We start from the raw sequence: 230686 nt of genomic DNA on the forward strand, positions 1-230686 counted from the left end.
GTTCGCGTCGCCCTCGCTCTCATCGCTTTCGTCGAGGAGAACCGCCTGGACCAGCAGGCCGTCCTCGGGGCGCAGCCGCGCCCGCGCCGCCGCGATCTGTTCGCCGAGCACCGCGTCCCGGTCGACGCCGGGCCCGCCGGCCTCGACCCTGCTGAGTACGTCGGAGGCGGACACGGCGCCCTGGGGCAGGGTCTCCAGGGACCACAGCCCCGGGACCGGGGCGGTGAGCCGCGTACGCAGCGCGTCATGTCGGTCCAGTACGGCCTGTAGTGCGCGCTCCAGGCGGGACGGGTCCATGCGCACGTCCGCGGGCAGGCCCACCGTGACGTACTGCGCGAACTCCCGGGTAGCGGTGGGCAGTTCAGCGAGTTCCGCACGCAGCTGGTCGACGATCGGCGTCAGCTCGACCTCGCCGATACCGTCCGCGACCGCCTCCTCCTCGGCCCCGTCGGCGTACTTCGCGACGGCGGCGATGGCGGCCGGGGTGCGGTGCTGGAAGACATCGCGGGAGGTGATGACGAGTCCGGCCCTGCGAGCCTTACCGACCACCTGGATGGAGCTGATGCTGTCGCCGCCGAGGGCGAAGAAGTTGTCGTCCACTCCGATGCTGGGCACGCCGAGGACCTCGGCGAGCACCTTGCAGAGGATCTCCTCCTGCGGGGTGCTCGCCGTGCGGCCGGTGGCCGTGACCGCGAACTCCGGCGCGGGCAGGGCCTTGCGGTCCACCTTGCCGTGCGCGGTGAGCGGCATCCGCTCCAGCGGCAGCAGCACGGCGGGGACCATGTGATCGGGCAGCACCGCGGCCAGCTGCTCACGCAGCACAGCCGTGTCGACGGGGGCGGCGGTATCGGCCACCACATAGCCGATCAGACGGTGATTGCCCGCCGGGTCCGCGACCGCGGCGGCCACCGCGTCCGCCACTCCTGGCAGGTTCCGCAACACGGACTCGACCTCGCCCAGCTCGATGCGCTGGCCGCGGATCTTGACCTGGTGGTCACGGCGGCCGGTGAAGACGAGCTGACCGTCGGCGAGCAGCACCACCTGGTCCCCGGTCCGGTACATCCGGGAACCGTCGTTCGCGAAGGGGTCGGCCACAAAGGTGACCGCCGTGCGGGCCGGGTCACCGAGGTAGCCACGGCCGACGCCGGCCCCGGCGATGTACAGCTCGCCGGGCACACCGCGCGGCACCGCCCGCAGGTCGTCACCGAGGACATAGAGGCGGGTGTCGCGCAGCGGCCGGCCGATCGGCATGGAGGTGCCGGAGACCTCGGCCGCCGAACGCGCATACCCGTGGGTGACATCGTCCGAGCATTCGGTGGGACCGTAGACATTCGCCAGTGGAATGCCGGGATAGCGCGCGAACCAGCGGGCGCACAGCTCGGTCGGCAGCGCCTCGCCGTTGGAGATCATCCAGCGGAGCGCGGAGAGGTCGGGCGCACCGCCCGTCGTGTCCCAGACGTCCAGCGTCGCGCGCAGCAGTGAGGGCACCACTTCGAGCACGGTGAGGCGTTCGGCCGCGATGATGCCGAACAGCGCCTCCGGGTCGGCGGCGTCCGCGCGGGAGATCGCCCGGATCCGGCCGCCGACCAGCAGCGTCGCGAGCGACTGCCAGACGGAGACGTCGAAGGTGACGGGTGCGTTGTGGACCAGCGCGTCGGAGCGGTCCAGGGAGAGTTCCGACACCTTGGCGAGCAGATGGTTGACCATGCCGCCGCGCTGCACCATCGCGCCCTTGGGCTTGCCGGTGGAACCCGAGGTGTAGATCACGTACGCCAGGTCGAGGGGGCCGCCGACGACGGGCGCCAGGTCTCCGGCCTCGTCCAGCGATCCCTCCAGGACGTGTACGGGCAGCGCGCGGTCGGCAGCCACCTGCTCGGCGAGGGCCCGGTGCGTGGTGTCGGTGAGCACCTGGACCGCGCCGCTGTCCTTCAGGAGTGACGTCAGCCGGGTCAGCGGCGCGCGCGGGTCGAGCGGCAGGAAGGCACCGCCGGCACCGAGCACGGCGAGCTCCGCGGTGACGAAGTCCCGTCCGGGCTCGGTCAGTACGGCCACCGGGCCGTTGACCGCCACCTGCCGGGAGGCGGCGCCGGCCCGGCCGACGAGCTCGGCGTAGGTCAGACTTCCACCGTCGTCGGTGACCGCCACGGCGCCGGGCCGTTCGGCGGCGTGCGCCCGTATCCGTTCCACGACGCCCAGGTAGGGCTCCTGGGTCCGGGGGCCGGTCAGCGCGGCGGCCAGTTCCTCCGCCTCGCCGGGCGAGAACAGGTCCAGGGCGGTCAGCGGGTCGTCCGCGCCGGAGGTCAGGAAACGGTCGAGGAAGGCGACGAACCGGGTCAGGTGGCCCCGTACGTCGTCCGGGGTGTAGCGGGCCTCGTTGCCGCTGAGGTCGATGCCGATTCCGTTGTCACCCTTGTCGGCGACGGTGAACTCCATGTCGTCGACCAGGCCGGTGGAGGGGCTGTAGATGGTCGCCGCGCAGGGACCGATACTCAACTCCTCGACCTGCGGCATCATGTTGATGAACGGGCCGAACGGCCTGCGGTCGTCGCTCGACAGACCCATCGCCCGGCGGATCCGGCTCACCCGGTACCGCTGGTGCTTGAGCCCCTTGGAGAACGCCTGGTACGTCGTGGTGAGCAGGTCGCCGCGGGTCATACCGGGCCGGAGGGCGAGCCGCAGCGGCACATAGTTGACCACCATGCCGGGGATCTGCTGCATGGTGCCGCCCACGCGACCGGTGGCGGGCAGGGACAGCAGTACATCGTCGGTGCCGGCCAGCCGCCCGGTGTACGAGCCGAGAGCCGCGACCAGCACGGTCTGCCAGGTCACCCGGGCATCCCAGGCCACACCGCGCAGACGCTCCGCGACCGCCTCCGGCAGCACCGTCTCCGCACGGAAGAAGGTCTGCGCCGGCTCCGCATCACGGGAGGCGAGGCTGACCGGCTCGGGCCGGTCGGCGAGCTCCTGCTCCCAGTACGCACGGTCGCGTTCGCAGCGCGGCGAGTCCGCGTAGGCCGCCTCGGCCTCGATCAGCGCACTCAGCGGCGGGAAACGTCCCTCGTCCAGCGAGGTGCCGGCCAGCATCGCCTCGTAGATCGCGGAGAGCCGCTGCCAGTAGATGACATAGCTGAAGCCGTCCGAGACGAGATGGTGGTTGAGCAGGCAGAAGAAGGTGCGGTCCGCGGCGAGGGTGAAGACACTCAACCGGAAGAGCGGCACGTGGGGAACGGCGGCCAGCGGCAGGGGAACACGGAGATCCTTCTGGATCGCCGCACGTGCCGCCGCTGCCGGGTCGGCCTCACCGCTGACATCGGTGACGGTCAGCGGCAGTCCGACCGACGGCTCGATGAACTGCCAGGGCTCGCCGTCCACTTCGGTGAACCGGGCACGCAGGCACTCCGACTCCTCCACCAGGCGCGCGAGCGCGGCCCGGAACAGGTCCTGGTCCAGTGGTCCGCGGATGTCCCAGTAGATGGCGGTGTTGTACGTCGCGCCGCCGCCCGAGAGCTTCTCGTCGAACCAGATGTCCTTCTGGCCGGCGGTGAGGGGCAGGCCGCCCGTCTGAACATGAGTCATAGCAATCCTCTAGTGAAGGTCACCTGGTGCACACCGTCGATCATTCGAGAAGCCGCTGACAGCGGGCTGACCGTCAACTGACGGCCAGCCCTCGCGTGTGGTGCGCCTGCTGTGTGATGGGTGTGGATGGTCCGTGTCACGTGCGGCGTTGCCGCCGTGACCGGAGCGGTCGGCCGGAGCGGTCAGCCGCAGTCGTCAGCCGCAGCCGCCCGCGTGCGCGTCCTCGACCGACCGGCCGAGGGCGACCGCGCCGGCGGGTTCCGGGAGGGTGGACGCCGGAGCGGAACGGGACCGCAGATGCTCGACGAAGTCGTCGAGCCGGTCGAGTCCCCAGAAGCGGGTGAATCCGTGCACGAAGAAGGGCACACCGAACACGCCGTCCATGCACACCTCCAGCAGGATCCGGACGCCCTCGGCGCGCAGCTTCGGATCGTCGCTCGCGTCGGCGATCAGCCGCTGGTCGATGCCGAGTTCGGCACCGATGTCCGCGATGGTCGCACGGTCGCAGATATCGCGGCCCGCGCCGAACCTGGCCTGGTACACCGCCGCGATGTACTCGTGCCCGAGGCCGTGCTCGCGGGCGACCAGGTAGCCCAGGTGCGGGACCTCCCACACCGGATTCCGGTCGACCGGCCAGTTCACCTTCAGGCCCCTGGCCTTGGTGAGCCGGCCGACGTCCTGAAGGACGTACCGGTTCTTCTCCCGCGACATCTCCGAGAAGGGGAACCTGCCGCCCTGCTCGGTGAGCTGGCGGGCGCTCTCCGGGTCCGGCTCGAAGAACGGCAGCCACTCCAACTCGTCGACGAGTTCCTTGTGTTGGCTCATCACCTCGCGGTAGGCGAGCCAGGAATAGGGACTGCGCAGGCTGAAGTAGAACCGCGGAGTCTTGTTCTTGCCGGCTGGGGACATGGGAGTTCTCGCTTTCCTGCTCTCTTCGGGGACGGTCGGACGTGGTGGGGCGACGCGCCCGGCCCGACTACGAGGCTCAGACAACGAGCTCATGCAAAGAGCTCAGACGACGAGGCTCAGACGACGAGGCCGCCGTCGACGCCGAAGACCTGCCCCGTGATGTACGAGGCACGGTCGGACGCCAGGAACGACACCAGGTCGGCGACCTCGTCGGGGCGGCCGAAGCGGCCGAGCGGGATCCGCTCCGTCATCTTCCGGGTGTGCTCTTCGCTGAGTTCGGAGAGCATGTCGGTCGCGATGAAGCCCGGTGCGACGGCGTTGGCGCGGATGCCGTAGCGCCCGGCCTCCTTGGCCAGCGCCTTGGTGAAGCCGATGATCCCGGCCTTGGTCGCCGAGTAGTTGGTCTGTGTGGCGTTCCCGTACACACCCGCGACCGAGGACAGGGTGATCACCGAGCCGGCCCGGCGCTTCATCATCGCGAAGACCGCCGCCTTGCAGAGGTTGAACGTACCGTCGAGGTTGACCCGCAGCACGGCGTCCCAGTCCGCCTCCGACATCATCACCAGCGGGTTGTCCCGCACGATGCCCGCGCAGGAGACGACGGTGTGCAGCGGCCCGAGCGCCTTCTCGCTGTCGCGGACGAAACCGCGTACGTCATCGTGTCCGGCCACATCGACCTGTGCCGCGTACACCCGGGCCCCGGCGGCGGTGGCCTCGGCGGCCACCGCATCGGCGGCCTCCTTGTTCGACTGGTAGCAGAAGGCCACGTCGTAGCCGTCCGCGGCAAGCCGGGTCACCACATGGCGGCCGATCCCCCGGGAACCCCCGGTGACCAGTGCGACACGTGGTTCGGTTGCGGACATGCTTGTTTCCTCTCCATGGGTACGGCGGGTACGGCGCAGGGGTGAAGCGCAGGTCTCTCAGCTGGGGTCGGCGCCGCCGAGCACCGCGCAGCCGACGGTTCCGTCCCGGTCGATGCCGGTGACGAGTGCCGCCTCGCCGGGGCCGAGCCCGGACTCGCCCGCGGTGGCGAGCACCGCGGCCAGCTGGAGGCTGGTGGAGGCGGCGGAGGTGTCGCCGAGCAGCGGCCGGCAGCGGATCCACTCCGGCTTCGCGGCACCGAGCGCGTCGGTGATGCCGGACTCCTCCAGGGCTCCGAGTTTGCCGTCGGCGCCGAGCGGCGCGACCAGCCGGATGTCCTCGGGCGCCACACCGGCCCGCCGGACCGCGCTTCGGACGCAGTCCGCCAACGCCTGCTGGGCATCGGCCCGTTCGGCGTACGCGCCGAAGCGCGTGGCCAGGATCCGGGCGAGCGGCGCACGGCCCGCGGCATGTGCGTCCGCCGCGGTCTCCATCAGGAAGACCGCGCCGCCCTCACCGAGCGGCGTCGACTGCTCATCGGCACCGCGGCCGTGCCACTCCAGCCAGGCACGCTGGGTGGAGTACTCCTCGGCCGCACCGCACAGCACCCGCGCGCAGTGGCCGCCCCGGTGCAGCCGCACCGCGTAGCTCAGGGCGAGCAGACCGGTCAGCCAGCCGCCCGCGACCGTGGTGTTGGGCCCCTTGATGCCGTGCCAGATGGCGCTCTGCCCGGCCGCCCGGTTCATCACGGTGTTCGGGAAGCAGGCCGGGTCGACATGGTAGGGACGCTCGCCCGCCAGGGAGTCCCGGGTGAAGTCCATGATGCTCTGGACGCTGCCCGAACCGGTGCCGAGGACCAGGCCGACCTGCTCGGGCCGCGCGGTCAGTTCGTCGCCGCAGGAGGCGAGGAGACGGCCGACCGCGGTGACGGCGATCGCCGTCACCCGGTCCATCGTCCGGGTGCCCTTCTTGCCCACGTACTTGGCCGCGGTGAAGTCGGGCACCAGGCCGCAGCGGTCGAAGGGGCCGGGCCAGGCCTCGCGGTCGAGGGCGTCGACGGCGCTGCGGCCTGCGCCGATGCCCTCGCTGAAGGGGTCGCTGCCGACACCGTAGGGGGAGACCACCGACCAGGCGGAGAGGACCAGTTCGGACATCACTCAGCCTCCCGGTACCGGCCCAGGATGAGCACGGCGTTGTTGCCCGCGAACGCGAGCGCGTTGTTCTGGACCACGTTCAGTTCGGTGGCCCGCGCCTCGTTGGGCACACAGTCCAGGCCGCACTCCGGGTCGGTCTCCCGGTGGTTGATCGTGGGCGGGATGAAGCCCTCGGTGAGGGCCAGCGCGCAGGCCGCCGAGGCGAGCGCGCTTGCGGCGCCCATGGAGTGTCCGATCATGGACTTGATGGAGATGGTGGGCGGCGGCGCGTCGAAGACCTGCCGGATCGCGCCGGCCTCGGTGACGTCGTTGGCCCGTGTGCCGGTGCCGTGCGCGGAGATGAAGTCGATGTCCTCCGGCTTCACTCCGGCGTTGCGGTGTGCGACCTCCATGCACCGGGCCAGGCTGTCCTGGTCGGGTGCGACGGGGTGGTGCGCGTCGCAGTTGAGTCCATAGCCGAGGACCTCGGCGTAGATACGGGCGCCGCGGGCCTGGGCCGACTCCAGGCTCTCCATCAGCAGAATCCCGGCGCCCTCACCGGTCAGGATGCCCTTCCGGTCCTTGTCGAAGGGCTGGCAGACCTCGGGGGCGATGGTGCCGAGCCGGTAGAAGCCGGTGAAGGTCTTGCGGCATACGGCGTCCGCACCTCCGCACAGTGCGACGTCGACGTCGCCTTCGCGGATCGCGTCGTAGCCGCTGCCGATGGCATAGTTGCCGGCCGCGCAGGCGGTGGGGATGGTCAGGGCCTCGACGTCGGTCAGACCCAGTTCTCGGACGATGCCGCTGGACAGCCGGCCGGCCTGCGCCCGCCGTGCCATCACGGGCGGCAACTTCTCAGGACCGTCCTCCAGTTGGACACCGACGAGCGTGTCGAGGTCACGGGATTCCGCGTCGGTGGTGCCGACAGAGACCAGAGCCGGACGCCGCCTGAATTCCTCCAGGTCCATGCCCGCGTCCTCCACCGCCATCCTGGCGGCGGCGACGGAGAACTGGGAGGCCCGCCCGAGCTCCGCGGGATCGACGCGGTGGATCCATTCCGCCGGATCGAAGTCGGTCACCTCGCATCCGTTGGCGTGCGCGAAACCGGTTGTGTCAAAGGCCGTGATCGGCTTGACCCCACTGCGACCGGACCGCAGCCCGTCCAGAAAGGCCGTGACGCCGAGCCCGATGCTGGTGACCGCACCAAGCCCGGTGATCACCACGCGACGAGGCCCGTGGTCGCTGTCGTACACCATGTGCTCCAGTCGTCCGGGGCCGATACCTACTGGGACGCCTTGGCCGTCATGGCTTCGCCGACGACGGTGGCGACACCCTCCAGATTGACCATCCGGGCCAACTCGGCCTGGTCGATGTCGATCCCGAAGGCGCGCTCCAGCTGGGAAAGGATCTCGATGGCACCCATCGAGTCGGCCGCGTGGTCCTCCTTGAAACGACTGGTGTCGGTCATCTCATCCGGGTCGATCTCCAGGATGTTGCAGATGATTCCCTTGATCGTGGCGCGGCTGTCGGCGTCCACCTGCTTCGCTGTAGTCATGCCGCGATGCTGGCGGACGGCCCTGACAGCGCGCTGACAACTCCTCAGCCGGATGGCGTCGGCAACGGGAGGAAGTGACTCAACTCGGGGAACTCGGCGGCGTGTTCCACGATCCAGGGCCAGTATCCGGGGATGGTGCTGGCATACCCGCAGTAGTATCGCCGCACCGTCTCCACCAGTCGCCGTGAGGTTTCCCTGCCGACCGCGCCGCGACGCCACACCAGCATCAGTTCTATGGTCTGAGTCTCACGGATCGGCACCAGCCGCACATCACCGGTGACGCCGGTGGGAGGTGTCAGGGCGGCGGCGTCGGTGTCCCTTACCCAGTTCATCGCCTCGTGGTGCCCGTCGACATGGTGCGATCCCCCGAGATCGGTCTGGTCCAGCTGGGCGAGCAGATCCTTCTCCACCTCGTGGAACCAGTGATCCCGTGAGTAGTGGACCCAGTTGAGTCCCGTGAGACAAGTACCGTCCACGGAATCGAGGTCGGCCAGCGGGTGCCCCCGCGACACCGCTAGCCAGATCGGTTCCCGGAAGATGACCGTGGTGTCCAGGTCGGGGTGGCGGACATAGTCCGGCGTGGCCTTCGTCGAGCAAGGGATCATGGCGACGGTGAGCGCCCCACCGTGCACCGCTTCGACGGCGGCGGCCGGCGCGAGCGTCTCGGTCTCCACGTCGACGGTGGGCATCGAGGCCTGGATCGCGGCGAGCAAAGTCGGAGGGGTCCACTCGGTGTTCCCGAAACGGAAGGTGCTCGCGATGCTTGCGGCCGCCTCGCTCGTCACCTCGTCCGCTTGCTGCACGAGACGGGCCAGCATGGGGATCAGGCGCTTCCCCAGCGAGGTCGGCACAATGCCCGACCTCGACCGGACGAAGAGGTCACCGCCGAGCATCTTCTCGATCCGGCGTAATTGGGTGGTGAGGCTGGGCTGCGGAACATTCAGCCAGCCTGCCGCCTTGGATATGCTGCCGACTTCGGCGATTGTCCACACAATCCGAGCATGCCTCAGTTCCAGTTCCATATTCCTTGCAATCTTTGTGATTCAGTCGACATGAGCCGATGACAACAATGCCCGCAGAATTGCGGATGGTAGACGCCGGAGTGGGAACGTAATCAGAATTCCAGGCGTCCGTCCCGGACATGGAAGCAAACGGGGAATCACAACCTCATCGAGGCGTTGCCCCCTGCCCGGCAACGCCCCATGACGGTAGGTGTCTTCGCCGGACGGCACGCCCGTGCTCGACCCGGACCGGGCCGGCACCGCCCGCCGGAAGCCGTGGGGCCGCCGCCCGCGCCACTGAACGCGATCTTCGCGGAACCGACCCCGCCAGGGATTTCACCCTTGACCGGTACCGGGATACCCACCCACGCCGCACACCTTGCCATCCATCGCGACGTGCATCGCAACGGTCATGTCGCTGAGAAGACCTCCATGAGCCACGCAGGGTTAAATCGATCTTGTGCTCCATGAAGCTGAGCCTCCGCTTGTGTTCCTCGCAGCAGCGCTTTCCAGGGATATCGAACCACAGTCGAGAACCGGGGATCCGGAATTATGAAATCCGATTCTGGATTCAATCACCCCTTTCCGCGATATTCAATTCGCGTACGCGGAGGGTGGCAAGCAACAAGTGGAGGCTTGAGTACCGGTTGTCCGATTCCGATCATCCGGACGATGACACCGAAACCCGAATATCCCAGGCGCCATCAGGCGTTCGCCGCCCCGCACGGCAACCGCGTTCATGCTGATGAACCCGCGCGATGGCCGAAGATGGTCGATCATGGACACAACGACTGCCCCGCCCGAGGCCGTAAAGGCGCACCGGGCGGGGCAGTTGTAGGGCGCCGGAAACGTCGCGCGGGGTTCCGCAACGGCAGTTCCGGACTTTTCTCTTCCGATTTACTCGAGCTCTACTCGAGGTCGGTCACGACCACACCGTGTCACGACCCTCGATCCGACGCTCACGATGACGCGGACATCAGGGGAGCCACTCGCCCTTCCCCCAGCTGGGCTCGCAGGCCCGCGTCCATCCCGTCGTCCATCACGCCAGGGCCGGCCGTCGGCGCCAGACCGAGCACACCCACCTTCCTCAGGTGTTCATTCCGCTGAATTGCGTGCGCGGCCTCGCCGACCGACTCCAACGGATAGACCTTCGACGGCATCGGCGAAACCGTCCGCGCTGTATGAAGCGATTCGCCTGCCACTGCTCTTACCGATTCGCACCGGCCACGAACACCGATACACCGGACGTCTCGTGCCACACGTGCTCGAACACGATATGGGGATCTTCACCGATTTCCTGCCGGATGATCTGCCCCAGTAGCTGGCCGGCCCGCGCAACGAAGTATTGAGCAATCCCGTTACGCGGCGCCGGACGAGGCGTCGACATCCGCAGGGCGGCGGACTCGGTCAGCGAGGCTGATGTCCGGCCACTCGTACCGGATCGCCGAACAGGGCGACCATCTGACGGTCGCCCTCGTAGGGGTCACGACCATGCGCCATCCGCAGGTTGTCGACCATCAACAGGTCGCCGTCCTGCCAGGGTTCGGTCAGGCCGGCGACCCCGTAGGCCTTGTTGATGGTGTCGACCACGTCGGTGGGGATGGTCTCGCCGTCTCCGTACAGCGTCCGGAAGGGCAGACCCTCGACTCCGTAGAGCTCCTCCAGATGCTCCCGGATGAGCGGATCGAGGGAAGACTCATGCAGAAACGCCGCCTGGTTGAACCAGACACGGCGGCCGGTTACGGGATGGCGCAGCACCGCGGCGCGGCGCTGGCGGGTTCGCAGGCCGCCGTCCTCCGTCCAGGTGCAGTCGACGGCGTTGCGGGCGCAGTAGTCCGAGACCAGTTCCCTGTCCTCGGTGCCGAAGGCCTCGGCCCAGGTGAATCCGAACTCCAGGTAGCTGCGGGCCAGTTCCCAGCCGTCGCGTTCGAAGCGCTCGACCAGTTCCTCCGGCAGGAGTTCCATCATGCGTTCCCCGTCGGCCACGGCGGCGGTACCGCCGCTCTCCGGCGCGACCAGGCACCCGAACAGGGCGATCGACGGCACCACTGCGGCGTAGCTCTGTTCGTGGTGCATGCAGAGTTGGTCTTCGGACGGCCAGTCCGAGGCGGAGTACACGTGGTCGGGGTGGGCCAGCCGGCTGGTGAAGCCTTCGCACTCGGCCATGCCGGCCACCCCCAGTGCCCGTGCCGCCGAGGCCAGATCGGCCGGCGAGGCCAGGCCCAGACCGCGGATCAGGATCGCACCGTGCCGGGCGACCAGGGCCCGGATCCCCTCCCCCGGCAGGTCCGCGATGGCCGGGGCACCGGGATCCGGCAGCCGGAGCACCGGTATCCGCCCCTCGCCGAGCGTCAAGTGCCATCCGTCCGGAACGGCCTCCACGGCCCCCATGGCCGCCATGTCGTCCACGGCCTCAGGATCGTTGACGGTTGTCATTCGCTGCCTCCTGTGGAGATCGGCCCGGCCGCAGCGTCGGCGCGGCCGGGCTCGGAACGCCGGGCTCAGAGCAGCAGGCTCAGCGCGCCGGCCCAGTACGTCGGGGTCAGGCCGCCTGGTGCGACTTGAGATCGAGCAGGTCCGCGGCCTCACTGAGGACCGGGGTCTTGGCCAGCTCCTGTGCGGTCACCGCGCTGTCCAGGGCGATCACCACCCGCAGCAGGGCGATGGAGCTGCCGCCGGCGTCGAAGAAGTGCGTCGCACGGCCGATGCTCTCGACGGGAACCTTGAGCGCCTTGGCCCACAGTTCGGCGAGCCGGTGCTCGGTGGGCGTGCGCAGCGACTTCGACGAGGCGTCGGGTGACGCGACCGCATCCTCCGGACCGGTCTCCGCGCGCTGGGCGAGCAGCTTGCGGTCGATCTTGCCGTTGGGTGTCAGCGGCAGCGTCTCCAGGTGGTGGAACCGGCCGGGCAGCATGTATTCGGGAAGGGAGCGGGCAAGGGCCGCACGCAGTTCCTCGTCCGGGATCGGCTCCGCCGCCGCGTAGAAGCCGGCCAGCCGACGCGCGCCGTCCGCGCCCACGACCACGACGGCGGCGTCGCGGACCCCGTCGACCCGCGCCAACTGGTTCTCCACCTCGCCGATCTCGATCCGGAAGCCCCGGATCTTGACCTGTGCGTCGCGGCGGCCGAGGAACTCCAGTCGGCCGTCGGGCAGCCAGCGGCCGAAGTCACCCGAGCGGTACAGCCGTCCGCCGGGACGGTCCGGGTCGGGCAGGTACGCGGCCCGGGTGCGCTCCGCGTCGTTGATATAGCCCCGGCCGACGCAGACCCCGGAGAAGACCAGCTCGCCGGGCGCGCCCAGCGGCACCGGCCTGAGCCGCTCGTCGACCACGGACACCCGCACATTGCGGACCGGGCGGCCGAGCGGCACCGAGGCTCCGGCCGGGGCGCGACGCAGCACCTCGTGATTGGTGTCGTCCGAGGTCTCGGTCAGACCGTAGGCGTTGACCAACATGATGTCGGGAAGGGTGGCGAACCACCGTTCCGTGAGCTCCTTCTTGAGCGCCTCGCCGGTCACCGAGACGCAGCGCAGCCGGGGCAGCGGCCGCGGATGGCGGCGCAGATGGTCGAGGACCACCTCGAGGTAGGAGGGGACGAGTTGGGTCACCTCCACCTCTCTCTCGGCGATCAGTGTCACGAAGCGCGCGACGTCTAGGACGTCCCGCTGGCCGACGATGAGGGTGCGGCCCCCCACGGCCAGGCTCGCGACGAGTTGCCACAGCGAGATGTCGAAGCACTGCGGTGCGGTCTGTGCCACCACGGTTCCGGTCTCGACGCCGAGGTCCTCGATCTTGGCGAGAAGGTGGTTGAGGAAGCCCTCGTGTTCGCACATCGCGCCCTTGGGCTGCCCCGTCGAACCGGAGGTGAAGTAGATGTAGGCGAGCTGGTCCGCGGCCACCGGCAGACCGAGATTCTCGTCGAAAGCCGACTCGGGATCCGCGTCGGAATCCGCCTCGGAATTCGCGCTGCCGTCCCCGGAGTCCACGTCGGCGAGGAGATCGGCGAGGACGTCCACCCGGATCACCTCGCCGGGCTGGGCCAGCGCGGTGTCCAGGCCCGCGCTCACCCCGCGCTGGGTCAGCACCTGGCGGCAGTCGCTGCGGGTCAGCATGGCGGAGATCCGGTCGGCCGGGAACTGCGGCTCGACGGGGAGGTAGACACCGCCGGCCTTGAACACCGCGAGCACCGCCGTCAGCCATTCCAGGTCGCGTTCGGTCACGACCGCCACCACGTCCTCGTCGCGCAGGCCGCGCAGGCGAAGCGCACGGGCGACCCGGTTGGCGCGGCGGTTGAGTTCCCGGTAGGTCAGGTGCCGGTCCTCGAAGACTGCGGCCACGTCGTCCGGGCGCAACCGCGCCTGCTCCTCGAAGAGTTGGTGGAAGCGCCGGTCGGGCAACTCGTGACGGGGGCCGGCCAGGCCTTCCAGCTGATACGTCGCCTCGGCCGCGGTGACCGGGTTCCACTGGTCCTGTGCCGTCTCCGGGCGTGTGCCGAGCTCTTCCAGGGCCGACAGCAGATAGCCGGCGATCCGTCCGGCCGCATCGGCGTCAAGGGCCTGGATGCGGTAGTTGAGGGCCAGTTCGAGCCGGTCGTGGCGCTGTGCCAGGCCGACGGCGAGGACGGTGTCGGGGGCGAGGTCCGCCGCGTCCGGCAGGCGGCCGGCCACCACGACGGTGTCGAACAGGGGCTCTGTGCGGCCGAGTTCGGTCCGTATCAGATCCAGCGGCATGCTCTGGTGCCGCTCGGTGGCGGTCTGTGCGACGGCGGCCGCGCCGAGCAGTTCCTGCCAGGAGCCCTCGCCTACGTCCACGGGGCAGGGCAGCGGTTCCGTGCCCGTTCCGGGTTCGCCGTGCGGCAGGTACCCGGTGACCACCGCCGGTTCTCCGGTGACCGCGGCGAGCACCCGGGCGCAGGCGGCGATCAGAAGCGTCTCCAACGGGACGGCGGCCCGCCCGGCGAGCGCCAGCAACGCGGCGGATTTGCCGGCGGGCAGCACGGTCCGGCGTTCCGCGATCCGGTCCTCCGGCGGCGGTCCGTCGGTGCACCAGCTCGGTACGGGGGTGAAGCGGCTGCCGTTCAGGACGCCCCGCCAGTACGTCAGGGCCTCCCCCTCGGACGCCGTCGGCCGCTCTGGTCGGTCTCCGGATCCGCTCTGCCTAGCCGTCACGGGCCTTGCCCTCCTTGATGGATATCCGGCGAGGCCGGACGTGAATGGAAATCCGGCAGAGCCGGAGGTGCGCCGAGGAAATCGACCCGGTGGTCTTCGGCCCGGTGGCATGGGAATCACAGGGGGCAACGAGACGGCGGGTATCAGAACGCCTGGTGTATTCGATGAACCACGAAGATGACCAGGACGATGGTCCACGAAGATGAACCAGGCCTATGGAGCAGGCCGATGGACCAGGAAGACGAACGAAGAAGCGTCAGGAAGCCTGGCTCGAATAGGCCTGGCCCGAATAGAGCGGGGTGCGCCTCGGCCGGCCGAACACCACGTCCTGCTTCAGGATCGCCTGGTATGTGAGGTGCAGGGCGGGGCCGGGCTCCAGAGCCAGATCACTGGCGAGCCGTCGGCGCGCACCGTGGAAGACCTCCAGCGCCTCCGCCTGCCGGCCGTCGCGGTAGAGCGCCAGCATCAGCAGTTCGCTCAGCCGCTCCCGCTCGGAGTGCTCGGTGGCCAACTGGCGCAGTTCGGCCATCGAGACGCGTTCCACGTCGACGGCGAGCTTGGCCGCGGTCAGGTCCTCGAATGCGGTGATCCGGCGTTCCTCCAGGTGAACCGCGTGAATCCGGCAGCGGGTGCTCTCCTGGGCGTCCATCAGGGCGGGCCCGCGCCACAGGGCGAGTGCCTGTTCCAGCTTCGCGATGGCCTCGGCCGGGTTGCGCTGGACGAGATTGCCGCCGGCCTCGGCGAGGGCGAGGAACCGGTGTGCGTCCACCGTCTCGGCCGGTGCGTCCAGAAGGTATCCGTTGCTGCCGGTGCGGACGATCTCGTCGCCCTTTCGCCCCGTCACCGACTGCAAGAGCCTGCGCAGCCGGCTGACGATGGCCTGCAGGGCGTTACGGGAATTGGTCATTACCTGGTCCGCCCAGAGCTCGTCCATGAGTTGGTCGAACGGGACGGGAGCCTGGGGAGACATGGCGAGAAGTGTCAGTACGGTGCTGGCTCTCTTCGACGCCACGGCGGACTGTCGGTCTCCGCTGGACAGAGAGAGTGCACCAAGGACATTGATTTCCACAGCGATTAACCCCCGTTATCGGCAGCTGGCCAAACCAATGTTGACCAAATTCATTCGTTCGGGGAAATATCACTTGATCGGCTGCCGCACCCGCGGATGGTATGGCTCGGCGGGAATGGGGTGGTATGGCTCGGTGGGGGTGGCGCCTGCCCCAGGGACACCCCGGGCGCCGAGCCGGCGGGGGATCCGGCCCGGCGCCCGGGGGCGGGACGCATAACCGGCAGGGGTCCGGCCGGCGTCCGTCGGCGGGACGCCGAACCGGCGGGGGTCCGGTCCGGCGTCCGTCTGGGGCACCCGTTGGCTAGCGGTGCATATGAGCCGTCGGGAGGGGAGCCGGCGCGCTGCCGGCCGGTGCGGTCGCGGCGTTCTCCTGCGCCCGCCGCATCTTGCGGGAGGGCCACCAACTGGCGTTGCCGAGCAGGATCATGGCCGACGGAAGGATCATTACCCGGATGATGAAGGCGTCCAGCAGGACCGCCACCGCGAGGCTGAATCCGATCTGCTTCATCTCGGCCAGGTGCAGGAACATGAAGCTCGCGAAGACCGTCACCATCACGACCGCCGCGCTGGTGACCACCTTGGCGGACTTGGCGATCCCGTCGATCACCGCCTGCCGGGTGGGCACTCCGTTCATCGCCGCCTCCTGGATCCGGCTGACGACGAAGACCTGGTAGTCCATCGACAGTCCGAAGAGGATCACGAAGAGGAACAGCGGTACGCGGGAGCCGATCCCACTGGTGGCGCTCTCCTCGAAGCCGAACAGTGTCGACCCGAGACCCCACTGGAAGAAGACGACCACCAGGCCGAACGAGGCCGCGACGGACAGCAGGTTGAGCAGCACACCGAGCAGGGAGATGATCACCGAGCGGAAGACCAGCACCATCATGATGAAGGTCAGCAGCAGCAGGAATCCGATGACCACGGGCAACTTGTCGTTCTGGTGGGCCAGATAGTCGACGTCCTGAGCGACGGGTCCGGTGACCCCGTACTCGACGCCGTCCATTTTCCCGAGCGTGGCCGGGAGATAGTCGTCTCGCAGGTGCTTGAGTGAGTCCGCGGCCTCCGAGGAGTTCAGCTTGTGGGGCACGGACAGGGTCATCATGTTGATCCGGCCGTCGTCCGTGGTCTCCAGCTTGGGCTGCTTCTTGGAGAACAACGGGTCGGCCTTGGCCCGGTCGGCCAGCGCCTCCAGCGCCGTGTGCACCTGCTCCTTCTGTCCGGCGTCGCTGCGTACCGCGAGCCAGTGCTCGGCCAGCAGGTCGGGGAAGGCCTCGTTGAGCCGGTCGTAGGCCTTCATCTCCGGGATCGACCGGGAGTGGGTGGCCGTGCTCAGCACCCGCAGGTGCATGCCCAGGACGGGGGCCGCGAGGCCGAGCATGAGGAGCACCGAGACCACGAGGGTGGCGACCGGGTGGTTCTTGGCGGGCCGCAGCAGCGCGGTCCACATCCGGCCGGTCTGCTCCGGCTTGCGTCGGTCGCGCTTGCCGCGCTCCGCGGCGCGGGCGGCCTTGCGGTCCGCGCGCCGGCCGATCTTGACCAGCAGGGCGGGCAGTACGGTCACCGAGCTGAGGACGGCGACGGCGACGACCACGATGGTGCCGATGGCGAGCGAGGCGAAGATGACGTCGGCGGCGAGGAAGAGGGTCGCGGTGGAGAGGATCACGGCGAGGCCGGAGACCACGATCGCCCGGCCCGAGGTGGCGGCGGCGATGCCCACCAGGGCTTCGGGGCTGAGCCGTCCGCCGGAGCGGGCCCGTTCCTCCCGCTCCCGCTTGAGGTAGAAGAGGGTGTAGTCGACGCCGACCGCCATGCCGATCAGCAGGATGACGTTGTTGCCGACGCCCGCGTCGGGCAGCAGGTGCGAGACCAGCTGGGAGAGGCCGATGGAGGCGCCGATCGAGGAGACCGCGAGCAGCAGCGGCACACCGACCATGACGATCGATCCGAACACGACCGCCAGGGTGATGAGGGTGATCGGGAAGGTGATGGTTTCCGTGGTCGCGAGGTCGTCGGCGCGCTGGTTGTCCAGTCCCACCTCGACCGAGGCGTCACCGCTCTCCTCGACGCGCAGGTCCGGGTTCTTCTTCTGAACCTCGGCGGTCTGCGCCAGCAGCGGATCGATGTGCTTCTGGGCCTCCAGCCGAGGACCCTTCAAGGTCACCTCGACCATGAGCATCCGGCCGTTCTCCGAGCGCACCGGTTCGGCGACGTGGAGGACCGCGGGTAACTTCTTCATCCGGGCGGAGACGTCCTGCGCGGCGCCCTTGGCCTCCGCGCCGAGCGGGGCGTCGGACTTGTTGGTGATCATGATGCGCTCGGCGGACTTGTGCTGGAGGTTCCCCTCCGTGGCGATGGCCTCGGCGCGGCCGGCCTCGCCCACCCAGTAGTCCTTGTCGCCCGCGCTGTTCGTACCGACCATGCCCCCGAGGGCGAGACACAGAGCGACAAATACGAACCATCCGACGATGGCCCGCCCTGGGTGCAGGGCACTCCAGCTCGCCACCTTCACGGTCAGTGGCTGTCTCTTCACTGAACCCAGCTCCTTAGCCGTAGTCACTCCTACCCAACGGGTGTAAGTCGAAAATTACATATGGAGCAGTGGGCCGTCAAGCCTGAATCGGAGACGGCGGCCGGCGACGGCCATGGGCCGGACATGCGCCGGAGATGAAGCAACCCCCGTCACCTGCAAGGCAGTTGACGGGGGCCGCGGAAGACCCGTGCGGGACTGTGGCCTGAGGGCGGGTCGTCAGTGCGCCCAGACCGGACCGGCCTCCAGCGCCTGAGATCCGTAGATGTCGCTCACCCAGTTGCTCTGGTAGAGCGAATCGAGATAGCGCTCACCGAGGTCCGGCGAGATCGCCACCGCCGTGCAGGACTTGCCGTCCCGATGCTCGGCCAGCCAGCCGAGCGCACCCGATATGACCGTCCCGGTGGATCCGCCGAAGAGGAAGCCGGCCGCGGCCAGTTGATGGGCGACGCGGATCGTGGCGGTCTCCGGCACATGCACCACATCGTCCACGAACGACACATCCAGCAGCGGCGGCCGCACCCCGGACCCCAGGCCCGGAATCATCCGCGGCGACGGCGGCCCGCCGAACGTGACGGAGCCGACGGAGTCCACCGCGACCACGGTCACCGGACGGCCCGAGTCCTTGAAGTACCGGGCACAGCCCATCAGTGTCCCCGTGGTGCCCGCGCCGACGAACAACACATCGAGATCCGGGAAACGCTCGGCGATGGCCGGCGCCGTGCTCCGGTAATGCGCCTGCCAGTTGCACGGATTGGCGTACTGGTTGAGCCACAGATGACGGCTGTCGGACGCGCACAACTGCCGTACGTAGTCGAGCCTGGCGCCGAGGAACCCGGTCTCGGGGTCGGGCTCGGTGATGGTGTGCACCTGAGCGCCCATCGCTTCCATCAACCGTCTGGTGTTCAGGTTGCAGCGGGTGTCCGTGACGCACACGAACGTGTAGCCCCGGCTCGCCGCGATCATGCTCAGGGCGACACCGAGGTTCCCCGACGAGGACTCGACAATGATCGAGTCCCGCGTGAGTCTCCCCTGGCGTTCGGCGTCGGCGATCATCTCCGACGCAGCCTTCAGCTTGATCGACCCGGCGAAGTTGAAGCCTTCGCACTTCAGATACAACGGAGCATCAAGGACGGACCGCAGGTCCACATAGAGATCTTCCATGTGGAAGTCCTCCGGTACGGAGATCACCGGCACTTCGGCCCCCTCGCCTCAGGAACGACTACTGGTCGCGCCTGCGCGCCCATACCTGTCCACCTCGTGGAAGAAGCCGTCGATCACCTGCGCCTCACCACGCCTCAGCACCTCGTCGTACACGAACTTGCCGACCGCGAGGTCGAGGACCCCGAGCCCGAACGGCGAGAACACCACCGGGCGATCCACCGGGATCTCCACCTTCCCGGCCATCACCTCGTGCAGCGTGCCGTCGATGAACTCCCGTCCCCCGGTGAACTTTTCGGTCAGATGAGGCGAGGTTTCGGCCTTCAGGCAGTGCTCGATGTCGTCGAGCACATTCGCCGAGGCCAGCAGGATCTCGGGGGCCAGATCGCGCAGCGAGACGTTCAGGACCAGCGGATTGTGCGCGAACCAGGCGGGCTCGTGCACATGCGGAGCCGCCGCGACGGTCGCGAACACCACCAGGTCCGAGGAACGGATCAGCTCCTCCGCGCTGTCGTGCACGGTGATCCGGCCAGTCTCGCCCGAGCCCTCCAGGTACGACCGGAAGCCTCCCGCATACTCGGCGGACAGGTCGTGCACACCCACCTCGTCGAAGGACCAGCCGGCCCCCGCGAGATACATGTGGATATGACGGGCGATCAGCCCCGTGCCGATGAACCCGACCCGCTTGGGCCGGGTACGTCCCGGAGCCCGGGAGAGCCAGTCCGCGGCGAGCGCCGCGGAGGCCGCCGTACGGGCGGCACTGATGATCGAGCTCTCCAGGCACGCGAGGGGATACCCGGTGTCGTAGTCGTTGAGCACCAGCACGGCGGAGGCCCGGGGAATCCCCGCGGTCACGTTCTCCGGGAAGCTGGAAATCCACTTCAGCCCGTCGACCCGCGTCCCACCGCCGATGGAGGCGGGCAGCGCGATGATGCGGGAGGACGGGCGGTCCTGGAAACGCAGGAAATACGACGGCGGGTTGACCGTGTCGCCCTCGCCGTGCACCCGGTAGGCCGCCTCCACCAGATCAATGGTCTGCTGCTCACGGCCGGTCAGAATGCTGTGCACCTGCGAGCCAGGGATCACGGCAAACGGCGGAACAAGTTTTTCCGTTGTCATCCATAACTCCATTGCAGTGGGAGGGCGGAGCGATTCCCACCCAGTAATCCCGATTTCATGCTCCGCGATGCCACTGACAGCGTGCTGACGTGCCATCAATCACCGGCGCCACCTCATCAGGCACCAGTCCCACCTGCGACATTCGTCCAACACTTAATGATCTATCCGGCCAATTGACCTGCTCCTAGGCTCACTTCTCGGTGGCGCCACCCTGGAAGCTTCACTCCCACGGGTCGGAGCCGCCGGATTCCGGAACTCGTGGAGCTACCGAAACAGGAGTCACCAATGCTCAACAAAGTCGTGATCGTAGGTGGCGGAACAGCCGGCTGGATGACGGCCTCGTACCTCAAGGCCGCGTTCGGGGAACGAATTCAGATCACTCTCGTGGAGTCGGGGAACGTCGGCACGGTCGGCGTCGGCGAGGCCACCTTCAGCGACATCCGTCACTTCTTCGAGTTCCTGGGACTCAAGGAGAAGGACTGGATGCCGGCCTGCAACGCCACCTACAAACTCGCCGTAAGGTTCGAGAACTGGCGCGAGAAGGACCACTACTTCTACCACCCCTTCGAGCAGATGCGGTCGGTCAACGGCTTCCCGCTCACCGACTGGTGGCTCCACCAGAGCCCGACCGAGCGGTTCGACAAGGACTGCTTCGTCATGGCCTCGGTCATCGACGCCGGGCGCAGCCCGCGCATGCTGGACGGCACCCTCATCGACCAGCCCTTCGACGAGGGCGCGGACGAGATGCAGGGCCTGACGATGTCCGAGCACCAGGGGAAGACCCAGTTCCCCTACGCCTACCACTTCGAGGCCGCACTGCTTGCCAAGTACCTGACGAAGTACGCGGTGGACCGCGGCGTCAAGCACATCGTCGACGACGTCAAGCAGGTCAACCTGGACGACCGGGGCTGGATCAGCGGCGTCACCACCGCCGAGCACGGCGACCTCACCGGCGACGTGTTCATCGACTGCACCGGATTCCGCGGCCTGCTGCTGAACAAGGCCCTCGAAGAGCCGTTCATCTCCTACGCGGACACCCTGCCCAACGACAGCGCGGTCGCCCTCCAGGTGCCGATGGACATGGAAAAGCGCGGCATCCGCCCGTGCACCACCGCCACCGCCCAGGACGCCGGCTGGATCTGGACGATTCCGCTGATGGGCCGAGTGGGCACCGGATACGTCTACGCCAAGGACTACCTCTCCCCCGAGGACGCCGAGCGGACCCTGCGCGAGTTCGTCGGCCCCGCCGCGGCGGACGTCGAGGCCAATCACATCAAGATGCGCATCGGCCGCAGCCGCAATTCCTGGGTCAAGAACTGTGTGGCCATCGGCCTTTCCAGCGGATTCGTGGAGCCGCTGGAGTCCACCGGCATCTTCTTCATTCACCACGCCATCGAGCAGCTCGCCAAGAACTTCCCGGGCGAGGACTGGAACCCCACCCACCGCGACCTTTACAACAAGGCCATCGGCAATGTCATGGATGGCGTACGGGAATTCCTGGTCCTGCACTACGTCGCGGCGAAGCGGACGGACAACCAGTACTGGCGCGACACCAAGACCCGGGCGATTCCCGATGCCCTCGCCGAGCGCATCGAGACCTGGAAGACCCAACTCCCCGACTCCGAGACGGTCTTCCCGTACTACCACGGCCTGCCGCCGTACTCGTACATGTGCATTCTGCTCGGCATGGGCGGCATCGACCTGAAGCCGTCCAGGGCGCTCGCACTGTGCGACGGTTCGGCCGCCGAGCGGGAGTTCTCGGAGATCCGCGAGAAGACGCGGCGGCTCACCGAGGTACTGCCCCCGGCATACGAGTACTTCGCCCAGCACCACTGACCTGGCCGGCGGACCGAGAAGAATGGAAATGCTGGGAATGCACGTCCTGGAACTCGCGCCGCTCCTCGCCCATGTCCTGGCGGCGCTCGCCATCATCCTGCTGATCGCCCTGGTAGGCCGGAAAGTCGCCCGGATGCTGCGTCAGCCCGAGGTGATCGGGGAGATCGTGGTCGGCCTGCTCTCCGGGCCGGCCGTGATCGCCCTCCTCGGGCGGGACACCTTCGAAACGATCCTGCCGGACTCCGTGTTCAAGCTGCTCAAACTGGTCGCCCAGGCCGGTCTGGTGCTGTTCCTGGTCGGCCTGGCCCACAAACTGGGCACCGACCACGACAAGTCGCCACGGAGCGGCACGGTCTGGGTGGCAGCCGGGTCCCTGGTGCCACCGCTGCTGACCGGCGTGCTCCTGGCCGGTCTGGTACTGCTCACCGATGACACCGCGGCACGCGGCAGCGCCCCGCTCCCCGCCTTCATCCTGATGGTCGCGGTGTCGATGTCCATCACCGCCGTACCCGTGATGGCACGGATCCTGGCGGACCGCGGAATGTCCCAATCGGCAGCCGGCCGACTGGCGTTGGCCTCGGCCATCTTCATCGACGCGGCCGGCTGGCTGCTGCTCACCCTCGCCATCAGTCTCGGCAAGGGAAGCCTCGCGGATGTGCTGCACTCGGTCCGGGCACTCGCGTTCGGCGCGGTGTGCGCGCTGGCCGTCCGCTACGGGCTGCGCAGTCAGATGGCCAGGAACGCCTGCCGACGGCTGCCGCGGACCGTGACGGTGATCCTCGGCGCGACGGCCCTGGCGGTCGCGCTGGCGATGGAACACCTCGGCATGACCGCGATTCTCGGCGCCGCCCTGGTGGGCCTGTCGATCCCGCAGGACAAGAACGCGCCCTGGGAACATGCGGTGGCCACCGTCTCCCGGGCGGGCGGCGCACTGGCACCCGCCTTCTTCGTGGTCACCGGCATCACCGTGCTCACCGGTTCGCTCTCCCACGCCTCCTGGCTGCTGATCGCCGCGGCCGTCGTACTCGGTTGTCTGGGCAAGGGGCTCGGCGGCTATCTGGGGGCGCGCCGCGGCGGCCAGTCCAAGCAGACGGCACGCACCATCGCCGTACTCATGAACACCCGAGGGCTCACCGAACTGATCGTCCTCCAGGCCGGCCTCAGCTCCGGAATTCTGACGGCGCACATGGTCCTACCGCTGATCGTGATGGCGCTGACCACCACAGCCATGGCGGGACCGCTCCTGAGTCTCCTCGACCGCGGAGCAAGCCACCTCGCGCCCGGGGCGGCCCCCGCAGCAACAGAAAGCAGCATCCGATGACCGATCGCACCGTAAACGTCGAAGCGGAGGCCGACAAGGCGACGCCCGACAGCTTCCGCATGATGATGAGCGGCTTCCCGACCGGCGTCGGCGTGGTCACCTCCACCGGTCACGACGGGGCGCCGAGGGGCATGACGTGCTCCTCGGTGTGCAGCGTCTCCCTCGAACCGCCGACGCTGCTGGTCTGCCTGCGCGACGGCAGCCCCACCCTGGAAGCGATCGTGGAGCGGGGCACCTTCGCGGTGAACCTGCTGCACGAGGGGGCACAGGAGGTCGCCGAGCTCTTCGCCTCCGGCAACCCGAACCGCTTCCACATGGTCCCGTGGGAGCAGGCGACGGACGCGGGCGGGCCGCATCTGGCCCGCGACTCGCACACCGTCGCCGACTGCGACGTGGTCATGACCCACCGGACCGGCGACCATGTCACCGTCTTCGGCAAGGCACGCCTGATCACCCGCAGGCACGCCCTTCCGCCACTCCTCTACGGGCTGCGGCAGTTCCGCACCTGGTCCCAGAACTGACCCTCCATCACCAATCAACAGCGCCACCAGGTCTGTCCCTGTCCCCGGGGTCAGACCTTCGCGCGTTTGCACGGGCGCGCCACCAGAAGGCGAGAACTTACCTTTGACGGCGCGTACCGTCATGTGTCAGTCTCAACTTACATACTCCGCGACGCGGGAGAGGGTGGCCTATGACGAGCGAGGACCTGCTGACACATCTCGCCGCGTTCGGCCACCGGCAACGACTCCGCGCCCTCGCCGAACTCGCCGACGGCCGCATGCAGATCAGCGAACTGGCCCGCCGTCTGGAGATGTCCCGGCCACTGCTCTACATGCACCTGAAACGCCTGGAGAAGGCCGGCCTCGTCACCGGACACCTGGAGCTCGCCCGGGAAGGCAGGACGCTGAAGTACTTCGAACTGGCGCCGTTCGACATCCACCTGAACATCACCACGATCACCGGGGCCGTCGCACAGGACACGGAAGGGCACGTCAACATGAAGAAGGGGACCCCGACATGACCGGCGCCGTCATCACCATCGCCGTCATCCTGCTCGTCGTGGGTGGTATCACGGGAAGCGTCATCGCGTTCTTCCGACTGCAACGCCACCGTGCCGACGCCGCCGCCATGGCCGCGTACCGGAAACTGGCCGAGGAGTCGACAGCCGTCCAGCAGGCCGTGCAGGGCCAGTTGAGCGCGCTCGACGAGCGGGTGAAGTCCGTCGAGGGTTTGCTGCGGAGCGTCGGATGATCAACCTCCTGCCCGGCAGCCGACTGCCGGTCCACCGCAACCCGCTGCGGATGCTGCTCTCCGCCGCACCCTGGCGCGCGACCGGCTACCTGGCCGGCTACCTGCTGGCGGGCCCCTTACTGTTCGCCGTCGCGACCACCGCCGTGGTGCTCGCGCTCGTGTTCACCCAGTTCACCATCACGGTGGCGCTGACCATCGGCTCGGCCTGGGTCGTACGCTGCTGCGCCCAGGTCGAACGAGGCCGCGCCCTCCTGGTCGACAAACCGATCCCGCACTCCTATCCAGAACCCGCAAAACCCGGCCTCGCCGAGCAGCTCAAGGCCCGCTGCGGCGACCCCGTGTTCTTCAGGGACTGCGTCTGCCTGGTCGTGATGTTCCCCTTCCTCCTGCTGCTCGACCTCCTCGCGCTGCTGGTGTGGCTGGTCCTCCTCGCAGGCGTCTCCCTGCCGTTGTGGTTCTGGTCCATCAACTCTCTTCAACCGGATGGCAGTTGGACCCACGGCGCATGGATCGGCGGACCCGACGACGGCGACCCGGGCGTACGGATCGACAACTGGCCCGCCGCCCTGATCCTCGCCGCGATCTGCCTCGCCCTCGCGATGTACGCCGGCTATCTCGTCGTCGGCGCCGCCCGACTGCATCTGACCGTCACCCACAACCTGCTCCGCCCGCCCCCCGACCCACTGGCACGGGCCAAGCGGATCCTCACCGAGCCCGGCCCTCTCGCGCTCGTATCAACCGGCCCACGTTCCGGACTCACCACCAGCGAAGGACAGAGCACATGACGGGGACAGCGAGCCCGTACGCCCGGGACGTCGTACGACTCGAATCCGTACGCAAGGTCTACGGCAGATCCAAGAACCAGGTGGCCGCCCTCGACGGAGTGACGATCGGCTTACCGCGCGGCACCTTCACCGCGGTGATGGGCCCCTCCGGCTCCGGCAAGAGCACCTTCCTGCACTGCGCCGCCGGACTCGACCGGCCCACGTCGGGCAAGGTACTGCTCGACGGCGAGGACCTCTCACCGCTCAAGGAACGCGAGCTGACCAAGCTGCGCCGCGAGCGGATCGGCTTCATCTTCCAGGCGTTCAACCTGCTCCCCGCGCTCAACGTGGTGGACAACGTCACCATGCCGCTCCGCCTCGCCGGCCGCCGGCCCAAGAAAGCCGCGGTGGACGAGGTACTTGAGCGCGTCGGACTCTCGGCACGCCGCAACAACCGCCCCGGCGAACTCTCCGGCGGCCAGCAACAGCGCGTCGCCATCGCCCGCGCACTGATCACGCAACCCGCGGTCATCTTCGGCGACGAACCGACCGGCGCCCTCGACACCTACGCCGCCCGCGAGGTTCTCACCCTGCTGCGCGAGGCCGTCCGGGAAGCGGGGCAGACCATGGTGATGGTCACCCACGACCCGGTGGCCGCGGCACACGCCGACCGCGTGCTGTTCCTCGCCGACGGACAGTTCGTCAGCCACCTGGACTGGCCGACCGCCGACCAGGTCGCCGAACGCATGACACACCTGGGCGCCTGGGGCCAGGACTCGGCCGCCGTACGGGCCGGACATGGGGTGCCCCGGTGATCGGAGTCGCGATCCGCACCCTGCGGTTCCACAAGGGCGGCTTCATCGCCTCCTTCATCGCGCTGTTCTTCGGCGCCACCATCGTCATCGGCTGCGGCGGCCTCTTCGAGACCGGCCTGCACAGCGCCGCACCCCCGCAACGGCTCGGCGCCGCACCGATCCTGGTCACCGGCGACCAGAGCCACCCCGGCACCCACGGGGAGTACGTCTTCACCGAACGCCTCCGCATGGACGCCGCCCTCACCGACACGATCAGCGCCGTACCCGGGGTGGCCCACGCCCTCCCGGACGTATCCTTCGACGCCACCCTGGTACGGAACGGCGACAAGGAATCCGCCACACAGGTATCGGGCCACGGCTGGTCCTCCGCCCGGCTCGCCCCGTACCGGATCACCGAGGGCACCGCGCCCTCCAGGCCCGGCCAGATCGTGCTCGACGCACGGCTCGCCGCAAAGGCCGGGCTGAGCCCCGGCGATCAGACCCAACTGCTGGTCAGCGGCGGCGCCAAGCGGTTCACGATCTCCGGTCTGGCCACCGGCACCGGCGACCAGAACACCCTCTTCCTCGCCGACCGGGCCGCCGGACAGATCGCCGGCCGGCCCGACAAGGTCGACAACATCGGCGTGCTCACCGCACCCGGCGCCGACCGCGACCAAGTCGCACAGGACATCAGGAAGGCACTGGACGGCCGACCCGCCTCCGTACTGACCGGCGACCAGCGCGGCTGGGCGGAGAATCCCACCATCGTCACCGACGGCACCAAACTGGTCACCCTCGCCTCGGTGTTCGGCGGCCTGTCCGCCATGGTCACCATCTTCGTGGTGTCCAGCACCATGGGCCTGTCGATCCAGCAGCGGCAACGCGAAATGGCCCTGCTGCGGGCCATCGGCACCACGCCGGGACAGCTGCGCCGCATGATCCTCGGCGAGACCCTGTTCGTCGCCCTCATCGCCACCGCGCTCGCCTGCTACCCCGGCCCCCACGTCGGAAAATGGCTGCTCAGCGCCTTCGCCAGCGGCGACGTGGTGCCCGACGCCCTGGCGTACCGGGCCGGTTGGATCCCGATGGTGATCGGCGTGGGCGCCGCACTGCTCACCGCGCTGGGCGCGGCCTTCCTCTCCGCCCGCAGCGCGGCACGCACCCGACCGACCGAGGCACTCGCCGAAGCCTCCCTGCAACGCAAGTGGTTCAGCGTCCCCCGGCTGCTCTTCGCACTGCTCTTCCTCGGCGGCGGCGCCGCGCTCGCCCTGGTCACCGCGAGCCTGGACGGCCCCATGGCGGGCAGCACCGCGACCCCGGCCGCGATGCTGTGGACGGTCGGCTTCGGCCTGCTCGGCCCGGGTCTCGCCAAGGCCATCACCGCCGTACTCCACTGGCCGCTGCGCGCGGTGACCGGGCTCTCCGGACGCCTCGCCACCCTCAACGCCAAGGCACGCAGCAGCCGTATGGCCGGAGCGGTGATGCCCGTCATGCTCGCCACCGGTCTGGCCACCGCACTGATCTATCTGCAGACCACCCAGTCCAGCGGCTCCCAGCAGGCATTCGACGAGAACATGCGAGCCGACCTGGTGGTCACCTCCGCCGCCGGCGGACTGCCACCGTCCATGGTGGACACCATCAGGAAGCAGCCCGGGGTGGCGGCCGCCTCCGCCCAGGTCTCCAGCCTCGGATATCTGGAACCCAAGACCCCACCCACACAGTCCGAGATCGACGAGGGCGACTTCGAGCCCACGGAGATGCCACTGCAGGGCGTCACCTCCGAGGGCGTGACCGGCACCACGGCCTTCCGCGCCAAGACCGGCAGCCTCGACGCGCTGCACGGCAACACCGTCGCGCTGCCCACTTCGGCCACCGCCGGACACAAGATCGGCGACCAGGTCCCGATGCGACTGGGCGACGGAACCGAGGTCCGACTCAAACTGGTCGCCACCGTCGACGCCCGCCGCGGCTACGAAACCGCGCTACTGCCCGCCGCACTCCTCGCCCCGCACACCGACTCCGGTCTGATCCCCCAGATCACGGTGACCGCCGCACCAGGAACGGACCACGCCCGCCTGACGGAGACCCTGTCGGCGCTGGCCAAGAACCAACCCGGCCTGAACGTGCTCCCCCGGAGCACCGTCAGCGCGGTGCACCAGAACGAGGACGACACCCAGGCCTGGATGGCGTACATGGTCCTCGGAGTCGTCATCGCCTACTCGACCATCGCCCTCGTCAACACCCAGGTCCTCGCGACCACCGAGCGGCGGCGGGAGTTCATGCTGCAACGGCTCATCGGGGCCACCCGCAGGCAGGTGCTGCGGATGATGACGGTGGAGGCGATCCTGGTCTCGGTGGCCGGCATCGTGCTCGGCGTACTGGTCGCGGTGCTGACGTTGGTGCCGCTGAGCCTGAGCGTGCTGGGCAAGCCGACTCCGGAGGGCCCGCCGTGGATCTTCGCCACGGTGGTGGCCGCCGCCTTCGCACTGACCCTGTTCACCACACTCCTCTCGGCCACTCTGGTGCTGCGCCACCGGCCCGGCGGGGTGGTGGGAATCCGCGAGTGACCACGCACGACGCGTCCCCGGCCATGGCTTCCATGGCCGGGGACGCGTCGTACACATGACACCTGTCCGTCACTACGGACCGTCACTCGCAGCAGGTCGTCACGAGGCGTGCAGAACCACCTGCCGGGGGATGCGGACGTCCATGGTGTGCCGCCGCGCCTCGCCCATCGCACCCGCTGCCCGGTCCGATCCAGGAACCCGGTCCATTCCGGGCGCGCGGTCCATCCCGGGCACCCGATCCGCCCCGGTGTGCGCGGGCAGACCATCAAGGAGAGCCAGTCCCAGCGGAGTCACCGCATGCAGCACGGTGTTGCGGATCCGCCGAGTGGTGATCAGACCGGTCTCGCGGAGCACCTTCGTGTGCTGGCTGGCGCTGGCCGCCGAGATGCCGAGCCGCTCCGCCAACTCGCTGGTCGTGCAGGTGGCGCGCAGCACCCGCAGCGCGGCGGCCCTGGTCTGGCCGACCAGCGCCCCGAGCGACTGGGCGGTGTCGTCGGGTACGTCCCACAGGCTCGCGGCCCGCTGGACGTCCGGCGGGGCCCCGAAGGCCAGCACCAGCTCGCCGCTCTCGCTCTGCGTCCCGATGATCTGGGCCGGCCGGTGGTTGAGGAACACCGAGGGAATGAGCACCAGCCCACGCCCGTCGAGGAAGACGTCCTCGTCGGGACCGCCGGGAATCTCGAGGACCTGCGAACGCCAGGTGATCCTGGGATGCAGGGTGGCCAACAGAAGTTCCACACCACCACACATCACCACCCGGCCGCGTGCCTCGCACTCGGCCTCCAGATAGGCCACCATGCGGTCCCAGTACGGGGCGATCCCCTCCCGCCAGACCTCCGACAGGCCCGCTGCTTCCTGGTAGGCGGATAACTGCGACACCCATGACACCTGGTGTGTAGCGCCGGCGTCACCGGAATCGCCGCTCTCATTGCGCTCGATCAGCCGCAGCAGCACCTCGGGATCAGCGACCACGCCGATGCCTCCGGACCGCGCCGGCGGCCGGGCGGAAAGCCGCTTGGCGACCTGCCGGTACCACCGCACGTACGGCGGTCCCACGCACCGTCCGAGCAGCCCGTAGGCGAAGGCCGTTTCGATGAGCGGCCCCGAGGTCGTCTTCAGCCGAGTTCTGGCCACATCGGCAGCCGTGAAGTGAATTCTCTGCATAAGTAACTGCCCCCGTTGGTCAGTTGTTCCGCAGGTGAGGGGAATCTCTGAAAGGGCCGGGGCTCTGCTGCTCTCCCCAGCCGGCTGCCGCGTTCATGAAGGACCGGATCAGCCATCGAAAGACTGCACGGCGCGAAAAGGACTGCACAGCTCGAAAAAGAGGCTGCACGGCGCGAAAAGGAACTGCACGGCTCGTAGAACGACTGCACGGCGACCGGCCATGGGGGGCGTCCAAACCCGCTTGGTTCCACCCCAGGCCGGCGCAGCGGCAAATTCGGAGAGTAGGACTCTCCGGCCCCGGCCCCGGTCTCCCGCCCCGCCCGTCCTGATGTGTTCAGGCGGACTGGCCGGTCAGCGTGACGAAGACGTCGTCGAGGGTCGGCCGGCGCAGTGCGAAATCGACGACCTCGACACCCTCCTGCCGTAATGCGGAGGCGGCGTTCGCGATACCGGTCATGCCATCGCCGAGCGCAAGGGAAATGATGCGCCTGTCCGGGTCGGCGGACGGTTCGTCAGCGGATATCCGGCGCAGCGCGGTGACAGCGGTGGCCACGTCGTCCGGGCGTGCCACCACGATCTCCAGCCGCTCGTCACCGACCTTCCGCTTGAGCTCGTCCGGGGTTCCTTCGGCAATGACCCGGCCCGAGTCGACTACGGCGATCCGGTCGGCGAGGGCGTCGGCCTCGTCCAGGTACTGCGTCGTCAGGAGTACGGTCACGCCGTCGGTCACCAGTTCACGGACCGCGTTCCACAGCGCCATCCGGCTCACCGGGTCGAGGCCGGTGGTGGGTTCGTCGAGGAACAGCACCGACGGCGTCGTGACCAGGCAGACGGCCAGGTCAAGCCGTCGCCGCATGCCGCCCGAGTAGGTGTGCGCGGGCCGGTCCGCCGCATCGGTCAGATCGAACCGGTCCAGCAGCCGCGTCGCCCGCTCCCGTGCGGAGCGCCTGCCCAGATGCAGCAGCCTGCCGATGAGAACGAGGTTCTCCCGGCCCGTCAGAAGTTCGTCCACGGCCGCGTACTGACCGGCCAGGCCGATCCGCCGGCGCACCTCGTGCGGCTGGCGCACCACGTCGAATCCGGCCACTTCGGCCCGCCCGCCGTCCGGCTCCGCGAGGGTCGCCAGCATGCGCACGGTGGTCGTCTTGCCCGCCCCGTTGGGACCGAGCAGGCCGAACACCGTGCCACTGGGAACCGCGAGGTCGACTCCGCTGAGCGCTTCGTGCTGCTGGTAACGCTTGCGCAGCCCCTCCGCCTGAATCGCCATGCTCACTGTTGTTCCTCCGGCATTCGGGCGAACCGACGGGTTCTCAAGAGGCCTGTGCCTCGGTGGCTTCGCGCAGGCTGCGCGGGCGCATGTCCGTCCAGTGCTCCTCGATGAAGGCCAACGCGGTGTCGCGCGAGCCCTCTTCGAGTGCCACCTGCCAGCCCTGCGGCTGCTGGGCGAACGCGGGCCAAAGAGAGTGCTGGCCTTCGTCGTTCACCAGCACGAGGAAGGTTCCGTCCTGGTCATCAAAAGGATTCGACACGTCGCGCACTCCGGTATCCGAGTCGTATGAGGTTCGGGCCCCTGGTCCGAACCCCATACTTTCGGCGCCCGCTGACACGACGCTGACTCCACGGAACGGCCTGCCGATTACAGGTTTGACGCAAGATCACGAGACCACGGCATCACGAGACCACGGCATCACGAGACCTCCGGATCACGGGATCACGGGATCAGTCGACGCTGCGCAGCAGGCTCTCGACGGACTTGACCCGGTCGTGCAGGTCGGCCAACTGACCTTGCAGAGCGACCTGGTTGGCGACCGCCTCATCGGCGAGCCTGCGGTACTCGGCCATGGCGACGGCGTCGGCGCGGTGACGCTGCAGCCTGAAGTACGCAGCCACACTCGCCGTGATGCCGCCAACAACGATCAGGACGATGGCAATGGCGATGACAGCGCCAGTCATGTGCGCTTCCCCTTTAGGTTCATTGGGTTACTTCTTACCCGTGGAATCGGCGGCTGTACCCATGGCCTCGGTCGCGATGCGGTCCTGGTCTGCGGCCGCAAGGATCGTATCCAAGTTGAGGCGCAGGTCGAATGGCGCCAGTTCGAAGTACTTCAGCGCCTTGCCTTCCTGGGAGAGCTCCAGGTGCCCGACGACGAGGCCGGCCTTCTCCAGACGTTCCAGGTGCATATAGAGCAGCGGCCGGGACATCTCCAGACGGCGGGCCAACTCGCTGACATACAACCGGCCTTCGGCGAGCTCGGCGATGACCCGCAGGCGCTGAGCGTGACCCACGGCAGCCAGGAAGGCCAGAAGCTCCTCGCTGGTAATGGCTCACCTCCGGCGTCCGTCCTGGGTACCTGTCAGTCAAAGCTTTCTCATGCAATATACGCCTGGCAAGCTGCGGGATCCAGGGGAACCCCAAGGTCCCACCAGGATCCCGCCCCTGACGGGACACCAGTTCCATTTCTGGCTTGCAAGCCTCTTCCACTGCCATGTGAAGTGTGAAATTGTACGGTCACACTTTTCGGGGGCATGACAGCTCCGAGAGTGCGCAACTTCCGTGCCATCACGGTCCGCATCCCCCACCGCCGTGCCCCTCGCGCGGCTGCCGACCGGCCTGGAGGCCATCGCTATGCGTAGACCCCCCACCTTCAAGAAAATCGCCCAACTGCTGATACCGACCGTGGCCGCCGCCGGCCTGGGGCTCACCATGCTCGCCCCCACCGGCGGGGCGGCACCGGCCGGTGCCAAGGCACCCAAGCCTGCGCCGAGGTCGGCACCCGCCCCTCAGCCCGCAGCCGCCACCGTGCTCGCCGCCGATCTCGCGCCCGGACACGCCGCCACCCCCTCGCGGTCGGCCACGAACGCCGGGAACACCGCGCAACGCCCTCCCCTCCCCGCGGCCCAGAACGCCGCACAGCGCAAGAAGGCCCGCTCCGCGACGAAGGCCGCGGCGGACTGCAACGTCAGCGACTTCACCTCGAAGACCGGTGCCGAGCTGGTCGAACAGATCAAGAAGTCGGAGACCACCTGTATCAACACGCTGTTCAACGTGGCCGGTGAGGACTCCAGGGCCCTCTTCCGCGAGGAACAGATGGTCACGGTGGCGAACGCGTTCAAGGATGTCGCGACCGACTACCCAGGGGACAACAGCACTTCCACCGCGCAGCTGGTGCTGTACCTGCGGGCCGGCTATTACATCCAGTACAACCAGCCGGAGAACGTCGGCGAATACGGCCCGGAGTTGAAGAGCGCCATTCAGGGTGCCCTGGACGGCTTCTTCGGCTCGTCCCATGCCTTCGACGTCACCGAGGCCAACGGAGAAACCCTGGCCGAGACGGTCACCCTGATCGACAGCTCCGAAGAGAACGCCCGCTATCTCGACGTGGTCAAGCGTCTGCAGAAGGACTACAACTCGTCCTACGACGAGTTCTACGGGATGCTCGCGGCGGTCAACAACACCTACACCGTGCTGTTCCGCGGCCACCAGCTGCCGGAGTTCGTGGAAGCCGTGAAGGCCGACCCGAGCGTCCTGACCGGGATGCGCGACTTCGCCGTCGCCCATGACGATCTGCTCGGCACCGACAAGTCCTACCTGGCCAGCAACGCCGGACGCGAACTCGCCCGCTTCCTGCAGCACGCCGACCTCAAGGACACCGTCAAGCCGTTGGTCAAGGAACTGCTCGGCCGCAGCGAGATCACCGGGCGCACCGCCCCGCTCTGGGTCGGCCTCGCCGAGATGACGGATGAGTTCGACAAGGAGAACTGCGCCGATTACGACACCTGTGACCTGCAGAACCGTGTGCGCGACGCGGTACTGACGATCAAGCACGAATGCGGTCCGAGCGCGAAGATCCTCGCGCAGGAGCTGACCGAGTCCGAACTTTCGGCCGCCTGCGACAGCGTCCTCAAGCAGGACCCGTTCTTCCACAACATCGTCAAGGACGACGGCCCGGTCAAGGACGACAAGAACAGCAACATCGAGATCGTCGCCTTCAACTCCAGCACCGACTACAAGACCTACGCCGGTGTCGTCTTCGGCATCGACACCAACAACGGCGGCATGTACCTGGAGGGCGACCCGGCCGCCGAGGGCAACCAGCCGCGCTTCATCGCCTACGAGCAGCCGGCCGAGGACGGTTCCTTCCAGATCTGGAACCTCAACCACGAGTACACCCACTACCTCGACGGCCGCTTCGACATGTACGGCGACTTCGCAGCCGGGCAGAAGGTCCCGACCGTGATGTGGGTCGAGGGATTCGCCGAGTACATCTCCTACTCGTACCGCGACGTCACCTACGACCGGGCGATCGAGGAGGCGGGCAAGGGCACTTACAAGCTCAGCCAGCTCTTCGAGACCACCTACGACAACGCCGACACCACCCGTATCTACCAGTGGGGCTATCTGGGTACCCGTTACATGCTCCAGTCGCACCCCGACGACGTGACCACCCTGCTCGGCCACTTCCGCGCAGGCGAGTACGACGCGGCCTACAAACTGCTCCGCGACACCATCGGCACCAAGTACGACGCCGACTTCACCGACTGGCTGGGCAAGTGCGCCGGCGGCGACTGCGGCAAGCTGCCGGCCCGGAGCGGCCGCTGACCGGGGCCTCGGCCACCGGCAAGAACTGAGCCAGGAAAGCCTGGTGTCCCGCGCCTCGTTCGTGCGCGGGACACCAGGCTTTTCCGCTGTCCCCACTTGGTTCACCTCAGGCAGCCACGACCCCTTGTGCTCGTTTCTGTTCTACACAACACTCTCAATGCACAGAAACGCGCACTACTGAACATGTTCGTGCCTTGAGCGACGACCGATCGAGTCGAGGAGAGAAGACATGGCGCAGTTCAGCCGACGGAGATTCCTGAGCGCGGCCACGGTGGGGGTCGCGTCCGTGGGTGTCGCCCTGGGTGGCAGCCGTACAGCCCTCGCCCAGGCCGAAAACCCAAGGGGACTGACCATCCGTGGGAACGAATTCCTGCTGGACGGCGAGCCGTTCCGGATACTCGCGGGTGCCTTCCACTACTTCAGGACCCACCCCAAGGACTGGCGCGACCGGTTGCTGCGGATGCGGGCCATGGGCCTGAACACAGTGGAGACCTATGTCGCCTGGAACTTCCACCAACCGTACGAGGGGAAAGCCGACTTCACCGGATGGCGCGACGTCGCCGCCTTCGTGCGGACCGCGGACGAGGTCGGACTGAAGGTGATCGTCCGACCGGGACCGTACATCTGCGCGGAATGGGACTTCGGCGGCCTGCCGGCCTGGCTCCTCAAGGACAAGGACGCGCCGCTGCGCCGCTCCGACCCCGCCTACGAGCGCGCGGTCGACGTCTGGTTCGCCGAACTGCTGCCCCGATTCGTCGATCTACAGGCCACACGCGGCGGGCCCATCATCGCCATGCAGGTCGAGAACGAGTACGGCAGCTACGACGACGACCACGCGCATCTGGAACATCTGCGGGACACCATGCGAGCGCAGGGCATGGACAGCCTGCTCTTCTGCTCGAACGGAGCCAGCCAGGAGATGCTGAAGGCCGGCAGCCTTCCCGACCTCCTCTCCACCGTCAACTTCGCCGGGGACCCCACCGGACCCTTCGCCGAACTGCGCAAGTTCCAGCCGGACAAGCCCCTGTTCTGCACGGAGTTCTGGGACGGCTGGTTCGACCACTGGGGAGAACAGCACCACACCACCGACCCGGCTCAGACCGCCGCCGACGTGGAGAAGCTCCTCCAGGCTGGAGCGTCGATCAACTTCTATATGGCGGTGGGCGGAACGAACTTCGGCTGGTCCGCGGGCGCCAATCTGAGCGGCAGCAGCTATCAGCCCACCGTGACCAGTTACCACTACGACTCCCCGATCAGCGAATCCGGCGAACTCACCGAGAAATTCCACAAGGTGCGCGACGTCCTCGCCAAATACACCACCTTGCCGAACACTCCCCTGCCGGCCACACCACGCCGGATGCCGGCCCAGAGGGTCACCGTCCGCGAGTCGGTGCCGCTGCTGGACGCCCTCGACGCGCTGAGCACTCCGCTGCGGCGTACCCTCCCCGTCCACATGGAGGCCCTCGGGCAGCCGTACGGACTGATCCACTACCGCACCCGGGTGCGCGGGCCGCAGGGAACGAAGAACCTGAAGGTCACGGGGTTGGGCGACCGTGCGCTGGTCTTCGGCGACGGCCAGCGGATCGGCACCTTCGACCGCAATCAGCCGGACCACTCCGTCGACTTCACCGTGGCCGACACATCCAGCACCCTCGACCTCCTGGTGGACCCCACCGGGCGGGTCAACTTCGGCCAGAACTTCAACGACCCCAAGGGAATCAGCGGCAAGGTGCTCCTCGACGACGAGGAACTGCGCGACTGGGAGATCCGCCGACTGCCCCTGGACAACCTCTCGGCACTGAAATTCGGCAGCGGAGACACCCCGACCGGCCCCGCGTTCCACCGGACCCGGATCCGTGTCGACACCCCCGCGGACGGCTTCCTCGCCTTTCCGGGCTGGGACAAGGCCATGGTCTGGCTCAACGGGTTCGCGCTCGGCCGGTACTGGTCCCTCGGGCCGCAGATCACCCTGTACGCGCCAAGCCATCTGTGGCGGAAGGGGTGGAACGAGCTCGTCGTGCTGGAGATGGAGCGGACGGGGGACCGGATCGAAGTACGGTCTGCGCCCGATCTCGGTTGAGAGCTGTCCTACAACTGACCTTCGAGATGGCCACCCGGGTGTTCTGCCGGCGGTCGGCCGTCGGGACGATCGCGGGGTAGCTCTCGTGGCGGATCCTGATCGTGCGGGTGGCCGACGCGGTGTCGTCGAGGTTCGACGACGGTAGGGGCATGCCGATCACACGTCTCGCTCTGCCACTCGGCGACACCGAGCGTCCCGTCCCGGTCTGGGCCCTCAGGCTCGCCAAGGCCCTCCCGTTCGTCGTGCTGCCGCACTGCCTGTGGCGATTGCCGTTCGCCGTCGACTTCCCCATGGGCATGCTCGACCCGGCGGACCCGGCGGAAGCTCCCTGGTGGACTCCGTTCTACGTCGTCGGGCTCAGTGTGCTCACCGAGGCGCTCGCCCTGCTCACCACCGGCTTGGTGAGCGGGTGGGGCGAAGTGGTGCCGCGCCGGGTGCCGTTCGTCGGGGGCCGGCGGGTGGCGCCGCTCGCCGCGGTGATCCCGGCGGTCCTGGGCGGCCTGGCCCTGGTGGCGATGTTCGACCTCTACCCGCTCGCCTGGGTGGGCATCTTGCCCGAGGCGGGGTTCAGCAACGGATGGTGGACGGCCCTGGCCCGGGTGTGCATCACCCCGGCGATGCTGTGGGGGCCGATCGTACTGGCCCTGGCCTGGGCTTACCACCGGCGGCGCCGACCTGCCTGACCCGGTCCCCCGGCACGCCGTCGGGCCGCGAAGGCCAGTAAAGGCGCAGCCCAGCGGCCCTCTCGCCGGCCCTTGCGGCAGCTGCCGTGTCACACCTTGCCAGCTCAGGCGCAAAGCAGGATAAATGTGAACCATGAGCGGAATTTCAGGCCGTCTCCGGCGTTGGCTGAGCCGCGCGCCCGGCCGTTCCGCTACTCCGGACGTGCCCCCGGCCGGGAGCGCCACCGGCGACCAGCAGGGCGAACGTTCTGTAGGGACCGGACGTCCGCAGCAGACACGGACCCCCTTGCCCGCACGCAGCGTCGCCCACGAAGTCTTCCTCCTCCAGCTGCTGCTCGTGGTGCTGCTCGTCGCGGCGGCGGTGGTGGCCATCGTCGTCCAGGCCCGGCGGGACACCATGACCGACGCCCGGCACCGGACGCTCGCCGCCGCCGAGTCCTTCGCCCATTCCTCGGGGCTCCAGGAGGCGCTGAACAGCGACAATCCCACCGCGAAGCTCCAGCCGCTCGCGGAGGAGGCCCGGAAGGCCTCCGGCGTCGACGCCCTCATCGTGTACAAACTCGACGGGATCACCCTCACCCACAGCGACCCCCGGCAGATCGGCAAGCACGTCATCGGCCCGTATGCCGACGCCGCCCGGGGCAAGCCCTTCACCAGGACCTTCGAGGGCGCACTGGGCCTCTCCGTGATCTCTGCGGCCCCCGTCAAGGACTCCTCGGGCAAGGTCGTCGCCATCGTCTCCGCACCGGTCACGGTGGAGAAGGTGCAGAAGTCGGTCAACCAGCAACTGCCCATCTTCCTGGGCACCGCGGTCGGCGCGCTGGCACTGGCCGGCGGCGGCGCGGGGCTGGTGAGCCGTCGGCTGCGCCGGCAGACCCACGGTCTGGGACCGGCCGAGATGACCCGGATGTACGAGCATCACGATGCGGTCCTGCACGCCGTGCGGGAGGGTGTCCTGATCGTCGGCCGCGACGGACGGCTGCTCCTGGCCAACGACGAGGCACAGCGGCTCCTGGACCTGCCGGCGGACGCGGAGGGGCGCCATGTCGGCGACCTGGGGCTGGACCACCGCACCGCCGAACTCCTGGCATCGGACCGGATCGCCACCGACGAGGTGCACCTGGCCCAGGACCGGCTGCTGGCCCTCAACAAGCGGTCCACCGACCCTCACGGAGCCCACCAGGGAAGCGTGGTGACCCTGCGCGACACCACCGAACTGCGGTGGCTGTCGGGGCGCGCCGAAGTGGCGCGGGAGCGACTCCGACTCCTCTACGACGCCGGGGCACGGATCGGCTCCACGCTGAACGTCGAGCGCACCGCCGAGGAACTGGCGCAGGTGGCGGTCCCCCGGTTCGCCGACATCGTCACCGTCGAGCTGCTGGACCCGGTCCTGAGAGGCGAGGAGCCGGCCGTGACGGGTACCCAGCCGCGTCGCACGGCCATCGCCGGCCTCGCGGCGGACCATCCGCTCCACCCCGTCGGCGAGCTGATGGGGTTCCTCCCGGGCACCCCGGCGGCGGCGCATGTGGACCAGGGCCGCTCCGTGGTGGAGACGGACCTGGCCAGCTCTTCCGGCTGGCGGTCGCAGGACCCTGAACGCGCCCGACGCATCCTGGACCACGGGGTGCATTCCCTGGCGGTCGTACCGCTGCGCGCCCGGGGAGTGGTGTTGGGACTGGTGGACTTCTGGCGGTCGGGGAGCTCCCCTCCGTTCGACGACGAGGACCTGTCCTTCGCCGAGGAACTGGCGGGGCGGGCCGCGGTGGGGATCGACAACGCCCGGCGCTACACCCGTGAACGCACGATGGCGATGACGCTGCAGCGCAGTCTGATGCCCCGCGGCCTGCCCGACCAGGACGCCCTGGAGGTGGCGCACCGCTATCTCCCCGCGCAGGCGGGAGTGGGCGGGGACTGGTTCGACGTCATCCCGCTGCCCGGCGCCCGGGTGGCGCTGGTCATCGGCGACGTGGTCGGCCACGGCCTGCACGCGGCGGCCACCATGGGCCGGCTGCGCATCGCCGTGCACAACTTCTCGGCCCTGGACCTCTCCCCCGACGAACTGCTCCGCCACCTGGATGAACTGGTCACCCACCTCGACGTCCAGGACGAGGACGCCGAGGAGAGACCGGCGATCACCGGTGCCACCTGTCTGTACGTCGTCTACGACTCCGTCTCCGGGCAGGTCACCGCGGCCACCGCCGGCCATCTGCCGCCGGCCGTGGCCCACCCCGACGGGAGGGTGGAGTTCCTGCACCCGCCGGTCTCTCCGCCGCTGGGGCTGGGCACCGGCCTGCCCTTCGAGACCGTCGAGCTGTCGCTGCCGGAGGGCTCCCGGCTGGTGCTCTATACCGACGGGCTGGTGGAGAGCCGCAGCCGCGACCTGGACACGGGACTGGACGCACTGCATGCGGCCCTCGCCGGACCCGACCGTACGCCGGAGGAGACCTGCACCACCGTCATGCGATCGCTGCTGCCCGCCAGGTCCGCCGACGACGTCGCGCTGCTGGTGGCCAGGACCCGACGGCTGGACCCGGCACATGTCGCCGAGTGGGATGTGCCCCGCGACCCGGCGGCGGTGGGCCCGGTCCGCAACGGCTGCGTGCGGCAGTTGGCGGAGTGGGGTCTGGAGCACATCGCCTTCGGCACCGAGCTCATCCTCAGCGAACTCGTCACCAACGCCATTCGCTACGGTGCCGAGCCCATCCATGTGCGGCTTCTGCACACCCGCACCCTGATCTGTGAGGTCTCCGACGGCAGCAGCACCTCCCCGCACATCCGCCAGGCGAAGGACACCGATGAAGAAGGCCGCGGCCTCTTCCTCGTCGCGCAGTTCGCCGAACACTGGGGCACCCGCTACTCCCCCAGGGGCAAGACGATCTGGGCCGCTCAAGCGGTCGGCACCGACACCGCCCCGGCCTCGGAAGAGGAGTCCGAAGAGGACCTCCTCGGCCATTGGGAGGACGGCGGGGAGTGGTGAAGCCGCGGCACGGCGCCCGCGCCTACGCTGGTTCGGACCTTGCCGCAGAGAGAAGCGTCGGGCAGCGTGGAGGCGTCGTGACCACACATCATCGGGTCGTCCGCGCAGCCGCCTCCCTCTGCTGTTTCAGCCTTGCGGTGCTCGGTCTCGGTGCCTGCCAGGACGAGAGAAACAACCGGCCGGTCGAGCCCTCCCGTGCCGAGTCCGCCGAGGAGGCGGGCGGCACGGCGGCGCTGATCAAGGCGGCGAAGAAGGAGGGCAGGCTCAACGCGATCGCGCTGCCGCGCCAATGGGCCGGCTACGGCAGGCTGATCGACGGCTTCGAGAAGAAATACGGCATCAAGGTCGTCGTCGACAATCCATCCGGCCACAGCCAGCAGGAGATCGATGCCCTGAAGGGCCACCGCGGCCAGGCGCGCGCCCCCGACGTGCTGGATCTCGGGGATTCCTTCGCCCAGTCGGCCGCCCGGCAGAACCTGCTGGCCCCGTACCGGGTCGCGCAGTTCGACCAGATCCCACCGGAGCAGAAGGACTCCGAGGCCCGCTGGTACAACAACTACGGCGGCTATGTCTCCATCGGCTGCGACGACACCCGCGTCCGTACCTGTCCCGCGTCCTTCGCGGATCTGCTCCAGCCGGAGTACAAGGGCCTGGTCGCGATGCACGGCGAACCCACGATCGCGGGATCGGCCTTCGCCGCCGTGTACGCGGCGGCGCTCGCCAACGGGGGGTCGTTCGACGACATCCAGCCGGGCATCGACTTCTTCGCCCGGCTCGACAAGGTCGGCAACTACAACCGGGCCGACCCCACCCCGGCCGCGATCGCCGAGGGCAGGACACCGATCAGCATCGAATGGGACTACCTCAACCTGGAGCACCTCGACCAACTTCGCGGGACGAGCGTGAAGTGGAAAGTCTCCATTCCCTTCGACGGCAGCTTCTCGCAGTACTACGCGCAGGCGATCAACAAGGACGCCCCCCACCCGGCCGCGGCGCGGCTGTGGGAGGAGTACCTCTTCAGTCCGGAAGGCCAGAACCTGCGCCTCGTGGACTACGCCCGCCCGGTGCTGATGGCCGCCATGGCGGAGAACGGCACCCTCGACAAGACCCTGGCCGCACGGCTGCCGACCGTCGAGGGCACACCGCAGTTCCCGACCGAGGCCCAGCTCACCAAGGCGCTGCGCACCGTACGTGAGAACTGGCCCAAGGCCGTCGGCAGCTGACCCGTCATCGCCCGCCGTCGAAACCGAACCTCTATCGACGCTGGTCCGGACAGGGCGGGAGACGGAGTTCGGCGACGGCTCCGCCGTCCGGGGCGTTGGAGAAGCGGAGGGTGGCCCCGAGAACATGGGCCTGGCCGGCGGCGATGGTCAGGCCCAGGCCGTGGCCGGTCCTCTTGCCGACATCCGACCCGCCCGACTGGCTCCGGAAGCGCTGGGGGCCCTGGTCGAGGAGGTAGGCGGGGTAGCCGTCGCCGTGGTCCCGCACGGTGATGACAGGCGCGTCGACGGTGACCACGACAGGCGACCGACCGTGTTTGTGGGCGTTGGCGACGAGGTTTCCCAGGACGCGTTCGAGCCTGCGCCGGTCGGTTTCCACCCGGGCGTCCCGTGCGACGCAGACCTCCGTGGTCGTACCGGTAGCCCCTACCGCGCGTTCGGCCAGTGGGCCCAGTTGGTGGTTGTCGAGGTCGGCGCTCTCGACCTGGGCGTCGAGCCGGGAGATCTCCAGCAGGTCCTCGGTCAGCCCGAGCAGGGTCCGCACGCGGTCGCGCACCATGTCGGTCGGGCGGCCGGGCGAGAGCAGCTCGGCTGCGGCGTGGAGGCCGGCGAGCGGCGTGCGCAGCTCGTGGGAGACGTCGGCGGTGAACCGCTGTTCGCTGTTCAGCCTGGTCTGGAGGCTGGCGGCCATCGCGTCGAGCGCGGTCGCCACGGCCGCGGGCTCGTCCTGGGGACGGTCGGGGCGCTGGGCGCGGGGGTCGTTCACTCGGGCGTCGAGGTCGCCGGTGCTGATGCGCCGGGCGACACGGGCGGTGTGGTGCAGCCGGCGGGTGATGCGGGAGACGGAGATCAGTCCGGCCGCCAGGGTGAGGCCGATCGCGGCGGCGGAGGAGCCGATGATGGCCCCGTCCAGACCGCGAAGGGAGGCCGCCTGTTCGCTGTAGTCCAGCCGTACCGCCAGCACCTTGCCCCCTGCGACGGGGGTGGCAGCCCACATCGTGGGGCTGCCCCGGTACGTGGCGAGTTGGGTCCCGCGCTCGTGTCCCCGCACGGTCATCTCGTGAAGCGGAGCGGGCAGGTCCGGCGGGTTCACCGCGACGTTGGGGGCGAGCGGTTCCCCGGCGACGTACGCGGACATGCTGCGGTCCAGTTCCGCCAGCGCCGTGCCGCGCGCACGGTCCTGCGTCTGGCGATCGACCATCACATGCACCAGGATGCCCAGCACCGTGGCGAGCAGACAGCACATGACGGTGATGAAGACGGTGGTCTTCCAGTAGAGCGTCGCCGTCCAGGCGGGCAGCCACCGCGGCGGACGCGGCCGGGAATCGTGCACGGTCACCGGCCCGAAGGGGTCGCCGAGGCCGGGGTCCGCCGGCCGTAGCCCACGTCCTGGATCGTCATGACCTGGTGCCGCGCATCCCACGCGTAGACCGTACGGCTCTCGTAGTCGGGCGCGTCCCCGGGCTCATGGATGACCAGCTTGTGGTCGGCTACCTCCACCGACTGCGGGTAACTGGTGGAGTCCAGGATGGAGTTCACCACCCCGTTCTTGACCGTGTAGGCATAGATGATCAGGAGGTGGCCTCCGCTCTCAACGCCGACGATCAGCTCGTCCTTCCCGTCGCCGGTCAGATCGTGGTACTCGGGGGCCCGCACGGGACACGAGCGCGAGCCCGGCTTGCCGGCGCAGGCGCGGATCCTGCGTTCCTCGTCCTTCTCGAAGACGGGCACGCCGCGGCGGATGTCCGCGTCGACCTGCGCCAGGAGGACGGAGCCCGCGGACAGCTTCCGGATGTCCCCGGAGGGCACCCGCGGCAGCGCGGTCAGTGGCTTCGGCGTCTCCTCCCCGCCCGTGGCCGGCGGGGTGGGGGGCGCGGGCTTGCTGTCGGGCCACAGTTCCGCCGGACCGGTGACGGCAGCGGCATGCCCCGCGCTCTTGGGCGCACCGGCCTCGGCACACCCGCCCAGCAGCGCCGCAGTACCCGCCACCACGACCGCCAGCGCCACCGCTCGTACGGCGACAGGGGCCGAGCGCAGGCCGCGGACCACGGGCACGGCGCTAACTCCGGAAGGCCCGGAAGGCCCGGCTGCTGAGACGTACGAGGCCAAACATTCTCTCCGAGTCACTCTGCGGCGGTCCGACAGGTCTGCCGACGGTAACCCATCCCTTGCACAACCTGTCGCCGAACCAGCGCGGCTCCCCTCACCCGCTCGATACCCGGCGCCTGAAAGCACCATGCCGGCCCTCTCCTGCGTGTGCATCGGCTGTCTATGAGTCCGCATGGGTTCAGTCGTCGGGCCATTCCCACGACATACCGTGTACGCCCGCCGGGCATCTGACCGGCAGCATGTGCGCCGTGTGCAGTGCGTCGAGCGCTATTCGACTGGTGCAGCGCTTTTCCGCGCCGATGTGCTCGCGGTAATAGCGATGGCAGGTCAGGGGCAGAGCCGCCGCGTGGAAATAGACATGCAGCAGGTATTCGCGCAGGTTCACCCGCATTCGGCGCTCGTGGTGCGTGGATATCCGCTGGCATCGGCCGAGCAGGATGTCGTAGTCGATCAACGCGGTCTCATTCCTGGCCAGCTCCCGGCCGAACAGGATCTCCACCACGACGGTGCGCAGCTCCGGGTGAAAGCGCACGGTGCCGGGAATTCCGCAGCGGACGACCACGTCGACCGACTCCGCGGCGGCGTCGTCGATACAGTGCACCGCGGTCACCCGTCTCGCGCCGTCGCGCGTGGCGCGCACCACCTGGTTCACGGAGTATTCGCGTATGCACCGGCGCTCGTCCAGGCGCAAGGTCTCCTTGATGACCACCGGACTGACGTCCTCGTTGAACTGCGCGAACGCCTCGCCCAGCGCCCGCTCTTCCACCGAGTTCTCACCGAAGACGCGCTGTGAGGCGGTCAGGTCCTGCGGCTCCGCCATGACCCGGCCGCGTGGGCGGTGCGGTCCGAGTAACGAGCGCAGGGCGCCTTCGGGTAGTTCGAGAATGGTCTCCAGCGCGTCCACGGCACGCAGCGACTGGAGGCGTTCCGGCTGGCTGCGGCCACGCTGCCAGTAGCTGAGGGTGGCCAGGCTGATGCTGATGCCCAGGGCCTCAAGCCGGTCCCGCACCCGCTCCAGGCCGAGGCCGCGCTGCCGCAGCGCCTCACGGAAGGCCTCCGCGAACGGGGACTCGGCCGTGGCGGGCGTGGCTCGGAAGGAGCGGAAGGAGTTGCCGTCGGAGTCGGCGGCCGGTTCGGGGCCGGCGGACGGTTCCGAACCGGCTGGTGCGGCGGTGCCGGCCTCGGTGGTGGCGGTGGAATTGGTATGGGCTCGGTCGTGGGGCGTCTCGGCCATGACGTGTCTCCGATGGTTCGCACGATGCCGCGCCGCCGCTGCCTCGTGATGACCAGCGATGTCGCGGGACCCTCTGCCAACAACACGGGGGCCGCTCACCGTATCCGGCGAGCGGCCCTTGTGTCCTGTGGGGCGGAAGTGAATCAGCTGGTGTTGTCAGTTGGTATTGAGCGTGAGCCCGTAGTGGGACAGGGCGTCGTCGAGCGGCTGGAAGTACGAGGAACCCGGCGAGTTCACCTCGCCGGTGCACTGCTGGGTCTTGGGGCCACCCGAGGTCATGCCCTGGGCCTGGTTGCCCGAGATGTAGGCTCCGCCGCTGTCACCACCCTGGGTGCAGACCGAGGAGCTGCCGAGACCGGTGACGACGGTATCGGGACCGCCGTTGGCGTCGACGTAGGTGACGGACACGTTGTACGAGGTGACCTTGCCGCAGGTCCAATGGGTGGTAGCGCCCGACTTGCAGATGTCGGCGCCCGGAGCGGCCCGCTCGCTACCGCTGACCGCGATGTCACCGGCGCTGTTCCAGGTGCCGACCTCGGTGGTTATGGAGTCGTCGGAGTCCACCTTGGCTATGCCCATGTCCACGCTGTTGGTGCCCGACGCGAAGCGGGTCTTCTCACCCTTGGCGAAGTGCTCTCCGTCGTACTGCAGGTCGGGCAGGTTCTCGACGCAGTGGCCCGCGGTCACCAGGTACTGCGTGCCGGCGGAGTCCTTCGCCCCATAACCGACCGAGCAGTAGCCGGGGCCGCCACCGATCGTCATCTTGCTGCCGGGGGCTATCGCGCTCTGCGGAGACACGTTCCCATGTCCCCGCACGACGCGAACCGCATCACCATGGGCCTTCGCCGCCTTGAGGAAGGCACGGGCCGCCGCACTCTTGTCGCTGTTGACCTCGACCGTGACGGTGTCGGAGGCGAGGTCGACCGACCAGGACGAGATGCCGGTGGGTGTCCGCTTAGTGGCCATGGCGTCGAGCTCGGTCTTGATACGGCCCAGGGCAGACTGGCCGCGCTCGGGCACCCGAGCATTCAGACCCGAGTCCTCGATCGCCGCAGCGATCTTGCCGTTGGACGCGTTAACCGTCAACGTCCCCTTGCTGTTGAAAAACGCGCCCTCCGTTTCGACCCCGTCCTTCTTCAACCCGGCGAGCGCACTCTGCTGCTGCGCCTGCCGGTCCAGCCGCTCAACGGCCGCCTTCTCGCTCACGCCAAGCGACTTGGCCAGGGCCTTGACCATCTGCGGCTCGTAGCGCGGCGACTCGGAGGTCGAGTTCCCTGCCTGTGCACCGGTGGCAACGGAGACCGAAAGCAGGGCGCCGACTGCGATGGCAAGACAATACTTGCGGGAGTCTCTCAAGGTTGTTCCTTCCAGTCGCAGAACAAGCGCCCCAGGTGGGGGGTTGAAACACACTGGAAGTCCAAGGGCTTCACCATGTTTCACAGGGCAGGCGCTTGTCTGGCGGCGCGGGTGGGGGCCGATCGCCGCGGACCAAACCCTGTCGTAGCCGTGATATTCGAGACAAGGTTCTTACCCGGCCCTCTTTTCAACAGAGTTGCGAAAAACTGTGAATTCGTGACCGTCCACGCACACGGGAATACGAGCCGTGACGAACTGTGGTAATTCTGCGCGGAGTTGGCGTGGCATATGGAGATCCCGCTGGCCGACGCCTTGCAGGCGGCCCTGTTCGGCTTCGGGCTGATCGGGGTCCGACGGAATGGTGCTTCCGTCGCTAAAGCGCGCTCGCGGTCACGGCCCCGGCTCCGGCTCCGGTGCTGGTGCCGGTCTGACTCATCGACTCCCCCGCCTTGTCGCTAGCCGAGGATCCCCCGGTCGTACGCCACCGCCACCGCCGCCGCACGGTCGTTCACGCCCAGCTTTCCGTACACATGCGTGAGATGCGTTTTCACCGTCGCCTCGCTGATGAACAGCACCCGTGCGATCTCCCGGTTCGCGGTCCCTTTGGCGACCAGCGCCAGAACCTCCCGCTCCCGGGCGGACAGCGCGACGCCGGCGGAGGCCGAAGGTGTGCGTACCGCCGTCACCAGGCGGGACGCCACCGCAGGTGACAGTACGGTGCGGCCCTCCGCCGCCGCCCGTACCGCCGTGAACAACTCCTCGCGCGGCGCGTCCTTGAGGAGATAGCCGGTGGCGCCCGCCTCGATCGCGGGGAGCGTGTCCGAGTCGGTGTCGTACGTCGTCAGGACCAGGACCTTGGCGCGGGCGCCCCGGCGGGTCATCTCGGTGATCGCGTCGACACCGCCGCCACCGGGCATCCGCAGGTCCATCAGGACGACATCCGGGTCGAGTCGCTCGGCCAGGTCGACGGCGGCGACGCCGTCGGCCGCTTCGCCCAGGACGCGGAACCCGGGGGCCGACTCGAACATGCCGCGCAGTCCGTCGCGTACGACCGGGTGGTCGTCGACGATGAGAAGAGTGATCAAAGGGTCTTTGTCAGTCATGGCGCACCAACGGTACGCGGGCCGATACCGCCGTCCCGTGCCCCGGCTCCGACTCGACCTCCACAGTGCCCGCGACGCGTTCCGCGCGGGCACGCATGCCGTCGAGGCCGAAGCCGCCGGAGCCGCTGCGGGGCGGGAGGGCGAGCGGGTCGAAGCCATGGCCGTCGTCGCGTACGTCGAGGGCGACCTCGTCGTCCATGTAGGAGAGGGTGACGCCGACGCGAGTCGCCTTGGCATGCCGAGCCGTGTTGGACAGGGCCTCCTGGGCGATGCGGACCAGGGTTCCCTCGATCTCCTCGTGCAGCGGTTCGGCGGTGCCGGTGACGGTGAACTCGGCGCGGGCACCCACCCGCCCGGCCCATTCGGTGAGGGTCGCTTTCAGGGCCTCGGGCAGCGCGTGGTGCTCCAGGGCGAACGGGCCGAGGTTCTGCACGGAGCGGCGGGCCTCGCCGAGGCTGTGCCGGGCCAGGTCGGCGGCGCGGTCCAGGTGGCCCCGGGCGAGGGCCGGGTCGGTGGCGTTCGCGACGACCTGGAGCTGGGCGATGATGCCGGTCAGGCCCTGTGCGAGGGTGTCGTGGATCTCGGCAGCCAGCCGGCGCCGCTCGTCGCTGACACCGGCTTCCCTTGCCTGGACGAGGAGTTGGGCGTGCAGGGCCGCGTTCTCGTCGAGTGCCTGCTGTAGCCGGGCGTTGGTGTCCTCCAGTTCGGCGATCGTGTCGGCCTGGACGCGGGTGCGCTCCTCCTCCTGGGCGGAGAGGTGGCTGAAGACGTAAAGCAGTCCGATATGGGCGGCGAGCACACCGCCGAACAGCAGCCAGCCCGTCTGTCCGCTCGGCGGCAGACCACCGGAGTTGGATCCCGCCATGATGACGGCGGTCGCGATCAAGCCGATGCGCACCAGGCGCCGGGGCAGCAGCCGTTCGGCGCCGAAGTAGCCCAGCACGGCGTAGAAGGCGAAGAGCGGGTTGAGCCAGGTCAGGGTGAAGGCGAGGGCCCAACGCAGCGCGTAGTAGACGGTGCTCGCGACGGACGGCCCGGTGTGCCGGCGGTTCGCCCGGCTCCACCACAGCTGGAGTGCGAGGGCTACGGGGACGAGGGCCGCGGCGGCGTACCGGTCGCCCGTGCTCATCAGCGGGGCGGCGGTGGCGACCGACAGGAGGGTGCCGACGCCGAGGAAGGCGTAGGGGCCCCAGCGTATGAACGACCCCCAGCGCTGCTCCACGTAGGCGTGGGCCTGCACGGCCCGCAGGGCGGCGGGGGCGGTGGGGGCCGTGGAGTCGGTCGGTGCGGTGGGTGAAGCGGGCGCGGCGGGCGGAGTGGGCGCAGCGGGATCGAGTTCGGGCGGTCCCATCGGCCGGCTCGGGGGCTCTGCCTCCGCGTCCCCGGTCCGAGAATGCGGGAGGGGCTGCTCGTTCCGTGTCCGTGTCCGTGTCCGTTCCGTACCCGTGTGGCTCACCATGGCCCCAGTGTCCTGCACACCACCCGTCACACCACCCGTCACACCGCCCCTCACCCCGACCGTCATCCCACCCCTCACCCCGGCCGTCACTCCCAGCGGAACCAGCGGGCCGCGGCCGCGGAGAGCACCGCGGTCCACAGGGCGAGTACGCCGAGTTGGTGCCAGGAGGGCCAGTCGCCCACCGTGGCCTCACCCAGGGCCTGCGCTGCGGCGCCGAGCGGCAGCAGCTCGACGATGCGGGCCAGGGTGTCCGGCATCGCCTGCACCGGAAGCCAGACGCCCGCGCTGAACATCATCGGAAAGACGACGATCGAGCCGACGGCGCCCGCGATCTTCTGGGTGCGGGAGAGCGCCGACACCAGAGCGCCCAGGGCGAGCATCACCAGAACGGCGAGGGCGAGAGCCAGGACGTATCCGAAGATCTGCCGCGGCAGTGGTACGTCGAAGGCCAGGCGGCCCACGAGCAGGGTCAGCGCCGCGGACACCAAGGTGGCCGCGCCATGCAGCCCCATCTGCGCGCCGAGCAGCGCGCCGGGCCGCACCGGGGTGGCCGACATCCGGCGTAAGATGCCGCGTTCGCGGTAGCCGGTGACGACCGGCGGCATGGCCTGCAGTCCGGCCATGATCATGGCGAGCAGAACCGACACGGGGACATACGCGTCGATGAGGCGCAGTCCGCCGAGAGAGGCGTTGGTCTCGCGGAAGCTCGGGATGGAGCCGAGCACCACGAGCAACAAGGTCGGGAAGACCGTGATCCAGAACAGTCCGCCCGGCTCGCGGCGGAAGAGCCGCGCCTCGGCCTTCAGGACGGCGCGGGCCGCGGCGGGGCGAGCGGTGGCGGCGGCAGCGGTGGCCGTACTCATGTCGTGGCTCATGTCGTGGCTCATGTCGTGGCTCCCGTCAGGTCCAGGAACGCGTCGTCCAACGTCGCGTCGGAGACCCGGAGTTGATGGGCTGTGATGTGGTGGCGGGCGAGCAGTGTGATCACCGCGTTCACGGTCTCGTCGGTGCCGTTGATGGAGACCCGGCCGTCCCTGTCGTCGGCCGAGACGGAGGCGGCGGCCGGCAACTCGGCCAGTTCGCGCAGGTCGAGCGGGCGCGACGGTGTGAAGGAGATGACCGTCGAGCTCGCGGACCTGCTGATAAGACCCGCCGGGGTGTCGAGGGCGGCGATCCGGCCCTGGTCGATCACGGCGATCCGGTCGCAGAGCCGCTGCGCCTCCTCCATGAAGTGGGTGACCAGGAGGACGGTCACCCCGCTCGCGCGCACCTCCTCGATCAGCTGCCATGTGTCGCGACGGGCCCGGGGATCGAGCCCCGTGGTGAGCTCGTCGAGTACGACGACCCTGGGGCCGCCGACCAGGGCGAGTGCGATGAAGAGACGCTGCTTCTGGCCACCGCTCAGCTTGCCGAAGCGGGTGCCGAGCTTCTCGGTGAGACCGAGGCGCAGGGCCAGCGGTCGCCAGTCGGCGGGCCGTTCGTAAAAGGAGCTGTAGAGCTCAAGCGCCTCCTGGACGGTGAGCTTGGCCTGGAGCTCGCTCTCCTGGAGCTGGGCGCCGAGGAGTTGGGTGACGCGGTCGTGGTCGGTGTTCGGGTCGAGCCCGGCGACCTTGACGGATCCGGCGTCGGGGATGCGGAGTCCCTCGATGCATTCGACGGTGGTGGTCTTACCGGCACCGTTGGGGCCGAGGATCCCGAAGATCTCGCCCTCCTCGACGGAGAATGACACCCCGTCGACCACGGCCCGGCCGCCGTAGACCTTGCGCAGGTCGCTGACCTCGATGACTGACATGCTTCGAGCATCGTCGGGCACGGCCGCCGAGAACATCGCCCATCGCGCTCGAAGCAGCATCAACCGATCGGTTGATGCCGGGGTACGACCGGTCGCCCAAGCAGGCATGGCAGCGCCGCGCCATCACGCCGACCACCCGGGCCGACGTCCACCGCAGGTCCGCCACCCAGCCGTGCGCGACGGGCTGACCGGCCTCACCCGTACGCCAGGTACCGCGCCTCACCGCCCCAAACCGGCAGCCTTGACCTCGCGTTGCGCAAAGACATCCTCACGACGCTCCGCCATCTGCCGCAGCGCATCCTTACGGTCCCGCTTCGACAGCCGGTCGAGATACGTGTGACCGAAGAGGTGATCGGCCTCATGCTGCAGACACCGCGCGAAGTACCCCGTTCCTTCGATGACAACGGAGTTGCCGTCCTTGTCGAGCCCACGAACGACGGCACGATCCGTACGAGGAACCGCCATGGCGGCACCGGGCACGGACAGGCAGCCCTCGAATTCGTCAACGAGTCGGCGGCTACCCGGATCGGGCAGTTCCAGGACGGGGTTGATGATGTGGCCGACATGCCGGATCCCGTAGTCGTCCGGGCAGTCATACACAAACAACTGCAAGTCGACGCCTACCTGATTGGCGGCCAGGCCGGCACCGTCGGCCACATACATCGTCAGGAACATGTCGTCGATCAACGCCGACAACTCGGCGGAGCCGAAGTCCGCCACCTCCTGGCACGGACGGCTCAGGACCTCCTCACCCACCACCGTGACCCGGCGCACCGAACCCCGTTCCGCCTCCGGCGGCAGAGCGGGATACGAGTCGACGGGTCGGCCCTGCACCCGGACTCGCCGGTCTATGGGACGGGACTGATCGTGACGAACAGGCATCGCTGTCTCCCCTTCTGCGCATGCCACAGACGCCGCGGACGTCACCGCGGCCTGATGCCTCCGAGCGAGAACCGCTTGCCAAGGCCTTTGCAAAGTAGCAGACTTTGCAAAGTGACCGAAGATGACCTCAACTCCCAGCCCGACCAGACGCGGGACACCGGCGATGAACTGCGCGAGCACGAAGTCCGCACGGCCCTACTGGACTTGCTGGCGGAAGTCGGCACCGTCACGGCGACCGAAGCCGCCGCCGAACTCGGCTACAGCTCTGGGCTCTGCTCGTTCCACCTGCGGCAGCTCGCACGGCACGGCCATATCGAAGAGGCCCCTCATAACGGGGGTCGCGCACGCCCCTGGCGCCTGCGGCAGCACACACCCACCGCCACTGCACCCGCGGAGGATCAGTTCGGCGACCTGGCCCGAGGACTGGAGGACGAGAGCTGGCAACGCTGGCTCGCCCAACGCGACCAAGCACCGGCCGAATGGCGCCACGACGAAGCCTTCAGCGCCGTCGCCTACCTGACGCCCGAAGAGATGAGCCGGCTCGCGGACACCATCCGACGCGCACTCGCCCCCTACCAGGACCGCGAACAACGCCCTCTCGCACGGCCTGACGGCGCCCGACCGGTGGCCCTCATCACCCGGCTGTTCCCCTTGCTGCCCCACGCGACAGACGGGACGGACCAGACGGACCAGGGTTGAGAAGCCGAGTACTGCTCAACGGCAAACGCGCTGGGAGCGGTCGACCGCGCGGGTCAGCGGGCGCTTGCCGTCACCCGCACCGTGGCTCCAGGCCGAGTTGTCGGGAGCAGCAGTCTGGCCCTGCCAGGACCGTCGGCCACCACTACCACCGCCGGCCCGGCCCCGGAGACGGACACCCGTGCGCCGTCGGGGAAGGCGGTGGCGGGCAAGGAGAGCAGTGTCCAGGCGCGCCGTGTGGTGCGGTCGGCGGTCAGGGTGAGGGTGTACGTCCGGGTGGCCGGGGTGTAGGACTCGGTGTCCGGGGTGCCCGCCACCGCCGGTGCGTACGGAGCGAAGGCCGGCTCCTTTCCGGGGGCGGGGCTGCCGTCGCGGTCGTAGGCGCAGTAGCCGCCGCCGTTGTTGGCACGGCAGCCGTACCACAGGGCCCAGCCCGAGGCGAAGCGGTCCATAGAACCCACTTGACGCCGCATCAGCTCTGCGTTTCCCGGTGTGGTCGCCTGCGGCGGACCCCATTCGCCGACCAGCACCGGCAGCCGGTGAGCGGCAGGGTAGCCGCCGATGGCGGCTTCGTAGTTCTCGATGAAGCGGCCCGAGGGGTCCCAGTCGGCTCCTGATTCAACGGCGGTGTCGTAGTAGTGCGGCGCGTAGCCGAGGCGATCCGCGCCGGGTCGCGGGTCGTCGAAGCCGGGCAGGCTGGTGGGGACACCCTGACCAACCAGGACGGTGGGTTCGAGGAAGAGCCACGCATCGGGGTCGACGGAGCGCACGGCGTCGATCAGCCGCCGGTACATGGCCGCCAGACGCCCACGCTCCAGGGCGGCGGATGCCTCGACCTGGTCGTCGGGATTGGTCGGGTCGCCGGAAATCGGCCCGAAGGGCTCGTTGAACAGGTCGTAGCCCAGCAGCGAGCGGTGTCCACACAGAACCGCCGCGACCTTCGCGTAGGCGGCGGTCTGGGCGACGCGCAGATCGGGGTCGTCGTACAGGTGCGTAAAAGCGGCCTGTACAGCGGGCTGGAAGTAGTCCGCGAACCAGTCGTCGGGGTTGGGCTCGAAGGGCAGCCCGTCGGTGCGGGTGGCCCAGGCGGGCATGCCGTTGTGACCGAACGCCGGGCCGAAGACATCCTGATGCCAGTCGATCAGGACAAGCACCCGGTGGCGGTCCGCCCAGCCCAGAACCCGGTCGAGGTAGCTCAGATAGCCCATGTCATAGCGTCCGCGGTGCGGTTCGACCTTCTCCCACTGGATATTGAGCCTCATCACTCCGAAGCCGTCGCTCGCCACCCGCGCGACGCGCTCCTCGGTCACCGTGTCGGTCTTGCCGAGGTTGAGCCCGCGCAGCCGCAGGACGCGCCCGTGCCGGTCGGTGAAGTGCGTACGGCCGTCGGGCGAGGTGACGGTGCCGGAGGGGAGGGGCCAGGCAGCGCCCTGCCCGCGCTGGGCGGCCGTCGGTTCGGACTGGAGCAAAGTCGACTCGGACTCAACGGCCGTCGGCGCGGTCACTCCCATCGCCGCGGCGGGGATGTTGGTCGGGGCGGCACACAGCAGGGCCAGCCCTAGGGCGATGATCGTGGCGGCGCGGCACATACGCATAACGCCCTCCTGACAACAGTAACTTGACGGGTAGTCAGCTCAGCGGTTCAGCCGCTATCTACCCAGAGGACGCCATCAACCACCACCAGGCACGAGGTGACGCGGGAGTGCCTCAACCGCAAGGGCCGCCGGCGGCGTATCGACGGCGATGACGTCGTCCCTCCCGCACGCCCTGGACGGGGTCGCCCGTCCAGTAGCCACCTGACCAGAGACCTCGCCGATCAGTCCGGATTCCGCACCCCGTACCCTCGTCCGACAACAGGCCGACGCAGACGGAGAGGGAGAGGGAGCGCATGACGGGGGACAAGAACATACGCGGGCTCGCGACAGGAGCCGGCGGAGCGTCCCAGTCGGCCGAGAACCTCCCTCCGCGACGCCGTACGGGCCCCGTTCACTGGCTCTTGTTCAACAGCGCGTGCGCTGCGGCCTCGGCGACCCTGATGTGGTGCTCGCCGGTCGTGCCCCTGCCGGCTCCGCTGCGCGGCGCGGGTTTCCTCCTCTCCGCACTGCTGATCCCCCTGGCGCTGGTTCTGGTGCCGGTCTTCTGGTTCCGCCGCGTCCCTCGGAAGAAGCGGAAGGTGGCCTGGGAGCTCGTCATCACCGTCATCGCCGCAGCCGGGCTTGCCGTCGTCTCCTACGGGGCCGGCGACGATCGGGCAATGCAGGACCGTGGCCGGTGGACCAAGGCCGTCGTGGTCGAGGTCGAGGACCTCAAGAGCGACAAGTGCACGCTCCGCACTCGCGACGGCCAGGAGATCTCCCCTCGGCTGGGGGAGGGCGACGGCTGTGATGCGGAACGGGTTGAGCCAGGCGATGAAGTCCAGGTGTTGTACGACCCCGAGGGCGCGGCCGGTCCGGCGGACGAGATGCAGACCGGCTCGTACGGATGGGCGATCGGCGGCCTGGCAGCGCTGATCGTCGCGACGGGCACATGCGGATGCGTACGGATGAATCGGTGGGACAACGAGTACGACGGGAACACCCGCTAGGACAACGCGGTGGGGACGAGGCGGAGGGGTGCGCGGCTGCATGCCGATGCAGTCCTGGCAAGAGACCTGGCGCCTCCCTATTCGTCACAAGAGGGCGGCGGCGGTATTGCACCGGGCCGGGAATTGTCAGTAATGGCTGTTCATGGCGGCACGCACCTCGGCCAGAGTGGCGTCAGCCACAGCCCTGGCTCGCTCGTTGCCTTCGCGCAGTGTCTGGCGGAGGTAGGCGCGGTCCTGCGCATACTCGGTTCGGCGGGCCCGGATCGGGGCCAGGTACTCGTTGACCGCCTCGGTAACGGTCTTTTTCAGCGCGGCAGCTCCCGCGGAGCCGATGTCGGCGGCCACTTGCTGGGGGGTGCGGCCCAGACAGAGGGCCGCCAGCAGGAGGAGGGAGGACACATCGGGGCGAGTGGCCGGGTCGTAGGTGATGTGGCGCTCGGAGTCGGTCTTGGCCCTCTTGAGCAGACGGGCGGTCTCATCGGCGTCGGCAGCCAACGTGATGGCGTTGCGGCGGCTCTTGCTCATCTTGGTGCCGTCCGTGCCGAGCAGAAGTGGTGCGCTCGACAACAGGGCATCGGGCTGGGGGAATACGGCTGTGCCATTGCCGTAGCGGTCGTTGAAACGGCGGGCGATGGTGCGGGTGAGTTCGAGGTGAGGGAGCTGGTCCTGGCCGACCGGGACCAGGTTGCCCTTGCAGAAGAGGATGTCGGCGGCCTGGTGGACGGGGTAGGTGAGCATCAGGCCGCTGACGGCGGACTGGCGCGAGTGGTTGATTTCGTCCTTGACCGTGGGGTTGCGGTTGAGCTCGGCGACGGAGACGAGGCTGAGGAAGGGCAGTAACAGCTGGTTGAGGGCGGGGACGGCGCTGTGCGTGAAGATCGTGCTGCGCGCCGGGTCCACGCCGATGGCGAGGTAGTCCAGCACCAGTTCCTCGACGTGTGTGGTCAGGTTGTCCGCTACATCGCGGTCGGTCAGGACCTGGTAATCCGCGATGATCACGAACATCTCCACGCCGAGGTCCTGAAGACGTACTCGGTTCTGCAGCGTGCCGAAGTAGTGCCCCAGGTGCAGGCGGCCGGTTGGGCGATCGCCTGTCAGCACACGGAATTGTCCGGGATCCTTGAGGATCCGCTCTTCCAGCACCGCGCTGCGGGCCTGCACGGCGGACATCCCGAGCGTGTCGGCGGAGGGACTTGAGGCGGACGTGTCGGGGTCTACGGTCTGGGGTGTGGTGTTCACGAGGTCTCCTGGTGGGTCGGTCTCGCCGTTCGGAGTGAGACGAGCCCTGGTCCAGGGGACGCAAAAGGGCCGTCCATCCGAACGGCCCGGGGGTCATGCATGAGAGGCGGCCGCTCCTACAAGGAGCGCCACCAGCTCAGACACGACGAAAGATGCATGGGCACATCGTAACGTCAGCTGCCGTGATCCGGGTGAAATAGTCAGGCTGCGCGGCGCCGCGCCGGCGGCTGGGTCGCACTCGCAGGGTGGGAGCCCCCACCCATCCATCGGAGAGTGAGGGGTGCTTCCCAGCACGCGGGATGTCACCCGGTACCGCACAACCGCCGAAACCAGCGCTTCCGGTGAATACGTGTCGACGCCTTACGCCCGGCCAGCACCAACACCAACACCGCTAGCCACAGGTCAATTCCGCGCCCCAGTCACAGAGACTGAGGTCTTCTTCTCAACGCAGGTCATTTCCAGCACCCAGTTCAGTGACGGTTGATATCTGCGCAATGGTGGGGTGCCGATTTCTGCCGCTCACCGGCCGCGCATGACCACCCTGCTGCCGACCAGCCGGTCGTGCAGGCTCTGCCTCTTCTCGCTGAGGTTGGTCGCCGTCGCGTTGGCGACGAGGAACACCGGGACCGTGACCATCACGAGGTTGCTCAGGTGGCGCGCCAACGCGGCGCCGTAGGAGAGGCGTCCGCCATCCGTGTCCCGGACGACCTCCATGCCGAGGAGCCGCTTGCCCGCCGTGGCGCCCCAGCGGGACACGCTCAGCGGCGAGTACAGCAACAGGAAGGCGAGCGTCCACACGGCGGCCGAGGGCAGCCAGACATCCCCCGCCGAGGCCGCCTCGAGGATCCGGTCGACGGCGATCAGCGGACCCAGGATGACGACGACGGTGATGGCCAGGTCGATGGCCACGGCGAAGCCCCGCCGCATGGTGTCAGCCGGGGAACCGGGCCGCGATCGGGATCCGACAGCCATCCAGGGAAAGGGCTGAAGCGGACCGAGGTCGTCGCCCGATGACATGCGTCCGAGCATTTCTCTTTACGCTTTCGATCTTGTAGCCGTTCTTTCGGCCACGCACGGGGCGAACAGGCGCGGAGTATATGTCAGCGCCTGTTCCCTGCTCGCCTCGCGGGACATTTACGCCCGCTTATCGAAATGATCTCCGCGCGCGGATTGATCTGCAGGCTGCAGGATGCAAGCTGCCGGCTGCCGGCGGGATCGGGGATCGGCGGTGCGAGACGGAACAGCGTGCCGCTGTTTTTGACGGGTTCGTTCCGGGGACAAGCGGGCGGCGCGCCCTTATCGTGAGACTGCTCACCAGAGGGGGAACTGATGGAGCAACGGGGGGAAAGCGTTCTGCCGCAGTATTCGGCGGACGCCGTCACGCGGAAGCTGTGCGGACACGCGTACCGGCGCATGGACTTCGCCGTTGCCATGACCAGGATGTTCGTCACCGAGAGGTTCCGGGCACACGGCCAGCCCCAGGGCATCGACCTCGTCGCCGTGGTCCGGCACGCCCGCCGTGCCGGCCGACTGTTCCTGCTGCGCGACGCGACGCTCGTGCTCTGCCACGCCGCACTGCTCGCGGGTGTGGCGGGGAGCATCGCCGCCGTCGTCGAGCGGGACCCTGCCCGTCTGGGCACCTGTCTGCGCCTCGCCCTGGGCGGGTTCGTCGTTGGGACGATCCTCGTGTACGTCTGGGGCTGGGTCCTGTGGCGGATCGCGCAGGTCGTCCAATGGGGGCAGGCCGCACCGCGCGAGACCGCCGCTCCCGTGAGGGCGGGCCTTGAAGCGGAGCTGGCCAAGCTGGACGAAGGCAACGTCGTCGTGTACTCGGCCCTGGGACCCGACGGTGAGCAGCCGTTCCTCGGCAGCGGCATCGACGTCCTGGAGAGAGTGTGGCCGGGCATCGACGTCAGCCGCCCCGCCGAGGACGACCAGGGCCGCGAACTCGACATCAAAGGGTTCACCGCCCAGGAGCTGCACGCCTACGTGACCGAGCGCATCGCCGACCTCGCCGGACTCGACGGGCTGCGCGCCCTCAACCGCCTCTACGTCCAGGGTCACCACGTGCGGGACCTCGGCACGAACCTGTTGCCCGACCCACTGCAACGCCCGGCCACCCGTATCGACCCCGGCCTGGTGGAGGCGGGCGTCACGGAGACCAGCGAGGTGACGCGCACGTACCTGACCTTGGAGCTGGTGGGGACCCGCGGCTCGTACGTCGTGACGGTGCACGTACGGGCCAGGCTGGCCCGTACCCGGCTGTCCTGGGAGATCTCCGCGTACTACCTGCCGCCCGTGTACGCGCACCTCGACGGCAAGCCCACCCGCCGCCTGGGCATCGGCGAACACGCCTGGACAATGGCCTTGTTCACCCGCCAGGAGCTGCTGGAGCAACTGCTCGGATCCATCCGCCGACTGCTCCAACGACCGGCTCGGCGGCTCGCCGACGCGGTTCGGCTGCTGTGGCGTCGCCTCATGATCGCCCGCCCCCACAGCTACTACGACTACGGCGCGGGCGGCACCCTGCGCGCCGTGGCCTCCGACCCTGAACGGCAGGGGGACTACACCCAGCGCATGGACGCTAAGGATGCCATCCAGCGCATCCAGCAAGCGCTCCTCCGGGCCACCGAGCAGTTCCTGGAAGAGCACCACATCAACACGTCCGATCTGCGCGACGCCAAGAAGACCATCAACAACCAGACGTACAACTTCAGCGGCCCGATCAACGGTCAGAACATCTTCGGCAACCACGGGATCAACTTCGCGGCGGGCATCCGGCAGGGCGCCGGCGCCGGGAGCGACGACGGCAGGGGTGCCGACGACAAGAGCGCGAGCCCGTCGGTGGCGTCGGGCAACACGGCGAAGTGAGGAGGACGCGGATGGGTACGTACCACTTCCACGGCGGGGTCAGTGGTGTTCAGAACAGTTTCGGCGACCACAATCAGAACCTGCTCGTGGCGAACTTGGACGAGTTGGTGGAGCGTGTGCGTGCGGAGCAGCCCGCCCAGACCTCGGAGGCCGAACAGCTCCGCGACGAACTCGTCCTCGCGGCGACCCAGAACCGCCCCGTGGACCAGAGCCGGACACGGGAGTGGCTGACGACGATCCGCGAGGGGGCCGGCGCGAGCAGCGGGGTCCTGACCCTGGTCACATCCCTGACGGCACTCCTGGGCCTCTGAAGGACCTGGGTCGACGCCAGGCCGCGTCCCATGCCGCAGTGTGCTTGGCGAAGATCGGCCACACCCTGCACCGTGATCATCCAGTGGAATCGGGGAAGCGCAGGCCCGGCGCGTCCGAGTCGAGGCCGACGTCCGCACCGCCACACGCGGCACCGGCGCCCGCATGACCCGCGACGAGATCGCCCCCGATCCGGGCCTCCCGTACAACGACAAATCCCCACGGTCTCAGCGAGACCGTGGGGATTTGGTTGGTGTCCGAGGGGTGAGCTGGACCAATACCCCACGGATCACGCCACTCACCGCCGAATTGGAGCTGGCCCCGTCGTAGTCGCACATTGGAGTCCCTGGCAGGAGCCGCAGACATGGGCTGGTCGTGGTGCATCGCCTGTGAGCTGCGGAGATCCGCTTATTGTGACCACGACGGCACATATACCAAAGCAAGACGGACGCGCTGTTCACCCTCGGCAGGCGGGGATTGTCGCGCCATCCGTCTGCTGACGAGACACGCCGCGTTCCGACCCCTGCCCGACGACCAGTAGACGACCCCATGGCTGGAAGGGCCATTGACGCGGCGGCCGCCTCGCCGAGCATTCCGTGCGCGGAACCCCTCCGTCGAGGATGACGGCCGGGTGGATCTCGCGAAGGCAGTTCTGGCGGGCGGCTCCAACTGCCACCGGCGGTTACCAGGCCCCGCTTCGTCTCCTCGGTCGCCACCGGACGGCACACCCGGATGAACAGGGCCCTGATCGGTTCCGGGCCCAGCCGCAGCCGGGCCCAGTCGATCGCGGCGGTGGTCGGAACCCGCCACGTCCCCTTCCAGCGGCCCATCCGTTCCAGCCCATGGCGGAGCCGCGCGGCCTCCTCGGGCATCGTCCTTCTTGTCCGGCGAGTGACCCAGCAGGGTGACCTCGGCCCCCATGGCGGCGGCGATCTTGACGCCGAGGTGGCCGAGTCCGCCCATGCCGGGCACGGCGACCTTCCTGTCGGGGCCCGCGTTCCACCGGCGCAGGGGCGACTAGACAGTGACGCCCGCGCACAACAACGGTGCGGCGACGTCGAGTTCGAGCGCATCCGGGATGCGCCGGACGAAGCGCTCCGCGACGACGATGGAATGACCGTAGCCGCCCAGGGTCACGGTCCCGTCGTGGTCGCGGGAGGAGTACGTCATGACGAAGCCCTGAGTGCAGTACTGCTCCTCGTCCGACTTGCAGGGCGCACACTCACCACAGGAGTTGACGATGCAGCCGATCCGACGCGGATGTCTGCCATGAGCCGAAGCGGCTCGTGATCGGGGCCTGGTGGCGGGGCATCCGATGCGTCAACGCGTTCCGACGTCTGTGCTTCCGTCACGCCTCCGGCTCCTTGGCATGCCGAAGCGCGTCCAGCGGCACCCCCAGGCGCTGCTCGAGGTCGCGGGCGATCTTGGGCCGCCACCAGGTCATCTGCAGTCGGGCGTGCTCATTCCCCTACGAACGCCAGGACAGTGTTCTGCCCACCAAAACCGAATGAGTTGCTGACAGCGGCGTTGATGGCCGCGGCTCGGGGGGCTTGGGTGACGATGTCCAGTTCCCAGTCGCCGTCCTGGCGCTCGAGGTTGGCGGTGGGAGGGATGAGCTGGTGTTGCAGGGTGAGGACGGTCAGGGCTGCCTCGATGGCGCCGGCCGCTCCCAGAGCGTGGCCCAGAATGCTCTTCGGGGCAGTGACGGGGGGCGGCACCGGGCCGAAGACGCGGTGCAGGGCGCGCGCCTCGGCTCTGTCGCCAAAGGGAGTTGAGGTGCCGTGGGCATTGACATGCCCGATGTCGCGTGGCTGAAGGCCTGAGTCCTTCAACGCGGTACGCAGGGCACTTTCGACGCCAACGCCCTCGGGGTGCGGGGCCACCGGATGGTAGGCATCGCTGGTGCAGGCCTGTCCGCAGAGCACTGCGCGCTGATCGGCACCACGGCGCAGGGCGTGCTGGCGGCGTTCCAGGACGAGGACCGCTGCGCCTTCTCCCAGGACAAAACCGTCGCGGTCGGCGTCGAAGGGGCGTGAGGCGAGGTGCGGAGCGTCGGTGCGGTGGGAGAGGGCGTGCATCTGCTGGAAGCTGGTCACAGTCATCCGCGAGCATCCTGATTCGGCGCCGCCGGCGAGAGCGATGTCGCAGGCGCCCGAGGTGACCATGTCGGCGGCGACCGCCAGGGCGGTGGCGCCGGAGGAACACGCGCTGGCAACGGTGAAATTCGGGCCGCGGGCATCCAGGGCGATGGCAACCTCGGCGGCAGCCATGCTCGGCACACTCCGCGGCAGCGCCAGGGGGGAGACCAGTTCCGGGTGGCCTTGGCTCAGGACATCGAACTCATGGAAGTAGGTGTGCAGGCTGTTGCCGCCGACACCGAGGACGACGGCTACGCGGGGAGCGTTCCACGCGGCCGGGTCGAGCTTGGCGTCTCTGACCGCCTGCTGGGCGGCGGCGAGAGCGAGGTGGATGAAGCGGTCCAGGCGTCGTGCCCGTCGCCGGCCGTGAACGGCGTCGGCGTCGAACCCGTCGACGCGGCAGGAGATGTCCACCGGCAGTCCCGCCAGGTCGGGATCCGTGCGAGCCAGGCTCTGTCCCTGGCACACCGTGGCCCAGGTGGATTCCCTGGTGAGCCCGGCGGGGGTGATCATCCCAACGCCGGTGACAGCAGCCTCGCAGCGCATGTCCGTTCCCTTCGTCGTGGGGTGTGGCGACGTGGTGGCTGAGCGAGCGGGCTTCCGAACCTCAGGGGCCGCGGCGCGTACCAGGACCGGGAGTTCGCGCGGGGCGGGCGCGCTCGGTCTGGAGTCGGAGCGCCTTGTCTCTCCGTCCTCGACGGTCCGGTGGGGGCAGCGTCGGTACCGGGGCTGCGTGAAGGGCCGGAGGACTAGGACGCAGCGGTTTGGGGCGGGAGGTGCCGCCCGACCGCCTCGATGATCCTGTCGACGTGGTCCGGTGTGTGCGCCGCAGTGACCGTGATGCGGACGACGAGCTGGTCCCCGGCCACGCTGGGTGGCAGAAATGCCCCTGTGAAGACACCCGCGTCGAGCAGTGCCCGCCATTTCTTCAGGCCTGATTCGGGCTCCCCCGCCGGCAGCGCGACCGCGGGGCCCGGCCAGGCCGGCATACGGTGCCCCAGCTGCGCCAGGCCACGATGCAGGCGTTGCGCCGAGTCCCACACCGCGGCGCGGAGCTCGGGCCGGGCGCGAGCCGTCCGTACGGCCGTCAGCGCAGCGGCTGCGGACGCCGGCGGCAGCGATGCCGAGTACATCTGGGCAGATCCGAAGTGACGCAGGTTGCGGATGGCTTTCACCGAGCCTGCGACGAACCCACCGATGGATCCGAACGCCTTGCAGAGGGTGCCGGTGACGATGTCGATCGCACCCTCGGCGTCGAAGTGCTCGCCGATACCTCGCCCGTTGTTTCCGAGCACGCCGAAGTCGTGCGCGCCATCGACGATCAGGCCGGCGCCGTAGCGCTCGGTCAGTTCTGCAAGCTGCGGAAGTGGGCAGAGGTCGCCGCCGAGAGAAAATGCGCCCTCGGTGAGGATGATGGGGGTCTTGCCCTTGTCCGTGGCGGTACGCATGAGCCTTTCGGCATGGGCGATGTCGTTGTGCCCGAACCGGCGGTGCTCAGCCCGTCCGAGGGAAACCGATTCCACGAGAGAGGCGTGGATGTGCTGGTCCGCGATCACCATGTGATTGGTGCCGAAAAGAGCAGACAGAGACAGGTTTGCCTGGAACCCCGTCATCGTCAGCATGACCGCAGGGCGGTGGAGAAAGTCGGCCAGCTCCTCTTCCAACTCATGATGGAGTCCAATGGTGCCGAGCATCGGGGAACCGGTGCAACAGGTGCCGTACTTGGTGGCGGCTTTCGAGGCCGCCGAGCGCACGCCGGAATCGGTTGCAAGCCCCAGGTAGTCCGTCGAAGCTGCGTTGATTGCGCGTACGCCATCGACGATCACCTCCCCCGGCGTCGGCCGGTCCTCAATGACGAGGTAATAGGGATAGATGTCTCGACGGGTGACGAACTCGTGGAGAATAGGGATATCGGTGATCCAGTCAGTCATGATCATCCTGTCGATAGGGTTCGACGCCTCTTCACGGTGCGGGCATGTCCCGCAGTTCCCGAATTCGGTGACGAACGTTTCTGCTGCGACATGGACTACGAACTTCGGATCTTGTGTGGGGTGTGAATTCTGCGCAGGGAGTGAAGCATTCGCGCACGCTGACCATGCCTGTCCCACGACCAGTACAGCCAGCCGCACGGGATCGATTCTGCACCCAGGAGACGAAGAACGCATGCCGATCAGCCAACGAGGCGATCTCTCAATTGCCCCGGGAGCTCACGATGTTGCAGCGCATCCCCACCGCCAGCCTGCCAACTCCAAGACTGTACGCGTGGGATCCCGGCGTTAGGAGGATGCCCCCTCGGCTGGGACGAAAGTCGCCGCGATCTCTTCGAGGGTGCTGTCGAGGTTCACAGCACTCTCATCAATCTGCATTCCCGTCCGCTCCTTTACCATCACCTCTAGTTCCGCCAAAGACAACGAGTCCAATTCGATGTCTCGGGCCTTGGCTTGGGGATGAACCAAGTCGCCTGCTATCCCGAACTCTTGGACCAACAGGAGGGCCAGTGTCTCGTACATTAAGGCACACCCTTCTCGTACTGGTGATTCCCTCGCGACACAGCCCACGGACGCCGGAACCTCTGTGGAGTCCCGCACCACGGCCCTTGCGTCGCGTAAATGAAGCTCAGGCAGCACGTCGCTTTCTTGTTAATTCTGCGCGGGGAGTGAAGCATTCGCGCACGTCGACAATGCCTGACCCACGACCGGTACAGCCAGCCGCACGAAATCGATTCTGCACCCAGGAGACGAAGAACGCATGCCGACCAGCCAAACGAGGATCCCAGCGCTGGGAGGAAAAATCGCGCTCCGCGTCGCCTTCTTCGGCGACCAGTTGACCGGCAGACAGCTCGGACTTGCGGTCATGCCGGACGTGGCGCCCACGGACGCTCCACGCCTGGCCGAGATGGCACTCGCTCAGCGGCACGAGCTTCCTCCCGTGACACGCACCCGCCCACTCCCGTCCAGCCGTTGCGTCCTCGCCAAACCGCCCCCTGATCCGCACCGACGAGGAGGTTCCCGCACATCTCCAGATCCACCTGATCTGTGACATCCATCTGATCTGTGACAGCTACAGCACCCACTACAGCACCCACCAGAACGTGCAGACCCTTAAGACCGATGTAACACTGAGCCATTGCATGAACACAAAGCGCGATCTGCATGAGTGGATGCGGTTCGGCCGTGAAACAGCGCTCCCGAGTGGACCCACAGGAATCTCCGTGCGCAAAGCCGCCAACACCACCACCGCAGCGGATGGCCCGTCCCCCGCACCCGGGCCCGGCCCCGGGAAACCGGCCGTCCGCTCCCGGCTCGCCGCTCTGGGGCGGCTCCTGGTCCGCCGCCGCGTACCCGTGCTTCTGGCCGCACTGCTGGCCGTGGCGGCCGCCATCCCCGTCGGCGGAGGTGCCGCCGACCGGCTGTCCAGCGGCGGCTTCACCGATCCGACGGCGGAATCGTCCAAGGCCCAGGAGTTCCTCGCCGACCGCTTCGGCTCGGGCGTGCCCAATCTGGTGCTACTGGCCCACGCCCCGGGACCGGTCGACGATCCGCGGACCGCGACCGCCGGGCGGGACCTCACCCGGCGGCTGGCCCAGGAACCGGGCGTGCTGTCGGCCGCGTCGTACTGGACCACCCCACACGAGTCGGCACAACCGCTGAAAGCCCGCGACGGGCGCTCGGCGCTGGTGCTCCTGCGGCTGGGCGGTGACGAGGACCGGGTACGGGCGACCGCGAAGGAGCTGGTCCCCCGTTTCACCGGCCGTCAGCAGGTGCTGAGGCTCTCCGCAACCGGGGAGGCGCAGATCTCGGCGGAAGTCCAGGAGCAGAGCGAGCAGGACCTGTTCCGGGCCGAGGCGTACGCAGCCCCGGTCATCCTGCTCATCCTGCTCTTCGTGTTCGGCAGTGCGGTGGCGGCCGGCCTGCCACTGCTCATCGGGATGTTCTCCATCCTGGGCACCTTCGTCGTACTGCAGGCCCTCTCCCGCCTGACCTCGGTCTCCGTCTTCGCGATCAACATCACCACGGCGCTGGGACTCGGACTCGCCATCGACTACAGCCTGTTCATCGTCACCCGTTTCCGGGAGGAGATGGCCCGCGGCCTCGGCACCACCGAGGCGGTCGCGCAGAGTGTCCGCACGGCCGGGCGCACGGTGCTGTTCTCCGCGTTGACGGTGGCCCTGTCGCTGTCGGCCCTGCTGGTCTTCCCGCTGTACTTCCTGCGCTCCTTCGCCTACGCGGGCGTGGCGGTGGTGGCGCTCTCGGCCTTCGCGGCTGTGGTGGTGCTGCCCGCGGCGCTCGGCCTGCTCGGCCCGCGGATCGACGCGCTGGACGTGCGGCGGCTGTTCCGGAGCGGACCGAAACCGAGGGGCGCCGACCAGGGCACAGGGACCGGGCAGGCCACCGGGAATGGTGGCTTCTGGCACCGGCTCGCCACTGCGGTCATGCGGCGGCCAGCGTTGTGCACTGCCGGTGTGGTCACCCTGCTGGTGGTGCTTGGCCTGCCGTTCCTACGGGTCTCCTTCGGCCTCATCGACGACCGGGTCCTGCCCACCGACGCGCCCGCGCACCGTACGGCACAGTTCGTGCGGGAGGAGTTCGCGACCCGCGAGAACTCCGCCCTGTCCGTGGTCCTGCCTACCGTCAGCGGCACCGACCACCAGCAGCAGGTCACCGCCTACGCCGCCCGCCTGTCGGCCATGCCGGGCGTGACCCGAGTGGACACCGTCACGGGCTCCTACGCCGCAGGGCGACAGGTGACGGCCCCCTCCGCAGCGTCCGCCTCCTTCGCCGCGGGCGGTGCCAGCTGGCTGTCGGTGGTGCCGTCGGTCGAGCCCTCCTCCTCCGCCGGCGCAAAGCTGGTGGACCGGTTGCGGGCGGACAGCGCGCCGGGCACGGTGCTCGTCGGCGGTGACGCCGCAGTTCTCGCGGACACCCGCGACACGCTCGCTGACCGGCTGCCCGAGGCAGCACTGATCATCGGCGGCACGACTGTAGTGCTGCTGTTTCTCTTCACCGGCAGCCTGCTGATCCCGTTCAAGGCCGTACTGCTCAACCTGCTCAGCTTGACCGCGACCTTCGGCGCCATGGTGTACGTCTTCCAGGAAGGCCACCTGCGTGCCTTGGTCGGCAACTTCACGGTTACCGGTCTGGTGGATATCACCATGCCGGTGCTGATGTTCTGCGTCGCCTTCGGGCTGTCCATGGACTACGAGGTGTTCCTGCTCTCGCGAATCAAGGAGGTGTACACCGAGACCGGGGACAACACTCTGGCCGTCGCCGCCGGTCTGGAACGCACCGGACGCCTGGTCAGTGCTGCGGCCGCGCTCGTCGCCGTCGTCATGATCGCGCTGGCCACCTCAGGGATCACCTTCCTGAAGCTCCTGGGCGTAGGCCTGGCACTGGCCGTGCTGCTGGACGCCACGCTGGTGCGCGGCGTGCTCGTGCCCGCCGTGATGAAGCTCGCGGGGCGGGCCAACTGGTGGGCGCCGCCTCCACTGCGCCGCCTGCACGCCAGGCTGGGGCTCACCGACAAGTGATCGGTCCGCAGCCATGTTTCAGTAGCGCGCTCCTCCGGCCCGGCGGCGAGCCGGAGCAGGGAACGTGCCGGCCGACGACCAGCCGTAACTGACGGCACAGACGCTCAAAAAGGCCACGCCAGAATATGCCGTTACCACAGGGGATTTTCAGCCAGCGGACGGACCACGACCCCGGGCACCTCGATGAACGTGGCCTGGCAGAGGCTGACGGCCAGGCCCGCACACACGATCTCAATCAGCTGCCGCCCCTCCGCCTCGTAAGGGGCGAACGGAGCGCGGTCCGTCAGGGCGCAGACGGACGCCCAGTATTCGCGGGTCCGGTCGCCGTCGGGCCGGGGAACCGCCCAGTCCTCCTCCAGGAGTTCGGCCAACGGGACCGCATCCCGCGTGGCGAGCGGGTGGGCCGCCGGCAGGAGGGCGAAGACCGGCTCGATGACAATCGCGTGGAGGACCACGTCCGCACGCTGCGGCAGCCCCTGGCCCGGATGGTCGCCGAGTACCGCCGCCTCCAGCCGGCCCGCGGCGAGGTCGTCGAGCAGCACGGCGGGCGAGTACTGGCAGCGGCAGGTCAGGTCGGCGCCCGGCAGCAACGCCTGGACGGCCAACAGGAGATGGCCGAGGAGCGGGGCACCGACCGAGCCGAAGCAGATCCGGTCCGCGGCCGACATACGCCGGGCGGCGCGGGCCGTGTCGATGAGCAGCCCGCCGATGCCCGGCAGGATGGCGCGGGCCCGGCCGATGACCAGCTCACCGAAGGGCATGGCCCCTCCGCCCACGATCCGGCCCGCAACCGCACCGCGACACCCGCGCCTGGAGCAACAGCGCCGTCCTGACCAACCCCCGCTACACCGGCCGCCAGGTCCGGAACCGGCAACGAAAGACGACACCCTCCTCGACATCGCAGACGTCACCCTCGGCTACACCACCGCCCAGCGCTGGAACACCCAGGACAAATGGATCGTGTCCAAGGACATCGTCCACACCCCACTCATCGACGACGACACCTTCGCCCGAGCCAGGAATTGCCTACACCCGTTCCCGGACCGGCACACCGCACCAGCAACACCGGACCCGCAACCCCTACCTCTTCCGCGGGCGGATCACCTGCGGTGCCTGCACGCGCCGGATGCAGGGCCAGTGGTCAAACGGTGACGCCTCTTACCGCTGCCGCTTCCCCGAGGACCTTGGCCAACCGTGCCCGACATCCCCGCAACGCCTACCTGCGCGAGATCTGGCTCGTTCCACCGATCGACGCCTGGCTATCCCGGGCCACCTCGATGACCGTCCTGCCGGAGGAGTGGACCAGCGCGATCGCGCCACGCTTGAACTCATCCGTATACCGCTGCTCGTGTTGCTCTTCTTGCTCACTGCTCCTTCTGGGGCCTGCTGTCCCAGTATCAAGCTGTCCAGGTCAAGGGGGGGAGCTTCATCGAAGGCACTCCAGCAGGCGCGAGAACACCGCATCGCCTACCGTCGAGAGCACCGGCCGTAGCCCCGGTGACCCCACCCCGCTGGCTGGATATGTCATGCCGGTTCTGTCCCAAGGACTCGGACGAACCGCGCTCCGGCATTCACATTCACCTGGATACCCCTATGGGCGGGGTGCAACAGGCGCGGCAGGAAGGAACGAGTATGTCTGCTCGGGTGGTGGACTACCTGGTCCAGGCCGTTGCGTCGCTCGGAGTGCGGCACATCTTCGGCGTCGGCGGAGCCAACATCGAAGATCTCTACGATGCAATCTACGACGCCGGCGGACCGGTCACCGGGGTGGTTGCCAAGCATGAATTCGCCGCCGCCACCATGGCCGACGGCTACGCCCGCACCGGCGCTCAGCTCGGCGTGGTCTGCGCGACCTCCGGCGGTGGCGCGATGAACCTCGTGGCGGGCCTGGCCGAGTCCTTCGCCTCGCGGGTGCCGGTGCTGGCACTGGTGGGCCAGCCGACGACCGCACTGGCCGGCCACGGCGCCTTCCAGGATTCCAGCGGACTGGCCGGCAGCTTCGATGCCACCGCGCTGTACACACCGATCTCGCGCTACTGCGCTCGGGTCGACGATCCCGTCGGTCTGCCCGGTCATCTGGGCCGGGCGGTGACCGTCGCGCACCTGGGTGGTGTGGCGGTCCTTTTGCTGCCCAAGGATGTCCAACAGGCCGAACTGAACGCGCCAGCCTTCGTCCCGCAGTTGCCGCAGCGCCGGATCGACCGGGCCGGGCTGAACCGGGTCCGCGCGACACTGCTGGCCGCCCGGGCCACCGGCAAGATCGCCATCATCGCCGGTGATCAGGTCGCTCGCGACGACGCCCGCAGCCAATTGCTGGATCTCGCCACGGTTCTCGACGCCGCCGTTGGGGTCGTACCAGAGGCCAAGGACGCCTTCGACTGCGATGCCGCCGGATTCTGCGGGGTCGCGGGCAGCATGGGCCACCCCGAGCTGATCGATGCGGTCGGCGGTGCCGCGTTGTGCCTGCTTGTCGGCACCCGGCTACCGGTCGCCGCCCGCGCAGGACTGGACGAAGCACTGGCCGGGACCAGCGTCGCGAGTGTCGGAGCCGAAGCGCCGTACCCGGATTCGCTGCATGCCACCAGCACCGACCTCGCCGCAGCGCTGGCCGATCTCGCTGCCGGCTGCTCCTCCGGCGAGCCGGATGGTCCCGATCGTCCGAGCGTCACGCCACCGACCGTCACCCCCTTGCCCGTGCCGCCGGTTACCGGTCCCGGCCTGAGCTATCGCGACATCGTCGAAACCCTCGGTGCCGTCCTGGAACCCGGTAGCGATGTCTTCGCCGATGCCGGCAACACCGGAGCCGCGACAGTGCACCACCTGCGGCTGCCGCGGGACGGACGGTTCGTCGTGGCGCTCGGCATGGGTGGGATGGGCTACGCCTTCGGGGCCGGCATCGGCTCGGCCTTCGCACGGCAGCACCGGCCCGACGGCGGCCTGCGCCGCACCGTCGTGGTCGCCGGCGACGGCGCGTTCTACATGCACGGCCTGGAGATACATACCGCCATCGAGCACCGACTGCCCGTCACCTTCGTCGTCTGCAACAACAACGCGCACGCCATGTGCGTCACCCGCGAGCAGCTCTACTACGGAGACCGCTACAGCTACAACCGATTCCGGCCGGCCCAACTCGGCGCGGGGCTGGCGGCGATGTTCCCGGATCTGCCGACCTTCACCCCGGACACCACCACCGAACTGGCTGCAGCACTGCGCCGCTGCTTCGCGACATCCGGCCCGTCGTTCGTCTGCATCGACTGCGACCCCGATGAGATACCGCCGTTCACCCCCTTCCTGTCGGTACCGAGGAGGCACCCGTGACCACCAGCGCCCTGCCCGCCCTCAGTGACATCGAAGACCGGACCATTCCCGGCGTGCTGCGCATCGAGAACTCCGATCGCGAGGCCACCGCACCGATCATCATGGACAGGCTCCGGTCGGTGTACCCGCACGACCAGATCTTCGGGATGTTCTGTCCGGTGCAGGACTACATCGCGGTACCGCCCCGCGAGCTGTACGCGTACCTGGCCGACCCCCGCAGCCTGGAGGAATGGTCCTACGGCATGCGCGGATTCGCTGAGACCGACCAGCCGGGACTGTGGGTCGCGGCCGACCGGCTCGTCCCGGACACCGAGATCTACATCCGCACTGTCGCCAACCCGGACGCCATGACCGTCGACTATCACTGCGCCTGGGACCAGGGCGAACACCTGTGGATGGTCTATCTGATGCGGGTCATCGATGCGCAAGTAGTGCTGAACAAGCCCGGCTCGGTGGTCACCTGGATCAACTGCCACCACCCCTTCTACGACGAGAACCCCTACCCCGAGACTGCGCCGCCCGGACGCGAGGAGTGGGTCGGCGACTTGTGGGAGATGTTCTCCGCCGGCCACAAACTGGAGCTGGGCAACCTCAAGGCGATCGCGGAATACCGGGCCTCCCATGGCCTTCCGATCACGCCGGACTGGATGAGGTGAGGTGCCACGGATTCCACCGACACCTCCTTGGGGCTGCCGCAGGTCAGCCTCGTCGACGTCGCGAGCTATCTCCCCGGCAGCACGGTGGGCACCGAATACTTCACGCAGTTCGCGCGCTCCGATCGGATGGCGAAGAACGAGATGCTCCGGGCGCCGAGGACCCGGCACCACGTGGCGCGCGACGAAACCGCCGTCGACATGGTCGAGCGGGCCGTCGCGCCGCTGGTGGAACGCCATGGGCAACAGGCGATCTCGAACATCGATGTGCTGCTCACCCATACCCAGCTGCCGGACAACCCGGTGCTGGGACCGGGGTCCGAGGTGGCCCGGCGACTCGGCATGACACCCGGATGGGTCATCGATATCCACAACGGCGGATGCGCGGCCTTCCTGCACATGATCGGCCTGGCCCGGATGATCCTGCAGACCACCGCCGCCCGGACCGCACTGATCGCCGCCAGCCAGAACAGCGCGGGCCCGGTGTTCACCCAGACCGAGGTCCGCAAACTGGCGCAGGCGGCGGTACCTGGCGACGGCTGCGGGGTGGGGCTGCTGGTGAAGAACTCCGAGGCGCCGATCCTCGACGTGCAGACCCGCACCTACCCGGAATTCGCCGGGGACATGATGTTCTGCACCGATGTGACCGGCAGCGGCACCTTCGACCGCGACCGCAAGTACTGGGAGCCAGGCCCCGGGCAGCCCTGTGTCAGCTTTACCGAATCCCGCATCGCCAAAGTGTTCACGCGGGGCAACCGACTGGTGCCGGAGCTGGCACACGCGGTCTGCGAGCGCATCGGGGTGAAGAGCCGCGACATCGATGTCTTCGTCACCAACCAGCCGAACCGGCTGTTCCTGCGCAACTGGCGCGAAGCCATGGGTCTACCGCCCGAACAGCACCCGGACACCTTCGACAGCTGCGGAAACCTGTTCGCCGCAGGGATTCCCGTCACCCTCGACGCCGAGAACCGGGCCGGTCGGCTGCGCAATGGATCGATCGTGCTGATGGCGGCGTTCGCCCACGCCGGCGATTTCGCCGGCGCCGCGGCGGTGCGGTGGGGCGCTGCCCGATGAACGCTCCTTGGCCGCTTCATCCTCACTGTCAGGGTCCGCGTCGCCGGCGTGGAACGGCCACCACCAGGCGGCGTCCCGTACGGCGCCACTTCCACATCCGATGGGTTGATGCGCTCGGGGTTCAGGATCCCCGCATCCACCATGTCTTCATCCCTGTCGGCGCCTGCTGGCTCAACCTCCAAGAAGGCTGGTGGCGCATCTTCCGCAAAACGGCCCTCGCCGGACAGTCCTTCGCCGGACCACCCGAGAGGCACCGTTTGAGGAATCGAGCACTGGATCGCCACCAGGAACAGGCCCAGTACGGCCGATCAGCACGCCATCAGTACGCCCGACCCCGCTCGCGGAGCTCCTTCGCCAGGCGAGCCGTCGTCGACTTCGGGTACGAGATGTGGTCCGGGTCGCCGTCGGAGGTGTAGCGGGTGACCTTCCCGTGCGCCAGCTGGTCCAGCCAGTGCGCCGAGCCGAACTGCGCGTCCTGCGCATGCTCGGACGCCGAGCGGATCCGCGGGATGCCGACCGGGTCGAAGTCCGCGGCGTACGGAGAAGGGGCCGGGCCCGCGCCCACGAGATATGCGCCGTCGTGCCGGTACGTCACGCCGTCCGCGCTGCCCTTGAGGCCGAGCGAGGCGGGGTTGGGCTGCACTCCGAGCGGCAGGCCCATCGACGTCACCTGCGCGCCCGGCACGCTCTTCGTGATGACCTTCTGGTCCGCGGCTATCTGATGCTGCGCCTGCGCGGCGGAGATGTCGCGCAGGTTGGCGTGGTCGAGGGTGTGGTTGCCTATCTCGAAGCCGTTGCGGTGCAGCCACGCAAGGGACTTCTCGGTACCGGTGGCCGGGAACCCGCCGCCGTTCACGAAGAGCGTCGCCACCGGCTTGAACTGCGGGTGCTCGCGGGCGACGGCGAGCAGGATCCCGATCGCGCAGTCGGCCGTAGGTTTGCCGTCCTTGCCCAGCCTGAACTGGCTGTCGGTGGAATCGTCGAAGGTGAGCACGACGGGGTGGGCGCCCGCCGGTATGCCGATCTTCCCCGTGCTGTACGCGCCCGCCGTCACCGGCACGTACTTCTCCTTCGCCAGCCGCTCCAGCTCCGCCCGGAAGTCCCGCGGGCTGCGGTCGTACACGCTGCGCGGCCTGTCGACGATCTGGTGGTACATCAGGACCGGTACGGCGCCGAGCTCGTCGGCCCTCACCGTGGCCGGGGCGGGGAAGTTGGGCCGGGAGGGGTGTTCCGGGCGTGCGGAGGGGGAATCCTGGCTGCCACCGGCGGTTTTGGAGGCCGAGGCAGCAGGCGGGGGCGCACCACCTCGGGATTCGGTGCAGGAGACCGCCGACGCGGCCAGGGTCAGCAGGGACAGCGCAACGAGACCGTGACGACGGATATGGAGACGGCGACGCACGAGACCTCCCGGAAGGGGCGTGCCAATGCGGCTCGACTGGAAGATATGGATCTTCCCGGATGCATCCGATTCCTCGACTTCCACTGAATCCTCTACTAGTCGTTCCCCCCGCAGACACGCCGTCATTCTTCTGGCCGGGGTGCTCGCCATGGTCCTCGTCGTCGGCGGCGTCCTCCTCCTGCGGCAGGTGCGCCACCCCGACTTCCGGCTGGCTGGGCTGCCGGCCGGCGGCGTGGTGAACACCGCCGGGCTGCAGAAGAACTCCATAGAGGTGACCGCGGCCGATGCGGCCCAGCTGCGCGGCGCCCAGGTCACGGTGGACGGCAGGCCCGTACCGGTACGGCACTTGGGCGGGCGTCTGGCGGTCGCCCTGGGCTCGCTGCGCGACGGCACGTACGAACTGAAGGTGTCCAAGGACGGCTCGGTCCTCAACAGCGGCTCCGAACTGACGCGCCGTCTGACGGTCGACACGACGCCGCCGCGGCTGACGCTCGCTGACACCGAAGGCCGCACCCTGCGCGGCCCTGTCACGGTCAAGGGCCGTGTGGCGGGCGCCAGGTCGGTCACGGTCCAGGGCCGTGCGGCGCACATCGGCAAGGGCGGGGCGTTCGCCGTGACCCTGCCGAAGCCGCCGATGAAGGCCACCGCCGTCGCCACCGACAAGGCAGGGAACACCGTGCGCGAGGACGCGGTGGTCACGGTGAAGCGGCCGCTGCTGCGCGCGGTGCATGTCAGCGGCCAGGGCTGGGCCTCCGACCAGCTGCGCAAGCCGGTGATGCGGCTGCTGCGCGAGCACAAGATCAACGCAGTCGAGCTCGACATCAAGGACGAGCTCGGCGAGATCGGTTACGACTCGCAGGTGCCGCTCGCCAAGAAGATCGGCGCAGCCAAGGGCTACTACGACGCGAAGAAGGCCATCAAAGAGATCCATGACGCGGGCGGTTCGGTCGTCGGCCGCATCGTCGCCTTCCGCGACCCGGTCCTGGCCTCGGCCTCATGGAAGAACGGCCACCGTGACCGCGTCGTCCAGACCCCCGACGGCGGCCCGTACGGCGGCGCCTCCAACTACGGCTCGCTCTCCTTCACCAACTTCGCCGACAAAGCCGTGCGCCAGTATCACCTCGACCTCGCCGCCGAGGCCGCGAAGCTCGGCTTCGACGACATCCTGTACGACTACATCCGCCGCCCCGACGGCAAGCTGAGCGGCATGTCCTTCCCGGAGCTGGGCAAAACCTCGCCCGAGGACTCCATCGCCGGGCTCGTCGCGCAGACCCGTCAGGTCGCCCACGACCACGGCGCGTTTCTCGGCGTGTCGGTCTTCGGCATCGCCGTCACGCGCCCGAAGGAGATCGCCCAGGACATCGGCAAGTTCGCGAAGGAGAGCGACTACATCGCGCCGATGATCTACCCCTCGCACTGGGCCAAGGGCGAGTACGGCGTCTCCGACCCCAACTCGCACCCGTATCCGATCACCCAGAAGTCGCTCGCCGACTTCGTGAAGAAGACGAAGCACACGAATGCCGAGATCATCCCTTGGATCCAGGACTTCTCGCTCGGGGTGTCCTACGGCGTCCCGGAGGTCGACGCCCAGATCCGCGCCGCCAGGGACGACGGCATCCACTCGTTCCTCCTGTGGAACCCGGGCGTGCGCTACCACGGCGGAGCGCTCAGCCCGATGAAGAAGAACCGCTGAAGAAAGAGTAAGGAAGGCGCCCTGACTTCGGCGCTCAGTGCGTTGCTGTGCGGCGCTCAGTGCGTGGCCGTGGCGATGCGCGCGGCCACGCAGGGGTCCTCGTTGCGGTACCCGAGGCGGGTGTAGAGCCGCTCGGCGGGCGCGTTGTCGGCCAACTGCCACAGCGTGCAGAAACCGTGTCGGCGTCTCCTCCGCGAACGCGAGCGGCCCGGCGCGGCAAACATCGGCCTGATCGACCTGACGGTCCGCTACACCCCGGTCGCCGAGCTGTTGCGGGTCATCCCCTAGACGCGGACCGGACGGCGAACAATGCAGGGAGGTGGCGAACATGCCGTTGAAGGTTTCACCCACCCGCTCCGGGCCCAGCACCACGGTTGCGCAGAGTCCGCTGGCGGGTTGGGCTCGCGAGCATGGCAGTTGCTGCAGGCGCAGGCGGTCACGTCCGGGTACGGGCGGGTAGTAGCGGAGCTCTTCGACGTCGGTCACAGCAGAGTGCTGCCATGGGCACGCCGCCCGGAAGCGGCTGCCTTGCTCACGGCGATGGCCGATCCCGACCGGGACTTCGATGCGATCGTCATCGGCTCCTGTGAGCGAGCCTTCTACGGCAACCAGTTCGCGACCATGGCACCACTCTTCCAGCACTACGGCGTGGCGCTGTGGGTGCCGGAGCTGGGCGGACCGATCGCCCCGGCCCTCGTTGGCCACGAGGAGCTGATGATCCTGCTGGGAATCCTGTCCAAGCGGGAGATCGCCCGCACCCGGATCCGGGTACGCAGCGCAATGACCGTGCAGGCCCGCGCCCAAGGCCGCTACCTTGGCGGTCGCCCACCCTACGGCTACCGGCTCGTAGACGCCGGCCTCCATCCCAACCAGGCGCCGGCCCGCCGCGGTGTCCGGCTCCATCGCCTGGACGTCGATCCGGAGTGCGGCCGGATCGTCAAGTGGATCTTCGCTCAGCGGCTCGTCCTGCACAGCGTCGCCCGCATCACCCGAGCCCTTAACGACGCGAGCATCCCCTCCCATCCTGGCCAACCCCCGCTACACCGGCCATGAGGTGTGGAACCGGCAACGCACCGACCACGAACTGCTCGATCCGGACAACACCAGCTTGGGACATCGCGGTGTGATGCGCTGGAACGGTCCCGAGGACTGGATCATCTCCACCAAGCCCGCGCATCCGGCGTTGGTCAGCGAGGCGGACTTCATCGCCGTGCAACGCATCCGGGCGCCAAGACAGCCAACCCCATGCCGCGCCTATCAGCTAGCCGGGCTCCTGCGCTGCGGCCTCTGCGGCCGCCGGATGGATTCTTGCTGGGCGGGGCATGCCGCGTATCTCTGTCGGCACGGCCACTCCAGCGCCAGCCCGCGCGACCCGATTCGGCCGCCGAATGCGTACGTGCGCGAGGACCACATCCTGCCGCACCTACCCGCCCTCCTCATCCGGCTCACCGCCACTGAACCAGACGACAACATCCTGGAGCCCAGCCACGCTGAACCGCCTACTGAGCCCGACGCCGTCGAGCACCTCCGGACCAAGCGCATCACCCTGATCTTCGACCCCACGTCCAAGACCCTCACCACTGACACGCCTCAAGGAGTAAGGATCACCATCGGCTGACCGTGATCAACCTGCACGACGAGCGAAGGGAGAAGAGCCAAGGAAGGGCCGAAACACCAAGCGCCCACTCTTGGGCGGAAGCCCAAGGCGGGTGCTGGTGGCGCCTGCCCGCGAAGCGGGCACTGTGTGCGATAGGTGTGTCCGAGGGGGGACTTGAACCCCCACGCCCGATAAAGGGCACTAGCACCTCAAGCTAGCGCGTCTGCCATTCCGCCACCCGGACTAGGTGTGATCTTCACGGGGCGTTCCCCGCGGCGACGTGGACAACAATACCAAGGTTTCGGAGTGCCCTTCACCTGCATATCCAACGGCCATAAGCCTGGTTTATGGCCAGCGGGAGCCGGCGGGAGACGGGTCGCGACGGGGCGAGCGCCCGCAGTGATCGTTTCGTTGTCGGGGGCGAGGTCACGCAGGGTGTGGGGCGTGGTGCGGACGGCAGCAGCGATGGTGTGCGCGTCCCGGGCATGGGTCGTGGGCGTGGTGTTCGCCCTCGGCGACGTCCGGTCCTAGGTGGACGTCGAGGTCGCCGAGGTCGATCGCGATGCTCGTAGTCGTCAGCGTTCCTGCGGCCCTGACAGGTCGATGTCGTGTACCGGGATGTCCGGGGTGGCGGCGACCGTACTCAGCAGCCGTGTGAAGCGGGTGCAGAGGGTCTCGACGGTGGAGCGGTCGAACAGCTCGGTTCGGTATTCGACGACACCGTCGACGCCGTGGCAGGTGCCGTCGGCGTCGCGCCGCTCGAACAGGCCGAAGGTCAGGTCGAAGCCGGCGGAACCCCTGCCGACCAGGTCCACCGTGGCGGAGGCGCCCGGTAGCTCCAGCCTGTCGGGGAGGGCTGGTGTGAGAACCAGCATCACCTGGAACAAGGCTCGGCCGAACACGGCCCGCCCGCTCGCCGCCCGACGTGGCCCCTGTGCCTCCACGACCAGGTCGAAGGGCACATCCTGGTGGGCGAAGGCCGCCAGATCGGCCTGCGTGACCCGGCCGAGCAGCTCACGGAAGGTCGGCTCTCCCGAGGTGTCGGTGCGCAGTACGAGCGTGTTCACGAAGAAGCCGACGAGGTCGTCGAGCTCCGCGTCCGCGCGGTCGGACACCGCCGTGCCGATCGGGATGTCCGTACCCGCGCCGAGGCGGGTGAGCAGCGCGGCCAGTCCGGCGTGCGCCACCAGGAAGAGGCTGGCCTGCTCGTCCGCGGCCATCTTCAGGAGCTGCCCGTGTACGTCTGCGGGGACGGTGAAGGCGAACGTGTCGCCGGCGGTGTGCGCCGGGCGGCCGGACGGCGCCCGCTCCGTACGGTCGGCGGGTAGCGGGATGCGTTCCGGCAGACCGGCCAAGGTCTTGTTCCAGTAGGCGAGTTGGCCGGACCGCAGGGCGCTGGGCTCGTCGTCGGTGCCGAGCAGTTCACGCTGCCAGAGGGTGAAGTCGGCGTACTGGGTGGGTAGCGGCGACCAGTCGGGGGCGTCACCGGTGAGGCGGGCCCGGTAGGCGGTGCCGAGGTCGTCCAGCAGCCGGGGCAGCGAGGCGCGGTCGCAGGCGATGTGGTGGAGCAGGAGGAGCAGCGTCTGCCTGCGCGAGGTCTCGGTGCTGGACTTGGTGGTGGGCTCGATGGTGAAGAGGACCGTGCGCAGGGGGAGTTCGCTCTCCAGGTGGAAGGGGCGGCCGGCTGCGGCGCTCAACGCGGCCGGCAGCTGGTCCGGGGCTACGGGTTCGACCGTGAGGGCCGGGCGGGCGGCCGTGACCGGCAGGATGTGCTGGACCGCCTGGCCGTTCCGCTGCCGGATGAGGGTACGCAGGGTTTCGTGCCGGGCCGTGAGGTCGCCCAGGGCGGCACGGAGCGCCTCCTGGTCCAGCTCGCCGTCCCAGCGCAGCACCAGGGGAACGTTGTAGGTGCTGTCGGGGCCGGCGAGCTTGTGCAGGAACCAGAAGCGCCGTTGGCCGAAGGAGAGCGGGACCGGCTCGGCGCCGCGGTCCTCGGCCTGCGGGAGCCGAGGGACGGGCCGGGGACCCGGCGGCACGGAGGTGTCGCCGGGATGAGGCGTGTCGCCCAGGTGAGCGGCGAGCCCGGCGACGGTCGGGTGGAGGAAGACGTCCCTGACATCCAGGTCGGCCCGGGTGCCGAGACGGGCTCGGCGCACCATGGTGACCAGCCTTGTCGCCCGCAGGCTGTCACCTCCGAGGTGGAAGAAGTCGTCGTCGGCGCCCACCTGCTCCACGGCGAGCAGGTCGGCGTACAGCGCGGCCAGTTCGGCTTCCAGCGGCGTGCCCGGGGCGCGTGACGACGTGTGTGCGCGGGCCTGGGGGGAAGGGAGCGCCGCCCGGTCCAGCTTGCCGTTGGGGGTGAGCGGCAGCCTGTCGAGCGGGACGAACAGGGACGGGACCTGATGCGCCGGAAGCCGCTCGCGCAGCCATTCCCGGAGCCGGGCAAGAGCCGGCTCGGGATCGTCCGCCGCCGTCTCACGGGTGAGGACCACGTAGGCCACCAGCTGGGCGGCCTCGTCGGCTCCCTGTCCGCCGTCGTCCGCCCTGGTGCGGGCCGGACCGTGCGGAACGCCGGAGCTCGCCAGCACGGCGCCGCCCGCGACGCCGGGGGCGGCCAGCAGCGCCGCCTCGACCTCGGCCGGTTCGATCCGGAAGCCACGGATCTTGACCTGGTCGTCCGCCCGGCCGAGATACTCCAGTGAGCCGTCCCGACGGGCGCGTACGAGGTCGCCCGAGCGGTACAGCCGGGACCCGGCGGGGCCGAAGGGGTTGGCCACGAAGCGTTGCGCCGTCAACGCGGAACGGTGGAGATAGCCCCTGGCCACACCGCTACCCGCGACATACAGCTCACCGGCGGCCCCGGGGGGCACCGGGCGCAGCCGGTTGTCCAGTACGTACAGCCGGGTGCCGGCGATGGCCCTGCCGATCGGGACGACCTGCGCCGTGCCGTGGTCGTGCTCCAGGTCGAGCCGGGTCGAGAGGACCGCGGTCTCGGTGATGCCGTACATGTTGACCAGGACGGGCGCGGAGTCCTGGTGCCGCCCGTACCAGGAACGCACGACGGCTGGGGAGAGCGCCTCACCACAGAAGATGACCCAGCGCAGGGCCAGTTGCCGCCCCCGCTCCGGCTCTTCGGCGTCGGCCTGCTCCAGCGACCGGAAGGCGGAGGGCGTCTGATTGAGCACCGTCACACATTCCCGCACCAGCAGGTCGAGGAAGGCGCGGGGGGAGCGGCTCACCTCGCGGGGGACGACCACCAGTCGGCCACCGTGCGCGAGGGCGCCCCACATCTCCCACACGGAGAAGTCGAAGGCACAGGAGTGGAACATCGTCCAGGTGTCGCCGGGGCCGAAGCCGAACTCGGCGGCTCCCGCCTGCAACAGTGCGACCGGACCGCGGTGCGGGACCACCACGCCCTTGGGGCGGCCGGTGGATCCGGAGGTGTAGATGACGTATGCGGCATGGTCGGGCGTCAGCGGCCCCGTGCGGTCCGCGTCGGTCGGGTTGGCGTCGCTGTCGGTCGGATTGGCGTCGCCGTCCGTCGAGTCGGCGTCGCTCGTCACCGGCTCCGTCGCAGCCGACTCGGTCGTGGCCGCGGCGGCTCCCGTCGGGTCCGTCTCGGAGAGAACGCATACCGGCTGGGCGTCGGCGAGGATCCGCTCCGTGTGCTCCGGCGGCCATCCCGTGTCGAGCGGGAGGTAGGCCGCGCCGGTCTTGGACACCGCCAGGATCGCGATGATCACGTCCTCGGAGCGGGGAAGCAGGACGGCGACGGTGCGTTCGGGTCCGGCGCCGCGCCGGATCAGCGTCCTGGCCAGCCGATTGGCGCGCGCGTTGAGCTCGGCATAGGTGAGCTGCCGGTCGCCGTGGCCGACCGCGGGGGCGTGCGGGGTGAGTGCGGCCCAGTGCTCGAACAGCTCGGGGAGCGTACGGGGCGAGGGGGGTGCGGGTGTGTCGATGCCCGGTACGAGCAGCCTGCGCTCTTCCGGTGCCAGCAGATCCAGCTCTCCGACGGGGCGTCGGGGTTCGTCGATCAGCTGGTCGAGCAGGCGTACGCAGCGGTCGGCTTCGGCGGCGACCTCCTCGGGCTCGTACCGCCCGGCCTCGGCGTGCACCTCCACCATCAGGCCGGTCCGGCCGCGTTCCGGCCTGATCACGACGGAGAGGTCCTCCACCGCGCCGGTGTTGAGCTGTCTGAGGGTCATCGGCCGCCCGGCGAAACTGCCGCCGAAGCTGAACGGGACGATGTTCGCGGTCAGTTGGTACGGCGCCTGCGCCAACCCGGTGAAGCCGAGGTCGCGGCGGAGGTCCTCGTACCGATAGCGCTGGTGGTCGAGGGCGAGGGTGGTCGCCTCCTCGACGGTCCGGACCAGTTCGGCGGTGGGCCGGCGCACGTCGACCGGCACCCGCAGCGGGAGCACGTTCGACGCCGCACCGGTCACGGCGCCCACCGTCTTGGAGGTGCGGCCGGCGACCGGGAAACCTACGACGACCTCATCGCCCCCGCCGGTGCGGGCATGGTCCAGCAGGACGGCGGAGGCCGTCGCCACCACGGTCCAGGGGACGTCGAGTTCGCGTGCACGTGCGCGGAGGGCGGCCACCCGGTCCTCGGGCATCCGGGACGCACAGCGCACCGGTGCCCCGCCCGTCCGGCCGATGTCCGTCCGGCCGATGTCCGTCCGGCCGGGTATGTCACGGCCAGGTGCGGCGAGCCGGGACGTACCCGGCCGGACGGCTCCCGCCCAGCCGGCCATCTTCGCCATCCAGAACTCACGGTCGGCTTCGAAGTCGGGCGTGGAGCGGTAGGCCCGCTCGGCGTTGAGCAGGGTGTCCAACGGCACCTGGTGGCCGGGCTTCGGGGACTCGCCGCGCTCCAACGCCGCGTAGATCTCGCCGAGCCGTCGGGCGAACAGCGCCAGGCCGAAGCCGTCCACCACCAGGTGGTGGACGAGCAGATACCAGCAGACCCGGTCCTCGGAGAGGCGCAGGAACGCGGTCCTGAACGCCGGACCGTTCTCCAGGTCGAGCGGGCGGGGGAGGTCCGCCCGCATCCAGTCCAGCGCGGCGGCCATCGGTGCGGGTTCCCGCCGGAGGTCGACGACCGGTATGTGCCAGGTGGGGAGGGGGCCGGCCGATTGCCTCGGCTCCCCGGAGGCCGTGACGGCGAACCGGGACCTGAACGGCTCGGTCTCGGTCACGGCGAACCGGAAGGCCGCCTCGTACAGCTCCGGATCGAGATCTCCGGCAATCTCGAAGGCACTCGCCAGTTGGTAGCGGACCGGAGGCGCCAGCTGCTGCGCCATCCAGATCCCGTGCTGCATCGTGGTGAGCGGCATCGACGGGTGATCCGCCGCGGGCACCTGCTCCGGCTCGTTCCTCATGGAGTGTTCACCGACCCCTTCCGCGGTGCCTTGGAGGCCCACTGTCCGACGAGTACGCGGCCGACCTCGCCGAGCGCGGCGGGGCCTCCCATCTCCATGTGTGTGCAGTCGAGCGGCAGGATTTCGAGCGGCCCCTTGAGCAGCGGGCGCCACAGGCCGAGCACGGTCTCGGGCGGGTGTTCCCGCGCGGTGAACATCACGGTGTTCCCGCCGAACGGGCGGGGCTCGTGCAGGCCGGCGATCCGCGCGTTGTTGGTGAAGGTCCGGGCCAGCGCGGCGATCTGCTCCTCGTCGAACGAGGCCAGCAGTCCCTCCCGCGCACGGGTGATCTCCATGAACCGCGGATACGTCAGCGACTCCCCCGCCCGTAGGGAGGGGTCGTAGCCGAAGAATTCCAGGAGCATCGCGAGGACGTCCCGGCCGGCGACCGAATCCGGCGCGGCCTCGGCCGAGGCCGCGGCGGCGGCGACGTCCGCGCCCGCGGGGTAGGCATCCAGGATCGCCAGCGTCTCCACCGACTCGCCGCTCTCCTCCAGCTGCACCGCCATCTCGTGGGCGACCACCCCGCCGAAGGACCAGCCGAGGAGGTGGTAGGGGCCCGTGGGCTGGACGGACCTGACATGGTCCAGGTAGTCGGCCGCCATCTCCCGCAGGGACGCCGGCAGGTCTTCGGGGCCGTCCAGGCCGCGGGCCTGAAGGCCGTACACCGGCCGATCGGTGCCGAGCGGCGAGGTGAGTCCGGCGTAGCACCAGGAGAAGCCCACCGCCGGGTGCACGCAGAACAGCGGCGCCTTGTCGCCCGACTCCCGCAGCGGCAACAGGACTCCGCCGTCGGCCTCTTCGGACGTCTCCTGGGTGCCCCGCCGGCTGTTGCTCGCGGTGTCGTCGTCCGCCTCGGGCGCCACTTCGGTGGTGGTGTTCGGCCCGTCCGGGGCCGCTCGGCGCACGTCCTCCGTCTGCGTACGGTCCACGGCCTCCGGGCTCGTCGTACGGCTCGTCTCGCGTACGACGCGGGCCAGCGCTCGGACCGTCTTGTGCTCGAAGATGTCCTGCGGTGTAAGGACAAAACCCGCCCGACGCAGTCGACTCAGCAGCTGGATCGACATCATGCTGTCGCCACCGAGGTCGAAGAAGCTGACGTCCGGGGCGACTTCGGGGAGCCCGAGCACTTCGCGGAACGCCCGCGCCACCTGCTCCTCCCGCGCTCCGTGCGCTGTCGGCTGATCGGCCTCCAGCGGCCGTACGCCCGTCGGCGGCTGCTCGCGGTCGAGCTTGCCGCTGCCCGTACGCGGCAGCGCGGAGGCGGCCTTCAGGTCGGCCGGGACCAGGTGTGCCGGCAGCCGCTCGGCCCCCCAGTCCCGCAGCGCGTGGCGGCTGGGGGTGCGGGCTCCCTCGGCGGGCACCAGGTAGGCCACGAGCCGGGCGTCGCCACTCGTCCCCTTCCGGACGCAGGCCATGACCTCGGTGACGGCGGGGTGCCGGGCGATCACCGCCTCCACCTCGCCGAGTTCGATGCGGAAGCCGTTGAGCTTGACCTGGGCGTCCGCGCGGCCGAGGAAGTCGAGCTGCCCGTCGGGGCGCCAACGGGCCAGATCACCGGTCCGGTACATCCGCTCGCCGGGCGGGCCGAAGGGGTCGGCGACGAAACGCTCCGCGGTCAGCCCGGACCGGCGCAGATAGCCCCGGGCAAGGCCGTCTCCCGCCAGGTACAACTCGCCCTGGCGGTCGGCCTCCACATGGCGGAGCGAGCTGTCGAGCACGTAGGCGCGCACATGGCCCAGCGGCCGTCCGATAGGCGGTGCGCCCTCGGGTGCAGGACCGTCACCCGCCGAGGCGGTGGCTTGGACGGTGGCCGCGGTGGCATAGACGGTGGCTTCGGTGGGCCCGTACACGTTGAGCACCCGGGTGCCGGGCATGATCTCGCGGATCCGCGCGGCGAGGGAGGCGGGGAGTGCCTCACCGGCCATCGAGAGCGTCGTGGCCGACACCCTGAGACCGCCGGTCTCCATCAGCTTGGCGAACACGGAAGGGATGGCGCACAGCAGACCGCCCGACCAGCGCGGCGGGTCACCGTCGAGCAGCGACAGGAGATTGTCGACCACCTCGACACTGCCGCCGCCCGCCAGCGCCGGGAAGATCTCGGCCACCGACACGTCGAAGCTGAAGGAGCTCGCCGCCAGCACATGGGCCAACGACTCGGCGCCGAACTCGGCGGCCGCCCAGTCCACCAGCGCGACCACACCACGGTGCGGCACCACGACCCCCTTGGGCGTACCGGTGGAGCCCGAGGTGTAGATGACGTAAGCGGGATGCGAGGGCCGCAGCGGCTCGGGGCGGTCGGCGTCGGACGGTGCCGTGGGTGAGAAGTGCGCCAACTCCCCTGCGATTGCTGGGTCGTCGAGCCGGATGGTCGTGGTCAGCCGGCTCGCGACGTCCGCTACGTACGAGTCGGTGGCAGTGTCCGTCAGCACACAGACGGGTTCCGCGTCCTCGACCATGAAGCGGAGCCGATCGGCCGGATAACCGGGGTCGAGCGGCAGATACGCGGCGCCGGCCTTGAGCACCGCGAGCATCGCCACGAGTGTCCCGGCGCACCGAGGGAGCAGCAGCCCGACGACCGACTCCGGCCCGGCACCCCGGTCGAGCAGGAGCCGGGCCAGCCGGTTGGCGCGCTCGTGGAGTTCCGCGTAGGTGAGCTTGTCGTCGGCGCCGATGACGGCGACCGCGTCGGAGTGGCTCCGGGCGGCGCTCTCCAGCAGGTCGGTGAGGGTTCGGTGGTGTGCTCCGGAGGACGTGCCGCTCGTCCGGGAGTGATCGGCCGCCCGCTCCCCCGCCGCCGGCAGGTCGAAGGCGCCCAGCGGGCGCCCCGGACCGGCCACGGCCAGGGACAGCAGACGCCCGAAACGCTCGGCGTGCGCGTCGAGTTCGGCGGCGGAATAGCGATCCGCCGCACCGCTGAAGACGACCCGCAGCCGCTGGTCCATGGGGTCGTCGTCGAGTACGACACGTATGTCCTGGACCGGCTCGGGCACCAGGTCGTGGACCACCACGGACAGTTCACCGAACCGCACGTGGGTCCCGGGGGTGCGGATGTCGGCGATCGGCCCGAACAGCCGGGGCCGGTCGTCCGGCGCCCCGGCCGCGCGACGCAACTCCCGGTGGCCCAGCCGCTGGTGCCTGACCGCCTCGCGCGACTCCCGGGCGACGTCCTGGACGAGCTCGGCGAAGGTGGCGGCGGACCGCACCGTCAGCCGGAGCGGCACGAGGTAATCGCTCGCGTCCGGGACACGTCTGCCCACCCGGCTCGGCCGGCCGTCCAACGGCATGCCGATCACCACGTCCGTGGCATCGCTCAGCCGGTGGGTGTAGGCCGCCACGGCGGCGCACAGCACCGCCCGTACCGACACACCGCCGTGGCGGGCGGTGGCACGTACGCGGTCGGTGTCGGTGGTGTCGAGCGTCACCGGGCGGGAGTTCACCGGTGCCCGCAACCGGTCGGCGTCCCGGGCGGGAGCGGACGCGAAGGTCACCGGCTCGGGGAGGTCGGCGAACCGCCGGCGCCAGTGGGCACGGTCGGCTTGCTGCGCGGGAGACCCGGCGTACCCGGCCGCTGCCGAGGCCGGCTGGGCCCGGGTGGCCAGGGCGCCGTCAGCGGCCGAGCGGCCCTCGGCGAGCGCCGTGTACACCTCGGAGACCCGACGGGTGAGCAGCGCACAGCCGAAGCGGTCGACAACGGCCCGGTGGTGTCCGTGGAACCAGTGGTGGCGGTCCGGGCCCAGCCGCAGCAACGCCTGGGTGGACCAGAGCTGTCCGGTCTCCTCGCCGTCCCGTGCGAGCTCCACTCCCCGCTTGAGCGCCGCGCGGGTCCATGCATCGGCCGCGCCCCGCGGGTCCGCCTCCGTGCTCAGGTCCACCACGGGCAGCGGCAGGCTGTCCGGGATCCCCGGGGCGGGCGGTCCGTCCGGTCCCTCGCCGGCCGAGGGCACCCGCGGTGCGGTGGTCTCGGCCACGGCCTGGGCGACCGCCTTGCCCAGCGTGGTGAGGTCCAGGTCGCCGTGGATCTCCACGAGCTGGGCGATGTGGCTGCCGAAAGCGGTGGGCTCGGAACCGGAGGGTCGTACGGCACGCCGGGCGTCCTGTCCGGCGGCGGACATGTCGGTGGGCGCGCCCTGGCGGTCAGCCATGGTCGGTTCCTCCCCGCGCGATGAGGTGCGGTGGCGAGTACGGGTAGAAGCCACTGCCCGACTTGCGTCCCACGTTGCCCTCGGCGACGAGACGGGCCAGCAGGGGGCAGGGCCGGAAGCGGTCCTCGCCGGTATGCCGGCGCAGCACCTCCAGCGAGTCGACGATGGTGTCCAGACCGATGAGGTCGGCCGTGCGCAACGGCCCCATGGGGTGACCGAAGCAGTCCTGGAAAATACGGTCCACGGTCTCGGCGTCGGCGGTTCCCTCGCCCAGTACGGCGGCCGCCTCGTTGAGCGTCAGCATCAGCACCCGGTTCGTGACGAAGCCGGGGGCGTCACGCACCACGAGGGCGTGCTTTCCGAGGCGGGCGAGGAATGCCTCGGTGCGCTCCACGGTGAGATCGCTGGTCCCCGGTGCGCGGATCACCTCCACCGCGTCCTTGAGGGGCGCCGGGTTCATGAAGTGGGTGCCGATGACCCGGTCGGGGCGGGCGGTGAAGGACCCGAGGCGACTGACCGGGATGCATGAGGTGTTGGACGCGAAGATCGCCTCGGCTCCGCAGATCCGGTCCAGCTCGCGGAGGATCCCCTCCTTGATGTCCTCGTCCTCCCGGGCGCACTCCACGACCAGGAGAGCGGCCGCCATGTCGGCGAGCTCGGCGGACCAGGTCACGAGGGACTCGGTGCGGGACGTGGGTGCGCCCGCCTGTGCCTGCCGGGACTTCCGCCGCAGCAGGGTGGCCGTCCTGATCCCGGCGCGGAGCCGGGCCGGCCCCGAGGCCAGCGCCCCGGGGTCGTTGTCGACGACGACCACGGGGTGGCCGGCTTCGGCGAAGCACTGCGCCACACCGATCCCCATCGTGCCCGCGCCGACGATGCCCACCAGTGACCCGGCCGGAACGGTCTGCGCGGCTTGATCGGTCTGCCCGGTCTGCGCGGTCTGCGCGGTCTGTTGAACGTCTTTCTGATCGCCCACGGTTGCAGGTCTCCTTCGTCGTCCGAGCCGCGTCAGTCGGTGTGCGCGGGCCGTGCCGTGGCCGGCTTCGCAGATGTGCCTGCGCTGGTCGTCGTGTGGATGGGCCACAGGCCGGACAGCGGTGCACCGGGGGCGCGGGTGGCCGCACGCAGCATCGCGAGCAGCACGTCGACGAGAACCCGGGCGCTCGACCGGTCGAAGAGCTCGGTGCGGTAGTCCAACGAGATGGACAGCTGGTCCCGACCCGGCCCTTCGACGACGGACCAGGAGAGGTCCAGCTCGCTGTGGCCCGACGGCAGCGTGAGCCGTCCCGCGTCCGTGCCGGGCCACCGCACGGGGACCGCCTCCACCCCGGCCGCCGAGCCGAGTGTCGCCGGCAGCGCCTGGTAGGAGTACGCCACGTCGAACAGCGGTGCCCTGCCGGGCTCGTCGGGCAGTCCTGCCGCGCGCACGATGTCGGCGAGTGGCACATCCCGGTGCTGTTCCGCGTCGGTGATGGCGCGCCGCACCCGGTCGGTGAGCTGCTCGAAGGACGGGTCGTCGGCCAGGTCCAGACGCAGCGGCAGGCTCCGCGCGAAGGGACCCACCCGAGTGCGGGCCGCCGAGAGGGGAAGCGCCGTACCGGTCAGCCCGATGAGCGCCTCGTCCGCCTCCGTGTGCAGGGCGAGCAGGGCGGTGAGGGCCGCCAGCACGCTCTCCCTGGTCCCGGAACGACCCAGCGCGTGGGCGAGGTCGTCGGGAATCCGGGACCCGAGGGTGGCGGTGGCGCGGGTGCCGTGGGCGGGCCGGGCCCGGTCCAGCGGCGGCGCGCCATCGGCCAGCCCCGTCAGTGTCCGTCTCCAGTACGCGAGTTGGTCCTCCCGCAGGGGGCCTGTCCAGGGCTCGGTGTGCTCGCCGGACAGCTCGGGCAGCTCGGGCGGCTCGGCCCGGCGTCCGTCCACGCGGGCGCCGTACAGAGCGAGCAGGTCCCGGAAGAACACCTCCGGCTGACCACCGTCGTAGGCCTGCCGGTGGGTGGTCACCAGCAGGACGTGCCGCGCCGGGCCCGTCTTCGCGAGGAGCGCGTGGAGCCGCCGACCCGACGCCGGATCGAGTACGAGCGCGGCCTCGGCCTGCGCGATCTCCCTGGCCGTGAACAGGGGCTCGCTCTCGCCGGAGACGTCCGCGGTGGTGAAGAAGCCGTCGCCGAGCAACGAGCCCTGCCCCACGGCCTCGACGGTCCCGGCACGCAACACCTCATGCCGCTCCGCCAGTTCCTCCAGCGCCGTGCGCAGCGCGTCGAGCTGTACCTCGCCGCGCAGCTCGACGCAGCTGACGACCGGGGTGGCGACGGGGGTGGCGACCGGGCCCACCGGGGCAGCCGGCGTGTCCGGTCGGTCCGCGACCGGTCCGGCCGCCACGGGCGGACCTCCGGGGAGGTCGCTGAAGCACATGTCCTCGTTGTCCGCGACGGCGTGCAGCAGCTCCAAGAACGCCTCGGACATGGCGGAGATCGTGTCGGTGTCGAAGAGCTGCGTCGCGTACTCCATCATGACCACGATCTCGTCCTCGTCCGCCAGCTCGCCGACGACCATCGAGAGGTCGAACTTGGCGGTGCCGGGGGGCAGTCCCGGGAAATGCGGGATGATCTCCGGGTCGTGCGCCGGTCCGGTGGCGATCTCGCCGAAGGCGGCGGCCGGTGGCAGCGTCTGGTGCACGTACATCACGTCGAAGAGCGGGTTACGGCTCGGGTCACGGTCGGCCGCGACCTCGCGCACGACCTTGTCGAACGGGATCTCCTGGTGGTCCAGGGCGCCGAGCAGCACCCCGCGCTCCTGGCGCAGCAGCTCGCGGAAGCTCGGGTCACCCGACAGGTCCGAGCGCAGCGCGATGGTGTTGTTGAAGAAGCCGAGCAGACCCCATAGTTCGGGCCGGCTACGACCGATGGTCGAGGTGCCGACGACGATGTCCCGCTGGCCCGACCAGTGTGCGAGCAGCACTTTGAGCGCGGTGAGCAGCACCATGAACAGAGTGGCCGTCTCCTGGGAGCCCACCTCGCGCAGCCGCTGCACCAGTGCGCCCGGGATGGTGAACCCGTGGGTCGCGCCCGCGAAGTCCATCCGGTCGGGGCGCGGCCGGTCGGTGGGCAGTTCCAGCGCGGGCGGGTCGCTCAGCCGGTCGCGCCAGTAGCTCAGTTCACCGTCAAGGCGGGAGTCGGCCATCAGCCGGCGTTGCCAACGCGCGTAGTCCGCGTACTGCACCGGCAGCGGCTCGATGTCGGGGGCCCGGTTCTCCAGGCGGGCCGTGTAGAACTCCAGCAGCTCCTGCTTCTGGATCTGCGGAGCCCAGCCGTCGTTCACCGCATGGTGCATGCACCAGCAGACGATGTGGTCGTCATCGCCGATCCGCACGACGGTCACCCGTACAAGCGGATCGCGGGCGATGTCGAAGACCCAGCGCATGGCGGAGGTGACGGCCGCACCCGCCGCGGTCTCCGGGGCATCCTCGCCCGAGACATCCAGGTACGTGAAGAAGTCGCCGAGTTCGGGCCGGATCTTCAGCCCGGATCTGCCGTCGGTCTCGACGAGATTGGATCGCAGCACCTCGTGGCGCCGCGCCAGGTCCTCCCAGGCCAGCCTGAACTTCTCGATGTCCAGGGGGCCGCAGTACCTGGCGGCGCCGGGGAGGTTGTAGAGCGTGGTCGTCGGGTCGAGCTGGTGGTGGAACCACATGCGCTCCTGCCCGTACGACAGCACCGGCTCCCCGCCCGGGACGATCGGCGGCAACTCGGCGTCGTCGGGCACCTCGGGGACGACCGGGGCCGTCGGCGCGGCCGGGGCACTGGGCGATTCCGGCGCGGGAGGGTGCGGCACCCGGTCGTGAATGGCTTCCGCGAGCGCGCTGACGACGGGGTGGTCGTAGATGTCCGCCATCTTGAGCCGGACCCCGTGCTGCTCTCGTACCAGCGCCAGGAGCTGGACGGCGATGACGGAGTTGCCGCCGATGGAGAAGTAGTCCGCGTCGGCCGGGACCTCATCCGCGTGCAGCAGCTCGACGAGGGTCTCCCGCAGCCAGGCCAGTACGGTCCCGGATTCCTCGGTCGGTTGCCGGCCGGGTGCGCTGACCGACTCCTCGGGTGCCGGAGAGGGCGCTGGAGACGGAGCTGGTGCCGGAGCTGGAACTGGAGCCGGTACGGGAGCTGGCGCCGCTACCAGAGCCAGAGCCGGTACCGCAGCCGGCACCGGAGCAGCAGGCCGATGCGGCGCTTCGTCGAAGGACAGCACCTCGCCCAGTGGCCTGGCCCAGCAGCGCACGCCGGTGAACGGATGGCCCGGCAGCGGAACCCGGCCCGCCGAAGGGTCGGCCCGCAGCATCGACCAGTCCAGGGCGACGCCCGCCTCGTACAACCTGCCCAGCAGCTCCAGGACGGCGGCGTCGGGGTCGGCGTCGGCGGCACCGGGCCGCAGACGGAACACGCGGGCGTCCGCGCGGTCGTGGAGATGGGCTGTCAGCCGATCGCTGATCTCGCCACGGGACGCCAGCTCCACGAACACCACGGGTCCGTCGGCGAGTTGCTCGTCCGCCGCCGCGTGGAGCTGCTCCACCCGCAGCGGGTCGCCCGCCACCGCGGGGTCCTGCCCGCTGCGTGCGCGCCGCAGCGTGGCGGTGTCCTCGGCGCTGAGATCGCCCCGCAGGTACCGGGCGGTGTAGCGGGAGATCCCCGAACTCATCAGCCCGTCCGGCGAGACGCCGGCCCGGACCAGCCGCTGGTACGTCGCGAGCTGTCGGCCGACCATCGCGGCACAGTCGGCCGGTGCGGGCAACTCCTCCGGCAACTCGTCCGACACCTCGTCCGGCAGCTCGGCCGGCAACTGATCGCGTGGCTCGTCGGGTGTGGCGTCCGCGGAGAGCAGGAAGACCACCCGAGGTGCGGCCATGGAGTCGGTGCCGGCCGCCTCGGTCGCCTCGCCCGCCTCGGGCCGGCGCCAGGTGACCTCGGCGGCCAGGCGTGCGGCGAGCTCGGACGTGTCCCGGGCGACCACGGACGCACGGTAGGCGTCATGGTCCCGGCCCTCGTTCAGCGTCCGCGCGACATCGGCCAACGGGTGTGCGGTGTGGCGCAGTTCGAGCGACAGCCGCTCGCACTGGGCGAGCAGATCCGCCCGGCTGCGGGCGGACACCGCGACCAGCTGCGGTCTGCTGACGGCGGGGCGTACCGGGGCGGTCGCCGGGGGCTGCTCCACCACGCAGTGCGCATTGACGCCGCCGAGGCTGAACGAGCTCACGCCCGCCCGGCGTGTCTCGTCGTCCCACTGCTCGAGCGAGGTGACGACCTCCAGGCGGGCGCCTTCGAGATCGACCTCGTCGGCGGGCTCCTCGAAGTGCAGCGAGGGATACAGCTCACCGTGGTGCACGCTGAGTACCGCCTTGACCAGCCCGGCGATTCCCGCGGCGTGGTCCAGGTGCCCGATGTTGGTCTTGACCGAGCCCACCTTCACCGTACGGTCGCCGTCGGGACGGGCGAGGGCCAGGCCCTCGGCCTCGACCGCGTCGCCGAGCCGGGTGCCCGAACCGTGTGTCTCGATGTATCCGGCGGTCGCCGGGTCCAGCGAGGCACTGCCCCACGCCTTGGTGATGACCTGGGCCTGCGAGCGGGCATTCGGTGTGCTGATGGTCGCGGAGTGCCGGCCGTTGTGCACCACGGCGCTGCCGCGGATCACGGCATGGATGAACGCACCCTCCGCCAACGCCCGTTCCAGCGTGGTAAGGACCACCACCGCGCCGCCCTCGCCCCAGCCCGCACCGTCCGCGGCACGGTCGAACGCGCGGGACCGGGCGGTGGGCGAGGCGATGGCGGGGAAGTCGGCCAATGCGGCCACCGGCGGCACGATGTGGCGCAGGCTCACCCCGCCCACGACGGCGTGGTCCGCGTCGCCGTCGCGGAGTTCACGGCATGCCTGGTGGACGGCGACGAGTGAGCCGTTGCAGCCGGTGTCCACGCCGTAGCAGGGGCCGGTAAATCCGAAGAGGTGGGAGATCCTGGACGGCAGGGCGGCGGGGATGTTTCCGTTCATGCCGAGCGTGCCGTGCTCGCGCACCAGAGGTGCGTAGCCGTTGTTCGGCGAGCTGAAGATCACCGCTGTCCGGCTGTCCCGGAGCCCGGACGGGGCGTATCCGGCGTTCTCCAGCGCCTCCTGGGTGAGCTGGAGTGCCAGCCGGTGCTGCGGGTCGGTCACCTCCGCCTCCCGCCGGGACAGCCCGAAGCGCTCGTGGTCGAAGAGGTCGATCCGCTCCAGGTAGCCCTGCTCCGGATAGTCCTGCCGGGGATCGAGCCCGGTGGTCCGAATCCGTTCCGGAGGGATCGGACGCACCGAGTCCCTCCCCGCCCGCAGGTTCGCCCGGAAGGCGGCGAGGGAATCCGCCTGCGGGAATCGCGTGGCGATGCCGATCACCGCGATGGCCGGTCTGCCGTGTGCCACGCCCGTACCGCTCATGTCACCTCACCTCTCCGTTCACGCGTGTCAGAGCTCGTATGTGGCCGGTGGGGCGGGTTCCTGGCCCGGTGCGCGCTCGCCCAGGCGGTCGGCGATCCGCTGCGCCTGGGCGGCGATGGTGATGTGGTCGAACAGCTCGCCCACCCGCAGCGCCCCGGGCCATCGCTCGTCCAGCCTGTCGTGCAGGTCGATGACCTTGATCGAACTCCCACCGACGGCGAAGAAGTTGTCGTCCGGGGTCGAGTCGGAGTGCCCGAGGACCTCCGCCCAGATCCGTCCGACGGCGCGCCGGTGCCCGCTCCAGTCCCCGCCCGCGGTGCCCCCGGAGGCCTGCCGGTCTGTCGGGATCAGCGTGCGGAGCGCGGCCCGGTCCACCTTGGTGCTGCGGTCGAGCGGCATGTGGTCGACCGGTACGAACAGGGTCGGTGTGGCCTGCTCCATCAGTCGGCCTCGACAGTGTTCCCGCAGCTTCGCGGCGTCCAGTGGCCCACTGCCGGGTGTCGGCAGTACGAAGGCGATGACCTGCGGCTCGTCCTGCCCGGCAGGTTCGCAGACCACCACGGCCTGCTCCACGCCCGGATGGCGCTCCAGCACGCTCTCGATCTCGCCGAGTTCGATCCTGGCACCGCGGATCTTGGTCTGGTCGTCCGTTCTGCCGTGGTAGTGCAGCGCGCCCCGCTCGTCGACGCTGGCGATGTCCCCGGTGCGGTAGAGGCGCCCGCCCGGCCGCCCGTACGGGTCCGCGACGAACCGCTCGGCGGTACGGGCCGGCTGGTTCGCGTAGCCGAGTGCCACGAGGGAGCCGCCGACGTAGAGCTCGCCCCGCTCCCCGGCCGGGACTTCGCGCAGCCGCTCGTCCAGTACCAGGGTCTGCGTTCCCGGCCAGGGCCGCCCGATGGGGATACGGTCCCGGGACGGGTCCGGATCGATCTCCACCGTGCAGGCGATGGTCGTCTCGGTGGGCCCGTACTCGTTGACGAACCGGATCCCCGGCAGTCGCTCGTTGTGCGCGCCCACCAGCTGGGGGGTGGGCGCCTCACCCCCCACGACCACCACCCGCAGGGTGTCGGGCAGGCCGCCGGGATCCTGGAGCACCGCCCGGTAGTAGGAGGGAATGTTGAACAGGTGGGTCACACGGTGTTCCCTGGCCAGCCGGGCGAACTCCGCCACCTGCACGAGCTGTCGGGGGTCGGGGAGCACCAGCGTGTGACCGTCGGTGAGCGACCAGAACATCCCGCCGAGAATCCCGTCGAAGGACAGCCGCAACGCGATCAGGAAGACGGAGCGCTCGGTGCCGTACACCGACCCCCGGCAGCTGATGGACTCCGCGAACTGGCCCCGGCTGACCAGCACGCCTTTGGGCACACCGGTGGATCCCGAGGTGTAGGCGACGTAGGCGGGGCTCTGCTCGGGGACCGGTGGGTACGGGTCGGTGAGCAGCTCCTGGCCCGCCTCGACGAGCCGCGTCAGAGGGAGGTCCGCCGCGTCCACGACCGTCGGCGGGGCGGGCATCGCCGAGAGCGCGGAGGCCGGCACGGCGTCGCCGCCCTCGCTCAGCACCACCGCGCAGTCGACGTCCCGGCACAGCGCCTCGAACCTCCCGACGGGCAGGTCCGGTTCCAGGACCGCCCAGGTGGCACCGGTGCGCAGTGCGGCGAGCATGGCGATCACGGACAGCGCGCTCTGCTGCGTCCGGATGCAGACGACCCGTCCCGGCCGCAGCCCGTGCTGCCACAGCAGTCGCGCAAGACCGGCCGAGGCATGGGCGAGATCGCGGTACGTCAGCGAGACCCCGCCGATGATGAGCGCGGTCGCCTCGGGCGCCCTGACCACCTGGCTTCGGAAGGCGGCCCACACCGGCCGTACCTCCGCGGGGGCGTCCGCGGGGGCGAACTCATCGGTGGCACCGGGATGTCGGGTCATCGCAGCCTCGCTTCTGTGTCGTTTCCCGTGCCGGTCATGCCGCACCGGCGATCACGCGCGTGTGGCCTGGGGCCTTGGGCAGCGGGCGCTCCGGGTGCACGGTGAGCACGAGGCGGTCCTCGTCGGTGACCGTCGCCTCGTAGCCGGCGAAGCGCATCATGACCAGCATGTTCCGGTTGGCCTCGGTCGGGATGAAGTGCGCGACGGGGCGCCGGCCGGCCGTCAGGGCCTGCTGGATCAGATGGTGCAGCAGTACGCTCCCCGCACCGCGCGAGGCGACTCGGCAGGACATCAGCATCAGCCGCAGGACCGAGTCCCGCCCGACGAGTTCGGTGACGGCCAGGCCGATGGTCCCGTAGTCGCCGAAGCGGTCGCGGAGCGTGGCCAGCAGCACCTGATGGTCCGGTGCGGAGCTCAACCTGCGCAGTTCGTCGATGCCGTAGGTCAGTCCTGTGCTGTTGAGCTGGTGCGTACGGACGGTCAACTCGCTGGCCCGGGACAGGTCTTCCTCGGTGGCCGGGCGCACCTCCATGACCAGGTCGAGCGAGTCGAGGAACGCCTGGCGTCCTTCGGTGAACTCCTCCTCGGCCTCCTGGCGTTGCCACTCGGCCTGGTAGAGTCGGCGTCGCCCGGCGGCCTCCGCGGTGATGTGCGCGGGCCGGAACTCCCGGTATTCCGGCAGCTGTCCCACCTCCGCCGCCGTATAGCAGCGGACCATGGGGAGTTCGCTGGCGACCTCCGCCCGCTCCACCGGGTCGTTGTCGACGAACGCGATGGTGTCCAGACCGATGTTGAGGGCCTCCGCGATCCGGCGCACCGCACCGGACTTGGCGCCCCAGCCCACCTGCACCGCGCAGAACCAGTCGGCCAGCCGGCGTTCCGTCAGGTGACGCCGGGTGACACTGCGTTCCCCACGGCTGGCGGCGGCATGCAGGATGCCGCGACGGTCCAACTCGGCCAGGGTGTCCAGCGCCGAGGGGAAGGGGGCGGGATCGTCGCCCTCCAGCACCACCCCGTCCCACAGGGTGTCGTCCAGGTCCCACACCAGGCACTTGACGGTGGGCGCGCCCGCTGCCGCCGTCACGACGACTCTCCGGGAAGTCGGGGCCCGTCGGAGCGGTCCGTGCCGCGCGCCGCACCACCGAAGCGCCGCAACAACCTCTCGGCTATGTGAAGTTCGGACACTTCCTGTGCTCCTTCGATGATCTCCATGACCTTGGCGTCCCGGAAGTGCCGGCCCGCCCTGCTGTCGGGCGCGCAGCCGGCCGAGCCGAGCACCTGCACGGCGGCGCGGCTGCCCGCCGCCGCAGCGGAAGCGGCCGCGTACTTGGCCATGAGCGTCTCCGACACCCCGTGCCCCGGGCCCGAGGCCCGTGCCTCCGCGGCCCTGCGGGCGAGTTCCCGGGCCCCGGCGGCGTCCACCGCGGCCCTGGCCAGCAGCGACCGGACCAACTGGTGGTCCCCCAGGGGGATGTCGCCCTGCCGACGGACCGCGGCGTGGGTGGCGGCGTCCTCGACGCACGCCTCCGCCATGCCCACGCATCCCCAAGCCACCGTGAACCGGCCATGATCGAGCGCGGTGCCGGCGACATGAGAGAGCCCCAGGCCTGGAGGGGCGACGAGCTGACTCCGGGGCACCCGCACGCCGTCGAGGGACAGATGGGCGATCCGGGCACCCCGCATACCGAGCTGGCCGTTCACCGGCTCCCGCTCGACACCGGCGCGGTCCGCGTCCACGAGCACGGCGGCCGGCTTTCCCTCGTACTTCCCGAGGACCAGGAACACTTCGGCGACCGCACCGAAGGTGACCCACCTCTTGTGGCCGCTCACGACCAGTTCCTGGCGGTCCGACCGGCCCGACGCCTCGATACGGGTTTCCACCGAACCCAGCGCGCTGCCGGCGCCCTGCTCGGTCACCGCGAAGCCGGCGGTCAGCCGGCCGCCGGCCAGCATGGGCAGCCAGTCGGCCCGCTGCGCCTCGGTCCCCCAGCGCAGCAGCGCCGCCGCGACCATGCCCTGTACGGTCAGCAGCCCGCGCAGGGCGCTGCACTCACCACCGATCCGTGCGGTGATCTCCCCGAGCGTGAGCGGATGGAGGCCGACGCCCCCGTACCGCTCGGGCAGGTCCGCGGCGAGCAGTCCCGACGCGGCGAACTCCTTGCGCACTGAATCGGGCAGTCCGCCGTCCTGGTCCCAACCAGAGGCGCAGTCACGGGCGTTGGCCGCCCAATCGGCCGCGACCCGGGACAGACCCACGGGCTCCACGGGCGGCAGATCCGTCGTCACAGCGTCGGTCCCGCTTTCAGGAACCCTCGGCATGTGCCTCGTATGCCTCATGTGCCTCATGTGCCTCTCCCGACTCGGGCGCTCCGGTCTTGCGCCGGACGAACTCCGTGATGCGGTTGGCGGTCCTGAAGCTGTCCAGATCCAGGTCCTCGACCCCGACGGTGAGGCCGAAGTGGCTCTCGACGAAGGTCACCAGCTCCAGTGCGAACAGTGAGTCGGCGAGGCCCTGGGCGAAGTAGTCGTCGTCCGGCTCCACCTGCCGACGAAGAGCCGCGCTCAGAAAGCCGGTGATCTGCGAGGTGATGTCGTTCATGCCGTGTCCTCCTGTGAACCTGTCCCGACCAGCAGCAGACTCCAGGCGGCCACCGGGCTCACGTTGATCAGGACCGCAAGGTCGCCGGGGGCCAGCTCCTTGCGGTCGAGTGCGGTGTGGAGATTGAGGAAGACGTCGTTGGGACCGAGGTGTCCGTACTGCCGGAGGTTCTCCCGGCACGCCGGCAGCAGTTCGATGTCCAGGGAGTCCTCGAGGAAGGTGAAGCTCCCGGCGGACAGGTTCTGGCTGACGAAGCCGGCGACGTCCCCGCGGCCGATTCCGTTGCGCCGCAGCAGGTCGTCCAACATCGCGGAGAGGTGGTTGCGCGTCTCCATGGCCAGGCGGAAGGAGTAGGTGCTGGGCTCGGTGCACTGTTCGCGCCACTGAGCGGTGGGGCGGTCCCGGTAGTCGATGTGGAAGAGGTCCCAGTAGCGCCCGTTGGTCAGCTGCGCGATGTCGAGTACCCGTATCCTCCCGCTGCGGGAGAGCAGCAGTGCCTGCCCGCCGTCGCCGTTCACCGTGACGGGGTGGCGGTAGCGCAGGGCGGCGGCCGGCTTGCTGCCGTGCACGACCAGGACATGGTCCAGCGCAGGGTCCGCGGCCAGCAGTCCGCGGGCCGTCAGCAGGGCCGGGGTGATCGAGACACAGCCGAGCCCGCCCACCGAGAAAGTGGTGGCGTTGTCGGCGCCGAGCAGGTGCTGGAGCCTGGTCACCTCGGAGCTGAGGAACCTCTCCTGGACCCGCGACTCCACCATCACCAGTGCGCCCAGGTCCCGGGCGTCGAGCCCCGCCTGTTCGAGCGCCCGACGCGCGGCGCGTTCCGCGAGAGTGACCGAGCTCAGCGCGTCGTCCGCCCGGACCGTGTCGATGCCCAGACCGTCGCATGTGCGGCGCTCGGTCTCGTCGAGCGTCCGTACGTCGGTGATCGGCAAAGTGTGCTCGGGCAGATACCAGGCGGCGCTGCGGATGGCGACGGGTGCTGCGCCATGCTGGAGGGCCTGCTGGGACACGGTCGTCGTTCCCTCTCGTCTAAGGCAGGATGTCCGGGTTGTCAGCCGATCTCTGCGACGTACCAGGCCGAGGTGGGTTCGACACGGCGCGGTGCGCCGGTGAAGGTGACCGCGTTGGCCATAGGGCCTCCAGATGAACGCATTCCTCGGGACGTCCCGAATTCTCCCGAGGTCAACTGACGCCGAACTGACGCAGCGCTGACAGCATTCGATGAGGGTGCGTCATGGATTGGACGGTGAGGGTGGCCCCGGTCGCACATCACCGGCCCTGCCCGGCCCGGTCAGGTCACGTCACGTCACGTCACGTCACTGCAGGCTGCCCCTCTGGGCGCCGCGGATGAGGGCGTGGCCCAGCGAGGTGGTGATGTGCAGGGCCCGGCCGGACTGTCGGACCGTGATCAGCAGCCCGGCGTCACGCAGTTTCGCGGTGTGCTGGCTGACGGAGGATGTGGAGACGGACAGGCTTCCGGCCAGATCGCCGGTGCTGCGGGCGGTGCAGGCGGCGACGAGGACGGCCGCCCGGACAGGGCCCATCAGCGCGCCCAGCACCTGCACCGGGTCGTGCCGGGCATCGGGCCGGGCCCAGAGGTCGTGCGGGACGGGATACACCAGCACGGGTGCCAGCGCCTCGTCGAACAGCGAGACCGGCGCCGGCCAGCAGAAGTAGGAAGGTTGCAGGGTCAGCCCTCGGCCCCGCAGGTGCAGCGTCTGGCACACCGGGTAGTCGACCTCCAGCACCGGCGGCACCCAGCGCATCCGCGGCCCCAGTCCGGCGAGCAGAGCCTCCGGACCGCCCTCGCGGATGGCGTGCCGCCGGATCAGGCAGTCCGCCTCGACATGGGCGCGGATCCGTGGCCAGTACGGTGCGAGTGCCTCCGTGTGGAAGGCGTGGATCGCGCGCCCGAGCGCGTCCGTCGCGGAGTGCCGCCCCTGCGCCAGCCGGCCGACCCAGCCGGATAATCGGCGCCCGGCGGCCAGCCGGGTGAGGTCGGTGTCCAGGCGGTGCGAGGGGGTGCCGGTCACCGCGCGGACGGCGGTGGTGAGACCGCCGGTGCCGGGCGCGGGCGTCAGGAAGTCGGGAGAGTAGCCGTACGGCGGCAGCAGATCGGCCAGGATGCGGCTGTCGGCGGAGAGCCTGGGCCGTACGGACTGCCGCCAGGCACCGAACGCGGTGGTGCCGTCCCTGCGTTGCAGGGTCTGCACGCTGTTGGTTATCTCCCACATGTGGTCGGGGCCCGCAGCCACCCGGATCCGACTCAGGTCCTCGGCGGTGAAGATGATGCGCAACACGGTTCGTCCCCTCCCCTGTGCATATCCGTCCCCTGCCCTGCGCATTGGGGCCGCCACCTGCCGGTTTAAGCCCCGGCTTCCCCGCCTTGCCAGGTCGGTGTGACGCTCCCCACTCTTTGGGAACCATGAAAGCAGAGACATCCCGAGCCGTCCGATGGCACAGGAATCACATCAGGACGTCATGTGATGACCGTGCCTGAGCAGACCGCCCAGAACAACGGCCCCCGGTACACGCACAGCGAGGCGACCCGGCTGCTGTGCGCGGGCGTGTACTTCGACGGGACGTTCCGGCGCCGTGTCATCGAGCAGCTGGTCGAGCACGAGGAACGCCCGATCGCGCCCTCGCTGGGCATCGACGCCCTGCCGGTCCTCGCGCATGCGCTGCACGCCCGCCGCCGGGAGACCGGGACCGGGCTGGTACTGCTGCTGATCTGGGTGCTGTTCATCGGGCTCGGACTGGCCGGGGTCGGCTGCGACCAGACGGTGTTCCCGATCCCCTGGTTCGTGGCGTACGCGCTGGTCGGATTCGTGACCTATGTCGTGCAGGGTTCGACGGGCACCGCCTTCACGCTGGACCGCGCGGTGTTGAAGCAGGCCACGCGGGGCCGTCTGAAGGCGGTACTGCCGGTCCTGCCGTTCGTCCTGATGCTCGTCTACTGGGGCACGGTCGGCTTCTCGCTCTTCGCCGGCGCGGACGTCTGGGCGGCCGTGGTGTTCCCGTTGCTGATGATGCTGCCCGTATGGGAGTACCAGACGCACGTCCGAGACCTCATCCGCAGCGAGCTGAGCCGTGAGGCCTTCCGGGCGGGCCCCCGCAAGAAGCTGCCGGACGGTGAGCAGTTCCAGCGGATCGGCGCGGCCATCGACCGCGAGCAGCATGCGCGGCTGACGATCTACGACCCGTTCCGGCCGTTCGTCGGGGCCGGGAAGCCGTACAAACCGTGGTCCGTGGTCATGGAGTTGAAGGGCGGCGACACCGGAGGACAGCCGCTCACCGGACGCGAGGTCATCGACCTCGTCAAACCGCGGCTTGAGGAGCTGCGCAAATCGTCGGTCACCAGCGTCGACCGCCTCCGTTCCCTCGAAGTCGACGAATTGGTGTATCTGCCGGTCGGGCTGGCCCGGGACCGGTTCGCGCAGGAACTCGACCGGACCGACAGGCATCTGGAGGCGGCGGTCGGCGAGGGCGGCGAAGGACGCCGGCACTTCCTGCGAGTGCGCATCGGGGCGTGGGACGAGCAGATCGGGATCTCCGTCCTGGTCCGTGTGCACACCCAGGGCGGGATGCTCGTGCTGGAGGTCGTGCCGCATGTGCTCAACCCGCTGCGCCCGGAGTTCCGTTCCGTCGACGTGATCGCGCAGCGCACCACGGACGGCGCCCTGCCGCGCGACCTCGTCCGCGTACTGCTCACCGGCCCCGGCTCGGGCATCGCCGCCGGGCTCTGCCTGTTCCGCACGGTCGTCTCGGACCTCCGCGTCTGGCTGACCATGCCGCGGTACGCACTGCCCGACGGGCCCGCCGCGTCGGTGCGGGAGCTGGGGAGCGTGGAGGAGGTCTCCCTGTTCCAGGAGATGGACATCAGCCGGTACGTGAAGACGCTCCAGGACCGGATCTCCAGCGGGGTGGCCAAGGCGCTGCATGCGAAGGGCTACGAGACGGGCGACTTCGAGCAGTACGTGATCAATGTGAGCGAGGGCGGCGTGTTCATCGGGGAGCTGAGCAACAGCGCGGTCGCGGTGGGCGAGAAGTCGTCGGCGAAGCAGCTGAAGTTGGAGAAGGCAGGAAAAGACGGGGGAGGCAGTACGTCATGACAGTGGGCAAGGGGAATCTGGAGCCGCAGCCGGGCGGCATCAGCATCGGCACCATGCATGGCGGCGCAGTAGCCCAGGGCTCGCATGCCCAGGCCGTCAACGTCTCGCACGGTACGGCTGACATGAGCGACACGTCCAATGCATCCGAACTGCTCGCGGCGGTGACGGCTTTGCGCGAGCAGCTGAGCGCACTGGGTGCACTGAATGAACTGGGCGAGGTCGGGGACCTGACCGAGCTGCGCGAGCTGGGTGAGCTGGGTGAGCTGGAAGCCCAACTCGCGGCGGCGGAGGGGGAGATCGAGGCAACAGGGCGGATCGGGCCCACCCGTCTGGAGTGGCTGCGCGACCGGGTCGCGATCGGCGCGACCGCGGCGACCGGACTCGCCGCGGCCGGGCAGGCCGCCGAGCAGCTCGCCCGGCTCATCGGCGGGCAGGGGTAGGCACCGTGGACCAGTGGGACGAGAGCAGGCAGGACTGGACGGAACCGGACCGCGCGGAGGGACCCCTGCCGGGCACCAGGACCGCACGGGTGGCGGTGGTGACGGCGGTCGCGGTTGTGCTGTGCGTGGCGGCGGGGGTCGGGATCTGGGCGTGGGCACGTGACGCCGGTGCCGACACCTCGGGCGCCGGCTCCCCGGACGGATCCTGGCCGAGTGCGTCGTACGGCAGCACCCAGAACGCAGCCGGGGAAACGGCCGGTACGGCCGGTTCCGGCGACGTCCCGTCGGACCCCTGCGCGGCGCTGAGTTCCGAGCTGGAACAGAAGTGGGAGCTGCAACGCGACACCACGATGACCGAACCCGGATGCCGCTGGGTCCCGCAGGGCGACCGGACGCACTTCATCGTGCTGCGCTACTCCGATACAGGGCCCGCACAGTGGGACAGCATTTCGCCCATCACGGTCGACGGCGTCCCCTCGGCGACGAGCCACCGAATGGCCTCGAGGTGCATGATCCAGTGGCCGACATCGTTCGGGAGCGCGTCGGTGGCCGTCAATGCGCTCTACAACGCCGGCGGCAGGGACCTGTGCGACATCGCCGCGGACTTCACGGCAGCGGTGGCTCCCAACGTGCCGCGCTGACGAGTGACTGTCAGCGGTCTCAGCCGTTGATGTCGAGTGCCGTCCCGTACAGCCGGGACACCTTCAGTCGGATGACCACCCGGCGCTCGGCGACCAACTGCTCCAAGAACGCGTCTTCGTCCTGCGGCTTCGCGGCCTCCGGCACCATCGCGAGCAGCTCTCGCCCGACCGCATCACCCGGCGTGGTCGTTATCTCGGAGACCTCGGCCTCCCCCTCGGCGACGGCGAACGACCATACGTCGCCGCCCGGAACATGCACGGCCGCCCGCGGATCACGCCGGAGCTGCTTGACCTTGATGCGGTCGGCAGTCGTGGAGAACCGCACGACGCGCGCTTCGGGATCCCAGTGGTAGAGCATGGTGGTGAGATGAGGATGGCCACTGCTCTTATTGGTGGCGAGGGTGCCGAACTGCTGGGTGCTCAGCAGTTCGGAGAGCGCGTCGTCGGACAGGGTGCGGGGTGCGGGGCCTTGAGTCATACCCTGATCAACTCCTGTGCGTGCCCGGACATTCCACGGTAACCGGAAGTCGGACCACCAATTTCAGCCCACCAAGTCAGGCCACCAAGTCAGGCCACCAAGCCTTTCAGGGCACGAACTTCCGTAACCGGCCCTGCGGGTGAACGAGTCGCCCGTGCGTCATCCCTCACGCCGCCGGTGCGGTCACCGGCGCCGCGGTCGCCGGCGCCCCGCGATCCGTGGGCGTACGAGGCAGTAGAGCCGGGTCCTGTCGCAGCATGCGCTGGTGCAGTTCACGTAGTGCCGGGCCCGGGTCGCAGCCGATCTCCGCCGCGATCCGGCGCCGGGTGTCCTCGTACACCAGCAGGGCGTCCGAGGACCTGCCACCGCGGTACAGCGCCAGCATCAGCAGCTCCACCAGCCGCTCGCGGAGCGGGCGCGTCGCCACCTGTCGTACCAGCTCGTGCACACACTCCCGGTAGTTGCCGAGCGCCAACTCGGCCTCCATCCGGGCCTCCAACACCATCAGCCGCTTCTCCTCCCAGCGGCGACGCTCCGCCTCCAGGGAGGGGCCGCCGAGCCCCTCGGCGAACTCGCCGCGCCACATCGCCTCCGCCTGCGCCGCCAGTGCGATCGACCTCCGCAGGTCGCCGGAGTCCCGAGCGACGAGCGCGGCACGCAACAGTGCGCGGCGCTCCAGGAGATCGTCGGGCGCGGCGCCGTCCAGCCGGTAGCCGGTGCCCGTCCACACCAGGTCCGGCGCGCCGTCGCCGGACAGCGCCCGTCGGATTCCGGACACGTACTTCTGCACCAGGTTGCGGACGTGGCTCGGCGGATGGGCGCCCCAAACAGCCTCCACCAGCGCGCCGTAGGACATTGGCCGCCCCTCCTGCAACAGCAGCACCGCGAGCACCGTGCACTGCCGCGGCGGGCCCAGCCGGATCTCGACGGTGTCGCGCGAGGCCCGCAGGGGGCCCAGCAACTCGAAACGCACGCCTTGGCCTTGGGTCATTCCCGCAGCCTAACCCCGGAACGCCGCCCAACCACCGCCCCTTGGAGGGCCGTTCCCGTGGACGTTCCAGCGGCTCTTCCAGCGACTCTTCCAGCGCACGTTCCAGCGGTTCTTCCGGCGCCGGTGCCAGCGAGAGTGCCAGCCACCGGTCAGCGACGCGCACGAGGGTGCGGTCATGCACAGCAAAGAAGCAGCGGCCATGCGCGGCAGGCAAACACGGAAAAGGAACAGGAAAGGAGCAAGGGACGAGGAAGAATTGAGGGAAGCGCCGGGCGGCGGGCTGATGCCGTGGCTGGGGAGGCTGGCCGTGCGCCGCGCCGGCGCGGTGCTGCTGGCCGCGCTCGCCCTGCTCCTCGGCCTCGGGGCGTACGGGGCGGGCGCGCAGGACGACCTCCAGCTGTCCCGCTGGGAGTCGCCCGGCAGCGAGTCGGTGCGAGTCGGCGAAATCCTGCGGGACACCTACGGAACCGGGAACCCCAACCTCGCGCTCGTGGTCACCGCCCGCCGGGGCTCGGTCGACAGCCCACACGTCGCCGCCGCCGGACGTGCCCTGGTCCGCGAGGTCGCGGGGCAGCCGCGAGTCACCGACGTGACCGCGTACTGGACCGGGCGCAGCGCCGCCCTGCGCAGCACCGACGGCCGCCATGCGCTGATACCGGCCCGTCTGGAGGGCAGCGCCACCGCCACCCGCGCCGAACTCGCCACACTCTCCCCCACGTTGACGCGCACGACGTCGGACATCACCGTACGGGTCGGCGGCCAGGAGGAGATCTCCCGACAGGCCAGTGAGCAGGCGCGGCGCGACTTCCTCACCGCCGAGACGCTGGTGCTCCCGGCCGTGGTGCTGCTGCTGATCCTGGTCTACCGGCGCACGGTCGCCGCCCTGCTGACGGTGGGCGTCGGGCTCCTGTCAGTGCTCGGCACGCTCGCCGGGCTGCGGCTGCTGGCCCAGTTCACCGACGTGTCCACGTTCGCCGCGAACATCGCACTGGTGCTGGGACTCGGACTGGGCATCGACTACAGCCTCTTCCTGATCAACCGCTACCGCGAGGAGCGCGCCGCGGGGCATGAGCGGGAGACCGCCGTGGTCCACTCGGTGGCGACGGCGGGGCGCACCATCGCCTTCAGCGGGATCACGGTCGCGGTGTCCCTGTCGGCGCTGCTGATCTTCCCGTTCTTCTTCCTCAGCTCTTTCGCCTACGCGGGACTGCTCGTCGTGGCCACCGCGGTATCCGGAGCGGTGCTCGTGCTGCCCGCCGCGCTCGCCCTCTGGGGCCACCGTGTGGAGCGGGCACAACCACCCGCGCCCGCCGGCGGCTTCTGGCATCGGACCGCGCTGGCCGCCATGCGCCGCCCGCTGCTCAGCGGCTCGGCCGTCCTCGGCGTGCTGCTGCTGGCCGGCTCCCCGTTGCTGGGCATCAAATTCGGGCTGCCGGACGAGCGCACCCTGCCACCGGGCAGTTCCTCCCGCACCACCTCCGAGATCATCCACCGGACCTTCCCGGCCGAACCCACCGACACGATCCATGTGGTGACCCGGGGCCACGCGGCGGACGAGCCGCAGCAGCTCGCCGCCTACGCCGCCGCTCTCTCGCGCCTGCCCGGGGTGTTCCAGGTGGACTCCCCCGCCGGAACCCACCGCGCCGGCAAACTGGTGAGCCAGCTCAGCCAGGTCAGCGACCGGGACGGGACAGCGCCCCGGACACGGACACGTACACACCCTGACGAGACAGAGCCCCGGACACGGACACACCCCGACGGCAGCCGACTTGCGGTGATCCCCACCCAGGAGGCGATGTCCGGAGACGTCCCCCAACTGGTCGCCAACGTACGAGCCGTCCCCGCACCCTTCGACACGCTCGTAGGCGGCTACCCGGCCGAGACCACCGACTTCCGCGCCACTCTGCTCGACCGGCTGCCCTGGGTCCTGGGCCTCATCCTCACCGCCACCTTCGTCATCCTCTTCCTGATGACCGGCAGTCTGCTGCTGCCCGCCAAGGCCACCGTGCTGAACCTGCTGAGCCTGTCGGTGATGTTCGGCTGCCTGGTATGGGTCTTCCAGGAAGGACATCTCTCGGACACGCTCGGATTCACCCCCACCGGGTCGATCGAGCCGAGCATTCCCGTGCTCATGTTCTGCGTCGCCTACGGCCTGTCCATGGACTACGAGGTCTTCATGCTCGCCCGGATCACCGAGGAATACGCGAGAACCGGCCGCACCGAGGAGGCCGTTGCCACCGGCATCCGCCGCAGCGCCCCACTGATCACCGCGGCGGCGGGCATCCTGGCGCTCAGCTTCGTCTCGTACGCGACCGGAGGCGTGGTGTTCCTCAAGGAGCTCGGCGTCGGCACGGCGCTGGCCATCCTCGTCGACGCGACACTCATCCGTGTCGTCCTGCTGCCCGTCGCCATGAAACTGGCCGGCCGGGCGAACTGGTGGGCACCGGCACCGCTGCGCAGACTGCACGCCCGCTGCGGTCTGGACGAGACCTCATCGATATCCGGATCGACACTCAGATCGACATCCGGCTAGGCGGATCCGTCAGGACGTCTGCCACCGGCCATCGATCTCCCGGGGCTGCGAGATCTCCGAGATCTCTCCCGACTGATCAGTTCTCGGCCTCGGCGCCTGTCCCGTCGTGAGAGTCGTTCCGGCCAGCACCCTGATTCGCGATCGCCTTATGGTGACGGACCACTTCCCCGATGATGAAGTTGAGGAACTTCTCCGCGAACGCCGGGTCCAGCCGGGCGTCCGCGGCCAGCGTGCGCAGTCGCTCGATCTGCGCGGCCTCGCGGGCCGGGTCGGCGGGTGGCAGGCTGTGCCGGGCCTTGAGCTCGCCGACCTGCTGGGTGCACTTGAAACGCTCGGCGAGCAGATGCACGAGCGCGGCGTCGAGGTTGTCGATGCTGCTGCGGAGGTAGAGCAGCCGCTCGCGGGCCGCCTCGTCGGAGACGGAAGCCGCGTCGCCGACCGCCGGTGCTGTCCCTTCGCTCATGTACGTCTCGCCATTCTCGGGGGGCTCGGTGATCGGCTGCACATTACCCGGATTGCGGTGGCCTGCCGGGGGTGGTCTCGCAGATCGGACCGGATCGGGGGGATTCGCAGCGAGCCCGCGCCGACCTGGAGCGGGGGGCGGGCGGGGCCAGGGTGGCACCGCGAGCAGGGCAGCGCTATCCGCCGCAGCACTAAGCCTGGCCGGGACCGTCGGCGAAGTGTGCCAGAACCATCTCGACCAGTGCGGTGACGTCGGCATCGACCATTGGTCCACCGGTCATGCCCATCCGGTGGAGCAGGACTCCCACCACGACGTCGATGAAGAACAGGACCCGGTTCTCCGGCTCGCCGAGCGCGTCCTGGAGCGCGAGCCGGTAGGGGTCCTGCAACCGCGTGGACAGGATCTCGCGCAGGGCCGGGTCGCTGACGGCGTCACTGAACACACCCGCGAACGCGTCGCCCACCCCGGGCTCGGCGATCTTCGCCGCGATCCAGCGGATGGTCGAGGACATGAGCTCGGCTCGACTGGTGCCCTCCAGCGGCGCCGGGCCGAACGCGTCCAGGAGGCAGTCCACGATCAGCGCGCCCTTCGACGGCCAGCGCCGATAGACCGTCGACTTCGCGACGCCGGCCGCGGCTGCGATGCGCTCAACGGTGGCGCGCGCGTAGCCGAGCTCGTGGACCGTGCTCAGCGTCGCAGCGAAGACCACCGCGTTGACGCCGGTGCGCGGGCGACCGGGAGGTCTGGCGGGTGTGTTCGAAGTCATACCCACACGATACCTGATTTCGCTACCTTGAGTATCGATACCTGAAGTCGCGAAACTCTTGAGGTGAGGAGAAGTCATGAGTGAGGTCACTGCTGCAGGGCGGCCGCCGGAGCCGGACTGGCTGGCGATGACGGACGAGGAACTGGTCGCCTACCGCGACGCGGAGAACCGCGTTCGGGCGTCCGCCGCGGCGCGGGCGATCACCGGGGATCCGGATCCCGGCGCCGCGATTGAATGGCAGAAGGTGGCGCTGCCCGGCCGCGAACTCCCGGTCCGGGTGTACCGTCCGGCCTCCGGGCGCGATGGCGAAGGCGCCGGACGGACGGACCTGCCACTCGTACTCCACGTGCACGGAGGCGGGTACGTGGGCACGGCGGTGCAGTGCGACTGGGTCACCAGCCACCTCGCCGCCCAGCTGCCCGCAGTCGTCGTCTCGGTCGAGCACCGCCTCATCGGTCCGGAATCTCCACTGTCGGCGGCCGTCGACGACGGCTGGGACGTACTCCAGCACGTGGTGCGGCATGCCGCACAGTGGGGCATCGAACCGGCCCGGACCGCTGTCTTCGGCGAGAGCTGCGGCGCGTTGATCAGCGCCCTGGCAGCGATCCGGGCCAAAGAGGCCAGCCTGCACCTTATGGCGCAGGTGCTGGTCAACCCCGCTGCCGATGTGACCGAGACGATGCTCGACTACGCCTCGATCACCCAGCACGCCCACACCCCGACCCTCACCGTGCCGCAACTGCACCTGTTCCGGCGGCTCGCCGTACCACCGGGAACCGACCCTCGCGCGCTCTCACCACTGTCGGCCGACAACCTGAACGGGCTGGCCCCAGCGCTCGTGGTGGTGCCGACTCACGACCCATTGGCCGATCACGGCCGCCGCTACGCGGAACGATTGCAGGCGGCCGGGACACCCGCGCGGCTCACCGAATACCCCGAAGCGGGGCACGCGTTCCTCAGCATGCCGGGCGTGGCACAGCAGGCCGAGGCCGCGCGAGCGGAGATCCTCGACTTCCTCCGAACCTCCCTCACCGCGTGAGGCGAAAGGCAAGCACCGACCCGAGCCACAGCCCCGCCCCGGAACACACGGCGGGCCTCGGGGCCGCAGCACCACGGCTCCCTCGACTCGGACCCGACTCGGACTCGACTGACACAGGCTCAACGTCACCAACCCACCAACCCCGACCAGCACGCGGCCACGATCAGCACACACCAAGGAGATGAACCTCTGCTGATCTCCGATCGGTTCGCAGAACCGTTCTCACTCAAGGGCGACGAGGGCGGTTCTGCGAGTTGGGTGGCGCGGGGATCCCCCCGGTCCGGAACCCATCAGCCGCGCTCCCCCTCCTGGTCGCGCTCCCTCTCCCGGTACGTACGGCGGGTGTGCTCGGTGTGCTCCCGCATGACGGCGGTGGCGCGTGCCTCGTCGTGGTCGGCGATCGCCGCGATCAGCTCACGGTGCTCAGTCCACGACTGCTTGCCTCGCTGGCCGGCCACCGGCGTGTAGCACCAGCGCGCCCGGCGGCCGACCTGCGCGGCCAGCTCGGCGAGTACGGCATTGCCGGCCAGCTCCATCACCTTGGCGTGGAACGCGGCGTTGGCCGCCACCGCCGCGTCCACGCCCTCGTCCACATCCCCGTCCTCGTCCACGTCCGCTACGGCGCGCTCGCCCTCGGCGCACAGCTTCTCCAGATCCGCCACCCCTGCCGCGCCGGCGTTCGCCGCGGCGAGCCGGGCCGCCTCCGCCTCCAGCAGGGTGCGGACCGTCAGCAGCTGGTCCGCCTCCTCCTCGGTCGGCTCGTGGACGAAGGCGCCCTGTGCCGGACGAAGATCGACCCAGCCATCGGTGTTCAGCCGCTGGAGGGCCTCCCTGACCGGCTGCCGGGAGACGCCCAGATGGCCGGCGAGATCGCTCTCGATCAGATGCTGGCCGGGGACCAGCGCACGGGTGGTGATCAGTTCGAGCAGCGCCTCGTAGACGCGCTCGCGCAGCGGGCCGGGACGTTCGAGCTTCGGCATGGCTCCCTGCGACAGCCCTTCGGAGAGCATCGGGTCCCCTCGCACGATTGGTTACCGGGTTACAGACTACCGAGCGTCACGGCTCGTAGCGGGCAGCAATGGCCTGATCATTTGCGTCACGGCGGGGCCGGATCGCCGTACCCGTCAACTCCTGCGAAGATGCCCCCGTTTGGGCCGGGCCGACCGACCATCGGCACCGGGGCAGAGCATCTCGGGCACGCCCGAGCGGGCAGGGGGACGGCCATATGCGCCAGGAAAGCATCCCGATCCAGGGTGGCAGTGTCGCCATCGTCGGGGGCAGTATCGCCGGCTGCGCCACGGCGCTCGCCGCGCACCGGGCGGGCGCCGCCCGGATCACCGTCTACGAGCGAACCGCCGGCCGGCTCGCGGACCGCGGCGTCGGCCTCGCCGTACACAACGCGCGGTACGCGGAGCTGGCCGCCGCCGGCTATATGGATGCGGCGATGCCGTGGGTGCAGCTGACCACCCGCCGCTGGTACACGCGCGACGGCGACGCGCCCTTGGGGCGCCTGGTCGGCGTCCACCCCTTCCCGTTCCGGTCGTACTGCTGGGGACCGCTCTGGCGCGAGCTGCGGGACCGGCTGCCCGCCACCACCGACTTCCGTACGGGGGTGACGGTCGACAAGGTCACCGGGGCGGCCGACGGCGCGACGGTACGCGTCGCCGGGGTGGGCGGGGTCGGCGGGGTCGACGGAGCGGCCGATGCCGGGTCGGTACGCGTAGACGAGGTCGCCGGGGCGGCGGACGCCGGGTCGTCACGCGTCGGTGACGGCACCAGCCCCACCGGCCCCACCGGCGGCCACGAACGCTTCGACCTCGTCGTCGGCGCCGACGGCTACCGCTCGATCGTCCGCGACGCGGCGTTCCCCGACGTCCGGCCCAGCTACGCCGGCTATCTCGCCTGGCGCGGCGCGATCCCCGCCGAGCGGCTGGCCGCGCTCGACCTCCCCGGCCTGCCGCCGACCCCCTGGGCGCAGGAGGACTGCATCTATGTCGTCTTCCCCGGCGGCCACGTGATCATCTACCGCATCCCCGACGGCAACGGCGGCCACCGCGCCAACTGGGTCCTCTACACCGCCCCGCCCCCGGGCCTCGACCTCCACCTGGACACTCCCACCAGCCTGCCGCCCGGCACCCTCACAGGGCCGCTGCACGCCCATCTCGCCCATGTCACCGGCGAGTTGCTGCCCCCGTACTGGGCCGGGCTGATCCGGCTGACGGCACCACAGGAAGTCTTCATCCAGCCGATGTACGACTTCACGGCGCCGCGCTACACCGCCGGGCGGCTGCTGCTGGTGGGCGACGCGGCCACCGTGGCCCGTCCACACACCGCCGCCGGCGCGGCCAAGGCGTTGCAGGACGCGGCCGCCCTGGAGGCCGCGCTGCGCGCCGTACCGAACCGGCCCGACGCGCTCGATGCGTACGGCACGGAGCGCGGCAGATCCGGCCGGACGATCGTCGAGCTGGGGCGGCAGCTGGGCCGCACCCTGGTCCAGGACACCCCGGACTGGCGGACGTTGGATCAGGCCGGACTGGATTCGGCCTGGTCGGCGGCGGACGGCTCGGGCGCGTTCGGCGGGCGCGAGCTGACGGGGTGAGGCGGTGACGGGCTGGCAGCACTGGCGAGCCGATGCGGCCAGGTCGGTCGGCGACGACCGGCGGCTTGGAATACCGTAGACAATATTCAGCCGTCGGGCGCCGACTCGGGCGCCCCGTGCTGTGGAGGCGGCCGCAACCTCACCCCTCCCCGTGCAGGACAATGAAATCGTCAAGTTCACCGAACGACTGGGACTGATCAGGCATGGGACGGGTCACCGAGCGACGCCGCGTCATCCGCATCCGCGACGGTGTCGTGAGCACCCGCCCGGACACCCTCGTCGCCGAGGAGCCGCTGGAGATCCGGCTGGGCGGCAAGCCGCTGGCGATCACGATGCGCACGCCGGGCGATGACTTCGCGCTGGCCGCGGGCTTCCTGGTGAGTGAGGGAGTCCTCGGCCGTACGGAAGAGCTGGCGAACATCGTCTACTGCGCGGGGGCAACGGAGGACGGGTCCAATACCTACAACGTCGTCGACGTCCGGCTCGCGGACGGTGTCCCCGTCCCCGACATCACCCTGGAACGCAACGTCTACACGACGTCCTCCTGCGGACTGTGCGGCAAGGCCAGCCTGGACGCGGTGCGCACCAGTGCCCGCTGGGACCTGGACACCTCGCCCGACACCCCGGTCCGCATCGACCCGGCGACACTGGCAGACCTCCCCGACCGACTGCGAGCCGCCCAGCGCGTCTTCGAGCGGACCGGGGGCCTGCATGCCGCCGCGCTGTTCACCACGGACGGCGAACTGCTGGACATACGGGAGGACGTGGGGCGCCACAACGCCGTCGACAAGATCGTCGGGCGGGCGTTGCAGCAGGGCCTGCTGCCGCTGTCGTCCTGTGTGCTGATGGTGTCCGGCCGGGCCTCGTTCGAGCTGGCGCAGAAGGCCGTGATGGCGGGCATCCCGGTCCTCGCCGCGGTCTCCGCCCCCTCCTCGCTCGCCGTCGACCTGGCGGCGGAGACCGGGCTGACCCTGGTCGGATTTCTGCGCGGGACCTCCATGAACGTGTACGCGGGCGAGCACCGCCTGGGCGAGTCGGTCCTGCGCGCCGCTGCTGCCACGGGCTGAAGCCGGCACGGGGCAATGCCGGCACGGGGCAATGCCGAGACGGGCTGAGAGCGACACGGATACGGGCAGGGGCTGAGGCCGGCGCGGGCCGAAGCCGGGCGCCGCCGTAGCCGCCTCGCCTCACTCCCCCGGCAGTGCGATACGCGTCAGCAGCGCGATCAACTGCTCGCGCTCCTCCGCACTCAGGGCCGCGGTCAGTTCCGCGTTGGCCTCGTCGCCGAGGCGCTGCGTACGGCGCAGCCGCCGGCGGCCCTCCGCCGAGATCTCGATGGCGTTCTTGCGCCGGTCCTTGGGGTCGGGGGTCCGGGTGACCAGCTCGTCCTTCTGGAGGTCGTTGACGATGGCGACCATGTCCTTGGGGTCGATGCTCAGCGTCCGGCCGAGCTCCGCCTGGGAGACCGGGCCGAGTTCGGCGACCGCCGAGAGCACGGCGTGATGCATCATCCGCATGCCCTCGGAGGCGAGTGCGTCGGCGACGAGGCGGTGGCCGCGTGCGGCGGCGCGGCCCAGCAGCCAGCTGGGGAGGGCACGGATGCGGCTGGGGGCGTAGGGGATGTCGGACATGGGATCACCGTATCGGGATTCCACCGAGTCCATTGGGGTACCCAACGAAAAACGGTTGGTTCTCCCAATGGTTTTCTGGTTATTGTTGGGGCACCCAATGAAACGGGGCCGGTGCATGTGCTGCACGCCGGTCCGCGATCCCGGAGGTGTCCGCCCATGCGCCGAGTCCGATTCCATGCCTACGGCGGCCCCGAAGTCCTGCGCGTCGACGAGACCGAGGCCCCCGAGCCCGGCCCCGGCGAGCTGCTGGTGCGTACGGAGGCGATCGGCGTGACGCTGCCGTGTGTGCGGCGGGTGCGCGGGGACGGCAACGGAGGGGGCGATCCGCTGCCCGGCACGCCCGGTGGCGAGATCGCCGGTGAGGTCGTTGCGCTCGGCCCGGACGTCACCGGCTTCGCCGTCGGCGACCGCGTCACCTCACTCACCTTCAGCGGCTCGTACTGCGAACTCGCCCTCGCGCCCGCCTTCCTGGCCAGCCGGATCCCCGACGATGCGAGCGCGGTGCAGGCGGTGGCACTGGTGCGCTCCGGGCATGTCGCGCTCGCCGCGCTGAGCACCGCCGCGCCGGTCGGCGCCGAGTCCGTGCTGATCACCGGTGCGGCCAGCGGCACCGGGCATCTCGTCGTCCAACTGGCCAAACTCCAGGGCGTGCCACGGGTGGTGGCCGCCGTCAGCTCAGCGGCGAAGGCGGAGTTCCTGTACGGGCTCGGGGCCGACGAGGTCGTCACGTACGACCAGGAGTCCTGGGGCGAGCCGGTCGACATCGTGCTGGACGGCGTCGGCGGCGAGCTGCTGCCGTCCGCCCTCGCCGCACTCGCACCCGGCGGACGGCTGATCTTCTTCAACTCCGGCGGCGGCACGGTCCCGGCGTGGGAACTGCTGGCGGGGTCCAAGACCATCACCGGGCTGACGATGCGGCGGTTCGCCGAGGTCCACTCGGAGCTGTACGAGCGACACCGGGCACAGCTGTGGGAGCTCGCCGGTTCCGGGCAGCTGCGGGCCGCCGTGCACGCCGAACTACCGCTGGCCGACGCCGCGAAGGCGCACGAGATCATCGAGGCGCGGGGCAACCTCGGCAAGGTGGTGCTTCTGCCGTGACGCAGGGTCAGGCGCTGGGCAGGCGGCGCGTACCGCACACCCGGGGCGGCGACGCACATGGCACGCGCGGGGTGGGCGGCGCGTACGGCAGAGCGGGGCTGACACCTTCGGCACGCCCGCCACAGGCGCAGCGTGCGCCGAATCCGACCCTCCCAGCTCAACCGACCCTCCCCTCCCTCCCGACGCACCAGGCACAACAGGCGCACCACCAGGCGCTCTGACTGCGGGCCTGCTGCGGGCCGGGAGAGTGAATTCCACCCCCCAGGGGGAGAACCGACGCAGGCTCCTTGTCGCTGTCCGCACGCGGCAGTAGCTTCCGACACAACTGCACATAGGACGTTGGATGTCCTGATGACCCGTCGCCAATGCCTCGAAGGGCAGGCCGGACCATGACGTCAGTTGTTCTCCGCGCGCACCCCAGCCCCCGCAGCAGACCGCGGCGACACCGCGCCACGGCCACGCTCGCCGCACTGGCCGCCGCGGCCCTCGCCCTCCTCCCGACCACCCCCGCGCAGGCCGTACAGTCCGCAACTGACGCCACGCCGGGAACGAGCCCCGTATCGCAGACCGCTCCCCTCGCTACCGCCGCCCCGGCCGCCGCTCCCCCGACCGGCGGCTTCGACCAGCAGGTTCTCTTCAAAGCCGCCCACGAAAAGGGCTATGCGTGCTTCCGTATACCGGCCATCGTGAAGTCCGTACGCGGCACCCTTCTCGCGTTCGCCGAGGGCCGGGCCCACGACTGCGGCGACGCGGGCGACATCGACCTCGTCGTCAAACGCTCCACCGACGGCGGACACACCTGGGGCCCGCTCCAGATCATCAACCACGGCGACGGCGACACACACGGCAATCCGGCCCCCATCGTGGACCGCCGCACCGGACGGATCGTCATCGCCGAGACCTACAACAAGGGCCGCGACGACGGCAAAAGCTGCGACGTCCCCTGCGACCGCACCCCGCACCTCCAGTACAGCGACGACGACGGCGCCACCTGGTCCGCACCCCGCGATCTGACCCCCGCCATCCGCCCCCCGCAGTGGAACTCCTGGTACGCCACCGGCCCCATCCACGGCATCCAGCTCACCCACGGCCGGTACGCCGGCCGGCTGGTCTTCGGCATCAACTCCGAGAGCTACGCAGACGGCCGCGTCACCGCCAACCACGCCGCCCTGATCCACAGCGACGACGGCGGCAAGACATGGCGGGTCGGCGCGCTGGACAGCTGGCCGATCGCCGACGACGGCACCTTCCGCCAGAAGCCGTCGGAAATGACGCTCCTGGAACGCTCCGACGGCTCGATCTACGTCAACGGCCGCGAACAGGACGGCACCGACCTGGGCCACCGGGACTTCGCGGTCAGCCGCGACGGCGGCAACACCTTCACCGCACCGTTCCGCGCGATCCCCGACCTCTACAGCCCCATGGTGCAGGCTTCGGCGCTGCGCCTGCCGTCCTCCCGCGCCGCCGGCGGACGCAGCCGCACCCTGTTCGCGGCGCCCGCCGACCCCGACCGCCGCCGCACCATGACCATCCGCTCCTCCTGGGACGAGGGCCGCACCTGGGAGGGCGTCGACCGGGGCGCCCGGGTCACCGGCGACTGGTCCGGCTACTCGGACATGGCCGCCATCACACCCGACCTCACCGGCCTGCTCTACGAAGGCGGCAAGGCCGACGCCCACGACGAGATCCGCTTCGCCCGCTTCACCGAGGGCTGGCTCGGCCCGCGCCGCGGCCCCGACCCGACGACCCCCGACGACGCACGGGGCGCCCGGCCCGCCCTCGTACTGGGCGGCGCCCGCACCGCCGACGGCGTCTTCGGCGACGCGCTGTCCTTCGACGGCAAGGACGACGCCGTACGCCTGCCCTTCCGCGAGTCCCTGCCCCTGGGCACCGACGACTTCACCTGCACCCTCTGGTTCCGCTACTCCGCCACCAGCGGCGAACAGCCGCTGCTGTGGATGGGCGGCGTGGGCAGCAGGTCCCCGCAGGTCGCGCTACGCGCCGACCCGGCACACGACCGGATCACCGCACACATCACCACCGTCGACGGCGCCGCGCCGGCCGCCACCGCCCAGGTAGCGTCCACCGGGGCCTACAACGACGGCGAATGGCACCATCTCGCGCTGCGCCGCACCACCGGCCTGCTCATCCTCACCGTGGACGGCTTCGCGACCAGCGTCGTCCCGGACGTCCCCGGGTCGGTCAGCCGTAACTCGGTCTTCGGCGTCCACCTCGGCCAGAAGCCGGACAGCCGTGCCCAGTTCACCGGCGCGCTGGACGAAGTACATGTCTACCGGCGCGGACTGACGAACACCGAACTGGCCGGGACACGCACGGGCGACGCCTGGCCGGAGGGCTCACTGGTCCTCGGGCTGCCGCTGGACGAGGTGCGTGGGGGTGATGGCTGAGGGGCAGTGAGGGCTGAGGGGCGGTGGCGCCCCTGGCCATGATGCCCCTGGTCGTGATGCCCGATACCGCCCACTGAGATTGCCGGGGACGGCGATGTCAGTGGGCGGTGGCAGCATGACCGTGGGACGGAACAGGCAGTGGCCGAAGAGCGTCAGGTAGTGGCCACCAGTACGTCCTCTCCGCTTGACGGGCGAAGGCCGTCGGTCCGACCGGCGAAGTAACGTTCGGCCAGCGCAGCTCCCGACACATGTCGGGCGTCTTTGAAGCCGGCGTCGCTGGCCAGTGCCAGCATCTCCTGCGGGCTGTAGAAGCTGATGAACGGCGTTCCGGCTGCTTGCGCCTGTGGCTTGGTCGCCTCCAGCGCGGGGCGATCGACTTCATCGACGAGTTCGGTCGGCAGCATGAACGTCATGGCGAGCGTCGAGCCGGGGGCGAGCCCGGCGAGCCGGCGCACGGTCGCCGCGGTGGCGTCTTTGGTGAGGTACATCGTGACGCCGGTGCAGACGACCACCGCCGGCCGCCCGGGATCGAAGCCGGCGGCGGACAGCTGCCCCCACCAGTCCCCACCCGCCTCGAAGTCGACCGGCACCAGCCGTAGCCAGTCGGGGATCCCGTGGCCGAGCTCGATCAGACGTTGGCGCTTCCAGGCCTGGGTGACCGGTTGGTCGATCTCGAAGACCCGCAGGCGGGCGGCGATCTCCGGCCTACGCTGGGCAAAGGTGTCGAGCCCGGCCCCCAGGACGACGTACTGGGTGACACCGTGGTCGACCTGCTCGACGATCAGGTCCTCGATGAAACGAGCACGGGCCACAATGGCCGCCCGGAAGGTGCTCGTGCCGCGCGGGTCCATGTCCGGGCGGCGCCGCCAGTCATCGTCGGGAGCCGCTAACTGCAGGCCGATCTCGTCCTCGAGCACGTGGGGCGGCGGGTCGACCTGCACATGCATCGCCCTCCACAGGGCGGTCCGCACCGCGCTGCTGTCCGGCGCCTCGGTCTGTCTGCCAGCCATGATGTTCCCCCTGCGATTTCGTTGCGGTCAGTTCTTGGCGGGAGCCTGGAGGCTCCACAGACGCCCGTCGGGGTCGCGGACGGTCATCTCCTGGGTCCCGTAATGGGTGTCCTCGAACGGCGTGACCACCTCGACGGAAGGATCGGGTCGGAACGTGTCCGCGTCCGGCACCTTCAGCACGATCTGCGTCTGGGGCTCCTGCTCTTCGGGGACCTCGGCGATGAACACGTACGGCCCGTCGCCGTTGCGGAGCTGGCCGGAGTTGTGGTCGGTGGAGAAGTCCAACTCGTAGCCCAGCGACTGGAAGAACTTCGCCGCCTTGCCCCAGTTATGGGTCGTCAGGAACACGGCCTCGATTCCTTCGGTTGCCATGTCAGGACTCCTTGTCAGTCGATTGCTGTGTGTGCCCAGGGCCGTCGTCGAGGTAGGCGCGCAGTGCGTCAGCGACCAACGCCGACAAGGACATGCCCGACTCGATGGCGCGGAACTTGACCTGCTTGATCAGCCCGATCGGCAGGTACACGTTGAACTGCTTGACTCCCTCATCGCTCACACGCGAATGCTAGCATCCTAGCAATCTAGCGAGCGGCATGAAGCGAAAGACGAAGTAGCGCAGGACGGTGAACCGGGCCTCGATGAGGTTCGATCGGTTGGCGACCTTCAGCAGAGGCCCGCCCTAGAGTGATTTGATGGATAACCAAATGAATCAGGGCTCGGTGCAGGGCTCCGGGGGCGCCGTCGCGTTACCCGTCCCGACCAGTGTTGTCGGCCTCACCGCAGAGTTCACCGACCCCCTGTGGCGGATATCCGTCTCCCTGAACCCCGTGGAAGTGGAGCTGCTGCGCACCGAACCGCTACGGCGCCTGCACTTCGTCGCGCACGGCGGGGCCTCGACGATCAGCACCTTGCAGTCATACTCCAGGCTTGAGCACACCCTCGGCGTACTCGCGCTGGTCGCACACTTCCGTCCGCAGGACGAACTTCTCCGGGTCGCGGCGCTGGTGCATGACATCGGCCACCTGCCGCTGAGCCACACCTTCGAAGGCGTCGCCGGCCTCGACCATCACGCCATCGGCTTGCAGTCGCTGCGGACCGACCCCATCCATCCCCTGATCGAGCAGCACGGAATCCGTACCGAGGCCGTCATCACCGCACTCGACGGACAGCCGCCCTCGCCACTCACCAACCGCACCGGCTTGCTGAATCTCGACCATCTCGATTCTTTCGTGCGCAGTGGCCGTGCCGCCGGGCGCCTCGACACCGATCCAGCCCTCATCCTGAGCCGGCTCGATCTCAAGGACTCCGCGGTGTCAGCCGACCACGAGACCGCCGCATCCCTTGTCGACCTGATCTGTGCGGAGGCACGGCTGCACACCTCATGGGACAGCGTCGGCCCGGCCTCAGTAGTCCGACGCCTGGCCTGCCAACTGCTCGACAACACAACCCTCACGCCGGCCCGGCTCGCCCGGATGACAGATCCCCAGTTGTGGTCCGCGTTCGACTCCTGCGCCGTCACACGAGCCGAAAGCGCAAAGATCCGCTACGAGCTGCACCGGTTGAACGTCACGGCCGGACATGCTCCCGCGAACCCTTCCGACTGGGGCTTCGCACTACGCAAGATCTACAACTCCGCACCGATGGTGGAGGGGCAGCGGTTGGAGGCATCCGCACCCGAACTGGCTGCTCAGTTGGACGCCCTGAGGTCGTTGTCCACCGACTTCCGCGTCTGGTGGAGCTGAGCGCCCGCCTCAACAGGCCGCCCTGGCGGCTGCGCTCATGATTCGCTCTCGCCCCTTCCCCGACGGAGGCTGTGGAACCGGGTGTACTGGTCGTGCATCAGGTCGTAGAAGGAGTCGAAGCGTTCCGGCCCCATTCCTGACCACGAGGCGAGCCAGTATCCGGCCCATTCGCCGCGCTCGTCGACGTCCTTGGGGTCGAGGAGCATGACGGCGGCGTCACCGTCGAGAGAGAGGCGCAGCGAACGGGCGAGGATCTCCCCCTCGGGCTCCATGTCCTCATCGGCGAACTCGGTTTCGCTGTATGCGTCGATCCAGCCGGAGTCCTCGTCGGTATCGGCCAGCCAGGCGAGCTCGGAGGTGCCGGCGAGCCGGTAGATGAAGTTCCCCGCGTCCCGCCACCCGTTGGTGGTCAGCAGGAACTCGCGGAGCGAGGGCGGCAACTCCCGGCCCAGGCGGGCCTCGGCTGCCGCGACCTCATCCGCACTTGCCGGGACGAATCCGAGCCAGCCGTCCCGTACGGCCTCCTCGTCCAAGGGCCCGTCCCGCTCGGGATCGTGCCCGTCGATCCACTCCTCGCTCCAGCGTTTGAGGAACGGCTGCCACTGCTCGCGGTTCATGCGCTTCCCTTCCGCGTCGAACATCGTCGAACGTCACTGCGGCAACGAAAGCACATGGGTCTGACATCGCCCGTCCCGCACGAGGTTCGGCAGGTGCGGGCGTCAACCGAGCCGAGCCCACTCTGCATCGGGCAGTTCCTAGCAGGAGACGCCGTTAGGCCTCCCCGATCACCTCGATGGGAAGGCCTAACGGAGTCTCCCGCCAGGGCGAGGGCGAGCGCATCTCCGAACGTCTTACAGGTCGGTCAGCGAGGCGACGCCGAGGAGAACTCGTACTGCAACTCGAAGAGATGCGCCGCTTCCATCGCGTCGGTGACGATCACGGGCCGGTCCTCAGTGCTGTACCCCACACGGAATGTGCGCAGCAGCGGCACCGCTTCAGGCAGCCGCAGAACGGCGTTCTGCTCTTGTGTCGGGGCCTGGGCGGTAACCAAGTCCACGCACCGCAGGACGGGGTAGCCGAGGTGGGTGAGTAGGGAGGGAATGCCGCCGCGAATGAGGCGACGATCGGTGATCGGGGTTCCGGCGAGGATGTCGTGAGGGAAGTACACCTTGATCAGGGCTGCCGGCTCCCCGTCGAAGGTCAGCAAGAGATGACGTAGGACGGCCCGTTGCCCAACGGTCAGTTGGAGGGCTTTGACGATCCGAGCCGGAGGCTCGGACAGGGCCTCGACCTCCAAGAGGGCGAAGCGGGCGTCGATCCCACGTCTGCGAACCTCGACTATCCACGGGAAGGTCTCGCCGGGGCCGACAAGCCACATTCCCTGGGCGGGGCGCATGGTCTGTCGGCGGTGGCCCATGCCGGGAGGGGCGGCGCCGGACAGGATCTCCTCGCGCAGATCGGCGGTGCTGCGTTCGTGCATCGGACGCTGGTCAGGGGTCACGGGTGGACCTGCTGCCAGGTCCACCGCCTCATCGGCCGTCGTCATGCCGTGTCTCCCGCCTCACTTTGGGGGCAACGGACCTCTGTTATGACTGGACTTGGCGTTGGACGGCTAGGGTGCCCTTTCGGCCACGGGCCGAGTGGGCACATGTCGCGTGTCACGTGTCTGCCCGACCTCGGGGCCTTCGGGTCGACCGCGGTTCGGCCGGCTATGCGGTCTCCGTCTGGCCCTCGGCCCACACCTTCTTCGAGCCGTACACCGTGCCGGTCAGCATCACCGTGAGCAGCGTGCCCTCGACGCGCCGTTCCTACTGACCGCGCGGCCTGGCCATGGGAGAACGCCCCATGACGAGCGACGAACGTGCCCCGATGGCGGTGGCGCCGAGCCGGTCGCAGCATGGTAGGGAACTGGTTCGTTCTTCTGTGCAATCGCCTTGCAAGGCATCCATCCGCCTACGGCCCGTCCCGGCGTTCGTGGGAGTTTTGTGGGAGTTGCCATGCCAATGCTGCTGATCAAGGGATCATTCCATCTTTCGGGCCGCACCAGGCCCGACGGGGACACCGTCCCGTTCATTCCGGACTACGTGGGCGAATGGAAGCTCGTCCCGGGGTGTCACAAGCCGGAGCCCGGAAGGGACGGTCACGTCGATGTGCGCCTGGAAGGCGTCGACGCGCTGGAGACCCACTTCGCGGGAAACTACGGGACGGAGGAACGCCAGCCGCGGAAGTTCGGCGATGCCGCTACGGACGCGCTGCTGACGTGGCTCGGCTTCACCGACATCCGGCGCACACTCGACCCCGAAACCGGCCACGAGAACATCTCCGCCACCCCTGACGCAGTCCCGGGCTTCGTCCTCACCCGCGGCAGCGACGTCTTCGGCCGCTGCGTGGCGCTGGTCGGCAAGGGCGTCCCGCCGGGGGCCAGTGGCTACGAGATCGACGTCAGGGCGAAGCTCCTGAAGCAGACTGCCAACTACCACCTGCTCACGGAGGGGCTGGCCTACCCCACCTTCTACTCGGGCCTGCCCACGGATCTGCGCAGTGAGCTGACCACCGCCGCCCAGCAGGCGAAGGCTGACCCCGGCAAGGGCGTGTGGAACACCACGAGCGGTTCGCTGGGCGATGTGACTCTGACCGGGGCGAAGATCACCGGGATGACCTCGATCACCGATGACGCGGTGATCCTTCCGAAGCTGTTCCGCCGACTGAAGGAGTACCTGTCACTCGGCAACACTTCGCTGGCCTGCCTCCCCGCGTACCTGGGCGGCGCCGCGGACAGGTTCCGCATCCTGTCGGCCACCCCGTCGCGCGAACTGACCGGCCTGCACAACATCGTCGAGATCACCAACAGCGAGACCGTGCGGATGACACATCCCTCCGAGGACCTCCTCTTCGTCGAGAAGTGACGGCGGACGTGACGGCGGACCTGACTCACCATCGGGTCGTACATCGGGTCGTACGTGGGGTCGTACGCTCACCGTCGCCACGCCCCGCCCGTGACCGCGCAAAATCTGTTGGTTCCAGACCATGGAGCCGGGGACAATTCGCACGTCGGGGGCGGGGAGGGTGCATGACGGTGTTCGCGTGTGCGGGATGCGACGCCGTGTTGAGTGCCCCGGTTTCCCGGGTTGCGCTTCCCGTCCACACCCACCAGAAGTGGGGAAACGGAGTACTGCTCCCGGTGCTCATGGATCCGGGCACGTATGCCGTGGACCCGGAACCCTCCGGGCCGCCATGGCGGCGATGGAGCGAAGTCGGAGCGGACGAGGCAGCGGCCCGCGGCGTGTTCGCGCCGGTGTACGGCCTGTCCTACGGCGCCCCGGGAGCGATCGTGATGGCACCCGGCGACACACGCGGCACCGTCCTGATTCCGGAGCGATGCGGCGGCTTCTGCTGTGGCCTGGACGGACGCGACGGCCCGAACCTCGCGTGCGAGCAGTGCGGACGGGCAGTGGCGACCCGCATCGACGACTGCTCGCTCTGGCAGACGGTCTGGTTCGCCCCGGACGCCGTACGCGGCCTCCACACCGACGAGCCCGCCGGATGGACGACGGCGGCGCTTCCGGAGCGGCAGGGCCCGCCGCCGGCCGATCAGTCCGGGCGATGGAGTCCGCAGTGGGAGGCGGCTGTTGGCGCGGGACTGGCGTACCTGCTGGCTGCCTCGTCGGGGACACCCGTGGCCGTCCCCGACGGCCTCGTCACGGTCTTGTTCGGTAACGCGCTCGACGCGCACCTCCCGACCGGGACACCAGCGAAGGGCCTGGCGCTGGCCGGACCTGGACTGCCCGCCCCGGACCCCGCCCCCGACATCTTCCTGGTGCCGCGGCATCCGCGAACGGGCGCCCCATGGCGGCCCTCCAGCACCGCGCGGACGGTGCCCCTGCCCGCCTATGCGTGGGCGCATCTGGCCTTTCCCGGCGACGGACTGCCGGTGCCGGTGACCGGCGGACTGCCTGACGGTGTCCTCCGCGACGATCCCTTGCCGATGCGGCCATTGAGCCGTTTCCAGCCGGACCGGATGGTCTTCCTCGACACGCTGGCACGGCTGCCCGCCGTACGACAGCCATGGCTGCGCAGCATCTACGACCGGCTGCGGGCCCCTGGCACCCACCCGTTCTAAAGCTGCGGATCAAACGGTCCTAGGACCGTTTCCGACCCCCTGTGCGTTTCAAGCGCCTGGGCACGTAACGGCGGATGGCTCGCCGCACTTCGGGGGCGGTCACCACTCTGAACTGAGTGGCCGGTGCCGGCAGGGCTGGCTACGGGGGCCCGCACCTGCCGGTGCTTCTGCGGAGCAGCGGCGGCGCAGGTCGGCTGTGCCACGGTGGGTACCGGGGGTGGGAAGGAGAAGCAGCACGCACCTAGCAGTTCTCGGTGATCACGTCCTCCAGCGTGGAAAGTGACAGACGGTCCGCCTCGATCTTTTTCTCAAGGACGTCCAGCGTCTGCTTGAGGGCGTTGATCTGCTCCTCATCCGGATCGGGCTGCGCCTCCAGCTCGGCGATCCTGCGCCTGATCTTTTCCGCACGAGCCTCTTCGGCATTAATGCTCTTCTCGAGCTCCTCCGCGGTGCGCCTCATCATCCGGCAACCGGATTCCCTGGACATCGATGAGTTCATGCCAGCACGCCTTCGTCATGGCGCCCCGTCATCGGGCGCCCCGCGCGGCCAGTATCGAAGCCTCCACCTGCCCGCGCATGGCGAAGCAGCCCATATGGACCATGACCCGCCGGACATCCCCTAGCCCGGCACGCCGGACGCGGCGGCCTCGGGAGCAGCCTCGGAGCCGGTGTCGCGACCGGCCACACGACCGGCCGCCGCCTCCGCCTCAGCCGCCGCCTCCGTCTCCACCCCGGCATCCGCCCTCGCCGCGTACCGCTTCGCCAGCACCGCGCACACCATCAACTGCATCTGGTGGAAGAGCATCAGCGGCAGGACCGCGAGCCCGGCCTGTGCGCCGAAGAGGACGCTGGCCATGGGAAGCCCGGCTGCCAGGCTCTTCTTCGAGCCGGCGAAGGTGATCGCGATCCGGTCCTCGCGCGGGAAGCCGAGCTTCTTCGAGCCGTACGCCGTGCCGGTCAGCATCACCGCGAGCAGCACGGCCTCGACGCCCAGCAGACACAGCAGGCGCAGCGGTGAGACCTGGTGCCAGATGCCCTCGACCATGCCGGCGCTGAAGGCGGTGTAGACGACGAGCAGTATCGAGCCGCGGTCCACGTAGCCGAGGGCCTTCTTGTGGCGGGTGATGAAGCCGCCTGTCCAGCGTCGTAGCAGCTGGCCGGCCAGGAAGGGGAGGAGGAGTTGGTAGGCGATGGAGAGGAGTGAGCCGGCGGAGAAGCCGGCGCCGGAACCGCCGCCGTTGAGGACGAGTGCCGCCAGCAGGGGCGTGGCGATGATGCCGACGAGGCTGGAGAAGGAGCCGGCGCAGATCGCGGCGGCGACATTGCCGCGGGCGATGGAGGTGAAGGCTATCGAGGACTGGATGGTGGAGGGCACCAGGCAGAGGAACAGCAGGCCTGTGTAGAGGGCGGGCGGCAGGACGTACGGGACCAGTCCGCTGGCGGCCAGGCCGAGCAGTGGGAAGACCACGAAGGTGCAGGCCAGGACGGCGAGATGGAGCCGCCAGTGGCGCAGCCCGGCCAGTGCCTCGCGGGTGGAGAGGCGGGCTCCGTAGAGGAAGAAGAGCAGTGCGACGGCTCCGGTGGAGGCGCCGTCGGCGACCGTCGCCGCCGGTCCGCGCGCGGGCAGGACGGCCGCCAGGGCGACGGTGCCGACCAGGGCCAGGATGTATCCGTCCACGGGGAGCCAGGAGGGCAGCGGGATCACAGGGCGGCGCATGGGCTCTCTTCACGTGGTTCGGCGGCTCGGGGGCGGTGGCGGCGTGCCGGGCCTGGACGGTGGCGTGGACGGCGCACCGACGGCGGCGTGCGCGATGACCTCAAGCCTGCCCTTCGTGGCGGCGATCGGGAACCCCTCTTACCGTGGTCACTGTCATTATGAAATGCGATGGACGGGCGGTGAGCGCAGCGGCCCGCGGCCCGTCGCGGGATCCGACAGATGCCCGACGCCTACCCCCGGCATCCGAGCCCACCAGCCCACGAACCGACGAGCCCACAGGTCACGAGCCGACGGGCCCACGAGCCGCTCCCGACCTGCCGACCTGCCCACCAGCCCACCAACCGCCATAAGACTCCGCTGAGCCCCGAGGAGCCCCCGTGTTCGACCCCGTACAGCTGCGCACCTTCCTCACCGTCGCGCAGACGCTGAGCTTCACCCAGGCCGCGCATCGCCTCGGGCTGCGGCAGTCGACCGTGAGCCAGCACGTGCGGAAGCTGGAGGAGGCCGCCGGGCGGCGGTTGTTCGTGCGGGACACGCATGCCGTGGAGCTGACCGAGGGCGGCGAGGCGATGCTCGGGTTCGCGGGCACGATCCTGGAGGCGAACGAGCGGGCCGCCGGCTTCTTCGCGGGCACCCGGCTGCGCGGCAGGCTGCGGTTCGGCGCGTCGGAGGACTTCGTGCTGACCCGGATGCCGGAGGTGCTGGAGGGGTTCCGGCGCGAGCACCCCGAGGTCGATCTGGAGCTGACCGTCGAGCTGTCCGGGACGCTGCACGAGCTGCTGGCGGCCGGCCGACTGGATCTCGTACTGGCCAAGCGGCGCCCGGAGGAGTCGCGCGGGCGGCTGGTGTGGCGCGACCGGCTGGTGTGGGTGGGCACCGAACGGCTGCGGCTGGATCCGGAGCGGCCGGTCCCGTTGGTGGTCTATCCGCCGCCCGCGGTGACCCGGGCACGGGCGCTGGAGGCGCTGGAGCGGCAGGGCAGGGAATGGCGGATCGCCTGCACCAGCGGCAGCCTGAACGGGCTGATCGCGGCGACTCGCGCGGGCCTGGGCGTCATGGCGCACACCCTCGGCATGATTCCGCCCGGTCTGGTCCGGGTCCCGTCACGCGCCGGGCTGCCGGAGCTGGGCGGGGTGGAATTCGTACTGCTGCACGGACGGCGGGACGCCGCGGCGCGGGGGCCGGCCGAGGCGCTGGCCGAGGCCATTCTCGCCGGTGGCGACCGTTTGCATATGCCGTAATGATCACCCACTCGGCGCGAAACGGCGACACGCTCAACAGCAAGTGCAGAGATTTGGTGCAGATACCGTCCCGGCGTCGTGATTTTTCGGCGTCGAAGTGGCCGGATCATGTCCACGCTTACCCGGAGTAACCCTATTTCATCCGTTGGCCTGTTCCGGTACCAACGTATTCGGGCCGTGGTAGGGCACTGCCGCTCGCCCGCCACCTTGGGGTACGGTCGCGGCCCTGTGAGGAGCACCACGAAGGGCCGAGTCATTGCGCGAGTTCACCGTCCCGCCGCTGGCGACCGCGCCCCGGGTCGGCGGGCTGGCGGACGTAGTTTTCGATCATGCCGACTCCGAGCCCGACCGGGTCGCCCTCGCACGTAAGGACGAGGCCGGCCACTGGCAGGAGGTCACCTCGGAGCAGTTCCGGGACGAGGTGATGGCGCTCGCCAAGGGCCTGCTCGCCCAGGGCGTACGGTTCGGCGACCGGGTCGGCATCATGTCGCGCACCCGCTACGAGTGGACCCTGTTCGACTTCGCGCTGTGGTCCGTCGGCGCCCAGTCCGTGCCGCTGTATCCGACGTCGTCCGCCGAGCAGGTCTTCTGGATGCTGCACAACGCGGACGTCTCGGCGTGCCTGGTCGAGCACGAGGACCATGCGATGACCGTCGGCTCGGTCATCGACCGGATCCCCGGGCTCCGCAAGCTGTGGCAACTGGACCGTGACCCGGTCGCCGAACTGACCGCCGCCGGCGCGCACATCGAGGACGATGTCGTGCACCGGCACCGGATGGCCGTCACCCCCGACGCCATCGCGACCATCATCTACACCTCGGGCACCACAGGCCGCCCCAAGGGCTGCGTCATCACCCACGCCAACTTCATGGCCGAGGCGGACAACGTCGTCATGCGCCACGAGACGGTCTTCCACTCGAAGCCGGGCGACGAGGCCGCCACCCTCCTCTTCCTCCCCCTCGCGCACGTCTTCGGGCGGATGGTCCAGGTCGCCGCCATCCGCGGCCGGGTCAAGCTGGCCCACCAGCCCGAACTCGCCGCCCGTGCACTGCTGCCCGACCTCCAGACGTTCCGGCCGACCTTCATCCTCGCGGTGCCGTACATCTTCGAGAAGGTCTTCGCCGCGGCCCGCCGGAAGGCGGAGGCGGACGGCAAGGTCGGACCGTTCGACAAGGCCGTGGAGGTCGCGGTGCGCTACGCCGAGGCGCTGGAGCACAAGGCGTTCGGCACCGCGTCGGGCCCCGGCGCGGCCCTGCGGATGCAGCATCAGCTCTTCGACAAGCTCGTCTACAGCAAGGTCCGCGAGGCGATGGGCGGCCGCGTCCGGCACGCGATGTCCGGCGGCTCGGCGATGGAGCGCCGGCTCGGGCTGTTCTTCGCCGGCGCGGGCGTGACAATCTACGAGGGCTACGGTCTGACGGAGAGCACGGCGGCCGCCACCGCGAACCCGCCCGAGCGGACCCGCTACGGCACCGTCGGCATCCCCATCCCCGGCACCACCGTGCATATCGCGGAGGACGGCGAGATCTGGCTCCACGGTGGCCAGATCTTCCAGGGCTACCACAACGACCCGAAGGCCACCGACGCCGTGCTGCACGACGGCTGGTTCGCCACCGGAGACCTGGGCGCGCTGGACGAGGACGGCTACCTGACGATCACCGGGCGGAAGAAGGAAGTCCTGGTCACCTCGGGTGGCAAGACGGTCTCCCCGGTGGCGCTGGAGGAGCGGGTGCGGGCGCATCCGCTGGTCGCGCAGTGCATCGTCGTCGGCAACGACCGTCCGTTCATCGCCGCGCTGGTGACGCTGGACCCGGAGGCGGTCACCCACTGGCTGGCCATGCGCGGCAAGCCGGAGATGCCGCCGTCGGACCTGGTGCGCGACCCGGACCTCGAAACGGAGGTCCGGCGGGCCGTGGTCGCCGCCAACACCCTGGTCTCGCAGGCCGAGTCGATCCGTACGTTCCGGATACTGGCCAACCAGTTCAGCGAGGAACACGGTCTGCTGACACCGTCGTTGAAGCTCAAGCGGAAGGCGATCGAGGCGGCGTATTCGGTCGAGGTGGACGCGCTGTACCACACGTGACGGGTGCGGGGGGCGAGCGTCGGGCGCTCCCCCGTGCGACGGACCCTGATCGTTCCGTCGCCGGACGTGCGGCCCGCCGGTGCCCGGAAAACTCCTGGTCATGAACCCCCGCCGCCTCACGCTCCTCGGCCGGATCGCCATCGCCGCTTGTGCCCCGTACCTCGCCCTGAAGCTGCTGTGGGTGCTCGGCTCCGACCTCGGCGTCGTCGACACCCACGGCATCAGCCACCCGACCTGGGTCGCGGTCAACGCCTTCACCTTCCTGCTCGATGCGATCGCCGCCCTGGTGGCGCACACCCTCACCCACCCGGGCGGCCGCCGGGCGCCGGCCTGGCTGCTGACCTTCCCCCTGTGGATGGCGTCCGGGCTGCTCATCCCGCTGGTGCTCGGCGTCGTGGGCGGCACCCTCACCGGCCTCATCGTCGGCTATCAGAACCCCATGAACGCCGGCGACTTCCTCCAGCCCTGGGTCTTCCTCATCGTCTACGGCGGCTTCCTCGTCGAAGCCATCACCCTGCTGGGCGCCTTCGCGATATACGCACACCAACGCTGGGGCGGCCTGCTGCGGCGCCGGCTGCACGACCTGCCGGACACCGGCACCCGCGCGATGCAGCGGATCCTCGCGGCACCCGCCGCCGTACTGATCGGCGCCAGCGGCGTGCTCCATCTCCTGTGGGGCTCGGGCTCGACGCTGGGCATGGAGGCCGCCGAGGTGCACGCCCGCAACGTCGTCGGCTACGCGAACCACTGGGCACAGGGCCTGCTCTCGCTCGCCGGCGCCGTGGGCCTGCTGCTGCTCCTCTTCCCCCGGCTGACGCCCCGTCATACGCCACTGGCCCGGCTCCGCGTCCGTACGCCACTCGCCCTGGCCTGGGCCGGCAGCGCGGCGGTCTTCGCCTGCGGCGGGCTGCTGTGGCTGACCATGACGGTCTCCGACGCCCTCTCCCCCGGCCGCTCCCTGGCAGCGGGCGGGCTCCCGGGCCTGGCCGGCGCCCTTGAACTCTTCGCCGGGCTGGTGGTGCTCTGCGCCGGCGCGTTCACACTCTGCGAGTTGGTCTCGGCGACTGCGAAAGTCCGCCCGGATGCACGGGAATGCGCCACGGCGGGAAATCGGTGACGTCAGGGAGCAGCAGAGATCATGCTGCGACGATGGACCGAGTAACCGACATGCCCGAGACTCTCGCCCAGCCCGCAGATCCGGCCCGGGCAGCGAATGACTACGACAGCTTCGCCGAGGCGTACTCGGCGGACAACGAGAACAACCTCCTCAACGCGTACTACGAGCGGCCCGCGATGACAGCCCTCGCCGGAGACGTGGCCGGCCGCCGGATCCTGGACGCCGGCTGCGGCTCGGGCCCCCTGTCCGCTGCACTACGCGACCGAGGCGCCGACGTCACCGGCATCGACGCCAGCGCCGGGATGCTGGCCTTAGCCAGGCGGCGGCTCGGTCCCGACGCGGCCCTGCACATGGTCGACTTGAAGGGCCCCCTGCCATTCGCCGACGGTGCGTTCGACGACGTGGTCGCCTCGCTGGTGCTGCACTACCTGGAGGACTGGGGGCCGACGCTGGCCGAGATGCGACGCGTACTCAAGCCCGGCGGCCGACTGATCGCGTCAGTGCAGCACCCTTTCGTGGACTACGCGATCCAGGATCCTCGACCCGACTACTTCGCGACCACCAGCTATACCTGCGAAATGACGTTCAACGGCCAGTCCGTTGCGATGAGCTTCTGGCGCAGGCCGTTGCACGCGATGACCGATGCCTTCACCAGAGCAGGCTTCCGCCTTGCCGTCATCAGCGAGCCGCAGCCCGACCCGGCCGCCCGCGAACTGTTCCCCGACGACTTCCACGCCCTTTCGACCAAAATCGGCTTCCTCTTCTTCGTCCTTGAGGTACCGCCGTCGACTGCGAGCTCGGACGTGTAGCGAAGCCGACGGGTCGACCGCCCTTTGTGGCGCGGGCTTGCCAGTTGGCGCGCTCGTTCTTCGGCTCGGGGTGGTGTGCTTGGGGGGCCTCCGCCTGGCCGGCCGACGCGGATGCGTTCCATGATCGGGAAGAGCGGCACGCTCCTGCGGGCCCGGCGGCGTGCTGGTGGGGCCCTCCCGCTGGATCACCTCACCGACCTCCTGTGGGCGTCGAGGCCGGCTTGGAGGTCTTCGGCCAGCCTGTCCGCCACGTCGGTGAGCTCGGGGTGCTCTTCGGCTGTCAACGCGAGGAGCCTGATGGCGACCTCTGCCTGACCCGCGGTCGTCAGGGCAAGGAGAGGGCCTTGCTCGTCCAACTTCTCGGCGAGGTTCGCGGCCATCTTCGTCTTGTCCGCCCGGGGTACGTGGGCGTTGCCTACGATGGCGCCCTGGGTGACGTTTCCGTAGACGAGAGCGGCAGACTCAATGTTGTTCGAGACGTTCATGGTGGGACCCTAGGTCCACGTGATCATGCCGGGGAAGGCATCCGCCACGCCGAGGCCCCCGGCCGGCGTGCAAACGCATCCAGTACGGCCTTGGGCTTGAATCGGCTCGTCATTGGTCACTGCGGACGATGCGATCGCCCTCAGCGAACGCGCGACCGGCATGCGCGGGAATGTCATGCGGCGGATGATCGTTGAACTACCTGGAACAAGAACGTCGACGTAAGGATCGATCCCCCCGTGAGCAAGGTTCCGTCCATCACGCTCAACAACGGCATCTCGATGCCCCAGCTCGGCTTCGGCGTCTGGCAGGTCCCCGACGACGAAGCGACCACCGCGGTGGGCCACGCCCTGAACGCCGGGTACCGCAGCATCGACACCGCGGCGATCTACGGCAACGAAGAGGGCACCGGCAAGGCGATCGCCGCCTCCGGCATCCCCCGCGAGGAACTCTTCGTCACGACCAAGGTGTGGAACACCGATCAGGGCCACGACGCCGCCCTGCGCGCCTTCGACGAGTCCCTGGCCAAGCTCGGCCTGGACTACGTGGATCTGTACCTGATCCACTGGCCGGTCCCTGCCAAGGACACGTTCGTCGACACCTACAAGGCGCTGGAGAAGATCTACGCGGACGGCCGCGCCAAGGCCATCGGCGTCTCCAACTTCCTCCCCGCCCACCTGGAGCGGCTGCTCGGCGAGACGTCGATCGTCCCGGCCGTCAACCAGATCGAGCTGCACCCGCAGTTCCAGCAGGCCGAGTCCCGGGCGTTCCACACCGCGCACAACATCGTGACCGAGGCCTGGTCGCCGCTCGGCCAGGGCACGCTCCTCGGCGACCCCACGGTCGCCGGGCTCGCCGCCAAGCACGGCAGGACCCCCGCCCAGGTGGTGCTGCGCTGGCACCTCCAGCTCGGCAATGTCGTCATCCCCAAGTCCGTGACCCCGTCCCGGATCCGGGAGAACATCGACGTCTTCGGCTTCGAGCTGGACGACGCGGACCTCGCGGACCTCGCCCGCCTGGACGCCGGGAACCGCATCGGCCCGGACCCGGCCACCTTCGACATGTGACCGGTCCTGGCGACTCCGCCGCTGCCCGCCGCTCGGTGGCAGCGGCGGAGTTTCCAGTTTCCTGTAGGCGGCACCGTCGACTTGGCGGCACCGTCAACGGTGGTCGAGGTGTGCGGGGCGCTGCCGCGAACAGCCCCCGCTGGGTTCGCCTCGTGGCAACAATGACGCTCACTGCGGGCGAGTTGGTGCGCAGCCCCGGAAAGCACCAGCGCAGCCGCGTGAACACAAGTGGCCCGCGCTGGCACGGGGGGACCAGCGCGGACCACGAGCACTCTCTCAAACGGTTGACCGCTTCCGCAGCCGGCCCAGCGATTCCAGCCATTTAGCTATCAACACCCCAGCAGCTACAAGCCCCGCCAAAGCCCCGAACAACAAGCAGGCGGACACGATGGTCCGCGGGCGTGTGGACTGTGGAGAGCAAGACGGGCCCCTGCCCCCCTTTTGAATGGACAGGGGGTATGTGAAACACGTAAGTTCCGCATGCGCTTGTGCCGTTTCGGGGAGAAACGCCCACTGCGCACTCAAACACCGTGAACCAGAACCTGTGGGGGGTTCCGCATGTCCAACATTCCCGTCGCGCCACCACCGCCGTCGCCCGGCTGGTCCGTTACGCCCGGCCCGCCGGCCGTTCTCCGCTCGCCTGTCGGGCTCTCGAAGGCTGTCATGCTCCTGCTCGGCCTCGTCATCGTCGCCGATCTGTTCGCGCTGTGGCAGGGCGGTCAGTCGTACGAACTGGTCGGCAGAATCGTCGGCGACCTCGGCTCCGTGAGCTCGGAGGAGATCGACCGGGCGGACACGCTGTACGGGGCGTCCGGGTACGTGCAGCTCGTGGCCATACTCGCCACCGCCGTGGTTTTCATCGTCTGGTTCCACCGAGCCCGCGTCAACGCCGAGGTCTTCGCCCCCGAGTACCACACGAAGAAGCGCGGCTGGGCTATATGGGGCTGGATCGTCCCGGTGGTCAACCTGTGGTTTCCCCGCCGGATAGCCACCGACATCTGGAACGCCAGTGCCGACGAAAGCTCCCGTTCCAGGGCGCTGCTCAACTGGTGGTGGGCGCTGTGGGTCGTGGACCTGCTCTTCGGACGCCTTGCCAGCCAGCGGTACATCAAGGCCGAGACACCGGAAGAGATCAAGGGGGCGCTCAGCGGGCTCATGGCGAGCGATGTCTTCAACATCGCTGCCGCCGTCCTCGCCATTCTCTTCGTACGTCGCCTCACGCACATGCAGCACGAGAAGGCGCTGCGGGGGCCGACGGTCTGATGGCAGCGGGGCCATCGGCGCCGCCCTCGCCGGTCCGGATTCCGGGAACCGCATAGGCCCGACCCGGCCACCTCCGTAAGACCTGACCTGACCGGACCTGACCTGGTCGGACCGGCCTGGCCCGGTCGAACCAGCTTCCGCTCCGACCAGCACCCGGGCCCGCCGAGTGGCGGGCCCGGCGGGCGGCGGTAAGTGTGGAGAGAGGGGCCCTTCGGCGTGCCGTACGTGATGGCCGCCGTAGGGGATCGACCGCTCCCTAGGAGGCAACGATGCCCGACGTCACCGCTCCCTACTCGCCCGGGACGCCCTGCTGGGTCGATCTCGCGGCCCCCGACCAGCAAGCCGCCCTCGACTTCTACTCCGCAGTTTTCGGCTGGACCGGCGAGATCGGACCGGCGGATACCGGCGGTTACTCCGTGTGCCATCTGAACGACAAGCCGGTGGCCGGCATCATGGCCGCGGTCCCGATGGAAGACCAGCCCGCGCCGCCGACCGTATGGACCACCTACCTGGCATCGACCAACGTGGACGCCACCAGCGAGGCCATCGGCTCCGCCGGCGGCACCGTCGTCATGCCGGTCATGGATGTGATGAAGTTCGGCCGGATGTGCATCGCCGCCGACCCGACCGGCGCTGTGTTCGGCGTCTGGGAGGCGCTCGAATTCCCCGGTGCCGGCATCGTCAACGAGCATGGCGCCGTGGTCTGGAACCAGCTCAACACGACCGACCGGGACGCCGCGGCGGCCTTCTACGAGACCGCATTCGGAATCAAGGCCGAGGCGATGGAAGTGGAAGGCGCCGAGGGCTACTTCGCGCTCAAGGTCGACGACCGCCCGGTCGGCGGAATGACGTCCATGCCGCCGGAGCTGCCGGCCGGCACGCCCTCGCACTGGCTGACGTACTTCGCGGTCGCGGACGCCGATGGCACGGTCGCCAAGGTGACGGCGGCCGGCGGCTCGGTACTCAAGGAGCCCTTCGACATGGTGGCGGGCCGAATGGCCATCGTGACGGACCAGCAGGGCGCGACGTTCGCGGTGATCACCCCGAAACCGATGGGTGAGGGAGAGTGATGGGGTGGGATGAGCGAGGGTGAGTGAGGGGTGAGGGGCGACCTCCACGGTGCTGTGACCGGTGGGCCGTAGGCCGTGAGCCGTAGCCCGTAGGCCGACCGGTCACAGCACCGACGCGTGGCGCTACTGCTACGACCGCGCCCGTGCCGTATGAACCGTCTGGGCTGACAGCAGGAAGGCGTCCGGGCGGCGGGTGATGCCCGCGGCGTCTTCCGGGTCGGTGAGGCGGGTGAGGGTCATGAGGTCCTCCTCGTCGAGACGGTCGCGGAACATCTCGATGCCGCGGAGCAGCGTGGCACGCACGTATTCACGCCCATCGGCGGACAGCGGGGCGGGCAGGTCCAGCAGGAAGCTGCGGGTGCGCGGGGTGCGCAGGTCCGCGTCGGCGAGGAAGGCCGGCCAGTCCTCGACCGCTGCCACGGCATCGGGCACCGCCGCACGCATCTCGGTGAACCCCTCCTCCCACAGGGCGTCGAGGCGGGACTGGAGCCCCGGACGGCCGATGCCGATGTCGCGTGGCAGGAAGCGGGCGGTGAGGCCGCCTTCGGAGACGGCCAGCAGGCCGCCGGGCCGCAGATGGCCGGCCAGCGCGGCCACCGCTCCGCGCTGGTCGCCGACGTGGTGCAGGGCCTTGCTGGACCAGATGAGGTCGGCCCCGCCCAGCGCGTCGAGCCCGCCCGGGAGTTCGGCGAGGTGGGTGCGGACGCGGTCGCCGAGCCCGAGGCGGTCGGCGCGGTCGCGGGCACGCTCGAGGAGGGCTTCGGTGGCGTCGACGGCGACCACCTCGGCGTCGGGGAAGGCGCGGGCGAGGAGGCAGGCGGTGACGCCCGGTCCGCTGCCCACGTCGAGTACCCGGCTTACGGCGGGGGCGGCATCACGGGAGGGAGAAGCGGGGCCGGGGGCCGGGCCGGGACCAAAGCTCGCGTCGACGCCCGCGGCCACGCCCGTATCGGTGACGACAGCGGCGTCCGTGAGGAGTTCGCGCAGCCACCCGGACGCCGCTTCGAAGAACGGGGTCTGGATCTCGGCGCCCCGTTCGAGGAGCGGACCCATCTCCGCCCAGTCGAGGTCCGTGACGTCGTGCCGGTGGACGTGGTTGCCCAGGTGTCCGTGGTTGCCCAGACGTTCGTGGTTGCCCAGGCGTTCGTGGTTGGCGAGTTGCCCGTGGCTGCCCAGGCGTTCGTCGTTGCTCGGGAGTTCGTGATTGCTCATGGGGCGGAGCCTCCGATACGGGGTCATGAGCGGGCAATCTTTCTTGCCGGTTCGGCAACCCCCGATTCCCGGCGGACCGCCCGCTCACCGTAGGGTCTGGCCTGTGGGTACTCCGGGATGGATGCCGCCGACCGAGACGGAGCGGCGGCTGTGCGAAGCGACGGCGCGTGGTGACTGGGATGGACAGGTCACGGCGATCGCCGGCGAGGATCTGTATTTGGCGGCGCCGCAGCAGGGCCAGGACCCGCTGCCCGTCTACACCGACCCCTCGACGGGCGCCACCTGCATTCCCGTCCTGACGCGCGGCATGCTGCCGCCGTGGCACCCGCAGCAGTTCTTCGACCGGGTCTCGGTCGAGGAGCTGGCTCAGGACTGGCCGAACGACAAATGGCAGCTCGCGGTCAATCCGGGGACGCCGTGTGCGGTGACCCTGCTGGCCACGCACGCGCACCGCGCCGCCTGGATGCGGGTCCGCGCGCAGGTCGGCGTACGGCCCGGCGGGCTGCTCGCCACGCACTTCGGCGGCCCGCTGCACGGCCCGCTGGCCCATGGGCTGGCCTGCGGCGCGCCGATCGCGGTGCACCACAGCGTGCCGTGGAACGAGCTCGGCACGGCCTTCCTCGACCACGCCACGGACGCGCAGACGCTGCGCGAACAGTGGTCGGTGGTCGATCCGGCGTCCTGGCAGCAGCGTCTGGACCAGCTGCTCGGCGGACAGTTCGTACCGGCCGACACGGAGGCGGCACTGCGCGCCCGCGCGTCCGCGAAGGCAGGGCAGTCGGGGCAGTCGGGCCAACCGGGGCAGCCGGAACAGCCCGGGAAGGCCAAGGCAGCGGCCGCGACATTCGAGAAGTCCGAGGGGCCGGCGGGGGACGCCGATGCCACTCCCAAGGCCACCGACGCGTCCGATGCCTCCGGTGCACCAGCTGCCACCAGGCCCCCCGGGATCCCCGCGCCCCCCGAGCTCGTCGGCCGCTACGAGGAGCGGTTCCGTACCGACGGGCTGCTCCCCGCGAACGGCCAGGTCGTCTCCCTCGTCGCCCTCGACTACGCGCACGCCGTCAATCTCGTCCGCTGGGGCCTCGGTGCCCGGCTGTGCGGGCCGCAGCAGGCCGAACTGGCCGTCCAGCGGGTCGGCGCGCAGGCCAAGGAGGCGTACGGCTCGTGGGAGGAATTCGCCGCGGGTTATGCACTGGGCCGCCTGCTGGCGTTCGACAATGGCTGGTTCGGCCCGCAGTACGCGGAGACCGTGCATATCCACCGTGTTCTCACGCAGGACCCGGGCTCCCCGTGGCGGGCCCTGGACTTCGCCTGAGCCAACGGACAGGACGGAGAGGACGAAGGGGACATGGGCGGGAGAGGTGCACGGGCGAAGGCGACAGCCAATGGCAAGCGCAGCACGGCCTGGCCAACCTGGGCCCAGTGCCGCACCGCGCTGCGCCGTACCCCGGTATCCGTCTGGAACGACGATGTGACGGACTGGGCGGCGAGCCTGACCTACTACTCGGTGCTGGCGCTGCTGCCGTCGCTGATCGTCACGGTGTCGCTGATCGGTGTCGCCGATCCCGCGGCCACCGAGCAACTCATCAACCACATCAGTGCCCTCGCGCCGGCGGAGTCGGGGCCGACCGTGCGCCGTGCGCTGGTGAGCATGGCCCATCAGCACACCGCCGCCTGGGTGGTCGTGGGCGGCGCGCTGGTCAGTGCCCTGTGGTCGTCGTGCAGCTATCTCGCGGTCTTCCGTCGCGCTCTGCACGCCATGCACCGCACGAAGGACGACCGGCCGCCGTGGCGCAAGGCCCCGCGCATCATCGCGACGGCGCTGCTGCTGATGGCGTTGTTGATCAGCAGTGCGGTGGTGCTGATCACCAGCGGGCCCATCGCGCGTGCTCTCGGCCGGGCGCTCGGACTCGGGGAGGCGGGCGAGGCCACCTGGAACGTGCTGAAGTGGCCGCTGCTGCTGCTTCTGGCCACGGTGCTGGCCATGGTGCTCTTCCGTTCCGGTCCGCCCGTGTCGCGCGGGGTGCGGCGGGCGGCGCCGGGCGGGGTGGTCGCGGTGCTGCTGTGGCTGGTTTCCTCGGCCGGGTTCGCGATCTACGCCTCGTACGTCGGCACCTTCAACCGGCTCTACGGCTCGCTGGCCGGCCCGGTGGTGTTCCTGATCTGGCTCTGGTTCTCTCATTTGTCGCTGCTGTCCGGCGCCCAGTTCAATGTGGAACTTGCACGCGCGGGCCGCGTCGTGAGAACCCGCGCCCGCTACTGAGGGCAGCGGGCGCCACCGCCTCTCCCCGCAGCTCCGCCCGCCCCGTGTGCTCAACGGCGCCGCTCAGCACGTGTCATGGCGCCGCTCCACACGTTCCATGGCACCGCTCCATGACACCGCTCAGTGCGCTCCATGACAGGGGGCGATGTCCTCGATGCGGCGGGCGAGGCCGAAGTCGAGTTCGGTGATCCGGCCGCCGATGCTGTGGGTGTTCACCGATACGGCGAGCCGGTTGTAGCCCAGGGTCAGATCGGCGTGATGACCCAACTCCTCCTGGATCTGAGCGATATGGATCACCATCGCGGCGGCCGGAAAGTGCCGCTTGAAGGCAAAACTGCGACACAGCAGCTCGCCCTCGACGGACCAGCCCGGCAGCTCCGCTAGACGGTCCTCGATCTCCTTGTCGCTGAGCGGTTCCACCTGAGCGTTCATGCGCTCGCCTCTCCCGCGGTGAGTCGGTCACGGCCCGCGCGGTCAGTCGCGGGTCCGCCGTCCGTTGCTTCGGCCATTCCAGCGTGTCACAGGCCGAGGGCGCTTTCGCGCCAATGTACGGAGGGTGCGCCGGTGGCCTTCCGTGCTGCGTGTGGCCCTTCTAGGCTCCTGCGCCTGATGTGAAGTGTTACCGACGGTAGTGGGGGCTGACATGGACCGTAGCGGTGGAAACCCGAGCAGCACACGGCGCCGCTTCCTCGGCGGAGCGGTGGGCGGCGCGCTCGCCCTCAGCGGTGGCCTCGCCGCCGGCACCGAAGCCTCGGCCGCCCCGCTCCCTACGACCGGGAAAGCCGGAAAGTCACGACGGGCGGCCCGCCGGGTCGCCGTACTCGGCGGCGGCGTGGCCGGCCTGACCGCCGCGCACGAGCTGGCCGAGCGCGGCTTCCAGGTCACCGTCTACGAGCGCAAACCGCACGGGCTCGGCGGCAAGGCCCGCAGCATGGACGTCCCGGACAGCGCCCACGGCGGCCGGAAACCACTGCCCGGCGAACACGGCTTCCGCTTCATCCCCGGCATCTACCACAACCTCCCCGACACCCTGCGTCGTATCCCCTTCCCCGGCAACGCCAACGGCTGCCACGACAACCTCGTCGCCTCCACCGAGGTGATGCTGGCCCGCACCGGTGGTCGCGAGAACATCCGCCTCCCCTTCTCCTCCATCGGCACTCCCCCACCCGTATTAACACCGGACGCCTTCATTCGGATGCTGACCGGCATGCTGGAGACGTTCAGCGGTCTCCCCGCCCACGAGATCGCCTACTTCGCAAACCGTCTGCTGGTCTTCTTCACCAGCTGCGAGCAGCGCCGCCTCGACGTCTGGGAGCACACGCCGTGGTGGCAATATCTGCGCGCCGACGCCATGTCCGCCGACTACCAGCGGCTGCTGGCCATCGGCATGACCCGCAACATCGTCGCGACCAAAGCCGAGATCGCCTCCACCAAGACCGTCGCCACCTGCGGCGAGGCATTCATCTTCAATCTGCTGGGACGGGGCGCGGACGGTGAACCCGACCGGGTGCTCAACCTCCCGACCAACGAGGCATGGATCGACCCCTGGGTGACGTATCTCCGCTCCCTGGGCGTGGAGTTCAGGGTCGGCTGGTCCGTACGCGACCTGACCCTCGCCGGCGGCCGGATCACCGAAGCCGTACTGACCGACCCATCGGGCGCCCGGCAGACCATCACCGCCGACCACTTCGTCCAGGCGATGCCGGTCGAGCACGCCCGTACGACCTGGAACGCTTCCGTACGAGCCGCCGATCCCCAACTCGCCCGCTGCGACGCACTGGAGACGGACTGGATGACCGGCATCCAGTTCTACCTCACCGAGCCGACACCCATCCTCCACGGACACATCAACCACATCGACACACCCTGGGCGCTGACCGCCGTCGCCCAGGCCCAGTACTGGAAGGACCGGAACTTCCCCGCCGACTACGGGGACGGCACGGCCGCCGACTGCCTCTCCGTCGACATCTCCGAATGGAACAAACCCGGGATCCTCTACGGCAGGACCGCCAAGCAGTGCACCCGCGAGGAGGTGGCACGGGAGGTGTGGGCCCAGCTGAAGGCAGGCCTCAACGACACCGGCGCCAACGTACTCCGCGACGCGACCCTCCACTCATGGTTCCTCGACCCGGCCGTGGACGGCCTCGGCACCCCCCACCCCACCAACGACGAACAGCTGCTGATCCACCCGACCGGAACCTGGTTCAACCGCCCCACGTCCAGGACCACGATCCCCAACCTCTTCCTCGCCGGCGACTACGTGGCCGTCGACATCGACCTGGCCACGATGGAAGGCGCCAACGCGGCCGCACGGCAAGCGGTGAACGCACTACTCGACGAGGACGGATCGAACGCCGAACGCTGCACACTCCAACGCCTCTACTCCGCCCCGGAGTTCGCGCCCTTCAAAGCAGACGACGCCAGACGCCACCGGCTGGGCCTGCGCAACGTCTTCGACCTGGGCTGAGCTGAGCTGAGATGCGATGAGCTGGGCATGAACTGAGCTGAGCTGAGCTGAGCTGAGCCAGCATCGAGGTACGAGACGCCCCACCTCGGCTACCGTCGCCCCCATGACCACCGCCTCCGCGCCTCCCCCCACCTCCCCATCCCCGGAGAGCACACCTGCACCTGTGGGGACACTGTTGCGCGAATGGCGCGGCCGACGCCGACTCAGCCAACTGGAACTGGCGCTGCGCGCCGACTCCTCCGCCCGCCACATCAGCTTCATCGAAACCGGCCGCTCCCGCCCGAGCCAGGAGATGGTGCTGCGCCTCGCCGAACACCTCGACATCCCCGTACGAGAACGCAACGCCCTGCTGATAGCGGCGGGTTACGCCCCCACCTTCCCGGAAACCCCACTCAACGACCCGTCCATGGCAGCCCTGCGCTCCAGCATGGACCACCTCCTGACCTGCTACGAACCGTTCCCCGCCCTGGTCGTCGACGGCACCTACAACGTGCACGCAGCCAATCAGGCCATCACCACGCTCCTGACCGGCATCGACGAGTCCCTACTCCAACAGCAGCCCCTCAACGCCATGCGGCTCACCATGCACCCGCGCGGCCTGGCACCCCGCATCCGCAACTACCTGGAGTGGCGCGGCCACCTTCTCCACCAAATGGAGCGCCAGCTCGCACTACTGCGTTCAGCACCGCTCCGAGCCCTCTACGAAGAGGTGAGCGGCTACCCACTGCCCGAGGGCGGCCGGGAGTCGGCGGCGGCCGGTGACCACGCCCCTTTCGCCCTCCCCATGATGATCGAGCACGACGGCACAGTTCTGTCCTTCATCTCAACCATCACCACCTTCAACACCCCCATGGACGTAACCGTCTCCGAGCTGGCGGTAGAGACCTTCCTCCCCGCCAACCCGGAAACAGCCGCCCGTCTACACACGCTGACGCCGTAGCAGCGCGAGCCTCACACCTCCGGCACCCGATCCAGGAACCCCAGCACGGAACGGATCCGGCCATCCTCGGCCAGCCGCACCACATCGAACCCCGCCACCGGCGCCGCCCCATCCACCACACTGACCAACTCCCAGCCGAACCGCGCGATGTCGTGATGCCCGTCCACGTCCCCCAACGGCCGAAACACGAACCCGGGGAACTGCTCATGCGCCCCGGCAATCACCGCCGCAAGCCCCTCATGCCCCGCAACATCGGCCAACGGATCGGTATACGTAACCTCCTCCGCAAACGCCCCCGCGACGGCCTTGGCAACAGCCCCCGGCTCGCCGGCGTTCCACGCCTCGAAGTAGCGCTCCACGGCCGCCTGGGCACGCGGCTGCTGCTCATGCTCGGTCATGACTCTGCCTCCTCGGTATCGCACAACAACACAACTCTCCAGAACGAACCAGTCCACGAGCCGGAGTGCGCCGGCCCGTGAACCGATGCCTTCACCTTGCCGGGCGAGAGGTGCGGGGTCGATTACCCGGGAGGTAATGGCGGATGGCCCTCTCGGCCAGCAGGATCCTGCGGACCTGGGACCGTCCCACCTTGATCCCGCCCTGGCAGGCGACAGCAGCCACTCCGGCTTCGTTCTGCTGCGGAAACGGGCGCCGCTCGGTTAAAGATTGATCTATCTCGCCCTAGGAGCCGCGAATGTCGAGGACCGCAGACATCGATTTCGTGTTTGCACGTGCGGTGACAGTGGACGCCGTAGTACGGGCCATGTCGGGAGAGGGATGGTCACTCCAGGAACCGCTTGGCGTGTCATACATGATCAACAACAACGGCCTGTTCGAGTGGCACTCGACCTCCACCGACCGGGCTGATCAGATCCTGTCTCTGGTGGACGCACCGAGCAACTTCGACTACCACGTCGGGGTTTGCGTCTATCACTCAACTGCGGGAACCGGCGGTCAGCTCCTCTTTCACGGGGGCCGTGCGAACTGTGCTTTCACCCCGACGATCGATCGACGAAGCCTCCCCGGAGCACCAGCACTGACTGACCTGCCCTGGTACTTGAACGCACTGGTGCCACCGCTGGTTGCCCTGGGCTTGCTCAGCTACGAAGCGAGGGACATTGCCGACTAGGACTCGATCGTCAGCGATCCACGGCGCCTTCGGGTAACGCTCCCTCTCCCAGCGGGCGGCACTTACGGCCACGCGATCACGGAAGTTGCGCCAGAACCCAACTCGCGGCGGTCACCGCATCCGGTAACCGAACCTCGGCGCGACCCGTGAGCCTGCGCAGGGGCGCTGTGCACGCACGCTCCGATGCGACCTAATTGCGCCCTATCGTCCCCTGAAGTCTGCGCTCACTCTCCAGCACATGGGGGCGATTGAGGAGACAAGTCAGATATGCCAGAGCTGCCAGACTGGCGGCCCTACCGTGAGGGTACGCGGCCGCGTCAGGCTCATGGTCGCGCTCTGCGATCCCTGTTGGAACGCCCACGCCAACCAACTTGCCCTTGAGGAGGGCGCCACGGCCCCTCCCAAGGTCGAACCCGATCCGGACGACGTCGCCTGGTACGAGCCGCCGACCTGCGGCGATTGCGGGGCCGTGGTCAGGCACTACCCCACCAACTACGACCGGTGGGTCTACCTGGCCGTCGAAGACCTCCCGGCGAAGGATGTGGCTCCTCGGTACCGGTGGCGCCTGGAGACGATACGGGCCCCGTATTCCCCCGTCGCCGTCGACGTCGTGGCCATGCGTATCCGCGGCATCGAACCGCTCCCCAGCGACCCCGTGCGCCCCGCACACCGGGCAGTGTGTCTCAGCCCGGACGCGTTGCAGGAAGCAGAGCAGGAAGCAGAACAGGAACGCGCGGCGGACCCCGAGTGAGTGAGAGCTAGTGGAGCCGCCTCAAGGAAGTGGGCCTGGAGTGGCGATGGCGCGGTTCGACGCCCCAGTCAGCACGGCCGTAGAGCAACCGTGCATCCTGCGGCCGGCCGCGGCGCACTACCCCTGCTGCTCCTGGCGCTTGTCCCACTTGCCGCCGCCGAGTGGGTAGTCGTAGCCGGGTCGGTCGGCGTTCGCACTGGTGCGGAACGGGGTGCCGTGGTCGTCGATGCGTACGGTGCCGTGGCGGGAGCCGCTGGACCACTCCAGGGTCAGGTCCCAGCGCACATCGCGCGCCGAGGTGTGTGCCGAGACGTAGAAGACCTCCGGGTCGGACTCGCTCACCTTGTACGGGAAGTCGCGCTGGCCGTGCGTCGGCTCGGTGGTCGGGCTGCCCGCATCGAGGTTCACGTCGAAGCTCTTGGTGGTGACGTTGCCTCCGCATCCGACGCCCATGGAGTAGTCCTTCCAGGCGAGCGGTTCGGCCTTGCTCATGATGCGTACGTGCAGCGCCTCGAGGACGACCGTGTCCTTGCCGGTGCCCTGGACGGTGAGTGCGACTGTCTGCTCGTCGGACGAGACCGCGCCGTAGGCCGCCGCCCAGCGAGAGGCGTCTTGTTCAGCGGCGGGCGGACCCACGAACTCCGGTTCACGGTCGACCAGGAAGTGCTGGCTGCATGGGCTGGTGTAGGCGTATGGGCGAGCGATGACGGTGAGCGGAGTGCCACGGCCCTTGTCGGCGTGGCCGTCGGTCGTGCCTGGTGACTGGGCTGCGGTGGAGGGCGAAGCATGATCGGGCGGCGCGGTGTCCGACGGCGACGGGGAGGCCTGACGGGACGGTGGCGCAGCTGCGGGGTCCTTGCTCGGCGGGGGCGAGGTACTGGAGTTGCTGGTGGTCTGCTGCTGTCCGGCCTCGGCGTCCTGCCCATACGGCCAGCCCACCGCGAGGGCGACGGCACCCATGACGGCCGCGGAAGCGACCACGGCTAAGGCTGCCCTGCGGTGTGTACGCCGACGTGACGAGTCCGGCAACGGCAGCTGGGGTATCTCCTGTGGTGTCTCCGGCGATTCCTGGACTGGTTGCTCACGAGGTGCTGGTTGCTCACGAGGCACGGGTTGCTCATGAGGCTCGTCCTGGTTCCGAACGGCTTGCGTTCCCGGGATTTGGCGCGTCGCCTCGGGCTCCCGTGGCGATTTCCGGCTCGTTTCCGGGGCGGATGGTTCCGGCGGGGACGGGAGCACTGCCGGCTTCGGTGTGGAGGAGCGCCCGCGTCCGCGGGCCGCGTCCGCCAGGATCCAGTGACGGTGCAGATCCACCATCTCCTCCGGACTCGCCTTGCACAGCCGCGCGAGACGCTGCACCGGAGCGTAATCGCTGGGTATGACGCTGCCATTGCAGTAGCGGTGCAGTGTGGAGGTACTCATGTGCATCCGCTTCGCCAGCGTTCCGTAACTCAGCCCGGAGCGGTCCTTCAACTGCCGCAGCAGCGCTGCGAAGTCGTCGACGCTCTGGCTTTCCCTGGCCCCTGACACCCGTTTTCTCCAATCCTCGTGTCCCGATCCCGCATTCCGGGGCACGCCGTTCCCCCTGGTCAGCGCCGGTGCGAACGTTCCAGCGTTCCTGGGAGGCCGCTGAAACGTGGCTGCCGGGCGAATGACCGCCCAAGCTCTGGTCGTCAACGTCATCCAAGCACTGCAGGCACCACCACTCCCAAGAGGACTCTCAGCATGTCGAGCGTTTGTTCCTCTGATGCGCGTCTGTTGGCCGCTGCCGCGGCGTTCGCGGTCGCCGCGTTCTGGCTGACGCGTGCAATGGCGTTCTTCGGCCGCTCGATGTCGGCAGCACGAGCCCCGTCCCGACCACCCGGTCCTGCCCGCCAACGGCGTACGCGTCGACGGCTCGCTCAAGGTCACCTACTGGCAGCAGTCCCTGCATGGGTGGCGCCCTGGACCGGTGATCTACGGTCTCGGCACGGACAGAGGTCAGGCACACGCTCCTCTCGCCACACACCGCGGGCCACCGTCGCAGCTCCGCCAGCAGGCCCAGCATGAACGCCCGCGCCCACCCGCCGTGGCTCCACCCCGCCGGAACCGGCCGCCGATCCGGGTCACCAGCTCATCAAATGTCCCCAGCCAGCGAGCCTGGGTCTACGCTGTGGCCAGGGTCTACGCTGCGGCCAGCCACCGCCAGTAGATCATCACCAGTCGCCACAAACCGGGTGATCAAACGGTCACCTTGCCAAGATCAACACCGTGGGCGACCCATGGAAAACCCGCCAGGGCAACGGTGGCACGGGGGCGGGTTCCGCCCACACGACCGATGAGTTCCGCCTCGCCGTGTCGTCTGCCTATTGGGAGCATCAACATCCCCCTTCCGCGCCTGCGGGAGGCCCGAGACGAGATGACAAGGAGCGTGCACACCGTGACCGAGGAGAACGTGAGCGCCACCCTGACTGTGGCCGCGCCCGCCGCGAAGGTGTTCGCGGTGCTGGCGGACCCGACGAGCCATGCTGCGATCGACGGCACCGGCTGGGTTCAGGAAGCCGTCGACCGGGCGCCGCTGACCGAGGCGGGGCAGATTTTCCGGATGGACATGTATCACCCCAACCATCCAGACGGTGACTACCAGATGGCCAACAGGGTCCAGGTGCTCGACCCGCCGCGCGCCATCGGCTGGCTGCCGGGGCAGGAGAAGGGCGACGGTCACCTGGAGTACGGCGGCTGGACCTGGCGTTACGACCTTGCGCCGCTCGGTCCGTCCGAGACTGAGGTCACGCTCACCTACGACTGGTCGGCGGTGCCGCAGTTCATCCGGGAGTACATCCAGTTCCCGCCGTTCAGCCCTGAGCATCTCAGCAACTCGCTGCATCACCTGGCCAAGCTTGCCGCACCGACGTCTGAGGCCTGAGCGTCCGGCCGCTGGACACCTGGCGGGCGGCCTCAGCGGTCCACCGAACCAAGATGTCGGCGACGTGAGGATCGGCAAGCGACCGATGCGCGGCTGGGCGGCGGAAGACGTTGCCCGTGATCACGGCGCGGGGGTGGCCACGCAGGGCGCCGAGGTCGAAGGAGGTGAGGCGCGGATGCCGCCGCCTTCATCGGCCTCGACGACCAGCATGTGGGGAGGGTGGGCCGGGTGCGGAAAGGCGTAGGTCCGGCGGACTCCCGGCGGGCGAGCCGTGGCGGTCAGCAGCGCAGGCCGAGGATGCCCCAGCCGCGGCACTCTGCCTCCGTGACCACCTGTCCCCAATCGGAGAGAAAGCCGGCAAAGGATTCGACGGTGGTGATCCATCCACCGTGCCCGGCGTCGGAGCGGGCGAACGGGTCGCGTAGAAGTTCCAGCTGGGGTGCCGCCTGCCGCCACCATTCGGCGATCAGCGGTATGTGATCGGGCGGACACGACAGCAACAGGTCCGCGTCCCAGGTGCACGGCCGCTCGGGCAGCCCTGAGCCGACCCCGGTGGTGTCCTCCAGAGCGTGCCAGAACAGCGCGTCGTTGAACGGGTCGAGTACTTCGCGCAGCTTCGGCGCGACGAACTCGCGCATGTGGTCCCAGCGGTGACCGGCCCAAAAGTGCGGCTTGTACGAGCCCATTGTGTTCTGGAAGGCATACCTGCCGTACCAGTCCTCACCCGGCTGCGCGGGCCACGACCAGCCATGCTCGAAGAGGTCGTCGCTGTACGCCTCGCCGAAGGCTGCATCGAACAGCAGCTCTTCCCGGTCGTCGGGCGCGGCCGCCTCCACCCGCGGCCAGTCCACGATCAGCACCTCTATCCCCACACCCATCACGCCAGCGTAGGGCTTCGTCGCCGAGCCGGTCGGAGAGGTCGGAGAGGTCGGAGACGGGGGGGGAGATCAAGGCACTGTCACCGTCGCGGCGATGCAAGCGGTACAAGCGATACACCTGTGGCTATGCAGCTGCGGCTACGGCTACGGCTACGCACGTGACCTACCGGAAAATCAATCCCTAGCTCGTCCACATCCACATCTCCTCCATCATCGACGTGTAGTCCTCGGTGTGGCGGACGCGGAAGACGGACATCTCAAGCCCTTTTCGGAGCCTGCGACCACAGTGGTCAAGGACCAGTCCTCCCAGCATCCCCCAGTTGGTGACATGCGGTTTTCCGTCCAAGTAGAGGTATTCGCGGTCCTCATCAGTCAGATCGGCCAGGTCGATGCCGAGAGCGTTCAGGACGGTGTGGGGGTCGCCGTCGACGTACCACGGGGATTCGTAAGCGGGGAACCCGGAAGCAGAGAGCATCAGACCGTCGGGGAGGCAGATCACGTCCTCCGTGTGGGTCTCCCCGAAGTCGGGCGCAGCGGACCCCACGATCAGGGCACTGGGGTGGCGCTCGCGGAGGGCTGTGACCTCATGCAGAACCGGAGTCATGCCGGCGTCGTAAGTGGCAAGGGCCGGATCGGATATGCAGGTCACGGCACCCCAGCAGCCAACCGTGATCAGATCCAGGTCTGAGAGCTCCTCCGCAAACAGAACCTCGGACGCGGGCATGGGAGGAAGTTCTTCCAGCACCGCGTCGACCGTGGGGAAGGCTTCGACGAAGGTGCGTGCCCGCACGTGGTCGTGAGGCGGCAACTCGGCGGTGCTACCGGGCAGCGGCGGGTCCACGAGGGTGATGATGTATTCCTCGGAGTTCGAACTGCGGACGGTCGTCTCGGGCGGGCAGGTCCAGAAAGAGATGTCGGTCATGACAGGCACCGTAGCGACGACCACTGACAACGGTGCGAGCCCTGTGCATTGACGTCGCGTCATATGCATGCCGACCGGGGGTAGGGAGCGGCGCCGCACTGGTCGATCGCGGCGGCAGACTGGGGAGCTGGGCCGAAAGCCCGCCGCCGCCCTCGTCGGCTCTCAGAAGCCGAGCGCGTCCTGCATGTCGCTCTGCCAGTAGGTGACTGCCGCATTGTCGTCCTTGAAGGTGCCCTCCGGGAGCCTCAGGACGACGGGACTGCCGACCGAACCGGAACCGCTGCGCGGGGTGAACAGCACGCCCAGCTTCTGCGCCGTACGGCCGTGGGTCTCCCCGCCGGGCTCACCCGTGAGGCTTATCGCGGCGTAGGCGGACTCGCCGGGGGCGAGGGACACGACGGCCTGCGGGCGGCTGTCCTCGACGAGTTGGGTGGCGGACTGTTCGTCGTCGAAGCGGAGCGCGGGCGCACCGTAGGCGTCGCACTTGCCGGAACCGGTGTTGGTGACGGTGAGCAGGAGGTGGTTGATCGGGCGGGTGACCTTGCTGACGACGACCTTGGTGTTGGCGTCGGTGCAGGCGCCGGATGCGGAACTGCCGCCACCACCACCGTTGCTACCACCATTACCGCCGTCGGTGCTCTGGCTGCCGCCGCCGGACGAGGACGTGGAGCCGCTGCTGCCGCCGGTGGCCGCGGATGAGGCGGACCCGGAGGCCGTCGGGGCGGGGGTACCGGCGCTCGTCTGGTCGCCGGCGGGGTCGGAAGCGCTGGGCCTGGCGTCGTTTTGACAGGCGGTCAGGGACAGTCCGGCAACGAGCGCGGCGGTGGCGATGGCGGTGCGGCTGCGGGTTCGGCCGCGGCTGCGGAAGCTCTTCATGGTGGATCGACTCCCCGTGGTGTTGGTGGATTTCAGCATGGTGTTGGTGGACTTCGGCGTGGTGTTGGTGGACTTCGGCGTGGTGTTGGTGGACTTCGGCGTGACTTCGGTCGATTCAGCGGTGGTTGGTCAGTCCGATCACGACTGCGATGCAGCAGATCAGTACACAGGTCGCGACGACATCGCAGATGGCTACTCGGGTTCGCATGGCTGCTCCCGGTGCGGCGGTGGCGGTGGCGGTGCTGCCCAAACTCTTCTGGACGGACGGCCCGTGGGGCAACGGACCGCGGACAATGAGGGACGGTGGAATGCTGGAACGGGGGTTGACCAGGCGAAACACCCAACGCCTGGAATGCGTTCCAGGGACGGCGGACCGGCTGGTCACCCGCTCCCAGTGGCTGGGACCGGCTACCGTCTCGGTCCCGCGACCGCGTACGCCGCGGTGCCGACGAACGTGATGGCCAGGGCCGTCCAAGTGCCCGCCGCCGTGCCGGGCGGCAGCAGCATCCAACTCGCCACTTGCGTCAGCACACCCGTCGGCACACCCATCGGAAGCGGGGCGAAGAGCGCGTACGAGAGCCAGACGACTGGCAGTGCCCACGCGTACTGCGCCCCCCAGACCGTCGCCCCGACGGCGGCGAGCCCCATCATCCCCGCGCTGTTGCGGATGATGAACGCGGTGGTAGCCAGGTCCTCGCCCATGGTCTGCACCGCCAGGAGCACCGCGCCGATGACCGCGCCGCCGAGCAGCACATGCGCCGCCCTACGGGGTACCCAGCGGATCGCCGCCGTCCGGTCCAGCGCGTGGTCCTGCCCGCCGAGCCCGACCGATACCGCCGTCGCCCCCAGGGCGAGGACGAGCGCGGGCAGCTGCGGATCAACGGGCCCCGGGCCGCCGTCCCGGGCGAGGGCCCACACCGCCACCGTGCTGGCGACCACCACGGCGAGCGACGCGGGCATCTGCCGTGAGCGCGCGTACAGCGTCAGCCATCTCACGGGGACTCACCGCCGGACAGCACCGAGAGCGGGTCGCTGCTGCAGGAGAGTGCCGCGGTGTGTGCGGCAGTGATCCGCGAGCGCTGCTCGGCCCGCGGCAGTGCCTTGAGTTCCTTCCACACCGGTGCGGCCAGAGCGGTCAGGCTGCTCGCAGAGTGCTGGGTGCCGCGGAGTGGTACGAGGTCCCCGAGGACCCAGCTCGCCGCGATGCTCTGCGCGGCGGTTTCGCTGGGCAGGCCGCTGCTGCTGATGGTGGTGCGCGGGTTGCAGTGCGGCGCCATGCCCTGGGCGAGCAGAGCCCGGGTCAGATCCTTGCCCCGCACGGTGGAGATCGCCCCGTCGTCGAAGTCGACGAGCACGGCTGTGCGGGACCGCTCGAGCGTGGCGCTCGATGCCCGTGGGGCGGTGACCTCCCGGATCGACACCGGAGCATGGCTGCCCAGGGTCTCCCGCAGGAGGCGCAGCGCCTCCTTGCCGGGACCCGCGAGGTCGGCGAGGCGTGCCTGGTGCAGCCTCGTCACACACACCGGGCCGTCACAGACCTGCGCGGCGGCGGCCTCGTCGACGACGTACGCCCGGCGCGGATCGGAGGGAAGGACGAGCAGGGCGATCGCCGCGCCGGCCAGCACCGGAGCCAGGGCGAGGAGCCGGGCGCGCGGGGTCGCCACCACCAGCAGGGCGAAGCCCGTCGCGGCCATGCCGAGCAGCCAGACCGTCTGCCCGGCGTGCACGGAAGCGGAGAGCGTGAGAAGCACCTCGCGCACTGGTGCCACCGCCGGTGAGAGCAGCGAGAACCGGATCGGGACCGCACCCGTCGGCACCGCCGAGTCCGACGACTGCCGCAGGAGGGTGGTGAAGGCCAGGGCGGCCACGGCCAGCGCGGGCGGGGTGAGGGGAGACGGCACGGCGCGCCCGACTCCCATGCCCAGCACCGCCCCCGCGACGAGGGAGAGTGCCCCCACCAGCGTGATCGGCAGCCAGCCGAGGTGTGCGTACGCGCTCTTGGCGAATACCTGCACGGTGCCCAGGTACACGAGGAGCACAAAGGCCGAGACCAGGGTGATCGCGGTCGCGCCGGCCAGCGTGGCCGCCCGGTGCCGGGCGGGTCGCGGTGTGCTCATCAGCAGCTCGGACATCGCCGAGCGGTGGTCGCGCAGCCCCTGGAGTGCCCCGAACCCGACGGCCAGCGGCCACAGAAAGGCCAGGAGCATCCGGGTCCACAGGGCCATGGAGGTCCACTGGGCCGTCCACAGCGCGGTGCCGTCCCACCACGGTCCAGGAATCAGATAGAGGAACCCCAGCGCGGTCGCCAGAGCCACGACGCCGGCCCATGGGGCGACGGAACGCTTCAGTTCGATGCGCAGGACGCGGATGTTCACCAGGTTCCCCGTCCATGCTCGGTGCGCCGTCCATGCTCGGTGCGCCGTCCCCGCTCAGGGCCCAACAGCAGCGCCGAGTAGCCGCGCTCCAGCGGGCTGTCACCCACGTGCTCCGGGCCGCCCACCGAGGCCAGTTCGTCCGGAGGGCCCTGGAAGACCAGTCGGCCCTCGGCGAAGAGCACCACGTTGGTGCAGGCGGCGGCGACGTCCTCCACCAGATGGGTCGAGACCACCACGCAGGTGTCCGTACCCAGCTCCTGCAGTAGTTCGCGGAAGCGCAGCCGCTGCGCCGGGTCCAGGCCGGCCGTCGGTTCGTCCAGCAGCAGGATCGACGGGTCGTTGACGATGGCCTGGGCGATGCCGACCCGCCGCACCATGCCGCCCGACAGAGCCTTCATCTTGTCGTCGGCGCGGTCCGCCAGGCCGACCCGCTCCACGGCGCGCTGCACCGCAGCGGGGATGTCCGCCTTGGGCACCTCCTTCAGCCACGCCATGTACTCGACGAACTCGCGCACTGTGAACCGCTTGTAGTAGCCGAACTCCTGCGGCAGGTAGCCGATTCGGCGGCGCAGCGCTCGGTACTCGCCCATGCGGCCGACGGGCTCGCCGAGCAGCTCCAGCGTGCCCCCGGCGGGGCGCAGCACGGTGGCCAGCGCCCGGATGAGGGTGGTCTTGCCCGCCCCGTTGGGGCCGAGCAGACCGTGTACCCCGGTGCCGAGCGACAGGTCGAGCCCGTCGACGGCCAGGTGTTTCCTGCCGACTCCGACCTTCAGCCCAGTGGCCCGGATCTCCCAGGCGTAGGCCGTCGGTGCGATGTCGGCCGCGTTGACCGCGGGCATGGGGTGATGGTCCTTTCCGATGGTCATCGATGGGCTCCCAGCACGGAGTACGTGCCCCTGCGGGTGATCACGACGCCGATGCCGAGCGCGAAGATCAGTCCCCACATGGGCAGCCCACCGGTGTGCAGGACGAAGGTCGTACGGTTGGTGACCAGGGTCGGTGCCACGACGAGGGCGGCCCACCCGGCCACCAGCACAACGGCGGCGCGGGTCACGCCGATGACACCGCCGAGCGCCAGGGTCGTCGAGGCGAAGGCCAGGCAGGGCAGCAGCCACTGAGCCACCATCACCCCCGTCGCCCAGCCGCCCACCAGCAGCGCGGGGAGCACCACGGCGAGCACGGACGCGGTGCGCCGCAGCACCAGATACAGTCCGGCCCTTGGCGCCGCTGCCGTCAGCTCGTACGCCGGGTCGAGACCACGCGACCAGGACGCCGCGACTCCCAGCACCGGCAGAACAGGGGCGAGCAGCAACACGAGTGACACCTCGTCGGAGCCGTTGCCCACCAGGTCGAGCAGGAGCGCGAGCAAGGTCACGCTCATGACCATGGCCAGCCACGGCACCATCGTGGGCGTCAGCCACCCGGACAGCCACGCGGACCAGTGCCGTCGGCGCGGCACCGGCGCGACGGCCGCCAGCTGGGGTTCGAGGCCGGACCACACCGTGTCGACCAGTGCCGTCACGGCCGGCGCCCCGGCCGTGACGGCGGCCGACAGCCGGTCACGGCACACCCCGCACATCTCCATGTGGGCCTCCAGAGCCCACACCTCGTCGGCGGCGATATCCGTGTCGCCGCGCGCGTAACCGTCGATGATCCGCATCGACACGTGTTCCACGCTCATGACAGCGCCTCCCGCATCGCGGTCCTGGCCCGGCGGGCACGGGTCTTGACCGTGCCCTCGGGCAGCCCCAGCAGGGCCGCGGTCTCCCGGACGGTCAGCCCGTCGAGGACCATGGCCTGCAATACCTGGCTGAGTTCCGGTGCCAGGCGCCGCAGCGCGTCGCCGACGTCCCCGCCGACGGTCGCCGCGAGCGCCTCCTCCTCGGCGGCGGGCGCCACGTCGGCGAGCGCTGCCGCGGTCGGCGGCTCGGCGTGGTGGGCCCTGCGCCGGAAGGCGTCGACGAGGCGGCGTGCCGCGATCGTCCACAGCCATCCGACGGCCGTCCCGCCGACCGAGGCCCCCGCGAACGCGCCCGCCGCGCGCCACACCGCCAGATACGTCTCCTGCATGACCTCGGCGACGATCTGCTCGTCCGCGCAGCGTCGGCGCAGCCGCACCGCCATCCACGGCGACGTACGTCGGTACAGCTCCTCGAACGCGGCACGGTCGCCTCTGCCCACCAGCCGGACGAGATGCTCCTCGTCCGGCTCGCCCGGTGCCTTCCTGACTGATCTCACACCCTCTAGACGCCCGGCCCGGACGCCGGGTTTTCGCCTCGGTGTGATCCCCGTCATACACAGGGTTCCCGGGAGCCCCAGTCCGACGGAGTTGCCCCGCCTCGGGCGGTCGGCAGCGGGACTCAGCCCGAGCTGCGCTGATGGGGCACAGACAGCGGCTCGTGGTGATGCCAGATCAGGAACCGGTCTTCGCGACGGAGTTCCGCGATGCCCCACTCAAGCCGGATCACGCCTCTGTCCATGGAGCAGGCGTAGGCGACGAGAACGAGACCGCGTCAGGGGCAGTTGCCCTAGATCGCGATGCACCTCGGCCTCTGTGACGTCTTCGAGGCCCAGATCGAGTTCGCCTTGCATGGGCTCCGGCCCGTGCCGACGTATCAGGTCGGCACGAAGGCCGGCTGCACGCCGCAGTCGCGCTGCGGTCACCGGCACGTCTGTCTTGGCGTATCGGATGGGGTAGATCACGTGATCGGCGACGATCATCACGGTTCGGCCCTGAAGGCGGACGGCCGTGGCGCCGGAAAGATGCTCAAGGCCGGCGGCCAGTTCCTCGAACTGGACAGCATGCAGACCGTGTCCGTAGGCCTCGAGGGTCTGCGTGTGTACGCCCTGATGGCCGTCCCGCGCTCTCTCGTGTGCTCGCGTCAGGCACACAGGTATCACTTCGGCGAGTGGTCCGGCCAGATCGGCGAATGTCTCACGCGCCCAAGGTGTCGACGAAGTCACGTAGTACCGCCCTTCCCCTCCAGGCGCGCAACGCCAGAGCAGCATGCGAACCACCGTGGGGTACAGCCGACGAGGCGGGCAAGTGCGCACGAGGGGCGCAGCGACGCAGCGCGCCACATCAGCGGCTGAGCACTGGTGCGTCGCGCGCAGTTGCCGATGCCGGCTGAAGTCGGCTGGCCCTGCACATGCGCCGGAAGCATGCAGACCGGCGGTTGCGGGTCGGCATCACCGACGGCTGTGCGGCTGCGCGAAAGGGGGCCTGGACGACGTCCGGCTCGCAGGACGAACACGGTCGCGGCATGGTGATCACCCACATTATTGCCACCGCGTACGGCACCCGCAGCCACGAGGACGACAGCACGCACTGGGCCCCCGCCACGACGGAGAACCCGGCTTCCAGGCCCGCTGGCCAGCCGTCACGAATCACCTGAACGCCGATCCGGCCGCCCGTGCCTGCCACGCGTGATCGGTCGTTAACTCACGACCAGTACCTGCGATTTTGAAGGAGACCCCAGATGAATGCCGACAAGCGCGCAGCCTTCAACGAGATCGACACCGACGGAGACGGATTCATCACCGCCGACGAATTCAAGGCGTCTCTCCAGACCGACAGCGGGAAAGTCTCGGACAAGAACGCCGAGATGATCGTTCGGATGGCCGACGAGAACGGCGATCAGAAGATCAACTTCGACGAGTACACCAAGTTCGCCCGCTGAGTCGGCATACGAGGGCGGCCCCGGTCTCATCGGACCGTGGCCGCCCTTAGCGCTGCTATCCGGCCGCGTGCAGCCCGAGCGGTCTTCTGGCGCCGTCTCGCCCGTCAGGCAGCCCTCGGCGCCGCCGGTGCGGCCGGTTCGGGGGGCGTGAGTCTTCTGTTGTGGTGGCTGCGGGGAAGCTAGGGCATAGCCGATGGGCATGCGTGGACGCGGCGAAGGTTGCCGCTCCCGGTTCGCGCCGGGAATTCGGAGTGAGGCGCGGATCACCCGCAGCGTCACCTCCGATCCGGGACGCCCCCGTCCCGGTTCTGCTTGGCTGGTGGCTTCGACGATCACAGGGGGTTTTCCCAAATGGCGCTCACACACTGGGGATTCATCTACACGGCGGCCGGCAGTTCCGAAGGCGGCGATGTCAGTGTCGTGGACACGGGTAAGTGCCGCACCGTCCTTGTGGGGGTGGCGAAGCCCGAGGAAGGGGTCGAGGTCGCGCGGCGTCTGGTGGGCGAGGGCGTGCAACTGATCGAGCTGTGCGGAGGGTTCGGGCCGGTTTGGGCCGGCCGCATCATCGAGGCGATCGATGGTGCGGTCCCCGTGGGCACGGTCGGCTACGGGCCTGAAGCAGTCGATCAGGTGCACGCGATCTTCTCCTGATCGCAAGCCGCCCCTACTTACGGGGGGAGGCGGCCATCTGGATCCGTAGCTCCGCCCCACCACACGATCCCGGCTCGGGACAGGTCCTCAGGATCCGTCCGCCGGGCGGCGGCCCCAGGCGGAGATCATCGGCGCGGTGGCCAGATCGAGGCCGCCCGCGGCGAGGTTGGCCAGGTGGCGGTCGACCTCCTCGTCAGTGGCCAACCCCGCGGCAACGAGCTTGTCGCGGAGCTGGCGGACGGTGGCCTCCTCCAGCACGGTGGACGCGGGTGAGGTGACCGGGAAGTAGCCATCGGCCTCGACGTCGGCGAGTCCGGCCTCGCGCAGCAGCCGCGGCAGCTTGCGCCCGTACGCCAGGTCCGCTCCGCGCTGCCGCAGCAGCTCGCGGAAGCCACGGCGCAGCCTGTTGGCCAGCTCCTGCTCGGGCCCGTACTCGTCGGGGCAGATCAGCGGCTGCAACGCCGTGTCGCCGTCCTCAAGCACCAGCCACCCTCCGGGGCGCAGCGCCTCGACCATCGACCGCAGGGCCTTGTCGCGGTCGACGACGTGGACCAGCACGAGCCGGGCGTGGATCAGGTCGAACGGTCCCCCGGCCGGGGGTGCCTCGGCCGCCACGTCGTGGCGCAGCACCTCGAAGCCTGCTTCCTCTTCCTTCCGCATCCAGGAGGTGTCGATGTCGGTGGCCACCACATGCCCGGTCGGGCCGACGCGCTCGGCCAGCCAGGCCGGCACCGTGGGCCCACCGGAGCCGATCTCCCAGCATCGCCACCCCTCGCCGACCCCGACCGTCTCGAAGTGCCGGAACGTCGACGGGTCGAAGAGCGCCGACAGTGCGGTGAACCGCTCCCCCGCCTCGGCCTGCCGATTGTCCAGGAGGTAGCCCTCGTCGAAAGTGTCCCGCGTTTCCCGTGCCACGGTTCCATCAACTCCTCTTCCCTATCGGTAAGTTCCGCAGGCGCAGCTGCCCCGGCAACCGGCGCCGCGCCCGGGTTCCACCGGGGCCCAGACCGATCACGGAGAGACGCCCTTGCCCCGCATCTTGATCACCACTCGGGGCGGGCCCCGGCACTTCACGGCCACGGCCAGTGTCAACGCTCCGGCGTGCTCGGGCGCCAAGGGGCGTCGGGGCGAGTCGGGCGTGCGTCGGCGGAGAGCCTGAGCGCGTAAACGCTGCTGTCCGTGTCGTCGAGGACGGGTCCTAGGTGGTGATGGTGATGGCCTGTCATTCCGAGATAGTGATGGCCCGTCATATGGCACCAGGCAGGCAAGCCGAGCGGGGCGGCGGGATCGGTCGCGATGACATGTACGACGGTGTTCGGCTCGGCTTGGGCGATCGCGGCCCGGAGCCGTATGAGGAGCGTGACACAGAGCAGTCCGGTGCCGTCGACGATGATGTCCGCTTCCGGGGCGGGGCCGGGCTCGGCCGGGGATGGGTTCCCGCCCGGCTCGGCCGGGGATGGGTTCCCGCCGGGCTCGCCCGGGGATGGGTCCCCACCGCCGGGCTGCGTCGGCGATGGGTCGCTCACGGCCGGGTCGTCCCGATCAGCAGCATGCTCAGGTCCAGTCCGGGGGCGCTGTGCGTCAGAGCGCCGACGGAGACCATGTCCACACCGGCCTCGGCGATCGGCCTCAGCCGCTCCGGGGTAATTCCTCCGGAGGCCTCCAGGACGACTCCGTGACCAGGGGCGATCTCCTGCCGGGCCTGGACGACCTGCCTGATCTCGGCCACCGTCATGTTGTCCAGCATGATCCAGGGCACCCGCGCATGCAGCGCCTCCACCGCTTCTGCCACGGTCTCCACCTCGACATCGATGAGCATGTCGCGGCCCTCGGCGGCCATTCCGGCGCGGACCGCGTGGATCGCCGCGGCGACGCCGCCGGAAGCCGCGATGTGGTTCTCCTTGAGCAGCACCATCGCCGACAGATCGAGCCGATGGCTGCTGCCGCCCCCGGAAGCGACTGCGTATTTGTCGAGAGCTCGCAGCCCGGGGGCCGTCTTGCGGGTGTCGAGGACTTTGACACCCAGGTCGGCGACCAGGTCGACGTACTTCTTCGTCAACGTGGCTATGCCGCAGATGCGTTGCAGGAAGTTGAGTACGGTGCGTTCCCCGGTGATCAGGCTGCGCGCCTCGCCCGTGAGGCGGACCACCGGCTCGCCGAGTGGGACGAGCGTCCCTTCCGGGACCAGTTCTTCCACCTCGACCGTGGGGTCGAGCCGGCCGAACACCTCGGCAACGATCGGCAGCCCGCTGATCACTCCGGCCTGCTTGGCCTTGATCTCGGCCTTCGCAGGCAGTCCCGCGGGCACACTCCAGCGGGTGGTGACGTCATCGTGGGCCCCGTCCTCGGCAAGTGCGAGCGCGACGGCCTCACGGGCCGCCGATAAAGGGAAATCCATGGCTTCCTCACTTCCGCCCGGCTGCGTGGGAGCCGGTCTGCGCACCGTGCAGCAGTGGTTGTCAACGGTCACGGTATTTCCAAGGACTTCAATGAACACGGTATTCCCCGGAGTTCAGGGGAGCCGTTCGGGGAGCCTGAAGAACCGGGAAGGGACAGTCATGACGATCGTGGCGATCGTGACGTGACGGTCGTGATCGTGACGGTCGTGTCAGGCGGACGGGGCCGCTTCGGTGGCCAGGCGGGCGAGCACGGCGCGGATCAGGGCGTTGACCACGGCAGGCTGTTCCTGATGCGGCATATGGCCCGCCCGCTCGATCACATGCAACTCACCGTACGGAGCCAGCTCGGCCAGCGTCCGGGAGACCTCCAGGGGGATCTCGGTATCGAGCCGGCCGTGCGCGAAGAACACGGGGACCGCCAACCGGCCAATCGTCTCGCGCATGTCGTGCGACGCGGTATCGGCGAACAACTCGTCGATGAACACGCCTGATTGAAGGATCCGCTGTACGGTCTGCCGCGCCAGGTCCGGGTCCGCTCCGGGGCCGAACCACCGTGGGACCCAGTCGGCCAGGGCCGCCGCGCGATCGGCGGCGAGTGCCGTCCGCAGCGAGCGTACGGGCTCGGACATGCCCGCCTGGCTCAGCCAGTAACCGGTCCCATTGACCGACACGACACCGGCCACCCGCTCCGGCGACCTGAGCGCCCCCTCCAGGGCGAAGTTCGCGCCCACCGAGCTGCCCACCAACAGGGCCCGGTCCAGCGCCAGTACGTCCATCAGGCCCAGGATGTCGGCAACGTTGGCGGCAATCGTGTTTCCGGCGGCGGGCTGGTCGGTGCGGCCGCAGCCCCGCCAGTCCACGGTCACCACTCGGTGGTCGGCGGCCAGATCGGCCTCCTGGGCGTCCCACACCCGGCCACTGGTGCCCCAGCCATGCAGGAACAGCACCGGCATCCCGGTCCCATGGGCCCTATCAGCCCCCTTGTCCGTGTGGAACAGCCGGATCCCGTTCACGGTGGCGTACGGCATCGTCACGCCCCTCTCTCGTGTGCACCGCCCCCTGTTGGCCGCGGTGTTGAGCAGGGCCAGTTCACCGCGGTGCCACGTCCCGACCAAGACCCACTTCACCCGTACTCTCATCACGAACCGTGATGAATTTGGAGAGGGGAGGCGGGAATGGAACTGCGCCAGGTCCGCTATTTCGTAGCCGTCGCCGAAGAACTGCACTTCGGCCGCGCCGCCGAGAGACTGCACATCGTCCAGCCGACCGTCAGCCAGCAGATCCGGCGCCTGGAACGCGAACTCGGGCTGGACCTGTTCGACCGCACCACCCGCCAGGTCACCCTCACCGACGCCGGCGCCGCCCTTCTACCGCACGCCCGTACCATCCTGGCCTCGGAACAAGCGGCACTCCACGCGATGGCCGGCCTTCGGACCACCAAGTCCGCAGTACTGCGCATCGGCACCAGCGTCGGCCTCGGAGCACGCCTCGAACACATCCTGACGACTCTGACGGACCGCTCCCCGGAACTCACCGTGGAGCTGGTGAGCTCCACATCCACCGCCCGACTGCAGGCCGTACGCGACGGCGAACTGGACGCGGCCTTCGTCCGCGGACTGACGCACAGCCCCGGCCTGGACCTCATCCCGGTCTGGAAGGACGCCCTGGTGGCGGCGCTCCCCGCCACGCATCCCCTGGCCGCCCACCCCACGGTGCCCCTCGCCGAACTCGCCGGCATCCCACTGCGCATCGTTCCCCGCGAGGCCAACCCGCAACTCGTCGACCTGGTCACCGGAGCGTGCAGGAACGCCGGGTTCGAACCCGTCCTCGGCCCCGCCTTCACCACCGACCAGGACACCCTCGCTGCCATCGCGACCGGCAAGCCCAGCTGGACCGTCTTCTACGCCGCCCAAGCCCAACATCTGCCGACCGGCCGCACCGTCTTCCGCCCCTTCGCCCCACCCGGCCTGACCGCCGAAACCTGCCTGGCCGTCCACCCCGCCACGCCCGCACGCCGTCTGAGCGCCCTTCTCGACGCCTGCCGCACTCCGGATACCAACAGCGCCGCCCCCGATGCGGGAGCGGTCTGAGCGCTCTGAGCGGCCTGAGCACCAGCACCCGACCTGATACCGAACGGTCGCACAACAGCTGAGGTACCTGCCATATCTCGGACTGGCGGGCTGGCGGGCTGGCGGACTGGCGGACTGGCAGGCAGTCATCAATCCCCCCACCAGCCAAAACAGTTCGGCTACGGCACGAGATCCAGCTTCAAGGACGGAGAACCAGCTTTCCCTTCGTGCGGCGGCCGAGCATGTCCTCATGCGCCTCACGAGCACGCGCGAGGTCGTACTCTCCGCCGACCAACGGCCGCAGGCGACGCCGCGCAGTGAGGTCGAGCAGTTCCTCCAGCGCCGCACCACCGGCCCCGTCCCGGGCAATGAGCGGAACGATCCAGAAACCGGCAACGGTGATGCTCTCCACCGCGAGCCGGCTCGGCGAAATTGCAGAGGCCTGCTGCCGCGACGAGGCTCCGTAGGTCACCAGCCGGCCGAGATATCCGAGTGTGTCCAGGGCGGAGTCGAGGACGGCACCACCTATGGCGTCCAGGATGATGTCGACCGGTCGCCCGTGATTGGCATCGAGGACCCGCTCCCGGTAGCCCTCCGCCTCGCCGTCGATCGCCGCGTCCGCGCCGAATTCGAGGGCGGCGGCGCGCTTCTCGTCGGACGATGCCGTGGCGATGATGCGCCCCGCCCCGAACTCCCGAGCCAGCTGAACGGCGAGGCTGCCCGTCCCACCCGCGGCGGCATGCACCACGACGCTTTCGCCGACCCTTATCCGCGCGACCGACCGCAGCAGATGCCACGCCGTCAAACCCTGTATGAGCACGGCCAACGCCTCACCCGCGCCGACACTCTCCGGTAAGGCGACCAGGTCTCGGTCGGCGACCACCGTCTTCGCGGCGTACCCACCCTGCGCGACGTACCCGAGGAACCGCCGTCCATCTGCACCCCGGCCGACGACCTCCATGCCGGGAACATGCGGCAGCGGCACCTTCGGCGCGTACGGACCATCGGTGTGCTCGCCGGCGATCTGCTTGATGTCACCGAAATTCACCCCGGCGGCCTCCACCTCCACCAGGGTCTCCCCCACCCCCGCCACCGGCTCCGGCACATCAGCCTCCACCAGGACCTCTGGACCACCGAACCGCTCGAACTGCATCGCACGCATAGACACTCCTCGGACACATGCCGATCACCAGCCTCGCCAACGTACGCGCACCAGTCGCTGCTTCCGCCGCCCGAGCCAAGAACAACGACACCACGCCGGCCAACGCGCCTGCGGCGGAGCCGCAATCGCCCCCTGAGCAGCCACAACATGGTGCTCCGTGGTTGCAGTGTTGGTTGCATTCGCCGGCGCCCGGCACCGTTCAACCTGGATGAGGCAAGGCAGAAGGTCACCATCGTGGTCATGGACGCGGACAAAAACCCGGTCCGGGCGGATTCGGCTGCACGGCATTCCGTTGGTCAGATTCCCGCATCCTTCACACAACTAGAGCTACAACTACAGCTACAACTACCGCTACAACTCGGAAGCTTGGCGATTGCCGCTCCCACCCAGTGCGTTGAGGCCGCGGATAGGCTCGGCGGTATGAGTCCCATAGCCCCCGAGACGCAGGTGGATCCGCGTCACAGCGGTCACGCGCACCTTGTCGTCGTCCATCCCCCTTTCCCGGCCCCGCTTCTGCCCCACGATCGGCCGACTGCTGTTCCCCACGACCCGGCGGCGGCCAGGGCAGCCGTGCTGTCCCTGCATACCGTGTCCACGATCGTGCGCGAGGACGCCCCGTCCCGGCTTGAGCATCCGGGACACGCGGCCAGCCGGGAAGAACTGGACTGGGTGTGGGCCTCGGCCTGGGGTTCCACAGTGAAGATCAGCGATCCGGCTCTCGTCGATAACGGGATCTCCTCGGCTCTGGAGGACGAGTTCGAGGCGCAGAAGACGAAGTACCCGGACGCCAGGATCATCGCGGTCTGCGAACGAGACTTCGGGGCCTCCTACGCCAAGGTCCTCGTAGCCGTGCCCGGTGCCCCCGACCTGACGATCGATGGCTGGGATGAGCTGGAGGTCATCGGCGGCGACCGGCGTGCCACTCTGGCTGCCATGGGGATCGACGCGGATCGCTCGGGCGAGGGACACGACGTCGCCGACGAAGCGGACGACGAAGCGGACGGCGAAGAGCACGATGAAGAGGACTTCGACTATCACGGCTTCCTCCACGTGCTCACCGGCGGGGCCCTGTCCGTCTACGCGGGTGAAAAGCGCTCCGAGTCGGCGTTCGCCGTCGAGCGGAGCAAGGAGGGCGAGGGCAACATCTACGAGGTCTGGTTTCCCGAGGTCGAGTAGCGGCCTCGGGCCCATGGGCAGATTCCCCGACTACGGCCGGATGTAGGCGACTTGACCATCGTGCAGCGCGAGGTGGGAGCCGGTGAACCGGGAGCGCATCCGGCGGTCATGAGTGACGACCACCAGAGCGCCTTGGTAGTCCGCCAGTGCTTGTTCCAGTTCCTCGACGAGCGCGGGAGCCAGGTGGTTGGTCGGCTCGTCGAGCAGCAGCAGATCTGTCGGTTCGCTGACGAGCCGGGCGAGTTCGATCCGGCGCCGCTGCCCGTACGACAGGCTCCCCACCCGTAGCCGCAGCTCCGCCGGACCGAACAGGCCCAGTGAGAGCAGCGCTTGAGCGTGCTCGTCCACCGTGCCCACCCGCCCCTGGGCGAACGCCTGCAACACGGTCAGCTTTGGGGCCCAGGGCGTCCCCTCCTGCCGTAAGTGTCCGACGCGACCGGGCACACGTACCGAACCGCCATCTGGCCGCAACTCCCCTGCCAGCACCCGCAGCAGCGTGCTCTTGCCGGCACCATTGGGGCCGGTCACCAATAGTCGTTGGGTGGCCCCCAGGTGCAGCGCGGGCAGATGCAGCCGATCGCCGAGGTGCAGGTCGACGACCTCGGCCGCCATCCGAAGTGACTGCTCCCGCACCGCCGGCATTTCCCGCGCGCGCCCGTCCGCGGTGGCGATACGGTCCGCGGTCGCGATGCGGGCGGTGAATACGAGCGGGGCGGGTGGCGCCGCGACGGGGTCGTCCGTCAGCCGTTCAAGGCGTGCCTTGGCGTTGCGGATACGGCCCATCGCGCCGTGCCCGCGGCCGCGCGACCGGAAGGCGCCATGGCCGAAGACGGCGAACGGCAGCTTGCGCGGCATGTCGTTCAGCCGCGCCGCGTTGGATTCCACCAGCCGCCGGTTGCGGGTCAGTTCGGCGCGCCACTCCTCATACTCCCGCAGTCGGCGCCGACGCTCCGCTTCCTTCGCGGCGAGATAGCCGTCGTAGCCGTCGCCGTAGCGCGAGACCGTGCCGGAGTCGACTTCCAGGATCGTGGCGGTGAGCCTTTCCAGGAACACGCGGTCATGGGTGACCGCGACGACGGTGCCGCGATGCGCGCGGAGGTGCGCCTCCAGCCAGCCCACGGCCTGGTCGTCCAGGTCGTTGGTCGGCTCGTCCAGCAGGAGCAGTTCGGGCTGGGAGGCGAGTGTGGCGGCCAGCGCCAGACGGGACCGCTCGCCGCCGGAGAGGGTGCCCAGCCGCCTGCCGCGCGCCAAATCCGGGAGTCCGAGTCCGTGCAGGGCGCTGTCCACCCTCGCCTCGGCCGCGTACCCGCCGCGCACCTCGTAGCGCTCGACCAGCTCCGCGTATGCCTTCAAGGCGGCGTCGAGCTCGGCTCCCGCGGCCCCGCCGCTCAGGTCGGCCTCGGCACGGCGCATCCGCGCTTCGAGGTCACGCAGTTCGGCCAGGGCGAGATCGATGGCGTCCTGGACGGTGGCGTCGGGTGGCAGCTCCAGGGTCTGCGCGAGGTAGCCGGTGCCGCCGGGCGCATACACCGTCAACTCGCCGTTGTCAGCGGCTAGTTGACCGGCCATGAGCTTCAGAAGTGTGGACTTCCCCGAGCCATTGTCGCCGACGACACCGACCCGCTCGCCCGGCTTGACGGCGAAGGAGACCGCATCGAGGACGACATGGTCGGCGTAGCGCTTGGTGACGTCGTGGAACGCCAGCTGTGCGGGTGGGACGGGGACGGGGACGGGGACGGGAGTAACAGTGGCGGTGATAGTGGGGGTGGCGGTGGCTGTGGGCGACGGCGTGGGTGAAGAGACGTGCATGGAGATACCCCCTGTTGTCGGCGGCAGAGCCGAGCGGGTCGGGTGAAGGTCAGATGAGGTCGATGACACGTCCCGCGTACCTGACGGGTCCTACGGCGGCGCCCAGCAAGCGAAGTTGGGCGCCGAAAGGCGCAGCACGGTACAGACACACGGGAAGGCAGCGATGACGGCAGTGACGGCGGAGCTCAGCTCGACGCGGTCACTCGCTTGGCAATCACAGGAACAGGGAACCCATGCGCAGCACCTTACGCGTCAGGAATCACCTTGGCAAGACAGATCGTCTCGTCTCGCCTCGTCATGTCTCGTTTCGCGATCGGCGTCGGCGGCCTGCCTTCCGACGCCCGGCAGCTCCTGGAGCACGGGCACGCCCGCGTGCCGTAGCCCAAGGCCCTCGACCAACTGACCGCCATCGAGGAGGAGATCAGCGATCAGTGTCTCGTCGGTCGCCCGCGCCACTCCGCCGGTGGCGGAGCGGCGCGTACGCATTCGCTTGGTGGCCGCGATGCCGCCTAGCCGTGCGAGGTCTCGGCCACGTCGACCACTTCGAGGCCTTCGCGACGCGTTCGTTCACTCCCCCAGGCGCCGAGCGGCGCGAGCGCTTGATTGAGTGTGTGCCCGTGCTCGGTCAGGGAGTACTCAACCCGTGGCGGCACCTCGGCATAGACCTCGCGGTGCACGAGTCCGTCTTTCTCCATCTCGCGCAGGTGCTGGGTCAGCATCTTCTCGCTCACTCCCGGCAGACCGCGACGGAGTTCGGCGAAGCGGCGTACGCCATGGGCGTCGAGTTCCCAGAGGATCAGCCCCTTCCACTTGCCGCTCACCACGTCGAGCGCAGCGTCGATGCCGCAGATGTAAGGCCCGCATCTCGGCGCCTTGGCCATCAGTGACCCCCCTTACAAAAAGGTAAGTACCGCAGAAAATAGTGGGTACTTCCGAGACTAGCGGCACCCTCCGAGCATGGAGGGGTGAACGAAAAACCGAACCACAGCACCCAGCAGGACAGTTCAGTCACCGTGATCGGGCTCGGCCCGATGGGCCAGGCGATGACCCGTACCCTCCTCGCCGCAGGCCACCGGGTCACCGTCTGGAACCGCACCGCCGGCCGGGCCGACGGCGTCGTCGCCGACGGAGCCACGCTCGCGGCGACACCCGGCGAGGCGGTCGAAGCGAGTGACCTCGTGATCCTCAGCCTCACCGACTACCAGGCGATGTACGACATCCTCGACACCGACAGTGCCACCGCATCGCTCGCCGGCCGGACGCTCGTCAATCTCAGCTCGGACACGCCCGACCGCACACGCAAGGCAGCAACCTGGGCGGCGAGCCACGACGCCGCCTTCCTCACCGGTGGTGTCATGGTCCCGGCGCCGATGGTCGGCACGGAGGCGGCCTGTATCTACTACAGCGGCCCCGACGAGGTGATGGAAAATTACCGGGCGGTGCTGGCGCCCATCGGCACGCCCAAGTATCTGGGCGAGGATCCGGGCCTCGCCCAGATGATGTACCAAGCCCAACTCACGGTGTTCCTCACCACCCTGTCCGCGCTGATGCACGCCACCGCGATGCTGGGCACCGCAGGAATGAAGGCCAGGGAGGCACTGCCGGAGTTGCTCTCCTTCACCGACTCGATCGGCGCCATCCTGAGCGCCGGCGAAGAGACTCCCGGCGCCGCGCTGGATGCCGGCGAGCATCCCGGCGACCTCAGCACGGTCATCATGATGGGCGCGACGTCCGATCACATCGTCGAGACCAGCACGTCACTCGGCCTCGACCTCGCCCTCCCCCTGGCCGTGCAGGCCCACTACCGGCGCGCGATCGAGAACGGACACGGCAGCGACAACTGGACCCGCATCATCGACGGCATCCGAGCGCCGCGCTGACCAAACGCGGGACTGGCAGGGGCATTTCCCTTTCCCCGGTCGAGGTTGAGCACTGCTGCTGTTGCTGTCCGCGGCAGGCGTCGTGGACAGCAACAGCCTGGCGACCTGTCGCCGCCGGGGGCTGCGGTCCTCCCCTCACTGCTGGTGCGTTGTCGTGTCGGTGGCGGTGACGGTGATGGCCGCGGCGGGGCAGAGACCGGCCGCGTGGCGAGCCGCGGCCTGGTGGGCGGGTGCCGGCTCCGTGTCGAGGACGACCACCCGGCCTTCCTCGTCGTCCTGGTCGAACACCTCAGGGGCGGTCAGTGCGCACATCCCGGCGCCGACACAGCGGTCACGGTCAACGGTGATGGTCAGGGTGACAGCCATCGGGCTACTCCTTGTCCCACGTGACGGGAAGGCTCTGTACGCCGTAGATGCCAGGGTTGGCGCGCAGCGGTACCTCCTCGGGAGGAACGGCCAGCCGCAACGTCGGGAAACGGGTGAGCAGCGCCGGGAAGGCAACGCTCATCTCGACGCGGGCCAACTGCTGGCCCAGGCACTGGTGGGCGCCGTGGCCGAAGGCCAGATGGCCGATGGCCTTGCGGTGCAGATCGAGGCGGTCGGGCTCCGGGTACTTCGCCGGGTCGCGGTTGGCTGCCTGCAAGGAGACGACGATCACCTCACCGGCCTTGATCAGCCGGCCGTCGATCTCGATGTCCTCCAGCGCGACCCGCAACATCGGGTCGGCGATGGTCAGATAGCGCAACAGCTCCTCGACGGCCTGGCCCGCAAGGCTCGGATCGCTGCGCAGGGCGGCGAGTTGGTCAGGGTTGCTCAGCAGCGCGAAGGTGCCGAGCCCGAGCATGTTGGCGGTGGTGTCGAGCCCGGCCGCCAGCACAAGAAAGCCGACACCTATCAGTTCCTCGTCGGTGAGGTCGCTTTCGGTGAGGTCGCTGAGTATGTCGTCGGTGGGTTCGGTGCGCTTGGCGGCCACCAGCTGTGTGAGGTACGCCTGGATCGCTGTGTAGGCGGCCATCTTGTCGTCCAGGTTGTCCGAGTTGAAGATCGTCGCGGCCTGTTCCTGGAAGGAGTTCCGGTCCTGGTACGGCACCCCCAGCAGCTCGCAGATCATGATCGCGGGGATGGGCTTGGCGAACGCGCTCACCAGGTCCACGGCCGTCCCGGCCTTTTCCATGGCGTCCAGGTGGTCAGCGGTGACCTGCTCGACTCGCTCGGTGAGCAGTCGCATCCGGCGGACGGTGAACTTGCCCGCCAGCAGCTTCCGGTAACGGCCGTGCTGTGGCTCGTCCATGTGGAGGAACTCGCCGGGCGCCGCCGGAGGCATCTCCATGTCGCCTATGTCCATGTGCGGGTCGTGCATGAGCTCCTTGCGGGAGCTGAACCGCGCGTCGGCCATGATCGCGCGGCACACGGAGTGGCCGGTGGCCAGCCAGCCGATATGCCCGTCAGGGAAGCGCAGCCGGCGGAGCGGCTGTTCGTCGCGGTACTGCGTCAGCTCGGCGGGCGGGTCGAAGGGGCAGCCCTTGCGGCGGTCGGTCGGCAGCGTCACCGGCTCGGAGTGCTGCGCCAAGTCGGGGGCGGGGACGGCGGGGTTCGCCGAGGGGTCGTCGTGCATGGTGTCCTCCGGTGTTGAGTGCTGAGCAGCAGTACGTGGTGAGCGCTGAGCGCGGAGCACTACGTCGCGATTGCTGAGTGCTGAGTACTGAGCGCTGGGTACTGAGGGCACGGTGAAGTGCGGTGAACATTGCGGTGGAACGTGACGCGCGGTACGGCGGACGGGCAGGCCAGGTGGAGGTGATCTACCGGTGATGCGCTGCCGGATGATGTGCCGTACGGGGTGAAGCGCTGAAGCGCGAAGTGGCTTACGCGGTGGGCCGGTTGCGGCTTCGCGTCGCGGTTGAAGGCCAAGCGGGCCAGCCGTAGCGGGCCAGGGTGAGCCCGACGGCTGCGTGAAGTGCTGTGCGGGCGTGGCGTGGTGCGGTGTGGCGTGGTAGTGAGCGGCGGATCGCGTGGTCGGAGCCGCCGCTGAGGTGGTCAGGTGACCAGGTGACCAGGTGACCAGGTGGTCAGGCGCGGCGGATGGTGATGTTGCCGACGCCGGTGTTGGCGCGTACCTCGACCTTGTTGGCGGCGTCGCCGGGGCCGTCGGACTCGCCGAGGGTGTTGTGCACACGGCCGACCCGGGTGTGGACGTCGAGCCAGGCGGCGGTGGACTTGCGGATGCCGACTTCCAGGTCACCGGCGGCGGCCTGGAGCGTGATCTGACCACGCGCCACGTCGCCGATCTTGACCGCGCCATTGGCGGACTTGGCCTCGACCGAGGCGTGCGCGATGTCCACGGCGATGGCGCCGTTGGAGGAGTTCGCCTTCAGATCGCCGGTGATCTCACCGATCACCGTCTCCCCGTTGCCGTTCTTGACGATCGCCGCGCCCGCGATCTCGCCGACGTCGATCCGCCCCGCCCCGACCAGTTCGGCGTCTCCCCTCACACGGTCCACACTGATCGCGCCGTGACTGGTGCGCAGATTGACCGCTGCCGCCTCCTCGACCTGGATGGCCCCCAGCGACGTCTTCAGCCGGCACTCCCCCAGACGGCCTTCGCACACGAAGTCCGCCATGGGCGTGGTCCCCAGGACATCGGAGTCGACCGGCAGCTGCACGGTCACCTCGATCGAGCCGCTCCTGCCGAACAGAGAGCGCTTCTTGGGCCCCTTGACCAGCAACTTACCGCCCGAGCAGGTCACTTTGGTCTGCTCCGCGGCCCGTACGTCGGCCTCGTCGGCGTCGTTGCTCGGCAGCACCTCGACAACGGTGTCGGTGCGCTTGCTCGCGATGATCCGGGCCGACCCGCAGTCGAATTCGAGGGTGGCGACGATCGGTTCGGGCGTGTCGAAAACTGGCATGGCTGTCCCGTCCTCATGGCTATGTCTACGTTCCCGCTGGTCAGGCGGGCGAATAAGTACTGAGCTTTGAGCGGTACCGAGCTGGTGCGTGGCCCTTGGCCGGCGCGCGGTGCCGAGCCGGTGCGTGGCGCAGGGTTGGCGCCTGGTGCCGTGGTTGGTGCCGGTGGTGCCGGGCTAGCGGACCCAGCCCGTGAAGCCCTGCTGCCCCCGAGCCCGGCGGCCGGCCGCCGGGCGAGCCCGCTCACCGGGCTGCTCCAGCGCGTGGGCGACGGCCCGCACCAGCCAGGCATTGACCGACAGGCCCTCCTGGCCGGCAACCTCCTCGACCCGGGCCTTGAGATGAGCCGGAAGCCGGAAGTTGATACGCGCGGTGCCACCCTCCTCGGCATCCGCCACAGGCACCGGCACAGGCACAGGCGCCGGAGCGCTCTCGCTCTCCCCCGCCTCCTCGAACGCCTCGTACCCCGGCGGCGGTGTCACCACGAACTCCGGATCCAGCCCGCGCAGCCGTACGTCGACCGAGCCCGGCACCAGATCACGGGTGACCTCACCCATCGCGGCGGACAGCGCGTTCAGCAAGGTCAGCCGGGCGGCCGACTCCAAAGGCGCGGTCAGCCGCTCGGCCAGGGCACGGGCTTCGTCCCCACCGGCATCCGCGGCGACCGCGAGCTCATGCCGGAGGTTGTCGACGTAGGGCGTCAGATCCATGGCACTACCGTAACGCCACGATGGCGCCACCGCAAGCCGCCGTGGCACCACAGCGACTCTCATGGCGCCATGGCGATATCACGTGGGCGCAATACCGCGCCGGTGCGGCGGGTGAGTTACCCGCCCGCCGTCGCACAGACGATCCAGGTCACAGACGACAATTCAGCAGGCGGCACCCTCGTGGCCAGCACCCCGTCAGCCCAGCACATGGCACCAGGGTGGCGCCATACGGCTCACAGACGGCACCCGCAAGCCACCCCCACGGCGCGTCGACCAGCGCGAAACAAGCCCGCTCGCTGCTAACCGAATGTGTCCGGGACGGGCAGCGTGTCCCAGCGTGTGACCGGCCAGGCGACGACGATGGCGCGGCCGATGACGTTGTCGACGGGGACGAAGCCGTGGTTCTTGTCGTTCTGGTGGTAGCGGGAATCGGCCGAGCGCTGCCGGTGGTCACCCATGACCCAGATCTTGTCTCTGGGGACGGTGACCGTGAACTGACCACCGTGGTCGTCGAGGCTGCAGGGAGTGTTCCCGGCGAAGACGTAGGGCTCACGCAGCGGCTTGCCGTTGACCTTCACCGGTCCCGCGCCCTGACACTGAACCGTGTCGCCGCCGACGGCTATGACCCGTTTGATCAGGTCCCGCTCCCCCACGGACGGCATCAGTCCGACGGAACTGAGCACCGTCTGCACGACGTTCGGGCGCGGCGTCGGCTCGCCGGCCAGCCAATTGTCCGGGTCGTGGAAGACGACCACCTCACCACGGCTCGGCTGCGATCCGAACAACGGGCTCAGCTTGTCCACCAGAACCCGGTCACCTCGCTGCAGGGTTTTCTCCATCGACTCCGACGGGATGGAGAATGCCTGCACCAGAAAGGTCTTGACGAGCAGCGCGAGCACCAGTGCCACACCGAGAAGGATCGGCACCTCCTTCCACAAGGATCGGCGCTTCCCGGGCTTTCGACCCGGCGGGTCGGCGCGCTCCTCGCCGTCGGCATGTGAGACCGCATCCGGCTCGGCCACCTGATTCCCCACACAAGCTCCACTGCTCATACCGTCGCCTCGCCCCCTCGGGGCCGTGCAGCCCCCATCCCACACAACGAACGGGAGTTCCCGGCACGAACGGGTGAATATCCGGGCAGCGAGCCAGGCCTCCGATCCCACTCCCCGCCGGCAGTCCGGCAGTCCGGCAGTCGTACCCAGATGGAGGCTTTCCGCTCTGCCGCGCGGCGGGAAGACCTCGGGGAGGGCCACGAGGCAAGGAGCGATCGCATGGCGAAAAACACCGTCGTACGCCACCGCGGCGATGGGAAGGCGTTCTGGATGCTGGACAGCCTCTACGAGGTCAAGGCGTCCGGCGAGGAGACCAATGGCGCGATGACCATCATGGAGATGACGATCCCGGAGGGGATGGGTCCACCGCCCCACATCCACCCCGGAACCGAGACCGTCTATGTCATCGAGGGGACGCTGCGCATGCACCTCGGCGACGAGGTGGTCGAAGGACGTCCCGGCTCTCTCTTCCATATCCCTGAGGGGACGTTGGAGCGGTTCGAGCCCACCAGCACGGTGCGTCTCCTGGTCACCTACACGCCGGGCGATCTCGACAAATTCTTCGCCGAGGCGGGTGAACCGACCCAGCGGCACGAGCTGCCGCCGCGGTCGGACTCTCCGCCGGACGTCGATCGCTTCATTGAGATCGCCAAACGGCACGGCGTCGAGATGAAGCCCATGCCTGAGGACTAGAGAGGCAAGGCAACGGTCGGTCTGCCCTACCGGCCGCAGCCGAACTCAGACCGCCGCTATGAGCGTGCATGGAGGGTCATAAAGGAACGCCGCTCGATGAAGTGGTCGAAGGCCGGCTGCACCTCGCCCTCTACGAGATCGACGCCGCAGCTATAGAGCTCGGGTCGGTTCGACAGCAGCTCGAAATCCCGCATGGCGTCTTCGAACCGGCACACCACGCCCGGCTCGGAGGCGGAGTCGATGATCAGCGTGTGCCTGTGCAGAGCAACGGGCGTCTGACGAGCCCAGTTCACTACGTCTTCGTCCGAGACGCCGTCCAGCCTGAGTGAGTGGTGCGGCAGGTCTTGCCAGTCGATGCCGCCACCTCCCCACGGGAGCGTGCTGAGGTACGCATTGAACTGGGCCGACAGGGTCACGGGCTGCGGAGCCGCATCATGCTCATGGAGCCAGGAGCCGATCTGATCTATGCGCATCCTCAGGAGGCTAGTGACGACGCAGGGTGGCCGTCCCACCCGCTGTCACCTGGGGCGCGTCAATCGATCTGCCAGACTGGATCGATCATGCTGGCACCCGGGTGCAGGCATGACGACTGTGGCTCGCGCAACCACTCATGCAACCACTCACGCAACCGCTCGCGCAGCCAGTCGACCGGGGGGGGGAGTCCTGTGCAGGATTGGGATGACGACGCCGACTACCACGCGGCGGTTGGGCGGACATGGCTCACCGTGGTCATCGCTCTGGGCTGCGCCGGGGTCTTGGCAGGTGTCATCCTCGCCGGCGTACTCGGATTCTTCGGGCTCTCAGACCTCTTGTCGATCGTCTCCGATTGATGCCGTTGATGCCGTCGGTGCCGTCGGTAGCGGCGTTCCGCACCCCCGCCCCCTAAGCCGTATGGCGGCCGTCCCCGCGACGGTCGGCGTCGGTCGGCAGGAGGATGCGGATGAGGGGTGGATGCCGAGACGCACATGGAAGGCGGAGACCATGCCGAAATACCTCTTCAGGGTCAGGTTGACCGTGGATGGACTGAAGGGCCTGATCAAAGACGGCGGCAGTGCGCGCCGCGACGTCGTCGAGCGCATGGTCCAGGGCCTGGGCGGTCGGCTCGAATCGATGTACTGGGCGTTCGGCGAGGAGGATGTGTACGCCACGGTGGAGCTGCCGAACAACACCTCCGCCGCCGCCATGGGTCTGGTCACCTCGGCGGCCGGTGGTGTGCACACGAGCACCGTGGTGCTGCTGACCGCCGAGGAGGTCGACGAGGCGGTACGCCAGAAGGTGGAGTACCGGCCGCCGGGCGCATGACGCCCGCGAGCTACCTGACGCCGGCCGGGGTGGCGGGAGCGGTCGGGGCATCTCCCGACGACGCATCCCCCGACGGCTCATCCTCCAACGGCTGCTGCCCGCGTCGCGCCTCCCGCCGGGCCGCCATCCACGCGTACACCAGGATGCCCGCGAAGAGGAACAGAACGCCCTGGTAGATCGCGGCGTAGCCGGCGCCCGCCACGAGCCAGAAGGTGAAGCCGAAGGCGATCAGGGCGAGCGTCAGATCACGGGCGAAGAGGGCCGGGCGGACCTTGTCGCGCCGGCCGGTGAGCAGGAAGTAGACCTGCGCGCCGGCTGCCAGCAGATACGGGACGGTCGCCGAGAAGGTGGTGATCAGGACCAGGATCTCGAAGACGCCGCCGGTGCCCATGAGGTAGTTGATGACGGTCAGGGCGCTGGCGAGGACGGCCGCGGCCAGGACGCCGAAGGTCGGTACGCCGCGCCGCTTCGTCAGGAAGGGGGCGGGGAAGAGCCCGTCCTTGGCGGCGGCGTACGGGGACTGGGCGCTCATCAGCGTCCAGCCGTTGAGCGCGCCGATGATCGAGATGACGGCCGCGCCGGCGACGATGGTGCCGCCCCACTGCCCGCCGAACATCGCGTTCACCGCGTCCGAGAACGGCGCCGTGGACTTCACCAGCTTGTCGTGCGCGACGGTGCCGAAGACGGCGAGGGTGCCCAGGAGGTAGACGACTGCGGCGCCGATGGTGCCGAGGACGGTGGCCCGGCCGACGTTCCGCTCCGGATCGCGGACCTCCCCGGCGCTCATCGCCGCGGACTCCACACCGACGTACGAGTAGAGCAGGATCGCGGCCGCGGCCGACATACCGCCGAGTGCGCTGCCGCCGCCCTCGTTGAACGAGCCGAGGTTGTCCGGGTCGAAGAAGAACAGGCCGACGACGGCGATGAAGAGCAGGGGGACGAACTTGAGGACGGTGGAGACGAGCTGGACGGCGCCGATGTAGCGGGTGCCGGCGAAGTTCGCGAGGGCCGGCAGCCACAGCGCGCCCAGGGCGATGACGAGGTCGGTGCCGGGTGATGCGTGGCCGGGGAACAGCACATGGACATAGCCGACGGCGGCGACCGCGAGCGCCGCGTTGCTGACCCAGGTCATGGTCCAGTACGACCAGGCGGACAGGAATCCGGCGAAGTCGCCGAACGCCTCGCGGGCGTAGACGTACGGGCCGCCGGTGTCCGGGTGGCGTTCGGCGAGGCGGCCGAAGACCAGGGCGAGGGCGACGGCTCCGATGGTCAGCAGGCCGAAGGCGACGAGGCTGACGGTGCCGAAGGGCGCGACCGAGGCCGGCAGCAGGAAGATGCCGCCGCCGATGATGTTGCCCATGACCAGGGCGGTGGCGGTCGGCAAGCTCATCCGAAACGGCTTGCTGGCTTGATTGTGCAGGTCAGAGCCGGTCTCGGGATGCTGAGCGGCAGGGCTGCGGTGCATGGATGGTGCGTCTCTCGTCGTGCCGGGTGCCCGAGGTCGCCGGGCCGGAACATATGGTCACGGGCCGGGAGGGCTCGCTCCAAATCGCCGGGAATGCTCCGGTGGCGGGCACCTCAGGGCGAAGGATCTGCGGTTGGGAGGGCGCATGGCCGTAAGCCTCCGGCCGATGTGTTCGAGGGATGATCGCCTGGCTGAGCAGTACTGGCTACCGGCTACCGCTTTGCCGGGTCGCGGAACTCGAGACCGCTTGCCAGGTTGCTGTCGATGTCTTCGGAGAGGGACAGGGAATCTCCGCCATCCAGCACGGCGTAGCTGTATGTGAGAGATCGGTTCATCTCACGGATCAGGTGCGTTTCTCCCTCCACGTTCTCCGGGGAGCACGTCCGGTGAGTGGTGAGAAACGCATCGTGGAAGGTGACCTGGGGGCCGGAGAAGTCGGCCCGGCCGGTGAAGTCGTTGCAGCCGAGTTTGCCGCTCACGGCGCCGTTCGCGTGGAAGTCGTAGTAGACCTCGGCATCGTCCGGGAAGGGGTTGTGCCGGCTGTCGTAGTAGGTGAGGGCATCGAGCTTCCACCGGGTGCGGAAAAACCCTTCGGATCTGAGCTGTACCACGGTGATGGAGTCGCCCCGACGGTTCTTGAGGTCCAGCATCGTCCTTCCGTCCTTCCAGGGGTCGGGAGCCCGCGAGATGGTGAGCGGCCCGGTGAAGAGGTTCTTGAGCTGCTTCTCGAATTTCGTCAGCTCCTGCTCGGCGGACGCGTCCTGGGGGTCGCACGGGACGGGCTTGTCCGGTGATCCGGAAGCCGACGGAGACGGCGAAGCGGGCCGGGAAGGGGAGGCAGTGTCAGAGGTGTCGATGGAGTCGCCCACTGTCAGAGCGGTCGCCCGCATATCCGCCTTCACCCGGAACGGGGTGCATCCGTAGTTTCCCGACGCCGTGCCGTCGCCATGGAATTCGACCCAGGGCCTGCTGATCCGAGCGGCAGGAAGCTCTTTCTTGTCGACCACGATCCCCTGGATTTTCCAGAGCCCGCCGGACAGGAGCCCGCCGACACCGCCCGGCTTCTTCTTCGCGGCAGAGGCCGAAGCCGTGGGGTGCGCGGACGGATTGCCGTTCGTTCCCTCGTCCTCGGCCGGGGCCGCCGCGCACGCGGACAGCGTGAGGAGCGTCGCCAGCGCGGCTACGAGGAAGGCGGGTCTGCGGTGGAATAACTGCATGCCCGTCAGAACGTGAGGAAAATCAGCGGAGTTCCGGTTCCGGTTCGCCGGGACTGCGTCCGTCGGATTACGCGTCCCCAGGGACCCTGCGCACAGCGCCTGTCCCGGAACTGAAATCAGCGGCGCCGGATTTCGTCCGTCTCGGCGGAAAGGGGCTGCTGCGCCGCTGCCGCCTCCCGCAGCCATCGCCGCAGCACCCGGTGCACCTGTTCCGCGCCGGTGAGCAGCTCACCGTCCGCCGTGGGCGGGGTCAGTTCCATGGGCCAGAGGAGGAAGGGCCGGTTCTGTGCGCCGCCGAGCCCGCCGTGTGAGCCGATCTGTTCCTCGAAGGCGTGCACCGCGCCGGTCACCGGGTCGTAGGCGGAGTTGACCATGAGGTCGGCGGTATGCGGAAAGCGGTCGGTACGGCGTACGGCGTCGGCCGCGCCCTCGCCGAAAGGGGCCAGCGGGTCGGTGCCGATGATGCGGCCGCTGTCGAGACGGTGCTCGGCGCCGGCCGGGCCCAGCACCACCGCGCCGTGTTCCTCTGAGCGGACGAGGAGGAAGCCGATGCCTGGGTGGTTGGCGAGGGTGCCGAGGAGTGCGGGGTGCCTGCGGTCCAGTTCCTCGCGGGTGATCCGGCCGGGCGTGTCCGGGAAGGAGACCAGCCCGAGGTTTCCCGAGGCCAGCACGATGGGGTGCGGGCCGCCCGGCTCCTCCGTCCCCTCCGGGCGGTGCAGTGCGGCGCGCGCCGCCTCCCTCGCCTCGGCCCCGCTCGGCGTCCGCCCGGCGCGTCGTGGCACCGGCAGGCCGCACCCGGCGCGTACGAGATCGCCCAGGCTGAGCCCGTAGCGCTCCAGGAACGTCGCGCCGGGGCTCTGCCCGTGGTCGGAGAGCAAGACGATGCGGTACGGGCGCGGCGTGTGCCGGCCGACCTTGGCGATCAGCGCGATACAGCGGTCGAGGCTGCGCAGCACCTGATGGGTGTCGCGGTGCCCGGGCCCCGAGTGGTGCGCCACCTCGTCGTACGCCACGAAGTCGGCGTAGACGGCGGTGCGGCCGGCGAGCATGTCGCCGATGACGGCCGCGACCACCACATCGCGTTCGACGACGGTCGCGAAGGCCCGGAGGAAGGGGTAGAGCCCGCCCCGTTTGACCCGCGGCGTTTCGTGCCGGAAGCGGGACCGCAGCGATTGGACAATCTCGCGGACCACCTCGGCGAGGAAGGAGACGGCGGTGCGGGTGGCGTTGGCGGGGTCGGAGAAGTAGGCGAAGTAGCCGGCGCGGGAGCGGTTGTGCTTGTCGCGGCGGGCCGCCACCGACATGACCAGGGCGACCTGGCCCGCGCCACCGCTGAAGAGATTGCCGCGGCTGGCGCCGTCCTGGGCCAGCAGTCCGCCGTCCCCGGTGCGTTCGACGGCGCGCCGCTGGAGTTCGGCGGCACCGGTGGGCCGGTTGCTGACGATGAGGGCGTCGGTCTCCTTCTCGTACCAGCGGAAGGCGGGCAGATCCTCATTGCTGCCGTGCAGGATGCCGAGCTGGCTGGCGCCGGTCTGGCTGGACCAGTCCGTACGCCACGGGGTGAGGCGGTGGCTGCCGCCGGTCCAGCCGGCGACCGTCGCCATGAGCGGCCGGTCGCCGTGGGTCGCGGCCCGCAGCACGTCGTGGCCGAGGCCGTCGAGCTGGAGGAAGACCATGCCGGGGGTGCCGGCCCGGCTCCGCGCGGCGCGGCCGCGGCGGCCGGCGAGCCGCACCAGCCGGCGGCGGTACGCCTCGTCGTTGCGCACCGCGAGGAAGGTGGCGGTGGCCGAGGAGGCCGCGGACATCGCGGCCGCGACGATCATGGCGGTCTCCGGTGCGGCCTGCCCGCGCGCCCCCGGGATCAGATCGAGGGCGAGCAGGAGAAGGGAACCGTTGAGGAAGAAGACGAGCAGGCCGAGGACGAGCGCCGGCACCAGCAGCAGTGCCCGTACGAGGACGGGCCACACCAGGGCGCTGAGCAGGCCGAAGGCGCCCGCGCCGAGGGCGGCGGCGAAGGCGGTACGGGTGAGGCTGTCGCCGCTCGCGGACTGGAGCCGGAAGTCGGGCAGCAGGGCGGCGAGGACGAGCAGGGTGAGGCTGGACACCAGCCAGACCGCGAGCACCCGCAGCAGGGCGCCGCTCAGCGTCTTCCACCATGGCGTCCGCACGCCGTCCCGCCTCACGCTCCGGCCCGCGCCGGCCGCGCGGGACCCCCGATCAGCGTGTCATAACGTGTCACAAAAGGCGCCATTCGGGACTTACGCCCCGGTTGTCGCGAAGCGTTGCGTCGCGCCGAGCACCCAAGCCCCGCCCCGCCCCGCCCCGCCCCCGGCAGCCGCATTACGGATGAATGAGGGAAGATCGGGACAGCGAGCCCATGAGGCATGCCGGGAGGTCAGCGGTGTCGGTGCGGGTCACCTGGTGGGGACATGCCACCGCGACGGTCGAGGACTCCGGGATACGAGTGCTCACCGACCCGCTGTTCGTCCGCCGGCTGGCCCATCTGCGCCGCCGCCGAGGCGCGCTGCCGCCCCCGGAGGCCGCGCGGGCCGACCTCGTCCTCGTCTCCCACCTGCACGCCGACCATCTGCACCTCGCCTCTCTCGCCCGGCTGGCGCCCGGAACCCGGCTGGTGGTGCCGCACGGGGCGACGACGGCGGTGCCGGGGCTGCGCCGGTTGGCCGAGGCCCTTGCGCTGCGCGTGACCGAGCTGTGGCCGGGCGAGGAGTTCACGGCCGACGCGCTCACCGTACGGGCGGTGCACGCGGCACACGACGGGCGGCGGCTGCCGTACGGGCCGCGCCGGGTGCCCGCGCTGGGCTATGTCGTGGCCGGCGCGGCGCGGACGTACTTCGCGGGTGACACCGGGCTGTTCGAGGAGATGGCCGACGAGGTCGGGCCATGTGATGTGGCGCTGCTGCCGGTGGGCGGCTGGGGACCGTTCCTCGGGCACGGCCATCTGGACGCGCGGCGGGCGGCGGTGGCGGCGGCCCGGCTGGCACCGCGCTGCGCCGTGCCGGTGCACTTCGGCACGTACTGGCCGATCGGGCTGGACGCGGTGCGGCCGCATGAATTCCACGCTCCTGGCCAGGAATTCGAGCGACTCGCGGCGCGGCTCGCCCCCGAGGTCGTGGTGCACCGGCTCGGGCACGGCGAGTCGGTACGGCCGGCGGTCGCGCGATGAGGGCGATGACGGCAACGGCGGCGATGGCGGCAGCGACGACGATGACGGAGCTCGGCGCGGCGCTGCGGAGCGTGCCGCCGGAGTCGACACAGCAGGTGGTCGGCTATCCCTCACTGTTTCTGCTGGTCATGCTCGGGTCGCTGGTGCCGGTGGTGCCGACGGGCGCGGTGGTCAGCTCGGCCGCGGTGGTGGCGTTCCATCAGACGTCGCCGCTCCCGCTGCTGATCGTCTTCGCGGTCGCGTCGCTGGCCGCGTTCCTCGGCGATGTGGTGCTGTACGCGCTCGGCCGGCGCGGCAGCCACTCCCGGACCGGCGCACGCTGGCTGACCCGGCTGCGCGCCCGCGTCGCACCGGAGCGGCTGGCGCAGGCGCAACGGAAACTGCGCGAGCACGGAGTGCTGATCCTGGTGGTGTCGCGGCTGGTGCCGGCCGGCCGGATCCCGGTGATGCTCGCGTGTCTGCTGGCGGCGATGCCGCTGCGCCGGTTCGTACGCGGCGACCTGCCGGCGTGTCTTGCGTGGGCCGCGACATACGGGCTCATCGGGCTGCTGAGCGGCTCGCTGTTCCCCGAACCGTGGCAGGGCGTGGCCGCGGCGGTGGGACTGACACTGGTGATCGGCGGGGCGCCGGGGCTGCGGCGGCGGGTGCGGCGGAGGGGTGAGGAGGGGTGATGGTGAGAGCCGGGCCCGCTGGGGGCCCGGCCGGTGCAGCTGGGGCTAGAAGTTGAGGTTGCCGTCGAGGTTGGCGTCGAAATGGCCCTTGTCGAGGTTGCCGTTGAGGTTGCCGTTGACGCTGATGTTGGCCAGAGCTTGGGCAGGTGCGGCCAGGACGATGCTCCCGACGGTCAGCAGAACGGAGGCGCCAAGTGCGGCAAGAACTCGATGAATGCGCTGCATGACAGGCCCTTTCGGTCCGTACGCGGCAACGGCGGGAAGCGCTCACCACCGCGTACTCTCTGGAACAGGGCGCCCTGATGAGGTGTAGCCGGATCCTGTAACGAGACTTTCCAGCCAATCGCATGGCCTAACGTCATGTCACCCGTTCGTGTCAGCCAGCACCCGCGACGCCCCCACCGCCAGATCCCACAGGTCCTCACGCGCCCGCCCGGTCGCCTCCCACGCGGCGCGCACCCGGCGCAGGGGCTCCAACGGCGGTTCGGCGGAGAGCAGGAACGTCGACCAGTGCATCGGGACCAGGGCGCGGGCGCCGAGGTCCTGGCAGGCCCGGACTGCCTCTTCCGGGTCGGTGTGCACCGGTCGCAGCATCCAGCGCGGGTCGTACGCGCCGATGGGCAGCAGCGCCAGGTCGATACCGGGATAGCGGCGGCCGATCTCCTCGAACCAGTGGCCGTAGCCGGTGTCCCCCGCGAAGTGGATCCGCCGCCCGTCGGGCGCGGTGAGCACCCAACCGCCCCACAGGGAACGGCAGGTGTCGGTCAGCGTGCGCTTGCTCCAGTGGTGGGCGGGAACGAAGTCGAAGCGTACGGGGCCGCCGGGCGCGGGCAGTTCGACCGCCTCCCACCAGTCGAGGTCGGTGGCCCGGGTGAAGCCCCGGCGGCGGGCCCAGGGCGCCAGGCCGGCGGGGAGCAGCAGCGGGGTCTCGCGCGGCAGCCGCTTGAGGGTGGGGGCGTCCAGGTGGTCGTAGTGGTTGTGGCTGATGACGACGGCGTCGATGGCCGGCAGGTCCTCCCACCGGACGCCGACGGGGGTGACCCGCGCGGGTGTGCCGAGGATCTTGCGGGACCAGACCGGGTCGGTCAGTACGGTCAGACCACCGATCCGGATCACCCAACTGGCGTGCCCGGCCCAGGTCAGGGCGACGGTCGTGGCGTCGACGGCGGGCATCGGGCCGGGTTCGAAGGGGAGTTCCTGGATTTCGAGGAGCGCTTCGCGGGCCGGGCGCAGTTTGCCGTCCCGGGCGATCCGGGCCAGCGCGCGGACGCCGGGCAGCGGCGCGGTCAGCCGGTCGGTGAAGTCCCGGGGCCAGGTGCGGGTCTCGCCGAGGGGGCGGGGCTCGGCGAGGGGTGGTGGCGTGGCGTGCGGGACAAGAGGAGTGACGGCGGTGGCTTCGCGGGTGGTGTCGGGCGTGTCGGCCGTGCCGGAGGCGGTGTCGGGGGTGGTGTCGGGCGTGTCCGGGGCGGCGGGGGCGGCCAGCGCGGACGCCGCCGGCTCGGAGTCGGCGGGCGCGGGCTCGGGGACGGCGGGTTCGCTGCTGGAGGGCTCGGTGAGGGAGCGCTCGGTCTGTTCGGTCATCGAGGGGCTCCATTCAGTGGGCGGAACCAGGGGGCCGGGGCGGCGGGGCGGGGATTCCCATGCCCTCAGGGGGTTGGGGTGGGTCAGCCGTCGCCCTCGTCCGCCGGCGCCGTGAGTGCGGCCAGCGCACGCGACAGTGCGGTCAACGAATCGCGGATATGAGGGAGTTGAAGAGGATCCGGGGCATCCAGGACGCGCCCGCGCAGCTCCGCACCGGCGCCGAGGAGCCCCTCTGCTCCCAGCCGTACCCGCAGAGCGGCCGGCTCATCGCCGAAGTGGTGTCCGCCACGCGCCGCCCAGGGCGCCAACTCCCGTTCCAGGCCCCCGGATTCGGTGATCCCGCGGGCCGCGAGGGGCCGGCCGAGCGGCTCGAAGTCGGCGTACACATGACTGCCGGAGTGCGGCGGCCGGCAGACCGCGCCGGCCTCGGTGAGGCTGCGCTGGAGCGCGGTGGCGAGGACACCGTAGACGCGGGCGGCGGTGGCCGTCCTGGCGCGTACGGAGCCGGGCTCGCCGAGCGCGTGGGTGACGGCGCAGGCGAGCGGCCCTGGCAGTGGGGCATGCAGGGCGGACAGCGCGTCCAGCGCCGCGGTCCGCAGGGCGGCGCCCTGATCGGTGTCGGGGAAGCGGGCGAGCGCGGCGGGCCAGGAGGCGGGGACGAGCGTGGCGCGCAGGTCGGTCAGCACCACGACCTCGTCGGGCAGCATCTCGGCGGGGCTGAGCACCACCGTGTCATGCGGATCGTGCAGCAGATCGCGACGGGACTCGTCACTGATCACCCACAGGCCCTCCTCGGCCGCCGCCTCGCACACCTCGTGCAGCTGCTCGGGCGCCGGGCAGGTCCCGGTCGTGTCGTCGGCGACGGACAGCACCAGTACGCGCGGCGTGTCGCCGTGCATCCGGGCCCGGCGGACGGTCTCCAGCAGCACGAACGGGTCGGGCATCCCGCCCGATTCGGCCGGTACGGGGGCGTGGTGCACCGGCCGGCCGAGCAGCCGGGCGGCGGATGCGTACCACCCCGAGCAGGGGCGCGGCAGCACCACGGCACCGTCGGCCGCGGCGTACAGGGCGAGCAGCAGAGCCGACGCCCCCGGCGCGGCGAGCACCTGGTCCGGGGCGGTGACCAGGCCGCGGCGTTCCCAGTAGCCGCAGGCCGCGGTGCACAGCGTGGCGGAGCCGCCGACGGGTTCCGGTTCACCGCGGCCGGCGGCAGCGGAGAGGAGCGCGGCGAGGTCCGGGAGGACCGGCAGACCCACCGGGGCGTCCGGGTCCGGGTCCGGCTCCCGCCGCGGATCCGGGGCGGTCCGCTGCATCCGTACCTCCACACTCCACGACTGCTGGTCGATCATGGGCCCATCACATGAGTGAGGGCCCCGACCACCTTTGCAGATCGCGGGGGTGGCGGCGCGGGACGACACGTCAGCGGAGGGAGGGCACCGGTCCCCCGGTGCGACACGCCGACGCACGGCCGGGGCCGCAAGGGGCCGGATGCGGCCGTATGGGGCATGCTCCCGCTCATCCGTACGAGCAGGCGCGCGCACAGCCCCCTTACGGCTTGTTTCGTCCCTCCTGGGGTACAAGGTGGCGCATGCTCACGCTCCTCACCACCCTGGACCGGCGCCTCTTCATCCGGATCGCCTCCCGCGAATGGCCGGGCGCCCAGCGCGTACTGCCACGGCTGAGCCACAGCGCCAACCATGGGCTGCTGTGGTTCGGCATCGCGGCCGGGGCGGCGGCGTTGGGCGGCCGCCCCGCGCGCCGGGCCGCGCTGCGCGGTGTCGCCTCCCTGGCGGCCGCGTCGGCCACCGTGAACACCCTCGGCAAACGCTCCGTACGCCGCCGGCGCCCTTTGCTGGACGCGGTGCCGGTCATCCGCCAGCTCAGCCGGCAGCCCATCACCTCGTCCTTCCCGTCGGGCCACACGGCCTCCGCGGTGGCCTTCGCCACCGGAGTCGCCTTCGAGAACAAGTGGTGGGGCCTGGCGCTGGCGCCGGTCGCCGTGTCGGTGGCGTTCTCCCGCATCTATACGGGGGCGCACTACCCGGGCGATGTGCTGGCCGGGGCCGCACTGGGCGCCGGGGCCGCCTTCGCCGTACGCGGCCTGGCGCCGACCCGCGCCCAGCTGGCACCGCCGGCCCGACCGCGCGCGGAGGCGCCCGCGCTCCCCGGGGGACGCGGCCTGGTCGTCGTGGCGAACCACGGCTCGGGCCAGCGCACCGGGCCGCGCCCCTACCGGACGCAGGAGGTGCACGGGGTACTGCCGGAGGCCGAAGTGGTGGTGTGCGGCCGGGCCGACACCCCGCCACTGGACGAAGCACTGGAGGACGCCGCGGAGCGGGCGAAGCAACTCAACGGGGCGCTCGGCGTGTTGGGCGGCGACGGCACGGTCAACGCCGCGGCGGCCGTCGCCGTACGGCATGGGCTGCCGCTGGCGGTGCTGCCCGGCGGCACCCACAACCACTTCGCGTACGACCTGGGGATCGAGACCCATGCCGAGGCCGCGCGCGCCGTGGAGAGCGGCGAGGCGGTCGCGGTGGACCTGGCGCGCTTCCGGGCCGGCCCGCACCAGGAGGGGCGGTACTTCCTCAACACCTTCTCGATCGGCCCGTATCCGGAGCTGGTGCGCATCCGGGAGGAGTGGGCGGGCCGGATCGGCGCCTGGCCGGCCGGGGTGCTCGCCGCGTGGGAGGTGCTGCGCACCGCCGAGCCGCTGACCGTATGGATCAACGGCAAGCGGCAGGTCGTATGGCTGGTGTTCGCCGGCAACTGCCAGTACCGCGGGCTGGGGTTGGCGCCGGTGCGCCGGCACGACCTGGCGGACGGTGTGCTCGATGTACGAGTGGTGCACGGCGGCCGTCTGGCCCGCACCCGGCTGCTCGCGGCTGCCCTGACGGGCACTCCCCACACCTCGCCGGTCCTCCACGAGGCGCGGGTGCACAGCCTGCGCATCAGCCTGGGACCCGACACGCGGACGGACCTGCTGACCGACCTACGGGCCGACGAGCCGCCGCGCCGCACGGACGCCGCGTTCGACGGCGAAGTCCTCGCGCTCTCGGGCGAGTTGACGCTGGAGAAGGAGAACGAGGCGCTGACGGTCTATCGCCTGCTTCCGGAATAGACCATCGACGGGCGCGGCCCCGCATCCCGAATTACGAGACACGTCTCTCAACATACGAGACCTCGGCGTACGCTGTGACCAGCGATCCGCACCGCACACAGTGCCCGCATCCGGCCGAGCGAGGGAGCGAACCATGCCGCAGGAGTCCGCCGTCTACACCCACGGTCACCACGAGTCCGTACTGCGCTCCCACACCTGGCGCACCGCCGCCAACTCGGCCGGGTACCTGCTGGGTTCACTGCAACCGCACATGCGCATACTGGACATCGGCTGCGGCCCCGGCACCATCACCGCCGACCTGGCCGCACTGGTACCGGACGGCGAGGTCATCGGCCTGGAGCACGCACCGGCCGTACTGGAGCAGGCGCGCACCACCGCCGCCGACCGTGGGATCGAGAACGTCCGCTTCGCGGTCGGCGATGTCCACGCACTGGACTACCCGGATGACACCTTCTGCGTGGTGCACGCCCATCAGGTGCTGCAGCATGTGGGCGATCCCGTGCAGGCCCTGCGCGAGATGCGCCGCGTCACCAAGCCCGGCGGGATCGTCGCCGTCCGCGATTCGGACTACTCGGCCATGACCTGGTATCCGGAGTCCGCCGGCATGACCGACTGGCAGGACCTGTATCTGCGGGTGGCCCGCTCCAACGGCGGCGAGCCGGACGCCGGACGCCGACTGCACGCCTGGGCACGCCGGGCCGGCTTCGACCGGACCGCCGTCACCGCCACCGCGAGCACCTGGTGCTACCACACCCCGCAGGAGCGCACCTGGTGGAGCGAGCTGTGGGCGGACCGCACGGTCGCCTCGTCGTACGCCCGGATCGCGGTGGACGGCGGACACGCCACGCCGGAGGACCTGACCCGCATCGCGCAGGCATGGCGGCAGTGGGGCGCCCACGAGGACGGCTGGTTCGCCGTCCTGCATGGCGAGATCCTGTGCCGGGCGTGAACGGCGACACGCCGGGTGAGGCGCGGTAGGCCGCGCCTCACCCCAGGCACCGCCACGGGCAGCGGGCAGCGGGCGACAGGCAGCGGACAGCGCCCCACCATCCAAGATCTCCGGCAGCGCCGAGCTCAGTCCTGGTGCAGCTCGTTGCGGCCGGGGCCGCCGGAGAGCTTGTCGGTGCCCGCGCCGCCCCACAGGACGTCGTCACCGCTGTTGCCCCACAGTGTGTCGCCACCCGCCTCGCCGTGAAGCCTGTCGTTGCCCTTGCCGCCGTAAAGGACGTCGGCGCCGCCGCTGCCGTGCAGGACGTCGTTGCCGTCGTCGCCGTGCAGGTTGTTCTCCTCGCCGGTACCGGTCAGGGAGTCGTTCCCGGCTCCGCCTGAGCAGTCCTGCCCGCAGTGGGTGAGGGTGTCGTTCCCCGGGCCGCCGAAAGAGCCGAAGCCGAACGGACCACCGCCGCCGTCGAGGCGGTCGTCGCCCTCGTCGCCGTGGAGCACGGCGGACGCGGACCCCTTGAGCACGTCGTTGCCCTTGCCGCCGTAGACGCCGGCCCATGCGTCGCTGTCCGGTTCGAGCGTCGCGGTGTCGTCCTTGTCGCCGAGGTCGATGTCGTAGCTGTCCGAGTCATCAGAGTTCTGCGGGATCTCGACCGCACAGCGCACGACGGTGCGGTCGCCCCGCGTGGGGTACGTGCACTCGTCCGCGCTCGCCGCACTCGCGTCGACGGCGATGTCGTACCGATCGCGGAAGGTGAGGACGTAGTACGACGCGAACTCACCGCGGTGCTCGACCTCTTCGTCGACCGTCAGCTTGTTCTGCTGGCCGGGGGCGGCCTTGTACCAGAGCTCACCGTCCTCGTGGACGACGGTGGCCGTGGCCCTCGGGGCCGCCTGGGCGGCCGGCGCCGCGAGGGCGGTTGAGCCGAGGGCGAGGGCGAAGGTGGCGGTGGCAACGACGGTGCTGTGGGTGCGCATTCGGAAGTGGCCCTTCGGGATGTCGGTGCGCCGGGGTGCTTGCGGTCACCGAGTGAGACCGGGCATCCGAGAACGGCGTTGTTCCACGGGTCATGAACAACTGCGGACCAGGCAGTGGCAGGGGCGTAAACAGCTTCCACGTATTACTGGCGGGTTAACGCGGCGCATTGTGCGGCTGGCGTGATCGCCCCGCGGTGCGACTGAGTTACGTCTGTTACAAACGTTACGGGCGAACGCAATAGTAACTTTCTAGGTTATTTGCCGCGGCCATCCCACCCCCACCTCCATTCAGAACGCCAACTCCGTTATTTCGACGCACACATCGACAGTCTGACGTTTCCCGGAGCGGTCTGGGAATCACGGCTGGCGAGGTGCGTCAAATCCGGTGTGCCGCATTCCCCCCACGAATCGGCGCGGCCCTCAAGCGGCCGATGCCCGAATGATAGGAGACCGTGTGTCAACGCAACTGCAGACCGAGCCCACTCTGGGCCGGCGCAAGAGCAGTGTGATGGCCGGGGCGCTCGCCACCGCGTTCCTCACCGGCATATCCCTGATCGGTTCCCAGAGCCCCGCTTTCGCCGACGACGGTCAGCCCGCGAAGGTCGCCGACGGCACCTACGAGTCCGACCAGGACGTCCTCGCCGCTATGGAGAAGACGGATCCGGTCAACTCCTCGGAATCCTCCATGGGCTATCCGGCCGGGGTCGACAAGGACAAGGCATTCACCCTGGCGGACGTGCAGAGCAAATACGACCCCGAACAGGCCGTAAAGGACGCCCAGGCGGCGGCGACGCAGTACGCGGCCGACGAGAAGCACTCCGCGCCGCTGCGGGAGAGCGCCAAGCACCTGGTCGACGGATGGGCCGACGCGACCAAGCCCAGCGGCACCGACATCCGCCAGAACACCAAGGACAGCCAGCTGTCCGGCGGGCAGAGCGCCGAGCAGTACTGCAACATGACCAACACCGACTCCCAGAGCCCGTACTACGGTCAGGCGGCGCCCTGCATGTTCGTCGGGAAGGTCGACGAGAAGTACCCGCAGCGGGGCGCCAGCGACGGCCTCACGGGCGAGGGCAAGCTCACCTACAAGGTCACGGCGTCCGTCGCCGACGAGCAGAGCACGACCGAAGGCTGGCAGGTGGGCGGCAAGATCACGCCCACCATCAGCGGCGACGGCGGATCGGGCGCCGCAGAGGCCAGCTTCACCTACAGCTACAGCTCCACCTCCACCACCAAGGTGCAGAACACCCGGGAGTCGGACGTCGAGATCAACGTGCCGGCGGGCAAGAAGGGCATTCTGGAGGGCCGGGCCAACGGCGCCACCTACACCGGCTACATCGTCGTCCGCGACCTGGACAGCAGCAACCAGGAGCATGTCGTAGCCATTCCCGCACGGGTCTTCATCCAGGCCCCTGGCAGCAGCAGCGCGGTCACCTGGGTCAAGCGGCTCACCCCCGCGTAACAGGCGGGCCCAGCCCGGTCGAGGGCCTGTCCGGTGGGTCGGATGTGACTCACCGGACGGCCCCCGCCGGTGTTCAAGAGCCTACGACCGCCGCCGGTTAGTCTTCCGGAATGCACTCGTACGAGGAACTCACGTCGGCAGAGCGGCAGTTGTGGGACGCCTATCTCACTGGCCGTTTGGTGGACTTCCGTACGGGTGGTCCGGAGGACGACCCCGAGAACGGGGGTGACTGGGATGCCGAGCGGACGATCAGGGCCGGTGTCGCACGGGCTCTTCTCCTCGGCGGGAACCCGGGGCAACCCGGAAGCATCCCGGCGCTGCGGATCGCAGGGGCCCGGATCAGCGGCGTGCTCGATCTCAGCGGGGCCGACATCGAGCACGGCATGTGGTTCAAGGAATGCTGGTTCGAGCGGGGCGTCGGGCTCTACGGCGCGACGACCCGGACGGTCGAGATCACCGGCAGCAGACTTCCGGGACTCAACCTGACCATGGCCCGGGTGGAGGGCCGGGTCGTCCTTCGCCGCACGGTCCTGAGCGGCAGTCTCGAGCTGGTGAACGCGCGCCTGGCAGGTGAGTTGATACTCAGTGACGCGGTCATCTCCCACCCCGGCGACTGGGCTCTCGTGGCCGGCGGACTCGCCATGGAAGGTGGATTGTTCTGCCGTAGAACCATCGTGCACGGCGGAATACGACTCCTGGGGGCTCACCTGCCCGGCGGCCTGCACATGGAGGAGGCGCGGCTACGGCATCCCGAAGGCGTCGCGCTTCTCGCCGACCGCGCTGTGGTGAGCAGCCTGGCGATGTCCGAGGGCTTCACAGCCGAAGGGACGGTCAGTCTGCGGGGCGCGCAGATAGCGGACCAGCTGACCCTCGACAACGCCGTCCTACAAGCCCGCGGCACCGCACTGGACTGCACCCATATGCAGGCGGGAGCCTTCGTCTTCACCCCGGCCGAGCCGCCGTCCGGCCCGGTGGACCTGCAGGATGCCCGGGCTGGGACCGTCCACGACCGAGCGGGCGCCTGGCCGGACACCGTACGGCTCCAGGGATTCACCTACGGCTCCCTCCACGACAGCACCGAACTCCAGGCGTCTTCCGCGGGGCAGGGGTCTTCCGTGGGGCGCCGTGTGGCGTGGATACGCCGACATCCCGGCTATGCCGCGCAGCCGTACGAGCAACTGGCCGCCTGGTACCGGCGGCTCGGTCACGACGACGACGCGCGACGCGTCATGCTGGCCAAACAGCGCCACCGCAGGAAGACCCTGGGTCTCCCGGCCCGCCTGTGGGGCCACCTCCTGGACGGCACGGTTGGCTACGGCTACCGCCCCTGGCTCGCCGGCGTGTGGCTCGCGGCGCTCGTCCTGCTCGGCACCACGGTCTTCGGTGCGCACTCGCCCCGGCCGACCGAACCCGGACAGGTGCCGCCGTTCAACGCCTTCGTCTACACCCTCGACCTGTTGATCCCCATCGGTGGTCTCGGCCAACGCACATCCTGGTACTGGCAGGGGGGAACGGCCGCCTGGCTGTCCTACGCTCTCGTCGCGGCCGGATGGATCCTGACGACCGCGGTACTCGCTGGTATCACCCGCACCCTGAATCGGAACTGACCCTCTTCAGCGGCCTGTTCGTGGGCCGAGACGTGGGGCTGAGACGTGGGCGTCCACTGCGTCTACAGCGTCCAGCAGGGCAAGCAGCGGCCCATGATCGGGCCGGGCCTCCGGGTCCCATGCCGCGAGCAGTTCCTCCAGCGCGTTCGTGTAGTGCCTGACGGCCGCCGTGATGTCGCACCGGGTGTACGGGGCGGGCGCGGCCTTCAGAGCCGCCGCCCAGGCATCCCATCGCGTTCCGCCGAAACGGTGGTGAGTTGTTCCCGCCTCCCGATCGCGGAGCAGCATGGCGGCGACGAGGACGTGCCGTGCCAGCTGCAGGGTCAGGTGTCCGCCGATCAGCATGTCGTCACGAGCGGCTTTGGTCGCGGCCAGCACCGCGTCGAACCGGAAGTCATTGGCCAGCTCAGCCATGGGACTGCCCTTGTCCGGGGCGGTCTCGCCGGGCGGAGGGGCCGCGGTGTGGTGCATGGGAACCACCGCCGTGATGTCGATCCGGCGCAGGTCGACCAGCACCAGCCGAAGCGTGTGGCGACGGGCGTCGCCGCTGCGGCTGGACGCGAAGACAGGCGCGAGACGGGACTCGACCCGTTCGGCGAAGGCTTCCGCCACGGTCGCCGGTTCCGGGGTGACGATCTCGACGTCCAGGTCGGACCAACGATCGATGTCGTCGCCCTCGCCTGCGCCCGAGCCGTACGGACGGATGCTGTGGATACGGGCGTCCTGCGCGGCGAAGTCGCCCAACAGCGGCAGGACGGCCGACTGCCAGCCCGCTATAGGCAAGCCGGCTCCCGCGGCATTCCTGATCATGGCCACCAGAGTCGCACGGCCATCTCCTCCGGCCGCTCCGTCAACGGAACGCCGGCGTGAACGCACGAACGGCCCAATCCGACGCCCGTCCGACATATTTTCCTATTTGCCCCGGTATGGATGGGCCATGACCCAACTACGAGCCGTTGCCCGACACCGCATGGCCGGCGTGCAGCGAATAGCGCACCAGATAGCAGGCAGGCCCCGCACGGCCGCCGTGGCAGCCCTGGCCGTGCTGGCGGCGAGCTGTGGCGCCCAGCAGTACGACGCTCCCCCGCCCGCCCTGAGCCCGGATGGGTCGTACGCCGCCCAGGCCGTCGCCGCCCCCGAATTCACCCTCCTGGCCGCCGGCGACGTCCTCCCGCACCGCGAGGTCATCGAGCAGTCCCGCAAGGACGCACACGGCCGCGGCCATGACTTCCGTGCCATGCTGGCCGGGGTGAAACCGGTCGTCTCCGGCGCCGACCTGGCGATATGCCATGTGGGGGCGGTCTACGGCAAGGAGGGCGGCCCGCTCTCCGGTCGTCCCCCCTTCGCGTCCCCGCCGCAGCTCGCCGCCGCCCTCAAGCACACCGGCTACGACTCCTGCTCCACCGCCTCCGACCACGCCCTCGACGACGGTACGGACGGCGTACGCCGCACCCTTGGTGCCATGGACGCCGCGGGTCTGCGCCATGCGGGCTCGGCCCGCTCCACCGCCGAGGCCGGCCGGCCCACCCTCCTCAAGGCCGGACCGGCGAAGGTCGCCCAGCTCTCCTACACCTATGGCACCCACGGCACCAACAGCACCACGCTGCCCGGTGGACAGCCCTGGGCGGTCAATCTGATCGACCGGGACAAGATCGTCGCCGATGCGCGGGCCGCCCGTAAGGCCGGCGCCGACGTGGTCGTCGTCAGCGTCCACTGGGGCACGGAGTGGCAGCAGGCGCCCGACGGGCAACAACGCGCCCTGGCCCGCGCACTGACCTCCGCGCGTACCGCGGGACGGCCGGACATCGATCTGATCCTGGGCACGGGCGCCCATGCCCCGCAGGCGTACGAGAAGGTCAACGGCACCTGGGTCGTCTACGGCCTGGGCGACCAGCTCACGGGCCGGGTGCCCACCGTCCGGGGCACGCTCGACGCCCGCGCCAACGAGAGCTCGATGGCCCGCTTCACCTTCGCCCGGCAGCCGGGGAACGATGCCCGCTGGGCCGTCCGCAGGGCCGAGTTCCTGCCCCAACTCGCCGACCCGAAGGGCGGGTTCCGCGTCATCGACCTCGCGATGGCGCTGACCAGGGACCCCGGGCGTAGCGACTACCTGCGCGCCCGTGACGACATCGGTGCCCTCGTGCTCTCCCGGGGCGCGGCCGACGACGGGCTGGTCATGGCCGAGTGACCGCGCGTCGCCCCGCGCCGTCTCCCTGATCCGGTCGCTGGTCGGGTCAATGATCGCCCGCTCCCCCACCCCGGAATTCCTTCAACTAGGCTTGCCCGTATGGACATTCTGGGGACCTCATTGCGGGTGTGCGTCGGCGATCTCGATGCCGCGATCGGCGTCTACGAACGGCTGACCGGCGCCGAAGCCATACGCTTTCAGCGCGGCGGCGTCGCGGTCGCGGCGGTCGGGTGCTTCTTCCTGATGAGCGGCCCCGAGGCCGAGTTGTCGGTGCTGCGGAAGATCACCGCGACCCTCGCCGTGAGCGATGTGGACGAGGCGGTCGTCGACTTGAAGGCGGTCGGCGCGGACATCATCGCCGGCCCGCTGCCGACCCCGATCGGCCGCAATCTGGTCGCCCGCCATCCGGACGGTTCCGTCTTCGAGTACGTCGACCGGAAGCAGGACGCGTGAACGACTTCCTCGCGGCCCACCGCACCGTCATGAGCATCGCCACCGAGGTCGTGAGCCGGGTGCGCCCGGACCAACTGGGCCTGCCCACGCCGTGCGCGGCCTGGGATCTGGGGCAGTTGCTGGCCCACATGGTCGGCCAGAACCATGGCTTCGCGGCGGTGGCGCGCGGCGAGACCAGCGATGCGTCGGTGTTCGCCGACCGGCCGGTGGGCGAGGACCCGGGCGCGGATTTCGCCGCGTCGGCCCGTGACGTCGTCGCCGCGTTCAACGAGGAAGGCGTGACGGAACGGAAGTTCTGGCTGCCGGAGATCAGGGACGGCATCATGCTCCCCGCCACGACATCGATGGGCTTCCACTTCATCGACTACGTGGTGCACTCCTGGGATGTCGCCGCGTCCCTGGGCCGGAGCGTGGAGTTCGACGCGGACATCCTCGCGCGCTCGCTGCCGATCGCCGAGGCGGTGCCGGGTGGCAAGGCCCGCGAGGCCGCGGACTCCGCGTTCGCCCCCATCCTGGAGCGCCCGGACCTCCTGGAGCGCCCGCAGGAGGCCACCACGCTGGACCGCATCCTGGCGCTGCTCGGCCGCTCTCCCGAATGGCCGAGCGTGGCACAGTAACGGCCGTTCGGAGGCGGGGAGTTGGGCCAGGGGCAGCGGCCAGAGCAGGGCCGTAGGCGTGGGACCCTCGGCGGTCAGGCAGGCACGTCTCAGGACACATCCACCTCCAGGACGATCTTGCCGCGGGCCCGGCCGGCCATGCTGAGCCGGAACGCCTCGGCGGCCTTGGCCAGCGGGAACGTCGCCTCGACGGGAACGCTGAGCTTGCCGGCATCCGCGAGCTCGGCGAGCGCCGTCAGATCGGCGCTGTCCGGCCGCACCCATACGAGGTGACCGCCCTTCGCCTTCACCTCGCCGTCGGCGATGGACACCACCCGCGTCCGATCCTTCAGCAGCTCCTGCGAGACATCGATGACCCCGTCACCGACGAAGTCCAGCGCGACGTCCACGCCTTCAGGAGCCAGCGCCCGCACCCGGTCGGCGAGCCCCTCGCCGTAGGTCACCGGCTCGGCTCCCAGGGACCGCAGGAAGTCATGGTTGCGCTCGCTGGCCGTGCCGATCACGCGGGCGCCCTCCGCCACCGCGATCTGTACGCCGAGCGAACCGACGCCACCTGCCGCGGCATGCACCAGAACCGTCTCACCCCGCTTCGCACCGACCCGCCCAAGCGCCTGATAGGCCGTCAGCCCGGCCAGCGGCAGACCCGCGGCCTGCTGCCAGCTGAGCGCGGCCGGCTTGCGCGCCAGCGTCCGCACCGGGGCGGCGACCAGCTCGGCGAAGGTGCCGTGCTGCACCTCGTCCTTGCGGACATAGCCGATGACCTCGTCGCCGACCTCGTACTCGGTGGCATCGGCGCCGACCGCCTCGACCACGCCCGCGACATCCCATCCGGGGATCAGCGGATAGTGGGAGTGCAGCATCGCGTCGAGATAGCCCCCGACGATCTTCCAGTCCACGGGATTGACGCCGGCCGCCTTCACCCGGACCAGGACCGAGTCGGGCGCCACCTTCGGATCGGGCTGGTCGGTGTACTCAAGGACCGAGGGGCCGCCGTAACTGTTCGTGGTGATTGCCTTCATGACCGTCACAACGAGTATCGTTCGCGGATCATTCCCGCGATCGCGCACAAGCTCACCGAATGGCGTAACTCGCTGGCGGTGGCGGCGCTTCCCGTCACACCGGCCGCATCCGGTACTCGTACCGCTCCGGAAGCGGGTGCTCCGTACGGGCCCTGGCGCGTACGTCGTCGGTCACCGGGCCGCCGGCCGCGACGAGGCGTTCGGCGATGGCGTACCAGGTGTCGCTGAGGATCTCGTCGCCCTCCCGGAGATCGGGGATCTCGAAACCGGCGTCGAAGATCTCGCGGGCCGCGGCCGGTTGCCCCTGGGCGAGCAGGACCCGGGCGGTCAGCAGTCGGAACCGGCCGTCGGCCAGGTCGTCCTGAGAGAGCCCTGCCAGCAGATCAGCGGCCGCCCCGGCCCGCCCGTCGGCGAGCAGCGCGGGGACCGCCTCCCGGGCGAGCGCGGGCAGCGCCGCACGCCAGAGACGGACGGTCGGGTCGGCGGCTCCCCCGCCTCCCCCGGCTCCTCTGGCGTCCCCGCATCCCCCAGCCCGCAGCGCGTCGGCGAACGCCTCCGCGTACCGGTCGGCGGCGCGCCCCGCATCGCCCGCCTCGGACTCCGCGACGGCCAGGCAGTACCGCGGCAGGAAGCCTGCGCCGTGCGCCAGCGCGCGCTCCCAGCTCCGGACGGCCTGGGCGCGGTCGCCGGCGTGCCACTGGGCGAGGCCGAGGTGATAGTCGGTGGCCGGGCCCGGCCGTGCGGACTCCAGGAGTTCGCGCCAGGCCGGTGAGACGACGATCGCCCCGGGAAGGTGGCCGGCGCCCGGCAGGTCGCCGGTCTTGAGCAGGGTCAGCCAGGGCTGCTGCTCCTCCCCCAGGGTCGCCGGGTCGAACGGCGTACCGTGCAGGTCCAGCCCCGCGCGGGCGACTTCGAGGGCGCCCCAGCCGGAGCCGGTGGCCAGCGACTCCTTGGGGGCGGTGTCGGCGTACGGCCGCCAGGCGGCGTAGGCGGCGTCGACGTCCGCCCGCGGCAGGGCCGCTTCCAGCCGGGCGGCGACCTCGGCACGGGCCGCGCCCCAGTCCTCCCCGTGCGCCGCCACCGGGTCGGCGGCCAGCGGCCCGTACGCCTCCAGCCAGGCGAACTCGGCGCCGCCGTCGAGCGGCACATGCTCCAGCTGGGTACGGGCCAGGCCGGCCTGGATCTCGGCGTAGCCGCCGGTGCCGGGCTCGGTGAGCCACTGCTGCCAGCGCCGCCCGGCACGCTGTGCGCCCCAGAGGAAGAGCTTGCGGCCGAGGAGCGCGTCGGTGGACGTCTGCACCAGACCGCGGCCGTCCTCGTCGAGGGAGGTGATCCAGCGGCGAGCACCCTCGGGCAGGTCGTAGAAGTAGTCGGCGGGATAGGCGCTGCGCAGTGGGTAGCTGCGGTCGGTGCCGTCGGAGTCAGGGACCGGGACGCGGCGCAGGGTGCGCTCGTAGCCGAAGTGCCAGGCCGCGTCGGCGGGTGCGAGGACGCGGGTGCCCTCCCGTTCGGGGACCGCGATGTTGGACCACCAGTAGACCGGCGCGGTCTCATGGTGCGGGTTGCGGATGCGTACGCCCACGTAGAGGAAGTCGGAGCCGTCCGGCAGCCACAGGTCCACCTGGAACGGCAGATCGCGCAGCCGCTCCCACTCCCACAGCCGGAGCATCTCTCCGCCGTCCGGCGCCGGGACGCGGGCGGCATGCACCGGGGAACAGGAGAGGGTGGTGTGGCCGGTGGCGCCGATGTTCCATTCGATGCCGCCGGAGAACCAGGCGCCGTTGAGGGCGAAGGCCGCGGGCTGAAGTACCGGGTTGCGGTAGAGCAGTTCACGGCCGGTGGGCTTGTGGTGGAGGGAGTGGACGCGGCCGCCGAGGCCGGGCAGGACGGTGGCGCGCAGCCGGTCGTTCTCGATGACCAGGGCGTCAAGAACGGTGTCCCGGCGGTCGCGTCGGTAGCCGTCGCGCAGCGGCGTCGGCAGGATCGAGCGCAGCGGACGGTAGCCGATCTGGCGCGCCATGTCGGCGGGCGGCCCGGCGTCGTCGTCCCGGGGTATCTCGACGCCGTGCACGCCGCCGGGGCCGCGCAGCGCGGGGAGGGGATTGTCCGGGCCGATGGGGGCCGCGGGAAGGGTCAGGGTGGTGCGTCGCACTCTCGTGGCCACGGCTGCCTCGCAGGGTAGGACCGGGCCGCCCCGGCTGCGGCGGCCCCCTGTTGACCATGGAACCCCGCCAACGCCCCGCTGAACAGGGCGTATTGCGGACAGCTGAGGTCAGGGTTGCGCAAAGACACTCTCAAGGAGGTCGGCGAGCAGCGCGGCGCCGGTCCCCTCCGGGTCGCGGTCCGGATCGTAGATGGTCACATCGATGCCCACACAGCGCGGCGAGGCGGCCAACGGGCCGAGCAGGTCCCGTAGTTCGCCGGTGAGCAGGCCGTCCGGGTCGGGGCTGTCGACGGCCGGCATGACGGACGGGTCGAGGACATCGGCGTCGAGATGGATCCAGAAGCCGTCGAGCGGAGGGCTCTGGAGGTGGGCGAGGGTCTCACGGGCCACGGCGTCCGGGCCGCGCCGCCGGATCTCGCCGACGGGGGTGTGGCGGATGCCGCGGGTGGTCAGCTCCGGCCGGTCCTCGTCGGCGTCGCGGATGCCCAGCAGGCTGACGTCCTCGTCCCGGACGTACGGCCGCAGCCCGTCGATGTCGGTGAGGTCGGCCTGGCCGCGCCCGGTGATCTGGGCGACGCCCTCGCCCGCCGCGGCACCCAACGGGCCGGCCAGATCCGTGTTGCCGGGGTGCCGGAAGTCGCCGTGCCCGTCGAGATAGGCCACGCCGTACCGCCCCAGCCGGCGCAGCGCGAGGACGGTGCCGAGCAGGATGCTGCAGTCGCCGCCGAGCAGCACCGGGAAGTCGCCGCCGAGTACGTGCCCTTCGAGGCGCTTGGCGAGACTGCGGGTGTAGTCGGCGATGGCGGCGGCGTTGAAGTCGCCGTCGCCCTCCCGCCAGTCCCCCAGGTCGTAACGCGGCGGCACCACGACCCCGCCCTCCAGCGCGCCCAGCCGCCGCAGCAGGCCCTGCTCACGCAGCGCACCGGCGAGCTTGTAGCAGCCGGGGACGGTGCCGGGCGCGGGGGGCCGCAGTCCCAGGTTGGACGGAGCGTCGATGAGTACGGTGCGGCGCATAGCGGAGATCGTAACGGGGCGTGCCGGCTTGGTCGCTGCTTTTTCGCCCCCGAGGGGACGGCCGAGAGGCGGTGGCCGGACGCCCGGAGCCGTATGCGCACGAACATGGTGACGCAGGTCACTTCGCCGGTGCGTCACACGAGGACGGTGGGCGGCATCCCGTATGTGATCCGATTTCACAACGGGAGGCAGACATGAGGGTCGTCGTGGTGGGCGCCGGCTATGCGGGAACGATCGCGGCGAACCGGCTGGCGAAGAAGGTGCCGGAGGCCGGGATCACGGTGATCAACCCACGCCCGGATTTCGTCGAGCGGGTGCGGCTGCACGAGCAGATCGCCGGGACGGGCCGGGCGGCGACACCGCTCACCTCGATGCTCCGCGCGGGGATCACTTCGCGTGTCGGCACCGTCGACACGATCGGCGACGGCTGCGTCACCCTCGAAGACGGTGCCGGCCTCGGGTTCGACTACCTGTTCATGGCGGTCGGAAGCACCGTCGTGCCGATGCCGGGAACGGTCCCGGTGGGGACGTGGGAGGGCGCCGAGCAGGCTCGCACCGGGGTGGCCGAGCTCTCGGCCGGAGATGCCGTTACCGTCATCGGTGGCGGCCTGACGGGCGTCGAGACGGCATCCGAGCTGGCCGGGGCACGGCCCGATCTGCATGTGCGACTGGTGGGGCCGTCGATCGCGGCAAGCCTCTCCCCCGGGGCGCGGCAGCGGGTGTGCGCCGGACTGGAACGGCTGGGGGTGGAGGTCGTGGAGGACATGGTCGTGGCGGTGACGCTCGTGTCAGGGCGGGGAGACAGCGTCGTGCGTCTGCGGTCGGGCGCGGAGTTCGTCTCGGACCTCACACTGTGGGCGATCCTGGCGAGCGTTCCCGACCTGGCCGCCCGCAGCGGGCTGGAGGTGAACGGTGAAGGGCGTGCGGTCGTGGATGAGTTCCTGCGCAGTGTGAACGACGCGCGCATCTTCGCCGTCGGGGACTGTGCGGCGGTTCCGGGCGCGCGGTCGAGCTGCGCGACCGCCTCGCCGCAGGGTGCGCATGCGGCCGACAACCTGATCCGCATCGTCAAGGGGCGCAAGCCCGAGCCGTACTCCATGGGGTACGCCGGACAGGCCCTCAGCCTGGGGCGCAAGGACGCACTGATCCAGGCCAGTCGCAGGGACGACACGGTACGGCGGCTGTATATCGCCGGGCGCGCCGCAGCCGTTGCCAAGGAACGCGTGTGCCGCTATGCGAAGTACGGCTCCCGCACTGCCAACTACGCCTGGCTGCCGGGGGCGAAGTGACCGAGCAGAAGACGCCCCCCGAGGACGAGTTCACCACTCACCGCCCGCTGCTGTTCTCGATCGCCTACGAGATCCTGGGGTCGGTGGTCGACGCCGAAGACGTGGTGCAGGACAGCTACCTTCGGTGGCGCACCGTGGACGTCACCTCGGTGGCGAACCCCCGGGCGTACCTCGCTCAGATCGTCACCCGGCAGGCGCTCGGCGTGCTTCGCTCCGCCGCCCGCCGACGGGAGGAGTACGTGGGGCCCTGGCTGCCGGAGCCGTTGGCGACCGACAACGCCGAGGGTGGACGGCCCGACGGCATCGACCATGTGCTCACCGGAGAAGCCGTGACCACCGCGATGCTGCTGGTGCTGGAGCTGCTGACGCCGGCCCAGCGTGCCGTGTTCGTGCTCCGCGAGGTGTTCGGCTTCGGCTACCCGGAGATCGCCGCGGCGGTGGGCAAGTCCGAGGCGGCGGTGCGCCAACTCAACCAGCGCGCCCGCAAGCAGGTCCACGCGAGGCGGCACACGGCCGTCGCCTCGCCTGCCGAGGCGGCCGAGGTGACCGCCCGATTCTCGATCGCGGCGACCACCGGCGATGTCCAGGGGCTGATGGACGTACTCGCACCCGACGTGGTGTACCTCGCCGACGGCGGCGGCGTGGTCACTGCCGTTCGGCGTCCGGTGCACGGTCCGGACAAGGTGGCGCGGCTGGTCATCGGCCTCCTGGCCAAGGGCGCCCGGATGGGTCGACTCGACGTGCGCTTCGGTACCTACAACGGAATGCACTCGGTGGCCGTTCTCCTCGACGGAGTGCTCGACCAGGTCACCTCCATGGAGGTTCGCAACGGCGTCGTGACGGCCGTGTACTGCGTCCGCAACCCCCACAAGCTCACGACCGTGGAAGTCTGAGCCAGGCAGGGCGCGGCCGCTCGGACCGCTTGATCAGACGCCGCGTCAAGTACCGGGCACGGACCGGGGGCAGCAGAGCAGGTCCACGCCCCGGCCGGGCCCGGTACTCCAGGAGTCCTCCGGCGCATCGCCGCGACACAGGCCCCGACCATGCCCTTCTTCGCATGAGCCGCCAGTACGGCGGCCGTACGCTGACGCACATGACGCGCTTGATCGTGGCAGCAGGAGGAGGTGGCGACGCCGTCGCCGCTGCGATGCTGGATGCCGCCCTCTACGGCGGCGAAACTCCGGCGATGGTGCTCACCTACGCCTGGGACCGGCTCCTCGTCGATCCCGTTCCCGGCCCAAGGGGGCCGGACAACTTCACCGGCCTCCGCCCCCTCACCCGGAGCGTCCAGGCGGTTCCCGGCGACGCGGCACCCGTTCCCCCGGCCGGCTCCACGCTTCCCGGGTTGGCCGCGGAGCTGCCGCAGACCTTCGCGCTCATCGATCCGCACCACGGCGCCGAGGGCATGGTTCGCCAGCTCGAAGAACTCGTCCGACACCTGGAGCCGGACTCCGTCGATCTCCTGGACGTGGGCGGCGACATCCTCGCCCGGGGCGACGAGCCCACACTCCGCAGTCCACTCGCCGACGCGCTCACCCTCGCGGCATGCTGCGAGCTCAACTTCCCCGTACGGCTCCTGGTCGCCGGCCCCGGCCTCGACGGCGAACTCCCCGCCGACGTCCTGCGCGACCGCATGAGCGCCACCGTCCTGGCACTCACCGCCGAGCATGTCCAGCCCGTCGGCCCGGTCCTGGAGTGGCACCCTTCCGAGGCCACGGCGATGCTGGCCGCCACGGCACGGGGCGCCCGCGGTCGGTGCGAGGTGAGAGACGCCGGCCTACCGGTCCCACTCACCGACGAGAGCCCTGTCGTGTACGAGGCCGATCTGGACGAAGCCCTAGACCGCAACCGGCTCGCCCGCGCCATTCTCGAAACGGAGAGCCTGCACGAGGTCGAGGAGTACAGCCGTGAGATCTGCGGCTTCTCCGAGATCGACTACGAACGGGACAAGGCCAGTTGGCTGAGCTCCCAGCCGACACAGAAACTCGATCCGGCAGCCGTACTCCACCAGCTCGACGAGTTCGAGGCCGGTGCCCGGGACCGCGGAATCACGCATACGACGTTCCGCCGACTCACCGAAGCGTTGGGCCTCGGCGGCCGGCAGCGCCACGACCTCAGGGCACTGCTGCTCAGCAGTCGCCCCGGGCAGTACCAGGCTCCGCTCTGGCGCATCCCGTCCCGAACTTGAGCAACTTCTCCGGGGGTTCGAGCCCGGGATGTGCCCTCCGGGGCGGCCAGTTCCACCAGCCGGCCGTCAGTTGACCGTCAGCTGACCGTACGTACCCGAAACACACGTATGTGAGTACGTAGTTCTCCCGCCCCAGGGCGGACAGGTTCACGTCCAGGATCTCCTTGTGTCGACCGCTGGAAGCGGCCAGGCAGCGAGCCCCCCCCAAGGCTTCCGCAGGAAGCACGATGCCATGTGCAAGGCAGAGGACGAACCTATGGTGAATATGGTGCGACGACGTTCACACAGGATCGCGTTGATAATCCTGGTGGCTGCTCTCGCAGCACTCGGTACCTTGATTTCGCCGATGGGCGCAGGAAGAGCCCATGCCGAAGATGTCTGTTCATCCATGCCGGCGGGCTGCAAGAGCCTGTGGTCGGCACTGGGATCGGGATCCAACCAGCCGTCAATTGCCCTCGACGACACCGGATCCAGCACCGACAACGGCACCAGAATCCAGACCTGGCAAAGCAATGGCGGGGCCTCCAGCGGCGGCGCCCCGACCGGCAACCAGACGTGGTCCTTCGTCTCGAACAAAGACGGGACGTTCACCCTCCGCAACGCACACAGCGGAAAGTGCGCCGACGCCGTCGACGGGTCATCGCCGAACTCCGACGTGGTGAACGGCGGCCTCTACCAGTGGGACTGCATCGGAAGCAGCTCGCAGAACTGGTACATCCAGCCGGGGCCAAGTCGCAGACCTGGTACGGCTTCGACTGGAATCAATGGGGTGCCGACGGCACCGCCCAGCACCTGAACTCCATGGCGGAGATGTACGGGGTGAAGCAGCTCGATTCCGAGAACGTGACACCCCAGGAAGATAATTCGGTCACCTCCGATTCCGGCGTCATCAGAAAAGCGCTCTACTCGAAGACCGGCGACTCCCCGGCTTTTCTGGACGATCCCGTGAATGTGGCGGACGGCTCCTACGGTGCCTACGTCAACGGCACCACCAGCGATCAACAGGTGAAGATGTCCTGGTCGCAGGCGCAGAGTTGGGAGAAGATGTGGAGCGTCTCCTCCACCTTGAGCGTCACCCTCGGGACGCCGAGCACCGCGCCGGTGAAGGCCGAAGTCGAGCTCGCGATCACAGCGTCGTACAGCTCCAAATGGAGTGAAACGAACACGCAGTCCGGCGACACGACCATCACCCTCAAGCCCAACACCTATGGATGGTTCGCGCGAAGCCAGTTGCGGAAAACGATCACAGGAACCTGGAGCCTGACCACCGACCGCGACACGACGTACGGCGGCGCCGGCCAATTCTCCGTGACCGTTCCCGTCTACGCCGACGGTACGGACGGCAAAAAGAGCGTTCTCTACACGTGTACCTCGGACAACCGGACCAAGCCGAAGGCGTGCACGGAGACCGATCCCCATCCGCCGGTGTAACCCCGCATCTGCGGCACGGTGGTCGAGGTCGGCCGTGTGGAGCGAATGACGGGTTGCGGGCTCATCCCTCATCAGCCGGGGGCGCGCCGGCGGCCGTGCGGGCGAGGCTTTCCTCGATGCGCCGCAGGGCCTGCAGCGTTTCGGATTGCTGATCGGGGGTGAGGTCGCCGGTCGAGGCACGTTCGAGTTCGGCCCAGATGGATTCGACTTCCCGGCGTAGCGCTTGGCTGGCGGCGGTCGGTTCGATGATGACGGCGCGTTTGTCGTCGGGGCAGGGGCGGCGGCGAACGAAGCCGGCGTTTTCCAGGCGTTTGATGCTGCGGGTCATGGTGGCGGCGTCGGAGTCGATCAGGCGCACCAGATCGGTCTGCCGCTGGGGACCGAGTTCCCACAGATGCATCATGACCAGCTCCTGGCCGAGGTGGAGGCCGACGCGGCGCAGCAGCTGCCCGGCGATCATGCGGTGCAGACGGGCCACCCGGAAGATCGCGTGGCTGACCGGCCCCGCGTGGGCGGCGGCGGGCACGGGCACCGAGGAGGAGGCCTGCGTCGCGTTCGACGATCGGCCCTGCTGGCTCGGCCGGCCCGGCTGACTCGGCTGGCTTTGGGTGTCCCGGTTGGCTGCCCGGCTCATCGAGAATCCGCCCTTTCTCCGGTTGAAACTGACTGGACAGTAATCAGGATAGCCGCCCTTCCGCTCCACGCCGCATTCCCGCGATCGCCCGGAAAGACCAGGTGAAACGCCCCGATGTGGCGCAGGTCACAGATCAGTACGGGAAGAGGCGTCGTGATTTACTTGCTCGAACAGGTAATCGCGGCGCCTCGACCGAGAGAGCGCCGGCACACCGAAGGAGTGCCGCCGAACCAGGCAGCCTCCCGCTCCTGACCAAGGGAATGATCATGACGACCGCGTTCGAGCCGATCGAGCTGGGCGGCAAGCGTCTGGCCAACCGCATAGCGATGGCGCCGATGACCCGTAGTCGCGCCTACGGACCGGGAGCCACCGCGACGGAGCTGATGGCGACCTACTACGCGCAGCGGGCCGGCGCCGGCCTGATCATCACCGAAGGCGTGCAGCCGTCGGTAGTCGGCCAGGGCTACCCCGACACCCCGGGTCTGCACTCCGCCGAGCAGGTCGCGGCCTGGCGGCAGGTGACCGACGCGGTCCACCGCGAGGGCGGGGTGATCTTCGCGCAGCTGATGCACACCGGCCGCGTCGGCCACCCCAGCCTGCTGCCCGACGGTCTGATCCCGGTGGGCCCCTCCGCCGTCGCCGCGAAGGGCCAGGTGTTCACCCACCAGGGCCCCCAGGACTTCGTCACGCCGGACGAGCTGACCCACGACGAGATCGTGCGGACGATCGCCGACTTCGCCGACGCGGCGCGCAACGCGATCGCCGCCGGGTTCGACGGCGTGGAGCTCCACGGCGCGAACGGCTACCTGATCCACCAGTTCCTCGCCCCCAACGCCAATCAGCGCACCGACGCCTGGGGAGGCGATGCCGCGGGCCGGGTGCGTTTCGCCGTCGAGGTCGCCGCGGCCGTAGCGGAGGCGATCGGCGCCGACCGGACCGGCATCCGTATCTCCCCCGGCACCCCCTTCAACGACATCGCCGAGACGGACCCGGCGGACCTGGAGGAGACCTACACCGCCCTGGTGGCCGGTCTCGCCCCGCTGGACCTCGCCTATCTGCACGTGCTCGAAGGCCCCGACCAGAGCCTGACCCAGCGTCTGCGCAAGGACTGGCCCGGCACCTTCGTCCTCAACCCGTTCACACACCCCGAGCCCACCGGCCAGGCCTCCCTCGGCCTGATCGAGGACGGCGCCGCGGACATGCTCGCCTTCGGCGCGCTGTTCCTGGCCAACCCCGACCTGCCCCGCCGCCTCGCGGCCGGCGGTCCCTACAACGAGCCCGACCGGGCCACCTTCTACGGCGGCGACGAGCGCGGCTACACCGACTACCCGGCCCTGCCCGCCTGATCACGCGCACCGCAGCCGGCCGGGGCACGGCGGACCGACCCGCCCCTGGCGCACTCCCGCCGAGCCCCGGCCCCCTCTTCCACACCTGCACCGCCCACCCGAAGGACCTGTCATGAGCGCCATCGCCCGCAGACTCCAGCACGCCGCCTACGGTGGCCCCGAGGTACTCGAACTGGCCGACGTTCCGCTGCCCGAGCCCGGCCCCGGCCAGGTCCGCGTCCGCATCCACGCCGCCGGCGCCAACGCCCTGGACTCCAAGAAGCGCCGTGGCCTGTTCACTCCCGGCCAGGAGGCCCCCGCCGAACCCCAGCCGCTGGGCCTGGAGATGGCCGGTGTCATCGACGCCCTCGGCCCCGGCGTCACGCAGTGGAAGACCGGCCAGCCGGTGCTGGGACGCACCGCCCAGCTGGACGCCGTCGCCACCCACGCACTGGCCGACGCCGGCAACATCGTCGCCAAGCCCGACGCCCTCACCTTCGAGCAGGCCGCCGCACTGCCGGTCGCCGCGGAGACCGCGTACCGCACCCTGCGCGAACTCGGCCTGGGTGCCGGCCAGACCCTGCTGGTGCACGCCGCAGCCGGCGGTGTCGGCGTCATGGCCGTCCAGCTCGCCCGCGCCTGGGGCGCCACCGTCATCGGCACCGCCGGCGAGGCCAACCACCCCTTCCTCCGCGAGCTCGGCGCCATCCCGGTCACCTACGGCGACGGCCTGGCCGAACGAATAGACGCCGCGGCTCCGCAAGGCATCGACGTCGTCCTCGACGCTTCCGGACGCGGCGTCCTGCCCCTGTCGATCGAACTGACCGGGGACCCGGAGAAGGTCGTCACCATCGCCGACCTCAACGCCACCCGGCACGGCGTCCGCTTCTCCCGCGACATGCTCCCCATACCGCAGGTCATGGCCGACGTCCTGCCCATGATCGAGGACGGCCACCTGCGTATGCCCATCGAGGCGGCCTTCCCGCTGGAGCAGGCGGCCGAGGCCTACCGTCGCCTCGACGACGGCCATCTGTGCGGGAAGATCGTCATCACCACCAGAACGCCCCTCGACCCCGCGGCCCGAGCCCTGCTCGACATGACCATGCAGCCCGGCGCTCCCCAGCTGCACGAACTTCCCGCAGCCGTGGCCCGTGCGGCGATGGACGGGATGTGGGCCGACCTCGGCGGCGAACCGGCAGCGGTGGCCCGAGCCGAGGACGCGGTGGCCGACGGCGTTCCCGTCAAGCTGTACTGGCCGGAGGGCGAGGGCCCGCACCCCGTCCTGATCTGGATCCACGGCGGCGGCTGGGTGCTGGGCAGCGCCGCCGCATCCGACGCGACGGCCCGGGATCTGTGCGGTCTCGCAGGCAACCTTGTGGTCAGCGTCGACTACCGGCTCGCGCCGGAGCACCCCTTCCCGGCAGCTGTCGAGGACGTCACGGCGGTCGCGAAGTGGGTGTCCCGGGAGATCGGAGCGCTCGGCGGCGACACCACCAGGATGGCCGTCGGCGGCGACTCGGCCGGAGCCAACCTGAGCGCCGTACTCGCCAACGCACTGCCGGGCACCTTCGCCCAGCAGGTCCTGGTGTACCCGGCGACCGACCTCACCCACCCCTTCCCCTCGTACCACGAGAACGGCGAGGGCCTGATGCTGACCAAGGACGCGCTCGCCTGGTTCCAGGGCCACTACCTCGACGGCACCGGCGCCGACCTGAAGGACCCACGCGTCTCGCCCCTGTACGCGGACGCCGCCACGCTGACCGCCGCCCCACCGACGCTGGTGATCACGGCCGGATACGACCCGCTGCGCGACGAGGGCGAGGCGTATGCGCAGCGGCTGCGCGAAGCCGGTGTCGCGGTGGAGCAGGTGAGCTACGAGGGTCAGATCCACGGGTTCTTCAGCATGCCGGCAGCCATCCCTGAGGCCCGTGAAGCCATCGAACGCGTCACCTCGGCGCTGCGGCGGGCATGGGCGTGACGCGGGATGACGCGTGATGAGGTGGCATGACACTGCATGACGCTGCATAACGCTGTAGGACGGGCCCGGCAGATCCCGCCGGGCCCGTCCCTGCCGGCCCTTCGCCCCCAGCCCGCCGGCCCCCCGAAGCCGCGAAACCGCGAAACCGCGAAAAAGAAAAGGCACCAACGCACCCACCCGAAATAGGCTGCGATTTCGAAACAGAGGACTTCGGCCCGCGCGCACCCGCGGCCGACCGGCGGCGAACGGAACGCGGCACCATGGCAACGCAGCACACCTACCGAGTGATCGTCCGCGGCAAGTGGGACGCCCTGACGGCGGAGTCCCGGGCGAAGCTGCTCGCCGAGGTGAACGACCACGGGCTGTCGCAGCTGCGGTTCACGCCGGAGGGCTCGCTCGCCTACGACGCCGCCCTGCAGTCGTTCACATACCGCTATGTCATCGTCTCGGACGCGTCGGACGGCGAGGAGATGGCGGCCGCGCTCGCCGAGGACAGGGCGGAGACCGCGCTGAAGGCGGCGGGGCTCGGCTACCGGGAGCTGCGCTCCTCGGCCACCGACATGGACACCATGAAGATCAACCGCAAGGGTCGCCAGCCGCAAGGGAGTTGAGCCGCCGCATCACACCACTGCCCGCTCCGGCGGGTTGCGGTGCAGCCCAACGAGCCCCCTGTGCGGGACCATCGAGACCCGCGACCAGTGCGTGTCCTCGCCCGGACCGTACAGCCCAAGCATCGAGGTTCCCGCGCGGACGCGGGGGCGGTGGCGTCGGCGGCGTAGTGGAGCCGGCGAGGGACGGGGAGGGGCATGATCCCACCGAACTCGTCCAGGTCATCGGCTCCTGGATTCGCCGTCCACCGGCTTCGGGCGCACCATGGGAATGGTACGTAGGGCCGGTTTGCGAACCGACTGACCCGGTGCACCACCAGGAGATGCGGAGATCATGAGCCGCAAGGACCGGATGGGTGTGGCCGCCTTGGGCGGCCCGGACACGGCATCGATTGACGCTGCGGCCCGGGACACCCGGGCCATAAGCCGGACTGCGCCGGTCGGTTCGGACAGCGCGCGGATGTGCGCGCCGTATCCGGCCCCGGAGGCGGCGGGCGTGCGCCTCTCCCTGCTCGGTGAGTTCAGCCTTGCGGCGGGCAGGGATCTCCTACGGGTCTCCACCGGGGCGGGGCACTGGATCGCTTTCGCCGGGCCGCCTCGGAGTCAACTGCGCCTGCGTGCCCGTATCCAGCTCGCCCCTGATGTCTTGTCCGGCTTCGACCGCACTCCGGCCCTGCCCCAAATGGACACGGTCTGCCGGCTGGTGGAGGACTGGCTGCGCATTGTCCGGCTCGGCTACTCGACATCCCCAGAGGCGAGGTGGAGCTGAAGGACAGGGGCTGAGAAATGAGCCATGTCATAAGACACCCCAAAGGCAAGGTCAGGCCACGCAATGCGACGCGCCTGCCCCGCGCCAGACGCCTCTGGTCGCGTGGGAGTGGGGCCGCTCTGCGTTATTCCCGCATGCTACGTGTGCGCTGGGCGGCCCGTCCCGAAGTCGCTCCTGCCCGAAGATGGTGGAGGAAGCGGCCGGTAAGGACAATTCTGACCGGTGTAGCTGCGTTTATTGTCCTGGCATGGTTCGGCTTCGCCTTGTCCGCGGTGGTCCGGCGCGCGCCGTCCCCGATCCAGGAATGGTGCAAGGGCTCGGGAAACGCCTGCCAGACCGTGTACTCATCCCTCTCCCCCTTCCTGGCCCTCGGGCTGGCGGCTTCCATATTTCTGATCTTTCAATATCGGAAAGGGCGGAAGCCGATAAGTGACGCGGCCAAGAAGAACCCGCGCAAACTGGTGCCCACGGCGGGGACGACCATCGACGAAGTGGTCGGCCGGAAGGAGCTCTGCCTGGTTATCGCGCGAGCCCTCCGCGGTCGTGACGTCCGGCGTCCCTACCTACTGGTCGGTGGCGTGGGGACCGGGAAGACCGCGGTGCTTGTGCAGTTGACGCGAATGCTGGCCAAAAAGGGCGCCGTTCCGGTCCCGATCCGGCTTCGGGACGCCGATGTGGACGGCGCCAAACTGGACTTCGGCGAGATGGCCAAGAAACGCTTCTGCGAAGAGGTGGACCGGGGAGTCCTGTCCAGGCTGCACAGCGAACGGGTATGGAGCCAACTGTGCATGGACGACAAGGCCGTAATCATCGCGGACGGCTTGGAAGAGACCTTCTCCGAAGGTGAGAAACAGAAGGACCGGGACATCCTCATCCGACATGCGATCGGGCGGGCGGAGAAACAGAATCTCCCTCTCGTGATCGCTTCCCGTCCGCATTCCCCCCTTGAGGACAGCCAGGCCGCGATCATCGATCTCGAACCCCTCAGCGAGGAGGCGGCACTGGAATACCTGCAGAAGGGCACCCCGGACTCCAACGGACACCGTCTGGACTGGATCGTCGAAACAGCCGCCGTTACCGAGTCCCCGTTGTATTTGCAGATAGCGCACCAACTGCGGCAGCATCACCTACTGGAACACCTGACCCGCGGTAAGGAGTGGGCTCAACTCGACACCCGCTGCCACGATCGGCTGACGCTCAGGCTGCGGCTGCTCGAAACATGGCGAAAGGCCATCATCCAGGGGCATCTCCATGGCGATCTCGCGCTGACCACCGAGGAGCGGGAACATACCGTGGAGGTCATGTCCGCTCTCGCCTGCATAGGACTTCTCCAGGACAAACTGGAGGTCAGGTTCGAGGATTTGATCGGCCCGGAGGGCGAAGGTTGCGGCCGACCGACGGAAGGCGCGTCGAGCGATCCTGGCGATTCCGCCCACCAGGAACCACCCTTTGCGGGGATCCGGAAAGCGCTCGCAGAAAAATTCAAGGACTACCCTGAAACCAACAGGAATCGGTGTATCACCCTCTTGTCCCTTTACGCCACGCAGGGCGAGCAACTCGGCTTGGTGGAGGCACATGGCGAGCGAGTCCGCTTCCCACACAGTGTCCTCCAGGCGTATCTCGGATCCGCGTATCTCGATGCCTCCCTGCGCGGTTCTGTGAACGCTTCCCTGATGAAAGAGGCCGGTCCGGGACGGGAGCTCCTCATCGCTCTCGCCCTGCAATCCCGTACGGCTCCCGGGGAATCGCAAGAACAAGTCGCCCAGCAACTTCTCGATGCCGCGGAGGCGCGTAATGACGCAAAGTCCTTCGAGATATACGGTGCCGCACTCCAGGTCGACAGGGCGGCAGGCGGATCGCAGCACCAGCAGATAGCAGATTCCCTCTCCCGTCGTTGGCCGGATATCAAAGCGGGTGACCGGCGAACGCTCGACGAGGCGAAAGAGGCGCTCGTGAAGGTGTTTGGTGAGACTCTCCGGGCGATCGCCGAGGCGGGCAGTGAAGATCCTGTCCACGGCATACAGCCCGCCTATGACCAGTTCTTCATGCTGGGCACGTTGGAGCCCTCGTACCCCATCAGGCTGGGCATCGCACAGGAGATGGGGGCAGGAGGCGACGAGGCGTTCGAGACGCTGCGCAAGAGGTTCCCCCTGCCGGAGCGGAACGCCCCCGACAGGGACGACCCGTGGGTGCAGTACGAGGAGGAATTCCGCCAGCAGCGGGACGAGGAGCGCAAAGAGCGCGAGAGACTGCTTCAACGGGTCTCTGACGGCGACGGACAGGAAGAGCGCGAGCAGTATCTCGACCACAAGAGAAGGAACGACGAGCGCCGGAGCAAGATCTGGCGGACTTTCGTCATGCGGGCCTGGCTCGTTCCCATGATGGTGGGTTCGGTCAGCGTGAAGCACCGGGGCCAGGCGGAGGAACGGCTCCGCTGCTGGATCCAGCACCTGGAGCCGGAGCATTCCTCCAGGAACCGGGCCGAGCTGCCGATCTCCCTGGAAATCGCCCTCGCACAAGGCTTCAAGAGCGCGGCCAACCGGAGGAAGCGGCACCCGAACGCATCCACCGAGGCCCGGAATTACCTGGTTGAACAGGCGGAAAACATGCTCGCTCATGCCCGCTTCTGGTACTCGCAGCTCACGCTGATCCATGCGCTGTGTCTGTGGGAGCTGCCGGACAGAGACAAAGGTTCCACCACGGACCGCAACGCCGACATGCGAGTCAGCTCCGGAAGCGCGTCGCTCAAGGACGACCAGAAGGACTCCTCGCACCGGCCGACGGCCGACCCGGCCCAGGTGGTGGGGCGTTGGCTCGCGATGGCCGGCAGCAAGCGGGATCTGCACGCAGCCCATGTGGGCGACCGCACCCCTAAGGGGGATCGTCTGCACCCCTTCGTCGCCGAAGCAGCCGACTTCGCGACCCTGGCTCTGGAGACGGGGCACCCTGAACGGTTCATCTGGATCGACGAGAAGGGCACCGTGGACAAAGTGGGTTCCCGTGCCGCCGATCCCCGGGCCTACCGCAAGCACAACCTCTGGATCCCACCATCGACGGGGTGGAGCACCCTTCACCCCCGCGCCCAGCAGCTGCTCGCCGACGTCCTTCTCCTGCTCAACCTCACGGAGCGAACCGGACAACCCGACGAACTCGAACTTCGCCTGGAACGGGCGAACCGGTACGCCCTCCCACCCTGCATGACCAAGGACCGTGCCCCGCTGCAGCCCGGCCGTACCGTGGGCATGGCCGAGATCGCACCACCAGGAACCACCTGTCTGCCGGACTGCCCCTTCGAGCTGTGTCCTTACCCGGCGAAAGGGGAACAGCCGCGAGCCGAACTGCGCGAGACCTTCTGTCGACAGCAACAGGCGCTGCTGCGCCGGTACAGCTGGTGGAACTTCCTGTCCTGGTTGCGCCGCAAGCGGGCACCCTGGCAGGGCATGGCTCGCGCCGAACTCAGCCGTTTCTGGGAGGAGATGGCGAAGCGGTCACGTACCCGCTCATCGTGATCGCTCCGTGGCGGTGACTCCCGCTTCCCGGCGGAGATTTCGCTTGCAGCGACTCGCGCGCCCTTGTTAACGTCGCCCGCGACATCTCACCGTAGGGTTCCGCCCTCGCCATTCAGCCTCCTTGTGTCCGGTGACACCAGGAAGGTGGGAGTCACACCAGATTCTGACAAGGGTGTGCGGCGATGGTTGCGGTTTGGCGATCAGCAATGGCTCTGGAGGCCGTTGATCTGGTCAAGACCTACTCGGCAGGCAGGAACAAACCCCCGGTCACAGCGTTGCAGGGGCTGAGCTTCCGCGCTGCGAAGGGGACCGTCTTCGGGCTGCTCGGCCCGAACGGGGCAGGCAAGTCCACCACGGTGAAGATTCTCTCCACGCTGTCGGTCGCCGACTCGGGATCGGCGCGCGTCGCCGGCATCGACGTTGCGGCGAAGCCGGATCGGGTGCGCCAGGCGATCGGGTTCGTGGCCCAGAAGCCCGGCACGGACCCAATGGGAACCGCGACCGAGAACCTGCTGCTCGCGGGCCGCATCCACGGGATGTCCCGCCGTGACGCCAAGGCGCGGGCGGGTGAGCTCATCGACAGGTTCGGTCTGGCCGACGCCGCGAACCGGCCGGTCAGCACGTACTCGGGTGGCATGGCGCGCAAGCTGGACGTCGCGCTCGGGCTGATGCACCGCCCTCAGGTGCTCTTCCTCGACGAGCCGACGACAGGCCTCGACCCCCAGGCCCGGAGCGAGATGTGGCACGAGATCGCCGGGATGGCCACTGACGAGCAGATGACGGTGCTGCTCACCACGCACTACCTCGACGAGGCCGACCACCTCGCCGACCGGCTCGCGATCGTCGACCACGGCACCGTGGTCGCCGAGGGCACCCCGGAGGAGCTCAAGAGCGAGCTGCGCGGCGACGCGGTGCAGGTCGAGCTGGCCGAGGCCGACGGCAGAGCACGCGCGGTGCTGCAACGGGTGCCGGAACTACGCGAGATCACCATGGACGGTTGCACGGTCCGTGGCCGCACCGACGACGGTGCTCGGGCATTGCCTCCCGTGCTCGGCGCACTTGAAGACGCCGGAATCGGCGTGACGTCGGCGACGCTCGCCCGTCCTTCGCTCGACGACGTCTACCTCCGGCACACCGGCCACAGCCTTGAGACCGCCGGCGACGAGGACCCGAAGGGCCTGGAGGCTGCGAAGTGACCACCACACAGATGGAACCCGTCGGCACCCGTCCGCTGACCGTGATCACGCACTCCGCGTTCCTCACCGGCCGCCTGCTGCGCACACTGTGGCGGATGCCCACCTTCCTCGTCATCGGGCTCGTGCAGCCGGTGATCTGGCTGCTGTTGTTCGGGCAGCTCTTCCGCTCGGTCGTGAACCTGCCCGGATTCACGCCCGGCAGCGGCGGATTTCTGCAGTTCCTCACACCGGGTGTGGTGATGATGACCGCGCTGTTCGCGAGCGCGTGGGCAGGGACGACCTATCTGCAGGACATCGACCGCGACGTGATGGACCGGCTGCTGACCTCCCCTGCCAGCCGAGGCGCCATGATGTGCGCGACCATGGCCTACCAGGCGATCCAGACAGTCGTCCAAAGCCTGGTCATCGTGGGCATCGCGCTGATCGCCGGCGCCCGCTTCCCCGGCGGCGTGGCCGGCGTCGGCATCACGGTCCTCGCCGCCGTGCTGCTGGCCCTCGCCTTCTCGGCACTGTCCAACGGCGTTGCCCTGCTGACCCGTCAGCAGGCGACGCTGATCGCGATTTCCCAGTTCACCACGCTGCCGCTGATGTTCCTGAGTTCTGCCGTGATGGACCTTCACCTCGCGCCGAGCTGGGTGGGTGACGTCGCCGGGTACAACCCCGTGGAATGGGCGGTCGTCGCGGCGCGGCAGGCGATGCTCGCCCACACCGACCGGGGCACGGTCGGGACCCGTCTGGGACTCCTCACCGCGGTCGTCCTTGTGATGGGCCTCCTGGCCACACGGGCATTCCGCGCCTACCGGAAGTCGACGTAGGAGAGGCAGCTACGCGGCGGGTCCCGGCTCGTTGAATCGCAGCTGGTTGCCGAAAGGGTCGGTGAGGGTGAGGCAGGTGCCGATCTCGTCGTGCTCCAGGCCGGGCCGCAGAGAGGGGTAGTCCTTGGCGGCCAGCTCGGCGTGCAGCTCGCGGACCCCGGTCAGCTCCGTGTAGAGGGTTGAGCCGGGGGTCGCGTCGCCGTGGTGCTCCGACAGGTGGAGCACCAGGTCGCCGCGCGAGACCTGGGTGTAGAGCGGCATACCGGGCTCGAAGCGGTGCTCCCAGTCGACGGTGCAGCCGAGGTAGCCGACGTAGAACTCATGGGCCTTGGCCACGTCGAAGATCCGGAAGACCGGCACGGTACGGCGGAAGACGATGTCCATACGGGAAAGGGAACCACGCCGGCGATCCGGTTACTCCGAAACCGTCTTCCCGGACACCATTTCGCTGGTGATCGCCCAGCGCTCGTGGTCGCGCCAGGCACCGTCGATGAAGAGGAAGTCGGGCGAGAATCCCTCCAGCCGGAATCCGCCGCGCTTGACCAGGGCGATGGACTGCTCGTTGGCCGGCTGGATGTTGACCTCCAGCCGGTGCAGTCCCAGCACGTCGAAGGCATGGTGCACGACGAGCCGCAGCCCCTCGCTCATCAGCCCGCGCCCGGCGGCGTGCGCGAAGGCTCCGTAGCCGACCGCACCACACCGGAAGCCGCCGTGCACGATGTTGTTGATGGTGAAAAAGCCCGCGATCCGTCCGGTGTCGAGCTCGCAGACCAAGAACCCCTCACGCGCCGGTTCCTGGAGCTTGTGGAAGTAGTTGTCGTACGCCTCGTCGGTGGCGGGCGGGAAGAGCCAGGGGCGGTGCAGCGCCGCGCTCTCCCGCGCCAGCTCCGTGAATTCGTCCCGGTCGGCGGCGGTGAAGGGCCGGATGCCCACCCGGGGGCCGTGTGCGAGGTAGCGATCATTGGACGTCATCGGCAGATGGTACGAAGGGGTGCGAGGTCTGGCCAGGCCTTTTGCCCCGGGCGGGCGGCGCGCGTCGGGTTACCTCCGGGCCTCGTCCGCCGCCCCCCGCAGCCTGTCCCGTTCGCGCTCACCCGCGCTCGGTGCGGCGAGCGCCAGTCTGCGGTGGGTCCGGCGCAGCATCAGGCGGGCCATGAAGGGGTGCACACGTCGTACGAAGGCCCAGTACAGGCGGCCGCCCGCGTGGTGGAAACGGACGACCGTGCCGAGCGTGACCCGGCCGTCCGCGACGAGGAGGGAGGCACGGAAGTCGAGATGACCGGCGTCCTCGCCGAGCAGGATCTCGCCGTCCTCGCGGCCGACGACGGGGAATGACGCACCGCGCAGCACGCCCTGCCAGGCGGCCGGGTCCGCCGGCATGCCCGGCCGCAGATCCAGCTGCCAGGCGTCCTCGAAGTCGGTACGCGGGAAGGCGCGGCGGGCCAGCCGGGCCTCGGCGGGGAGGGCGATGCCCTTGGCGCGGCTCCACTCCAGGCGGTTGAACAGACGGACGCGCGGTGACCAGCGGACCGGTTCGCGTACCCGGCCGGTGACGACCCGTTCGACGTTGTCGAAGACCTCCTCGACGACGGTGGCGTGCACGGCGCGGATCGCCAAGTGCCACAAGAGCCGTTCCATGCCGCGGAGTCCGCTTTCCAGGACGTGTTCGATCCGGCAGCTGTCCGGGCCGAGCGGCACGACGGTGATCGAGTGGAAGCCGGTCTGGCCGTCGGTGAAGTCGAAGCGGAGGTGGCGGCCGGGTTCATGGGCGCCGACGCGGTAGCGGACGGGTCCGTGCCCGCCGTCGGCGCCGACGCCGAGCGGACGGTCGAAGCGCATCGGCGCCCAGGCGGGGGTCGGGAAGAGCGGATCGTCGTCGTCGCCGAGCCGGTCGATCAGGGCTCCGACGATGTCGGCCGAGGCCGGGATGGTGCGGGTGTGGACGTCGCGGACCATACCCATCGGGCACACCTCCATACGGTAGCGTATGTTTGACCGTACGGTACCGTATGGTCATGGTGCGACAGCAGGCGAAGGAATCCCGCGGCAGCGGCACACGGCGGCGCCTGACCGCCCAGGACTGGGCCGACGCCGCCCTGGCGGCCATGAGCGAGGGCGGCGGCCTGGCGGCGCTGGCCGTCGAGCCCCTGGCCGCCCGACTGGGCACCACGAAGGGCAGCTTCTACTGGCACTTCACCAACCGGGAGGCGCTGATCCAGGCCGCCCTGGAGCGCTGGGAGGAGATCGGCACGGAGGCCGTGATCGTCGAGGTGGAGGCGGAGCCCGACCCGGCGAAGCGGCTGCGCAAGCTGCTGCACCGGGCCACCGACTCGGCCGCGGACGACCCCCTGGAACTGACACTGCTGGCGACCGCCGCCCATCCGGGCGTGGCGGCCGTGCTCGCCCGGGTGACCGAACGCCGTATCGGCTATATCACCGCGCTGTTCACGGAGTTGGGCTTTCCGCAGGCCGAGGCGGAGCGCCGCGGGCTGCTCGCGTACTCCGCCTTCCTCGGACACACCCAGCTCAGCCACGCCGTCCCGCGCACCCTGCCCACCGGCGCCACACACGAGCGGTACCTCGACTCGGTGATCGACACCATGCTGGGGCGGGAGTGACGGCAGGCAACGGGCAGCGGCACTCCCACATCTGACTTGCCGCTACGGAGCCGTCGGAAGGGGGTTGAGCGGGCGAACTCGCCGGAAAACAGCGCAAGTTGGCCGAACTGCGCGTAGACGCCCCCAGGGCGCCGGGCATGAAGTGGACATCAGCGCGTTAACACGACGCGCCTCGTCGTTGACATCTGACAACACGAGCACCTCAAGTCCCAGGCATGGGAGGCAGTACGTGACCGAAGCAGTTTCCTTCCCCCAGGACCGCACCTGTCCCTACCACCCACCGACCAGCTACCGGCCACTGCGCGAGGCCGGTCCGCTGGCGCAGGTCACCTTCTATGACGGCCGGTCGGTATGGGCGGTGACCGGCCACGCCGAGGCGCGGGAGCTCCTCGCCGACCAGCGGCTCTCCTCCGACCGGCGCAACCCGGCGTTCCCCATACCCGTCGCGCGCTTCGCGTCCGTCCAACGGACCAAGACTCCGCTCATCGGCGTGGACGACCCGGAGCACAACACCCAGCGACGGATGCTGATCCCCAGTTTCACCCTGAAACGGATCGCCGCGATGCGGCCGGAGATCCAGCGGATCGTCGACGACCTCATCGACGGGATGCTGGAACAGGGCCCGCCGGCGGAGCTGGTCTCCGCGTTCGCGCTGCCCGTCCCGTCGATGGTGATCTGCTCGCTGCTCGGCGTGCCCTACTCCGACCACGAGTTCTTCGAGGAGCAGTCCCGCCGGGCGCTGCGCAGCGAAACGGCCGAGGAGAGCGAGGACGCACGCGTCCAACTGGAGGACTACCTCGGCGAACTGATCGCCCAGAAGGAGAAGAACCCGGGCGAAGGGCTGCTGGACGAGCTGATCGAGGACCGGCTGCGGGCCGGTTCGCTGAAACACGACGAACTGGTCGGCCTCGCCCTGATCCTCCTGGTCGCCGGGCACGAGACCACGGCCAACATGATCTCCCTGGGCACCTTCGCACTCCTGGAGCACCCGGAGCAGCTGGCAAAACTGCGCGCCGACGAGAACCTGATGCCGGCCGCGGTCGAGGAGCTGCTGCGGTTCCTGTCCATCGCCGACGGCATGCTGCGGGTCGCCACGGAGGACATCGAGATCGGCGGCCGGATCATCCGGGCCGACGACGGGGTGGTGTTCCCCACGTCCGTGATCAACCGGGACGACAGCGCATACGCGTCGCCGGACGAACTGGACTTCAGCCGCTCCGCCCGCCATCACGTGGCGTTCGGTTACGGCATTCACCAGTGCCTGGGCCAGAACCTCGCCCGCGCGGAAATGGAGATCGCGCTGCGCTCGCTCTTCACCAGGATCCCGGATCTGCGACTCGCCGTGCCGGCTGCCGAGATTCCGTTCAAGCCGGGTGACACTTTGCAAGGCATGATCGAATTGCCTCTGTCCTGGTAGCTGCGACGGAGGCGGACGAGAGAAAGGGGTCCGGGATGCGGATCACCATCGACCAGGATGTCTGTATCGGCTCCGGCCAGTGCGCCCTGACCGCGCCGTCGGTGTTCACCCAGGACGACGACGGCTTCAGCGAGGTGCTGCCCGGCAGCGAGGACGGCGGGGGCGACCCCATGGTGCGCGAAGCCGTCCGCGCCTGCCCCGTCGGCGCCCTCTCCATCGACGACGAATGACCTCACCCCGCACGGGCGGCTGACGCCCGGCTCGCGGCACGACACGGAAGACGCGACGACGAAGCCCGACGGACGGTGAAAGCCCCGGCGGCCGTCTCGCGCACGACACGTACCGCCCTAAGACTTATCCCTACGGCATCCACCTCATCCGCTACCGCAATTCCCCTTGGGTGACGGGAAGTTCGAGGACACCTGTGTCCCCGGGCGTGCTGGTGACCGTCACCGGCTTCTCGCCGCGATTGCCCGCGTAGGCGGAGTCGCTCGCGGCGATGACGAAGCGCAGTCGGTGCCCCGGCTCGAAACGGTGCACGATGCCCGGAAGGTCCACGGTGAACCTCCGGGTCACATCGGGCACCCGGGCCGGGGCCACCAACCGGTGCACCAACGTCTTCGTACCGTCCGGCGCGACGTCGTACAGCTTGGCGAAGAGCACCAGCTTGTCGGCCGCGTCGGCGGAGTTCTGCACCTGCTCGGTCTTCGGCGAATCGACCTTCAGCGTCACCTCGGGCGCGCCCACCACATCCACCGGAGCGCCCGCCACCGGCCGGGACGTCCAGTCCAGATAGGTGCCCTTGGTGTCATACGGAGCGCGGTCGGGCAGGCCGAGCAGCGCCGCCAGCGAGCTCTCCGAGTGGCTGCTCGGCACCTGCAGGTTGCGGTAGCCGCGGCTGCCGCTCGCCACCTTGGCGCGGTTGTCGACGAGCTTGCCGTCGCCGGAGAGATAGAGCCGCTGACTGTCGCCGACCGGGAAGCCGGACGAGGTGCCGTAGGCCGGTCCGTCGCTCACCCAGTCCCGGTAGTACGCGAAGGCCGGCCCGGTGCTGGTGGGCCGGTGGTGCAGATAGCGGTCGAACCAGGAGAGGATCCGCCGCCCCACGTAGCTGGTGTCGAGATTCCCCTGGGCGAGGTTGAGTTCGCCCTTGGCGGGGTTCTTCATCCCGCCGCTGTGGCCCCAGGACTGCCAGATCATCTTGGTCTCGGTGCCCTGCCCGGCGAGGGTCCGGTAGGTGGCCACGGCCTCGTTGAGGTTGAACAGGGTGTCGGCCTGGCCCTGGATGAGCAGCGTCGGCGCCTCGACCCCCCTCAGATACGAGACCGGGGAGACGCTCCGCGCGTAGCTGACCATCTCCGCGGTCTCGTCGACCGGATACTTCTTGGAGTCCAGCAGCCGCTTGGTCTTGCAGGCGCCCTCGACGAAGTGCAGACAGCCCGAGCTGATGGCCCGCGAGCTGCTCAGCCGCGGCTTGACCAGCCCCTGCGCCTCGCCGAGCAGAAAGAACCCGTTGGTCCACTGGTACTTGTACGCGCCGGGGAACAAGGAGCTCACGCCCCGCCGGGGACCGGTGTTGTTGGGGTCGAGGGAGTAGGCGAGGTCGTTCCAGGTGATGAGCGGGACCAGCGCGTCCACCCGGTGGTCGACGGCCGCGGTCGCCATCTGGATCGCCCCGCCGTACGACCCGCCGATCATGCCGACCCGAGGGTCGCCCCGGCCGTCCTTGACGACGTAGTCCACGCGGGTGCCGTCGTCGGCCGTACGGGTGCCGGCCAGGAAGTCGAGCAGCTGACTGGCCGCCATCCCGTCGATGGCGGGATCGTCGAGGGAGATCTGGCAGCCGGACTTGCCGAAGCCGAGTCCCGAGTAGGCCAGCACGACATAGCCGCGGGTGGCGAGCGCCTTGGCGCTGGCGGCGGTCGCACCGTCCGACTTGTTGCCGCCGAAGCCGTTGGTGGTCAGCACGGCGGGCGCCGGATGCGCGGCGCCGGCGCCGGACGGGCGGTAGAGGTCCGCGTCGACGGTGCAGTCGCCGTCGCCGGCCCGCACGGTGACCTTCAGCGCGGTGACGGAGTACGGGTCGGCGGCGTCCGAGGCCGCGGGGGCGGCCAGGGCGAGGGGCGCGGCGAGCGCGGTGGCGGCCAGCAGGGTGAGAGAGGCGCGAAGTACGGGGCGGGACACGGCTCGGGACACGCTGGGCACGAAGACCTCCACAAGGACACGTCGCACCAAACCAGTCGGTAACGGCGCCTCATGCTGTGACACAGGTAACAGGATGTCAACGATCCTGACACGGATCACTGTCAGTACGTCAGTTCAGCGCGTACTTCCGGGTGATGGGGGCTATATGGGCTCGCCTGGCGGAACGTCAGGCCGCGGCCCGCATCATCGGCTCGGGCGCACACGGCGCCGGGCCCGTCACGTCCCCAGCTCCAGCGGCGGGATGTCGTCGCGGGCGATGCCGAAGGTCTGGACGTAGAGGGAGAGTTCGGCCTCCATGGCGCGCACCATGGTCTCCTCGCGGCGGAAGCCATGGCCCTCGCCGGGGAACGGCAGATAGGCGTGCGGTATGCCGCGGCCCGCGACCTCGGCGAGGAACCGCTCGCACTGCGCGGGCGGGCAGACCACGTCGTCCAGGCCCTGGAGCAGCAGGAACGGCGCGGCGATACGGTCCGCGCGGTGCAGCGGCGAGCGTTCCCGGTAGCGGTCCGGGACCTCGGCGAGCGGGCCGATCAGCGACTCCAGGTAGTGCGACTCGAAGTCATGGGTCTCGCCGGTCGCCCAGCCGGCCAGGTCCAGGATCGGATAGCTGATGGTGCCGCAGGCGTAGAGGTCGGTGGCGGCGAGCGAGGCGGCGGTGGTCCAGCCGCCGGCGCTGCCGCCGCGGATGGCGAGCCGGGCGCCGTCGGCGCTGCCCTCGTCGACCAGCGCGCGGGCTACGGCCGCGCAGTCCTCGACGTCCACGACGCCCCACTGGCCGCGCAGCCGCTCGCGGTACGCCCGGCCGTAGCCCGTCGAGCCGCCGTAGTTGACCTCGGCGACGCCGATGCCGCGGGAGGTGAAGTAGGCGATCTCCAGGTCGAGGACCAGCGGGGCACGGCCGGTGGGGCCGCCGTGTGCCCACACCACGAAGGGCGGCAGCTCGCCGTCGGGGGCGGTGTGGTCGGGGTGGTGCGGCGGGTGGATGTGCGCGTGGATGTCGCGGCCGTCGGGCCCGGTGAAGGTGCGCTGGCGTGACCTGGGGTGGTAGGCGGGGTCCACGACGTCGGTGTGGCGGGCGGCGATCACCCGGGCGCGGCCGGTGCAGGTGTCCAGCTCGACGATCTCGTACCCGCTGTGCGGCCCCGCGGCGATGCCGATGACGCGGCTGCCCTGCACGGCGAGGGTGGGCGCCCATTCGGTCCAGGGTCCTGCGGTATCGACCAGCTCGCCGGTGACCGGGTCGAGGATGCCCAGGCTCTGGGCGCCGCGGCCGTGGAGGACCGCGATGGTGCCGTTCTCCAGCGGGAGGAACCAGCGCTGGCCGACGGTCCAGAGCGGTCCGGCGAACTCCTCCTCACGGGCGGGGCACAGGCCACGGCTCGCCACCACACCGTCGTCGGCCGTGTCGGGGTCGATGCGCTGCGGCTCCCACCAGCCGCCGAGGTCGGAGACGAACAGCAGCGAGCCGTCGGCGGCCCATTCGATCTGTGCGACGGCCTCACCAGGGGCGTCCGGACCGAGATCGCCGCCCCCCGGGACGTCGGGGCCGAGGTCGCCGATCAGCGGCCGGATGTCCCGGAACTCGCCGGCGGCCTCCCCCTCGGCGATGTCGGCGAGCATCACCAGCGTGCCGTCCCAGGGCATCCGCGGGTGGTCCCAGGCGATCCAGGCCGCGCGCCGGCCGTCCGGGGAGAGCCGAGGGCCGGTCACGAAGCGGTGCCGGTCGTCGCTCAACTCCCGTACTGTGCCGCGCTGTTCGGCGGCGGAGCCGTCCAGCGGGACGGCTGCGATCACCCGGCGTACGTCCGTGGGCCGCTCGCCGGTGAACTCCTCCAGGACGCACCACACCTCGCCCCGGTCCGGCAGTACCACCGGGTCGACCCAGCGCAGGCCGCCGCCGACGGGCGAGAGCGGGGTGAGCGGGCGGGGCTCGGCGTCGCGGTCCGGCTCGTAGGCGTACAGCCGCTGGTCGGCGAAGTGGCTGAAGACGACCAGCGGTCCGCGCTCGGTGACCGTGCCGGCCCATGGCTGGCCGCCGTACTCCAGCACTCGGCTGCGGACGTTCCAGGGCGCCGGCAGCACCGACTCCTCGGCGCCGTCCGGCCGTCTGCGTATCAGCGCGCGGCGGCCGCCCTCGGCGGGCCTCGGCTCCGTCCACCAGACCTCGTCGCCCACCACGCCGACAAAGGCCGGACGGCCGTCATGGGCGGCCACCGTCCGGGCGTCCACCGGCGAAGGCCAGGTTCCGTACGGGGCCGTGGTCACCATGCTGGAAGCCTCCTCTGCCGGGCACCCCGGAGGCGTGCCCTATGCCGTGCGCAGAAATCGGTCGAGTACCCGGACGCCGAAGTGCAGTGCCTCGACGGGAACACGTTCGTCCACGCCATGGAAGAGGGCCTGGTAGTCGAAGCCCTGCGGAAGTTTGAGCGGGGAGAAGCCATAGCCGGCGATGCCCAGCCGGGAGAACTGCTTGGCGTCCGTGCCGCCCGACATGCAGAACGGGACGACATGGCCCTCGGGGGCGAAGGTCTCGAGCGCGGCCCGCATCGCGGCATACGTCGGGGAGTCGAGGGGAGCCTGGAGCGCGACCTCGCCGTGGTGGTAGTCCCAGGCCACATCGGGCCCGGTGAGCGCGTCCATGGTGGTACGGAACTCGGCCTCGCCACCGGGGACGACCCGGCCGTCCACATAGGCGACGGCGCTGCCGGGGATCACATTGATCTTGTAACCGGCCTCCAGCATCGTCGGGTTGGCGCTGTTGCGGACCGTCGGCTCGACGAGCTTGGCGGACGGGCCGAGCTTGGTCAGCAGGGTGTCGACGTCGAGGCCGGGATCCTCCACATCGACGTCGATGCCGTGCAGCGCGGCGAGTTCGCGGAGCGCGGCCCGGACGGTCGGGGTGAGCCGGACCGGCCATTCGTGCTCGCCGATCCGGGCGACGGCCGCGGCGAGCCGGCTGACGGCGTTGTCGCGGTTGACCTTCGAGCCGTGTCCGGCCCGGCCATGGGCGGTCAGCTTGAGCCAGGCCGTGCCGCGCTCCCCCGCCCCGATCGGATAGAGCTGCATGCCGCCACCGGCGTGGAAGGTGAAGGCCCCGGACTCGCTGATGCCTTCCGTACAGCCCTCGAAGAGGTCGGCGTGGTGGTCCGCGAGGAATGCCGCGCCGTCCTCGGCGCTGGCCTCCTCGTCGGCGGTGAAGGCCAGCACGACGTCCCGCCGCGGCCGGACACCCGCGCGCGCCCACAGGCGGACGGCGGCGAGCATCATCGCGTCCATGTTCTTCATGTCGATGGCGCCGCGGCCCCAGACCACGCCGTCCCGGACCTCCCCGGAGAACGGGTGCACGCTCCAGTCGGCGGGCTCGGCCGGCACCACGTCCAAATGGCCGTGCACCAGCAGGCCGTCGGCCGTCGGGTCGGTGCCCTCGATACGGGCGACGACATTCGTCCGGCCGGCGCGCCGCTCCAGCAGGGTCGGTTCGATACCGGCCTCGGCCAGCCGCTCGGCGGCGTACTCGGCGGCGGGGCGCTCCCGGCATTCGCCGTCGCCGGTGTTGGTGGTGTCGATGCGGATCAGGTCGGAGGTGAACCGGACAACTTCGTCGAGGGCCTGCTGATCGACGGGCCCGGTGTGGTCAGCCATATTCTTCCTCCACGGCGGACGAGACGACGGTGGTGACCGCCTTGAAGCACCGGATGGCTTCGTACATGTTCTGACTGGTATACGCGACGCGACGCTCTCCGCTGCGCTCCACGCCGGGAACGACGGTCGCCGCACCCGCCAAATGCTCGGCGTCGAACTCCGTCTCGACCCGGAACGGCCCGCGCCGTGCGGGCTCATGACGCACCGCCAAGGCCGCCCCCTCACGGGCCGCCGCCCGGATGTCGGCCGCCGTACGGGCCGGCGGCCGGCACACCGCGGCGTACCGCGACACATAGTCCTTGACCGCGGCCTTGGGCGCCTCGGGCGCATACCCCAGAGCGTCCTCGCAGGTCAGATCGTCGCCGGTGACCAGCACCACCGGCACGCCGAATTCGGCGACCACGAGGGAGTTGAGATATCCCTCGCTGGCGCGGGTCCCGTCGACCCACACACCGGTGAGGGAGTTGGCGAGATAGGTGTGCGCGAGGACGCCTTCGGTGCCCGCGCCCGTGTGGTACCCGACGAAGGCGATGCCGTCGACGTCGCCGTGTTGCACGCCCTCGACCATGCTCAGCGACTTGTGCCGTCCGGTGAGCAGCTGGGCGCGCTCGTCAAGTTCTTCCAGCAGCAGATTGCGCATCGACCAGTGCGCTTCGTTGACGAGCACCTCGTCGGCCCCACCGTCGAAGAACCCGGCGATCGCCGCGTTGACGTCGGAGGTGAACATGCGTCGGCAGCGCTCCCACTGCGCCGTGCCGGGCAGCACATCGGCGGGCCAGGTCACGCCCGTCGCACCCTCCATGTCCGCGGAGATCAGGATCTTCATGCCGTCACGTTACGCGGCGCCGAACACCCGAACCAGGCCTGTGGATAACTCCAGAGGTCTAGTCCACGCAAGGTCGACCCGAGCGGCTCAACGAAAGCCGCCATTCGCCTGAGGGCCCGTTACGCATGTGCAACGCCGGTGAAATGACCGCCGGGGATATTCGCCAAAAGGGGTGACGCCTCTGCTGGCATCTCCGTATTGTCTGCTCGCGCCGAGGCCTTTCCCGCCTCGGGATCTCCTCATGAGATCACCCCCCAGGGGCCTGGAACACTCGGCAATGCCTGCACCGAGGGAGCAGTGGTGACACTCCTGATCGTACCGGTCATGATCACATTCGGGATATTTCTCCTCGCCATGGTGGCGGTGGGTTTCTGGACCTACCAGGACACCCTGACGTTCTCCGACTTCGCCCTCGGCGGGCGCCGGCTGAGCGCCCCGGTGGCGGCGCTCTCCGCGGGCGCCAGTGACATGTCCGGCTGGCTGTTCCTAGGACTGCCCGGCGCCGTGTACGCGGCCGGGATCGGCGCCACCTGGATCGCCGTCGGCCTGGCCGTCGGCACCTATCTCAACTGGCGCCTGGTGGCACCGAGGCTGCGCACGTACACCGAACTGGCCGGCGACGCCAAAACCCTCTCGTCCTATCTGGAGGAGCGGTTCGAGGACACCAGCCGGCTGCTGCGGGTGCTCTCGGCGACCGTCATCGTCGTGTTCTTCACCGTCTACGTCGCCAGCGGCCTCATCGCCGGCGGTGTGCTGTTCGACGGGATCTTCGGCGGCGGCTTCGAGTTCGCGGTCACCGTCTTCGCCGTGGTCATCGTCGTCTACACCGTCCTCGGCGGCTTCCGCGCGGTGAGTCTGACGCACTCCGTGCAGGCCACGGTGATGTTCTGCGCGGCGGTGGCCCTCCCGGCGATCGCCATCACCACGCTGGGCGGCTTCGGCGCGCTGCACGGCGCACTCGCCGACCAGAGCGCGTCCCTGCTGGACATGGGCGCCAAGGCCGGCTTCGACGGCACCCGGTGGTCGGCCGGCGAACCGCTGAGCGCGGTCGCGGTGATCTCCCTGCTCGCCTGGGGCCTGGGCTACTTCGGCCAGCCGCACATCCTGGTGCGCTTCATGAGCATCCGCAGCACACAGGAGATCCCCCGGGCCCGCCGCATCGGCGTCAGCTGGGTGGTCGTCTGCCTGGCGGGTGCCTCGCTCGTCGGACTGGTGGGCATCGCCGCACTCGACCAGCCACTGGAAAACCCGGAGACCGTCTTCATCGCGCTCTCCGCCCAGCTGGTCAACCCCTGGGTCGCAGGCCTCCTGCTCGTCGCCGTACTGGCCGCCATCAAGTCCACCGCGGACAGCCAGCTGCTGGTGTCGGCGATGGCCCTCACCGAGGACTTCTACCGGGCGTTCGTCAAGCGGCAGGCCTCGGACGCGGCGATGGTCCTCGCGGCCCGCGCCACGGTCGTCGCCGTCGCGCTGGTGGCCTATGTCATCGCCCTCAGCGGCGGCGCCGTCCTGGACATCGTCGCCTACGCCTGGGCCGGCTTCGGCGCCGCCTTCGGCCCCGTGATCCTGCTGTCCCTCTACTGGCCCCGTATGACCCGGGCCGGGGCGATGGCCGGCATCGTGACCGGGGCGATCACCGTCGTCATGTGGAAGCACATCGACCCGCTCCTCGGACCGCTGCAGTCCGGCGTCTACGAGATGGTGCCGGGCGTGCTCGCGGCCACCGCGGCGGCGCTGATCTTCGGCAAGTTCGTCGGCCGCCCGCCGCGCCGCAACTGGTCGGGCCCCATGGAGCGGAGGGCTCCCGCGTCGGTGCCGATCGGCTGACGCCGGCAGCCTCCGTCGACGGGTGCCGCCGCACCGGCTCCGTAACGTGGCTCACCCCCGGCAACCACCACCCCCACCCAACGCGTCTTTCCGGCCATGGCCGCGATCGTCGTCCCCGCCCGGCAGCTCCTGCTGTTCGCCAAGCTCCAGTCCCGGTGCTGTGCCTTCGCCGTCGCGCTGCTCTCCGGGGTGGCGGTCTCGGCGCTGGCGCCACGGCTGCCGGTGGCCAGATATGACCTGCTGCTCGTCTACGGCGTGCTGCTCACCCTGCTTTTCCGCATGCGCGGCTGGGAGTCCGGACGCGATACGGCGGTCATCGCGGTGTGCCACGTGATCGGGCTCGCCTTCGAACTCGTCAAGGTCTCCCTGGGCTCCTGGAGCTACCCGGAGCCCGCGATCCTGAAGTTCGCCGGCGTACCGCTGTACGGCGGCTTCCTCTACGCCGCGGTCGGCAGCTACGTCTGTCGCGCCTGGCGGCTGATGGACCTGGAACTCATCCGCTACCGCCCCCGCGCCACAGGGGCGGTGGCCGCGGCCATCTACCTCAACTTCTTCACCCACCACTGGCTGCCCGATGTGCGCTGGCCGCTCGCCGCACTGCTGATCGCGGTCACCGCCGGGACGTCCGTACGCTTCACCGTCGGCGGTGCGCGCTACCGCATGCCGCTGGCGCTCTCCTTCACCCTGATCGGCTTCTTCCTGTGGCTGGCCGAGAACATCGCCACCTACGTGGGCGCCTGGCGCTACCCGTACCAGCTCCACGGCTGGCAGCCGGTCTCCCCGGAGAAGTTCGGCGCCTGGGCGCTGCTGATCAGCGTCACGTTTGTGCTGGTGGCGGTGGCGCGACGGCGCACGGAGGTCAGCCGGGGCAAGCCGGGCGGGACGTGACCCACCGCCGGTTCACCTCCCAGATGTCGCCCTCGGGGGTCGCGCCGCGCAGACCGTGGAGGGTCTCGGGGCCGGCGAGGGCCGGCAGGGCGGAGTGGCGCAGCGAGGCGAAGGCCAGGGTGCGGGCCGGGTTCCAGTCGGTGCTGTGGCGCAGGCGGCGGCTCATCTGGGCCCAGCCGACCGGGGCCGCGGCCACCACCCAGGCGTCCGGCGTCTGGGCGGTCAGCCGTCGGGCCGGGCGCAGCCAGGAGGCGGCCGTTTCGGGCCAGTCGACGACCATGAGGGTCCGGTGGCCCCGTGCCCGCCAGGTGGCGGCGAAGGCTTCCGCGGCGGCGCGGGAGGCGGCGTCGCGGCTGTGGCCGACCGCGACGGTCTCGACGCGTGGCTTCGCGGCGGTCAACAGCCCTATGAGGGCGGCGAGTTCGGCCTGTGTGTGCGGGGCGGGCGGCGGCAGTTCGCCGTAGTGGGCCAGCTCCTCGGCGGCGATCAGGGGCGACCGGTCCGGCTCGTACGCGTCACGCGGCGTCATGGAAGACCAGCCCCAGCGCATGCCGCCGCCCCGAGCGGACGGTGCTCACGCCGTGCCGCATGGCGCCGGCGGACCAGCCGCGTTTGCCGGCGACGGGGCGGTCCCGGGTGGTGAAGATCAGGCCGTGGCCCTGGCGCAGCACGGTGCTGGTACCCCGGGACTGGGCACGGGGCCGCTGTTCGACGAGCAAAAACTCGCCGCCGGTGTAGTCGGTGCCGTACTCGTCCAGGCCGATGACGACCTGGAGCGGGAAGAGCATCTCGCCGAAGACGTCGCGGTGCAGGGCGTTCCAGTCGCCCGCCCCGTAGCGCAGCAGGATCTGCGCCGAGCGGCTCTGGCCCGCCTCATGGCACATCTCCAGCCACTCCTCCAGGCTGTCCGGCCAGGGCGCCGGACGGCCGAGCCGGGTGGCCCAGTCGCGGGCGATGGTCAGCAGCCGCGGATAGAACGCGGCGCGCAGTCCGGCGATCTGCTCGGGGAGAGCATGGCTGAAGTAGCGGTACTGGCCGGAGCCGAAGCGGTGCCGGGCCATGTCGATGGTGTTCCGGAACAGCTCGGGCCGCTCGTAGAGGCCCGCGATGTCGCGGCACTCGCCGGGGGTGAGCAGCTGCGGGGTCAGCGCGCACCCGTAGGCGTCCAGCTCTCCCGCCAGCGCGGCCCAGTCGGCGGCGGCGACGTGCTGTCCGGCCTGCGCGGCTGCGGTGTCGGTGGTCATGTCGTCGTCCCGTCGGGTCTCAGGCCGCCTGGGTGGCGCCTTCGAGCAGCAGCAGCCGCTGCTTGCGCTCCAGGCCGCCGGCGTAGCCGGTGAGCGCGCCATTGGCGCCGATCACGCGGTGGCAGGGCCGTACGACGAGCAGCGGGTTGGACCCGATCGCGGTGCCGACGGCACGGACCGCGGCACGCGGGGCGCCGATCCGCGTGGCGATCTCGCCGTAGGTGCAGGTCTTGCCGTACGGGATGGCTTCGAGGGCCTGCCAGACCCGCCGCTGGAAGTCGGAGCCACCGGTGACGTACTCGATGTCGAAGCGGGTGCGGGTGCCCTCGAAATACGCGGTGAGCTGGGCGGCGATGCCGGCGAAGGCCGCCGCATCCTCGGTCCAGCCGTCCTGCACGGTGACGCCGCGCTTCTGTCCGGGGACGGACAACGAGGCGAGCGCGGTGCCGCCGGCGGCGGTGGCGGACTTCTCGCCCACCAGCAACAGCTCACCCAGCGGGCTGTCGATTGTCGTGTAGACCGTCATCGGTCCGGTCCTTCCTGAGGTTCAGCGCCGGGTCGTGCCGCGCTGCGTGGTGCTCCCGATCTGTTCAAGGACAACTCTGCGGGTCTCGGGCGGGCGTGTCTGGCGGGAATCGGACATCGCGCTGTGAGCCGGGCGTGCTCGTGCTACAGCCTTTCCGACAAGGGATCCAGGGATCCAGTGGGGTGATCTTTGGGTGCGCGCCAGGCCGAAAGGACGGTGACGGGGAGGACAGAGGGTGAGGGGGAGGACAGAGGCTGACCACCGACTCAGCTTTCAGGAGGATTCATGCGTCTCCGTACCACGCTCTTCGCAGTCGCCCTGACCACCGCCGCCCTGCTCGGCGGCGCGGGTACCGCCGCCGCCGACGGCTTTCCGCTGATGGGCCATCGCAATTCGGGTCCCGGGGAGGGCGGCGCCCGCGCCCCCGTGCAAGATGGCCCGATCGCGGCTGAGCTGGATCCGACCCCTGGGGCGGTGGTCAGCCGCCTCCTGGGCATGTCGCCCTGACCCAAATGCGCTGACCCGTCGGACAAGCCCTACAGCACGTCGCTCACCGAATCCGCCAGCTTGCGCCGGGCCGCGCGGGCGGCCGGGAGGGTCGCGACCGCCGCCGCGACCAGCACCGCGAGCGCGCCGACCAGGAGCAGGATGCCGGTGCCCGGGGGTTGTGCGATGCCGGAGCCCCAGCCACTGGTGCGGCCCTGGAGGTCGATGAGCCAGTCGGCGGCGGCGACGCCGAGCAATGTGCCGGTCAGTACCGCGGCCAGGGCGATGAAGACGGTGGCCGAGACGATCACCGCAGCGATCTGACGTGGCGTCAGGCCGACGGCCTTCAGCGCGAGGAGGTCCCGGCCGCGGTCGCGTACGCCCGCGCTGACCGTCGTCGACAATTCCGCCAGGCCGATGAGCACGAGGACGGAGATCAGGCCGGCGCTGACCGCGCGGACCGCCGACAGCTGGTCGGCGGGGTTGGGGATCTCGCGCACTTCGATACGGCCGCCGGAGGCGTGCGTCAGGGCGTCGCGGACCTCTGCGGGGTCGGCTCCCGGGCGGAGCACGAGATGGTAGAAGCCGGTCTGCAATGCCGGGTCGCCGTCGCGCAGGGTGTCCAGGCCGGTGGAGATGACCCGGCCGGCGTCGGCGGGCTCGATACTGCGGCCGACGATGTGCAGGACATGCGGCCGCCCGGCGACGGTCATCCGTACCCAGTCGCCGACGTGGGCGTCCAGGAGGTCGAGCAGGCCCTGACCGGCGATCGCCTCGTCGGGGCCGTGCGCGGCGCGTCCCTCCACGATGGAGAAGGGGTAGGGCTGTGCGTCGGTGCCGAGGCCGCGCAGTGTGATGGTGCCGGTCTGGCCCGGCACCAGGGCCTGGACCTCGGCTCCCGGATAGGCGGTGACCTCGGGGCGGTCCGCGAGCCGCTGCCGCAGCTCCTGCTCGCCGAGGCTGTCGGAGCGGGCGGTGAGGGCGGCGGGCAGGCCGACGGCCTCGGGATGGGCGGAGAACCGGTCCAGGGTGGACCAGGCGCCGAGCGCGATGGTGATCAGCAGCAGCGGGACGGCCAGCCGGCCCACCGCCGCCACCGCGCGCAGCGGCCGGTGGAAGGCGCCCCGCCAGCCGAGGACCAGGGCGGGCGGGACCCTGAGCCCGAGCGCCCGCCGGGTCGTACCGGTCATCCGGCGGCCGCTCGCCACGGCGGCGCGGGCGACCGGCACCGGCGGTACGCGCCCGGCCCGCCAGGCCGCCAGCCAGGTCGCCGAGCCGATGAAGACGACCACCCCGCCGGAGATGGCGAAGGGCAGCCAGGCGTGCCCGGGGAGCCGCTGCCACAGGGTGATCGCCTCGCCGATCCGGCCTGGCACGACGGTGCCGAGCGTCTCGGTCAGCAGCACACCGACCGCGACGCCCAGCAGCGCGAAGCCGAGATGCAGCGCGAGGAACATCCGGACCACCTGGGCGGGGGTGAATCCGACGGCCTTGAGGATGGCGATGTCCCGTAGGTGGCCGCGGACCCGGGTGCTGATGGCGCCGCCGACCGCGAGGGCCGCGGCGATCAGCGCGCCGAGCCCGAAGAGGCCGAGCAGCCGTCCGAGGAGCTGGTTGTCGCCCTCGGCCTCCGCTTTGGCCTGCCGCCAGGTGGAGACATCGGTGATCTGGTCGGCGCCGAGTTGGGTGACCGCCCGCTGGACGACGTAGTCGGTGTCCTCCGGGTCCCCCAGCTGCAGGCCGATGGTCTGGCCGCGCTGGTCGGGGCCGGCGTGCGCGGCGGCGAGGGCCTTGGGGAGGACCCAGGCCACGCCAGGGGTCTCGCCCGCGCGGAAGGCGGCCTCCGCGGTGTCCGCGACGCCGACCACCCGCAGGGGCGCCGGGAAGCCGCTCAGGGCGATGGAGTCCCCCGGCTCGGCCCACAGGGCATGGGCGACCGAGGCGTCCAGCACGATGCCGTTGACGGCGCCCGCGTCGGTGCGCGGGTCGAGCCAGCGGCCCTCGGCGATCTGCGGTGCGGCGGTCTCCGGGCGCTTGGGCGTGCCGCGCAGCTCCAACGTCGCCTTGGCGCCGCCGAGTTGGAGGCTGGCGGTGGTGCGGACCGTACGGTACGGGCCGGCGGCGGCGCGTACCTCGTCGAGATCGGCCAGCGATGTGGCCGGGGCGCCGGCCTGGGCGTGGATCCAGACGTGGGCGCCGGAGGACTGGGTGAAGACCCGCTGCCAGGGGTCGGTGGCGTACGCGAAGAGGGCGGTCGCCAGCAGCAGGGAGATGGTGATGCCGGCGGTCGCCAGCACGATGAGCACCGCCGCGGCGCGGTTCGCTCTGAGGTGCGCGTGTGTCCAGCGCGCCGCTGCTCGCACGGTGTCAGCCCTTGAGCTTGAGGACGTCGGTCACACCGGCCTCCGGGCGCGTACGGCCGCCACCGAGGTGCGCGTCGTCGGCCACCTGGCCGTCGAAGAAGCTGATCACCCGGTCGGCGGCGCTCGCCATCCGCGCGTCATGGGTGACCAGCAGGATCGTCTGGCCACGCTGGTGGAAACGGGTGAGCAGCCGCAGCACCTCGCGGGTGCCCTTGCTGTCGAGGCTGCCGGCGGGTTCGTCGGCGAGCAGCAGGCTGGGGGCGTTGACCAGCGCGCGGGCCAGCGCGACGCGCTGTTGCTCACCGCCGGACAGCTCGCTCGGGGTGAAGTTCTCCTTGCCCGCCAGCCCGAGCTCTTCGAGCAGCTCGATGCGGTCCGCGCGGGCTTTGCGGGGGGAGCGGCCGGCCAGCAGCGCGGGCAGCTCGACATTGTCGGCGACGCTGAGGTTGGAGACCAGGTTGAAGAACTGGAAGACGATGCCGATGTGGCTGCGGCGCAGCGTGGCCCAGCGGGCCTCGCTGTAGGAGTCGACCTGGCGGCCGTCGAGCCAGATGGAGCCGGTGTCGGGCCGGTCGAGGCCGCCGAGGAGGTGCAGCAGGGTGGATTTGCCCGCGCCGGAGGGACCCGTGATCGCGACGAATTCGCCGCGCTCGACGCTGAGGTCGACACCGCGCACCGCGTGGACCGGTGCGGTGCCTTCCGGCCGGTACGTCTTGACCAGGCCGGCTGCCCGCAGTATCGGCCCGGACGGCTCGTCCCGGTTCATTCCAACTCCTCCTGACAACGCTCCAGCCAGTCCAGATCCGCCTGGAGATGCAGCATCGCGCCCTCGATCAGCAGCTGCGCGACCCGGTTGTCCCGGTCCTCGACCGCGGCGAGCTTGGACAGGTCGCGCATGGTGTTGAGGTAGTGCCGGCGCTGCTTGTTGATCAGGGCGATGGGGTTCGCGGTCCCGGTGCGGGGAGCGAGCGCGAGCTTCATGAAGAACTCGTCCCGTACCCGCGGCTCGGCGGTGGGTTCCTCGAACCATGCGTCGACCGTCTCGCGTCCCGCCGCGGTGATCCGGTAGATGCGCTTGTTGGGGCGGTCGGACTGCTCGACATCCTCTCCCTCGATCAGGCCCGCCTTCTCCAGCCTGCCGAGGGTGACGTAGATCTGCCCGACGTTCGGCTGAGGGTATGCCGCCCCCAGGAGGTT

The 230686-nt window shown here is 69.7% G+C and carries 194 protein-coding genes, 1 tRNA gene and 6 pseudogenes (2 of these 201 running past the window's edge); 87 read left to right on the forward strand and 114 right to left on the reverse strand.

The window, feature by feature from the left end; genetic code table 11:
* From FCH28_RS14105 to sbnB, 13 genes are all read right to left on the reverse strand, one after another.
* Positions 1 to 3576, reverse strand: partial view of an amino acid adenylation domain-containing protein gene (locus FCH28_RS14105; protein WP_136740219.1) — the beginning only. 7743 nt of this gene lie to the left of the window's left edge; only the first 3576 of its 11319 coding nucleotides appear in the window; the start codon lies at positions 3574 to 3576; the stop codon falls past the left edge of the window.
* A gap of 195 nt (positions 3577 to 3771) precedes the next feature.
* Positions 3772 to 4485 (reverse strand): 2-hydroxychromene-2-carboxylate isomerase, encoded by a 714-nt coding sequence (locus FCH28_RS14110; RefSeq protein ID WP_136740220.1) that lies wholly within the window; start codon positions 4483 to 4485, stop codon positions 3772 to 3774.
* Between the two features lie 116 nt (positions 4486 to 4601).
* The gene (gene fabG, locus FCH28_RS14115; protein WP_136740221.1) at positions 4602 to 5348 is read right to left on the reverse strand and encodes a 3-oxoacyl-[acyl-carrier-protein] reductase; all 747 of its coding nucleotides are present in this window, start codon (positions 5346 to 5348) and stop codon (positions 4602 to 4604) included.
* Positions 5349 to 5405: 57 nt separating this feature from the next.
* Positions 5406 to 6500 carry a beta-ketoacyl synthase N-terminal-like domain-containing protein gene (locus tag FCH28_RS14120; protein ID WP_136740222.1) on the reverse strand — a complete coding sequence of 365 codons (1095 nt, stop codon included), beginning with the start codon at positions 6498 to 6500 and terminating at the stop codon, positions 5406 to 5408.
* The gene (locus tag FCH28_RS14125) at positions 6500 to 7735 is read right to left on the reverse strand and encodes a beta-ketoacyl-[acyl-carrier-protein] synthase family protein (RefSeq protein ID WP_136740223.1); all 1236 of its coding nucleotides are present in this window, start codon (positions 7733 to 7735) and stop codon (positions 6500 to 6502) included. The genes FCH28_RS14120 and FCH28_RS14125 overlap by 1 nt, the downstream gene beginning before the upstream one ends.
* 26 nt (positions 7736 to 7761) lie before the next feature.
* A complete protein-coding gene (locus tag FCH28_RS14130; RefSeq protein WP_136740224.1) occupies positions 7762 to 8034 on the reverse strand; it encodes an acyl carrier protein in 273 nt (90 codons plus the stop codon).
* 44 nt (positions 8035 to 8078) lie between these two features.
* Positions 8079 to 9056: a LysR family transcriptional regulator gene (locus FCH28_RS14135; RefSeq protein WP_136740225.1), complete on the reverse strand. Its 978-nt coding sequence runs from the start codon at positions 9054 to 9056 to the stop codon at positions 8079 to 8081.
* Positions 9057 to 10442: 1386 nt separating this feature from the next.
* Positions 10443 to 11471, reverse strand: a complete 1029-nt coding sequence (locus FCH28_RS14140) for a TauD/TfdA family dioxygenase (protein WP_246102805.1) — start codon at positions 11469 to 11471, stop codon at positions 10443 to 10445.
* A gap of 106 nt (positions 11472 to 11577) precedes the next feature.
* Entirely contained in the window at positions 11578 to 14202 is a 2625-nt protein-coding gene (locus FCH28_RS14145; RefSeq protein ID WP_246102808.1) for a non-ribosomal peptide synthetase, read from the reverse strand.
* Positions 14203 to 14458: 256 nt separating this feature from the next.
* Entirely contained in the window at positions 14459 to 15271 is an 813-nt protein-coding gene (locus FCH28_RS14150) for an AfsR/SARP family transcriptional regulator (RefSeq protein WP_281289712.1), read from the reverse strand.
* 301 nt (positions 15272 to 15572) lie between these two features.
* Positions 15573 to 17801: an MMPL family transporter gene (locus FCH28_RS14155; protein WP_246102812.1), complete on the reverse strand. Its 2229-nt coding sequence runs from the start codon at positions 17799 to 17801 to the stop codon at positions 15573 to 15575.
* 216 nt (positions 17802 to 18017) lie between these two features.
* Positions 18018 to 18995 (reverse strand): 2,3-diaminopropionate biosynthesis protein SbnA, encoded by a 978-nt coding sequence (gene sbnA, locus FCH28_RS14160; protein WP_136740227.1) that lies wholly within the window; start codon positions 18993 to 18995, stop codon positions 18018 to 18020.
* Positions 18996 to 19010: 15 nt separating this feature from the next.
* Positions 19011 to 20078 carry a 2,3-diaminopropionate biosynthesis protein SbnB gene (gene sbnB / locus FCH28_RS14165; RefSeq protein ID WP_136740228.1) on the reverse strand — a complete coding sequence of 356 codons (1068 nt, stop codon included), beginning with the start codon at positions 20076 to 20078 and terminating at the stop codon, positions 19011 to 19013.
* A 285-nt stretch (positions 20079 to 20363) separates the two neighbouring features.
* Here sbnB and FCH28_RS14170 point away from each other — a divergent pair, with 285 nt between their 5' ends.
* From FCH28_RS14170 to FCH28_RS14205, 8 genes are all read left to right on the forward strand, one after another.
* Positions 20364 to 21914, forward strand: coding sequence for a tryptophan halogenase family protein (locus tag FCH28_RS14170; RefSeq protein ID WP_136740229.1), 1551 nt, complete (start codon positions 20364 to 20366; stop codon positions 21912 to 21914).
* Between the two features lie 28 nt (positions 21915 to 21942).
* Positions 21943 to 23235, forward strand: a complete 1293-nt coding sequence (locus FCH28_RS14175; RefSeq protein ID WP_169314155.1) for a cation:proton antiporter — start codon at positions 21943 to 21945, stop codon at positions 23233 to 23235.
* Complete coding sequence (locus FCH28_RS14180) at positions 23232 to 23756, forward strand: flavin reductase family protein (RefSeq protein ID WP_136740231.1); 525 nt, start codon at positions 23232 to 23234, stop codon at positions 23754 to 23756. Before FCH28_RS14175 ends, FCH28_RS14180 begins: the two co-directional genes overlap by 4 nt.
* Before the next feature lie 170 nt (positions 23757 to 23926).
* Positions 23927 to 24256 (forward strand): ArsR/SmtB family transcription factor, encoded by a 330-nt coding sequence (locus tag FCH28_RS14185; protein WP_136740232.1) that lies wholly within the window; start codon positions 23927 to 23929, stop codon positions 24254 to 24256.
* Positions 24253 to 24486 carry a hypothetical protein gene (locus FCH28_RS14190; RefSeq protein WP_136740233.1) on the forward strand — a complete coding sequence of 78 codons (234 nt, stop codon included), beginning with the start codon at positions 24253 to 24255 and terminating at the stop codon, positions 24484 to 24486. The genes FCH28_RS14185 and FCH28_RS14190 overlap by 4 nt, the downstream gene beginning before the upstream one ends.
* Positions 24483 to 25271: a sensor domain-containing protein gene (locus FCH28_RS14195; protein ID WP_136740234.1), complete on the forward strand. Its 789-nt coding sequence runs from the start codon at positions 24483 to 24485 to the stop codon at positions 25269 to 25271. The genes FCH28_RS14190 and FCH28_RS14195 overlap by 4 nt, the downstream gene beginning before the upstream one ends.
* The gene (locus FCH28_RS14200) at positions 25268 to 26065 is read left to right on the forward strand and encodes an ABC transporter ATP-binding protein (protein ID WP_136740235.1); all 798 of its coding nucleotides are present in this window, start codon (positions 25268 to 25270) and stop codon (positions 26063 to 26065) included. The genes FCH28_RS14195 and FCH28_RS14200 overlap by 4 nt, the downstream gene beginning before the upstream one ends.
* Complete coding sequence (locus FCH28_RS14205) at positions 26062 to 28611, forward strand: FtsX-like permease family protein (RefSeq protein WP_136740236.1); 2550 nt, start codon at positions 26062 to 26064, stop codon at positions 28609 to 28611. The genes FCH28_RS14200 and FCH28_RS14205 overlap by 4 nt, the downstream gene beginning before the upstream one ends.
* Before the next feature lie 99 nt (positions 28612 to 28710).
* On the opposite strand, the gene FCH28_RS14210 is transcribed toward FCH28_RS14205, so the two are convergent.
* The 5 genes from FCH28_RS14210 to FCH28_RS14230 all read right to left on the reverse strand — a co-directional run bounded on the left by FCH28_RS14210 (position 28711) and on the right by FCH28_RS14230 (position 32061).
* A complete protein-coding gene (locus FCH28_RS14210; RefSeq protein ID WP_136740237.1) occupies positions 28711 to 29775 on the reverse strand; it encodes an ArsR/SmtB family transcription factor in 1065 nt (354 codons plus the stop codon).
* A gap of 334 nt (positions 29776 to 30109) precedes the next feature.
* On the reverse strand, positions 30110 to 31042 hold the full coding sequence (locus tag FCH28_RS14215; protein ID WP_136740238.1) for an ATP-binding cassette domain-containing protein: 933 nt from the start codon (positions 31040 to 31042) through the stop codon (positions 30110 to 30112).
* A gap of 43 nt (positions 31043 to 31085) precedes the next feature.
* Complete coding sequence (locus FCH28_RS14220) at positions 31086 to 31304, reverse strand: MbtH family protein (protein WP_246102903.1); 219 nt, start codon at positions 31302 to 31304, stop codon at positions 31086 to 31088.
* Between the two features lie 190 nt (positions 31305 to 31494).
* On the reverse strand, positions 31495 to 31728 hold the full coding sequence (locus FCH28_RS14225) for a hypothetical protein (protein ID WP_136740239.1): 234 nt from the start codon (positions 31726 to 31728) through the stop codon (positions 31495 to 31497).
* A gap of 27 nt (positions 31729 to 31755) precedes the next feature.
* Positions 31756 to 32061: an ArsR/SmtB family transcription factor gene (locus tag FCH28_RS14230; RefSeq protein WP_425471926.1), complete on the reverse strand. Its 306-nt coding sequence runs from the start codon at positions 32059 to 32061 to the stop codon at positions 31756 to 31758.
* A 340-nt stretch (positions 32062 to 32401) separates the two neighbouring features.
* Between FCH28_RS14230 and FCH28_RS14235 the strand changes: the two genes are divergently transcribed.
* The 5 genes from FCH28_RS14235 (at position 32402) to FCH28_RS14255 (ending at position 41338) form a co-directional block, all read left to right on the forward strand.
* The gene (locus tag FCH28_RS14235; protein ID WP_136740241.1) at positions 32402 to 34375 is read left to right on the forward strand and encodes a collagenase; all 1974 of its coding nucleotides are present in this window, start codon (positions 32402 to 32404) and stop codon (positions 34373 to 34375) included.
* Positions 34376 to 34604: 229 nt separating this feature from the next.
* Positions 34605 to 36455 carry a glycoside hydrolase family 35 protein gene (locus tag FCH28_RS14240; protein ID WP_187363832.1) on the forward strand — a complete coding sequence of 617 codons (1851 nt, stop codon included), beginning with the start codon at positions 34605 to 34607 and terminating at the stop codon, positions 36453 to 36455.
* A 149-nt stretch (positions 36456 to 36604) separates the two neighbouring features.
* Positions 36605 to 37138 (forward strand): hypothetical protein, encoded by a 534-nt coding sequence (locus FCH28_RS14245; RefSeq protein WP_136740242.1) that lies wholly within the window; start codon positions 36605 to 36607, stop codon positions 37136 to 37138.
* A gap of 133 nt (positions 37139 to 37271) precedes the next feature.
* A complete protein-coding gene (locus tag FCH28_RS14250) occupies positions 37272 to 40115 on the forward strand; it encodes a SpoIIE family protein phosphatase (protein ID WP_246102818.1) in 2844 nt (947 codons plus the stop codon).
* 77 nt (positions 40116 to 40192) lie between these two features.
* Positions 40193 to 41338 carry an ABC transporter substrate-binding protein gene (locus tag FCH28_RS14255; RefSeq protein WP_136740244.1) on the forward strand — a complete coding sequence of 382 codons (1146 nt, stop codon included), beginning with the start codon at positions 40193 to 40195 and terminating at the stop codon, positions 41336 to 41338.
* Between the two features lie 31 nt (positions 41339 to 41369).
* On the opposite strand, the gene FCH28_RS14260 is transcribed toward FCH28_RS14255, so the two are convergent.
* The 9 genes from FCH28_RS14260 to def all read right to left on the reverse strand — a co-directional run bounded on the left by FCH28_RS14260 (position 41370) and on the right by def (position 51270).
* Positions 41370 to 42668: a sensor histidine kinase gene (locus FCH28_RS14260; RefSeq protein WP_136740640.1), complete on the reverse strand. Its 1299-nt coding sequence runs from the start codon at positions 42666 to 42668 to the stop codon at positions 41370 to 41372.
* A 2-nt stretch (positions 42669 to 42670) separates the two neighbouring features.
* Positions 42671 to 43390 (reverse strand): hypothetical protein, encoded by a 720-nt coding sequence (locus FCH28_RS14265; protein ID WP_136740245.1) that lies wholly within the window; start codon positions 43388 to 43390, stop codon positions 42671 to 42673.
* Positions 43391 to 43622: 232 nt separating this feature from the next.
* Complete coding sequence (locus FCH28_RS14270) at positions 43623 to 44678, reverse strand: XRE family transcriptional regulator (RefSeq protein ID WP_246102821.1); 1056 nt, start codon at positions 44676 to 44678, stop codon at positions 43623 to 43625.
* 156 nt (positions 44679 to 44834) lie between these two features.
* The gene (locus tag FCH28_RS14275; protein ID WP_136740246.1) at positions 44835 to 46034 is read right to left on the reverse strand and encodes a S1 family peptidase; all 1200 of its coding nucleotides are present in this window, start codon (positions 46032 to 46034) and stop codon (positions 44835 to 44837) included.
* Positions 46035 to 46489: 455 nt separating this feature from the next.
* A complete protein-coding gene (locus FCH28_RS14280) occupies positions 46490 to 47137 on the reverse strand; it encodes a response regulator (RefSeq protein WP_136740247.1) in 648 nt (215 codons plus the stop codon).
* Positions 47130 to 48488: a sensor histidine kinase gene (locus FCH28_RS14285; protein ID WP_136740248.1), complete on the reverse strand. Its 1359-nt coding sequence runs from the start codon at positions 48486 to 48488 to the stop codon at positions 47130 to 47132. The genes FCH28_RS14280 and FCH28_RS14285 overlap by 8 nt, the downstream gene beginning before the upstream one ends.
* A 194-nt stretch (positions 48489 to 48682) precedes the next feature.
* Positions 48683 to 49459 (reverse strand): ABC transporter permease, encoded by a 777-nt coding sequence (locus FCH28_RS14290; RefSeq protein ID WP_136740644.1) that lies wholly within the window; start codon positions 49457 to 49459, stop codon positions 48683 to 48685.
* A 20-nt stretch (positions 49460 to 49479) separates the two neighbouring features.
* Complete coding sequence (locus FCH28_RS14295) at positions 49480 to 50388, reverse strand: ABC transporter ATP-binding protein (RefSeq protein WP_136740249.1); 909 nt, start codon at positions 50386 to 50388, stop codon at positions 49480 to 49482.
* Between the two features lie 219 nt (positions 50389 to 50607).
* Entirely contained in the window at positions 50608 to 51270 is a 663-nt protein-coding gene (gene def / locus FCH28_RS14300; RefSeq protein ID WP_136740645.1) for a peptide deformylase, read from the reverse strand.
* Between the two features lie 111 nt (positions 51271 to 51381).
* On the opposite strand from def, the gene FCH28_RS14305 reads away from it, so the two are divergent.
* Complete coding sequence (locus FCH28_RS14305) at positions 51382 to 51969, forward strand: helix-turn-helix domain-containing protein (RefSeq protein WP_136740250.1); 588 nt, start codon at positions 51382 to 51384, stop codon at positions 51967 to 51969.
* A gap of 53 nt (positions 51970 to 52022) precedes the next feature.
* Here the strand turns inward: FCH28_RS14305 and FCH28_RS14310 are convergent, their stop codons facing one another.
* Positions 52023 to 53561, reverse strand: a complete 1539-nt coding sequence (locus tag FCH28_RS14310) for a cellulase family glycosylhydrolase (RefSeq protein ID WP_136740251.1) — start codon at positions 53559 to 53561, stop codon at positions 52023 to 52025.
* Positions 53562 to 54019: 458 nt separating this feature from the next.
* On the opposite strand from FCH28_RS14310, the gene FCH28_RS14315 reads away from it, so the two are divergent.
* Complete coding sequence (locus FCH28_RS14315; RefSeq protein ID WP_187363833.1) at positions 54020 to 54550, forward strand: hypothetical protein; 531 nt, start codon at positions 54020 to 54022, stop codon at positions 54548 to 54550.
* A 126-nt stretch (positions 54551 to 54676) separates the two neighbouring features.
* Here FCH28_RS14315 and trpS read toward each other — a convergent pair whose 3' ends face one another.
* On the reverse strand, positions 54677 to 55720 hold the full coding sequence (gene trpS, locus FCH28_RS14320; RefSeq protein WP_187363844.1) for a tryptophan--tRNA ligase: 1044 nt from the start codon (positions 55718 to 55720) through the stop codon (positions 54677 to 54679).
* 588 nt (positions 55721 to 56308) lie between these two features.
* A complete protein-coding gene (locus FCH28_RS14325) occupies positions 56309 to 56716 on the reverse strand; it encodes an RDD family protein (protein WP_136740253.1) in 408 nt (135 codons plus the stop codon).
* 402 nt (positions 56717 to 57118) lie between these two features.
* Here FCH28_RS14325 and FCH28_RS14330 point away from each other — a divergent pair, with 402 nt between their 5' ends.
* Complete coding sequence (locus tag FCH28_RS14330) at positions 57119 to 58660, forward strand: hypothetical protein (protein WP_136740254.1); 1542 nt, start codon at positions 57119 to 57121, stop codon at positions 58658 to 58660.
* Positions 58661 to 58671: 11 nt separating this feature from the next.
* The gene (locus FCH28_RS14335) at positions 58672 to 58971 is read left to right on the forward strand and encodes a hypothetical protein (RefSeq protein ID WP_136740255.1); all 300 of its coding nucleotides are present in this window, start codon (positions 58672 to 58674) and stop codon (positions 58969 to 58971) included.
* 1015 nt (positions 58972 to 59986) lie between these two features.
* Here FCH28_RS14335 and FCH28_RS40075 read toward each other — a convergent pair.
* From FCH28_RS40075 to FCH28_RS14360, 4 genes are all read right to left on the reverse strand, one after another.
* The gene (locus FCH28_RS40075) at positions 59987 to 60139 is read right to left on the reverse strand and encodes a hypothetical protein (protein WP_425471927.1); all 153 of its coding nucleotides are present in this window, start codon (positions 60137 to 60139) and stop codon (positions 59987 to 59989) included.
* A gap of 290 nt (positions 60140 to 60429) precedes the next feature.
* A complete protein-coding gene (locus FCH28_RS14350; protein ID WP_136740256.1) occupies positions 60430 to 61653 on the reverse strand; it encodes a beta-ketoacyl-[acyl-carrier-protein] synthase family protein in 1224 nt (407 codons plus the stop codon).
* Positions 61654 to 61856: 203 nt separating this feature from the next.
* Complete coding sequence (locus FCH28_RS14355; RefSeq protein WP_136740257.1) at positions 61857 to 63038, reverse strand: aminotransferase class I/II-fold pyridoxal phosphate-dependent enzyme; 1182 nt, start codon at positions 63036 to 63038, stop codon at positions 61857 to 61859.
* Positions 63039 to 63383: 345 nt separating this feature from the next.
* Positions 63384 to 63617 (reverse strand): phosphopantetheine-binding protein, encoded by a 234-nt coding sequence (locus tag FCH28_RS14360; RefSeq protein ID WP_136740258.1) that lies wholly within the window; start codon positions 63615 to 63617, stop codon positions 63384 to 63386.
* Positions 63618 to 64318: 701 nt separating this feature from the next.
* Here FCH28_RS14360 and FCH28_RS14365 point away from each other — a divergent pair.
* On the forward strand, positions 64319 to 66634 hold the full coding sequence (locus FCH28_RS14365) for an MMPL family transporter (RefSeq protein WP_246102825.1): 2316 nt from the start codon (positions 64319 to 64321) through the stop codon (positions 66632 to 66634).
* A gap of 131 nt (positions 66635 to 66765) precedes the next feature.
* Here FCH28_RS14365 and FCH28_RS14370 read toward each other — a convergent pair whose 3' ends face one another.
* Positions 66766 to 67395, reverse strand: coding sequence for a LysR substrate-binding domain-containing protein (locus FCH28_RS14370; protein WP_246102827.1), 630 nt, complete (start codon positions 67393 to 67395; stop codon positions 66766 to 66768).
* 260 nt (positions 67396 to 67655) lie between these two features.
* On the opposite strand from FCH28_RS14370, the pseudogene FCH28_RS40080 reads away from it, so the two are divergent.
* A pseudogene (locus FCH28_RS40080) lies at positions 67656 to 67847 on the forward strand (recombinase zinc ribbon domain-containing protein); the annotation flags it as partial.
* Positions 67848 to 67850: 3 nt separating this feature from the next.
* Here the strand turns inward: FCH28_RS40080 and FCH28_RS40085 are convergent.
* Positions 67851 to 67970 (reverse strand): annotated as a pseudogene (locus FCH28_RS40085) (hypothetical protein); the annotation flags it as partial.
* A 296-nt stretch (positions 67971 to 68266) separates the two neighbouring features.
* Between FCH28_RS40085 and FCH28_RS14380 the strand changes: the two are divergent.
* The 3 genes from FCH28_RS14380 to FCH28_RS14390 are packed head-to-tail and all read left to right on the forward strand — an operon-like array spanning position 68267 to position 71679.
* Positions 68267 to 69952 (forward strand): thiamine pyrophosphate-binding protein, encoded by a 1686-nt coding sequence (locus FCH28_RS14380; RefSeq protein ID WP_136740260.1) that lies wholly within the window; start codon positions 68267 to 68269, stop codon positions 69950 to 69952.
* Positions 69949 to 70608, forward strand: coding sequence for an SRPBCC family protein (locus FCH28_RS14385; protein WP_136740261.1), 660 nt, complete (start codon positions 69949 to 69951; stop codon positions 70606 to 70608). Before FCH28_RS14380 ends, FCH28_RS14385 begins: the two co-directional genes overlap by 4 nt.
* A 27-nt stretch (positions 70609 to 70635) precedes the next feature.
* A complete protein-coding gene (locus tag FCH28_RS14390; RefSeq protein WP_246102829.1) occupies positions 70636 to 71679 on the forward strand; it encodes a 3-oxoacyl-ACP synthase III family protein in 1044 nt (347 codons plus the stop codon).
* 319 nt (positions 71680 to 71998) lie between these two features.
* Here the strand turns inward: FCH28_RS14390 and FCH28_RS14400 are convergent, their stop codons facing one another.
* On the reverse strand, positions 71999 to 73078 hold the full coding sequence (locus FCH28_RS14400; protein WP_246102831.1) for a polysaccharide deacetylase family protein: 1080 nt from the start codon (positions 73076 to 73078) through the stop codon (positions 71999 to 72001).
* A 148-nt stretch (positions 73079 to 73226) separates the two neighbouring features.
* Between FCH28_RS14400 and FCH28_RS14405 the strand changes: the two genes are divergently transcribed.
* Complete coding sequence (locus FCH28_RS14405) at positions 73227 to 74771, forward strand: putative glycoside hydrolase (protein ID WP_246102905.1); 1545 nt, start codon at positions 73227 to 73229, stop codon at positions 74769 to 74771.
* Positions 74772 to 74827: 56 nt separating this feature from the next.
* On the opposite strand, the pseudogene FCH28_RS14410 reads toward FCH28_RS14405, so the two are convergent.
* A pseudogene (locus FCH28_RS14410) lies at positions 74828 to 74956 on the reverse strand (GNAT family N-acetyltransferase); the annotation flags it as partial.
* Between FCH28_RS14410 and FCH28_RS14415 the strand changes: the two are divergent.
* The 3 genes and pseudogenes from FCH28_RS14415 to FCH28_RS39190 form a co-directional block, all read left to right on the forward strand.
* A pseudogene (locus FCH28_RS14415) lies at positions 74952 to 75023 on the forward strand (kinase); the annotation flags it as partial. The pseudogenes FCH28_RS14410 and FCH28_RS14415 sit on opposite strands and share 5 nt — an antisense overlap.
* Positions 75024 to 75311: 288 nt before the next feature.
* On the forward strand, positions 75312 to 75824 hold the full coding sequence (locus tag FCH28_RS39185) for a serine integrase family protein (RefSeq protein ID WP_246102832.1): 513 nt from the start codon (positions 75312 to 75314) through the stop codon (positions 75822 to 75824).
* Between the two features lies 1 nt (position 75825).
* Positions 75826 to 76389, forward strand: a complete 564-nt coding sequence (locus FCH28_RS39190) for a recombinase zinc beta ribbon domain-containing protein (protein WP_246102833.1) — start codon at positions 75826 to 75828, stop codon at positions 76387 to 76389.
* A gap of 138 nt (positions 76390 to 76527) precedes the next feature.
* Here FCH28_RS39190 and FCH28_RS14425 read toward each other — a convergent pair.
* The 11 genes from FCH28_RS14425 to FCH28_RS14475 all read right to left on the reverse strand — a co-directional run bounded on the left by FCH28_RS14425 (position 76528) and on the right by FCH28_RS14475 (position 99205).
* Positions 76528 to 76612: transfer RNA gene (locus FCH28_RS14425), tRNA-Leu, on the reverse strand.
* A gap of 331 nt (positions 76613 to 76943) precedes the next feature.
* Complete coding sequence (locus tag FCH28_RS14430; RefSeq protein ID WP_136740264.1) at positions 76944 to 81749, reverse strand: non-ribosomal peptide synthetase; 4806 nt, start codon at positions 81747 to 81749, stop codon at positions 76944 to 76946.
* Positions 81746 to 85933, reverse strand: a complete 4188-nt coding sequence (locus FCH28_RS14435) for a non-ribosomal peptide synthetase (protein ID WP_136740265.1) — start codon at positions 85931 to 85933, stop codon at positions 81746 to 81748. Before FCH28_RS14435 ends, FCH28_RS14430 begins: the two co-directional genes overlap by 4 nt.
* Positions 85926 to 86909, reverse strand: a complete 984-nt coding sequence (locus FCH28_RS14440; RefSeq protein ID WP_246102835.1) for a 3-hydroxyacyl-CoA dehydrogenase family protein — start codon at positions 86907 to 86909, stop codon at positions 85926 to 85928. The genes FCH28_RS14435 and FCH28_RS14440 overlap by 8 nt, the downstream gene beginning before the upstream one ends.
* 32 nt (positions 86910 to 86941) lie before the next feature.
* Positions 86942 to 92383 carry a condensation domain-containing protein gene (locus tag FCH28_RS38525; protein ID WP_136740266.1) on the reverse strand — a complete coding sequence of 1814 codons (5442 nt, stop codon included), beginning with the start codon at positions 92381 to 92383 and terminating at the stop codon, positions 86942 to 86944.
* A 27-nt stretch (positions 92384 to 92410) separates the two neighbouring features.
* Entirely contained in the window at positions 92411 to 94306 is a 1896-nt protein-coding gene (locus FCH28_RS14450) for a non-ribosomal peptide synthetase (RefSeq protein WP_136740267.1), read from the reverse strand.
* A 34-nt stretch (positions 94307 to 94340) separates the two neighbouring features.
* Positions 94341 to 95390, reverse strand: coding sequence for an HAD-IIIC family phosphatase (locus tag FCH28_RS14455; RefSeq protein WP_136740268.1), 1050 nt, complete (start codon positions 95388 to 95390; stop codon positions 94341 to 94343).
* Positions 95387 to 96592, reverse strand: a complete 1206-nt coding sequence (locus FCH28_RS14460; protein ID WP_246102837.1) for an acyl-CoA dehydrogenase family protein — start codon at positions 96590 to 96592, stop codon at positions 95387 to 95389. The genes FCH28_RS14455 and FCH28_RS14460 overlap by 4 nt, the downstream gene beginning before the upstream one ends.
* 16 nt (positions 96593 to 96608) lie before the next feature.
* Entirely contained in the window at positions 96609 to 96905 is a 297-nt protein-coding gene (locus FCH28_RS14465; RefSeq protein WP_136740270.1) for an acyl carrier protein, read from the reverse strand.
* Entirely contained in the window at positions 96902 to 97873 is a 972-nt protein-coding gene (locus FCH28_RS14470) for a 3-oxoacyl-ACP synthase (protein WP_187363845.1), read from the reverse strand. The genes FCH28_RS14465 and FCH28_RS14470 overlap by 4 nt, the downstream gene beginning before the upstream one ends.
* 348 nt (positions 97874 to 98221) lie before the next feature.
* Positions 98222 to 99205, reverse strand: a complete 984-nt coding sequence (locus FCH28_RS14475) for an ArsR family transcriptional regulator (RefSeq protein WP_136740271.1) — start codon at positions 99203 to 99205, stop codon at positions 98222 to 98224.
* A gap of 186 nt (positions 99206 to 99391) precedes the next feature.
* Here FCH28_RS14475 and FCH28_RS14480 point away from each other — a divergent pair, with 186 nt between their 5' ends.
* Genes FCH28_RS14480 through FCH28_RS14490 form a run of 3 tightly spaced genes read left to right on the forward strand, consistent with a single transcriptional unit; the run spans position 99392 to position 102098 of the window.
* Entirely contained in the window at positions 99392 to 101017 is a 1626-nt protein-coding gene (locus tag FCH28_RS14480; protein ID WP_136740272.1) for a hypothetical protein, read from the forward strand.
* Positions 101014 to 101457, forward strand: a complete 444-nt coding sequence (locus tag FCH28_RS14485) for a hypothetical protein (RefSeq protein WP_136740273.1) — start codon at positions 101014 to 101016, stop codon at positions 101455 to 101457. Before FCH28_RS14480 ends, FCH28_RS14485 begins: the two co-directional genes overlap by 4 nt.
* A gap of 5 nt (positions 101458 to 101462) precedes the next feature.
* Entirely contained in the window at positions 101463 to 102098 is a 636-nt protein-coding gene (locus FCH28_RS14490; protein ID WP_136740274.1) for a DUF3558 family protein, read from the forward strand.
* Between the two features lie 19 nt (positions 102099 to 102117).
* On the opposite strand, the gene FCH28_RS14495 is transcribed toward FCH28_RS14490, so the two are convergent.
* Both FCH28_RS14495 and FCH28_RS14500 read right to left on the reverse strand, forming a co-directional pair.
* The gene (locus FCH28_RS14495) at positions 102118 to 102576 is read right to left on the reverse strand and encodes a PPOX class F420-dependent oxidoreductase (RefSeq protein WP_136740275.1); all 459 of its coding nucleotides are present in this window, start codon (positions 102574 to 102576) and stop codon (positions 102118 to 102120) included.
* 166 nt (positions 102577 to 102742) lie between these two features.
* On the reverse strand, positions 102743 to 103567 hold the full coding sequence (locus FCH28_RS14500) for an AfsR/SARP family transcriptional regulator (RefSeq protein ID WP_136740276.1): 825 nt from the start codon (positions 103565 to 103567) through the stop codon (positions 102743 to 102745).
* 256 nt (positions 103568 to 103823) lie between these two features.
* Between FCH28_RS14500 and FCH28_RS14505 the strand changes: the two genes are divergently transcribed.
* Entirely contained in the window at positions 103824 to 106100 is a 2277-nt protein-coding gene (locus tag FCH28_RS14505; protein WP_246102841.1) for an MMPL family transporter, read from the forward strand.
* A gap of 76 nt (positions 106101 to 106176) precedes the next feature.
* Here FCH28_RS14505 and FCH28_RS14510 read toward each other — a convergent pair whose 3' ends face one another.
* Together FCH28_RS14510 and FCH28_RS14515 are read right to left on the reverse strand one after the other, a co-directional pair.
* Positions 106177 to 106563: a chorismate mutase gene (locus FCH28_RS14510; protein ID WP_136740277.1), complete on the reverse strand. Its 387-nt coding sequence runs from the start codon at positions 106561 to 106563 to the stop codon at positions 106177 to 106179.
* A gap of 190 nt (positions 106564 to 106753) precedes the next feature.
* Positions 106754 to 107329: a TetR/AcrR family transcriptional regulator gene (locus FCH28_RS14515; protein WP_136740278.1), complete on the reverse strand. Its 576-nt coding sequence runs from the start codon at positions 107327 to 107329 to the stop codon at positions 106754 to 106756.
* Between the two features lie 76 nt (positions 107330 to 107405).
* Between FCH28_RS14515 and FCH28_RS14520 the strand changes: the two genes are divergently transcribed.
* Positions 107406 to 108368 carry an alpha/beta hydrolase gene (locus FCH28_RS14520; RefSeq protein WP_136740279.1) on the forward strand — a complete coding sequence of 321 codons (963 nt, stop codon included), beginning with the start codon at positions 107406 to 107408 and terminating at the stop codon, positions 108366 to 108368.
* Positions 108369 to 108658: 290 nt separating this feature from the next.
* Here FCH28_RS14520 and FCH28_RS14525 read toward each other — a convergent pair whose 3' ends face one another.
* Positions 108659 to 109378: a GntR family transcriptional regulator gene (locus FCH28_RS14525; RefSeq protein ID WP_136740280.1), complete on the reverse strand. Its 720-nt coding sequence runs from the start codon at positions 109376 to 109378 to the stop codon at positions 108659 to 108661.
* 215 nt (positions 109379 to 109593) lie between these two features.
* Here FCH28_RS14525 and FCH28_RS14530 point away from each other — a divergent pair, with 215 nt between their 5' ends.
* Both FCH28_RS14530 and fdhD read left to right on the forward strand, forming a co-directional pair.
* Entirely contained in the window at positions 109594 to 110967 is a 1374-nt protein-coding gene (locus FCH28_RS14530) for an FAD-dependent monooxygenase (RefSeq protein ID WP_136740281.1), read from the forward strand.
* Positions 110968 to 111170: 203 nt separating this feature from the next.
* The gene (fdhD, locus tag FCH28_RS14535) at positions 111171 to 112034 is read left to right on the forward strand and encodes a formate dehydrogenase accessory sulfurtransferase FdhD (RefSeq protein ID WP_136740282.1); all 864 of its coding nucleotides are present in this window, start codon (positions 111171 to 111173) and stop codon (positions 112032 to 112034) included.
* A gap of 120 nt (positions 112035 to 112154) precedes the next feature.
* Here fdhD and FCH28_RS14540 read toward each other — a convergent pair whose 3' ends face one another.
* A complete protein-coding gene (locus FCH28_RS14540; RefSeq protein WP_136740283.1) occupies positions 112155 to 112598 on the reverse strand; it encodes a MarR family winged helix-turn-helix transcriptional regulator in 444 nt (147 codons plus the stop codon).
* Positions 112599 to 112754: 156 nt separating this feature from the next.
* Between FCH28_RS14540 and FCH28_RS14545 the strand changes: the two genes are divergently transcribed.
* On the forward strand, positions 112755 to 113696 hold the full coding sequence (locus FCH28_RS14545) for a quinone oxidoreductase family protein (RefSeq protein WP_136740284.1): 942 nt from the start codon (positions 112755 to 112757) through the stop codon (positions 113694 to 113696).
* A 389-nt stretch (positions 113697 to 114085) separates the two neighbouring features.
* Complete coding sequence (locus tag FCH28_RS14550; protein WP_136740285.1) at positions 114086 to 116104, forward strand: exo-alpha-sialidase; 2019 nt, start codon at positions 114086 to 114088, stop codon at positions 116102 to 116104.
* A 152-nt stretch (positions 116105 to 116256) separates the two neighbouring features.
* Here FCH28_RS14550 and FCH28_RS14555 read toward each other — a convergent pair whose 3' ends face one another.
* Genes FCH28_RS14555 through FCH28_RS14565 form a run of 3 tightly spaced genes read right to left on the reverse strand, consistent with a single transcriptional unit; the run spans position 116257 to position 117667 of the window.
* Complete coding sequence (locus FCH28_RS14555; protein WP_136740286.1) at positions 116257 to 117114, reverse strand: class I SAM-dependent methyltransferase; 858 nt, start codon at positions 117112 to 117114, stop codon at positions 116257 to 116259.
* 27 nt (positions 117115 to 117141) lie between these two features.
* A complete protein-coding gene (locus FCH28_RS14560; protein WP_136740287.1) occupies positions 117142 to 117486 on the reverse strand; it encodes a VOC family protein in 345 nt (114 codons plus the stop codon).
* A gap of 1 nt (position 117487) precedes the next feature.
* Positions 117488 to 117667 (reverse strand): ribbon-helix-helix domain-containing protein, encoded by a 180-nt coding sequence (locus tag FCH28_RS14565; protein ID WP_136740288.1) that lies wholly within the window; start codon positions 117665 to 117667, stop codon positions 117488 to 117490.
* A 136-nt stretch (positions 117668 to 117803) separates the two neighbouring features.
* Here FCH28_RS14565 and FCH28_RS14570 point away from each other — a divergent pair, with 136 nt between their 5' ends.
* Positions 117804 to 118853, forward strand: coding sequence for an HD domain-containing protein (locus FCH28_RS14570; protein ID WP_246102842.1), 1050 nt, complete (start codon positions 117804 to 117806; stop codon positions 118851 to 118853).
* A gap of 35 nt (positions 118854 to 118888) precedes the next feature.
* Here FCH28_RS14570 and FCH28_RS14575 read toward each other — a convergent pair whose 3' ends face one another.
* Positions 118889 to 119470 carry an SMI1/KNR4 family protein gene (locus tag FCH28_RS14575; protein ID WP_169314157.1) on the reverse strand — a complete coding sequence of 194 codons (582 nt, stop codon included), beginning with the start codon at positions 119468 to 119470 and terminating at the stop codon, positions 118889 to 118891.
* 245 nt (positions 119471 to 119715) lie between these two features.
* Positions 119716 to 120399 (reverse strand): UTRA domain-containing protein, encoded by a 684-nt coding sequence (locus FCH28_RS14580; protein WP_136740290.1) that lies wholly within the window; start codon positions 120397 to 120399, stop codon positions 119716 to 119718.
* A 451-nt stretch (positions 120400 to 120850) separates the two neighbouring features.
* Between FCH28_RS14580 and FCH28_RS14585 the strand changes: the two genes are divergently transcribed.
* Both FCH28_RS14585 and FCH28_RS14590 read left to right on the forward strand, forming a co-directional pair.
* Positions 120851 to 121759, forward strand: coding sequence for a thermonuclease family protein (locus FCH28_RS14585; protein ID WP_136740291.1), 909 nt, complete (start codon positions 120851 to 120853; stop codon positions 121757 to 121759).
* A gap of 164 nt (positions 121760 to 121923) precedes the next feature.
* Positions 121924 to 122973, forward strand: a complete 1050-nt coding sequence (locus tag FCH28_RS14590; protein WP_136740292.1) for a hypothetical protein — start codon at positions 121924 to 121926, stop codon at positions 122971 to 122973.
* A gap of 241 nt (positions 122974 to 123214) precedes the next feature.
* Here FCH28_RS14590 and FCH28_RS14595 read toward each other — a convergent pair whose 3' ends face one another.
* Positions 123215 to 123472: a DUF342 domain-containing protein gene (locus FCH28_RS14595; RefSeq protein WP_136740293.1), complete on the reverse strand. Its 258-nt coding sequence runs from the start codon at positions 123470 to 123472 to the stop codon at positions 123215 to 123217.
* A gap of 120 nt (positions 123473 to 123592) precedes the next feature.
* Entirely contained in the window at positions 123593 to 124690 is a 1098-nt protein-coding gene (locus tag FCH28_RS14600) for a bile acid:sodium symporter family protein (RefSeq protein WP_136740294.1), read from the reverse strand.
* Between the two features lie 377 nt (positions 124691 to 125067).
* Between FCH28_RS14600 and FCH28_RS14605 the strand changes: the two genes are divergently transcribed.
* From FCH28_RS14605 to FCH28_RS14620, 4 genes are all read left to right on the forward strand, one after another.
* The gene (locus FCH28_RS14605) at positions 125068 to 125931 is read left to right on the forward strand and encodes a LysR family transcriptional regulator (protein WP_136740295.1); all 864 of its coding nucleotides are present in this window, start codon (positions 125068 to 125070) and stop codon (positions 125929 to 125931) included.
* A gap of 256 nt (positions 125932 to 126187) precedes the next feature.
* Positions 126188 to 128014 (forward strand): AMP-dependent synthetase/ligase, encoded by a 1827-nt coding sequence (locus FCH28_RS14610; protein ID WP_246102843.1) that lies wholly within the window; start codon positions 126188 to 126190, stop codon positions 128012 to 128014.
* A gap of 100 nt (positions 128015 to 128114) precedes the next feature.
* Positions 128115 to 129131, forward strand: a complete 1017-nt coding sequence (locus FCH28_RS14615; RefSeq protein WP_187363834.1) for a hypothetical protein — start codon at positions 128115 to 128117, stop codon at positions 129129 to 129131.
* Positions 129132 to 129163: 32 nt separating this feature from the next.
* Positions 129164 to 129940 (forward strand): class I SAM-dependent methyltransferase, encoded by a 777-nt coding sequence (locus FCH28_RS14620; RefSeq protein ID WP_136740296.1) that lies wholly within the window; start codon positions 129164 to 129166, stop codon positions 129938 to 129940.
* Positions 129941 to 130125: 185 nt separating this feature from the next.
* On the opposite strand, the gene FCH28_RS14625 is transcribed toward FCH28_RS14620, so the two are convergent.
* Positions 130126 to 130425 (reverse strand): hypothetical protein, encoded by a 300-nt coding sequence (locus FCH28_RS14625; protein ID WP_136740297.1) that lies wholly within the window; start codon positions 130423 to 130425, stop codon positions 130126 to 130128.
* Between the two features lie 237 nt (positions 130426 to 130662).
* Here FCH28_RS14625 and FCH28_RS14630 point away from each other — a divergent pair, with 237 nt between their 5' ends.
* The 3 genes from FCH28_RS14630 to FCH28_RS14640 all read left to right on the forward strand — a co-directional run bounded on the left by FCH28_RS14630 (position 130663) and on the right by FCH28_RS14640 (position 133823).
* Positions 130663 to 131490, forward strand: coding sequence for an aldo/keto reductase (locus FCH28_RS14630; protein ID WP_136740298.1), 828 nt, complete (start codon positions 130663 to 130665; stop codon positions 131488 to 131490).
* 558 nt (positions 131491 to 132048) lie between these two features.
* Entirely contained in the window at positions 132049 to 132753 is a 705-nt protein-coding gene (locus FCH28_RS14635; RefSeq protein ID WP_136740299.1) for a DUF4328 domain-containing protein, read from the forward strand.
* A gap of 269 nt (positions 132754 to 133022) precedes the next feature.
* Positions 133023 to 133823 (forward strand): VOC family protein, encoded by an 801-nt coding sequence (locus FCH28_RS14640; RefSeq protein WP_136740300.1) that lies wholly within the window; start codon positions 133023 to 133025, stop codon positions 133821 to 133823.
* Positions 133824 to 133952: 129 nt separating this feature from the next.
* On the opposite strand, the gene FCH28_RS14645 is transcribed toward FCH28_RS14640, so the two are convergent.
* A complete protein-coding gene (locus FCH28_RS14645; protein ID WP_246102844.1) occupies positions 133953 to 135035 on the reverse strand; it encodes a class I SAM-dependent methyltransferase in 1083 nt (360 codons plus the stop codon).
* 121 nt (positions 135036 to 135156) lie between these two features.
* Between FCH28_RS14645 and FCH28_RS14650 the strand changes: the two genes are divergently transcribed.
* Both FCH28_RS14650 and FCH28_RS14655 read left to right on the forward strand, forming a co-directional pair.
* Positions 135157 to 136350 (forward strand): DUF1266 domain-containing protein, encoded by a 1194-nt coding sequence (locus tag FCH28_RS14650; RefSeq protein ID WP_136740301.1) that lies wholly within the window; start codon positions 135157 to 135159, stop codon positions 136348 to 136350.
* A gap of 33 nt (positions 136351 to 136383) precedes the next feature.
* The gene (locus tag FCH28_RS14655) at positions 136384 to 137298 is read left to right on the forward strand and encodes a YihY/virulence factor BrkB family protein (RefSeq protein WP_246102845.1); all 915 of its coding nucleotides are present in this window, start codon (positions 136384 to 136386) and stop codon (positions 137296 to 137298) included.
* A 120-nt stretch (positions 137299 to 137418) separates the two neighbouring features.
* Here FCH28_RS14655 and FCH28_RS14660 read toward each other — a convergent pair whose 3' ends face one another.
* Positions 137419 to 137730: a 4a-hydroxytetrahydrobiopterin dehydratase gene (locus FCH28_RS14660; RefSeq protein WP_136740302.1), complete on the reverse strand. Its 312-nt coding sequence runs from the start codon at positions 137728 to 137730 to the stop codon at positions 137419 to 137421.
* 211 nt (positions 137731 to 137941) lie between these two features.
* Here FCH28_RS14660 and FCH28_RS14665 point away from each other — a divergent pair, with 211 nt between their 5' ends.
* Positions 137942 to 139765 (forward strand): hydroxysqualene dehydroxylase, encoded by a 1824-nt coding sequence (locus tag FCH28_RS14665; RefSeq protein ID WP_136740303.1) that lies wholly within the window; start codon positions 137942 to 137944, stop codon positions 139763 to 139765.
* Between the two features lie 103 nt (positions 139766 to 139868).
* The gene (locus FCH28_RS14670; protein WP_136740304.1) at positions 139869 to 140705 is read left to right on the forward strand and encodes a helix-turn-helix domain-containing protein; all 837 of its coding nucleotides are present in this window, start codon (positions 139869 to 139871) and stop codon (positions 140703 to 140705) included.
* A gap of 11 nt (positions 140706 to 140716) precedes the next feature.
* Here FCH28_RS14670 and FCH28_RS14675 read toward each other — a convergent pair whose 3' ends face one another.
* Positions 140717 to 141103, reverse strand: coding sequence for a nuclear transport factor 2 family protein (locus FCH28_RS14675; protein ID WP_136740305.1), 387 nt, complete (start codon positions 141101 to 141103; stop codon positions 140717 to 140719).
* Between the two features lie 413 nt (positions 141104 to 141516).
* Here FCH28_RS14675 and FCH28_RS14680 point away from each other — a divergent pair, with 413 nt between their 5' ends.
* Both FCH28_RS14680 and FCH28_RS38530 read left to right on the forward strand, forming a co-directional pair.
* Positions 141517 to 141834 carry a hypothetical protein gene (locus FCH28_RS14680; RefSeq protein ID WP_136740306.1) on the forward strand — a complete coding sequence of 106 codons (318 nt, stop codon included), beginning with the start codon at positions 141517 to 141519 and terminating at the stop codon, positions 141832 to 141834.
* A gap of 325 nt (positions 141835 to 142159) precedes the next feature.
* A complete protein-coding gene (locus FCH28_RS38530; protein WP_246102846.1) occupies positions 142160 to 142585 on the forward strand; it encodes a DUF6083 domain-containing protein in 426 nt (141 codons plus the stop codon).
* A 117-nt stretch (positions 142586 to 142702) separates the two neighbouring features.
* Here FCH28_RS38530 and FCH28_RS40090 read toward each other — a convergent pair whose 3' ends face one another.
* A complete protein-coding gene (locus FCH28_RS40090) occupies positions 142703 to 144115 on the reverse strand; it encodes a helix-turn-helix domain-containing protein (protein WP_246102848.1) in 1413 nt (470 codons plus the stop codon).
* 889 nt (positions 144116 to 145004) lie between these two features.
* Between FCH28_RS40090 and FCH28_RS14695 the strand changes: the two genes are divergently transcribed.
* On the forward strand, positions 145005 to 145490 hold the full coding sequence (locus FCH28_RS14695; RefSeq protein ID WP_222852422.1) for an SRPBCC family protein: 486 nt from the start codon (positions 145005 to 145007) through the stop codon (positions 145488 to 145490).
* A gap of 278 nt (positions 145491 to 145768) precedes the next feature.
* Here the strand turns inward: FCH28_RS14695 and FCH28_RS14700 are convergent, their stop codons facing one another.
* The 9 genes from FCH28_RS14700 to FCH28_RS14740 form a co-directional block, all read right to left on the reverse strand.
* The gene (locus tag FCH28_RS14700; protein WP_136740309.1) at positions 145769 to 146368 is read right to left on the reverse strand and encodes a hypothetical protein; all 600 of its coding nucleotides are present in this window, start codon (positions 146366 to 146368) and stop codon (positions 145769 to 145771) included.
* Positions 146369 to 146549: 181 nt separating this feature from the next.
* Positions 146550 to 147290 carry a DUF6333 family protein gene (locus tag FCH28_RS14705; RefSeq protein ID WP_136740310.1) on the reverse strand — a complete coding sequence of 247 codons (741 nt, stop codon included), beginning with the start codon at positions 147288 to 147290 and terminating at the stop codon, positions 146550 to 146552.
* A gap of 162 nt (positions 147291 to 147452) precedes the next feature.
* Positions 147453 to 148166 carry a DUF4232 domain-containing protein gene (locus FCH28_RS14710; RefSeq protein ID WP_136740311.1) on the reverse strand — a complete coding sequence of 238 codons (714 nt, stop codon included), beginning with the start codon at positions 148164 to 148166 and terminating at the stop codon, positions 147453 to 147455.
* A 408-nt stretch (positions 148167 to 148574) separates the two neighbouring features.
* Positions 148575 to 149162 (reverse strand): hypothetical protein, encoded by a 588-nt coding sequence (locus FCH28_RS14715; RefSeq protein ID WP_136740312.1) that lies wholly within the window; start codon positions 149160 to 149162, stop codon positions 148575 to 148577.
* Positions 149159 to 150541: a hypothetical protein gene (locus FCH28_RS14720; RefSeq protein ID WP_136740313.1), complete on the reverse strand. Its 1383-nt coding sequence runs from the start codon at positions 150539 to 150541 to the stop codon at positions 149159 to 149161. Before FCH28_RS14720 ends, FCH28_RS14715 begins: the two co-directional genes overlap by 4 nt.
* Positions 150538 to 151407 (reverse strand): ABC transporter ATP-binding protein, encoded by an 870-nt coding sequence (locus FCH28_RS14725; RefSeq protein WP_136740314.1) that lies wholly within the window; start codon positions 151405 to 151407, stop codon positions 150538 to 150540. The genes FCH28_RS14720 and FCH28_RS14725 overlap by 4 nt, the downstream gene beginning before the upstream one ends.
* On the reverse strand, positions 151404 to 152222 hold the full coding sequence (locus FCH28_RS14730) for a zf-HC2 domain-containing protein (protein WP_136740315.1): 819 nt from the start codon (positions 152220 to 152222) through the stop codon (positions 151404 to 151406). Before FCH28_RS14730 ends, FCH28_RS14725 begins: the two co-directional genes overlap by 4 nt.
* Positions 152219 to 152779 carry an RNA polymerase sigma factor gene (locus FCH28_RS14735; RefSeq protein ID WP_136740316.1) on the reverse strand — a complete coding sequence of 187 codons (561 nt, stop codon included), beginning with the start codon at positions 152777 to 152779 and terminating at the stop codon, positions 152219 to 152221. The genes FCH28_RS14730 and FCH28_RS14735 overlap by 4 nt, the downstream gene beginning before the upstream one ends.
* Before the next feature lie 216 nt (positions 152780 to 152995).
* Positions 152996 to 153550 (reverse strand): hypothetical protein, encoded by a 555-nt coding sequence (locus tag FCH28_RS14740; RefSeq protein ID WP_342781625.1) that lies wholly within the window; start codon positions 153548 to 153550, stop codon positions 152996 to 152998.
* A 470-nt stretch (positions 153551 to 154020) separates the two neighbouring features.
* Here FCH28_RS14740 and FCH28_RS14745 point away from each other — a divergent pair, with 470 nt between their 5' ends.
* Positions 154021 to 154221 carry an EF-hand domain-containing protein gene (locus tag FCH28_RS14745; protein ID WP_136740317.1) on the forward strand — a complete coding sequence of 67 codons (201 nt, stop codon included), beginning with the start codon at positions 154021 to 154023 and terminating at the stop codon, positions 154219 to 154221.
* 351 nt (positions 154222 to 154572) lie between these two features.
* Positions 154573 to 154872 (forward strand): DUF6506 family protein, encoded by a 300-nt coding sequence (locus tag FCH28_RS14750; protein ID WP_136740318.1) that lies wholly within the window; start codon positions 154573 to 154575, stop codon positions 154870 to 154872.
* Between the two features lie 87 nt (positions 154873 to 154959).
* Here the strand turns inward: FCH28_RS14750 and FCH28_RS14755 are convergent, their stop codons facing one another.
* From FCH28_RS14755 to FCH28_RS14770, 4 genes are all read right to left on the reverse strand, one after another.
* On the reverse strand, positions 154960 to 155787 hold the full coding sequence (locus tag FCH28_RS14755) for a methyltransferase domain-containing protein (RefSeq protein WP_136740319.1): 828 nt from the start codon (positions 155785 to 155787) through the stop codon (positions 154960 to 154962).
* Between the two features lie 173 nt (positions 155788 to 155960).
* On the reverse strand, positions 155961 to 156398 hold the full coding sequence (locus FCH28_RS14760) for a sulfurtransferase TusA family protein (RefSeq protein ID WP_246102850.1): 438 nt from the start codon (positions 156396 to 156398) through the stop codon (positions 155961 to 155963).
* Entirely contained in the window at positions 156395 to 157270 is an 876-nt protein-coding gene (gene nadC, locus FCH28_RS14765) for a carboxylating nicotinate-nucleotide diphosphorylase (protein ID WP_136740320.1), read from the reverse strand. The genes FCH28_RS14760 and nadC overlap by 4 nt, the downstream gene beginning before the upstream one ends.
* Before the next feature lie 210 nt (positions 157271 to 157480).
* The gene (locus tag FCH28_RS14770) at positions 157481 to 158299 is read right to left on the reverse strand and encodes an alpha/beta fold hydrolase (RefSeq protein ID WP_136740321.1); all 819 of its coding nucleotides are present in this window, start codon (positions 158297 to 158299) and stop codon (positions 157481 to 157483) included.
* Between the two features lie 147 nt (positions 158300 to 158446).
* Between FCH28_RS14770 and FCH28_RS14775 the strand changes: the two genes are divergently transcribed.
* Positions 158447 to 159361 carry a LysR family transcriptional regulator gene (locus FCH28_RS14775; RefSeq protein ID WP_136740322.1) on the forward strand — a complete coding sequence of 305 codons (915 nt, stop codon included), beginning with the start codon at positions 158447 to 158449 and terminating at the stop codon, positions 159359 to 159361.
* Between the two features lie 178 nt (positions 159362 to 159539).
* Here FCH28_RS14775 and FCH28_RS14780 read toward each other — a convergent pair whose 3' ends face one another.
* Positions 159540 to 160502, reverse strand: coding sequence for a quinone oxidoreductase family protein (locus tag FCH28_RS14780; RefSeq protein WP_136740323.1), 963 nt, complete (start codon positions 160500 to 160502; stop codon positions 159540 to 159542).
* A 420-nt stretch (positions 160503 to 160922) separates the two neighbouring features.
* On the opposite strand from FCH28_RS14780, the gene FCH28_RS14785 reads away from it, so the two are divergent.
* A complete protein-coding gene (locus FCH28_RS14785; protein ID WP_222852423.1) occupies positions 160923 to 161678 on the forward strand; it encodes a DUF6333 family protein in 756 nt (251 codons plus the stop codon).
* Positions 161679 to 161708: 30 nt separating this feature from the next.
* Here FCH28_RS14785 and FCH28_RS14790 read toward each other — a convergent pair whose 3' ends face one another.
* Positions 161709 to 163487 (reverse strand): TlrC/CarA/OleB/SrmB family ABC-F type ribosomal protection protein, encoded by a 1779-nt coding sequence (locus tag FCH28_RS14790; protein ID WP_136740325.1) that lies wholly within the window; start codon positions 163485 to 163487, stop codon positions 161709 to 161711.
* Positions 163488 to 163996: 509 nt separating this feature from the next.
* Positions 163997 to 164368, reverse strand: a complete 372-nt coding sequence (locus FCH28_RS14795; protein WP_136740326.1) for a winged helix-turn-helix transcriptional regulator — start codon at positions 164366 to 164368, stop codon at positions 163997 to 163999.
* 84 nt (positions 164369 to 164452) lie between these two features.
* Here FCH28_RS14795 and FCH28_RS14800 point away from each other — a divergent pair, with 84 nt between their 5' ends.
* Positions 164453 to 165367 (forward strand): NAD(P)-dependent oxidoreductase, encoded by a 915-nt coding sequence (locus FCH28_RS14800; RefSeq protein ID WP_136740327.1) that lies wholly within the window; start codon positions 164453 to 164455, stop codon positions 165365 to 165367.
* Between the two features lie 135 nt (positions 165368 to 165502).
* Here FCH28_RS14800 and FCH28_RS14805 read toward each other — a convergent pair whose 3' ends face one another.
* The 5 genes from FCH28_RS14805 to lepB form a co-directional block, all read right to left on the reverse strand.
* Positions 165503 to 165733, reverse strand: coding sequence for a ferredoxin (locus FCH28_RS14805; RefSeq protein ID WP_246102852.1), 231 nt, complete (start codon positions 165731 to 165733; stop codon positions 165503 to 165505).
* Between the two features lie 4 nt (positions 165734 to 165737).
* The gene (locus FCH28_RS14810; protein WP_136740328.1) at positions 165738 to 166982 is read right to left on the reverse strand and encodes a cytochrome P450; all 1245 of its coding nucleotides are present in this window, start codon (positions 166980 to 166982) and stop codon (positions 165738 to 165740) included.
* Between the two features lie 451 nt (positions 166983 to 167433).
* Positions 167434 to 168270: a DUF4097 family beta strand repeat-containing protein gene (locus tag FCH28_RS14815; RefSeq protein WP_136740329.1), complete on the reverse strand. Its 837-nt coding sequence runs from the start codon at positions 168268 to 168270 to the stop codon at positions 167434 to 167436.
* A 174-nt stretch (positions 168271 to 168444) separates the two neighbouring features.
* Positions 168445 to 168978, reverse strand: coding sequence for an Arc family DNA-binding protein (locus FCH28_RS14820; protein ID WP_136740330.1), 534 nt, complete (start codon positions 168976 to 168978; stop codon positions 168445 to 168447).
* 299 nt (positions 168979 to 169277) lie between these two features.
* Positions 169278 to 170030, reverse strand: a complete 753-nt coding sequence (gene lepB, locus FCH28_RS14825) for a signal peptidase I (protein WP_136740331.1) — start codon at positions 170028 to 170030, stop codon at positions 169278 to 169280.
* 219 nt (positions 170031 to 170249) lie between these two features.
* Here lepB and FCH28_RS14830 point away from each other — a divergent pair, with 219 nt between their 5' ends.
* Positions 170250 to 170723 (forward strand): cupin domain-containing protein, encoded by a 474-nt coding sequence (locus FCH28_RS14830; protein ID WP_169314158.1) that lies wholly within the window; start codon positions 170250 to 170252, stop codon positions 170721 to 170723.
* A gap of 56 nt (positions 170724 to 170779) precedes the next feature.
* Here the strand turns inward: FCH28_RS14830 and FCH28_RS14835 are convergent, their stop codons facing one another.
* Entirely contained in the window at positions 170780 to 171196 is a 417-nt protein-coding gene (locus FCH28_RS14835) for a hypothetical protein (RefSeq protein ID WP_136740333.1), read from the reverse strand.
* A 478-nt stretch (positions 171197 to 171674) separates the two neighbouring features.
* Between FCH28_RS14835 and FCH28_RS14840 the strand changes: the two genes are divergently transcribed.
* Positions 171675 to 172025: a GYD domain-containing protein gene (locus FCH28_RS14840; protein WP_246102854.1), complete on the forward strand. Its 351-nt coding sequence runs from the start codon at positions 171675 to 171677 to the stop codon at positions 172023 to 172025.
* A gap of 10 nt (positions 172026 to 172035) precedes the next feature.
* Here the strand turns inward: FCH28_RS14840 and FCH28_RS14845 are convergent, their stop codons facing one another.
* The 3 genes from FCH28_RS14845 to FCH28_RS14855 all read right to left on the reverse strand — a co-directional run bounded on the left by FCH28_RS14845 (position 172036) and on the right by FCH28_RS14855 (position 176875).
* Complete coding sequence (locus FCH28_RS14845; RefSeq protein WP_136740334.1) at positions 172036 to 173415, reverse strand: amino acid permease; 1380 nt, start codon at positions 173413 to 173415, stop codon at positions 172036 to 172038.
* Between the two features lie 287 nt (positions 173416 to 173702).
* Positions 173703 to 174893 carry an META domain-containing protein gene (locus FCH28_RS14850; protein WP_136740335.1) on the reverse strand — a complete coding sequence of 397 codons (1191 nt, stop codon included), beginning with the start codon at positions 174891 to 174893 and terminating at the stop codon, positions 173703 to 173705.
* Entirely contained in the window at positions 174824 to 176875 is a 2052-nt protein-coding gene (locus FCH28_RS14855) for a phage holin family protein (protein WP_246102855.1), read from the reverse strand. The genes FCH28_RS14850 and FCH28_RS14855 overlap by 70 nt, the downstream gene beginning before the upstream one ends.
* Positions 176876 to 177108: 233 nt before the next feature.
* Between FCH28_RS14855 and FCH28_RS14860 the strand changes: the two genes are divergently transcribed.
* Together FCH28_RS14860 and FCH28_RS14865 are read left to right on the forward strand one after the other, a co-directional pair.
* Positions 177109 to 177891: an MBL fold metallo-hydrolase gene (locus FCH28_RS14860; RefSeq protein WP_136740337.1), complete on the forward strand. Its 783-nt coding sequence runs from the start codon at positions 177109 to 177111 to the stop codon at positions 177889 to 177891.
* A 41-nt stretch (positions 177892 to 177932) separates the two neighbouring features.
* Complete coding sequence (locus FCH28_RS14865; RefSeq protein ID WP_136740673.1) at positions 177933 to 178562, forward strand: DedA family protein; 630 nt, start codon at positions 177933 to 177935, stop codon at positions 178560 to 178562.
* A 45-nt stretch (positions 178563 to 178607) separates the two neighbouring features.
* Here FCH28_RS14865 and FCH28_RS14870 read toward each other — a convergent pair whose 3' ends face one another.
* The 3 genes from FCH28_RS14870 to FCH28_RS14880 form a co-directional block, all read right to left on the reverse strand.
* Positions 178608 to 178787: a hypothetical protein gene (locus FCH28_RS14870; RefSeq protein WP_136740338.1), complete on the reverse strand. Its 180-nt coding sequence runs from the start codon at positions 178785 to 178787 to the stop codon at positions 178608 to 178610.
* A 138-nt stretch (positions 178788 to 178925) separates the two neighbouring features.
* Positions 178926 to 180143 carry an MBL fold metallo-hydrolase gene (locus FCH28_RS14875; protein WP_246102857.1) on the reverse strand — a complete coding sequence of 406 codons (1218 nt, stop codon included), beginning with the start codon at positions 180141 to 180143 and terminating at the stop codon, positions 178926 to 178928.
* An 83-nt stretch (positions 180144 to 180226) separates the two neighbouring features.
* Positions 180227 to 181456 carry an aminotransferase class I/II-fold pyridoxal phosphate-dependent enzyme gene (locus FCH28_RS14880; protein WP_136740677.1) on the reverse strand — a complete coding sequence of 410 codons (1230 nt, stop codon included), beginning with the start codon at positions 181454 to 181456 and terminating at the stop codon, positions 180227 to 180229.
* Between the two features lie 275 nt (positions 181457 to 181731).
* On the opposite strand from FCH28_RS14880, the gene FCH28_RS14885 reads away from it, so the two are divergent.
* Positions 181732 to 183261, forward strand: a complete 1530-nt coding sequence (locus FCH28_RS14885; protein ID WP_136740339.1) for a bifunctional phosphatase PAP2/diacylglycerol kinase family protein — start codon at positions 181732 to 181734, stop codon at positions 183259 to 183261.
* 133 nt (positions 183262 to 183394) lie between these two features.
* Positions 183395 to 184210 (forward strand): class I SAM-dependent methyltransferase, encoded by an 816-nt coding sequence (locus FCH28_RS14890; protein WP_136740340.1) that lies wholly within the window; start codon positions 183395 to 183397, stop codon positions 184208 to 184210.
* Positions 184211 to 184335: 125 nt separating this feature from the next.
* Here FCH28_RS14890 and FCH28_RS14895 read toward each other — a convergent pair whose 3' ends face one another.
* The gene (locus FCH28_RS14895) at positions 184336 to 185181 is read right to left on the reverse strand and encodes a calcium-binding protein (protein WP_136740341.1); all 846 of its coding nucleotides are present in this window, start codon (positions 185179 to 185181) and stop codon (positions 184336 to 184338) included.
* A gap of 454 nt (positions 185182 to 185635) precedes the next feature.
* Here FCH28_RS14895 and FCH28_RS14900 point away from each other — a divergent pair, with 454 nt between their 5' ends.
* Together FCH28_RS14900 and FCH28_RS14905 are read left to right on the forward strand one after the other, a co-directional pair.
* Complete coding sequence (locus FCH28_RS14900) at positions 185636 to 186643, forward strand: hypothetical protein (protein ID WP_136740342.1); 1008 nt, start codon at positions 185636 to 185638, stop codon at positions 186641 to 186643.
* 110 nt (positions 186644 to 186753) lie between these two features.
* Entirely contained in the window at positions 186754 to 188250 is a 1497-nt protein-coding gene (locus tag FCH28_RS14905; RefSeq protein WP_136740343.1) for an oxidoreductase, read from the forward strand.
* A gap of 6 nt (positions 188251 to 188256) precedes the next feature.
* Here the strand turns inward: FCH28_RS14905 and FCH28_RS14910 are convergent, their stop codons facing one another.
* Positions 188257 to 189060 (reverse strand): hypothetical protein, encoded by an 804-nt coding sequence (locus tag FCH28_RS14910; protein ID WP_136740344.1) that lies wholly within the window; start codon positions 189058 to 189060, stop codon positions 188257 to 188259.
* Positions 189061 to 189220: 160 nt separating this feature from the next.
* On the opposite strand from FCH28_RS14910, the gene FCH28_RS14915 reads away from it, so the two are divergent.
* The 3 genes from FCH28_RS14915 (at position 189221) to FCH28_RS14925 (ending at position 191508) form a co-directional block, all read left to right on the forward strand.
* Entirely contained in the window at positions 189221 to 190438 is a 1218-nt protein-coding gene (locus FCH28_RS14915; protein WP_136740679.1) for a CapA family protein, read from the forward strand.
* 99 nt (positions 190439 to 190537) lie between these two features.
* Positions 190538 to 190891, forward strand: coding sequence for a VOC family protein (locus tag FCH28_RS14920; RefSeq protein ID WP_136740345.1), 354 nt, complete (start codon positions 190538 to 190540; stop codon positions 190889 to 190891).
* Entirely contained in the window at positions 190888 to 191508 is a 621-nt protein-coding gene (locus tag FCH28_RS14925; protein WP_222852424.1) for a TIGR03086 family metal-binding protein, read from the forward strand. The genes FCH28_RS14920 and FCH28_RS14925 overlap by 4 nt, the downstream gene beginning before the upstream one ends.
* Positions 191509 to 191597: 89 nt before the next feature.
* Here the strand turns inward: FCH28_RS14925 and FCH28_RS14930 are convergent, their stop codons facing one another.
* The 3 genes from FCH28_RS14930 to FCH28_RS14940 all read right to left on the reverse strand — a co-directional run bounded on the left by FCH28_RS14930 (position 191598) and on the right by FCH28_RS14940 (position 195705).
* Complete coding sequence (locus FCH28_RS14930) at positions 191598 to 192527, reverse strand: NADP-dependent oxidoreductase (protein ID WP_136740683.1); 930 nt, start codon at positions 192525 to 192527, stop codon at positions 191598 to 191600.
* A gap of 94 nt (positions 192528 to 192621) precedes the next feature.
* Positions 192622 to 194691, reverse strand: coding sequence for a DUF5107 domain-containing protein (locus tag FCH28_RS14935; RefSeq protein WP_136740346.1), 2070 nt, complete (start codon positions 194689 to 194691; stop codon positions 192622 to 192624).
* A gap of 108 nt (positions 194692 to 194799) precedes the next feature.
* Positions 194800 to 195705, reverse strand: a complete 906-nt coding sequence (locus tag FCH28_RS14940) for an arginase family protein (protein WP_136740347.1) — start codon at positions 195703 to 195705, stop codon at positions 194800 to 194802.
* A gap of 194 nt (positions 195706 to 195899) precedes the next feature.
* Here FCH28_RS14940 and FCH28_RS14945 point away from each other — a divergent pair, with 194 nt between their 5' ends.
* The 5 genes from FCH28_RS14945 to FCH28_RS14965 all read left to right on the forward strand — a co-directional run bounded on the left by FCH28_RS14945 (position 195900) and on the right by FCH28_RS14965 (position 200613).
* Complete coding sequence (locus tag FCH28_RS14945; RefSeq protein ID WP_136740348.1) at positions 195900 to 196994, forward strand: NAD(P)/FAD-dependent oxidoreductase; 1095 nt, start codon at positions 195900 to 195902, stop codon at positions 196992 to 196994.
* A complete protein-coding gene (locus tag FCH28_RS14950; RefSeq protein WP_136740349.1) occupies positions 196991 to 197887 on the forward strand; it encodes an RNA polymerase sigma-70 factor in 897 nt (298 codons plus the stop codon). The genes FCH28_RS14945 and FCH28_RS14950 overlap by 4 nt, the downstream gene beginning before the upstream one ends.
* A gap of 200 nt (positions 197888 to 198087) precedes the next feature.
* Entirely contained in the window at positions 198088 to 199182 is a 1095-nt protein-coding gene (locus tag FCH28_RS14955) for a DUF1152 domain-containing protein (protein ID WP_136740350.1), read from the forward strand.
* Between the two features lie 256 nt (positions 199183 to 199438).
* The gene (locus FCH28_RS14960; RefSeq protein WP_169314161.1) at positions 199439 to 199978 is read left to right on the forward strand and encodes an RICIN domain-containing protein; all 540 of its coding nucleotides are present in this window, start codon (positions 199439 to 199441) and stop codon (positions 199976 to 199978) included.
* 5 nt (positions 199979 to 199983) lie between these two features.
* Entirely contained in the window at positions 199984 to 200613 is a 630-nt protein-coding gene (locus tag FCH28_RS14965; protein ID WP_136740352.1) for a hypothetical protein, read from the forward strand.
* A gap of 61 nt (positions 200614 to 200674) precedes the next feature.
* On the opposite strand, the gene FCH28_RS14970 is transcribed toward FCH28_RS14965, so the two are convergent.
* Positions 200675 to 201139 carry a MarR family winged helix-turn-helix transcriptional regulator gene (locus FCH28_RS14970; protein WP_246102909.1) on the reverse strand — a complete coding sequence of 155 codons (465 nt, stop codon included), beginning with the start codon at positions 201137 to 201139 and terminating at the stop codon, positions 200675 to 200677.
* 374 nt (positions 201140 to 201513) lie between these two features.
* Between FCH28_RS14970 and FCH28_RS14975 the strand changes: the two genes are divergently transcribed.
* The 8 genes and pseudogenes from FCH28_RS14975 (at position 201514) to FCH28_RS15010 (ending at position 211447) form a co-directional block, all read left to right on the forward strand.
* On the forward strand, positions 201514 to 202593 hold the full coding sequence (locus tag FCH28_RS14975; RefSeq protein ID WP_136740353.1) for an alkene reductase: 1080 nt from the start codon (positions 201514 to 201516) through the stop codon (positions 202591 to 202593).
* A gap of 112 nt (positions 202594 to 202705) precedes the next feature.
* A pseudogene (locus FCH28_RS39885) lies at positions 202706 to 203623 on the forward strand (NADP-dependent oxidoreductase); the annotation flags it as partial.
* Between the two features lie 207 nt (positions 203624 to 203830).
* A pseudogene (locus tag FCH28_RS39890) lies at positions 203831 to 204550 on the forward strand (alpha/beta hydrolase); the annotation flags it as partial.
* Between the two features lie 260 nt (positions 204551 to 204810).
* The gene (locus FCH28_RS14990) at positions 204811 to 205161 is read left to right on the forward strand and encodes a DUF6204 family protein (protein ID WP_136740354.1); all 351 of its coding nucleotides are present in this window, start codon (positions 204811 to 204813) and stop codon (positions 205159 to 205161) included.
* Positions 205162 to 205492: 331 nt separating this feature from the next.
* Positions 205493 to 205927 (forward strand): hypothetical protein, encoded by a 435-nt coding sequence (locus tag FCH28_RS14995; RefSeq protein ID WP_136740355.1) that lies wholly within the window; start codon positions 205493 to 205495, stop codon positions 205925 to 205927.
* 272 nt (positions 205928 to 206199) lie between these two features.
* Positions 206200 to 209436, forward strand: a complete 3237-nt coding sequence (locus tag FCH28_RS15000) for an NACHT domain-containing protein (RefSeq protein WP_246102911.1) — start codon at positions 206200 to 206202, stop codon at positions 209434 to 209436.
* Between the two features lie 206 nt (positions 209437 to 209642).
* On the forward strand, positions 209643 to 210632 hold the full coding sequence (locus FCH28_RS15005; RefSeq protein ID WP_246102863.1) for an ATP-binding cassette domain-containing protein: 990 nt from the start codon (positions 209643 to 209645) through the stop codon (positions 210630 to 210632).
* The gene (locus FCH28_RS15010; protein ID WP_222852426.1) at positions 210629 to 211447 is read left to right on the forward strand and encodes an ABC transporter permease; all 819 of its coding nucleotides are present in this window, start codon (positions 210629 to 210631) and stop codon (positions 211445 to 211447) included. Before FCH28_RS15005 ends, FCH28_RS15010 begins: the two co-directional genes overlap by 4 nt.
* 9 nt (positions 211448 to 211456) lie before the next feature.
* Here the strand turns inward: FCH28_RS15010 and FCH28_RS15015 are convergent, their stop codons facing one another.
* The 3 genes from FCH28_RS15015 to FCH28_RS15025 all read right to left on the reverse strand — a co-directional run bounded on the left by FCH28_RS15015 (position 211457) and on the right by FCH28_RS15025 (position 213409).
* Entirely contained in the window at positions 211457 to 211831 is a 375-nt protein-coding gene (locus FCH28_RS15015) for a glyoxalase superfamily protein (protein ID WP_136740358.1), read from the reverse strand.
* A gap of 30 nt (positions 211832 to 211861) precedes the next feature.
* Positions 211862 to 212419 (reverse strand): GNAT family N-acetyltransferase, encoded by a 558-nt coding sequence (locus FCH28_RS15020; protein WP_136740359.1) that lies wholly within the window; start codon positions 212417 to 212419, stop codon positions 211862 to 211864.
* 69 nt (positions 212420 to 212488) lie between these two features.
* A complete protein-coding gene (locus tag FCH28_RS15025; protein ID WP_136740360.1) occupies positions 212489 to 213409 on the reverse strand; it encodes a DUF2867 domain-containing protein in 921 nt (306 codons plus the stop codon).
* 47 nt (positions 213410 to 213456) lie between these two features.
* Between FCH28_RS15025 and FCH28_RS15030 the strand changes: the two genes are divergently transcribed.
* The 3 genes from FCH28_RS15030 (at position 213457) to FCH28_RS15040 (ending at position 215712) form a co-directional block, all read left to right on the forward strand.
* Positions 213457 to 214065 carry a TetR/AcrR family transcriptional regulator gene (locus FCH28_RS15030; RefSeq protein WP_136740361.1) on the forward strand — a complete coding sequence of 203 codons (609 nt, stop codon included), beginning with the start codon at positions 213457 to 213459 and terminating at the stop codon, positions 214063 to 214065.
* A 229-nt stretch (positions 214066 to 214294) separates the two neighbouring features.
* A complete protein-coding gene (locus tag FCH28_RS15035; RefSeq protein WP_136740362.1) occupies positions 214295 to 215482 on the forward strand; it encodes a cytochrome P450 in 1188 nt (395 codons plus the stop codon).
* Positions 215483 to 215517: 35 nt separating this feature from the next.
* Positions 215518 to 215712, forward strand: a complete 195-nt coding sequence (locus tag FCH28_RS15040) for a ferredoxin (protein WP_136740363.1) — start codon at positions 215518 to 215520, stop codon at positions 215710 to 215712.
* Between the two features lie 151 nt (positions 215713 to 215863).
* On the opposite strand, the gene FCH28_RS15045 is transcribed toward FCH28_RS15040, so the two are convergent.
* The 4 genes from FCH28_RS15045 to FCH28_RS15060 form a co-directional block, all read right to left on the reverse strand.
* Positions 215864 to 217699 carry a CocE/NonD family hydrolase gene (locus FCH28_RS15045; protein WP_136740691.1) on the reverse strand — a complete coding sequence of 612 codons (1836 nt, stop codon included), beginning with the start codon at positions 217697 to 217699 and terminating at the stop codon, positions 215864 to 215866.
* Between the two features lie 204 nt (positions 217700 to 217903).
* Positions 217904 to 219955 (reverse strand): S9 family peptidase, encoded by a 2052-nt coding sequence (locus FCH28_RS15050; RefSeq protein ID WP_136740364.1) that lies wholly within the window; start codon positions 219953 to 219955, stop codon positions 217904 to 217906.
* 39 nt (positions 219956 to 219994) lie between these two features.
* Positions 219995 to 221329, reverse strand: a complete 1335-nt coding sequence (locus FCH28_RS15055) for a M20/M25/M40 family metallo-hydrolase (RefSeq protein ID WP_136740365.1) — start codon at positions 221327 to 221329, stop codon at positions 219995 to 219997.
* Positions 221322 to 222155, reverse strand: coding sequence for a M55 family metallopeptidase (locus FCH28_RS15060; protein WP_136740366.1), 834 nt, complete (start codon positions 222153 to 222155; stop codon positions 221322 to 221324). The genes FCH28_RS15055 and FCH28_RS15060 overlap by 8 nt, the downstream gene beginning before the upstream one ends.
* A gap of 300 nt (positions 222156 to 222455) precedes the next feature.
* On the opposite strand from FCH28_RS15060, the gene putP reads away from it, so the two are divergent.
* The gene (putP, locus tag FCH28_RS15065; protein WP_136740367.1) at positions 222456 to 223982 is read left to right on the forward strand and encodes a sodium/proline symporter PutP; all 1527 of its coding nucleotides are present in this window, start codon (positions 222456 to 222458) and stop codon (positions 223980 to 223982) included.
* A gap of 96 nt (positions 223983 to 224078) precedes the next feature.
* Entirely contained in the window at positions 224079 to 224870 is a 792-nt protein-coding gene (locus FCH28_RS15070) for a DUF817 domain-containing protein (RefSeq protein ID WP_136740368.1), read from the forward strand.
* On the opposite strand, the gene FCH28_RS15075 is transcribed toward FCH28_RS15070, so the two are convergent.
* Genes FCH28_RS15075 through FCH28_RS15085 form a run of 3 tightly spaced genes read right to left on the reverse strand, consistent with a single transcriptional unit; the run spans position 224842 to position 226640 of the window.
* Positions 224842 to 225399 (reverse strand): hypothetical protein, encoded by a 558-nt coding sequence (locus tag FCH28_RS15075; RefSeq protein ID WP_136740369.1) that lies wholly within the window; start codon positions 225397 to 225399, stop codon positions 224842 to 224844. The two genes, FCH28_RS15070 and FCH28_RS15075, sit on opposite strands and share 29 nt — an antisense overlap.
* Entirely contained in the window at positions 225386 to 226114 is a 729-nt protein-coding gene (locus FCH28_RS15080; RefSeq protein ID WP_136740370.1) for a 2OG-Fe(II) oxygenase, read from the reverse strand. The genes FCH28_RS15075 and FCH28_RS15080 overlap by 14 nt, the downstream gene beginning before the upstream one ends.
* 19 nt (positions 226115 to 226133) lie before the next feature.
* Positions 226134 to 226640 carry a methylated-DNA--[protein]-cysteine S-methyltransferase gene (locus FCH28_RS15085; protein ID WP_136740371.1) on the reverse strand — a complete coding sequence of 169 codons (507 nt, stop codon included), beginning with the start codon at positions 226638 to 226640 and terminating at the stop codon, positions 226134 to 226136.
* Between the two features lie 285 nt (positions 226641 to 226925).
* Between FCH28_RS15085 and FCH28_RS15090 the strand changes: the two genes are divergently transcribed.
* Positions 226926 to 227147, forward strand: a complete 222-nt coding sequence (locus tag FCH28_RS15090; protein ID WP_136740372.1) for a hypothetical protein — start codon at positions 226926 to 226928, stop codon at positions 227145 to 227147.
* Positions 227148 to 227176: 29 nt separating this feature from the next.
* Here FCH28_RS15090 and FCH28_RS15095 read toward each other — a convergent pair whose 3' ends face one another.
* The 3 genes in view from FCH28_RS15095 to FCH28_RS15105 are tightly spaced (at most 4 nt apart) and all read right to left on the reverse strand, a layout consistent with a single transcriptional unit that may run on beyond the window.
* Positions 227177 to 229489, reverse strand: a complete 2313-nt coding sequence (locus FCH28_RS15095) for an FtsX-like permease family protein (RefSeq protein ID WP_136740373.1) — start codon at positions 229487 to 229489, stop codon at positions 227177 to 227179.
* Positions 229490 to 229493: 4 nt separating this feature from the next.
* Positions 229494 to 230255, reverse strand: coding sequence for an ABC transporter ATP-binding protein (locus FCH28_RS15100; RefSeq protein ID WP_136740374.1), 762 nt, complete (start codon positions 230253 to 230255; stop codon positions 229494 to 229496).
* Positions 230252 to 230686 carry the 3' portion of a PadR family transcriptional regulator gene (locus tag FCH28_RS15105; RefSeq protein WP_136740375.1) on the reverse strand. Its footprint extends 72 nt past the window's final position, so only the last 435 of its 507 coding nucleotides appear in the window; its start codon lies off the right edge, out of view; the stop codon is at positions 230252 to 230254. Before FCH28_RS15105 ends, FCH28_RS15100 begins: the two co-directional genes overlap by 4 nt.

The sequence above is a fragment of the Streptomyces piniterrae genome (assembly GCF_005048155.1).
Taxonomy (GTDB): Bacteria; Actinomycetota; Actinomycetes; order Streptomycetales; family Streptomycetaceae; genus Streptomyces; species Streptomyces piniterrae.

Bases quoted from the DNA above. Each gene is read 5' to 3' on its own strand.
- FCH28_RS14745 (WP_136740317.1), top strand. From the start codon at position 154,021: ATGAATGCCGACAAGCGCGCAGCCTTCAACGAGATCGACACCGACGGA.
- FCH28_RS14215 (WP_136740238.1), bottom strand. From the start codon at position 31,042: ATGGCGATTCAGGCGGAGGGGCTGCGCAAGCGTTACCAGCAGCACGAA.
- FCH28_RS39185 (WP_246102832.1), top strand. From the start codon at position 75,312: ATGGCCGATCCCGACCGGGACTTCGATGCGATCGTCATCGGCTCCTGT.
- FCH28_RS14845 (WP_136740334.1), bottom strand. From the start codon at position 173,415: ATGAGCTTGCCGACCGCCACCGCCCTGGTCATGGGCAACATCATCGGC.
- FCH28_RS14435 (WP_136740265.1), bottom strand. From the start codon at position 85,933: ATGGCTGACCGCCAGGGCGCGCCCACCGACATGTCCGCCGCCGGACAG.
- FCH28_RS14135 (WP_136740225.1), bottom strand. From the start codon at position 9,056: ATGGAACTGGAACTGAGGCATGCTCGGATTGTGTGGACAATCGCCGAA.
- FCH28_RS15015 (WP_136740358.1), bottom strand. From the start codon at position 211,831: ATGGACATCGTCTTCCGCCGTACCGTGCCGGTCTTCCGGATCTTCGAC.
- FCH28_RS14810 (WP_136740328.1), bottom strand. From the start codon at position 166,982: ATGCACGACGACCCCTCGGCGAACCCCGCCGTCCCCGCCCCCGACTTG.
- nadC (WP_136740320.1), bottom strand. From the start codon at position 157,270: ATGGATTTCCCTTTATCGGCGGCCCGTGAGGCCGTCGCGCTCGCACTT.
- FCH28_RS14790 (WP_136740325.1), bottom strand. From the start codon at position 163,487: ATGCACGTCTCTTCACCCACGCCGTCGCCCACAGCCACCGCCACCCCC.
- FCH28_RS14290 (WP_136740644.1), bottom strand. From the start codon at position 49,459: ATGAGTACGGCCACCGCTGCCGCCGCCACCGCTCGCCCCGCCGCGGCC.
- FCH28_RS15050 (WP_136740364.1), bottom strand. From the start codon at position 219,955: ATGGTGACCACGGCCCCGTACGGAACCTGGCCTTCGCCGGTGGACGCC.
- FCH28_RS40075 (WP_425471927.1), bottom strand. From the start codon at position 60,139: ATGACGTACTCCTCCCGCGACCACGACGGGACCGTGACCCTGGGCGGC.
- FCH28_RS14350 (WP_136740256.1), bottom strand. From the start codon at position 61,653: ATGCGCTGCGAGGCTGCTGTCACCGGCGTTGGGATGATCACCCCCGCC.
- FCH28_RS14655 (WP_246102845.1), top strand. From the start codon at position 136,384: ATGGGCGGGAGAGGTGCACGGGCGAAGGCGACAGCCAATGGCAAGCGC.
- FCH28_RS14125 (WP_136740223.1), bottom strand. From the start codon at position 7,735: ATGGTGTACGACAGCGACCACGGGCCTCGTCGCGTGGTGATCACCGGG.
- FCH28_RS14890 (WP_136740340.1), top strand. From the start codon at position 183,395: ATGCCGCAGGAGTCCGCCGTCTACACCCACGGTCACCACGAGTCCGTA.
- FCH28_RS14615 (WP_187363834.1), top strand. From the start codon at position 128,115: ATGAACCCCCGCCGCCTCACGCTCCTCGGCCGGATCGCCATCGCCGCT.
- FCH28_RS14170 (WP_136740229.1), top strand. From the start codon at position 20,364: ATGCTCAACAAAGTCGTGATCGTAGGTGGCGGAACAGCCGGCTGGATG.
- FCH28_RS14660 (WP_136740302.1), bottom strand. From the start codon at position 137,730: ATGAACGCTCAGGTGGAACCGCTCAGCGACAAGGAGATCGAGGACCGT.
- FCH28_RS14940 (WP_136740347.1), bottom strand. From the start codon at position 195,705: ATGCGCCGCACCGTACTCATCGACGCTCCGTCCAACCTGGGACTGCGG.
- FCH28_RS14750 (WP_136740318.1), top strand. From the start codon at position 154,573: ATGGCGCTCACACACTGGGGATTCATCTACACGGCGGCCGGCAGTTCC.
- FCH28_RS14600 (WP_136740294.1), bottom strand. From the start codon at position 124,690: ATGCGCCGCCCTGTGATCCCGCTGCCCTCCTGGCTCCCCGTGGACGGA.
- FCH28_RS14335 (WP_136740255.1), top strand. From the start codon at position 58,672: ATGGGTACGTACCACTTCCACGGCGGGGTCAGTGGTGTTCAGAACAGT.
- FCH28_RS14955 (WP_136740350.1), top strand. From the start codon at position 198,088: ATGACGCGCTTGATCGTGGCAGCAGGAGGAGGTGGCGACGCCGTCGCC.
- FCH28_RS14840 (WP_246102854.1), top strand. From the start codon at position 171,675: ATGCCGAGACGCACATGGAAGGCGGAGACCATGCCGAAATACCTCTTC.
- FCH28_RS14975 (WP_136740353.1), top strand. From the start codon at position 201,514: ATGACGACCGCGTTCGAGCCGATCGAGCTGGGCGGCAAGCGTCTGGCC.
- FCH28_RS14310 (WP_136740251.1), bottom strand. From the start codon at position 53,561: ATGCGTATGTGCCGCGCCGCCACGATCATCGCCCTAGGGCTGGCCCTG.
- FCH28_RS14195 (WP_136740234.1), top strand. From the start codon at position 24,483: ATGATCAACCTCCTGCCCGGCAGCCGACTGCCGGTCCACCGCAACCCG.
- FCH28_RS14875 (WP_246102857.1), bottom strand. From the start codon at position 180,143: ATGACCGAACAGACCGAGCGCTCCCTCACCGAGCCCTCCAGCAGCGAA.
- FCH28_RS38525 (WP_136740266.1), bottom strand. From the start codon at position 92,383: ATGAGCGGTACGGGCGTGGCACACGGCAGACCGGCCATCGCGGTGATC.
- FCH28_RS14740 (WP_342781625.1), bottom strand. From the start codon at position 153,550: ATGCTGCTCTGGCGTTGCGCGCCTGGAGGGGAAGGGCGGTACTACGTG.
- FCH28_RS14240 (WP_187363832.1), top strand. From the start codon at position 34,605: ATGGCGCAGTTCAGCCGACGGAGATTCCTGAGCGCGGCCACGGTGGGG.
- FCH28_RS14680 (WP_136740306.1), top strand. From the start codon at position 141,517: ATGATCAACAACAACGGCCTGTTCGAGTGGCACTCGACCTCCACCGAC.
- FCH28_RS14585 (WP_136740291.1), top strand. From the start codon at position 120,851: ATGCCAATGCTGCTGATCAAGGGATCATTCCATCTTTCGGGCCGCACC.
- FCH28_RS14835 (WP_136740333.1), bottom strand. From the start codon at position 171,196: ATGCGCATAGATCAGATCGGCTCCTGGCTCCATGAGCATGATGCGGCT.
- FCH28_RS14130 (WP_136740224.1), bottom strand. From the start codon at position 8,034: ATGACTACAGCGAAGCAGGTGGACGCCGACAGCCGCGCCACGATCAAG.
- FCH28_RS14730 (WP_136740315.1), bottom strand. From the start codon at position 152,222: ATGAGCGTGGAACACGTGTCGATGCGGATCATCGACGGTTACGCGCGC.
- FCH28_RS14510 (WP_136740277.1), bottom strand. From the start codon at position 106,563: ATGAGCGAAGGGACAGCACCGGCGGTCGGCGACGCGGCTTCCGTCTCC.
- FCH28_RS15025 (WP_136740360.1), bottom strand. From the start codon at position 213,409: ATGGGTATGGTCCGCGACGTCCACACCCGCACCATCCCGGCCTCGGCC.
- FCH28_RS14480 (WP_136740272.1), top strand. From the start codon at position 99,392: ATGACCGTGCCTGAGCAGACCGCCCAGAACAACGGCCCCCGGTACACG.
- FCH28_RS14920 (WP_136740345.1), top strand. From the start codon at position 190,538: ATGGACATTCTGGGGACCTCATTGCGGGTGTGCGTCGGCGATCTCGAT.
- FCH28_RS14910 (WP_136740344.1), bottom strand. From the start codon at position 189,060: ATGATCAGGAATGCCGCGGGAGCCGGCTTGCCTATAGCGGGCTGGCAG.
- FCH28_RS14210 (WP_136740237.1), bottom strand. From the start codon at position 29,775: ATGCAGAGAATTCACTTCACGGCTGCCGATGTGGCCAGAACTCGGCTG.
- FCH28_RS14225 (WP_136740239.1), bottom strand. From the start codon at position 31,728: ATGACTGGCGCTGTCATCGCCATTGCCATCGTCCTGATCGTTGTTGGC.
- FCH28_RS14280 (WP_136740247.1), bottom strand. From the start codon at position 47,137: ATGACTGACAAAGACCCTTTGATCACTCTTCTCATCGTCGACGACCAC.
- FCH28_RS14710 (WP_136740311.1), bottom strand. From the start codon at position 148,166: ATGAAGAGCTTCCGCAGCCGCGGCCGAACCCGCAGCCGCACCGCCATC.
- FCH28_RS14625 (WP_136740297.1), bottom strand. From the start codon at position 130,425: ATGAACGTCTCGAACAACATTGAGTCTGCCGCTCTCGTCTACGGAAAC.
- FCH28_RS14270 (WP_246102821.1), bottom strand. From the start codon at position 44,678: ATGGCCGAGACGCCCCACGACCGAGCCCATACCAATTCCACCGCCACC.
- FCH28_RS15020 (WP_136740359.1), bottom strand. From the start codon at position 212,419: ATGACGTCCAATGATCGCTACCTCGCACACGGCCCCCGGGTGGGCATC.
- FCH28_RS14180 (WP_136740231.1), top strand. From the start codon at position 23,232: ATGACCGATCGCACCGTAAACGTCGAAGCGGAGGCCGACAAGGCGACG.
- FCH28_RS15090 (WP_136740372.1), top strand. From the start codon at position 226,926: ATGCGTCTCCGTACCACGCTCTTCGCAGTCGCCCTGACCACCGCCGCC.
- FCH28_RS15100 (WP_136740374.1), bottom strand. From the start codon at position 230,255: ATGAACCGGGACGAGCCGTCCGGGCCGATACTGCGGGCAGCCGGCCTG.
- FCH28_RS14580 (WP_136740290.1), bottom strand. From the start codon at position 120,399: ATGACGACGGCCGATGAGGCGGTGGACCTGGCAGCAGGTCCACCCGTG.
- FCH28_RS14525 (WP_136740280.1), bottom strand. From the start codon at position 109,378: ATGCTCTCCGAAGGGCTGTCGCAGGGAGCCATGCCGAAGCTCGAACGT.
- FCH28_RS14930 (WP_136740683.1), bottom strand. From the start codon at position 192,527: ATGAAGGCAATCACCACGAACAGTTACGGCGGCCCCTCGGTCCTTGAG.
- FCH28_RS14355 (WP_136740257.1), bottom strand. From the start codon at position 63,038: ATGACTGACTGGATCACCGATATCCCTATTCTCCACGAGTTCGTCACC.
- FCH28_RS14830 (WP_169314158.1), top strand. From the start codon at position 170,250: ATGGCGAAAAACACCGTCGTACGCCACCGCGGCGATGGGAAGGCGTTC.
- FCH28_RS15085 (WP_136740371.1), bottom strand. From the start codon at position 226,640: ATGACGGTCTACACGACAATCGACAGCCCGCTGGGTGAGCTGTTGCTG.
- FCH28_RS15040 (WP_136740363.1), top strand. From the start codon at position 215,518: ATGCGGATCACCATCGACCAGGATGTCTGTATCGGCTCCGGCCAGTGC.
- FCH28_RS14175 (WP_169314155.1), top strand. From the start codon at position 21,943: ATGCTGGGAATGCACGTCCTGGAACTCGCGCCGCTCCTCGCCCATGTC.
- FCH28_RS14640 (WP_136740300.1), top strand. From the start codon at position 133,023: ATGCCCGACGTCACCGCTCCCTACTCGCCCGGGACGCCCTGCTGGGTC.
- FCH28_RS14815 (WP_136740329.1), bottom strand. From the start codon at position 168,270: ATGCCAGTTTTCGACACGCCCGAACCGATCGTCGCCACCCTCGAATTC.
- FCH28_RS14620 (WP_136740296.1), top strand. From the start codon at position 129,164: ATGGACCGAGTAACCGACATGCCCGAGACTCTCGCCCAGCCCGCAGAT.
- FCH28_RS14865 (WP_136740673.1), top strand. From the start codon at position 177,933: ATGACGGAGCTCGGCGCGGCGCTGCGGAGCGTGCCGCCGGAGTCGACA.
- FCH28_RS14990 (WP_136740354.1), top strand. From the start codon at position 204,811: ATGGCAACGCAGCACACCTACCGAGTGATCGTCCGCGGCAAGTGGGAC.
- FCH28_RS14200 (WP_136740235.1), top strand. From the start codon at position 25,268: ATGACGGGGACAGCGAGCCCGTACGCCCGGGACGTCGTACGACTCGAA.
- FCH28_RS14330 (WP_136740254.1), top strand. From the start codon at position 57,119: ATGGAGCAACGGGGGGAAAGCGTTCTGCCGCAGTATTCGGCGGACGCC.
- FCH28_RS14285 (WP_136740248.1), bottom strand. From the start codon at position 48,488: ATGGGACCGCCCGAACTCGATCCCGCTGCGCCCACTCCGCCCGCCGCG.
- FCH28_RS14190 (WP_136740233.1), top strand. From the start codon at position 24,253: ATGACCGGCGCCGTCATCACCATCGCCGTCATCCTGCTCGTCGTGGGT.
- FCH28_RS14530 (WP_136740281.1), top strand. From the start codon at position 109,594: ATGCGCCAGGAAAGCATCCCGATCCAGGGTGGCAGTGTCGCCATCGTC.
- FCH28_RS38530 (WP_246102846.1), top strand. From the start codon at position 142,160: ATGGTCGCGCTCTGCGATCCCTGTTGGAACGCCCACGCCAACCAACTT.
- fdhD (WP_136740282.1), top strand. From the start codon at position 111,171: ATGGGACGGGTCACCGAGCGACGCCGCGTCATCCGCATCCGCGACGGT.
- FCH28_RS14905 (WP_136740343.1), top strand. From the start codon at position 186,754: ATGCACTCGTACGAGGAACTCACGTCGGCAGAGCGGCAGTTGTGGGAC.
- FCH28_RS14775 (WP_136740322.1), top strand. From the start codon at position 158,447: ATGGAACTGCGCCAGGTCCGCTATTTCGTAGCCGTCGCCGAAGAACTG.
- FCH28_RS14520 (WP_136740279.1), top strand. From the start codon at position 107,406: ATGAGTGAGGTCACTGCTGCAGGGCGGCCGCCGGAGCCGGACTGGCTG.
- def (WP_136740645.1), bottom strand. From the start codon at position 51,270: ATGCCTGTTCGTCACGATCAGTCCCGTCCCATAGACCGGCGAGTCCGG.
- FCH28_RS14885 (WP_136740339.1), top strand. From the start codon at position 181,732: ATGCTCACGCTCCTCACCACCCTGGACCGGCGCCTCTTCATCCGGATC.
- FCH28_RS14245 (WP_136740242.1), top strand. From the start codon at position 36,605: ATGCCGATCACACGTCTCGCTCTGCCACTCGGCGACACCGAGCGTCCC.
- FCH28_RS14675 (WP_136740305.1), bottom strand. From the start codon at position 141,103: ATGACCGAGCATGAGCAGCAGCCGCGTGCCCAGGCGGCCGTGGAGCGC.
- FCH28_RS14705 (WP_136740310.1), bottom strand. From the start codon at position 147,290: ATGACCGACATCTCTTTCTGGACCTGCCCGCCCGAGACGACCGTCCGC.
- FCH28_RS14870 (WP_136740338.1), bottom strand. From the start codon at position 178,787: ATGCAGCGCATTCATCGAGTTCTTGCCGCACTTGGCGCCTCCGTTCTG.
- FCH28_RS14235 (WP_136740241.1), top strand. From the start codon at position 32,402: ATGCGTAGACCCCCCACCTTCAAGAAAATCGCCCAACTGCTGATACCG.
- FCH28_RS14515 (WP_136740278.1), bottom strand. From the start codon at position 107,329: ATGACTTCGAACACACCCGCCAGACCTCCCGGTCGCCCGCGCACCGGC.
- FCH28_RS15005 (WP_246102863.1), top strand. From the start codon at position 209,643: ATGGCTCTGGAGGCCGTTGATCTGGTCAAGACCTACTCGGCAGGCAGG.
- FCH28_RS15055 (WP_136740365.1), bottom strand. From the start codon at position 221,329: ATGGCTGACCACACCGGGCCCGTCGATCAGCAGGCCCTCGACGAAGTT.
- FCH28_RS14360 (WP_136740258.1), bottom strand. From the start codon at position 63,617: ATGTACGAGACACTGGCCCTCCTGTTGGTCCAAGAGTTCGGGATAGCA.
- FCH28_RS14540 (WP_136740283.1), bottom strand. From the start codon at position 112,598: ATGTCCGACATCCCCTACGCCCCCAGCCGCATCCGTGCCCTCCCCAGC.
- FCH28_RS14665 (WP_136740303.1), top strand. From the start codon at position 137,942: ATGGACCGTAGCGGTGGAAACCCGAGCAGCACACGGCGCCGCTTCCTC.
- FCH28_RS14850 (WP_136740335.1), bottom strand. From the start codon at position 174,893: ATGGCTGCGGGAGGCGGCAGCGGCGCAGCAGCCCCTTTCCGCCGAGAC.
- FCH28_RS14770 (WP_136740321.1), bottom strand. From the start codon at position 158,299: ATGCCGTACGCCACCGTGAACGGGATCCGGCTGTTCCACACGGACAAG.
- FCH28_RS14570 (WP_246102842.1), top strand. From the start codon at position 117,804: ATGGATAACCAAATGAATCAGGGCTCGGTGCAGGGCTCCGGGGGCGCC.
- lepB (WP_136740331.1), bottom strand. From the start codon at position 170,030: ATGAGCAGTGGAGCTTGTGTGGGGAATCAGGTGGCCGAGCCGGATGCG.
- FCH28_RS15080 (WP_136740370.1), bottom strand. From the start codon at position 226,114: ATGACCACCGACACCGCAGCCGCGCAGGCCGGACAGCACGTCGCCGCC.
- FCH28_RS14650 (WP_136740301.1), top strand. From the start codon at position 135,157: ATGCCGCCGACCGAGACGGAGCGGCGGCTGTGCGAAGCGACGGCGCGT.
- sbnB (WP_136740228.1), bottom strand. From the start codon at position 20,078: ATGACAACGGAAAAACTTGTTCCGCCGTTTGCCGTGATCCCTGGCTCG.
- fabG (WP_136740221.1), bottom strand. From the start codon at position 5,348: ATGTCCGCAACCGAACCACGTGTCGCACTGGTCACCGGGGGTTCCCGG.
- FCH28_RS14550 (WP_136740285.1), top strand. From the start codon at position 114,086: ATGACGTCAGTTGTTCTCCGCGCGCACCCCAGCCCCCGCAGCAGACCG.
- FCH28_RS15030 (WP_136740361.1), top strand. From the start codon at position 213,457: ATGGTCATGGTGCGACAGCAGGCGAAGGAATCCCGCGGCAGCGGCACA.
- FCH28_RS14545 (WP_136740284.1), top strand. From the start codon at position 112,755: ATGCGCCGAGTCCGATTCCATGCCTACGGCGGCCCCGAAGTCCTGCGC.
- FCH28_RS14430 (WP_136740264.1), bottom strand. From the start codon at position 81,749: ATGAGGAACGAGCCGGAGCAGGTGCCCGCGGCGGATCACCCGTCGATG.
- FCH28_RS14120 (WP_136740222.1), bottom strand. From the start codon at position 6,500: ATGTCCGAACTGGTCCTCTCCGCCTGGTCGGTGGTCTCCCCCTACGGT.
- FCH28_RS14820 (WP_136740330.1), bottom strand. From the start codon at position 168,978: ATGGATCTGACGCCCTACGTCGACAACCTCCGGCATGAGCTCGCGGTC.
- FCH28_RS14465 (WP_136740270.1), bottom strand. From the start codon at position 96,905: ATGAACGACATCACCTCGCAGATCACCGGCTTTCTGAGCGCGGCTCTT.
- FCH28_RS14670 (WP_136740304.1), top strand. From the start codon at position 139,869: ATGACCACCGCCTCCGCGCCTCCCCCCACCTCCCCATCCCCGGAGAGC.
- FCH28_RS14295 (WP_136740249.1), bottom strand. From the start codon at position 50,388: ATGTCAGTCATCGAGGTCAGCGACCTGCGCAAGGTCTACGGCGGCCGG.
- FCH28_RS14785 (WP_222852423.1), top strand. From the start codon at position 160,923: ATGAGTCCCATAGCCCCCGAGACGCAGGTGGATCCGCGTCACAGCGGT.
- FCH28_RS14185 (WP_136740232.1), top strand. From the start codon at position 23,927: ATGACGAGCGAGGACCTGCTGACACATCTCGCCGCGTTCGGCCACCGG.
- FCH28_RS14945 (WP_136740348.1), top strand. From the start codon at position 195,900: ATGAGGGTCGTCGTGGTGGGCGCCGGCTATGCGGGAACGATCGCGGCG.
- FCH28_RS14780 (WP_136740323.1), bottom strand. From the start codon at position 160,502: ATGCGTGCGATGCAGTTCGAGCGGTTCGGTGGTCCAGAGGTCCTGGTG.
- FCH28_RS14485 (WP_136740273.1), top strand. From the start codon at position 101,014: ATGACAGTGGGCAAGGGGAATCTGGAGCCGCAGCCGGGCGGCATCAGC.
- FCH28_RS14575 (WP_169314157.1), bottom strand. From the start codon at position 119,470: ATGAACCGCGAGCAGTGGCAGCCGTTCCTCAAACGCTGGAGCGAGGAG.
- FCH28_RS14725 (WP_136740314.1), bottom strand. From the start codon at position 151,407: ATGACCATCGGAAAGGACCATCACCCCATGCCCGCGGTCAACGCGGCC.
- FCH28_RS14700 (WP_136740309.1), bottom strand. From the start codon at position 146,368: ATGGGTGTGGGGATAGAGGTGCTGATCGTGGACTGGCCGCGGGTGGAG.
- FCH28_RS14645 (WP_246102844.1), bottom strand. From the start codon at position 135,035: ATGAGCAATCACGAACTCCCGAGCAACGACGAACGCCTGGGCAGCCAC.
- FCH28_RS14325 (WP_136740253.1), bottom strand. From the start codon at position 56,716: ATGCGGCGGGGCTTCGCCGTGGCCATCGACCTGGCCATCACCGTCGTC.
- FCH28_RS14965 (WP_136740352.1), top strand. From the start codon at position 199,984: ATGGCGGAGATGTACGGGGTGAAGCAGCTCGATTCCGAGAACGTGACA.
- FCH28_RS14960 (WP_169314161.1), top strand. From the start codon at position 199,439: ATGGTGAATATGGTGCGACGACGTTCACACAGGATCGCGTTGATAATC.
- FCH28_RS14635 (WP_136740299.1), top strand. From the start codon at position 132,049: ATGTCCAACATTCCCGTCGCGCCACCACCGCCGTCGCCCGGCTGGTCC.
- FCH28_RS15075 (WP_136740369.1), bottom strand. From the start codon at position 225,399: ATGACGCCGCGTGACGCGTACGAGCCGGACCGGTCGCCCCTGATCGCC.
- FCH28_RS14110 (WP_136740220.1), bottom strand. From the start codon at position 4,485: ATGTCCCCAGCCGGCAAGAACAAGACTCCGCGGTTCTACTTCAGCCTG.
- FCH28_RS14500 (WP_136740276.1), bottom strand. From the start codon at position 103,567: ATGACCCAAGGCCAAGGCGTGCGTTTCGAGTTGCTGGGCCCCCTGCGG.
- FCH28_RS14895 (WP_136740341.1), bottom strand. From the start codon at position 185,181: ATGCGCACCCACAGCACCGTCGTTGCCACCGCCACCTTCGCCCTCGCC.
- FCH28_RS14370 (WP_246102827.1), bottom strand. From the start codon at position 67,395: ATGCCCTTCGGTGAGCTGGTCATCGGCCGGGCCCGCGCCATCCTGCCG.
- FCH28_RS14405 (WP_246102905.1), top strand. From the start codon at position 73,227: ATGGTCCTCGTCGTCGGCGGCGTCCTCCTCCTGCGGCAGGTGCGCCAC.
- FCH28_RS14250 (WP_246102818.1), top strand. From the start codon at position 37,272: ATGAGCGGAATTTCAGGCCGTCTCCGGCGTTGGCTGAGCCGCGCGCCC.
- FCH28_RS14880 (WP_136740677.1), bottom strand. From the start codon at position 181,456: ATGCAGCGGACCGCCCCGGATCCGCGGCGGGAGCCGGACCCGGACCCG.
- FCH28_RS14915 (WP_136740679.1), top strand. From the start codon at position 189,221: ATGGCCGGCGTGCAGCGAATAGCGCACCAGATAGCAGGCAGGCCCCGC.
- FCH28_RS14805 (WP_246102852.1), bottom strand. From the start codon at position 165,733: ATGGCTGTCACCCTGACCATCACCGTTGACCGTGACCGCTGTGTCGGC.
- FCH28_RS14590 (WP_136740292.1), top strand. From the start codon at position 121,924: ATGACGGTGTTCGCGTGTGCGGGATGCGACGCCGTGTTGAGTGCCCCG.
- FCH28_RS14555 (WP_136740286.1), bottom strand. From the start codon at position 117,114: ATGGCTGGCAGACAGACCGAGGCGCCGGACAGCAGCGCGGTGCGGACC.
- FCH28_RS14995 (WP_136740355.1), top strand. From the start codon at position 205,493: ATGAGCCGCAAGGACCGGATGGGTGTGGCCGCCTTGGGCGGCCCGGAC.
- trpS (WP_187363844.1), bottom strand. From the start codon at position 55,720: ATGTCCGCCGTGCAGGCCCGCAGCGCGGTGCTGGAAGAGCGGATCCTC.
- FCH28_RS14140 (WP_246102805.1), bottom strand. From the start codon at position 11,471: ATGACAACCGTCAACGATCCTGAGGCCGTGGACGACATGGCGGCCATG.
- FCH28_RS14450 (WP_136740267.1), bottom strand. From the start codon at position 94,306: ATGACCCGACATCCCGGTGCCACCGATGAGTTCGCCCCCGCGGACGCC.
- FCH28_RS14795 (WP_136740326.1), bottom strand. From the start codon at position 164,368: ATGGCCAAGGCGCCGAGATGCGGGCCTTACATCTGCGGCATCGACGCT.
- FCH28_RS14380 (WP_136740260.1), top strand. From the start codon at position 68,267: ATGTCTGCTCGGGTGGTGGACTACCTGGTCCAGGCCGTTGCGTCGCTC.
- FCH28_RS14495 (WP_136740275.1), bottom strand. From the start codon at position 102,576: ATGACTCAAGGCCCCGCACCCCGCACCCTGTCCGACGACGCGCTCTCC.
- FCH28_RS14595 (WP_136740293.1), bottom strand. From the start codon at position 123,472: ATGAACTCATCGATGTCCAGGGAATCCGGTTGCCGGATGATGAGGCGC.
- FCH28_RS14560 (WP_136740287.1), bottom strand. From the start codon at position 117,486: ATGGCAACCGAAGGAATCGAGGCCGTGTTCCTGACGACCCATAACTGG.
- FCH28_RS15060 (WP_136740366.1), bottom strand. From the start codon at position 222,155: ATGAAGATCCTGATCTCCGCGGACATGGAGGGTGCGACGGGCGTGACC.
- FCH28_RS15070 (WP_136740368.1), top strand. From the start codon at position 224,079: ATGGCCGCGATCGTCGTCCCCGCCCGGCAGCTCCTGCTGTTCGCCAAG.